The sequence below is a fragment of the Vagococcus sp. CY53-2 genome, assembly GCF_022604695.1.
Taxonomy (GTDB): domain Bacteria; phylum Bacillota; class Bacilli; order Lactobacillales; family Vagococcaceae; genus Vagococcus.
Genome location: NZ_JALAHP010000001.1, coordinates 288,358 through 480,628, shown reverse-complemented (window position 1 = coordinate 480,628; position 192,271 = coordinate 288,358). Strand labels below are relative to the sequence as shown.

Here is a 192,271-nt window from a genome sequence, read left to right as displayed (position 1 = left end):
TAAGAGACCTAGAGGGCTCTATTTTTTTGTCTATTTTTAATTATTTACCTAAATTAATCATAGAATATAAAAAGACAATCCAATTACTCTTAATGAGTAATTAGTTTGTCTTCACTCTGAGACTACCTATAAAATAGGTAGTCTTTTTTATTTTCAGATGACATTAATTATGATGATAAGGCTTAACGTGGTTAAGACACTTAATTACAGCAACACATCATCATCAAGTTGAAATAGCAAAACTGTTAGTTGATGTAGAAGCGGATGTTAATAAACAAGATAACATTCAAGGTAAAACAGAGATTTTAGCGTATATTTTAGAAAATAGTACTCTAAATCAAGAGAGTTATAATCCGATTTGGCGGAAATGCTGTTATCCAGCTGCTGAAAAAGGGCATTTAGAAACTGTTAAATTATTAATTGAAGATGGAAAGGTAGAGATTAATCATCAAAATAATTCTGGCTATACTGCCTTAATAGAAGCTGTTGCTTTAAGAGATGGTTCAAAAGTTTATCAAGATATTGCGGCTGAATTACTAAAAGTTGGAGTGACTAAATCTCTAAGGGATTATTCAGGTCGTACAGCTGAAGATTATGCTAAGCAATCAGCGTAGTAACTACCAATTATATGGGGGATTAACATAAGAGGCGTGACAGTTAGGTAAAACTTAACTTTTCACATCCTTTTTGTACTAGAGTTAGAATCTCTAATAGGAAATATCCCTTAATCGTCCCTTTTTTTTCTTAAAGAGTTTTATTTTTCATAAACAAATGATAGAATGTATAAGATGACCTTATGATGTAAGATATCAATACTTCTAGGATAATAAGGATGAGAGGGTAGGAAAAATTTCATGGCTAATTTTTTAAAACAATTAATCGAAAATGATAAAAAAGATTTAAAACGCTTAGGGCATATGGCTGATAAAATTGATAAACTAGCACCACAAATGTCAGAGTTATCAGATGAAGAATTAAAACAAAAAACTGAGGAATTTAAAGCACGTTATGCTAAAGGTGAAACATTAGATGATTTACTTTTTGAAGCATTTGCAGTTGTGAGAGAAGCAGCTAAACGCGTTCTGGGATTATTTCCATATAAAGTGCAAATGATGGGTGGAATCGTACTACATGAAGGTGGCATTCCAGAGATGAAAACTGGTGAAGGTAAAACCTTGACTGCTACTATGCCGGTTTATCTAAATGCGTTATCAGGTGAAGGGGTACACGTTGTAACCGTCAATGAGTACTTATCAACGCGTGATGCAAGTGAGATGGGTGAGTTATATAACTTTTTGGGTCTAACAGTTGGATTAAATATTAATTCAAAATCTTCGGATGAAAAACGTTTAGCTTACTCATGTGATATTACTTATTCAACAAATAATGAATTAGGATTTGATTATTTAAGAGATAACATGGTTGTCTATAAAGAACAAATGGTTCAACGTCCATTAAATTTTGCTGTAGTGGATGAGGTCGATTCAATTTTAATCGATGAAGCTAGAACACCATTGATTATTTCTGGTCAAGCTGAAAAATCAACTGCTTACTATACAAGAGTTGATAATTTTATCAAAACATTAACGGAAGAAGAAGATTATAAAATTGATGTTCAGTCAAAGACAATTAGCTTGACTGAACAAGGTATTACGAAAGCTGAAAAATATTTTGATGTTGACAACCTTTATGATATTGAAAATACGTCTTTAACACATTATGTGGATCAATCATTACGTGCTAACTATATTATGTTACGTGATATTGACTATGTCGTTCAAGAAGGTAAAGTATTAATCGTTGATCAATTTACTGGTCGTATCATGGATGGTCGACGTTATTCAGATGGTCTTCATCAAGCGATTGAAGCCAAAGAAGGCGTAGACATTGAAGATGAAACAAAAACAATGGCAAATATTACATTCCAGAACTATTTCCGTATGTATAAAAAATTATCTGGTATGACTGGTACAGCGAAAACAGAAGAAGAAGAGTTTAGAGAAATTTATAACATGCAAGTTATTCAAATTCCGACAAACAAACCAATCATTCGTGATGATCGTGCGGATTTATTATACCCAACACTATCAAGTAAGTTCCATGCAGTAGTGAAAGATATTAAAGAGCGTCATGAAAAGGGCCAACCAGTATTAGTGGGGACAGTTGCCGTTGAAACCTCAGAGTTATTATCTGATTTACTGAATAAGGCAAAAGTACCGCATCAAATTTTAAATGCGAAAAATCACTTTAAAGAAGCAGAAATTATCATGAATGCTGGACAAAAAGGTGCTGTGACGATTGCAACAAATATGGCTGGTCGTGGTACAGATATTCGTTTAGGCGCTGGTGTACGTGAAGTCGGTGGATTAGCTGTTATCGGGACTGAACGTCATGAGTCTCGCCGTATTGATAATCAGTTACGTGGACGTGCGGGTCGTCAAGGAGATCCAGGTATGTCACAATTCTATCTATCTCTTGAGGATGATTTAATGAAACGTTTTGGTTCTGAAAGAATCAAAATGTTCTTAGATCGAATGAAGTTAGAAGAAGAAGATGCTGTCATTCAAAGTAAAATGTTATCTAGACAAGTTGAATCGGCCCAAAAACGTGTCGAAGGAAATAACTATGATACACGTAAAAATGTCTTACAATATGATGATGTGATGCGTGAACAACGTGAAGTTATCTATAAACAACGTCGTGAAGTAATCATGTCAGATATTGATTTAGAGCCTGTTTTATTAGGAATGGTTGAGAGAACTGTGGATCGCTATGTTGATGGACATACTCAAGGTGAGAAAAAAGATTGGAACCTTGAAGGATTAGTAGACTTTGTTGGTTCAGCTATTACGCATGAAGATGCCATTAGTTTATCTGATTTTGAAGGTAAAACACCTGAGGAAATGAAAACATTCATTTATGACAAAGCAAAAGCTATCTATAATGAAAAAGCAGAAATTTTAAGTAGTGAAGAACAGTTATTAGAATTCCAAAAAGTGGTTATCTTAAGAGTAGTCGATACAAAATGGACAGACCATATTGATGCGATGGATCAATTAAGAGAATCTATTGGATTACGTGCTTATGGACAAAATAATCCATTGGTTGATTATCAAACTGAAGGATATGATATGTTTAATAATATGGTTGGTGCGATCGAATATGAAGTCACTCGCTTATTCATGAAATCTGAAATCAGACAAAACGTTCAACGTGAGCAAGTGGCTCAAGGTGATGCTGTTAAGCCAACTTTAGAGCAAGGACAAGTATCTAATGATGAGAAAAAACAACCGATTCGTGTTGACGAAAAAATCGGACGCAATGATTTATGTCCATGTGGCAGTGGCAAGAAATATAAAAATTGTCATGGTAAACCATCATAATAAATCAAGAAGCGACTTAGTTTAACTGAGTCGCTTCCCTTATTTAAAGAAAGGGAGATAATTAATGGAAATTAGCGATATAAAAAATGAATTAGGTAAAATCGAAACAAAAATAACAAATTTTAGGGGGTCTCTTTGACTTAGAGTCGCTAGAAGAACAAATTGCTGAAGGTGAATACGAAATGGCTACGCCTGGCTTTTGGGATGATAATGAAGCTGCTCAGATAGTGATTGATAAAGTGAATCAATTAAAATCGCAATATGATACTTTTAAAAAAACTGAGGAAGCTTATGAGGAATTAGAAATCTTACTGGAAATGGCTGAAGAAGGTGATGAAGAGTCACAAAAAGAATTAGAAGAAAAGTTAGTAAAAACGATTCAAATTGTAGAAGAGTATGAATTAGCTCAACTACTTAATGGTGAGTATGATCAAAATAATGCAGTTTTAGAACTTCATCCTGGAGCAGGTGGAACAGAGTCACAAGATTGGGGAAGTATGCTTCTTAGAATGTATACTAGATGGGCCGAATCAAAGGGATTTCAAGTTGAAACAGTTGATTATCAAGCTGGAGATGAAGCAGGGATTAAAAGTGTCACACTTTTAATCAAAGGATACAATGCCTATGGTTATTTGAAGTCTGAAAAAGGCGTTCATCGATTGGTTCGTATTTCGCCATTTGATTCCAACTCGAGACGTCATACATCCTTTTGTTCAGTTGATGTGATGCCAGAGTTAACAAATGATATTAATATTGAAGTCAAACCAGATGATATTAAAGTTGACACATTCCGTGCTAGTGGAGCTGGTGGTCAGCATATTAATAAAACAGACTCAGCTGTCAGAATCACCCATATCCCAACAGGATTTGTGGTATCTAGTCAGGCTCAGCGTTCTCAATTAAAAAATAGAGAGCAAGCGATGAGCATGTTAAAAGCAAAGTTATATCAATTAGAAATTGAAAAACAAGAACAAGAAGCAGCTGCGATTAAAGGTGAGCAGTTAGAAATAGGCTGGGGTTCACAAATACGATCTTATGTGTTTCATCCGTACTCGATGGTTAAAGACCATCGAACAAATTACGAAGTGGGAAATACTCAACCAGTAATGGATGGAGACTTAGATGGTTTTATTGACGCTTATTTAAGATGGAAGTTGTAATACTTTATTTGACAGTTAATAAGTAATTGATATATATTTGTAATCAAATCCTAAAGAAGACATGTTATACTGTATTCGGATTGATTATTATATATTAGTCAAAATAACAATAACAAGTTGGAGAGATAAACTTATGATAGAGATGAAGAAAGTAACAAAGAAATACTCCAATGGGACAACAGCGATTCGTAATTTATCCATTACAATTAATCAAGGTGAGTTTGTTTATGTCGTTGGCCCAAGTGGGGCAGGTAAATCAACTTTCATCAAATTAATGTACCGTGAAGAAGCCGCAACTAAAGGAACATTAAATGTTTGTGGATATGATTTATTAACGATAAAAAATCGTAATGTTCCTTATTTACGTCGTGAAATAGGTATTGTATTTCAAGACTACAAGCTTTTGGCACATAAAACAGTGTATGAAAATGTTGCCTATGCCATGCAAGTAATCGGAAAAAAACCACGTGAAATCAAACGTCGTGTACTAGAAGTACTTGATTTAGTTGGGTTAAAACATAAAGTTCGTGTTTTTCCTGATGAATTATCAGGTGGGGAACAACAACGTGTGGCAATTGCAAGAGCCATCGTGAACACACCAAAAGTACTTATCGCAGATGAACCAACAGGAAATTTAGACCCAGAAAATTCATGGGAAATTATGGAGCTATTAGAGCGAATTAATAATCAAGGAACAACGGTTGTTATGGCCACACATAATAGCACAATTGTAAATAAAATTCGTCATCGCGTATTAGCTATTGAAAATGGCCGTATCACAAGAGACCAAGACGAGGGGGATTATGGCTACGATGATTAGTAATTTTTTTAGACACATAGGTAGTGCATTGAAGAATTTAAAAAGAAATGGATGGATGACTTTAGCATCTATTAGTGCTGTAACCGTGACATTAACGCTTGTTGGAATTTTTCTAGGTGTTATTTTAAATGTTGCAAAAATTGCAGATGATATAAAAGATAATGTGGATGTTTCCGTTTTCATTGATATTGGAACACCTGAAAAGGAAGTAAAAGAATTAGGTGAAAAGTTAAAAGATATTGATGGGGTCAAAGACGTTACTTTTTCTAGTAAACAAAACGAATACAAAAAGTTAGTAGATAAGTTGGGGGATACATGGAAACTTTTCGGTGAAGATGAGAATCCATTGTATGATGTTTATGTTTTAACAGCTTCTAACGCAGAGGATATACCAGATATACAAAAGGCAGCATCTAACTTACCAAGTGTGCAAAAGGCTGATTACGGTGGACGAAATTCCGATAAGTTATTCAAGATTTCTAAAGATGTAAGATTATGGGGGACCATTGCAGCCGTCTTCTTACTAGGAGTAGCAGTATTTTTAATTTCTAACACAATTCGTATCACGATTATTTCAAGAAAACGTGAGATTCAAATTATGCGTCTTGTAGGAGCTAAAAATGGTTTTATTAAAGGACCATTCTTCTTAGAAGGAGCATTTATTGGTCTACTGGGATCTGTGATACCTGTTTTGCTTGTAACGTTTGCTTATCCGAGAGTATATGTTATTTTTACAAAGAGTATGATTGCTAATGCATCTTATGATTTGATTGCTCCAGGTAATTTAATGTGGCAATTAAATACATTACTCATCGTCGTAGGTGTTGTGATTGGTTCAATAGGTTCTGTGATGTCTATGAGGCGATTCTTAAAAATATAATGTATAAAAAAGAAATAAGACAGTTGTCTTATTTTTTTTTATCTATTTTTTCACAGATGATACACCAGGTATGTTATAATTGAGAGCAGAGAGTATGGAGAAGGAGTGATGTAAATGACTGAAAATCAGATTGATAGTTTACAATTAGTCGTCATTACTGGAATGAGTGGTGCTGGTAAGACAGTTGCAGTACAAAGTTTTGAAGATATGGGATATTTTTGTATTGATAATTTACCACCAACATTAATCCCAAAGTTTTGGGAACTAATTAAAGAGTCAGGTAAAATCACTAAAATTGCATTAGTTATTGACTTAAGATCACGTGCATTTTTTGAAGAAATTCAAAGTATGCTAATTGAAATAGAAAATACTAAATTAGTGGATACCACTGTCATGTTTTTAGATGCCTCGGATCAAGAATTGGTTTCACGTTATAAAGAGACAAGGCGAGCTCATCCACTTGCCATGGATGGACTAGTTACAGAGGGAATTAAGAAAGAAAGAGCTTTGCTTGAAGAATTAAAAGGAGAGGCACAGTTAGTGATTGATACAACTGAACTAGCTCCTAGGGAATTAAGAGAACAAATCATGGAAAATTTTAAAAATCATGATACAGATACTTTCCGTGTCGAAATGGTTTCTTTTGGTTTTAAATATGGATTACCAATTGATGCAGATATTGTGATGGATGTAAGGTTTTTACCTAATCCACATTATATTGATGAATTGCGTCCATTAAATGGAAAAGACAAGCCAGTATATGATTATGTTATGAACTCTGAAATGACGGAATCGTTCTATCAGAAATATGAAGAGTTGATTTTAGATATTTTACCAGGCTATATAAAAGAAGGAAAAATGAGTTTGACTATCGCGATTGGTTGTACTGGAGGACAACATCGTTCAGTAGCATTGACTGAGAAATTAGGAAAAAAAATCTCTGAAGACTATAAAACAAATATTACCCACAGAGATATGATGAAACGTAAGGAATCAGTTAATCGTTCATGAAAACATATCGTATAAGGAAGCCTAAAATTGTTGTGATTGGTGGCGGAACAGGCTTACCAGTCATATTACATGGTTTGAGAGATCAAAGTGCTGATATTACAGCGATTGTAACAGTAGCAGATGATGGTGGGAGTAGTGGGCTTCTTCGTCAGAGTATTAATATGAGTCCTCCAGGAGATTTAAGAAATGTTTTAGTGGCGTTATCTGATATGCCACAAATGTATGAAGATATTTTTCAATATCGTTTTAAAAAAGAAGATAACTTCTTAGCTAATCATACGATTGGTAATTTGATTATTGCAGCAATGTCTGAAATGAAAAATAGTACTTATGAAGCAATCCAGTTATTAAGTAAGTTTATGCATGTGGATGGACATATTTATCCAGCAAGCGAGCAATCCATGACATTACATGCTAAATTTGTTGATGGAACAGAGGCAACAGGTGAAAGTACTATTGCCAAAGAACGAAAGAAAATTGATTACGTTTATGTCACTAACTCAATAGATGGCACACCAGTCAAGCCTGCTAGAAAGGTTATTTCAAGTATTCGCGATGCAGATATGATTGTGTTAGGACCTGGTAGTTTATTTACTAGTATTTTACCTAATTTGATGATTAAAGAGCTAGGTGAAGCGGTTTGTAAATCAGAGGCTGAAGTAGTATATATTTGTAACATTATGACACAAAAAGGCGAGACTGAGTATTTTTCTGATGCCGATCATGTACGGGTATTGCATCATCATTTAGGTAAACAATTTATTGATACCGTATTGGTCAATACAGAGTCAGTACCTGAAAATTACATTGATCCAGCTGTTTATGATGAGTATTTATTACAAGTTAAACACGATTTTCAAGGCTTACGTGATGAAGGATGTCGTGTGATATCGACCGACTTTTTAGAGTTAAAAAATGGTGGAGTTTTCCATGATCGAACCAAAGTAGTTGAAGAGCTGTTTCGTTTGGTTTTTGGAGTAAAATATTAAAAGAATGGGGTGCTTAGAGTGTCTTTTGCATCGGATGTTAAAAAAGAACTGACTACTTTGGAAGTTCATAAAGAACATGCAAAGGCTGAATTGGCAGCTTTAATTCGAATGAACGGGTCTGTAACATTAGCTAATAGACAATTTGTATTAAATGTTCAAACTGAGAATGCTGCAATAGCTAGACGTATCTATACACTATTAAAAGATCATTATGAAGTAAATAGTGAGTTGTTAGTGCGACGAAAAATGAAATTAAAAAAAAATAATGTTTATATCGTTCGTTTGAAACAAGGAACAAAAGAAATATTAAATGATTTAGAAATCATGGATGGTGCGATGTTTAATCCCCATGTTTCAGATAGTATCATGGGGAACGAACAAAAAATGCGTTCTTATTTACGAGGGGCATTTCTAGCAGGTGGTTCAGTTAATAATCCTGAGACAAGTCGTTATCACTTAGAAATTTATTCAATGTATGAAGATCAGTGCGTTGATCTATGTGACATGTTAAAATTTTATGGATTAAACGGACGAGTGGTTGAAAGGCGTACAGGATTTATCACTTATCTCAAAGGTGCAGAAGAAATTGCCGATTTTTTAGTGTTAGTTGGGGCGACAAATGCTATGTTAAAATTTGAAGATGTTCGAATTGTACGAGATTTACGTAATTCAGTTAACCGACTAATGAATTGTGAAAATGCCAATATGAATAAAACGGCAGATGCTGCAAAACGTCAAATTGAGAATATCCGTTTAATCAAAGCAACCGTTGGATTGGAGCAATTACCTGAAAAATTGAGGGAAGTCGCAGAAATACGTCTGGAAAATCCAGAAATTAGTTTAAAAGAGCTAGGGGAAATGATCCCTTCTGGTCCAATAACAAAATCAGGTATTAATCATCGCATCCGAAAAATTAATGAATTTGCTAATAATTTAGCTCAAATAAAGTAAAAAATGTTAACTATTTACCTTATCTGTTAAAAAGAGTTGTTTGTTTAGCTGGTAAGGTTTTTATGTATTTTTCCTCTAAATATCTTGATACAAGTATGATATAATGTGAAAGTAATTATAACCAAGATAGTTAAGTTAAAGGAGGGAAAAAATGGAAATTGAAAAAACAAATCGAATGAATGCTTTATTTGAATTTTATTCAACTCTTTTAACAGAAAAACAAATGAATTATATTGAACTTTATTATGCAGATGACTTTTCTTTAGGTGAAATAGCTGAGGAATATGATGTGAGTCGTCAAGCTGTGTATGATAATATAAAACGTACTGAAAAATTACTAGAAACTTATGAAAAAAAACTACATTTGTATTCAAATTATGTGGTACGACAAGAGATGATTGATGAAATCAAATCATTGCTAAAAGAATCTTATCCAAAAACAGAAATGATTTATGATTTATTAGATAAAATTCAAGAAATAGAAGAAGAGTAGGGGTTTAAAAATATGGCTTTTGAAAGTTTAACAGATCGCTTACAAGTAGCGATGAGTAAATTAAAGAAAAAAGGGACGGTAAAAGAAGAAGACGTAAAGGACATGATGCGTGAGATTCGTCTAGCCTTACTTGAAGCCGACGTTAACTTACAAGTCGTTCGTGGCTTTGTCAAAAGTGTTGGAGAACGCGCAGTCGGTGTTGAAATTCTGGAATCGTTAAATCCAACCCAACAAATTGTTAAAGTAGTGGATGAGGAACTAACTAAAGTATTAGGTTCTGAGGCAGTTGGGTTAAATAAATCACCTAAGATACCGACAATTGTCATGATGGTCGGTTTACAAGGGGCTGGTAAAACAACCTTTACAGGTAAGATATCTAACTTTTTAAAACAAAATGAGAAAGCTAGACCCTTATTGATTGCAGCCGACGTGTATCGTCCTGCTGCGGTGGATCAATTAAAAGTCATTGGTCAACAACTAGATATTCCAGTTTTTGATATGGGAACAGATGTTGATCCAGTTGAAATTGTTCGCCAGGGGTTAGAACAAGCTAAAGCAAATAAAAATGATTATGTGTTTATTGATACGGCAGGTCGTTTGCATATTGACGAAACTTTAATGGATGAGTTAAAACGTATTAAAGATTTTGCTCAACCTAATGATATTCTACTAACAGTTGATGCGATGACAGGTCAAGATGCGGTAACAGTAGCTCAAAGTTTTGATGAACAACTAGATGTGACAGGGGTTGTGTTAACAAAACTTGATGGTGATACTCGTGGTGGGGCAGCCCTTTCTATTCGTGCGATTACTGGAAAACCAATCAAATTCATTGGTACTGGTGAAAAATTAACTGATATTGAAGTATTCCATCCTGATAGAATGTCTAGTCGGATTCTTGGTATGGGAGACATGTTAACCTTAATTGAAAAAGCACAAAAAGAATATGACGAAGAAAAAGCAGAAGAATTAGCGCAAAAAATGCGTGAAAATAATTTTGATTTTAATGATTTTATCGAACAACTTGATCAAGTAATGGGCATGGGGCCATTAGAAGATTTGATCAAGATGATTCCAGGAATGAATAACATGCCTGGTCTTGACCAATTACAAGTTGATCCAAAAGATGTGGCTCGTAAAAAAGCGATTGTCTTCTCAATGACACCTGAGGAACGAGAAAATCCAGAATTGTTAAATCCAAGTCGTAGAAGGCGTATTGCAGCAGGTTCAGGTAATTCAGTTGTTGAAGTCAACCGTATGATTAAACAATTCAATGAATCTCGTAAAATGATGCAACAAATGTCTAAAGGAAACATGCCAGCTGGACTTGAAAATATGATGGGTAGTGGTGTACAAGGTAAATTAGGTAAGATGGCTATGAATAGAATGATTAAGAAAAATAAAAAGAAAATGAAAAATAAAAACAAAAAGAAAAAGAAAAAATAAGAGGAGGCTATGAGCCTTCTTTTTTTATAAAACAATGTTGTCTTTTTTTTATTCTTATTATTGATTAAATCGTTTAATTAACATAATTTAACCTTATTTTATAGTAAAAACGCCACAAGATAGTTAGACTTTATGTATCTTATTAAATAAAAGGAGTTTTATCGGATGAAAGATGCGACCTTTTGGGCAAATGAAATTAAACAAAAACACATATCAGTAGAAGAATTATTAAATGAAACATATAGTAAAGTTATCAAACATAGTGAATTAAATTGTTTCGTTGGATTCGATGAAGAAAGCTATCATCAACTATTACAGTCTTTAAAAACGTCTAATCAAGAAAGCCCATTTTATGGGGTACCTTTTCCATTAAAAAATATTGGTCAACAAAAAAAAGGATGGCTTAATACTGCTGGAGCTAAGTTAATGACTGGTAATCAATCGTCATCAACGGATAATTACGTGAAACAGATAGAAGAAGCTGGATTCATTCCATTTGGTAAAACCAATGCACCAGAATTTGGATTTAAAAATGTGACAGATCCTTTAATCTATGGCGTAACAAAAAATGCTTGGAATAAAGATTATCATGCAGGGGGTAGTAGTGGTGGTGCTGCTTCAGCCATAGCTTCAGGTGTTATCCCATTAGCAGGCGCAAGTGATGGTGGTGGTTCTATTAGAATTCCAGCGAGTTTTTCTGGATTATTAGGACTAAAACCAAGTCGGGGGAATATAGTGACAGGGCCTGATGAGTGGCGTGCTTGGCAAGGTGCTTCTGTTAATTTTGTGTTGGGCGTTTCAGTCAGAGATGCAAGAGCGATGCTAGAGATATTAAAACCGACACAACAAATTTCACCATTTTTAGTCCCACAAAATTTTTATAAACAGAAAAAAACACTAAAAATAGCTGTTTGCAATGACTCACCAGTTGGCAATAAGGTCTCACATGCAGCCAAACAATCAGTTGAGAAAGCTATTAAATTTTTAGTGAGTGAAGGACATGATGTGGTTGAAATTCCCTATCCGGTTAATGGAGATGAGTTAATTCGAAGTTATTATACAATGAATGGCGGAGAAACATCTGCCATGATGACTTCATTCAAAACACATTTGCAACGAGAATTATCTATTGAAGATATGGAACAAATGACATGGACGTTATATCAGTATGGCGAAACATTATCTGCCTCAGATTATGTTCAAAGTTTTTACGCATGGGATAAAGCTACACAAGTTATGGAAGAATTATTTGAGGAATATGATTTGTTTTTATCACCATCTGCTACAACAACAGCTCCTAAAATAATAGAAGATTTACAAAGTAATCAAATTCGACAATCAATGAGGATGGCACATGAATTGACTAAAAATGAATTAGCAGAATTAGTGTATGCGATGTTTGAAAAAAGCTTGCACATGACACCCTACACGCAGTTAGCTAATTTAACAGGTCAACCTGCGATTAATTTACCAATCTATGTAGCAGAAAATGGGTTACCAATTGGCGTTCAATTTATGGCTGCTAAAGGAAACGATAAACTACTCCTTGATGTGGCAGAATTATTCGAATACCATCAGCAATTCGTTTTGCCAATGTATTATAATCATTAAATAAACATGACTAAGAGGGAATTAAACCTCATTAGTCATGTTTATTTGTTTGTAAGGTTGTATTTCTAAAGCGTGTCCTTCATATAGTTGATGACGTTTTTCATCGGCGCTAATATTAAGAGCAATACCAACTAATATGGATAATGTCATTAAGTTAGATCCTCCGTAACTCATGAAAGGAAATGGCACACCAGTCATTGGCATAATACTTAAAATCCCACCTAGATTAACAAATGATTGAAGTAAAATTGCTGTGCTAATTCCAATACAAGCCAAAGAGTTAAAGGCATTAGTTGAACGAATCCCAATGGATAAAATTCTTAGAATTAGATAGAAAAGAATCATTAAAATAATAATACTGGCGATTAATCCGAGTTCTTCCATGGTGATAGAAAAAATAAAGTCCGTTTCAGCAACTGGTAAGAACCCTTTTTTCTGAATACTTTTTCCTAACCCTTTACCAAACCACCCACCATTGTAAATCGCAAAATATGAGTTTACTAATTGGAAACCATTGTTTAACTTATCCTCGAACGGATTACTCATTACAGAAAAGCGTTTATATACATGGGAAAAACGCTCAGGTATTAGCATCCCCCCATTGAACATAACAATTTGCCAAACTAGTCCAATAAACACGACAAGCCCGCCAAAACTTAGAAAGGTATACCCCGCGGGAATCCCACTTGAGAGAATTAATACAGAAAATAAGAAGAAAATAATGGCTGCACCGCCAACATTTGGTTGAATTAACACTAATAAAATCATCCCACCAACGATGGCAGTCGGGACCATAACAGATTTGAAAAAATCTTGATTGATGGTTTCCTGTCGTTTTGAAAAAATAAAGGCACAATAGAGAATAGTTGAAATCATAACAAATTCTGATGGTTGAAAACTAAAACTACCAATAGAAATCCACCTTTGTGCCCCACTTATTGTCTTTCCAAGACCCAAGACACTGGTGGCAACGAGTAAAATATATGTAAGACCAAGCATAATTTTTTGAAAAAGATCTGTTTGATAAACTTTTAATTTTGTTTTATAAATAACAGCAATTAAAATTAGCGAAATCACAAAGAAAATCCCTTGCTTGGTTGCAATAGAAAAAATACTTTTTCCTTGCTGGTTGAGTTTATAAGAGCTAGCACTAAAAATCATGATGATACCAATAATATTTAGTACAATATATGGAATCAAAATTTTAAAATCTATAAATTGTAATTTTTTTCTCATGGAGAAATCCCCTTTATTACGAATACATTTTTATATATACTAGACTAGTATAACAAAAAATAAGGCTAAAAAAAGATGATTTAACAAAAAATAATAATTTTATAAGGAATAGGAAGAATTTAAATATCCCTATCTGAAGTATTAGAATAATGGTATTATAGTGGAGTTGATAGCTAAGGAGAGTGTATGATGAAAAAAAAGGTTGAAATGAATTCTTTTACTGCCATGGCCATTTTATCGATTTCATTTATTTTGACAAGTGGGGTATCGATAAATGGGACGTTACCATTTATAAAAAAATCGCTTGAATTAACGCAAGTTAAAGCAGAGTTACTTAGTACCATTCCGAGTATTACAGTGATAATCTTTATATTATTATCTTCCAGTATCTCTAAAAAAATAGGAATGAAAAAAACAGTGGTGATTGGATTGCTACTGGTTTGTCTAGGCGGAGTATTACCAAAGTTTACCTCAAATAGTTATCTGATGATATTTATTGGTAGGTTGTTATTAGGTGCAGGATTTGGTATGTATAATGCGTTATCTGTCAGTTTTATAAATGGATTATATAGTGGAAGAGAGCGTTCTGAATTGTTGGGGATTAGAAACGCGATCGAAGGGCTTGGCCAAATGGTTTTAACACTTGTTGCAGGATTACTTATTACCCCAAATTGGACTAATGCTTATCTCATCTATTTTTTAAGTTTGCCAATCGCGTTATTTTTCTACCGTTATGTTCCAGAAGTTGTGATACAAACAGATAGAAAAAAAGCTCCTTTTTCATTAAGCAAGCCACTTGTTTTGACAGCTATTTTTGCTTCAAGTTTGGTGATGAATTCAATTGCTGTAGCTGTCAGATTTCCATCATTAGCAATTGAGTTAAAAGGTGAGACGATTAACACTAGTTTATTTCTATCTATTATGCCGGCATTAGGGATTATTGCGGGATTTCTTTTTGAAAGAGTTATTCGATTATTTCATTTTAAAGTCATCTATGTTGCGTTAGGTATTAATATTTTATTTAATTTATTCGTCTATTTATCTGATTATTCATTTAGCTTACTACTTATCGGATTATTTATTTCAAGCGTTCCGGTGGCGTGGATTTTACCTTATATTTTTAACCATATCGAACAAATTGCTAAAGGCGTGGATATTAATCAGTCGACATCGGTTATTTTTATTGGTTGTAATTTAGGTGTTTTGTTATCTCCGGTTATGATGAGTCTATTAAATGGACTATTTCATACAACAGATTTAAAATTTCCTTTCCTATGTTTTGTGGTATTTTATCTAATAGTACTATTAGTGATTCGACTAAACCATGATAAGATTGAGAAATTCATGAATTAAACATGAGAATTTATTCCCCTTTAGCGTTTTATGATAAAGATAAGTCTATAATGGTTTTATAAAATGATGAGGTGAAAGAAATGAAAAGAGTACTCGTTTTACACACAGGCGGAACGATTTCCATGACACAAGAAGATGGTGTAGGGGTTAGCTTATCCAATAAACATCCACTAGGTGATAAATTTTTACCATTACCAAAAGACATAGAATTAGTTGTTGAAGAGGTATTCAATCTACCCTCACCACATATTACCCCTAAAGAGATGTTATTATTAAAAGAGCGTATCGTAAAAGCCCAATCAGAAAATTTTGTGGGTGTTGTGATAACTCATGGAACCGATACGTTAGAAGAAACAGCCTATTTTTTGGAATTGACATTGAAAAATAATTTAGCAATGGTATTAACAGGAGCAATGAGAAGTAGTAATGAAATAGGATCAGATGGCTTGTATAACTTTAGGCAGGCAATTATTACAGCTGCCCATGAATCAGCTCGTGATAAAGGTGTGTTGGTTGTGATGAATGATGAAATACATGAGGCACGATTTGTCACAAAAACCCATACAACAAGTGTTGATACCTTTCGTGCTCCAACTTTTGGTCCAATCGGTATTTTATCCAAAAACAAACCTATTTTTTTAAAGGATGTTATCGAAGAAGAAGTTTATCCAATTACAACAGTGGAAGGAACTATTCCTATTATTAAGGCTTATGCTGGTATGGATGGAACATTATTTGATCTATTAACAGAACAAAGCATCGATGGGATTGTGATAGAAGCTCTTGGTGCTGGAAATTTACCTCCAGCTGTACTGCCGAGTTTGGAAAAAGTTTTACAAAAGAATATTCCTATAGCTCTAGTTTCAAGATGTGCCAATGGCATAGCAGAAGATATATATAGTTATGTTGGTGGAGGAGTGGAATTAAAAAATATGGGCGTGATGTTTGTTAGAGGTATTACTGGTCCTAAAGCACGATTGCGTCTATTAGTTGCATTAAATGCTAAACTCAATAAAGAAGAGCTTAGACATTATATGACTGAAATTTAATTAAATAGACAAGATAAAAAACAGATAGAATTGGCTATCTGTTTTTTATTTGATAGGTATCAATTTAATTATTATTATAATTAGCGTTATCTAGGTTTTATAAACGAATATGTATTTGTTGTTTGTCTTGTTTGATGGAACATTATTTAATTTGTCCATTTATTAATTAATGAACTACTAACTCAATAGTTGGATTAAACATAGCTTATTTTGTGAATTTTGTTATAATAAAGTGTGTAAAAATGAATTGATTATAATGGAGGAGATGGCATTGGAAAAAGGAAAGGTTTCGGTAAAATTTATTAGTTTGTTATGCTTTATGTTAGTTTTTGGTATTCTTTCTCCAGCAATACCAGTGTTTGCTGAAGAAACACAAGAAACGACGACAACTACAACAGAAAATGTAGAAATACAAGAAAGTAATCAAAAAGAAACAAGTACATCTACAAAAGAAGAAGATCAAACAGATGATAGCGAATTGTCTACTGATGAGTCAGTAACCAATTCAGAAAGTAGCCAAGAGAAGAAAAATAAATCAACAGATTTTAATTTTAGTATTATGCATACTAATGATATGCATGGACGTATGCAATATGAAGATGGAAAAGTGATTGGTTTAGCTAAGCTCAAAACATTTAAAGATAGCAAAAATCCAACATTAATGCTTGATAGTGGGGATGCTATGCAAGGATTAGCTATTTCAAATTTTGGTAAAGGGATGGACATGGCACGTGCTATGAGCCATATTCCTTATGATGCTGTTGCAGTTGGAAATCATGAATTCGATTTTGGTTATGATCAAGCTATGGCATATAAACAGATTTTGCCTATGGTATCTGCTAATGTTGAAAAAAATGGTAAAGAGTCATTTGAGCCCTATAAGATAATTGAAAAAGACGGGAAAAAATTTGCAGTGATAGGATTATCAACACCAGAGACAGCGTTTAAAACACATCCGGATAATGTTAAAAATGTGACATTTTCTGAACCGATTCCTGTAGCTAAAAAAATGATGGAGCAATTGAAAGGTAAGGCAGATGTATTTGTCTTTTTGAGTCATCTTGGAATAGATCAAACAACTCCGGCAGAGTGGCGTGGTGATACATTAGCAAAAAATTTATCTGAGGCATATCCTAAAGAAAAAATAGTGGTATTAGATGGCCATTCTCATACAGCTCTTCCTACTGGTCAAACCTATGGGAATGTATTACTAGCACAAACTGGAAATTATTTAAATAATGTTGGGTTAATTAATATCAGTTATAAAGATGAAAATCCAACTTTTAAAGCAAAATTAATACCGGCATCAGAGTTTAAAGACATTAAAGAAGATGAAACGATAAAGAAAATAATTGATGAGACAAAACAAAAATTTGATGGCGAAATGAATCAAGTTGTTCTAGAAAATAATCCCGTTCAATTTGAAGGTCAAGGGGATAATGTTCGGACAAGAGAAACAAACTTAGGAAATATTATTGCTGACTCACTATATGATTATGGACAAACTGGATTTAAAAATGGACAAACAGACTTGGCTGTAATTAATGGTGGAGGAATTCGCACCAACATTAATAAAGGAAAAGTGACAAAAGGGGATATTTTAGCAGTTCTACCTTTTGGCAATACTATTTCTCAAATTGATGTGACAGGTAAAGAAATCAAAGAGATGTTTGAGTATTCCCTACGTTCTGAGGTTCAAAAAGATAAATCAACAGGTCAGGTTATGATAGATGAAACAACAAAACAGCCTATCTTAGGACGCAATGGTGGATTCTTACAAGTATCAGACTCTGTAAAAATTCATTATGATTCAACGAAACAAGGAGCAGGTAATAAACCTGAAGATAATCAAGCGGGACAACGTGTTTGGTCAATTAAAATTAGAAATAAAGCAACGGGAGAATTTGAACGTTTAGATGAATCTAAAACGTATAAATTAGCCACTAATGATTTCTTAGCAGCAGGTGGCGATGGTTATACTATGTTAGGTGGCTCTCGTGAAGAAGGACCATCATTAGATCAAGTGTTTACTGATTTTTTAAGTGACATTAGTGTAGATAAGAGTGAAAAAATACTCCCAATTCGTTCTGCAAAATATGCTATTATGGATTATGAAAAAGCAATCCCTTATTCACGTATTATACCAAGTGAAACTAGTGAAGATATTATAGCGACACCTTTAGAAGAACTTGAGAAAACGATAACTGAGAGTAAAAAATTATCGGAATCTGATTATACAGTAAAGAGTTGGATAGCTTTTAGTGAAGAGTTAGTCAAAGCAGAAAAAGTATTAACAGATAAAGACGAATCAAAAGCAAAAGAAATCAATAGTGCCTTAGTAAAACAAAAAGAAGCATTGGTATCAATAAAAACATTAAAAGCTTTAGTAAAAGAAACAGATCGTTTAAAAGAAGTGGATTATACAGTTAATACTTGGCACGTATTAACTAGCGCTCTAACAGAGGCAAATAAGGTATTAACAGATGCCCAATCAAAAGAGATAGATGTAACGGTAGATACTGTAAAAGAAGTTGAAGAAGCTCTTACAAAAGCTATAAAGAATTTAGCTAAAGCAACTGCTAATAATGCGACTAAAAATAAACCAACAACAACAAATAGTTTACCAAAAACAGGTGAAAAAGTATTTAATTTTGTTAGTATTGGTCTGATTCTAACGGCAGTGGCTTCAGCTGCTTATGTTTTTAAAAATAAAGCATCTTAAATAAATGAATGATTAATAAAAGCAAGGGACCAACTATCTCTTGCTTTTATTTTATGAATTCTAACTTGTTCATCATGATTTTTAAACCAACCAATGTTATACTACGATTAGTTATATGAAATTTTTCTAGAAAGGGAGTTTTAATGATGAATGAAGTAATTCATTTACAATTAAATCATAAGAGTATTAGAAAATTTAAGGATAAAACATTATCACAAGATATTGTTGATACATTGGTTGATGTTGCCAGACATACCGCAACAAGTAATTTTATGCAGTCGTATAGTATAGTGTGTTTAACATCAAAAGAAAAGAAACAAAAGTTGGCTAACATTTGCAATCAACCTTATGTGGCTGAAGCAAGTCATGTGTTTATTTTTGTGGCTGATCAATATCGAAATAAACAAATTGCGACAGAAAATAATCAAGAGACCTCTGTTCTACATAATATGGATCGTTATATGGTTGCAATGACCGATGCTGTTTTAGCTGCGCAAAATGTAAATTTAGCTGCTGAAAGTTTAGATCTTGGTACTGTTTTTTTAGGAAGTATTTTAAATGATAATGAGGCAGTAAAAGAATTATTGGAATTACCAGAATTAACCTTTGCCGTTCTGGGGTTAGCTATAGGTTATAAAGATCAAGAGCCACAATTGAAACCACGTTTACCAAAAGAAATGATGTTTTTTGAAGAAAATTATCAAACGTTTGATAACTATATTGGTAAATTAAAAAAATACGATAATATCGTAACTGATTATTATGATTTGCGAGATGCTAATAAGAGAATTGACTCATTTACTCATCAAATTACACAAGGGATGAATCGAAAACCTGAAAAACGATTGAGAATAAAATCAGATATTGAAAAACAAGGATTTATGATTGACTAATTTATGATGAATAAAGGGAGGCAGTTGATTTGGGAAATATCACCGAGGCATATCGTAAAAATGAAGCAATTAAGCAAGGGCTAATTATTATTATTGCTGGTTTAGCCATAGCTGTTGGCTTAAATATGTTTTTGATTCCCGCTGATGTTTTTTCAGTCGGGGTAAACGGGATATCGCAATTAATTTCTGGTGTTTTAGCTAAGGCATTTAATATAAATATTGGGACAGGGATTTGGATTTTTATATTAAATATCCCGATTGCTATTTTAGGTTGGATAAAATTAGGTCGTTCGGCTACCATTCTAAGTTTATTAACTGTCTTGTCAGTATCTGTGATGACCATCGTTATTCCTGTTGTACAAGTGACAGATAATCCCTTAATGAATGCAATCATTGGTGGGGTATTGTCTGGGTTAGCTGTTGGACTTACGATGAAATATGGATTTAGTACTGGTGGGATGGATATTGTCTCTTTAGTTTTATCAAAGACAACCGGTAGAACAGTGGGATCACTGATGTTTATTATCAATCTATTTATCATTGCAGCTGCTGGTTTCTTATTCAGTTGGGAATCAGCGTTATATACTATTATTTCAATTTTTTGTACAACTCAAGTGGTAGATAAAATACACACAAGTCATCAAAAAGTGACCGCTTTTATTATGACAAATAGAACGGAAGAAGTTATTTTTTCTGTTCAACAATCAATTGTACGTGGGATGACTTTGTTACCAGGAACTGGAGTATTTTCACGTAAAGATGTTTCAGTTATTATGATGGTTGTGACTCGCTATGAATTATATGATTTAGAACAGGCCGTCTATAATGCAGATGATAAAGCCTTTATTAATATTATTCCAACTCAAACAGTTGTTGGCCAATTTTGGAGCGAAGATGATCAAAAGAAAATTAGAGCATCAAGAGTGGAGGGGTTATAAACCTCTCTTTTTTTTATATTTAAAAACCTTATTATATCAATGTTTAACGTAATGATTAAATGCCAAAATAAAAATTTTATAAAAAAAAGCTTGCATTTTATAAAACCATTCCATATACTTTGATTATCAAATCATTTGATTATCAAACTATTTCACATTGCTTTTTCTTTTTTTTACCCATATACTTTGATTATCAAACAATTAAAGGAAGAGGCAAGTATATGGATGAGAAAATTACGATTGTCAATTCACAATTAGTTAAAGTATTTAATGACATTTTAACCATTGAAGAAACTGAACTAAAAAAGAGTGATTTTTCTGATTTATCAATTAAAGAAATGCATACCATAGAAGCCATTGGTATGGGTGGAAACAAAACAACAGGTGAAGTAGCAAAAGAATTGTCAATAACCGTCGGAACATTGACTGTTGCAATCAATAATTTGGTGAAAAAAGGTTATGTTGATCGTGTGAGAAGTGAAAGTGATCGCCGTATTGTTCGATTAAAATTAACAAATAGAGGTCGATTATTTTATCGCGTCCATCAGCATTTCCATAAAAAAATGGTTGAAGCAGTGCTAGAGGATATGTCTGAGGAAGAAAAAAAAGCATTGGTTAAAGGCCTTAGTAGCTTGCATCATTTTTTAAAAAAATATTATTAAGTAAGTAGGGAGTAAGTGATGCTATATCCTAAGATAACTAAAACAGCGAAAGCATTACCGAAAAAGAACGTCACGAATAAAGAGCTAGAAATATTTTTAGATACTAGCGATGAGTGGATTGAGCAACGAACAGGAATTAAAGAGAGACGTATTGCTGTAGAAGAAACGACAACTTCATTAAGTATTGAGGTAGCAAAACAATTAGTAAAAGATATTGATGCTAACTCAATTGATTTAATTATCGTTGCGACAATGTCAGCTGATATGTCAACACCGTCTGTTGCGTGTTTAGTACAAGAGAGTATTGGGGCTCACCGATCGATTTGTTTTGATATTAATGCTGCTTGCTCTGGATTTATTTATGCCTTATCAGTGGTAAAGAACTATTTGTCAGGAGAACATATACAACGTGCTCTTGTGATAGGGACAGATGTGATGAGTCGGCTAGTTGATTGGTCAGATAGGCAAACAGCTGTATTGTTTGGCGATGGATCAGGTGGTGTTTTAATAGAAAAAACTTCTGATACACCTAGTTTTATAGGAGAATTGATCCAAGCAGACGGTAGGAGATCAAGTGCTTTATATGGCCATAGTCATATAAGACAAAATCGTTTTAGTGATGTAACTGGACAGCCTTATTTGACAATGAATGGGAAACAAATTTTTGATTTTGCATTAAGGGATGTCTCGAAAAATATGGTGCAGATTTTAGAAACTAACAATACGACATCTAACGAAATTGATTTTGTATTAGCTCATCAAGCCAATTATCGTATTCTTTTAGCTCTTTCGAAAAAAACGGGAATCAAGAAGGAAAAATTTTTAACTAACGTGGCACAATTTGGTAACACGTCAGCTGCATCTATCCCTATTTTATTGGATGATGTGGTGAATAAAAAAATAGTGACACTATCTGGTAACTCATTGTGCCTATTAACAGGATATGGTGCAGGTCTTACTTGGGGTAGTCTATTAATTAAATTATAAATTTATTGGAGGAAACAACTATGACAACATTTGAGAAAATTCAGGAAATCATTGTGGATCAATTAGGGAAAGAGGAAGAAGAAGTACAATTAACAACAAACTTTAGAGAAGAATTAGATGCAGATAGTTTAGATTTATTCCAAATTCTAAATGATATTGAAGACGCATTTGAAGAATATGATGTCAAGATTGAAACAGATGAAGGATTAACAACAGTTCAAGATTTAGTTAATTTCGTTGACAAACAAATTGCTGCAAATAAATAAGATATAAATAGCATTGGTTGTTATTGACCGATAGCTATTTTTTTAAAACCAAAAATGAGGTGAATCGATGAAACAATCGACAATTTGTCAACTTTTAAATATAGAATATCCCGTCATTCAAGGTGCAATGGCTTGGGTGGCGGAAGAAACATTAGCCAGTGCAGTGTCAAATGCAGGAGGTTTAGGACTGATTGCATCAGGTCATGCACCAAAAGAGGTGATTCAAGAAAAAATTCAAGCGGCAAGAACGCTAACTGATAAAACATTTGGGGTCAATATCATGTTAATGTCCCCATTTGTTGAAGACATCGTTGACTTAGTGATTGAAGAGCGAGTAAAAGTGATTACAACAGGTGCAGGTTCACCAGGTAAATACATGAAACGTTTTAAAGAAGCAGGCATTATCGTGATACCAGTTGTTGCGTCAGTGGCACAAGCCAAACGCATGGAAAAAGAAGGCGCAGATGCGGTTGTGGTTGAAGGAATGGAAGGTGGCGGACATATCGGAAAATCTACTACCATGACGCTCGTTCCGCAAGTAGCTGATGCAGTTAGTATCCCTGTTATCGCTGCAGGGGGAATTGGGGATGGACGAGGTGTTGCAGCAGCATTAATGCTTGGCGCACAAGCTGTTCAACTTGGAACTAGATTTTTAGTATCAAAAGAATCTATTGCTCATAATAATTTTAAAACAAAAGTAGTTAAAGCAAAAGATATAGATACCGTTGTGACAGGAATGCTAACTGGTCATCCAGTTAGAGGCCTTCGAAATAAATTGACTCAAACATTTGAAAAAGCAGAACGTGTTGAAGGTGGTAAAGAACAACCTGATTTTGATCGATTGGAAGATCTAGGTAAGGGAGCTTTAAAACGAGCAGTCATTGATGGGGATATAAAAAATAGTTCTATGATGGCAGGACAAATTGCTGGTATGATCAAAACGGATGATCAAACGTGTGAGGAAATTATTCAAGAACTTATAGCTGAAACACAGGATGTTTTGAAAAATCGTTACACTGAATGGATACTAGATAAGGAGTAATTTATGACAATCGGATTTATGTTTAGCGGTCAAGGTAGTCAATATATTGGTATGGGAAAAGAATTATATGATGAATTTCCGATATTTAAGGAGCATGTTGAGTGTGCTAGTGATGTCTTATCCTTTGATATGGCTCAGTTATTGTTTGAAGAAAACAATCAGCTACATATGACAAAATATACACAACCAGCCATTTTAACGATGAGTTGTGCCACGTCAGCTGTTGTTAAACAAGAATTTGGCATAGTAGCTTCTATGGTAGCAGGTCTTAGTTTAGGTGAGTATAGTGCTTTGGTAGAAAATCATTCACTTTCTTTTTCTGATGCGGTGGCGTTAGTTTTCAAACGAGGTGATTTGATGGCATCAGCTGTAAAAGAAGGTCAAGGAGCCATGAGTGCAGTGATTGGATTAGATAGAGAAACAGTTGAAACGATTTGTCAGTCGATTACGCAATTAAACCACATAGTGTTACCTGTGAATTATAATATGCCACAACAGATTGTGATTGCAGGAGATACGTTAGCTGTAACAGAGGCAGAAAAGCAATTAAGTGAATCTGGCGCTAAAAAGGTTGTTCGTCTTAATGTGAGTGGTCCGTTTCACACTCCATTAATGGCACAGGCAGCAGAGATATTTTTTGAAACGTTGCAACGGATCAATTTTTCCGCTTCTAGTATTCCTTTAATCACAAATGTCACAGGAAAGGTATTATCTAATACAATTGATATCAAAGAAAACTTGAAACAACAAATGATGACACCTGTTTATTGGGAAGAAACCGCTCATACATTTAAACAAGAATCAGTTGAAAACTTAATCGAGTTAGGACCAGGTAAAACACTTAGTCATTTTATTCGAGCAAGTGAGAGTACGATAAACGTACAAAATGTTGAAAATATAAAAACACTGAATCAACTAGGTAAAAAGTTGATGAAATGGGGGTACTAGATGTTTAAAGGAAAAACAGTTGTGATTACAGGAAGTTCACGAGGGATCGGAAGGCAACTAGCGATTCGTTTTGCAAAAGAAGGTGCCAATATTGTATTAAATGCAAGAAAAGAAATACCTCAAGAGCTGATTGGAAAAATCGAATCTTATCAAGTGGAAACACATGTTGTGATTGGAGATGTACAAGAATTTGACGAGGCTAAAAAATTAATTGATGAGGCACATAGTCGGTTTGGACGTGTGGATGTTTTAATTAATAATGCCGGAATAACAAGAGACACTTTATTAATGAGAATGACAGAAGAGATGTTTGATGAAGTGATTTCTGTTAACTTAAAAGGAACATTCAATACGATTCATCATGTGTCAAAATTAATGTTAAAGCAACGTTTCGGAACCATTATTAATATGTCGAGTGTCATTGGGGAAATAGGTAACGCTGGACAAGCAAATTATGCAGCGAGTAAAGCAGGCATTATTGGGTTAACAAAATCAACAGCCAAAGAATTGTCAGCTCGTGGTATCACGTGTAATGCCATTGCTCCAGGTTTTATCGAAACAGATATGACAGATAGCTTGTCTGACAAAATAAAAGAAACAACGTTATCTCATATTCCATTAAAAAGATTAGGTAAAACAGATGATATTGCAGACACCGCTCTATTTTTAGCAAGCCAATCATACATCACTGGTCAAGTGATTAATGTTGATGGCGGTATGGTAATGAATGGTTAGGAGGAATCTCATGAAACGAGTAGTCGTGACAGGAATTGGTGCTGTGACACCGATTGGAAACACCGCACAAGAATTTTTGACAAATTGTCAAGCCGGAAAAAATGGGATAGCGCCTATTACGAAATTTGATGCTTCAGAAACAGGTATTCATGTTGCAGCCGAAGTAAAAGAGTTTGATCCAACTCTTTATATGGAAAAAAAAGAAACAAAGAGAATGGATATGTTTTCTGTTTATGGTATTTCAGCAGCTAAGCAAGCAGTTGCTGATAGTAAGATTGATGTTGATAAGATTAATGCAGATCGATTTGGTGTCATCGTCAGCTCAGGAATTGGTGGGATGAAAACGATCGAAGATCAAGTCATTCGAATGCATACAAAAGGACCAAAGCGAGTGGCACCATTATTTGTTCCGATGGCAATTAGCAATATGGCAGCAGGAAATATTGCCATAAAAGTGGGAGCAAAGGGTATTTGTACGTCAATCGTCACAGCGTGTGCTTCTTCAACAAATGCGATTGGTGAGGCATTTAGAAATATCAAACATGGTTATTCTGATGTTATTTTAGCTGGAGGAGCAGAGGCAACCATTTGTGAGATAGGTATCTCTGGTTTTGCGGCATTGACTGCTTTATCAAACTCAGATAACCCAGAAAGAGCATCAATTCCATTTGATAAAGAAAGAAATGGATTTGTCATGGGAGAAGGCAGTGCTGTTTTAGTATTGGAAGAATTAGACCATGCGAAAAAACGAGGCGCTAAAATATACGGTGAAATAGTTGGGTATGGATCAAATTGTGATGCCAATCATATCACCAGTCCAAGTAGTGATGGGTCTGGAGCTGGGAAATGCATGATGTTAGCTATGGAAGAGGCAGGTATTACACCAGAAGACGTGAGTTACATCAACGCTCATGGAACAAGTACACCAACAAATGACGGAGCAGAAACCATGGCGATAAAATATGCTATGAAAGAATCTGCTTATACCACACCTGTATCAAGTACAAAAAGTATGGTGGGACATTTATTAGGTGCAGCTGGAGCGGTTGAAGCGTTAGCTTGCTTAGGTGCGTTAATGAGTGACACTATCCCACCAACTATTGGATTACAAGAAGCAGATGAAGCGTGTGATTTAGACTATGTACCAAACGAAAAACGAAACATACCTGTTAATTACACATTAAGTAACTCACTAGGTTTTGGTGGGCATAATGCTGTTATCGCGATGAAAAAATGGCGAGGTGAGTAACGTGAGTATTGGATCGGTTAAAGAATTAGTGAGTCAATTTGAACAGAGTGGCATTCGTGAAATGAATGTCACTATAGAAGGATTATCTCTCTATTTGAGTAAAAATGAAATCAATCATCCTAACGAACCTCAAACATTACCCAAAGTATCAAAAGCAGACGTCAGCCATATCATGGAAGAAACAAAATCAGTCTCAGCTAACGAACCCCAAATTGATAAAGTAAGTGAACCATTAGATGGAAAAATTATCACCTCGCCAATTGTTGGAGTCATTTACACGTCAAGTGAACCTGGAAAACCATCTTTTGTATCAGTCGGAGACAGTGTATCTGTTGGCGACACGCTATGTATTATTGAAGCCATGAAGATTATGAATGATGTCGTGAGTGATACATCAGGAACTATATCAGAAATATTTGTGGAGAATGAGCAAATTGTTGAATTTGGTCAACCATTATTTAGAATTTCTTAGGAGGAAGAACACATGCAATTAAATGTACAAGAAATTATGGAAATTATTCCAAATCGTTACCCAATCATGATGGTTGATAGAGTATTAGAACTAGAACCTGGAAAATACGTCAAAGCAGTAAAAAATGTGACCTACAATGAACATTTTTTCCCTGGACATTTTCCTGGTGAGCCAGTAATGCCTGGCGTATTGATTTTAGAAGCACTAGCACAAACTGGATCCATTCCTTTATTAAAAAGTGAAGAATTTCAAGGGAAAACTGGGTATTTAGGAGGAATAGACAAAGTAAAATTCCGTCAAAAAGTTGTACCAGGTGATGTATTAATCATGGAAATGGAAATCATTAAGCAAAAAGGGAACATTGGCATAGGAAAAGCAACGGCAAAAGTGGAAGATAAAGTGGTGTGTCAAGCATTGATGACCTTTATTATAGGAGCTTAAACCATGTTTGAAAAAGTACTAATAGCAAACCGTGGAGAAATTGCCGTTCGTATTATTCGTGCTTGTCAAGAACTTGAAATAAAAACAGTTGCTATTTATTCTGAAGCGGATAAAGAGGCTCTTCATGTGGCGTTGGCTGATGAAGCCATTTGCATTGGTCCAGCTAAAGCAACAGATTCTTATCTTAATATGCATAATATTTTAAGTGCTGCCGTTATAACAGGTGCTCAAGCCATTCATCCTGGATTTGGTTTTTTGGCAGAGAATAGCCTATTTGCAGAGATGTGCGAAGAATGTCAAATTACTTTTATCGGTCCAAAGGCGAAGACAATTGATGAGATGGGAAATAAAGTGAACGCAAGAAGACTGATGATTGAAGCACAAGTCCCTGTCATACCCGGTAGTAATGGTGTGATAGACTCAATAGAGGAAGCAAAAAAAATCGCCAAAAAAATTGGTTACCCTCTGATGCTAAAAGCCGCAGCAGGCGGTGGTGGAAAAGGGATTCGTAAAGTGATGAGTGAAGAGGAGTTAGCGACTCATTTTTCATCTGCCCAAAAAGAAGCCCTAGCAGCTTTTGGTAATGGCGACATGTATATTGAAAAAATTATTTATCCAGCAAAACACATTGAGGTTCAAATATTGGGTGATCATTTCGGACATGTGATTCATTTAGGAGAGCGAGATTGTTCGCTTCAAAGAAATAATCAAAAAGTCTTAGAAGAAGCCCCTGCCCATTCCTTAACAGATCAATTGAGACAAGCAATTGGTGAAACAGCGATAAAAGCGGCGAAAGCTGTGAACTATCAAAATGCTGGAACGATTGAATTTTTAGTAGACGAATACAATGAGTTTTATTTTATGGAAATGAACACACGAATTCAAGTAGAACACCCTGTGACAGAAATGATTACAGGAGTAGATATTGTTAAATGGCAATTAAAAATTGCAGCGAATCAACCTTTACTACTAAAACAGAAAGATATTCAGTTGACAGGTCATGCCATTGAGTGTCGCCTAAATGCGGAAAATCCAGCATTTAATTTTGCGCCATCGCCTGGTACTGTTTCAACGTTATTTTTACCTTCTGGATGTTTAGGTTTAAGAGTGGACAGTGCGATGTATCAAGGTTATACAATTCCACCATTTTACGACTCTATGATTGCGAAAATTATTGTACATGGAAAGACTCGTGAGGAAGCCATACTCAAAATGAATCGAGCTTTATTAGAATTGGTGGTAGAAGGTGTGACAACAAATCAGCTGTTTCAAATTGATTTATTGACCCATCCGTCTGTTGTAAAAGGCGAGTATGATACCTCATTTTTACAAACGACTTTTTTGCCAAATTGGTCTAGTGAGTAACATGCAAAAGGAGGATAAGTATGGGATTATTTAAAAAAAGAGATTATATACGAATCACTCCTGTAAAAAAAGAAACTAAATCGAGTGACAAACCTCATGTCCCTGATGGTATATGGGAAAAATGCCCAAGTTGCGCCAAAGCACTTCATCAAAAAGAATTAGGTCAAGAACGAACATGTCATCATTGTGGCTATTGCTTTAGATTAGATGTTTATAGTCGATTAAATATGATTTTAGATGAGGGAACATTTGAAGAGATGGATACAAATTTACCTTTTAAAAATCAGATTGACTTTCCTGGTTATGAAGAAAAGCTAAAGCAAGCGAAAGAAAAAACCGGATTAGATGAAGCTGTTGTGACAGGAATAGGACAAATTAATCAACAAAAAGTGATGATTGGTGTCATGGATAGTCGATTTATAATGGGGAGCATGAGCCATATTGTTGGAGAAAAAATCACTCGCTTATTTGAAAAAGCAACAAAAGATAAACAACCCGTTATCATCTTTACAGCGTCTGGTGGTGCACGCATGCAAGAAGGAATCATTTCTCTCATGCAGATGGCTAAAATATCTGGTGCTGTCAAACGGCATAGTGAAGAAGGATTACTTTATATGACAGTTCTCACAGATCCCACAACAGGTGGTGTGACAGCAAGTTTTGCTATGCAAGGAGATATTATTTTAGCAGAGCCGCAAGCATTGATTGGCTTTGCCGGACGACGTGTCATTGAGCAAACCATTCGTCAGACGTTACCAGATGATTTCCAACGAGCTGAATTTTTATTAGAACATGGTTTTGTCGATAAAATTGTGAAACGACAACATATAAAATCTGTTTTATCGCAACTATTACATTTGCATCAAGGTGGTGAAGTGTGTGACTAAAAAAACAGCTAATGACATTGTTCAATTAGCACGAGACAACCAGAGAATAACGACAAGAGAGTTAATTGGTGGATTAGTTGATGGATTTATCGAATGTCACGGAGATCGATACTATGGCGATGATAAAGCGATTATAGGTGGTATAGGACTCATTGAAAAAATACCTGTGACAGTTATCGGAATCCAAAAAGGTCAAACATTAGAGGAAAATGTCCAAACAAAATTTGGCTCACCAACACCTGAAGGGTATCGAAAAGCACTTAGATTAATGAAACAAGCAGAAAAATTTAAGCGTCCTATTATTACATTAGTCAATACACCTGGAGCTTTTTGTGGAATTGAAGCAGAAGAAAGAGGTGAAGGAGAAGCTATTGCCAAAAATTTATATGAAATGAGTCAACTAAAAGTGCCTATCCTGTCAATTTTAACAGGCGAAGGAGGTAGTGGAGGTGCATTAGCATTAGCTGTAGCAAATGATGTATGGATGTTGGAAAATAGCATTTATTCGATTTTATCACCTGAAGGATTTGCGTCAATCCTTTGGAAAGATAGCAGTCGCGCTTCAGAAGCTGCTGAAATAATGAAATTAACTGCTCCTGATTTAAAGAAATTAGGAGTGATTGATAAAATAATAAGAGAAACAGATGACATCGGTGAGTTGTCGAAGTCTCAACTAATAGGACAATTGAAGCAAAAAATCTTAAAGCAACTTGATTATTATAAAACATGTTCCACTTCAGAGCTACAAGATCAACGTTATGAACGATTTAGAAAATTTTAATAAAGGCATTAATCTAAGTCATTTACAAACATTCGTTTCTCGGTTAATATAAAAGTGAGTTTATATTTAGGGGGTAAGACGAAGATGAGTGAGTCAAAATGGACAGATAAAGAATTAAGTGCGATACAAGAAGATATTATTGCTGCTCTTGAGACAGTTATTGACCCAGAGCTTGGGATAGATATTGTTAATTTAGGATTACTTTATGAAGTAAATTTGGAAGAAGACGGTTATTGTGAGATTAAAATGACTTTAACTACTATGGGGTGTCCACTGGCGGATGTTATTACGGAACAAATTCACGAAGCGTTAAGTGATATAGATGAAATTAAAAAATTAGAAGTGAAACTAGTTTGGTATCCGGCGTGGACGACTGATCGTATGAGCAGATATGCTAGAATTTCTTTGGGAATAAGATAAGACTGATATAGCAAGGATTTGACAGGGTTTAAACAGTAAATTTATATAAATACAGACAATAAGTAAAACGTTCCACCGATCTTTATATTTGGAATGGATACCTCACTTGTTGAGTCACTAGACTTTCTTGCCTTTTAACCTTAAAAGGTGAGGAGGTCTTTTTGTATGTTTCAGACATTGTATTGTTTTAGTATCTATGAAAAATGGAATCGGCAGATTGTTGTTGCTGTTTTTTTAGTGTTTATAAAAACTATTGGTAGTTAGTAACAAATTAAAGGATATCAACTTAATTAACCTGATATAGGCATTTTATATCTATAAAAAGGACTGTTTATTTAAAAAATATCCTAATAAGGCACGATATAAAAATGGATGATTTTATTAAAAATTACCTTAAATATTTAAAATTTTTTTCAGATAATTGACATATTCAAATAATAAACATACTATAAAACTATGTTTAAAATTGAATAGAATTAGCGAGGTGTTATATGCAATTATTCGAGGGTATTTTAGTGATGTTATCAATGGTATTGATTTCGAATATCATGAGTCGATTTTTCCCTAATATTGCGATCCCCCTAATACAGGTTGTGTTAGGATTTGGAATAGCTCTACTATCATTTGTTCATTCGTTTGAACTTGAATCAGAATTATTTATGTTAGTTTTTTTAGCCCCTTTATTATTTAATGAAGGTCAGATGGTTGACAAAAAAGCTTTATGGAAAGAAAAAAAAGCAGTATTGACTTTATCTATTTTGTTGGTATTTATTACGGTAGGTATTTTAGGATATGTGATCCACTTACTTGTTCCACTAGCTCCATGGGCAGCATGTTTTGCTTTATCAGCAGCATTAGCCCCTACAGACGCGGTAGCAGTTGGTGCTTTAGCAGAAAAAGTAAAAATTCCACATAGAATGTTGCATACACTAGAAGGGGAGTCTTTGATTAATGATGCGTCTGGTCTTGTGTCATTTCAATTTGCCTCAGCTGCACTTTTAACAGGTGTATTTTCATTAGTTGATGCTGAAGTGAGTTTCGTTTTGATTTCTCTAGGTGGTGTTTTGATTGGTGTGGTATCAGGGTTATTAGGTTTATGGTTTATACGCTGGATGAAATCACTTGGTATTGAAAATAATGTATCATACATTTTATTTGAACTGCTTTTACCATTTATAGTTTTTTTAATGGCAGAGACACTTGGTGTGAATGGTATTTTAGCGGTCGTAAGTGCGGGGCTAATTTACTCATGGAATTACAAAAAAATAAATCCTGAAGTGGCTCAACTTAATATTTTGTCAAAAAGTACGTGGTCTATTTATAGTTTTAGCTTAAATGGCTTGGTTTTCGTGTTATTAGGGACACAACTTCCCGATTTAGCTCATTATGTTTGGAAAACCAATCAAATTAACAACTGGACCATTTTAGGTTATGTTTTAATCGTTACAACTGTATTATTAGGGATTCGTTTTTTATGTGTTCTTGTTTGTAATAACTTTGATGGATTTAAAGGAAAACACGATATAAAAAAATCATTACTTTATACAGTCTCAGGTGTTCGTGGGACAATTACGTTAGTCAGTGCCCTTAGTTTACCAACAGTATTAAGCACGGGTGACATATTTATTGAGCGTGAACTATTGATTAGTATAGCAGCAGGAGTCATTATTGTGACACTGCTTCTAGCCAATTTTGCTATGCCATTATTAGCAGATAAAAAAGAAGAATCTATTGAAACCAATACAGAAATAGAAGTTCAAATATTACGTCGCGTTACTGAACAGCTCAAACGTAAACAAACCGAACAAAATACTTCAGCGATTCGTAAAGTGATTCAACTGTACAACGAGAGAATTGTATCATTAGTGAATCATGATGAGTTTAGTGAAAAAAATAAAGAGTTGATGGAATTGGTTTTAGTTTGGCAATTAAAAGATACATTAGAATTAGTTGAGTCTGGTGAAGTCAGTTTACAAATGGTTTTTAGACGGTTAGAAGTATTAGATAGACGCCTATTTCGATTAACTCATAAACCTGAGTATAGTAAAAATTCGTTTTACAAAAATATTATAGGAACACATTTGAAATTCTTAGGAACTCGCTTAACTAGTTTTGATAGAAAAAAAGAGTTAAAAATTAAATTAAAAGAAAGTAATCGAAATTATGTGATAAGAATGCTTAATCAATTAGATACAACTGAATTTCCACCTGAACTAATCGATTTTTATTTGACGCGATACGAGGATAGAGATCAAACAGTCATTGATATGAGTGAAGATACACTGGATGAGTGGTTAGATTACGCGATACAATTAGAACGAGATTACATTCAGAAAGAATTTGAAAAAGGGAAAATGAATCGTCAAGAGCTAACCATTTATCGTGAAAATTTATCGGCGATTGAAAGTAGTATTCAATTTATTGCTTAGAATTATAGAAATAAAAAACAGAATGTTAATATTAAGCATTTTGTTTTTTTTATTGTTTTTAATTCTTCATTTATTAATCGTTAATATTTTATAGTTTTATTATAACTGTTCAGTAGTTAAGAGTTAAAATATATTTGATACATAATTAATTGTCCGTGATTAATAAAAGAAAGGCTGATAAATAATGAAAAAAGATTATCAAGAAACATCCAAAAAATTAAATCAAAATGTGGCACTAAAATTAGTTCAGGATCGATTGGAAAAAAATGGGAAGAAAATTACGATTAATTGTACAAGTATTGAAGAAGCAGAAGATATATATATTGAGCTAGTTCAAAAACAAGCTATGAAATATGCTGATGGTGAGAATCATTATAGTTATTAAAAGAGGCATTATCTTACTTTTTAAAAAGTAAGGTGATGTTTTTTTACATTTAATTTATATTATAGTATCGAGTTGTATTGGGTGTATCAAATAATATGTACTACTATTTGATTAGAAGATAAAAAAAATTGATGAACTCGGATAATTTTTCAAGGATTAAAGTCTAATGTGACTGTTTGATTATTTTACTTTGTGACTTATTGTATGTATAAATGAACAATATTCATTTAATATTTAGTATTTAAAGAAAAATAGCGTCTTAAAAAATGATTGCTGGTGGTATATCTTTAGTGGGCAATAGCTAGTTAAATCATGGAAAAAAAACTCTTTCTTGAAAAAAGAAACAGATAAGAGTATAATTGGACTATACCAATGATGGAGGGATTTATTATGAAAATCATTAAAGTAAAAGACCAATTTGAAGGTGCAATAGTTGCTTTTGATATGATTAAAGATGGAATGGCTAATGGAATTAAAACGCTAGGTTTAGCAACTGGAAGTACTCCTGAGGCATTATATAAAGAAATGATAGAAAGTGATGTTGATTTTAGCAATATGACGTCTGTTAACTTGGATGAATATGTCGGACTTAAAGCAGACAATCCACAAAGCTATCATTATTTTATGAAAGAACATTTATTTAATGAAAAACCATTTAAAGAAACATTTTTACCAAACGGCATGGCAAAAAATGCGAAGGAAGAATGCAAACGCTATGATGAAATTTTAGAAGCACATCCAATTGATATTCAAATTTTAGGAATTGGCGAAAATGGACATATTGGATTTAATGAGCCAGGATCTTCTTTTGATGGTAAAACAAGTGAAGTTAATCTAACGGAATCAACGATTGAAGCAAATAGTCGAAATTTTTCTGATATTTCAGAAGTTCCAACAAAAGCGTATTCAATGGGAATTGGGTCTATTATGATGGCAGATAAAATTATTTTATTAGCTTATGGACCAAAAAAAGCTCAAGCTATTTATGAAACGGTTAAAGGACCTGTATCTGAATTAGTCCCTGCAAGTGCTTTACAAGTTCATCCTGATGTGACTATTATTGTAGATGAAGAAGCGGCTAGTAAATTATAATGAGAAAAATCTGTTGTTTTTAAAGAGGAAATTCTTTGAAAAAACAGGTTTTTTTTGTAAAAATAGTTTATAATATTGGTTAGTCAATTTAATAAAGGAGAATCATTATGAAAGACTCTCAGGTAGTTTATGATTTTGTTAGTTTAGCGATTGAATCCGGTGGCTGGATGCGACTAGATCGAGTTTATCTTCAAAATAAGATAGCTGAAATGATTGGGTGTGGAGAAATAGTCGATACCAGAAATCAAATTTCTAATCTTTCAACAGAGGAATTGTGTCACTCTCTAGTAAAAATTGCTAAGAAAAATAAGCCAGATTGTTATCAAACTGATAAAGATATTGAGTTTTTATCACAAAGTTTGATGGATATTTTAACACCACCACCATCTGTCGTGAATGCTATGTTTGCTAAAAAATTTGAAACCTCTGCAGTTGAGGCAACAAATTATTTTTATTGGTTGAATCAAGTGAATGGTTATCTAACAGGTGAAACACATGAAGATTATGATAATGAGGAAGAAGGAATTTGTCCCATCTGTTTTTGTAATGAAGGAGTATTTGTTCATCACTCAGATTATTTAAAAAAGACTAGACGATTTATTCGGTTAAATTTAGCTAATGACAGTTGGGGATATCAATTAAACCCAACAAAAAAAGAAATCGAAGAAGGAATATTTTTTACAGAGGCTCACACATATTTATTAATGAATAGTTATTTGTTGGATAGAATGACAGGAATCGTTGATTTATATCCACAATATGAATTACAGTATTGTAGTGAAAATTCATTTAAAGGACATAGTTATTTGATTGGAAGAAGACCTCAAAAAAATAGAAAAATGACTTGTCATCAAACTCTGCCATTTTTTAAAGATTCTTTGCTATCTTATAACAGTCTAAAAAATAATGAGTTGGTTATTCAAGTAAAGAAAGCTAAGGATTTATGGCTGATTTTTAGTTATATTTTTTCTCTAACAGTTTCTTTAAAAAAAGGATTATTTAGTACAGATTTTACTTATGATTTATTAAAAATAGATACAGGCTACCAATTTATTATTACATTAAATGAAGAAATTTTTGAAAAATCACGAGATAATTGGTTATGTACAATGGAAATATTAAGCAATGAATTGGAGGTTAAGTATTGAAAGAAGAAGTTTCTATAGGTAAAAAAATCGCATTATTTATTATTGGTATTTTTATTATTTTAGGTATGTTGATAGTGAGTGAGTTTCCTTCAGTATTGTTAACCCTGTTTCAACCTATTTTTAATAAAAAACAAAATGGTGTGAGTTTTATTTTGTTTATGTGTTGGTTAATTGTATTGGTTGGTGTGATATGGTTTATTTGGAGATACTATAAAAAAAAATCACATGATATTGATACAAGTGTTACAGGAAAAGACATATGGCGTGCGTTTAAAATCTTTTTATTAGGACGTGTGATAGCTATTGTTGGAACTGGTTTAATGCAACAATTTTATGGAACTGGTTCAAGTGCTAATGATGAAGCGATTGCGGCATTATTTTCTCAAGATGAATCGATTTATTATGTGTTGATTATGACTATTACCATAGCTATTAAAGCTCCTATTCTAGAAGAACTAATTTTTCGTGGGTTACCAACGACATTACTGTTTCCAAAAATGCCTGTCTGGGTTCCAATGATTGTGACCTCTCTAGTGTTCTCCAGCGTTCATTTATCTTCAAATATTATTTCTTTCGGGATGTATGCCTCTTTAGGTGCTTTGATGTATGGGGCATATAGTTCACGTGGTCGAATTATTGATTCTATGTTAGTACACTTTATGAATAATATTATGGGAGCTATTGTTCTATTACTGTCTTACTTATTTGGCTTATCCATTTAAAATAGGTTAAATTAAAGAGAAAGCTTGATAATATAATTAGGTACAATATTGTTCTGAAAAATGGGATAATAATAAAAAACAAGTTTAGACTATAAATTTCCGATACTTTATTGGTAATTTATAGTCTAATTTTAGTTTATATTAATTAATATGTATGTTAAAAAGAGCTCTATTTAAATTATAATAATTTTTATTTTTTCAGCATATTTTATTTTACATTCATATATACTATTTTTATTTAGTAGTAATTTATAGTTATTAATGACTTTATACATATCTTTTATTTAATTTTTCTATTTTTATTGGTTACCAAATATATTGATGTTCGATATTAATATAGTTATATTTAAACATTATATTATTACAATTAGAAAAGGAGAATTATACGAAAAAATATAAACATTCTTTTTATATTCTTTTAGTAGGTATTTTGTTATTTTCTATTACTATAATGTGGCAAAACTTATTAGGAGCAGATAGTAAACAACTGATTATTTGGGGGTGATATTAGTTATTCAAATTGTTAGTTTTTTAATATTTCTTTATTCTTATTTTAAAATAATAATCATAAAATTAAAAGAGATAATAAACGGAGATAGACAGTATAAATGAGTTAAATTTTATATAGTTATATAGTATTGTATTAAATTAAAAGGTATCAGTTTGTAAATCTCAATATTTATAGTGATGATTATTATCCTATAGTTCAGTTCGATTATTTGAAAATAATACAACTTTTTTGTAAAATTGATTAATAGATAGGAGGAATAGGTATGTCAAAAAAAATGTCAATTTCAACTGTAGTAAATAGTGGAGGCCGTGAAGGAGAAAGTAAATCTATAACTGGATTTTTAGATTTAAAAACTAGCGGACAAAAAAAGGAAGGTTATACTAATCCAGAAGAATTATTTGCAGCAGGTATCTCTGCTTGTTTTAATGGTGCATTAGAATTTCCTTTGAAGCGTGATGGGTTAGCTGATCATCATCGTGAAATTAGAGCAGAAGTTACGTTACTTGGTGATTTACCTGATGAACACAGTTTACATCTTGAAGTCACTTTAATTGGTAAAATAGACGGTTTATCTAAAGATGATACAATGAAATATCTAAAGGAAACTGAAACCATTTGTCCTTATACAAAGGCAATTAAAGGAAATGTTGATATTACATTACTTGCAGAGTAATATTATGACGTTATTTCATATAGTGTTAACCCCTCGATTATTTTTAATATCGAGGGGGTTTTTTTTATGTTGAGAGAGTTTAATTACCAATTGTGATGATGCTTTTTTTTTTAACTCTGGCTATTTCAATTATTCCTAAAAGAACACTAGCATATATACCTGAACCAATAAAATTTTTATTAATTAAATACTCAATTAGTATTCCAACTAGACTAGCGATACTTAAAATAAAAATGACATGCCAATATGGATGGTTCTTGGCCAATTGTTTATAGTAATTTAACATAAAGTAATCCTATTCTATTTTTATTGTATATTTTAAAGGTAATGATTTAACTTTTATGAAGCCAAACTATAATGTAAAAACATGTATTATCATGTTGCCTAAAAGATATCAATCATACTGGAAGTTTAATAGTTATATGAATGAATCGATACATATCATTTTGACTGCTTTGGTTAGTTGAATCCTTATCTAATCTTCTTATTATCAAAACAAGTAAGAAGACTCTTTTTCTTTTTTATTTCTAAATAACACAAGAAGGTAGTCTTTTATGCTACAATGAAACAGAAAAATAGAAAAAGGATTGGTATAATTATGACAGTACTAGGTATTGATACATCAAATAAAGCGCTAGGTGTCGTACTTGGAGAAGAACAGAATCTCATCTCGTCTTATTACAGTCAAGCAAGTAAAAATCATAGTGAAACATTGATGCCAGCGATTGATTTTTGTGTTCGTGAAAGTCGGTTAGCACCGACAGATATCACTAAAATAATTGTGGCAAAAGGGCCAGGTTCCTATACGGGGTTAAGAATTGGTGTGACAACAGCTAAAACATTAAGTTGGAGCTTGGATGCCTCTTTATATGCTATATCTTCACTTGCTTGTTTAGCAAAAAATATTCAACAAACAACTAAATTAATTGTGCCATTTATGGATGCTAGGCGAGGCTTTTTATATACAGGTGCTTATAAATATGACGGCTCTAAATTAATGAATGTTATTGAAGATCAATATATATCATTTGAAGAGTGGACTAAAATCTTACTAAGTTATGGAGAATCGATTGTTTTTATCGGAGAAGATTTTGGTAAATTACAAAGTTTATTTGAAACATTTTCCCTTGAAGCAGAAATCGAGTTAATCATTCAACCTTCTAATCCAGCTGTTATGTTGGAATTAGAATATCTTATGGAAGAAATAACAGATATCGATGTCTTTGTTCCAACTTATTTGAAAAAAGTTGAAGCAGAAGAAGAATGGTTAAAAAAACAGTATGGGGAAGTTGAAACACAGTCTTACGTTGAACGTTTAAGTTAATCAATGAGGGGTGATGTTATGATTGAAGCGGATTTGGAATTTCAAATAGCCAAAATAACTGACATTATGGCGTTTCAGCAATTATTAAAAAATGTTTACGATGGTGAGTCTCCTTGGAGTACGGCTATTTTGTGGATGGAACTAAGTAAAAAAAAGTATGGTCGGTACATCAAAGCACAATTAAATCATGAATTAGTCGGATTTGGTGGTATTCGGATAGAGTGTGATGATGCTCATGTTACGAATATTGCTGTATTGAAAAATTACCAATTACAAGGTATTGGAACGCAGATTCTTCATCAATTAAGAAAAGAAGCAGTTAAAATGAATTGTTTAACCATGAGTTTAGAAGTAAGAGCATCTAACCATCAAGCCATTTCAGTATATCGAGTATTTGGATTTAAACAAATTGGTGTGAAAGAAAATTATTATATTTCTTCGAATGAAGATGCAATTGAAATGTCTTTAAGACTTTAGGACGTGAGTTATGAATAATAAAAATTTGGCTAGGCAGTTAAAAAAAGTAAGTGATACTATTTTTGAACATGGCAGCCCATGGACTGAATCACAGTTTGAATCACAACTTATGCAAGCAAATACTGAAATCATTTACCATTGTGAAGATGATGAAATGATAGGGTATATTATTTGTCAAAGAGTATTGGATGAAGCTGAATTATTATTGATAGGTGTTATCCCTAGTTATAAACATCGAGGAATTGCAACACAATTGTTGAAAGATATGTGTCAACGATTAAAACAGAAAAAAGTGTCACACTTCTGTTTAGAAGTGAGAGTCAAAAATATAGAAGCAATTTCTTTTTATGATAAACACGGTTTTAAAGAGTTAGGAATACGAAAAAATTATTACAAACACCCAAGTGATGATGCGAAAATAATGCAGTTAGAGATTTAGGAAGTGAAAAAATGGAAAAAAAAGAAATATATATTATTGCAATAGAAAGTAGTTGTGATGAAACAAGCGTTGCTGTTGTTAAAAATGGCAATGATATTTTATCTAATATTGTTGCATCTCAAATAAATAGCCACAAGCGATTTGGTGGAGTGGTTCCAGAAGTCGCTAGTCGTCATCATGTAGAACAAATTATACAGTGTATGTCATTAGCTATAGATGAAGCTAATATCACAGTTTCTGATTTGTCGGCTGTTGCAGTAACTTATGGACCTGGATTAGTAGGGTCTTTATTGATTGGGATTACTGCAGCAAAATCATTTGCATGGGCAAATGATTTACCACTTATTCCCGTTAATCATATGGCTGGTCACATCTATGCAGCTCGCTTTGTGGAAGAGATGACATTTCCTTTAATGGCATTACTTGTAAGTGGTGGACACACTGAACTTGTGTATATGACTGAACATGGTGAATTTGAAGTCATTGGTGAAACACGAGATGATGCAGCAGGAGAAGCTTATGATAAAGTAGGTAGAGTATTAGGATTAACCTATCCTAGTGGAAAAGAAATTGACGAACTAGCTCACAAAGGTCAGGATAATTATCATTTCCCAAGAGGCATGATAAAAGAAGATAATTTTGATTTTAGTTTTAGTGGACTAAAAAGTTCAGTGATTAACCTGGTGCACAATGCCAAACAACGTGAAGAAGTACTTTGTGATGTTGATTTAGCAGCAAGTTTTCAGCAAAGTGTGATTGATGTTTTAGTCGATAAAACTATAAGAGCTTGTAAAGTGTATGATGTGAAGCAATTAATTGTCGCAGGTGGTGTCGCTGCTAACAAGGGGCTTAGAGATACCTTGAAAATTGAATTAGCAAAAGAATTACCAAATGTGACACTAGTTGTGCCACCAATTAGTTTATGTGGAGACAACGCAGCAATGATTGGAGCAGCTGGATTTGTGGAGTATCAAAAACAGCATGTTTCTGATTGGCATTTAAATGCTAAACCAAGTTTAACACTATAATTTGTTAAGAGTAACAGGAAACTGTTACTCTTTTGCGTTAATAAGACAAGATATAATAAAGCATTAAAATTTAACGCTTTAACTTGAATTATCAATGAAATAAAGAGAAAATAGAGGTTGGATGAATTATATAAAGAATGAGGTAGACGTCATGAACAATCAGCCAATCGGTTTTTTGGATTCTGGTGTAGGAGGATTAACAGTTGTAAGAGAAGCATTAAAACAACTACCAAATGAGACACTGTATTACATTGGAGATACTGCTAGATGTCCATATGGACCACGTCCAGTTGAACAAATTAAGGAATTCACATGGGATATGGTTCACTTTTTATTAAAAAAGAATGTCAAAATGATTGTGATTGCATGTAATACTGCAACTGCTGTCGCTTTGGAAGAAATTAAAGAGTCATTAGATATTCCTGTTGTAGGGGTAATAGTCCCAGGATCTCGAGCTGCTTTACGAGAAACGCATAATGGACGTATTGGTGTCATCGGAACGGTTGGAACGATAAATAGTGAAGAATATACCAAAGAAATAAAACGTAAGTCATTAAATGTTAATGTATTAGGGCTTGCTTGCCCAAAATTTGTTCCTATTGTAGAAAGTCATGAGTATCAATCAACTATCGCTAAAAAAGTTGTAGCTGAAACGTTGGAGTATTTTAAGACATCAGACATCGATACGTTAGTAATGGGATGTACTCATTACCCATTATTAAAACCATTTATTAAAGATGTCATGGGAAAAAAGGTTAAATTAATTGATTCAGGAGCTGAAACAATTACTGAAGTGAGTGTGTTACTTGATTATTATGAAATAGCAGCCCTACCAGATACAACATTAAAAGATCACCAATTTTACACAACAGGATCGGTTCGAAACTTTGAAAAAATCAGTTCTGATTGGTTGTCATTAGAAAACATAATAGTAGAACATGTAGATATTACACGTATGGGAGATTAGAAAATGAGACATGATAAACGAAAAAATAATGAAATGAGAAAAGTATCTTTTGTATTAGACTATTTAGATTATCCTGAAGGGTCAGTTTTAGTTAGTTTTGGAAATACAAAGGTTATTGTTAATGCAACGATAGAAAACTCTGTTCCTCCATTTTTAAGAGAGACAGGAACAGGATGGGTAACGGCCGAATATAGTATGTTACCACGAGCAACGCATACTCGAAATAGACGGGAAAGTAGCAAGGGTAAACTAACAGGTCGTACAATGGAAATACAACGATTGATTGGTCGATCACTACGTTCGGTGATTGATTTGAAAAAATTAGGTGAACGCTCGATTGTAATTGATTGCGATGTGATTCAAGCAGATGGAGGTACTAGAACAGCTAGTATTACGGGTGCATTTTTAGCCTTAAAAATGGCAGTAGACACTTTAGTAGAAAGCGGAGAATTAACAGAAAATCCAATTACATCTTACTTGGCTGCGATTAGTGTGGGGTTAAATCACTACGGAGAAGTAATCACAGATTTAGATTATGAAGAAGATTCAGCAGCTCAAGTTGATTGTAATGTTGTGATGACAGAAAAATTAGAATTAATTGAGATTCAAGGGACAGGTGAAGAGGCAACCTTTACAAGAGGAGAGTTGAATCAATTATTAGATTATGCTGAAAAAAGCGTGACAGAACTTATTCGCTTGCAAAAAAATGCGTTAGCGTTAAGAAATGTTGCGAAAAAACAAGAAGCACCTGTTTTGAACAATCATTTATTAATTGCGACAAGAAATGAAGGAAAAGCAAAAGAGTTTGTTGACTTATTTAAATCAAGAGGATACGAGATTAAAACATTACTTGATTATCCAGAAATGGCAGATATTGAAGAAACAGGAAAAACATTTGAAGAAAATGCTCGACTAAAAGCAGAAGGGATTGCTAAAGAGTTACATTGCTTGGTTTTAGCAGATGATTCTGGTTTAAAAGTAGATGCGTTGGGTGGACAACCAGGCGTTTATTCAGCAAGATATGCAGGGGAGAGAAAAAGTGATGCAGCGAATAATGCTAAGTTATTACATGAATTAACTGATATACCAATGAATGAACGTACAGCACAGTTTCATTGTACGCTAGTACTTGCTGAACCAGGAAAAGAAAGTTTGGTGGTATCAGGCGAATTATCAGGTATGATTGGGCGTATTCCACGTGGAAATAATGGGTTTGGTTATGATCCATTATTTATTATTCCAGAAACAGATAAAACCTTAGCAGAAATGACGGCAGATGAAAAAAACAAGATTAGTCATCGAGCAAAGGCTTTACATGAATTGGATAAAAAAATAGATACTTGGTTAGGAGAGAAAAGTAAATGAAATATTTAATTGTGAGTGATAATCATGGTGTGGTATCTTATTTAGAAGATATAAAAGCAAAATGGTTAAATGATGTGGATTATTTTTTTCATTGTGGGGACTCGGAATTATCTCCTAAGGACGATATTTGGTCAACGTTTCATGTTGTGCGTGGAAATTGTGACTATTATCAGGAATACGATACTGTTGAAGTTATAGAGACATCAGAGGATAAAGTTTTATTAACACATGGGCACTTATTTAACGTGAATATGACATTTGATAAATTACTCTATCAGGCTGAAGAAGTACAGGCAAACATCGTATTATATGGACATACACATCAGTTATTTGTGGACATGGTCGATGATATTTTGTTATTAAACCCAGGTAGTATTTCTCAACCACGGGGTAAGTATAGCTATTTAAAGACATATGCTATCATTACACATCAATCAGATGGATATTTAGTTGAATATTATAATGAAAGACATGAATTACAAAAAGAATTAACCCATTTCTTTTTAATGGATTAGTGATTTAAGGTGTATGGAGGAAATGATATGATTGGATCGACCGTAAAAAAATTATTGTTAGAAAATGAAGCAGATTTTTTAATATCCGCAGAAAATGTGGCGACATTAAATGAAATAAATTCACTTGAACATGCTCTACTTGTTTTAACGAAAATAGGGTATTCTCGAGTACCAGTTTTAAATAAAGAAGAACAATTAGTAGGTTTGGTTTCTTTATCCCAAGTAGTTGATCAAATGTTTGGGATAGAAGATTTTGAACCACAAAATTTGTCTGGTAAAAAAGTATCTGATGTAATGGATACCAATGTTTCACCTGCACAATTACCGATAGATTTAGAAAAAACACTTCATTTATTAGTTGATAATAATTTTATTCCTGTTGTGAATAAAGACAATCAATTTATGGGGATCATTACGAGAAAAGAAATATTAAAAGCTGTTAATCATTTGGCACATGAATTAGAAACGGAATATAACGTGATGATGAAATAAGTAAGGGGGGACATATATGGAACGTATTTCAGAAGATGAGTTGATTCGAATTAGAAGAAAGTTACATCAAATACCAGAAATTGGCCTGGAAGAAGAAAAAACTTCGACCTATTTACTAGAAAACATCTATGCATTACCTCAAGATAGATTGATTATTAAAGTACAAGATACTGCTATTATAGTGATTGTTAAGGGGAGAAACCCATCAAAGACGATTGCTTGGCGTACAGATATGGATGCATTACCAATATTAGAAAACACTGATTTAGCATTTCAATCAACACATGAAGGCGTTATGCATGCATGCGGTCATGATTTCCATATGACCATTGCCTTAGGATTATTAAAAAATGTGGTGAATGCCCAATTAAATAATGATGTGGTTTTCTTTTTTCAACCAGCTGAAGAAAATAAAAGTGGTGCTAAAATATATACAGATAATCATTTTTTAGATGTAGCAATGATTGATGAAATCTATGGATTACACGTGAGCCCAACATTACCAGTAGGAAGTGTTTCAACGTGTGTGGGAACATTGTTTGCTGGAGATTGTGGGTTTAGTGCTCGTTTTTACGGAAAAGAAAGCCACGCAGCATTACCTCATGAAGGAAATGATATGATTGTTGCAGTGTCATCGTTTGTTCAACAAATTCAAACTATTGTGAGTCGAAATGTTAATCCAATGGAATCAGCTGTTATTACCTTTGGGCAACTCAATGCTGGTGTTGCGAGCAATGTTTTACCTGGGTCAGCTGATTTAACTGGAACGATTCGAACATTGACACATGAGATGACTGATTTAGTTGTTCAGCGTGTAAAAGATATTGCAAAAGGTATTGAGATTTCCTATCAGTGTAAAGTCGATATTAATTTTGATCAGCTTGGATATGTTCCAGTTGTAAACAATTACTTTACGACAAAAAAATTAATTGATTTTTTTAATGAACAACAAAATATTCTATTTGAAGCAGCCACTCCATTGATGACGGCTGAAGATTTTGGTTATTTATTAAAGCAAATACCAGGGACAATGTTTTGGCTTGGAGTGGACAGCCAATATGGACTACACCATCCATCATTTAATCCTCATGAGTCTGCTTTAATAAAGGGCGTAACACTGATGACTGATTATTTTATATCGCAAGATTAATAATGGTAGAGTCTCCTACCTAATAGTAGAAGACTCTATCACTATGTTATAGTTTAAGGTTAAGCGGTGTAGAAGGAAGTTTTATGCCTGCTTTTGTTAAAGCTTCAATGTAAGCCGTCATCATTTGTGTTTTGACTCCAAATTGAGACCCACTAATAGCATAAACAGTTGAACGAATAGCGAAATAACCATTACCTAAATCAACTAATCCAACAAGGTTAGGCTCAGAACGGATATCGGTTAAATTAATAATTTGTTCTTCATTAATTGATTTCATAATAGCCATTATTTGATCAATATCATCGGTTGGGTTAACTCTGATATCTACTACAACTAATTGATTGCCTCTAGATAAGTTACTAACAATAAGGATTTGGCGATTAGGTATATAGTTCATTGTCCCATTAAAACTTTTAATACGAGTAGTGCGTAGTCCAATATCATTGACAATTCCTTCAATATCATCAATTACAACATGATCACCTACATCTAATTGACGTTCATAAATAATAAAAAATCCTGTTAATACATCATTAATAAACCCTTGTGCTCCAAGACCAATAGCGATACCGGCAATTCCAGCCCCAGCTATTAATGATCCAACAGGGACACCTATAATGGTCAAGAATGAATAGATACCTATGAAAAATAAACTATACTGTACTGCATTGCGGGATAAGGTTCTTAACGTATGCATTCTATTTTCGCTAAAATTATCTTTCTTTTTATTGTTATTCTTAAATGATTTATCAATCACTTTAAATAAGATTTTACGAATAATCGTCAGTAATAGTAAAACGATTAAAATTAAGATAGCCTTATTAATAACCGAAGCAATTATTTTATTCCAGTCAAGTTGATTCAAAAAATGATTGATCCCTCTCACATTTTTTGCAGCCTCATTTAGTACTTCTGGTGTCTGAGAACTTGTTGTTGTTTCTTGCAAAATAAACACTCCTTTCATATCAAGCATTACTTACTATAATAATGTATAAATTGTTGTGAAATCAAGTAGATAATGGTATTCTATTGTTAGTAATTTACAAGAGAGGTAGGAGATGTTTTATATGACAGGGACCGAAGTAGCCGCTATAATAGCAGCTGTAGCGTTTGCAGTATTAGTAGTAGTGCTAGTCATTTTTTTATTGCAATTAAATAAAAATATAACCAAATCAATGGAAAAAGTTAATGGAATTTTAGATGAGGCGGACAAAACTGTCACAGTTTTAACACAAGATGTTGATATACTGTTAAAACAAAGTGAGGATTTATTAGTCATTGGAAATGATTTACTATCTGATGTGACGCAAAAAGTAGAAACAATTGATCCACTATTTCATGCAGTAGCTGATTTAAGTGAAAGCGTATCAGAATTAAACAGTTCAAGCAAAACAATATTATCAAAAGTAGGGGAAGCAAGTAAGACAGCAGCTACTGCAACAGTTGTGGGAAAGGCAGCACAAACAGCTTCTCACTTGTTTAAGAAAAATAAATAGAATAATATTAGGAGGAAATAGCATGTCCAAAAAATCAAGTGGCTTTTTAGCAGGTGCAGTTATTGGAGGAGTAGCAGCAGCAACAGCAGCTCTTTTATTAGCACCAACCAGTGGAAAAAAATTGAGAAAAGATTTAATAGAACAATTAGATGACTTATCTGATGGTAAAGCAAGTGAATTAGTTGATTTAGCTCAAGAAAAAGGGGTTGAATTAGGAGAGTTAGCAAAAGAAAAAACTGCTGAATACCCTTGGGTAGGAGAACAGATTTCCCAATTGAAAGATGATTCTTCTGAGTTATTAGATAATTTTAAAAATCAAACACAAACGTTGAGTGAAGGTTTTCAAACTAATTCTGATAAACTAAAGTCCACTGTAAACCCTATTATAGAAGATGATATTGTGTTAAGTGCTGATGATATTGCATATGATGTAACTGAAGCAATTGATGATAGACAAAAATAGTAGCCAAAGCAACGATGATAACCTTTCGTCGTTGCTTTTTTGTTTCGTTTTATATATTAAAAAAGTTAGTGGCTTGTTATTAAAATATGAGCATTATATGGAAGAATTACAGATTATTATTAATTTAAAGAATGATAAATTATATGATAATCATCTCATGTAAAGATTGGAATAGTTTGTTATTTTAAGAAAAGCTCTGTGAATTTTTTAGTGAAAAAATGTCTCATAATTTTTAACTATGTTATAATGACTAAGTTAAAAAAATTTTTAGGGAGTTTTTATGTTATGAAAAAGTTAAAAGTTCAAGATTTGATTTCTATAGGTGTGTATGCAACAGTCTATTTTTTTACAGTATTTATTGCCACGATGTTGATGCGTTTTACCGTGCCGGTTTTTCATAGTTTGCTTGTTCCGAGCATGTCAGCACTTATTTCTGGCACAATATACCTTATTGTGGTAAATAAAATACCAAAATTTGGTGCAATTACTATTGTTGGGTCTGTTATGGCTGTTTTCTTTTTTGCTTTTGGATACTTTCCGTTAGCGTTCTTACCTAGTTTTTTATTTCCTTTGTTAGCTGACTTTGTTCAAACTAAAACAAAAATAGCAGATAAACCCAAAATAATGTTGAGTTATACTATTTTTAGTTTTGGTTTGACTGGTCCTATTTTACCACTTTGGTTTATGAGAGATGCTTATATAGATTCTTTATTAGCTAAAGGAAAAGATATGACTTATGTTAATAGCGTTTTTGAGGGAGTTAGTACTGCTAGTTTTTTTGTATCAATGATATTAGTCGTGATTACAAGTTTTGTGGGACTTAAAATTGGGCAGATTATTTATAATAAACATTTTGCAAAATAAATAAGTTAGAGGTGGATTGGTTTTGAAAAATAATAGATATATTATATTTGATCCAAGAAGTAAATTAGTGACCGTTATTTTTGCCAGTTTAATCTTAATGTCACGAGCCAATCCATCAATGGAACTTATTTTTATGGTATTTATGACCTGTTTATTGTGTTTGAGTGGTTCGATAAAAAAAGCGATGGTCATATTTATGAGTTATATTGCATTAGTTTTTCTCACAACACAGTTCTTTCATGAGATTACAGGAGTATTATCCGCTATAATCTCATTTATTTTAGTTGTCTATAAAAGTTTGCTTCCACCAGTTGCCGCAGGAATGTTTGCAACACAAAATACCTCTGTAGGTGAGTGGGTAGCTGCTATGAAAAAATGGCATATGCCGAACTTTTTAATTATTCCTTTTATTGTCATTTGTCGTTTTTTTCCGACACTACGTCATGATTTTAAATCAATTAGACAGGCTATGAAATTTAGAGGGATTTATTTATCTTTTTCTCAAGTGGTTAAACATCCTATTCAAACAATGGAATATTTTTTAGTTCCAATTTTAAAGCAAGTTGATTATACAGCTCAAGAATTATCTGCTACAGCACTTGTGCGTGGTTTGGGATATGAAGGCCAGCATACGAGTGTTATCTCGATTAGATTAAAGGTTCAAGACTATTTACTACTGGCAAGTTTATTGGTATTGTTATTAATTGAGGGAGGTGTTATATTATGATTCATTTTGACCATGTTAACCTCTTAAGAGATGATAAAACTGTGTTAAAAGACATTCAGTTATCAATCAATACTGGTGAAGTAGTTGTATTAACTGGAGAAAGTGGCAGTGGGAAAAGCTCGCTTATTAGTCTACTAAATGGTTTAATCCCCGAATTGTACGAAGGTGAAGTAACCGGTGATGCAACTGTATTAGAAACAAGTTTACCACCATTAGATTTTAATCACTATGTAAAAGATATAGGGGTAGTATTTCAAAACCCTAAAACGCAGTTTTTCACTACTTCTGTATTTAGTGAATTGGCTTTTTCAATGGAGAATTATGGAGTACCTGCTAATCAGATTGAGACTCGTATAGATGACATTATAGAATTGTTCAATTTGAGAGAGTTGATAGGAAAAAAAGTAACAGAACTCTCAGGCGGACAAAAGCAGCGGATAGCCTTTGCATCAGCTTGTATGCTACCACATCGTTTGTTTTTATTTGATGAACCGTCTAGCAATCTTGATTATTCAACAATCAAACAACTATCATCTTATTTATCAATTTTAAAGCAACAAGGTTGTACATTAATTATTGCAGAACATCGTCTGTTTTATTTAACACATTTAGCAGATAGATATATTGTGTTAAATAAGGGAAAGGTTTGCTATAATTTACCTTCTGAAGACTTCTATTCACTCTTTCCAACTATTCAGAAAGAGATGGGTTTGCGTACGTTAAATGAGCCAAGTGAATTATTAATAAATAACTATTCTAAAGAAGTAATTCATTCTTCTAAACTTCATATAATGAATCTTAATTTTCATTATAAGCATTCAAATACTATCCTTAGCATAGACGACTTATCGCTTGATACGTCACATATCACGGGATTAATCGGTCAGAATGGTTCTGGAAAAACAACTTTTGTTCAAATATTAACAGGATTGTTATCTGATAATGGTCAAAGATCCAAGTTTTTAATTGATGGTGTACCATTATCTGCTAAAGAACGCCTTAATCGTAGTTTTCTTGTTATGCAAGATGTGAATTTGCAATTATTTTTTGAAACTGTAGAAAAAGAATTATTAGTGCAATCGAAGAGAAAAGAGTTGTTTGATGAAGTTGTTGAGGAATTAAGTTTAGGGTCTTTATTACAGTTACACCCTCAAAACTTGTCTGGTGGTGAAAAACAACGTGTAGCTATAGCCAGTGCTATTTTATCTGGTAAAGAATGGATTATATTAGATGAGCCAACAAGCGGCTTAGACTATCGTCACATGGTTTCTGTTAGCCAATTATTGAAAAAAGTTCAGTCATATGGCTTATTTGTTTTAGTCATCAGTCATGATAATGAATTTTTAACCAAAACAGCGTCACATATTTTACAAATGAAAGATGGTAAAATAGTGAGTTAATTTACCATTTTATGGTGGAAAGGAGTGTCTATCTTGTTAAATATGACCGTATTTTTTTATGTCATTTGTGTTGGAGTTCCACTAGTCTGTTTTTTATATTGGAATTATTTTAGACCAACTAGTTTATGGAATGGCTTTTTCTTTTTAATCTCTTCAGGAATGCTCTATCTATCGTTTATTCTATTATTGGATAAAGTTAATGAAAATATTGCACTTGTCTTTTTAATTCCGGCTATCTTAGTTATTTTATTTTTAAGTGTGTTAGGATTAAGTTCTAGTATCGTTGGATTATTTTGGAACGAAAAAGTTTTATTAAAAAGAGAGGGACGCTCATTTAGTAATTTGGTCCCTTTGATTGTTGCCTTAGGTTTATTAGGTGTTCAGATATTAATATTATTTGTTACGTTTTATTCAGGGAACATTTTTATAACAACATTATTAGGTTTTTTAACTGTAACATTATCCTATCTTATTTTTTTGTTTATTATGTATGGGACAACAGCCATTTTATATAATTATTTTCCCATTACCAAAAAAGTAGATTATATCATTATTTTAGGTGCTGGATTAATTGATGGTGAGCGTGTGACCCCTTTATTAGCTAGTCGAATTGATCGGGGAATAGCGCTGTATGTTAGACAAAAAAGAAAATATGGACATGAACCAACGATTATTTTGTCTGGGGGTAAAGGTTCAGATGAAAAAATATCAGAAGCACAAGCGATGAAAGACTATTTGGATTCATTACCAGTCATTGTAAAAACAGTTTATTTGGAAGAGCAGTCAACAAATACGCAGGAAAATATTAAGTTCTCTGAAAAACTTGCTGGGGTAAGAGATGGCATTAGTGACTTTAAAGATAAACAGGTTGTGATTGCAACCAATAATTATCATTTATTGCGTGCTGGAAAAATAGCAGCACGTTTGGGCGTACAGGCTAGAGGTGTAGGTTCTAAGACAAAACTGTATTATTTACCGGCTGCATTTATTCGTGAATATGTAGGGTATTTAGTGATGACAAAACGAAAACATCTACTTTTCATAGGATTTTTCTTTGTTATTTTTTTATTACAGTTAATAATATATTTTATAGCGAATTAATCTATTGAATTAAGGTCACTTTTAGGAACAGTGTATTAAGATCACTCCTAAAGGATGACCCTTTTTCATCTAATTGATTAAAGAGAAGGTTATTGAAATAAAAAATTGCAAGAGATGACTTTTTATCTTTAGTAAATCAAGGGACATAGTGCTATAATAACAATACGAAAATAATGATGAGGTGACATGATGGATTGGAAAGAAACATATTCAACATGGAAACAATTTAGAGAGTTAGAGACAACTTTAAAAGATAATTTAAATCAATTAGAGAAAAATGAAAACGAATTACAGGAGGCATTTTATGCTCCTCTAGAGTTTGGTACAGCTGGTATGCGAGGAATATTAGGTGTTGGTATTAATCGTATGAACATTTATACCGTTCGACAAGCAGCAAACGGTTTAGCATTATTTATTAGTACATTAGGTGAAGACGCAAAAAAAAGAGGTGTTGCGATTGCGTATGATTCAAGACATCAATCTCCTGAATTTGCGATGGAATCAGCTAAGACTTTAGCTAGTCACGGCATCAAATCATATGTATTTGATAGTTTAAGACCGACGCCTGAATTATCATTTGCTGTACGTTATTTTGGCTGTGTAGCTGGAATTATGATTACTGCCAGTCATAATCCTGCCAATTATAATGGATTTAAAGTGTATGGTGAAGACGGGGCTCAAATGCCACCACAAGATGCCGATAAGGTGACTGAATTTGTTCGTAGTGTGGCAAATCCACTTGAAATAGAAATCATTGATGATAGCCAGTCAAACGATTTTATCACTATAATTGGTAAAGAAGTAGACGATAGTTATTTGAAAGACATATTAACTGTTACCATTGATGATGAATTAATTAATAGAAGCGGTTCAAAATTAAATATGGTCTTTACTCCACTTCATGGGACAGGCAAAATGCTAGGTGAGCGTGCCTTATCACAAATTGGCTTTACAAATGTTTCATTAGTAGAAGAGCAAGCGATTGCGGATCCAAATTTTACTACTGTAACATCTCCTAACCCAGAAGAATTATCTGCTTTTGAATATGCTATTCGTTTGGGTGAAGAATTAGCAGCTGACTTATTAGTGGCCACTGATCCAGATGCGGATCGATTGGGAGCAGCAGTAAAACTGCCAAATGGCGAGTATCGTGTGTTGACTGGAAATCAATTAGCCAGTTTAATGGTTCATTATATTTTAACTAAAAAAAACGAGAAACAAGAATTACCTGAGAACGGTCTAGTCTTAAAATCAATTGTTTCGAGCGAATTACCAACACGTATTTGTGAAAAATATGACGTTGAAATGAAAAATGTTTTGACTGGTTTTAAATTTATTGCGGAACAAATTAAAGAAGCCCAAAGAACACAATCAAATGAATTTCTGTTTGGTTTTGAAGAAAGTTATGGTTATTTAGTCAAACCATTTGTTCGTGATAAAGATGCGATTCAAGCATTGGTTTTATTAGCAGAGATGGCGACTTACTACATGGAAAAAAATCAAACATTATATGATGCTTTATTAGAAATCTACAAAGAATTTGGTTATTTTAAAGAAAAAACCATTTCAGTAACAAAATCAGGGATGGAAGGATTAAAAGAAATTACTCGCTTGATGCAAGACATTCGAAATAACTTACCAACCTCATTTGGTGGGATTAAAGTAAACTTCACGGAAGATTATTCTGTTGGTAAAAGAATGCTTTCTGATGGTAAAATAGAATTGCTAGATTTGCCAAATGCTAATGTTCTAAAATTCTTTTTAGAAGATGGTAGCTGGATTGCGATTAGACCTTCTGGAACGGAACCAAAAATTAAGTTTTATATTGGTGCTGTCGATGAAACGCAAGAAGCTGTTGACAATAAAATGGATAGATTTGGTGAAGAGCTAGCAAAATATCGTGATTAAGGGGGAGTTATCGATATGAAAGAATTAAATCCTCAAACGATTCAACAAACAAGTCGTTTTTTTAAAACAATCGGAGATTCTACTCGTTTAAAAATTCTTGTAGCACTATCTGAAAAAGAAATGAATGTTAGTAGTATTACTGAATTTTTAGATATGGAGCAATCTGCTGTTTCTCATCAATTAAAATTGTTACGAGAAAATCATTTGGTGAAATCACGTAAAGAGGGAAAAAGTGTGGTGTATTGTTTGGATGATAAGCACGTGAAAAGTATCTTAACACAAACATTTGACCATATGAACCACATAAATCATGACTAAATTCATAAGTCTTAAAGGTCGATTGCTTTAAGGCTTAGTTTTTATGTGTAGCAATTAGCATTGTGTTTCTTTGTTCAATACAGTGATTCAATTTTAGTTGTTGGATAATTGAAAACAGTGTAAAGTTATGTTATACTAGCTTAGTTAATAAATAAGGGGGCGTTACGGATTCGACAGGCATAGTTTGAGCTTGAATTGCGCTTCGTAGGTTACGTCTACGTTAAAACGTTACAGTTAAATATAACTGCTAAAAACGAAAACAATACTTTTGCCTTAGCTGCCTAAAAACAGCGGGTAAAGATCCTCTTGGCATCGCCCATGTGCTCAAGTAAGGGTCTCAAATTGAGTGGGATACGCTAAATTTTTCCGTCTGTAAAATTTAGAAGAGATTACCAGACTAGCGAAAGTCACGGCCTGTTATTCGGCAGAGACTTGAGTGAAACTCAAATAGGATAACTATGAGCGTAGATGTTTAAGTGGCAATATGTTTGGACGCGGGTTCGACTCCCGCCGCCTCCATTCCAATAATAAGATAAGACTGTTTAAACCTTGATGTATCAATGATATGTCAGAGTTTAGCAGTCTTATTTTTGGTTTCTTTTTTTATAAAAAACTCCTTTTTTAAAAGTGTGCTATAATAAAAGAAGAAGGGATTGATTTAATTTGTCTAAAGGATTAGTTTCTATAGGTTCGATTATTGATTACCCTACCGTTCACGAGAAACATGTTATTGGTAAAGTAGAATTGATTTTAAAAAATACCGTTGTTGTGAGGGATAGGTTTGAGGATACTCATCTCGTTCTGATTAAAACGCTAGAAGAGGACGGGATGACAGTAGATGATGAAACCTATGTGTACAAGAATAGGTATAGTCGAAGTTAAGTTAGTTAAACCACTTAGAATTGTGGTTTTTATTTTTGTTTTTTTATAGAGAAAATAAAATTTGTCTCTCTTTTTATGCAATAAAATAAGCATTTACCATTAATAGTTATTAAAAGGTAAATGCTCTTCAGTACGAACTGGTGTCATCCATTAGGTCGTTACTCCTTATGCAATTTTTTGTAATTCATGTACTGCGTTTTGAATAGTAGTACCAGTAGCCAATTTAGTTTCATCATCTTTTAGAAAAACGATAAATAAGTTTAACTCAGTGTCTAAAGTTACACGGTACTCTATTGTAGTGTTATTGAATGTCATATAGCATTCTCCTTTCTTAATCGTAACGAAAGGCAACTAAAACGTTCATAACGAAATTCCATTTATAAGTATATCATTTAAAAAGTATCATTGCAACTAATAGTTTAAAGAAAAAGATCATTAATAGAGTAACGTATAAAAAAACTGATGAAAAACAGGAAGTTTTCATCAGTTCTAGTCTTATTTTTTATTTTGTTTGCCTTGATTACGTCCACCGTTATTTGTAGTAATCTTATTTTTCGGTGTATTCTGTTTTGTTGGTGTTGGCTTAACAGCTGATTTAACCACTTTCACTGGATTTTTTTCAAAATGTTCAGCAATTTCTTTTTTTACTTTTGGTTTATGATATAGGTTAGTAATCAATGATTGGATGCAACTAAAGATACCACCAATAACCCAATACAATGTCACACCAGCAGGAGCTTTGAATGAGAAGAAAATAATCATAAGAGGAGACAGATACGTCATCATTCGCATTTGTTTTCTCTGTTCATCACTCATCCCAATCATACTGATGTAACTTTGTAAAAAGTAACTAATACCAGCTAATGCCACTAAAATTAAACTAGGTTTCCCTAAATTTATTCCAAAGAACACAGATTCAGAAATACCAGGTGTCACTTTTGCAGCAAAGAATAGTGCTGTAAAAATTGGCATTTGTATCAATAAGGGTAGACACCCAATTCCTCCCATAATATTGATATCATTATCTTTATAAAATTGTTGTAGTTCTTGTTGTGCTGCCATTTTTTCTTCTGGTGATGTGGCAGTTTTCATACGTTCATTAATAACATCCATATGCGGTTTGATCGCTGCCATTTTTTCTTGTTGAATCATTGATTTTTTCATTTGGCTTAAACCAAGTGGTAAAATGATTAATCGAACGATCATCGTTAATAAGATAATTGACCAACCAAATCCTAATCCCCAATTCTCTGCAAAGAAGGTAATCAAATGACTCATGGGTTTTACTAATACATTATAGACGAATCCCTCGCCTGTAGGAGCACCTGTTGAGTCGGTCTTTACACATCCGGATAAAAAGATTAATAATCCAAACAGTCCAGAACCAATCATCCAACGTTTTAAATTTTTCATTTATTTCTTCCTTTACTATAATCTTCATAAATCTACACAAGCATTACTATATCGAATTTTTCGCTATAATTCAATTATTTTATAGAAATAATTTAAGAATAAACAACGTTAAATTGATGATGCTCTTTAAAACTTGGCTCAAAATCAATCGAGTAGTTTGTTACGTTTCCCATCGGAGCAGGTGATTTTTTTACTTCTTCAATAAATTGTTGAACAGCTAATTTATCTCCGTTCGCCTCGATGTAAACACCACCGTCATCTAAATTACGGACAATTCCATAAACCCCTAACTCATCAGCGACTATCTTTGTCATATAACGAAACGCGACACCTTGAACTCGACCATGAACAATCATAGAAATTTTCATTTAATCACTTCCTTTGTGTTTTTTTATTCTATTATACAATTTTTAATGATAAAGGGGTTAAACAAATAAAAAATCTGATATAATGAATCCAGAATTGAGAGGAATGAATATAGATATGAAGCGAATCGAGTCTTTGACTAATCAATGGGTAAAAGAAACCAAGAAATTACATAAAAAGAAGTATCGTGATATAACCAATCAATATATTTTAGAAGGAGAGCATTCTGTTCAGGAAGCTTTAGAAAATAATGGGTTGATTGATTGCGTGATTACAACTGATGATGGATTATTAAAATATAAGTCTATTCTATCAAAGGTATCAGAGGAACAATTGGTTGTTGTAACTGATGGGATATTAAAGCAACTATCTGAATTACCAACACCACAAGAAATTATCGCGATTATGAAAAAGTCAGAAGAATTAACAGGATTTGGGGAAAAAATCTTAGTTTTAGATCATGTGCAAGATCCTGGAAATGTGGGAACGATGATCCGAACAGCAGATGCAGCTGGTTTTGATCAAGTTATATTAAGTGAAGGATGCGTAGATGTCTATCAATCAAAAGTGCAACGAGCATTACAAGGCAGTCAATTTCATGTATCTATTGTGACTAATGTTGCGTTAGATAAATGGATAGTACAGGCAAAAATGCGACATATTTTAACAGTTGCAACAGCATTAGATGATACTGCGATGTCTTTTAAAGAATTAAAGCTAACAGAATCAATTGCTATTATTATGGGGAATGAAGGCCAAGGCGTGTCACAGGAAGTCTTATCACAAGTTGATAAAAAAGTGTACATTCCAATGAAAGGACAAGCAGAGTCGTTAAATGTCGCAGTTGCTGCTGGGATTGTTATGTTTCACTTTTAAATTATTATAAATTTATTAAAGTCATGTTTTTTGATATGTTTTTTAAAAAATAACTGATATATTGTTATCATGAAACGATTGATAAAGTTATTGTTTAAGAAAGAAAGTGATAGTAAATGTCGTTAAATTGGCAAGAAGATACTGCTTACTTAGAACTTGTTGAAGATTTAATTTATACAGATGACGTTCAAAGTTTAAAAAAATACACACAACATCATTACTCAAATCGTTTAGAACATTCGATTCAAGTATCTTATAAGAGTTACAAACTCGCAAAAAAATGGGGTGGAAATGTTAGGGCGACTGCTCGAGCAGGCTTACTTCATGATTTATTTTTCTATGATTGGCGTGAACAAAAAATGGGCGAAGGCACACATGCTTATGTTCATCCGCGTATTGCTTTAGAAAATGCCAAAAAATTAACAGATATCTCACCATTAGAAGAAGATATCATTATTAAGCATATGTTTGGTGCGACAATTGCACCACCTAAATATAAAGAAAGCTATATTGTCACACTGGTTGATAAATATTGTGCCTGTGAAGAAGTTATTAAACCATTGTTTAAAAAAGTAAAATTAAAAGCCGCTGAGTATTCTAAAGTGGTACATTTGTAAGCTGACAGATAGTATTTGTCAGCTTATTGTTTTATACTAGAAGATATCGTATAAAAATTGATAGTTGATGGTGAGGAGGCAGTTTATGAATTCTTGTGAGAAAAGACAATTTGAACTTTGTCCAAAATTTGAAAAAACATTTGATATGTTAGGTAAAAAATGGAATGGTTTGATTATTGATGTATTACTAGAGGATGGCACACAGCGATTTGTTGAGTTAGCTAATAAAATACCAGATGTTAGTGACCGAGTGTTGGTTGAGCGATTGAAAGAATTGGAAGAAAAGGGAATTATAACACGAGATGAACACCCTATAGAAAAAAAACGCATTGATTATTCTTTAACTGAAAAAGGAGAAGCGTTACGTTCTGTTATGAATGAAGTTCAAAGCTGGGGAGAAAAATGGATGTAAGAATCATCTTGACGGACCATTTTATTTCTTGTACACTTTAGATATATAGTAAAAAACGTTTACGGAAACGAGTAATTTAGTATTTTTCTCGCTCAGGGAGGTTTGTCAAAGACTGAAAGCAAACTGTGGAAAATCTAGACGAAGTTCACTTCCTTAGTTGTTTGGTTATCAAACCGGTGATTATTATCATCGTTAACAAATAAAGATGCTTTTAGCATAAAAATTGGATGGTACCACGAGACATCGTTCCTTTTCATTAAGGAATGATGTCTTTTTTGTTGGATTAAGAAAGGATGAAACAAATGGAAATCAAAGAAAGATTGGAATCACTACGTAAAGATTTTATTGAAAAGATTGCGCAAGTGGAAACATTAGACCATTTAAATAACATACGGGTTGAGGTAATGGGAAAAAAAGGAAGTATGACAGAAATACTTCGTGGAATGAAAGATTTATCAAATGAAGAGCGACCAGTTGTCGGAAGTTTGGCTAATGAAATTAGAGATGTATTATCCACACAAATAGATGAGAAAAAACAAGAACTTGAAGAAGAAGCACTTAATCAGGCGTTATTAAATGAAACGATTGATGTGACTTTACCGGGTAAAGTATCAAGTACTGGTACACCACATATCTTAACGCAAGTGATGCAAGAAATTGAAGATGTTTTTTTAGGTCTAGGTTATGAAATTATTGAAGGCTACGAAGTTGAAAAAGATTACTACAACTTTGAGAGAATGAACTTACCTAAAGATCACCCAGCTCGTGATATGCAAGATTCCTTTTATATTACAGATGATATGTTATTACGTACGCATACCTCACCTATTCAAGCACGTACGATGGAAAAACATGATTTTTCAAAAGCACCACTTCGTATGATTAGTCCAGGGAAAGTTTACCGACGTGATAGTGATGATGCCACTCACAGTCATCAATTCCATCAAATTGAAGGATTAGTTGTTGATAAACATATCACAATGGCAGACTTAAAAGGAACGCTTGAAGTGTTACTTAAAAAATTATTCGGGGAAGATCGTCATATCCGTCTAAGACCAAGTTACTTCCCATTTACAGAGCCATCAGTTGAGGTGGATATTAGCTGTTTCAAATGTGGTGGTAAAGGCTGTAACGTATGTAAACACACTGGTTGGATTGAAATTCTTGGAGCAGGCATTGTGCATCCAAGCGTTCTTGAAATGTCAGGCATTGATTCAAGTGAATACAGTGGATTTGCTTTTGGATTAGGACCTGATAGAGTCGCAATGTTAAAATATGGTGTCAATGATATCCGTTATTTCTATCAAAATGACGTCAGATTCTTAGAACAATTTAAGGTAAAGGGGTAGAGATAAATGTTAGTATCATATAAATGGTTACAAGAATTAGTTGATGTAAAAGATATTGATGTAAATCAATTAGCAGATAAAATGTCTCGTTCAGGTATTGAAGTAGAAGATGTGACGATCCCTGAAGAAGGACTGAAAAAAATTGTTGTTGGAGACGTTAAAGAATGTGTTCCTCATCCAGATAGTGATCACCTATCAATTTGCCAAGTAGATGTTGGCGAAGAAGAGTTGTATCAAATTGTTTGTGGTGCGCCAAATATCACGGCAGGAAAAAAAGTGATTGTGGCTTTACCAAATTCACGTATTACTGGAAATGTCAAAATTAAAAAAGGTAAAATGCGTGGTGAAGTGTCATTAGGTATGATTTGTTCATTACAAGAATTAGGTTATTCAGACAGTGTGGTGCCAAAAGAATACGCTGAAGGGATTTATTTCTTACCAGAAGATGCAGTACCAGGTCAACCAGTATTCCCATATTTGGAAATGGATGATGCGATTATTGAATTATCTGTCACACCAAACAGAGCCGATGCTTTAAGCATGCTAGGGGTGGCTTATGAAGTAGCCGCGATTTATGACAAAGATATCACGTTACCAACTGTGACAATCAATGAAAATCCAGATGAACCAGTTGAAAGTTATGTATCAATCAGATTGGAAGATGAAGAAGATGTGCCATCTTATGGTATGAAAATCATTAAAGATGTCACAATTAAAGAAAGCCCAATGTGGTTACAAACTCGTTTGATGAATGAAGGCATTCGCCCGATTAATAATATTGTCGACGTAACAAACTATACCTTATTATTATTTGGTCAACCACAACATGCGTTTGATTATGATAAACTTGATTCAAAAGAAATCTACGTTCGCCGTGCAACAGACAAGGAAGAGTTGACAACCTTAGACGGAGTTGAAAGAGAATTAACTACTGAAGATTTAGTGATTACAAATGGTAAAAAAGCCATCGCTTTAGCTGGTGTAATGGGTGGAGAAAATACTGAAATCACAAATAATACCACAACGATTGCATTAGAAACAGCTGTTTTCAACCCAACTCGCGTTCGTCGTACAGCAAGAAGACTAGCTTTATCAAGTGAATCGAGCCGTCGCTTTGAACGTGGAATTAATTGGTCTGTGATTCGTCAAGCTAGTGAATTTTCTGCCAACTTAATCGCTGAACTTGGTGGTGGTACGATTGTGACAGGTGAAGCTCTTGTTGAATCAAGTGTTCCAACAGAACCAACTGTTTCCATCACCTTAGAGAAAATCAATCGTTCATTAGGAACTGAGTTATCAGCAATGGATGTAGAAAAAATCTTCTTACAATTAGGATTTGATGTGTCATTAAGTGGTAAAACATTTGATGTGACAATCCCATTAAGACGATGGGACATTAAGATTCCAGCTGATTTGATTGAAGAAGTTGCTCGTATTTACGGCTATGACAACTTACCATCTACTTTGCCAAGTGGTGCCTCATTACCAGGTAAATTATCATTTAAACAACAAATGACTCGTCATATTAGATCATTATTAGCAGGAAAAGGATTAACTGAAGCGATTAGCTATGCGTTAATGTCCCCTGAATCAGCTGTTCAATTTAAACTAGATACGAAAAATTCAGAAGACATTGTTGAACTTGATTTTCCAATGAGTGAAGAACATTCAGTCTTACGTCAAAGTTTAATTAATGGCTTACTTAAAGATGTTTCTTATAATGTCGCGAGAAAAGCAAATGGTGTAGCATTTTACGAAATAGGTCATGTCTTTAATTGGTATGATAAATCAGATTTACCGAAAGAAACAACTCATTTAGGTATGGCGATGACAGGTGTTTCTCGTAAAAAAGACTGGAAAGAATCACAAGAAGTAGTTGATTTTTATACAATGAAAGGTATTGTTGAATCATTAATTAGCTTCTTAGGACTTGAACATGAAGTGGTTTATCAACCAAATCAAACACTAAAAGAGATGCATCCAGGACGCACAGCAGATATTTTAGTAGGTGAAACTCGCGTTGGATTTGTTGGACAAATCCATCCTAAACTTTCTAAAGATATGGATTTAAAAGAAACATATGTTGTTGAAATTGACTTAGATAAATTATTTGAATTTGTTCCAGAAGATAATGTTTATAAAGAAGTTGGTAAATACCCATCAATTAAACGTGATATTGCCTTGTTAGTGGACGAAGCAGTGACATATCAACAAATTGTGGACGTTATTGAAGCAAATGGTGGTAAAAACTTAAGATCTATTCATCTGTTTGATTTATTCAAAGGAGAAAAATTGGGTAAAGGGAAAAAATCTCTTGCTTACTCTCTTGTATTCCAAAATGACGACTCAACTTTAGTTGAAGACGAAGTGGTTTCTGTTATGAAGAAGATAGAAAAAGCGTTAGTTAATGAGTTAAACATTGAATTCAGATAATATAAAAACAATTAGTATGTGATAATAATCATGTGCTAATTGTTTTTTTATTTAAAAGGACAGAAAAACAAATAAAAGTTTGGTATTATAAATGGGATAATATATTAAAGGAGATTGGGATGGTATTAAAAAAGTGTTTAAAAAGATTATTTGTGGGAATGATCTTTTTTAGTTTTCTATTTGTAACACAGGTTTCAGCAGAAGAGATGCCAAGCATGATGGATTTAATTAATGAATCGGGTTTTACTGTCAATGAAGCAGATAAACCAAAAGGTGCTGTTTTGATAGATGCAAATACAGGACAATTCTTGTGGGGAGAAAATCCTGATACGCCACATAATCCAGCAAGTATCATGAAGCTGATGGTTGTTTATTTAGTTTATCAAGCAATTGAAGAAGGACAACTCACACTAGATACAACAATTGAAGCCAACGAGCGCTATGTGGCAATTTCTCAAATTTATCAATTAAGTAATAATAAGATTCAGTTAGGAGCTTCCTATCCAGTAAGAGAATTGCTAAAAATGGCAGTTGTACCCTCTTCAAACGTCGCGACGGTCATGTTAGCTGATTTAGTTGAACCAAATGCGGTATTAATGTTACAAAAAATGAATGATACAGCAAAAGAGTTAGGTATGACAAATACTAAAATAGTTAATATAACAGGGGCAGAAATTAGTGCGTTTCAAGGGATGTATGCAGCAGAAGGGGTAGATACATCAACCTTAGAAGTGGAGGCATCTAATACAACAACAGCAAGAGATTTAGCAACATTTACTTATTTTTTACTATCAAAATATCCTGATATTTTAACTATCACTAACTCACCAAAAGTGACATCAATGCTTGGAACACCATTTGAAGAAACATTTGACACGTATAATTATTCGCTACCAGGATTAGAATATTCTTATGAAGGGGTAGATGGGTTAAAGACAGGTTCGAGTCCTTCGGGTGGATTTAATATAGATATGACAGCCAAAAAAGGGGATTTACGTCTTATCGCGATTGTGTTAGGTGTGGGAGATTGGGCAGATCAAACGGGAGAATACAAACGCCATCCCTTTGCCAATGCAATGTTAAATTACGGCTTCAGTCATTATGAATACAAAACTATTTTAGAGTCTGGTGAACATGAAATAGATGGTAAAGTTATTATGACAGATAAGTCGCTATATGACACAGTGAAAAAAGATGAATCTTATACATTGAGTTTAGATGATGGCAATGTACTTGTTGTTAATGGGATAGAAAAAATTTCAGCGACTATTCCAGTAGTGGAAGTGTCCTATAAAGAAAAAGAAGAAGAACATTCTGTTAAAAAAGCATTAAAAAATACACCTGTTGAATCAATAGCATTAAGTATCCCAACAACGCAATCTGAATGGTTGCAGATAGCAAAACGATTTTGGAAAGAAATAGTTATTGGATTTATTAGTTTAATTTTTTTACTATTTTTAATAATATGGTATATTATTAAAAGAAACCGACGAAAAAGGATTAAAGAGAGAATGAAACGCTATTCTCGAAGGTAATTTTCGTTGAAAAAAATAAGGGAGGATGTAATGATGACAGAACAGACTTACTATACTCTAAAGGATGGTAACAGAATTCCAGTAGTGGGATTTGGTACGTGGCAAGCTGAAAGTGGTGAAATAGCAAAACAAGCAGTAAAATCTGCACTAGAAGCGGGTTATCGTCATATTGACACAGCAATGATTTATGGTAACGAAGAAAGTGTAGGCGAAGCAATTAAAGAAAGTGGTATTCCACGTGAAAGATTATTTATTACCACAAAGTTATGGAACAAAGATCATTCATACGATAAAGCAAAACTGGCTATCGATGAGTCCTTAGAGAGATTAGGTCTTGATTATTTAGATTTATATTTAATTCATTGGCCAAATCCAGTTGATTATCGGGACCATTGGCAAGAAGCGAATGCTGGTGCTTGGAAAGCAATGGAAGAAGCTCTCAACTCTGGAAAAGTAAAAAGTATCGGCGTTTCCAATTTTATGATACATCATTTGAAGGCGTTAGAAGAGATAGCTTCTTTTCAACCAGTGGTGAATCAAATTTATTTAAATCCTAGTGATCAACAACAAGAAATTGTTAGTTATTGTAAAAATAAGGGGATTTTACTAGAGGCATATAGTCCACTAGGGACAGGTGATATTTTTAAATTAGATGAATTAGAAGAAATCGCTAAAGCGCATGGTAAGACTGTAGCACAAGTTGTATTACGTTGGTCTCTTCAAAAGGGATTTGTGCCACTTCCTAAGTCTGTCACTCCTAGTCGAATTAAAGAAAATATTGAGTTGTTTGATTTTGAACTATCTGAATTTGAGATGGGACTCATTGATGCTTTACAAGGAAAAGCTGGTCAGGCAAGAAATCCGGATGAAGTTACCTTCTAAAAGGCTCTTTATTAAGAGCCTTTTTCTTCATTAAAAAGATGAGTAGATTGGGAGAAATTGATGGAAAAGTTATTAAAAGTTATCTCAAACAGAGCTGTTATTATTGTGTTATTAATCCTTCTTCAATTAGGTGTGTTATTTGCGATTGTGTTTAGATTTCAAAATTATTTTGTTTATTTTTATACGTTCTATTTATTAATTTCCAGTTTTGTTGTGATAAAAATTATTAATAGTCGAAGTAATCCAGCTTACAAAATTGCTTGGATTATTCCAATTATGTTAATTCCTGTTTTTGGGACAGTTATTTATTTAGTATTTGGACGTGTTCGCTTTAGTAAAAAAGAAAAAACAAAAATGGAAGTCATTCAAGAAAGAGAACAACTTGCCAATGAGCGAACAGTATCAAAAGCAAAAATAACAGATGGGAATCAAAATGCTATAATACAGTCTAATTATTTAAGTAAATATGGAGAATCTTCTTTGTTTACACATACAACCAGTGAATATTATCCATTGGGTGAACAAGCTTTTGAAGCCATGATTGAGGATTTAAAAAAAGCTGAAAAATACATTTTTATGGAATTTTTTATCGTTAATGATGGTGAAATGTGGCAAACTATTCTTGATATTATGATAAAAAAAGCAAGAGAAGGTGTAGATGTTCGATTTATTTATGATGATTTTGGATGTTTGTTTACATTACCTCATGGATATGATAAAAAGTTAAGAAAAGAAGGCATAAAGTGTTGTGTTTTTAATCCATTTATTCCTGTATTATCTCCAATTTTCAATAATCGTAATCATAGGAAAATAACTGTCATTGATGGAAAAATTGCTTATACAGGTGGGATTAACTTAGCTGATGAATACATTAATGCGATTGAGCGTTTTGGTCATTGGAAAGATAATTCAATCAAACTTGTCGGAGAGGCAGCATGGGGATTTTCTTTGTTGTTTTTATCTATGTGGGATTTTGTAAATTCAACTGAAAGTAGAGTAGAAGAATTTATTCCAATCTATGAGGCCAATGAACTACCGGAAACAAAAGGATATTATCAACCTTATGTGGATTCTCCATTTGATAGAGAAACAGTTGGAATGAATGTCTATTTAAATCTAATCAATCGTGCGACGGATTATGTCTATTTTACTACTCCTTATTTGGTCATTGATAATTTATTGATGGAAGCTCTGTGTAATGCCGCAAAAGGTGGTGTCGATGTGAGGATTATTACCCCACATATTCCTGATAAGTGGTATGTCCATACTGTGACCAAATCAAACTATGCTCAACTAATTGAAGCAGGAGTAGAAATATATGAATATACACCAGGTTTTATCCATTCTAAAACCTGTGTGGTGGATGGAGAGTATGCAACTGTCGGCACAGTCAATTTAGATTATCGTAGTTTATTTTTACATTTTGAATGTGGTGTGTGGATGTATAAAACGAAAGGAGTAGACGATGTCCTACAAGATCACTTAGAAACAGAAAAATTAAGTCAATTAATTACATTAGAAGAAGCAAAAAACGTGTCATTCCCTAAAAAAGTTTTACAGGCGTGTTTATCGGTTTTTGCCCCGTTATTGTAATAACAAAAAGATAGAAAAATGAGAGAGTGAAAAATATGCAAGCAGTTTATTTAGATCATGCCGCAACGACTCCGATGGCTCCTGAAGTGATTGAAGAAATGACACGAATTATGTCATCAACATTTGGTAATCCATCTAGTGTGCACCAATTTGGTCGCCAAGCAGAGTTTGAATTAGATATGGCAAGAGATGTCGTTGCTTCTTCGATTGGTGCACAGTCACGCGAAATCGTCTTTAATGGTGGTGGTTCTGAAGGTGATAATACAGTGTTGTTGGATATTGCTAGACAAATGAAACATCAAGGGAATCATATCATTACCACTAATGTTGAGCATTCAGCAGTAATGAACCCACTAAAAAAATTAATGGAGCAAGGATTTGATGTGACTTTTTTACCAGTAGACAACACTGGTAAGGTTACAATAGAACAAATTAAAGAAGCGTTAACTCCTGACACCATATTAGTGTCAATAATGTATGGAAACAATGAAATTGGAACGTTAAATCCAATTAAAGAAATTGGTCAGTTACTTCATGAAGAAAATGTTTTATTCCATACAGATGCAGTACAAGCATTTGGTAGTGAAATAATAGATGTGAATGAGTTGTTAGTTGATTATCTGACCATCTCTGCTCATAAAATTAATGGACCTAAAGGGGTTGGGTTTACTTATATTCGTTCAGGTCAACCAACGCCTGTTTTAATACAGGGTGGTGACCAAGAAGAAAAAAGACGAGCAGGAACCGAAAATCTTGCTGGAATAGTGGGACTAAAAAAGGCTGTATCACTTCTTACAGCAGAGAAAAAAGCTGAAAATAAAGAACATTATAAACAATTCGAACGCCTTATTTTAGAGGCATTAGATGAGCAACAGATAGAGTATCAGATAAATGGAGACACAGAAAATAAATTACCTCATATTTTAAACATTTGGTTTAAAAATGTTCCTAATAACATTTTGTTATCTCGTTTAGACTTAGCTGGTTTTGCCATATCAATTGGATCTGCATGTAGTGCAGGAGACGTAAAACCGTCACGCATTATTCAAGCCATTTATTCAAAAGACAGTAATGCAGCTAAAGAATCAGTCAGAATGAGTTTTGGCTATGGGGTGACAGAAGAGCAAATTATTGAATTTGCACAAACCTTAGTATCGACGATTCAATCAATGTTGAAAAATTAGTTGGTATTTGTAGACAGAGTCATTATAATGAAAGTATCAATTTTATTAGGAGGGTTATTATGTCATTTTTAGAAAAGGCAACAGTAGAAGGGTGCCCACAGTTCTACAAAATAAATCCAAGGGCAAGAGCCTATACGTTTAAAGATTATGGTTTCCAAGCAACACCTTCAGGAAATTTACAATTGGTGAGACCATTAGATATTTCACCACAAGCTAAACAAAGTCCAAAATTAAAAATTACTGTAGCAAAAGACTTAAAGACTTTAAAAATGTCTTTAACAACTGCTAATGGATTAAAAACGATTAATATTTTTAAATCGGATGATCAAAAAGATAAACAAGAGCAATTTTACTACATTATGGAAGATTTAATGTCTTTTGATTGCCTTGAAAAAGCATAAAATGATAAAAGAACTGTCATGTGACAGTTCTTTTTTTGTGTCAAAGAGATGATTTTATTAAGCAAAAACGCTATAATGTAATAACTGAAAAAATACGACCTTCAAATCGTAGTAGATTTTCAGAATCTATAAAAAGAAATGATGGTGATGAGTTTGACAGATAACAGTCAAATTAAAGTAGTAGTCGGTATGAGCGGTGGCGTGGATTCATCTGTAACTGCCCTAATACTAAAAGAACAAGGCTATGATGTAGTTGGAGTCTTTATGAAAAACTGGGACGATACGGATGAAAATGGTGTCTGTACCGCAACAGAGGATTATAAAGATGTGGCGAAAGTAGCGAATCAAATAGGTATCCCGTATTATTCTGTGAATTTTGAAAAAGAATATTGGGACCGTGTATTTGAATACTTTTTAGCTGAATATAAACGTGGTAGAACACCAAATCCTGATGTCATGTGTAACAAAGAAATTAAATTTAAAGCCTTTCTAGATTATGCCATGCAACTTGGTGCTGATTACGTGGCGACAGGTCATTATGCCCAAGTGGTTCGCGATGAAGACGGAACATCTCACATGTTACGTGGGGTAGACCAAAATAAAGATCAAACGTACTTTTTAAGTCAACTTTCTCAAGAACAATTATCTAAAACAATGTTTCCACTTGGACATATGGAGAAAAAAGAAGTTCGTGAGATTGCCGAAAAAGCTGGACTGGCAACTGCTAAAAAGAAGGATTCAACAGGTGTTTGTTTTATTGGTGAAAAGAATTTTAAAGAATTTCTTGGAAAATATTTACCAGCGCAACCTGGAAAAATGATCACGTTAGATGGTGATATTAAAGGCGATCATGCTGGTTTAATGTATTATACCATTGGTCAAAGACAAGGATTAGGAATCGGTGGTGGTCAAGGTGAATCAAGCGAACCGTGGTTTGTTGTGGGAAAAGACTTATCAACAAATACCTTATATGTAGGACAAGGATTTCATCATGAAAACTTGTATTCAACACACCTGGAAGCAAGTGACGTTCATTTCACTATTGATACACCAAAACCAAAAGAATTTAAATGTACAGCTAAATTTAGATATAGACAACAAGATATTGGTGTCCGTGTGGTATTATCAGAGGATCAAACACAAGCAACTGTTTATTTTGATGAACCAGTGAGAGCAATTACCCCAGGGCAAGCCGTTGTTTTTTATGACGGCATGGAATGTTTAGGTGGCGGATTAATCGATACGGCATTTTATGAAGATAAACAACGTCAGTACATTTAATTAAAAAAGGTGTTGACAGAATGTTTCTAATACGATATAGTTCTGTGTGTAAGAAAAATAGATTAGTTAGGTGAGGCTCCTATACAAACATAGGCTACTGCCCAAAAATGTCGAGAGACGCCAATGGGTATAACAGAGATGATCGATATAAGGTTTTCTTTAACGTAGCTAAAGTTCTTGGTAACTTTTACGTTGTATAGTGCTAAAACTCAACGATTGGATCTCACAAATTTATTTAATGTGTCTTTACGCCTTTCGTCGAGTTTTTGGACGGAAGGTTTTTTTTGCGTTTTCTAATCAATCAAAGGAGGGGTAATTGTTTTTTAAAACTATTATTCTTATAAAAATAGCAAACAAAGGAGATGGAAACACATGGAAGATAGTAGTCACGGTCGAAGTTATAAGGGTCATGAAGAGTGGGAAATAAAAAAAGTTTATTATTGTCTATCTGTTTCTACCTCAGAGAGATAAGTTGATAGCTTGTAACCACTTCTCAAAAGGACCCAATAATAAGGAGGAATACACATGATACATACAAATTTGAGTGGCATACTCTTTTTTATGGTCGGGTGTTTCTTATGGATACAATTGGTGAGAAAGAAGGTTACTACAATGGAAAAAAAAGAAGCAGCAAACTACAAATTTTTTGCACAAACAAGCGTTGATAAATTATTTTCAACATTTAAAACAAGCCTTAGTGGAATAAATAATAACGAAGCAGAAGTATTAAGGGGTGAGTATGGTGAAAATGTTATTTCACATAAAAAGAAAACACCATTTATTGTAGAAGTATTAAAAGCATATTTTACACCGTTTACGACAGTACTATTAGCATTAGCTATTATTTCATTTATAACTGATTATGTGATTGTTCCAACAGATGAAAGAGATTTAACAGGAGTCTTAATCATTGTGGCAATGGTTGTTTTAAGTGGAACTATGACACTTATTCAATCAGTCAAATCAAATAATGCAGCTGAAAAGCTTAGTAATATGGTAAAAGTGACAGCAACTGTCTTAAGAAAAGGTGAAGAAGTTGAACTACCTATCGAAGAAATTGTGTGTGGCGACATTATTAAATTATCAGCTGGAGATATGTTACCAGCAGACGTTAGATTGATTCGTACAAAAGACTTGTTCGTCTCACAAGCTGCTATGACTGGTGAAAGTTATCCTGTTGAGAAAAAAGACACATTTACTATGAGAAACAAAGACACAGAAACAGATTATGAAAACATTGCCTTTATGGGTAGTAATGTTGTGAGTGGTAGTGCCATTGGATTAGTCATAGCAGTTGGAAATGGTACATTGTTTGGTCAAATTGCCAAAGATGTGTCCGAAAAACATACGATTACTAGTTTTGATGTTGGCATTTCAAAGACATCCTGGTTATTAATTCGTTTTATGATGGTGATGGCTCCAACAGTATTTTTAATTAATGGTTTGACAAAAGGCGATTGGTTAGAAGCGTTCCTATTTGGTTTATCAGTTGCAGTAGGATTAACACCTGAAATGTTACCAATGATTGTGACAACGAACCTTGTAAAAGGTGCGTCAACAATGGCGAAAAAAGGCACTATCATTAAAAATTTAAACTCTATTCAAAACTTTGGGGCAATTGATGTATTGTGTACAGATAAAACGGGAACTTTGACACAAGACAAAATCATTTTAGAGTATCACCTAGACGTTGATGGAAAAGAAGACGACAGAGTATTAAGACATGCATTCTTTAACAGTTATTATCAAACAGGATTAAAAAACTTAATGGATAAAGCCATTATAGAATCAGCTGAAGAAGAGTTAAACATGAATGTCAATGCGTATAAAAAAGTCGATGAAATTCCATTTGATTTCCAACGTCGTCGCATGAGCGTTGTGATTGAAGATGCGTTTGGAAAAACTCAAATGATTACTAAAGGTGCTGTTGAAGAGATGCTTGACGTATCAAGCTATGTTGACTACCGCGGCAGTGTGGTTCCCTTAACAGAAGACATTAAATCAACTATTTTAAAAACAGTGGATGAACTAAATGAAGATGGATTACGTGTGATTGCGGTTGCTCAAAAAACAAATCCAAGTGTGGTGGGTGAGTTTTCTGTTAAGGACGAAAGCGACATGGTATTAATTGGCTATTTAGCATTCCTCGATCCACCAAAAGAAACAACGAAAGACGCTTTAAAAGCATTAAAAGAGCATGGTGTTGGTGTTAAAGTATTAACAGGGGACAATGCTTTAGTCACTAAATCTGTGTGTAAACAAGTCGGATTAGAAGATGAAGAGTTAATTACAGGGTCTGAAATTTCTCGTATGAATGATGTTGAATTAAAAGTTATTGCAGAAAAATACAATATTTTTGTTAAATTAACACCGTCTCAAAAAACACGCTTAGTAAAAGTATTACGAGATGCAGGTCACACTGTTGGCTTCATGGGTGATGGTATTAATGATGCACCTGCTATGAAAGAAGCTGATGTGGGTATTTCAGTAGATACAGCGGTTGATATTGCTAAAGAAAGTGCGGATGTTATTCTATTAGAAAAAGACTTAATGGTGTTAGAACGAGGTATTTTAGCAGGACGTACAACGTTTGGTAACATCATGAAATATGTCAAAATGACAGCAAGCTCAAACTTCGGAAATATGTTCTCAGTTGTTGTGGCAAGTATCTTCTTACCGTTTTTACCAATGTTGCCAATTCAATTGTTATTCTTGAATTTAATTTACGATATTTCTTGTATGTCAATTCCATGGGATAATATGGATGCAGATTATTTAGAAGAACCCAAAAAATGGGATGCAAGCCGTATTGGGTCATTTATGAAGTGGCTTGGACCTACAAGTTCAGTGTTTGATATTACAACGTATGCTTTAATGTATTTTGTCATTTGTCCAGCAGTGGTTGGTGGGTCATATCACACATTAGGAGCTGAACAACAAGCATTGTTTATTGCTGTATTCCATGCCGGTTGGTTTGTTGAATCATTATGGTCTCAAACATTAGTTATTCATACATTAAGAACACCAAAATTACCATTTATTCAAAGTAGAGCATCATTTATTTTAACAACGATTACGTCTATTGGTATTGCAATTGGTTCATTCTTACCATTTACAGCGTTTGGTCAAGATTTAGGATTAATGCCATTACCAGGGCAATACTGGATTTATTTAGCACTGACTATCGTTGCTTATCTAATGCTTGTAATGATTGTTAAAAAAATCTATGTAAACCGTTTTGGTGAGTTATTATAATAGAAATTTAAAAAGAAACGAGTGATAACTTGTTTCTTTTTTTTTAACACGATAAAATAGATAAGTCGTAAGATTTGTCAATTTGGATATTTTCACATAGTCTATAAGTAAAGTGTAAAAGAAGGGTGGACAGGTAGATGTATCAAGTTATTCAGACTTATAGTGAAGATGAACCTTGGTGGTTTTTTGAAGAATGGGAAAAAAATATAAAATCAGAAGAGGCTTTTGATAAATTTCATGATGCGGAAAAAGCATTTATGAAACAATATGATCAATTAAAACAAGACTACGAAGAAGTAAAATGCAAAGATCCTTATTTAGTCGCTTTTTGGAACGATGAAGAATACGTATATTGTGAAGACTGTGATGAAGATTTACAAGCATACAGAGGATTAATGCTGGTAAGTGAGTACAAAAAATTAGATTTAGGAGATAATGACTCAGATGAAGCAACTGGTAATAGCAGAAAAACCAAGTGTTGCCAGAGATTTAGCCAAAGTGCTAGGGGCAACCAAGAAAACTAAAAATTATATCGAGGGAGATAGATATATCGTAACTTGGGCTTTAGGTCATTTACTTGGCTTAAAAATGCCTGAAGATTATAACAAAGACTGGGCAGAGTGGAACATGAATACCTTACCAATGATTCCTGAACGAGTAGGGATAAAACCACTACCTAAAACACGTCCGCAATTAAAAGCTATTAGTCAATTAGCTAATCGCAAAGATGTATCTGAAGCCATTATCGCAACTGATGCAGGACGAGAAGGAGAGCTAGTTGCACGCTGGATTTTACAATATGTCAAGTTCAAAAAGCCAGTGAAACGTTTATGGATTTCTTCCCAAACAGATAAAGCCATTAAACAAGGATTTAAACAATTAAGACCGAGTAAGGAGTATGACAATTTATACTACTCAGCTGTGGCTCGTGCCGAGGCTGATTGGTTGGTTGGGTTAAATGTGACACGAGCGTTAACTGTAAAATACAAAGATAGTTTATCAGCAGGACGTGTTCAAACACCGACTCTTGCGATGGTTAGACAACAAGAAGAAGTCATTGAGAAATTTAGACCGGAAACCTATTTTACGCTAGATGCTGAATATGATGGTGTGGTAGGACATTTGCAATTAAAAAATCCTAGACAGTATAAAGAGAGACAAGCATTAGAAGATTTAGTCGCATCATTTGATGGAAAATCGTTAATGGTTGAAGAGATTCAAGTGAATGAAAAAACAGAGTATGCACCACTTCCTTATGATTTAACAGAAATTCAGCGTGAAGCAAATCAACGTTACCAATATTCTGCTAAAAAAACGTTATCGATTATTCAACGACTTTATGAAACTCATAAAGTGGTTACTTATCCAAGAACAGATTCAAAACATTTAACGACTGATATGAAATCAACGATGAAAGAACGTTTGATTGCAGTGACACAAATGTCACCAGAACTAGTAAAACGTTTGGTTAAAGATGGAGCAGTAGTAAAACAGCAAAACGTATTCCAAAATGCAAAAGTGACCGATCATCATGGTTTGATTCCAACTGAACAATCAGCTCGACTTGAAAAATTAGATAATGATGAAATGAAAATCTATCGCATGATTGTGGACCGTTTCTTAGGCTTATTTTTACCGCCATATAAAGTATCAATTGAAACGATTACAGCTAAAGTAGACCAATCAATCTTTGTTTTTAAACAACAACGTGTTCTTGAAACGGGGTGGAAACAAGTTGAACAAACAACCAAACAATCGGTTGTCTTTAAAAAAGGAACGGCAATCAAAGCTGTTTATAAGATTAATAAACAACTGACAACTCCACCAAACCCATTATCAGAGGGAACGTTGCTTGGAAAGATGGAAAAACATAATTTAGGAACACCTGCAACACGTGCCGAAATTATTGAAAAATTAATTAGTTCAGATTTAATTGAACGCCAAACTCATCGCTTAGTCGTCACAGCAAAAGGAAAACAATTATTACAGTTGGTTAATCCATCCCTTGTAACGCCAGAGTTAACACAAAAATGGGAACTATCTTTAGAAAAAATAGCGAATGGCCAATTAAAACATCAATCTTTTATTAAAGACATTGAAAAAGAAACCACTCGTTTAGTTAAAGAAATTAAAATGAGTGAAGAAAAGTATGTCGATCATTCATTAACCAATAAAACTTGTCCTGATTGTGGTAGCCAATTAAAAGAAAAGAATACAAGAGATGGCAAAATCTATGTATGTAGCAGTGAGACTTGTCGTTACAAACGACGTAAAGATCCAAAAGTATCCAATAAGCGTTGCCCGCAATGTAAAAAGAAAATGATGATATTAGAAAATAAAAATGGTTCATATTTCAAGTGCGGTGGCTGTCAATACACAGAAAAAATGCAAAGTGGCTCAAAAGGTAAGAAAAAAATCTCGAAACATGAAGAGCGAAAATTGATTAAAAAATATAATCAAGCAGAAGAGATGGAAAGCCCACTTGCGGCAGCTTTAAAAGCAGCAATGAAAGAAGACTAATAAAAAAGGAATGACACAAGGTTTATCACCTTACTGTCATTCCTTTTTATTATATGTTTAATACTTTATTTAAGAAGTCTTTTGTACGGTCATGTTGAGGATTTTCAAAGACTTGTTCAGGTGAACCATCCTCTAAGAAATTACCCCCATCAATAAACATCACACGATTTGCCACTTCTTTAGCAAATCCCATCTCATGAGTGACAATTACCATTGTCATACCTTGCTCAGCTAAATCTTTCATAACATTTAGCACATCTCCTACCATTTCAGGGTCAAGTGCTGAGGTTGGCTCATCAAAGAGCATAATATCTGGATTCATGGCTAATGCTCTGGCAATGGCGACACGCTGTTTTTGTCCTCCTGATAAAGAGTCTGGGTAGCTATCTTTTTTATCAGCTAAGCCAACTGATTCAAGTAAACTAATTGCTTTTTCATTTGCTTCAGCTTTAGATAATTTACCTAGGTCAACAGGAGCTAATGTTATATTTTCTAAAATAGTTAAATGAGGAAAAAGATTAAAGTGTTGGAAAACCATCCCAATATGTTGACGGACTTTATTGATATTAGTATTTTTATCCGTTAGATTTGTACCGTCAACAATAATATTTCCACTTGTAATTTCTTCTAATTGATTTAAGCAACGAAGAAATGTGCTTTTCCCAGAACCTGATGGGCCAATGATACAGACCACATCGCCTTTTTTGATAGAAACATTAATATCGTTTAATACAGTGTGTTCATCATATTTTTTTACTAAATGCTCAACTAATATTTTTTCAGCCAATTAGTTCACCTTCTTTTCTAAAACTTTTGCTAATTTTGTTAATGCTGTAATCAAAATCAAATAAATCAATGCGATAGTAAAGTAAACCATTGTACTTTGTAAATTCCTTGCTACGATAATCTTTCCAGCTTGTAATAATTCGATTAATCCAATGGCAGATAAAATTGTGGTATCTTTTAAAGAAATAACAAATTGATTAACAAATGATGGAATCATAATTTTAATTGCTTGTGGTAGGATAATTTTTTGCATTGCACGGTGGTAAGAAAGCCCTAGACTTCGAGAGGCTTCCATTTGACCGACAGGTACGGCATTAATACCTCCTCGGACAATTTCAGATAGATAAGCACTGGAGTTAAGAGTTAAGGTAATGATACCAGCTAAAAAGACAGGAATATTAAAACCTAGTATACCTGGCATACCAAAGTAAATAAAGAAAGCTAGTACCATCAATGGGATACCACGAATAATATCCACGTAGATTGTTGCAATGATTCGGAGTGCTTTAGAAGGAGAGACACTAAATAATCCAATAATAATCCCAATAATTAAAGCTAAAATAAATGAGATTAAAGTTAATTTAATGGTCATCCATAATCCGTTTAATAAGCTTTTCCAGTTATTTTTAATCATGCCAGCAAAACTTGTTTCATCTACTGCAGTTTCTTCAGTACTTGTATCTTTACCTGATGAAATGTATTTGTTGATAATTTTATCGTACTCACCAGACGTTTTTAGATTTTTTAAACCTGTATTGAATTTTTCTAATAATTCTTGATTTTGTCCTTTTTTAACAGCGAATCCATAAGCACTACCTGTTTCTTTTTCGCCAACTAATTCTAATGCTTGCCCATTTGTAATGGCATATCCAAGAACAGGATAATCATCAAAAATTGCGACTGTTTCACCGTTTTCTAGTGATTTATAAAGTCCGGTAGCATCATCAAAATTTTTAATCGTGTAGCCATATTTTTTTTGGTTTTTTTCTAAGAAAGCAGCACTTTCAGTACCCACTTTTGCAGCGACCGTCTTTCCTTTTAAATCATCATAACGTTTGATAGAGGTATTTCCTTTTTTAACAGCCATTGAAATGCCACTGTCAAAATAAGGATCTGAGAAATCAAATGATTTTTTTCTCTCGTCTGTGATACTCATACCAGCTACCATACCATCGACTTGTTTCGATTGAACAGCTTGTACCGCACTATCAAATCCTAGAGGTTTTAAATCTACTTTAAATCCTTGATCTTTTGCGATAGCATTTATTAAATCAACATCAATTCCTATGTAAGTTCCACTAGAGTTTTGATACTCAAAAGGAGCAAACGTTAAGTCAGTCCCAATTGTATAAGTTTTTTCTTCTGCTTTTACGTTAACTCCGAAAGCTAGGATAATTATTGAAGTTAATAAAGCAATGAATGAAAATAAAGAATATTTATTTTTCATGAAGGTTCTCCTTTTTTTTCTGTTTTTTTCATTATAGTTTAAAAAAATAGAAAAACACAAGCTTTATGTTAGATTATCTTACATAAAGCTTGTGCTTTTTACCAAAAATATTAAAAAACGGTTTAGTTTTTTAACTATCATTCTTTGTTTTCAGTTGGACTTAAATTCTCATGGCATTTTAATAGCCGACTAAACTAATGTAGTTTAGCAAATCCAACTTCAAGGATTGCATGTAGCAGGTATGTTGTTCATAGAAGTAATCATTAAGAGTAAATGTTATAGCAGATAGTTGTTATCTTTTATAAACAACTTGTGCACCAAAAGGCATCAAGGCTAGTCTGGCTAATTTAAATGATTGTTTACCAAAAGGAATTCCGATAATAGTAATGCAGAGAAGAATGCCACTTATAGCATGCATCATAGCTAAAGGAACTCCGGAAATAAGTAACCAAAAGATATCGACAACAATGGATAGACCACTGCCTATATAGATAACTTTCTTATCAAAAGGCCAAAAGGAAAGTCCAGCTATTTTAAAACATTGGAGGCCGATAGGGATGCCAATAATGGTTATACACCAAATACAACCGGTTAAAAGCCATGAAAAGCCCCCAATAAATCCTCCAAAAATAAACCAAATAATATTCCCAAAAAATGTCATAATAAGTCTTCTTTCTATGTTAAATTCTATTAATAAAAGCATTTATTCTATCATCATGGTAGAATGTAGTTAATTGATTATAACATAGACATATAATGTATACAAAAAGGGGAGATGATAGTGGAAAATATCTTTATGACATTTATAACCTATTCCATTGTAGGATGGCTGTGGGAAAGTGTTTATTGTTCGTTAAAAGCGCGACATTTTGTATATCGAGGCTTCTTATTAGGCCCATATTGTCCTGTTTATGGGTTTGGTGTGACAGCTGTTTTATTACTTGTCCCAGACAAATCAGGTACACTTTTAAATCTTTATTTTAATTCTGTTGTGATTGTGACTATTATTGAATTTATAACAAGTTGGTTACTAGAAAAATTATTTAATATGTCATTGTGGGATTATAAAAATGTTCCCTTTAATATTGAAGGACGAGTAGCTGTCCCAGTCTCAATGTTCTGGGGAGTGGGATGTTTATTCCTAATTAAAGTGATTAATCCAGTCATACAAGATGGCATTACAAACTTTATAAATGCCACTAACAATATTGGTCCCATTATTTTATTTGTTTTATTTACGGTAGATGTTATCTCAACATTAATTTTTACAGCGACTACCAAAAAAGAAGTTGCTTCATCAATTGATACGAGTGATAAGGAAAATGCTGGTATTAAAGAATATCGTTTAAAACACTTATTTGAAAACAAAGAATCAGACCATAATAGATTGAAAGTTTTACAAGACTTGAAAAATAAACCACTAAAATTAAAACATCACAATCTAAATCGTTTGCTTAAAAACTATCCGAATTTAAAATTAAAAAAATAGGGTTAGGCCTATTTTTTTTGCTGCTCATAAATGAATTGGCTATGTTATAATGGTTCTATTACATAAAAAGAGGTATGGTATGAATAACAATGATCGGTTAACGCGTTTAAGATACGCACTTGATATTAAAGATAATGATATGGTCGAGCTTTTTTCTTTAGGTGGCGTGACTGTTACAAAAGAAGAGTATTTATCAATGTTAAATAAAATTGATGACGACTTGTATGAAAATATGTTAGAAGATGAAATGTTTGAGAGATTTTTAAATGGCATGATTATTTCACAGCGTGGGAAAAAAGATGATGACCAGGTAGTCTATGAATTGCATGAAGGAAACGCAAATAATGTTTTTTTAAAGAAAATAAAAATTGCATTATCTCTTACAACTGATGATATGCTTCATTATTTAGATGAGGCAGGGGCAAGTGTTTCTAAAAGTGAATTAAGTGCTTTTTTAAGAAAAGAAGGACATCGAAATTACAAAGTATGTGGAGACCAACTACACAAGACATTTTTTAAAAGGCTTAATGACTGATTATAGATAATGATTATTTTAGGAGGTGACTTATGCGTTTTGTCATTGATGGGGATGGGTCTCCGGTAAAAAATGAAGTGATCCAATTAGGAGAAACGTATCAAATTCCTGTTGTTATCGTGACAAGTATTGATCACTACACAAATAAAATTTATCCAGACTTTATTGAGTTTATTTACGTAGATAAAGGAAGTGACAGTGCTGATTATCGTATCGTAAAAGAAGTAGAGGATCATGATATTATTATTACTCAAGATTATGGTTTGGCTTCTCTTTTACTAACAAAACCAGTGCGAGTATTTCATCATAGCGGACAAGAGTATACAACACGCACGATTGATACGTTACTTAATCAACGTTTTATAGGTAGTCAAATGCGTAAGGCAGGAAAGAAAACAAAAGGTCCTAAAGCATTTACCCAAAAAGATAAAGAGATATTTATTGGGAAAATATTGGATATTATTAAGATAAAAAATAACCTTGGCTAAAAAGTTAAGGTTATTTTTTATTTTATGAATATATTTTTGTACTTTGTAAAAAGAATTGAGAATTAACATAATGGTAGATTGTTTTAGAAAAATCAAAAGCCTCTCCAGATGATAAGTAAAATAACTCATCAATTAATAATCCTGGATCCCCCTCATTTAATTCTAATAAGTCACTTTCATCTTTATTTAATTTTATGACATGGATATATTTATCAGAGAAGCTAATATTCAATTTCAAAGCTGTTTTACAGTAATCAAAAATAGAATGCTCTGCTATTTCAACATTTAAGTAAGGGATGATCGCTTTATTGTAATAGGATTCTTCTATACAGAGAACTTGAGAATTAATATATCGTATTCTTTTAACATAATAGACATTCTCTTTATCATCTAAACTTAAATGCTCCCTAACTTCCAATGGTGGAATTAATTCACTAAGTTCTAATACTTTAGACGTAATATCAAATTCACCTAAATCAGCTGTAAATCCTTGATTTTCACTGAAATTAATATAACCTTTTCTTTTTTTTCTCCTAACAAATACACCACTACCTTGTATTTGGTAGATAATTCCTCGTTTTTCTAATAAATCCAATGCTTTAACAATAGTACTTTTACTGACGTGATAAGTCTCTATCAATTCTTTAAAGTTTGGTAACCTACTACCATGGTTTAAGTTATTTTCAACAATTGATTCCTCAATTAATAATGCAATTTTTTCGTATTTTAACATCATAATAATTCCCTCATTTATATCCCTAAAGTTTTGTTACGATAGTTTTCTTTATTTTATCACAAAAAAATAAAAAAGATAGGTATTGACAAATTGTGCATGCACAATTATTATTTGTATATAAAATTTAGAGAGGAAGGCGAATCATGAGTAAAGTGAGAGACTATTCAAAGTTGGCACAAGATATTGTTGAAATACTTGGTAAAGATAATATTTCAAATGCTACACGTTGTGCAACAAGATTAAGATTGGTGTTAAAAGATATTCCAACTGATGCAAAAGAAAAAATTTCAACACTACCTGGTGTTATATCTGTCGTCATAAATAATGGACAATTTCAAATAGTGATTGGTCCACACGTAGGGGAAGTGTATGATGCGTTTACTGAATTAGTAAATGTTGATACAACTGAGGAAGAACCAAAAGGAAGTATTCTAAATCGTATTATTGCTACAATGTCTGCTGTATTTGCACCATTTGTTTATATTCTTGCAGCCGCAGGTATTTTGCAAGGAGCACTTATCTTAATTAATTTAGCTTACCCGGCCTTTGCATCAACTGATACTTATCGTGTTTTTAGTTTCATTTCTTGGGCACCGTTTACATTCTTGCCTATTTTTATCGCAATTACGGCATCCAAGCATTTTAAAGTAAATACATATATTGCTGTCGCGATATCAATGGCACTTGTGTCACCTGATTGGACAACAATGGCATCAGAAATTGCTTCAGGAAAGCATTTAACATTTTTTAACATTCCATTAAGTGAAACAGTCTATACATCATCAGTTTTACCGCCACTTATTATGGTTTGGTTGTTGTCTTATTTAGAAAAATTTGTAGAAAAAAGATTGCCTGGAGTGGTTAAGCCATTACTTACTCCATTGATTTGTATGGTTATCATGGTTCCTGTGACTATTTTAGTATTTGGTCCGGCATCAGCTTTCCTTGCAAACGGTATCGCAAATGGTTATAACAGTCTAGTACAAGTTGCACCACCTCTAGCAGGTGCATTAATTGGTGGATTCTGGCAAGTAGTTGTTATTTTTGGGGTTCATTGGGGAATTACTCCTGTTGTTATGGCGAACTTTGATATGTATGGAAGAGATTCATTCCAAGCATTTCAAACCATTGCAGTGGTAGCACAAGTAGGAGCAGTTTTAGGAGTGTTCTTGAAAACTAGAAACAAAGAACTTAAAGGGGTGTCGTTATCAGCCTTTATTACTGGTTTGTTTGGTATAACAGAGCCAGCTATTTACGGGGTAACACTTCGATTTAAAAAACCATTTATTTTTGGCTGTATATCTGGAGCAATCGGTGCGATAGTTGCTAGTTTCTTCAATCCATACTATTTTGCTTACGCTGGGTTACCAAGTTTATTAACAGTTGTTAATGGAATTAATAGTGAGTTTCCAACTTCATTCATCGGAATCGTCATTGGATGTCTGATTGCACTTGTTGGTTCAGCTGCATTAGTAATGATTTTCGGGTTTGGTGAAACAAATGAAACAGATAAAGAGTTAAGCGAAGACATTGAAGGAAAAGTGAGAAAAGAGTCAATAGTTAATTATGATATGCCAACACCAATTATTGGAGAAGTCATGGCTTTAACTGATGTACCAGACGAAGTATTTGCTAGCGGTGCGATGGGGTCTGGAGTTGCCGTTAAGCCAACTGATAATAAAGTTTATGCCCCATTTGATGGTGTTGTAACGATGGTAATTGATTCAAAACATGCCATTGGTTTAACGAGCGATACTGGAATCGAATTATTGGTTCATGTTGGATTGGATACAGTTAAATTGGAAGGAAAATCATTTAAATGTCATGTTGTTCAAGGTCAATCTGTTAAAAAAGGTGACCTGTTATTAGAATTTAATGCAGAAGAAATCGAAGAAGCGGGTTATTCATTAATTACGCCAGTTATTATTACGAATTCTTTTGAATTTAAATCTATTCAAACAGAGGAAAATAATATAGTCAATGTAAACGATAGTCTTTTAAAATTTAATTAGAGGTGATAAAAATGGATAAAAACTTTTTATGGGGTGGCGCATTAGCTGCTCATCAATTCGAAGGCGGATGGAATCAAGATGGAAAAGGTCCAAGTGTTATTGATGTTATGACAGCAGGCGCACATGGTGTACCAAGAGAAATTACAGAAACAATTGAGGTAGATAAATTCTATCCAAACCATGAAGCAATTGATTTTTACAATAGGTATAAAGAAGACGTAGCATTGTTTGCTGAAATGGGATTAAAGTGTTTAAGAACATCCATTGCGTGGTCACGTATCTTTCCAAATGGAGATGAAGATACACCAAATGAAGCTGGGTTACAATTTTATGATGATTTATTTGACGAGTTATTAAAAAATGGTATCGAGCCAGTTATTACATTATCTCATTTTGAAATGCCGTTGCATTTGGCTAAAGAGTATGGCGGGTTTAGAAATCGTAAAGTGATCGACTTTTTTGAAAAATTTGCGATTACATGTTTTGAGCGTTATAAGAATAAAGTAAAATACTGGATGACTTTTAATGAAATCAATAACCAAATGGATACTAATAACCCTATCTTTTTATGGACGAACTCTGGTGTAACGGTTGAAGAAGGAGAAAATGCGAAAGAAGTCATGTATCAAGTTGCTCATAACGAATTAGTTGCTAGTGCTAAAGCAGTTATTGCTGGTAAAAAAATAAATCCTAATTTTGAAATAGGTTGCATGGTCTCTCATGTTCCAATTTATCCCTATTCATGTAATCCAGCTGATATTATGGCAGCTGAAGAAGCGATGCGTCAACGATTCTTTTTTGCTGATGTTCATGTACGTGGCTACTATCCAAGTTATGCCATGAAAGAATTTGAACGTGAAGGATATAATCTGGATATTCGCCCAGAAGATTTAGAAATATTAGCTAAGGGAACAGTTGATTATGTTGGTTTAAGTTATTATATGTCAACAGTTGTTAAAGCTGATGTGAATAACGATAACTTAGGTAATGTGGTGAATGGTGGATTACCAAATAGTGTAGAAAATCCATATATCGAAACAAGTGATTGGGGATGGGCAATTGATCCTGAAGGCTTGCGTTATGGATTGAATCGCTTGTATGATCGCTACCAAATCCCATTATTTATCGTAGAGAATGGGTTTGGCGCAATTGATGAACTAACTGAAACAAATGAAGTTCACGATCAAAATAGAATTGATTACTTAGTGAAACATATTGAAGCTATTAAAACAGCGATTGATTATGATGGCGTAGCAATCATGGGTTATACACCTTGGGGGATTATTGATTTAGTATCCTTCACAACTGGTGAGATGAAAAAACGCTACGGAATGATTTATGTTGACCGTGATAATGAAGGAAATGGTTCGATGAATCGTTATAAAAAAGATTCGTTTGATTGGTATAAAAAAGTGATTGAAACAAATGGAGAAGAGCTTTAAATATATAAAACTATTAGTCTGTACTGGCTAATAGTTTTTTTAATAGCTATTAATTAACCTATTTTTTAAAGTGTGTTATCCTACTATATAAGAAGAGCTTCGTATAGGAGGAAAAAACATGGGAGACAATAAATCTGCCAAAACAAATCAGTCTGAAACCACATTTATTAAGTATATCAGTTGGATTGCAACCATTACAGCAATTCTAATGTATGTATCGTACATTCCACAAATAAGTAATAATTTAGCTGGAGATAAAGGTAGTCCTGTTCAACCCTTAGTTGCAGCAATTAACTGCTCACTTTGGGTGATGTACGGATTTAAAAAAATGCCACGAGATTGGCCGATTGTACTAGCAAATTTTCCGGGAGTCATTTTTGGGATAATTACTTTTTTAACTGCTTTGTAGTAAAAAATGATTATTAAACCAAAAAATTTGAAAATTGACGTAAATTTGCCTTGAAATAGTTATAATATGGAAGAGTTTATGACTTAAGTAGTATTATATTGTTTCAGGGGGTTGGATCAATGGATATTTTAGAGATTACAAGTATCATTGGGACGATTGCTTTTTCGTTTTCTGGAGCACTTGTTGCCATAGAAGAAAAATATGATTTATTAGGGATTGCAGTATTAGGATTTGTCACGGCATTTGGTGGCGGTGCTTTAAGAAATTTGATTTTAGGATTATCAATGGATATTTTTTGGAGTCAGACAACACTGTTTTATGTGTCATTTGCAACAATTGGCATTGTTTATTTATTTCCGAAAAGGCTATCATCAATGAAAATGTTAGAACTTATTTCTGATGCAATCGGGCTAGCGGCATTTAGTATTCAAGGGGCTTTGTATGGATTAGGAATTAATGGTCATATAGGTCCTGTTATTATGGCGGCGTTATTGACAGGTACAGGAGGAGGATTAATACGAGATCTTCTTGCCGGAAAAAAACCAAGTGTCTTATGTGCTGAAATATATGGTAGCTGGTCGATTTTAATAGCAATCGCTCTTTATGTTTATCGTCCAACGCACTCATTAGTATATCTTTTTATCATTGTGGTAACAGTGTTACTAAGAGTTGTTGGGTTAACATATGATTGGAATTTACCGAAGTCTAAATTTAATAAACATGATGATGACAATAGCCACCCAACTCTAAAAATTGACTTATAAAACGTTGCGTGATATATTTTACAGATAATATAGACTAAAGACGTTATATAGAATCATTAAGTGTTAAGTTGAAAACAATTGATTGATTTTTCAATTGTTTTCTTTTTTTATGATGATTTTAGTAAAAAGGAGAGTCAAAAGTGAGTATTTTAGAGATTGATGACTTAAAGTATGAATTACCAGATAAGATGCTTTATGAAAATGGATCACTTCGTTTAAATAAGGGTGAACATCTTGGTTTAACAGGAAAAAATGGGGCAGGAAAATCAACTTTATTAAAAATGATTCAGGGTGAGATTATGCCTGATGAAGGTCGAATTGTTTGGCAAAATAACATCACGATTTCTTATTTGGAGCAACAATTAACCTATAGTGAAGGTGACACAATGTTTGATTATTTAAAGCAAGCATTTAGTCATTTATATAAAATGAGTGATGACATCCAAGAGATGTATGAAGAATATGCCACAACGTATGATGATGAGTTGCTTGAAACAATTGGGAAAAAACAAGAAAAACTTGAAGCCAGTGACTTTTATTCAATAGAAACACAAATCGAACAAGTTGCAAATGGACTAGGATTGACTGCAATTGGTTTAGATAAAGAAGTGGCTAAGTTAAGTGGTGGACAACGTTCGAAAGTTAGTTTGGCAAAATTATTACTAGAAAAAGCAGACGTCTTTTTACTAGATGAGCCGACAAACTACCTAGATGTTTCACATATTGACTGGCTATCAGATTATTTAAATCAATTAGATAGTACCTATATCGTAATTTCTCATGATAGAGACTTTTTAAACAAAGTAACGACATGTATTTGTGATATTGATTACCATACGTTGACGAAATACAATGGTAATCTAGAAGCTGCAATGAAACAAAAACAAGCAAAAGCAGAACAACATCAAAGAGATTATGAAAAACAACAAAAAGAAATTGATAAATTGGAAGCTTATGTAAGAAAGTACAAAGCCGGAAGTCGTTCGAATATGGCCAAAAGTCGTGAGAAACAATTAAATAAAATTGATAGACTAGCTGCGCCACCAAGTGGTAAACCAGGTAAATTTGAATTTCCGTATGAAATGAGTCATAGTCATTTAGTTCTTGAAACAAATGATTTATCAGTAGGATATGAGTTTCCTTTATTAGAAGACATTAATTTCAGACTTCATAAGGGTGAGAAAATTGCGATTAAAGGATTTAATGGGATTGGTAAATCAACCTTATTAAAAACGTTAATCGGTGAGATAGATAAGCTATCGGGAACGATTGAAATTAGTCGTGACGTGAAGATTAATTACTTTTCACAAGATTTAAATTGGGAACACCCAAACCAGTCAGCAATTGATTGGTTACAAGTTGTTCATCCAAAACTATCTAATAAAGAAGTGCGTAGAGTTCTTTCTAAAAGTGGCATTAATGATGATAACATGAGTAAACCGTTATCCCAACTTAGTGGGGGAGAGCAGTGTAAAGTGAAATTGTGTCATTTGACTTTAATTAAGAGTAACTTATTAGTACTTGATGAACCAACAAACCATTTGGATCAACAAAGCAAAGATGCATTAAAAGAAACACTGAATCAATTTGAAGGAACTGTGTTACTTGTTTCTCACGAAATGGACTTTTTGGAAGACTTAGTAGATCAAGTTTATGATGTTGCGTTAGGAAAAATGATGTAAAACGTAAGACCTCGAGAAATCGAGGTCTTTTTTTGTTTTCAAAAAAGCAAACGGTTTAGCAGAAAACTAAAATAGTCAATATAAGTTAAGAATAAAAGATACAATAATATCAAAAAATATCTAATAAACAAAATATATTGTATAAAAAAGATAGTAGATTTCAAACTACGAATATGATAAACTTATGTCTATCAATTGATTACAGAATTCTGGATGGTTAACAAATTAGGGCTTGTTTAAAAGATGTTAAAATAAATTTTTCATCTGAATCAAATAGTTATTGGGTTTAGTTTAACCTACCAAACGTTATGGATAAAGATAGATTTCTTGAGATAATCAGGAGGTCTCATTATTTATTTAAGTAAGTGAAATTTTTCCCAAACTATAAAAATAATATTAATAGGAGTTTTTGATATGACAAAAACAGAAGAAACAAAATTAACCCCACGCCTGTTTCTTAATAAGGTTTTAGCTGGTACAGCTCAAGGTACAATTATTGCCTTGATTCCAAACGCGGTATTAGGAGCAATTTTAAAATATTTCTCACAATATGACATTATACAAATGATTATTCATGCTGGATTAATTTTTCAATTAGCAACCCCATTAATCATAGGAGCGTTAATTGCTCATCAATTTGGTTTAACTCCAACAAAAATGATGATTGCTGGAGGTGCTGCTTTTGCGGGATCAGGTGTTATTAAATTTAATACAGATATCAACTCTTATGTAGGTGCAGGTACTGGAGATATTATTAATATTATGATTACTGCATCGGTCGCTGTATTGATGATGTTATACATTGGAAGTAAATTTGGTTCAGTTGAAATTATTGCCATGCCAATTGTTATAGGTGTAGGTGCCGGTTTAATCGGTATGATAGCTTATCCATTTGTAACACAAATTACAGTTGCTATTGGAAAATTAATTAATAATTTTACTGATTTCCAACCAATTGTGATGAGTATTTTAATTGCCTGTTCTTTTGCCACACTGATTATTTCTCCAATTACAACAGTAGGGATTGGACTTGCTATCGGGTTAAATGGTGTATCGGCTGGTGCAGCTGCTATGGGAATAGCAGCGACAACGATTGTATTAGTTATTAATTCATGGAAAACTAATGAATCGGGTGTAACTTTAGCCATTGCATTAGGTGGGATGAAAATGATGATGCCTAACTTATTTAAATATCCAATTATTTTAGTACCGGTGTTATTTACAGCAATTATTTCTGCTATTCCAGTGGCTTTGCTAAATATTTCTGGAATACCTCAATCAGCTGGTTTTGGGCTTGTTGGGTTAGTTGGACCACTTGCTTCACTTGATTCAGGATTAAATATTATTCTATTAATCATATGTTGGTTTGTTGTTCCAATTGCAGCAGGACTTCTGTCAAAATTCATTTTTGAAAAAGTATTAAAACTTTATGACAGTAAAATAGTGTTCGCTTATCAAGGTTAGTTTCCTTTAATAGTTTGGAAGGATTAAGGGGTATTAAAACTTTTATTACAATAAGTTCAACTAGAAATGATTAGATAGAATCGTTTTTTTATAGATTATGGATTAACACTTGCAAACAATCATCATGTAAAAAAGTCTAGTTTATATTTAAAAAAAAATGATTTTTTCTAATATATAGATGGCATCATTATGTAGTTAGTTGATAAGGATAAAGTAGGCTCTTTTTAAAGGTTTAACAGTAATGTATTAGGAGATAACTCAATATATTATATGGATTTGTTTACAAAATTGTGATAAAAGGATGTCTTATCAAGTAATATTTAAAACATAAGACAAAAAGATGATATTGTAAACGTTCTATATTAATAGTACTATAAAAAATGGTAAATACTTAGTTGGAGGAAGTTTAAATGAATATAGTAATAGCAGGTGCAGGAGCAATGGGTAGCCGTTTTGGTATTATGTTAAAACAAGCAGGAGAAAATGTTATTTTAGTTGATGGTTGGCAACAACACATTGACGAGATTAACCAAAATGGATTAAAAGCCAATTTTAATGGAGAAGAAATAACAGAATTTATCCCAGCTTATAATCAAAATGACTTGTCAGAGGTTGAATTTTCAGCTGATTTAGTTATTTTATTTACTAAAGCAATGCAACTAGATAACATGCTTCAATCACTTGATAATATGTTAGGTAAAGATACCATCGTGTTATGCCTGTTAAATGGTATTGGGCATGAAGATGTGATTAAAAAATATGTAGATTATGACAATATTTTGCTTGGAAATACAATGTGGACAGCTGGTATGGAAGGACCAGGTAAAGTGACTTTATTTGGTAACGGAAGTATTGATCTACAAAATTTGGGTGAAGGTAAAGAAGATGTGGCACAAAAAGTAGCTGACGTGTTAACGAATGCAGATCTAAATGCTAGAGTATCTCAAGATATTTTAACGTCAATTTATCGAAAAGCATGTGTAAATGGTACGATGAATGGGCTTTGTACTATTTTAGATTCTAATATGGCAGATTTTGGTGATACATCAAGTGCTAATACAATCATTAAAAAAATTGTTTCTGAATTTTTAGCGGTTGCTCGTGTTGAAAATGTTTTTTTAGATGAAGAAGCTGTTATTGAACAAATTAATGGTTGTTTTAATAGAGAGACAATTGGTTTACACCATCCTTCAATGTATCAAGATTTAGTTATTAATAATCGTTTAACAGAAATTGATTACATCAATGGTGCAATTGTTCGTAAAGGAAAAGAATATGGTATAGAAACACCTTATTGTGAATTTTTAACTTTATTAATTCATTCCAAAGAAGAAATTGTTGGAGCAAAATAAAAAACATCACAGTTTGAATTTTATGTGAACATATAAAATTTAAACTGTGTTTTTTTGTTGAATATTATATAGTTTGTTGAATCAAATATTTAGTTTGTTCATTAAAACTTCTTTATGTAAGCGTTATTATATTAGTGGAATAAAATTATAATATTCGGGGGAAAAATAATGCATAAAAAAAGAATGACACACTCATCAATGATTATTATGTTAATGTCGACAGGTTTAGTGGTTTCAGGATGTTCTAATAGTAAATCAGCCAATGACTTTGTCTATTCAGAAACACCATCAAGCAAAATAGATCGTGGGATGGATAATCAACCAGAATCTTCTTATTGGTTCCCGGAAGATTTTTTAGCGTGGGATGTTACTAAAGATCCAGATGCAAAATATAATGTCAGTAATATTCCGTTAGCAAAACGAGTAGATAAAAAAGAATTAACACCATCTAATGATATTCAGGATAAACAAACGAAAGTGGTTGCTTTATCGATTATGAATAGCAGTACAAGTGGTAACGCCCCGTTTGGTATTAATACATTTGATGCCAATGTTTTTTCTTATTGGCAATACATTGATCAGTTGGTTTATTGGGGTGGTTCTGCAGGAGAAGGAATTATTGTTCCACCTAGTCCAGATGTGATTGATGCCTCTCATAAAAATGGCGTGCCGGTTTTAGGAACAATCTTTTTCCCACAAACAGAGCATGGAGGAAAAATTGAATGGCTAGATGAATTTTTACAAAAAGATAATAAAGGTCATTTTCCTGCAGTTGATAAAATGATTGAGGTTGCAGAAACGTATGGATTTGATGGCTGGTTTATCAATCAAGAAACAGATAATCTTGTGACTAGTTTTGATGATGTAAAAGATGGAAAAGAAACAGAGAAGACGACAGAAGATGGTTTAACAAAAGAACATGCTACTTTAATGATGGAGTTAATCAAAGAATTTAAAGAAACAGCACCAGAAACATTAGATATTATGTGGTATGATTCGATGACATCTAAAGGAAAAATGGATTGGCAAAATGCGTTAACAGATGAAAATAAATCGTATCTTGTTGATAGTCAGATGAATCCGTTATCTGATTCCATGTTTTTAAATTTCTGGTGGAATACGGAAAAATTTGCCAAAGATGATTTATTAAAAGAATCGAATATTAAAGCACAAAAAGAAGGGATTGATCCTTATTCACTTTATGCAGGGATTGATGTTCAGGAAAATGGTTACTCAACACCTGTTAAGTGGGATTTATTTATGAATGAAAAAGGGAAACCTTATACATCGTTAGGTCTTTATGTTCCAAGTTGGACGTACGCTTCAACAGATAACCCTGATGATTTCCAAATGAAAGAGAATATTTTTTGGGTAAATTCCCAATCAGATCCAAGACAAGCCGTATTACCAAAAGAGGGCGAATGGCCTGGTATTTCGACATTTTCTATCGAGCAAACAGCGATTACTAGTGTGCCATTTAAAACGAATTTTAATCTAGGAAATGGTTATAATTATTTCATTGATGGGGAAAAAGTCTCTAGTAGAAATTGGAACAATCGAAGTTTACAAGATATCATGCCAACATATCGTTGGGAAATTGATCATGGCAAAGGAAATGAAGGGAGCATGTCGATTGACTATGCCGATGCTTATAACGGAGGGAATTCACTAAAATATCGTGGAAACATGAAGAAAAATGCCACCAATACGATTCATTTATATCGAACAGATATGACCATAGATAAAAATACGAAGATATCTACAACGGCTAAAGCCAATGAAGAAACAGAATTAAATCTGGTTGCAACATTAAAAAATGGTAAAAAACAAGTTCTTAGTCCAAATGGAGCAATTAAGGAAGATTGGACACGAGTGACTTATGACACAGATAAACTAGTTGGAAAAACGATTACTGATATCTCTTATGAGTGGAAAACAACATCAGATGCACCTGATTATGAGTTTAAGTTGGGTGAATTGGCTATGTTACCAAAAGAAGAAAAATCAGTGATGGATGTTAAAAAGTTAACAATAGAAGACGCCATATTTGATGAAGAAGAAAGCAATTTTGCTGGTGTGCGCTTAACGTGGGAATCAGATAAAACAGATGGTCTAAGTCACTATGATATTTATCAAGTGAACGATGATAAGTCTCGCTCCTTTATTGGTGCAACACTATCAACTACTCACTATATCAATGCATTAGAAAGAGTAGGAGAATCGAATAAGACAACCCTTGAAGTTGTGCCAGTTGATGTATTTGGTAAAAGAGGAAAACAGACAGAAACAATCGTTTTGGAATGGCCTGATAATAGTTTGCCAAAAGCCGACTTTACAGCATCACAAACATTAATTGCACCAGGTAAAGAAGTAACATTTACTAATCAATCAACAGATAATGCTGATGAACTTATTTGGGAATTTGAGGGTGGTGACATAAAATCTAGTACTAAAGAAAATCCAGTTGTAACCTTTGAGAAAGAAGGAAGTTATAAAGTTAAATTAACAGCTAAAAATAAATCTGGTGAGTCAGTGATGGAACAAGAAAAATTCATTGTTGTGAGCGAAGAAATCAAAGATGAACTTGAAAAGTTATCGACAAAAGACAGTCAAGTTGAAGCATCATCATTTATCAATGATGGTGAATCCCCACAATTTGTTTTAGACGGTAATTTAGAGACAAAATGGTGTGCAGTTGGCTCAGCACCACATGATATTACAATTGATTTAGGTGCTGTTAAAACAGTAAGCCAAGTAAACATGTTCCATGCAGAAGCAGGTGGAGAAAGTCCAGATATGAACTCAAAAGCTTATAAAATCGAAGTGAGTGAAGATGGAAAAGAGTTCAAACAAGTTAAGCGTGTTATTAGTAATGCTGCTGCTGAAACAACAGATACCTTTGCACCAGTTAAAGCACAGTATGTTCGAATTACACTTGATAAACCAAGTCAAGGTGCCGATTCAGCTGTCAGAATTTATGGTATTGATATTTTGGGTATGTAAGAGTAAACACAAAAAAAGATTAACCTTTAATGAAAGGGTTAATCTTTTTTTGCTTTTTGATATTCAGATTTTAGTAAACTATATCGGTTTAAATTGACGAAATGATGTTGCCTATAAATATCTTCTCTATCCACTCCATCAAAATGAAAACCTGATTTTTTAGCTACTTGGTTGCTTGCTATATTAGTCTCTTCAGCAACTATAACCAATTTATTTAATTTTAAGTTATTAAAAGCAATGTCAGTTAGACATTTGACACATTCTGTCATGATATTTTTCCCATTGTAATCATAATCCAGCCAGTAGCCAATTTCAGCCTTTTTATGAGTTGTATTGATATTGTGGAGGTCAATACATCCAATAATTTTTGTATTATCCAAAATAAATAAAACAACCTCTTTTTGTTCAGCTTCTTGCTTAATTGAGCGAGCGATGAAATGTTCACTATCTTTTACGACATTAGTGAAAGCAACAAAATCGAGAAATGTTTCTAAATGTTCTTTATTTTTTCTAACAAGAAGAAAAAATTCTTCAGCCATATGGCATTCAGGTTTAACTAAAGCAATCGTCGAATTGACAGGTAATTTAAAATATAGCAAACACATCACGTCCTAACATTTCTTTAAAGTATATCATAAAAATAAAAAACAATGAATATTATTTTTATAGCATGTTAAATAAAAAAGCATTAGTTATTTTTAAAGGTTTTTTACTGATATAAGTAACATATACTTTAATAATAGAATAACTATTATGTATATAGCGCTATCAATATAGAATGTTCGTTTTATAACCGAACCTTTTAAGGTATAAATGAGTTATTTGTTAAAGTTTACGTTTTTTTTACATAAACTTTACAATTCAAATCTATACTTTAATTAATCAGTAAAATAACTGATGAAGAAAAGGAGAGAAAAAAATGAGAAAGTCTAGGTTCACCTCGCGTTTGTTGGTAGTGTTGACGAGCACAATGCTATTTTCTGTTTCAGTTGGAGCTGAAACAGCACTGGATAAAGCGCCAGAAATTAACGCTTCAAGTGTGACGAATAATAATAAAAAAGTATTATTTGATAACACACATGGCCAAACAGCAGGAGCTGCTGACTGGGTTATAGATGGAGCATTTTCAGATTTTGCAAACGCTTTATCGGAAAAAGGGTATTTTGTGAAAGAATTAAGGAAAACACCCCCCATTACGCTCTCAGATTTAGAAGAGTATGATGTATTTGTTTTACCCGAAGCAAATATTCCTTACAAAATTGGTGAACAACAAGCTATAGCTGATTATGTTAGCCAAGGTGGAGCTGTCTTTTATATAGCTGATCATTATAACGCTGATCGCAATAAAAACCGTATTGATTCAAGCGAAGCGTTTAATGGGTATCGACGTGGTGCTTATCAAGATATGACAAAAGACATGACAACTGAAGAAAAAAACTCAGATGCTATGAAAGATGTTAAAAGTAGTGATTGGCTAAGTGACACATTTGGTATTCGTTTTAGATACAATGCACTTGATAATATTAATAATAAAACACAAGAATGGATTATTGAGGATGCATTTGGTATTACAGAAGGCGTAAAAAAAATAGGGCTTCATGCTGGAAGTACTTTAGCAATCACTGATAATACTCGTGCTAAGGGTTTGATTTATCCACCTAAAGGATTAACAAGTGCCAATAAATGGGGTCACGCTGTTGATGAAGGAGTTTATAATGGTGGTGGGATTGAAGAAGGACCTTATGTTGCCATTAGTAAACGTGATCATGGTAAAGCAGCCTTTTTAGGTGACACATCTTTAGTTGAAGATGCATCACCAAAATATTTAAGAGAAGAAAATGGAAAATCTAAAAAAACATATGATGGATTTAAAGAAGCTGATGATGAAAAGATTTTGATGCAATTAGTTGACTGGTTATCAGAAAAAGAAACCTATAAAACATTTACAGAAAGTGGTACTGTGCTATCAAGTATTACAAAAATTCATGATTATGAAGTACCAGAAAAGACAACTGAACCTCAAGATGAGCCGTGGGCAGCGCCACAAGCTAACTATAAATGGTTTGATTCTAAAACATTTGCACCAGGTAGTTTTGGTTCAGCTGAAAAAGCACAAGCACAACCATCAACTTCAGTTGTTTTTACTGATAAGCCAGTAGCAAATAAAATAAATAAAGCAACTATTAAGATGGAAGGGTTAAAACCAAATTCAGTCGTATCTGATTATCAATTTGGCGTCTACACCCCAACTGCTCAAAATGGATTTGAACTTGGAAATCAAGTGGCGAAAACAAAAGTTGCTGATAAAGCACTAAGCGAAAAAATAGGATATTCTGAAAAATTCTCTGTATCTGCTGATGATAAAGGTGCAGCAAGTATAGAAGTTGAGTATTTAGTTGAGTTTGAAGGAGAGTATAATTTCCGAGTGAAACTTGGCAAAAATAATGTGTTAACACAAGGCATCACTATTTCAAATGGCGCAACAGAAACACCGATACCTCAACCAGAAGAGGAGAATAAAACATTAGACTATAGTGTCATTGGGCAAATTCAGTTTAAAAAATCAGATGATGCAGTAAAACCAGTAGACCCTGAAAACCCAAATGAACCACAAACACCACTTAATCCTGATGGGACTGAAACTAAACCAGGTACTGGTGGATTATTATCGGTTGATTATGCGTCAAGTTTTTCTTTTGGACAACCAACGATTGAGCCAACGTTGAAAAACTATGGAGCATTTGCTCAACGATTTAAAGAAACGGATGCTTTACGTGGTAATTATGTTCAGGTAACAGATAAACGCGGAACACAATCAGGATGGGTATTACAGATTGTACAAGATAATCAGTTTAAATCATCAACCAATGATGAATTGACTGGAGCGAAATTAACATTAGGGAATGGTCAATTGAATTCACCTAATATGTTACAAGATGGTTATGATGTGAAAACAATGCCACAACATTTAGCGCATCCATTAAAAGCGACTGATGCTACTTTATCTGGAGGAATGGAATTAATTCCAGGACAAAGTCAAATTATTTTAAAAGCAAATAAAGGTCAAGGAATGGGGACGTGGGTATTGTCTTATGGTCAAAGTAAAGACAATAATATAGGTCAATTAAACGCAAATGATGCTAGTCAATCATCTGTTATTTTAACTGTTCCAAGTACGGCAAATCCAAAAGAAACAGTGTATCAATCAAATATTACTTATAAATTATCAATGGTTCCAACAACATAAGGTCAAATGTTAGTCGATAGACTAGAAAAACACTAGTCTGTCGATTTTTATGTTTATTAATTAAGGAGAATGAAGATGAAAAATGTACGAAAAATTGGTTATGTAATGGTATTATTTGTTTTGATAAATATGTCGTTTTCAATTGTAACATACGCCAATCAAGTTGGATTTTCAGTAGCACCAGTATTACCATCTAATCAGATTGATAAAGAAAGTGGGTATTTTCATATTCAATTAAAAGCAGGAAATAAGCAACAATTAAGCGTTGAATTGAAAAATCATACAGAAAAAGAAATGGTCTTAAAAACATCTGTTGCGAGTGCAACGACGAATATCAATGGTGTGATTGATTATAGTCCAACAAAAAATAAAGTTGACGAGACGTTACCGATAAATTTATCAAAGCAAATAACAGTAGATAAAATAATTACTTTATCCCCTAAAGAAGAAAAAATAGTGTCAGTTAAAGTGAGCATGCCAAATAAAGATATTCCAGGAGTTATAGCTAGTGGTATCTCTTTTGAAGAAGAGGGGAATGTTAAATCGAATCAATTATCTAGTCAAACAACGGTTAATAATAAGTTTTCTTATGTACTAGCGTTGTTGATGCAACAGTCAGCCAGTATTGAGACACAACCTGAGTTAAAGTTAGGGAAAGTTAAAGCGATGGAACTGAATACTAAAACAAGCGTATCGGCACCTATTAGAAACTTATCTTCAGCTTATTTAAATCAAGTAACGATTAAGAGTACGTTAACAAAAAAAGGAAGTAACGAGCCTTATTATGAATACAAAAAAGAGCAAATGCAGATTGCACCTAATTCAATTTTTGAGTTTCCGACTTTTTTAAATGGTAAGAAATTAGAAGATGGAGAGTATTTTTATAAAGCAGTGGTTAGTGGGATGACAGGAGAATTAAATAAAGAAGATCAGGAACGATTAGAGTGGGTATTAACAGATACAATAAACATTGATCAAAAACAAGCTAAGGAACTAAATGAATTAGATGATTTAGTAACAGATAAAACGGTTGGATTAAATAAATGGTTAGTTTTAGCAGTTAGTTTAAATGTCCTTCTAGTATTAGGGATTGTTAGTTACTTTTTGTTTGCAAAGAAAAGAAATAAGTAAATTAGACTAATTTTTTTGAAATTTAGTTATTTTATGGTAGGATACCAACAGTAAAATAATCTGATAGGAGAGTAAATATGAGATTATGGCATGAAGTATTAATACCTAAGTTACCAAGGCAACAACTACTAGGTCAGCATAGAGAGTGTTGTGCGCTAAGAGGTAAAGGGTGGGGAAAACCACATTCAACTGTTAATTATGTGTTTGATCATAGCCCGTATAAATTAGTGCAATACCATTGGTTGATTATGAACGAGATGGAAAACAGAGGTTATAAACCTGATACACTTTGGAAACATCCTTTGTATAGAGGGAAAGCAATTGATGCTTATACAAAGTTACCAGAAGTTCCAATAGAAACCCCAATTTATCCGGAGCACCATGATGACTACTTAAAAGAATGTTTAGATAATTTGGCTGAAAAAGACATTTATTTATAAAAAAACAATCAAATGCACATGACGGCATTTGATTGTTTTTTTATGCTTTAGAATCCATTCCAAAAATTAAACCAAGAGCTAACATTGTTGAGACCAAGGCTGTTCCTCCTTGACTTAAGAAGGGAAGAGGAATACCTGTTAATGGTAACAAACCTATTGAGGCTCCGATGTTTTCGAATGTTTGGAAAACCAACATAAAGACAATTCCTACACAAATATAAATATTAAAGGTAGAATTACTTTTAATGCCAGTATAGAAAATTTGGAAGAACAGATAAAAATAAAGTAAAATAACAGCCGTTGCGCCAGCAAAACCATATGCTTCACCCACGAAAGTGAAAATCATGTCAGACTCTCTAACTGGCACATAAACTTGTACCCCGGTTGTTCCAGTTCCAAATAATCCACCAGAACCAATAGCTAAGAGGCCTTGTACTTGCTGGTAAGCAATAGACGTTGCATACTCAAAAGGATTGACCCAAGCTCTAATACGGTTTAATTGGTATTCTTTAAAATGTAGCGAGGAAAGTATTGATTGACCAAAATCAGTAAACACCAAGAAAATGAGTGTTCCTCCTAAAACAGCAGCAATACCACCCAGAACAGCCACAATTCGCCAGTTAATACCCGATGCCACAATAAGTGCGCCAAGAACGCAAATGAAAACTAAACTTGTTCCAAAATCCTTTTGCACAAACATTAAAAAGAATAATGGAAGAGAATACAAGGCTAATTTTTTTACCATATCCAAATCAGTACGAATATCCTTTTCAGGGACTCTCTTATTGTATTTTACGAGTTCTTTAGATATAAAGAGAATGTAAGCTGTTTTAGCGATTTCTGATGGTTGGAATTGAAAGCCAAAAATGTCTAGCCAACGTTTTGTGTTGGTTAAATCATACATGTGAGGGTCGTAAAAGAAATACAAGGAACCCATAAGAAGTAGTGAGAACACATAAAACCATGGGACAGCTTTCCAAATGATATCACGTTTGATGTATTTTACCCCAAACATTAAAACGGTTCCTAGTCCAACAAACACCAGTTGTTTTAATGCTTGTTTAGTGGGATTATTTTGGTCATAATACGCTACCCAATACTGTAGCCAAATACTTAAAATAAGCATTAAAAATATTGGCAATAATAACGCGTAGTTAAAATTGTTTTGTTGTTGATATTCTTGTCGTTTCATGCCGTCATCTTATCCTTTATTTAGTTATATTAATTAAAAATTTTAAGTCCATACTTGTAATAAGCTACCACTTTTATTGATAATAGTATATAGTAATAATGAAATTAAATGAATTTTTAATCTTTTTTCCTACTTATGTTTAAATTTAGAAAGTTTAGTGTTGTTATGTTAAGTGTTAAGACGAATCAATAGACAATAAAAATAGAAAAGGTTAAAGTATGAGTAGAAAACTATAGGGGGTATTAATTATGTATGATGTAATTATTATAGGAGCAGGACCTGGAGGAATGACGTCGGCTTTATATGCTTCTCGTTCTGGCTTATCTGTATTAGTAATCGAACGAGGTGCACCAGGCGGACAGCTAATGAATACAGATGAGGTAGAAAATTATCCTGGATTTAATCTTATTTCCGGTCCTGATTTAGCACTTAAAATGTATGAAAATTCTACTAACTTTGGTGCAGAACATGTCTATGGAAATGTTGTTAGTATTGAAGACCATGGTGCTATTAAAAAAGTAGTGTGTGATGATGAAGAGTATGAAGGAAAAACGGTGATTATTGCTTCAGGAAGTGAACATCGTAAAATCAATATCCCTGGTGAAGAAGAGTACGCTGGACGTGGTGTATCTTATTGCGCAGTTTGTGATGGGGCATTCTTTAGAGACCGTCATTTAGTTGTGATTGGGGGAGGAGACTCAGCGATTGAAGAAGGCATGTACTTAACTCAGTTTGCAAGTAAAGTAACCATTGTTCATAGAAGAGATGAATTAAGAGCGCAAAAAATATTACAAGATCGTGCATTTAAAAATGAAAAAATTGAATTTATGTGGAATAAAGTTCCAATTGAGATAAACGGAAATGATATGAGTGTGCAATCAATTAAATTAGAGGATACTAAAACAGGTGAAGTAGAAGACTTATTAGCGGATGGTGTATTTATTTATATTGGATTAGATCCGTTGACTGATTTTGTTAAAGATTTAGGTATTACAAATGCTAATGGATGGATTGAAACAGACAATCATATGGCAACTAACATTCCAGGTATTTACGCAATTGGAGATGTTAGAGAAACTGTTTTGAGACAAATTGCGACAGCTGTTGGAGACGGTAGTATCGCGGGACAAGAAGTTTATAATTATTTAAGTAGCTTAGATGATTAATAGAACACATATTAAAAAATAATAGGTAAACCTTTTGGTGCAAAAAACTATCTTTATTTATTTTGCATTAAAAGGTTATTTATTTCTTTAAATAATGGTTTATATTCCTATAGTTTTTTTGTAAATTTCACACATTTTCATGAAAACATCTATAAAACGCTTGCAAAATCAATGCTTTTCTGATAATCTATGTGTGACTTACAGTTGACAGTACAATGAATTAAAGGAGAACATAATATGGAAAAACAGACTATTACAATTTATGATGTTGCAAGAGAAGCAGCGGTTTCTATGGCGACTGTATCACGTGTTGTTAATGGAAACCCAAACGTAAAGCCTGCAACTAGAAAAAAAGTATTAGAGGTAATCGAAAGATTGGATTATCGTCCTAATGCAGTGGCAAGAGGGTTAGCAAGTAAAAAAACAACAACAGTTGGAGTGATTATTCCAGATGTAAGTAATGCTTATTTTGCCTCATTAGCTCGAGGAATTGATGACGTGGCAACAATGTATAAATATAATATCATCTTAGCAAACTCTGATGGAAATGATGTAAAAGAAGTGAATGTATTAAATACATTACTTGCCAAACAAGTAGATGGTATCATCTTTATGGGACATCATTTAACTGAACAAATTAGAGGGGAGTTTTCTCGTTCTAAAACACCTGTTGTGTTAGCAGGATCAATCGATCCAGATAATCAAGTGGGTTCAGTAAACATTGATTATGAAGCAGCGACAAAAGATGCGACAAACCAATTGATTAAATCAGGAAATAAAAAAGTAGCATTTATTTCAGGTTCTTTATTAGATCCTATAAATGGTATTCAACGTTTGAAAGGTTATAAAGAGGCTCTAAAAGAAAATAATCTAGATTTTAATGAAGGATTAGTATTTGAAGCAGAATATAATTACAAAGCTGGTCTTGCTTTGTACGATCGTGTTATTAATAGTGGTGCCACAGCAGCAGTTGTCGCAGATGATGAGTTAGCCGTTGGGTTGTTAAATAGTCTAACTGATAATGGTGTAAAAGTACCGGAAGAGTTTGAAATTATTACAAGTAATAATTCATTATTTTCTGACATTGCACGCCCAAGTGTGACAAGTATTTCGCAACCATTATATGATATTGGAGCTGTATCAATGCGTTTGTTGACTAAACTAATGAATAAAGAAGAAATTGATGAAAAAGATATCGTCTTACCTTATGGATTGATAAAAAAACAATCAACAAAATAAAAAAAGTCATTGCTTGATTCAAGCAATGACTTTTTTTTATGTATAAAGATAAACTGAAAAGAAAATAAAGACTGCCCCAGCTAATACAAATAAGTGCCAAATGACATGCATATATTTTAAATGTTGTCTACTATAGAAAAAAGTTCCAGCTGTATAAGATACCCCACCTAGTACTAATAAAAGTAAACCGTTAAAACCAAGCCCTTCGTATAATGGCTTTATCGCAATGACACATAACCAACCCATCAATATATAGAGAAAATAATCCGCTTTTCCTCTTTTTTGAAGAAAAATTGATTTATATACAATACCAGAAATAGCCAATAGCCAAATAATGATACACATGGTCCATCCTAATTTACCACCTATTGTAATTAAACTATATGGTGTGTAGCTACCTGCAATGAGTAAGTAAATAGAGCTGTGATCAAATACTTGGAATACTTTTTTGGCTTTAGTGAAAATTAAACTGTGAAATAGGGTTGAAAATAAAAACAAAAGAATCATTGATGCACCAAATATTGAGTAGGAAACAACACGAATAGGCGAATGCAATTGGGCCCCTTTAATAATAAGTAACACCAGACCGGCAATACTTAAACCCGTTCCAATACCATGAGTAACAGCATTAAAGACTTCATTTACAATAAGATATTTTTTTGAATAAGTTGGATTGTGCATGGTGTATACGTCCTTTCGTTTTTTAGTGAAAAATATTTTTTTTTCTGTTATACTAAATAAACAGAAAGATTAATTTAATTGTACATGAATATTGTTGGTTTTGAAAGAGGTTTGATGATGACAAAAATTAAAATAGTGACAGACTCATCTTGTATTATTCCAGAAGAGAGACTAAAACAGATTGATATACACACCATAAGTTTATCCATAATGATTGATGGTGTCATTTATGCCAATCAAAATGAGTTAGATCCTTTTGAGTTTATGACGATGATGTCTAATTCAAAAACATTACCAAAAACTAGTCAACCACCCATTGGGGAATTTGTAGAACTATATGACCAATTAGGTGAAGATGGTAGTAAAATTATTTCAATCCATTTAACAGAAAAACTAAGCGGGACTGTTAATACTGCTAGACAAGCCGCTCAATTATCAAAATCAAATGTGACAGTCATTGATAGTGATTATATTGATCAGGGCCTAGGATTCCAAGTCTACCAGGCGGCCAAAATGGCTAAAGAAGAAAAATATACGGTAGAAGAGATTATTTCAGCTGTTGAACATGTGAAAAATAATACTCAACTCTATATTGGAGTTGCTACTTTAGAAAACCTTGTTAAAGGTGGTCGAATCGGTAAATTAGTTGGTGCAGTTTCTGGTTTTTTTAATATGAAGTTATTAATGCAGTTAAAAAATGGAGAACTAGAGATGGTTACTAAAGGTCGAGGAAATAAAACATTTATTAAATGGGCTAAAGAGTTAGAAAAGAAACTTGCTCATTTATCAGTAGGCTACCTTGGTATGTCTGAAGCATCAGGTGCCGAAATTTGTGAAGAAATGAAAACTATTTTAAAAGGGGCGTTACCTGATTTAAACATACCGATTGTGCACACGACTCCTCTTGTAGCGACACATACAGGAAAAGGGGCATTTGCCGTAATGTTTTACACAGATTAAAAAAAATAAAGATAGCAGATCTAAACGGTCTGCTTTTTTAAATGAGGGGTTTTAATGAAAAAAATCACATATCACATGAAATATGTTTTATTCTTTACTGCAATAGTTATTATTTGTAGCATGATTGGTCTATTCTTTATTCCAAAAGCTGATAATATTCATTTGAGTGGCGAAACAAAATCATCGACAAATAAAATAGAAATGATTCGTTTAAGTGCTATTGGTGATTCACTGACTGAAGGGGTAGGTGACACAACCAATTCTGGTGGGTACTTACCATTATTACAAAAAGATTTGTCTGATACATATCCAGTTGATGTATTTCAAGCTGAAAATTTTGGTAAATCAGGTGATCGAAGTGATCAAATATTGAAGCGATTAAAGAAAAATGAAGATATGCAAAAGTCTGTGAAAAATGCCAATGCTATACTACTAACAGTTGGAGGAAATGATTTATTACAAGCTCTTCAACCAAAATTATTTAGTAAAGTGACTGTTAATAAAATGGATAGTTCTAAAGAAAAATATTATGATAGATTGGAAAAGCTGTATGCTGAAATAAGAGCATTAAATCCTGATGCTCCAATTTATCAGTTAGGGATATATAATCCATTTTATTTAAATTTTTCTGATATTACAGAATTACAAGAAATAGTAGACTATTGGAATAAAAGTTCACAAGAATTTGTTCAAAAACAATCCAATGCTTATTTTGTCCCAATTAATGATGATATTTACCAAGGTATTCCAGAAATTGCGAAAACAGATGAGGAAAAAGAAACCATTAAATCTAGTAATAGTGCATCGATTAATGATCTGATTTCATCTGAAGATACCTTTCATCCGAATAATTTAGGGTATCAAATTATTGCTAATGCATTTGAACTTAAAATGGCATCGACAAAAGATAAATGGCTTAAGTAGGAGATGAATTTAATGAGTGATACAGAAAAAAATAATCAAGAGAAAAGAGACGTTAAACAGTTTTTTAAAAATCCTTGGAAAGTGGCTTTTATGACTTTAATCGCAATTCTTTTATCATTAGTGATTGTAGTGGGTTATCGTATTAGTACACCAAGAATGACATATGATTCTAAAAATGAGACAACTGTTGATTTAAAAGATCCTATTTTGGAAGTCTCCATGACAAAAGATCAAGCTAGTCGAGCCATTAATTATTATATTAAAGATTTATTTGATAGCTCAGGTGTTGACTATACATTCCATTTAGATAAAGATGCATTGATTGATGGGACATTTTCATTACTGGGACATGATACTCATTTCTATTTGTATTTTGAGCCGTTTGTGTTAGCTAATGGAGATGTCCAACTAAAGGCAAAGGATTTAACTGTTGGGACATTAAGTGTTCCAATACCTGCAATGATTAGCTATATTTCTCATTCGGTTGATTTTCCTAAGTGGATTGAAATTAATCCAGATGAACAGTACATTACAATTCATTTAAAACAAATGAAATTAGCCAATGGAATGCGTGTAAAAGCAGAACAAATTAATTTAGTGAATGATCAAATAAGATTTAACTTATATTTATCAGATAATAAGAAATAAAAGGAGTTCATTTATGAGTTTTTATCATTACATTCAAGGACACAGAGGAAAATTAGAACAAGATGCGATTTCAAAATTAGCAGAAGATATTTTTGATGACATCCAGTTTCCAAAACAAGAAACGGATTATCATACTATTTCTGATTATTTAGAAACCAATGCTTACTATGTTCCAAATATGGATGTATTTGATGAATTATGGGTGATGTATCAAGAAGCGTCTAGATAAAGGAAGTGTATGCATAATATGAAAGATAATAATACTAATAAAAAAACCGTTTCTTTGACCAAATATATTATAACGAGTGTCATTATCGCGATTTTGGCTATTGGGGGAACTGTTTTTATTTATGAATCTAAAGGCAGAGTTCAAACAGCTTCAACACAAGATGGTTTGGATAATATTGCGGATTTGGCAACTCTTATTCAACAAGGTTACATAAAAGATGTTGATTTTAAAAAGCTCTATGAAGGAGCTATGAAGGGTATGGTAGCAGCGATTGATGATCCGTATTCAACGTATTTTACGGCTGAAGAAGCAAAAGGTTTTGAAGAAGACATCAATGGAAATTTTGAAGGAATTGGAGCTGTGATGAGTATGACCAATGATCTCCCCACTGTTGCAGAACCTCCAATTAAAGATTCTCCAGCAGAAAAAGCTAAACTTCAAACAGGTGATGCTATTTTAAAGGTGGATGATAAAAGTATTGAAGGGAAAAGCTTGAGTGATGTAGTGAAATTGGTTCGTGGAGAAAAAGGAACAGATGTTAAATTAGAAATTAAACGTGGAGCGGAAACGTTTCCTGTAACTATTACAAGAGATGTTATTCCGGTTGAATCTGTTACTGGAAAAATAGATGAAAAAAATAAAGATATTGGGTATATTTCTATTAGTAGTTTTAGTTCAACTACATCAGAAGAGTTTAATAAAATGATAACGAAACTTCGAAAAGAAGGAGCTAAATCATTTGTTCTTGATGTTCGTGGAAACCCTGGTGGTATGTTAGATCAAGTTGAAAAAATTAGTAGTCGCTTTTTAAAAGATGGTCAAACGATTGTAAAATTTGAAAGTAAATTAGAAGATGATGAAGAACATAAAGCTAGTAAAAAACTTGATGGTGGCGACAAAATTACTGAGCCAACTGTTTTATTAGTGGATGAAAATAGTGCCAGTGCGTCTGAAATATTAGCAGGAGCATTTATTGATTCAGCCAACATTGAAGTGGTTGGAACGAAAACATTTGGTAAAGGAACCGTTCAAACAGTTATTCCAATGAATGATGGAGCGGAAATAAAACTAACCATTAAAAAATGGTTAACACCAAGTGGAAAATGGATTAACAAAAAAGGGGTTGAACCAACGATAAAAGTGGACAAACCATCTTATATTCAACATAAATTAATTGACACGTCTCTTACTTATAAGCTAGGAGCAGTCAATGAGAATGTGAAAATAATTAATGAGTATTTAAAAGTATTAGGCTATGATGTCGATGATAGCGACACTTATAATGACAAAACAGAACAAGCTGTAAAAAATTTCCAAGAAAAAAACAAATTGGAAGTAACAGGTACAGCGGATGAAAAAACTGTTAAAGAGTTAGAAAAACAAATTGTTGAGTATTGGAAAAATCATGATGTTCAATATGAAAAAGCGATTGAAACGTTAAAAAAAGACTAGTGAAAACTAGTCTTTTTTTAAGGAAACGGGAAAGATAACGAATTTATGTGGTATTTTAAATGAAATTTTTATATCATAGTATTTGGAGAGTAGGTGGCGTATGGAGAAAAAGATTGTTGAAACACTGTGGCACTGGATTAAAATGTTTGTACTATGTACGGTGATTATTTTTATCGTGCGAGCGTTTATATTTGTTCCATTAGAGGTGACAGGAAATTCTATGTCTCCTACGTTGAAAGAGCATGATTTTGTCGTAGTTGAAAACTTTTCTACAGTCAATCGATTTGATATCATTGTGTTTCATGCTCCGGATGGTAATACTTATGTTAAACGTGTTATTGGATTACCAGGAGATCACATTGTCTATAAAAATGATAGTTTATACATTAACAATAAATTAGTGGAAGAAACATTTTTAAAAGATATTAAGAAAAAAAAGAATGAATATGTGTTAACATCAGATTTTGATTCCAAGGATTTAATCGGTACGAAAACAATCCCTAAAGATCAGTATTTTGTTATGGGGGATAACAGACGTGTTAGTAAAGATAGTCGCTCTTTTGGAACGATTTCTTCTTATTCAATTATAGGGAAGGCGCGATTAGTGTATTATCCAATTCAAGATATAAAAATAATTAAAGACTAAAGGAGTAATGGTATGACAATTCAATGGTTTCCAGGTCATATGGCAAAAGCAAGACGTGAGGTTGCAGAAAAATTAAAATTAGTGGATATTGTTTTAGAGATAGTTGATGCAAGGCTACCTATTTCAAGTCGAAATCCTATGTTGGATTCGTTAATTCAACAAAAGCCAAGATTGATGTTGTTGAATAAAGCAGATTTAGCAGATGTAAAAGAAACACAAAGATGGCATGATTATTTTGCTTCTCAAGGAATCCATTGTTTAGCAATTAATGCGAATCAGGGAAAAGGAATCAATAAAATTACGCCAAAAGTTAAAGAAATTTTAGCAGAAAAAATTGCTAAACAAGCAGCTCGCGGGATGAAACCTAGACCAGTTCGCGCGATGTGCATTGGAATCCCTAATGTTGGTAAGTCAACGCTATTAAATCGTTTGGCAAATAAAAATATGGCGAAGACAGGGAATATGCCTGGAGTAACAAAGGGACAACAATGGTTAAAAACAGGAAAAGACTTAGAATTGTTAGACACACCAGGAATTTTGTGGCCAAAATTTGAAGATAAAGAGATTGGGAAAAAATTAGCCTTAACAGGTGCCATCAAAGATGCTTTATTACATATGGATGATTTAGCGTTATATGGTTTAGAATTTTTTAATGAATGTTATCCTGAACAATTACAAGAGCGATATAAATTAACGGATGAAGACATGACATTAAATCAAGTAGATAAATTGATGTTAATTACCAAAAAAAGAGGATTCCAAGAAGATTATGAGCGAGGTAGTGTCATGATCGTTCAAGAAATTCGAGATGGACGTTTGGGTAAGTACACACTAGATAGAGTTGAGGATATGCTTCATGAGTGAGACAATTCAATCCATTAAAGAAAAATTTTCTTTTGTTACCGATGAAAAGGATGACTTATTTGCTCAATATCAACAAGATGAGCGCAAAGGAGTTCAAAAAATTATTGATCAAACGAAAAAAAGGTTACAAAAGCAACAAGCATTAAAAGAACATTTTATTGCAATGACTCGTTATGAAAAAAAAGCAAGAGTACAAGGACATAATGTTATTGTCGGAATTGATGAAGTAGGACGTGGTCCTTTAGCTGGTCCAGTAGTTGCGGCGGCGGTTGTATTACCGGATGATTTTGATGGTATTGGTATTAATGATTCTAAGCAGTTATCTTTAAAAAAGCGTGAAGAATTTTTTGATAAAATTCAAGAACAAGCTGTGTCAATTGGTATAGGAATCATGAATGAAGAGGTCATTGATTCTGTCAATATATATGAAGCAACGAAATTAGCCATGATAGAAGCCGTCAATCAATTGACTGTCTCGCCAGATTGTTTGTTGATAGATGCTATGTCGTTACCACTTGATATTCCGCAAGAGAGTATTATTAAAGGAGATGCGAATAGTATTTCCATTGCTAGTGCAAGTATTATAGCAAAAGTAACAAGAGATCATCTAATGATGGATTATGATAAAGAGTATCCTGGTTACGGATTTGCAAAAAATGCTGGTTATGGGACGAAAGAGCATTTAGACCAATTAAACAAACAAGGCATTACTAAAATACATCGAAAATCATTTGAACCAATCAAAAGCATGATAAACTAAAATAACACTCTTTTGCGTATGTTGTTAAAAATAGCGCAAAGGAGTTTTTTTATGCATCAATTAGTTGTTTTTCGTTTAAAGCATACAAAAGGAATTGGAAATATCGGACGACTAAAGATATTAACTTATTTATTGGATAACCCACATGATTATTGTTTTGAGACCATGATCAAATTAGCCAATATCCCACCAAAATACCAACCAATCTTTGTGAAATCATTCAATGACAGTCAAAAAATAACTGAGGAAGACCTTTCTTTATTTCTAAAACAATATGGCATGATTACTTTTTTAGATAAAGACTATCCTGATTTATTATCACAAATTTATAATCCACCCATTGCTTTGTTTTACAAAGGTAGAAAAGAATTATTAAGTACACCAATGTTATCTATTATTGGATCTAGAGAGCAAACAGAATTTGGAAAAGAACTAATTGAAAAAATGATGCCGGATTTCATAGAGCAGCGTTTGACAATTGTGAGTGGATTAGCGAAAGGAAATGACACATTCGCTCATAAACTAGCCATTCGAAGACAAGGAAATACAATTGGGGTATTGGGCTTTGGATTAAATCGAGTGTATCCTAAAGAAAATCAGCGCTTGCAGGAGTATATGTATCAAAATCAATTGGTGATAACAGAGTATTTGCCTAATGAATCACCACTTCCTTATCACTTTCCAGAACGAAATCGAATCATCGCAGGTCTTTCATTGGGAACACTTGTGGTTGAGGCAAAAAAGAGAAGTGGTACGTTCATTACAGCTCAATTAGCATTAGAAGAAGGAAGAAGTGTTTTTGCTATTCCAAATAATCCATTGATAAAGGAATCAGAAGGGTGTTTGCTGCTTATTAAAGATGGGGCAAACTGTGTTCAATCAAGTTCAGATATTTTAGAAGAATTATAGAAAACCTTGACAAATACTATATCAATAGATAATATGATAAACGATTGCCGAAATGGTATATATAGAAGTATAAATTGTAAAAAAAGAGAGGAAGAGGGGCATGAGTTACAAATATTTAGTGATTGTGGAATCCCCTGCTAAAGCTAAAACGATCGAGAAATATCTCGGTAAAAACTATAAAGTCGTAGCAAGCGTTGGGCATATTAGAGATTTACCTAAAAGTAAAATGGGTATTGATATAGAAAATAATTTTGAACCTCACTACATAAACATTCGAGGAAAAGGTCCTGTTATTAAGGATTTAAAAAAACATGCAAAGAAAGCTCAAAAAGTTTATCTCGCAGCCGATCCGGACCGTGAGGGGGAAGCGATTGCATGGCATTTGGCTCATATATTAGAGCTAGACTTAGAAGATAATAATCGAGTGGTGTTTAACGAGATTACCAAAGAAGCGGTAAAACAGGCGTTTAAAGAACCACGAAAAATAAATATTGATTTGGTTGATGCACAACAAGCTAGACGTATATTAGACCGTTTGGTTGGTTACTCAATTAGTCCTTTATTATGGAAGAAAGTTAAAAAAGGTTTAAGTGCTGGTCGTGTTCAGTCGGTTGCACTAAAAATGATTATCGACCGAGAAGAAGAGATTAGACAATTTAAACCAGAAGAATACTGGAGCATTCCAGGAACATTCTTAAAAAATAAGGCAAAATTCTCAGCTAACTTTTATGGAGTAGATGGGAAAAAGGTGAAGTTGTCTAATGAGAACGATGTCAAACAGATCACGGAAAAATTAACTGGTCGTGATTATGATGTTGTTAAAGTGACGAAAAAAGAACGTAAAAGAAACCCTGCTAATCCATTTACAACAAGTAGTTTGCAACAAGAAGCTGCTCGTAAACTAAATTTCAGAACAAGAAAAACCATGATGGTAGCCCAACAGCTTTACGAGGGAATTAAACTTGGTAAAGGTCAAGGGACAGTTGGTTTAATAACATACATGAGAACAGACTCAACAAGACTGTCGGATACAGCTAAAAGTGAAGCATATGATTTTATTGTTGAGACATATGGACAAGAGTTTTTTGATTCCAAGAAAAAGCCAGCGAAAAGAGCAGAAGGCGCACAAGATGCCCATGAAGCCATTCGTCCATCAAGTGTGATGCGTACACCTGAATCAATTAAAGAATATTTAGATAAAGACCAATTTAAATTGTATTCGCTAATTTGGTCTCGTATGGTTGCTAGTTTAATGTCACCAGCAATTATGGATACGATGCGTGTTGATTTAACGCAAAATGGTGTCATTTTTGTAGCCAATGGTTCTAAAGTGAAATTCCCAGGATTTATGAAGGTTTATGTTGAGGGAAAAGATGAAGGGAAAGAAGAAAAAGATAATATCTTGCCTGATTTAGAGGTAGGCGACGTTGTTAAATCAGTTGATATCGAACCCAAACAACATTTTACTCAACCGCCAGCTCGATACAGTGAAGCAACACTGGTTAAAACATTGGAAGAGCAAGGTGTGGGACGTCCATCAACATACGCACCAACGCTTGAAACGATTCAACGTCGTTATTACGTTAAATTAAATGCTAGACGTTTTGAGCCGACTGAACTTGGTGAAATTGTGAATACGATTATGTGTGAGTACTTCCCACAAATTGTTGATACAACCTTTACTGCTGAGATGGAAAAAGATTTGGATGCTATCGCAGAGCACCAAGAACAGTGGGTAGATGTTATTAGTCGATTCTATCATCCATTTTCAAAAGAATTATCAACAGCCGAAGAAAAAATGGAAAAAATTCAGATTAAAGATGAACCAGCAGGATTTGATTGTGAAGTATGTGGCTCGCCAATGGTGATTAAATTAGGTAAATATGGGAAATTTTATGCTTGTAGTAATTTCCCTGATTGTCGAAACACAAAAGCAATTGTGAAAAAAATCGGTGTAACGTGTCCAACCTGTAAAAAAGGTGATGTCATCGAGAAGAAAACGAAGAAAAATCGTATTTTTTATGGATGTGATCGATATCCTGAATGTGAATTCACCTCATGGGATAAACCAATTGGACGCGACTGTCCTAAGTGTAATCACTATCTTGTACAGAAAAAAGTTCGTGGTGGTATGCAGATTATTTGTAGTAACTGTGACTATCAAGAAGACGTGCAAAAATAAAGATAGGTTTCTTTTTATAAATTGTGTATAATGCATAGGAGGGCAAGAGAACTCACTCTTGTCCTTTACTTAATTACTGAGAAAGAGGTAACTAAATGACAGAGAATAAAGTAACGGTTATTGGGGCAGGACTAGCTGGAAGTGAAGCAGCATGGCAAGCAGCAGAGTCAGGAGCTCAAGTTGATTTATATGAAATGAGAAAAATAAAAAAAACTCCAGCACATCACACGGATCAATTTGCTGAATTAGTTTGTACGAACTCCTTAAGAGCAAATGGTATTACAAATGCTGCTGGTTTATTAAAAGAAGAGATGAGACAATTTGGTTCAGTTATTATTGCAGCTGCAGATAAAACTCAAGTTCCTGCTGGTGGTGCGTTAGCTGTTGATAGAGAAAGTTTTTCTGAAGAAGTAACAAAACAAGTATCAAATCATCCAAACATTACTATTCATCATGAAGAAATCACTGAAATTCCAACTGAAGGTATTACAGTGGTTGCGACTGGTCCTTTAACAAGTGAGCCTTTAGCTGAAAGTATCAAAGAGTTTACTGAGTCAGAAGGATTATATTTTTATGATGCAGCAGCACCAATCATAGAAAAATCATCTATTGATATGGATAAAGTGTATTTAAAATCTCGTTATGATAAAGGTGAAGCAGCTTATCTTAATTGTCCTATGACAAAAGAAGAGTTCTATGCATTTAGAGAAGCGCTTGTTAATGCAGAAGTAGCGCCTTTAAAATCATTTGAAAAAGAAAAATTTTTTGAAGGATGTATGCCAATTGAGGTTATGGCAAATCGTGGCGAAAAAACAATGACATTTGGTCCGTTGAAACCAGTTGGATTAGAAGATCCAAAAACAGGTAAACGTCCATATGCAGTTGTTCAACTTCGACAAGATAACGCAGCAGCGTCACTTTATAATATTGTTGGATTCCAAACGCACTTAAAATGGGGTGAACAAAAACGTATTATTCAAATGATTCCAGGATTAGAACATGCAGAAATCGTAAGATACGGTGTGATGCATCGAAATACGTTTATGAATTCACCTGAATTACTTGATCCAACTTACCAATCACGTAAGAAACCAACGTTATTCTTTGCTGGTCAAATGACTGGTGTAGAAGGTTATGTTGAAAGTGCAGCAAGTGGTATCTTAGCAGGACGAAATGCTGCAAGACTTGCCCAAGGTAAAGAACCAATCGTACTACCACAAGAAACAGCGATTGGTGGTATGGCACACTATATCACACATACATCTGGTAAACATTTCCAACCAATGAATGTAAACTTTGGTTTATTCCCAGAGTTACCAGAGAGAATTCGTGATAAAAAAGAACGTTACACACAAATTGCTAATAGAGCACTTGAAGCGACAAAAGAGTCGTTAACTTTATTTGAGAAATAGTATGTCATTTGACATGCTATTTTTTTATGGTTTGCTTAAAAATTTGTATAAATTACTTAAAACATATAAATATATTGGTAAAAAAAAAATTTGTATGTTACATTAATTTTATAATTTGTAATGAAAGGGGTTGATTTCGATTGATCACTTAGCGTTATTTTTAAGATACTTGATAGATGAGCGACATTATTCATTACAAACAAAATACGCCTATGAGGATGATGTCACACATTTTTTTGAATTTTTGGAAGAAACAGGCAATTCTGACTATTTAAATATAATATTTCAAGATGCTCGAGTATATTTAGCTTATCTTCATGATAAAGAATACAGTCGTAATACGATTAGTCGGAAAATTTCGAGTCTTCGCTCTTTTTATCAATTTTTAATCAAAAATGAATGGATTAAAGATAATCCATTTAGTTATATACAAATGAAAAAAAAGAATAATAAATTACCAATTTTTTTATATGAAAAGGAAATGGCTATTTTATTGGATTCGGTATCAGGTCAGTCACTATTAGACAGACGAAACCGAGCGTTACTAGAATTATTATATGCTACAGGGATTCGTGTGTCAGAGTGTGTTTCAATTGAATTAAATGATTTAGATATAGATAATGGAATTGTATTAATCAATGGAAAAGGTGGCAAACAACGATATGTTCCTTTTGGGTCATTTTGCACGGATGCATTGATTGATTACATCTCAACAACTCGGGTAGAATTAATGACTAAATATCAATGTACTCATGAAAAGTTGTTTATTAATCATCATGGGCAAGTATTAACGGCAAAAGGTGTGCAGTATATATTGGATAAGCTAATTAAAAAAAGTAGTTTAACAACAAACATTCATCCACACATTTTTAGGCATACATTTGCCACACATTTATTAGATAATGGAGCTGATATGAGAACGGTCCAAGAGTTATTGGGTCATTCAAGTTTATCCTCCACACAGATATATACGCATGTGACGACCAGTGCGTTACAAAAGAATTATCGGAATTTTCATCCGAGAGCTTAATTTAGAATAGGAGAAAAAATTATGGGATATACAACATTTCATTCAACAACAATTTGTGCAGTAGAAAAAGACGGAAAATTTGCAATGGCTGGTGATGGCCAAGTAACAATGGGCGAATCAGTCGTGATGAAAGGGACTGCCAGAAAAGTTAGACGTATCTATAACGATGAAGTGGTCGTAGGATTTGCCGGTAGTGTGGCAGATGCGTTTAACCTTGAAGGAAAATTTGAAGAAAAATTAAATCAATATAAAGGGAATTTAATGCGTGCGGCTGTGGAACTTGCGATGCAATGGAGAAGTGATCGTGCGATGCAAAAATTAGAGGCCATGCTAATCGTAATGAATGATAAAGAGATGCTAGTAGTGTCAGGTACAGGTGAAGTAATCGCACCAGATGACGGTATTTTAGCGATAGGTTCTGGTGGTAACTATGCATTAGCTGCTGCAAGAGCACTTAAACGAGATGGCCGTGAAGATTTAACGGCTGGTGACATCGCAAAAGCTGCGCTAAATGTCGCAGGAGATATTTGTGTTTACACAAACCACAACATTATTGTAGAAGAAATATAGGAGATGACGTTAATGAGTACAGTAACAAAAACACCAAGACAAATTGTAGAAGAATTAGACCAATATATTATTGGACAAAATAAAGCAAAAAAATCTGTAGCGGTGGCATTACGTAATCGTTATCGCCGTATGCAATTAGACGAAGTTATGCAACAAGATATCACGCCTAAAAACTTGCTAATGATTGGACCAACTGGTGTAGGTAAAACAGAAATCGCAAGACGACTTGCTAAAATTGTTAATGCACCATTTGTAAAAGTTGAGGCAACGAAATTTACAGAAGTTGGGTACGTTGGTCGTGATGTTGAGTCAATGGTTCGTGATTTAGTTGAAGCAAGTATTGCAATTGTGAAAAAAGATCAATACAGCCAAGTATATTCACAAGCTAAAAAAGCTGCGGAAGATAGATTGGTTAAATTATTAGTACCTGGTATCAAAAAAGAAAAACGTCAATCAACGAACCAATTTGATATGATGATGCAAATGATGAATGGTTTCCAACAAAACAATGACGAAGAAAAAGAAGAAGTGACTGATTCTATCAGAGTAAGCCGTGAAACAGTTCAATCTCAACTTGAAAAAGGTCAACTTGAAGATAGAGAAATCACGATTGAAGTGGAAGAGAAAAAACAAACGCCAACCATGAACAATGGATTAGAACAAATGGGTATTGATTTAGGCGATGCCCTCAATTCATTAACACCTAAGAAAAAAATCAAACGTACGGTAACTGTAAAAGAAGCACGTGAAATTTTAATTAATGAAGAATCTGAAAAACTTGTTAATAGTGCAGATATTCATAGTGAAGCGATTAAACTTGCGCAAAATAACGGGATTATTTTCATTGATGAGTTTGATAAAATTACCTCTAAATCTGAAAGTAATGGTCAGGTGTCTCGAGAAGGGGTTCAACGTGATATTTTACCAATCGTTGAAGGTTCAATTGTGAATACTAAATATGGTACGATTGCAACAGATCATATTCTATTTATCGCTTCAGGAGCATTCCATTTAAGTAAACCAAGTGATTTAATTCCTGAATTACAAGGACGTTTCCCAATTCGTGTGGAACTAGATGATTTAACAGCAGAAGATTTTGTCCGCATCTTAACTGAACCAAACAACGCATTGATCAAACAATATATCGCCTTACTTAAAACTGAAAATATTGATGTGACATTTACTAAAGAAGCAATTGAACGTTTATCTCATATTGCATATAACGTAAATAGTGAAACAGATAATATTGGAGCAAGACGTTTGCATACTATTTTAGAAAAATTATTAGAAGATTTATTATTTGAATCTCCTGATATGTCAATGGGTGAAATTACCATCACTGAACAATATGTTAATGAAAAACTCGGTGAAATATCTGAAGATGAAGATTTGAGTCGTTATATTTTATAAGAACTGCTTAGGAGTGGTGGTATGGATGATTTATTGCAAAAAACACGTATGATTAATGAATTATTACAAAAAGAAAATACCATTCAAGAAGAAAAAGAACTACCTTATTTACAAATGGCACAAGTATTATCGGATATTATGGAGTGTAATACTTATATTTTGTCAAAAGATGGTGAATTATTAGGATATTCTGTGGTACATGATTTTAATAATGAACGAATTAATAAAATGATTAGTAAACATCAATTTCCTCATTCGTACACTACCTTATTAAAAGATATTCAACAAACAGTTGAAAATATTCCAATTGATGAAGAATTAACTATTTTTCCTTTTGAATTAAAGAAAGAATTAACCAACGCCTACACAACTCTTGTTCCAATATTTGGAGCAGGAGCTAGGCTTGGTACAATTCTTTTAGGTCGTGTAAATAAAAAATTCAATACAGAAGATTTTATCTTAGGAGAATATAGTGCAACGGTTGTTGGTATGCAACTACTTTATCAAAAATCTGGCGATATAGAAAAACAAATGCGTGAAACAAGTATGGTTCAAATGGCACTGAAGTCGTTGTCTTTTAGTGAATTAAAAGCCATAAAAGCAATATTCGAAGAACTAGATGGAGAAGAAGGGATTCTAACAACATCTAGTATTGCTGATAGGATAGGAATTACGCGTTCAGTTATTGTCAATGCCTTAAGAAAACTTGAATCGGCAGGTGTCATTGAAACTAGGTCTCTAGGGATGAAAGGGACATTTATTAAAATTGCGAACAAACAATTAATAGATCTACTTGATAAAGAAACGGTAGTATAGGAGGTTTGACATGACGTTAAATTTAGAATCAGATACAGCAAAAGTAACGATTAATGAACTTGGTGCTGAGCTATCCAGTTTTATTTTAAAAGAAACGTGTGTTGAATATATTTGGCAAGCGGATTCACATTTTTGGGGACGTCATGCACCAATTTTATTTCCGTTTGTTGGTAGATTGAAAAATGATAAGTACCTATACAAGGGGAAAGTCTATAAAATGACTCAACATGGATTTGCAAGAGATATGATGTTTGATGTAATTGAAAAGGATGATTCTTCTGCTATTTTGGAGTTGAAAAGCAGTCAGAAGACATTAGAAAAATACCCATTTGAGTTTCGTTTGTTAATAGGTTATAAATTAGCAAAAAATGAACTGATTATAAGTTATGACGTTTCAACGCTTTCTGACGAGATGTATTTTTCGATTGGTGGACATCCTGCTTTTAATGTTCCATTAATCAAAGGGACAAAAATGAACGATTATTATCTTCAGTTTGCTCCACTAAAATCTCGAACAAAAATACCATTAAAAGGGTCATATATTGATACGTCTTGTAAGACATTAGCTCAAACAAATACACCTATTCAATTGAAACATGAGTTATTTAAAGAAGATGCTCAAATTTTAGAAACAAAGGGAAGAAATACTTTTTCTATTCTATCTGATAAGCATTCACATGGTGTGATAGTGAGTTATGAAGAGTTTCCGTTTGTTGGTTTTTGGAGTCCTAATACGGTTGAAGCACCGTTTGTTTGTATTGAACCTTGGTGTGGGATAGCTGATGATACTTCTAGCAACGGCAAAATAGAGGATAAAATTGGAATAAATAAACTGTTTAAAGGCGATATTTTTAGCAGAAGTTATTCTATAAATATTCAATAAAATAAAAAAACAAGGCGATCATATACCTAAGAAGACATGTGATTGCTTTGTTTTTAATTGTTAAAAACTTATATTATTCTATTCAAGTTATGTTGCTTCTAATAATTGTGTACCAACAATAGTATATCTTCTATCAATCTTGTCTTTAGTAATAACGATATAACCATTTCCATCAGTACCAGGACTCATTTGATGAGGTGCTTTAAAAGTACCATTTGAATCAATATTAGGATCAATTGATAAAACCTCAGGGATATCTAGTTTTTATCTATCACCTGCTGAGCATAAGATTTCGCATTTTTCAATGTTACTTCTTCATATGGAAGAATATCTAATTTTGCATAAATACCATTGTATAAGTTTTTCATGGCTTTATATCTTAATTCGTTTACTTTATCCTCGTCAAGAGAGCCGTTCTCTAATAAATTACCATAATAATCATTAATCCCCATATAATAACTGATTATTCATCCTGAGTTAATCCTGAAAGATCCAGTGTTCTTTGGTTGATAGGAACGCTTCCGCATTATTTTATTCCTTTTGGATTGATTTGCATAGTATCTTCTATTTTAGCTACGTTAGCTTTTTCATCATCAATGGTTTCTTTTTCAGATGCTTCTTTTTGTGTTGATTCACGTTGGACTATTTCGTTATTGTTTTTTGTAATACTTTGTTGAGTAGTAATTTGTATGTTTTTTTACTAGGTGCTTTTTCTTTCGTGCTACAGCTATTTAAAATTAATAACGCTGGAATAATTATTAACCATATTTTTTACATTATGCCATCTCCTTTTTTAACGTTTTCATCGTACCCAAAAATGGCATTTTTAGAATGGAAATGTTATCTTTTTTACTATTATACTGGGTTTTATGTAAAAAGCCACTCAAACGAGTAGCTTTAACGGATTTCTATTTGGGAATGCTGTTTTATTATCCAAAATAACTAGTATCTTCAATATTTAATTCACTTAAAATGATAGAAGCTGTTTCCTCAATAGAAAGTTGAGCCACATTGATAACAAGGCATCCGAGTTTTTTATATAAATCATTGGCAAATTCTAACTCACGTTTAATCTTATCAATATCAGAATAAGCAGTATCTGGATTTAAGCCATAAGATTTCATTCGTTCTCGGCGAATGCGATTTAATACTTTTGGATTATTTGTCAAACCAACAATTTTTTTCGGGTCAACTTCCCAAAGTTGTTGTGGAATATGGGCTTCTGGTATTAGTGGTAAGTTGGCAACTTTTAAATTTTTATTGGCTAAAAATAAACTTAGTGGCGTTTTTGACGTACGTGAGACACCAAGGAGAAGAATATCAGCTTCTAAAAAACCTTTAGGGTTTTTACCATCATCATATTTAACGGCAAATTCCATCGCACTAATTCGCTCGAAGTAATTTTTACTTAAAAAATGCATTGCACCAGGCAAACGACTTGGTTCTAATCCCGTTCTATTGGATAGCTCATCAACTAGTCCAGATAATATATCTATGGTAAATAGATTATGCTCTTTTCCGTAGTTGTTGGCTATGTTAACTAAATCTTTTGAAACAAGTGTATGTAAGACAATAGCATTCACTGCTTTTGCTTCTTCGAGTGCTTGTATTAGCTCATTTTCATGATAGATGAAAGCTCTTTTGACAATTTGGATTTTTATTTGAGCATCTTCATATTGTGCCATAGAAGCTTGGGCTAGTTTAGAAGCTGTTTCGCCGGCTGAATCAGAAATAATAAAAATACTGATACGTTGGTCAGTCATAAAGGTTTCACATCCTTAATATTTTTACTTTATTTAAATTATAGCATATAATATAACATAAACGATGATTATTATGAAAAGAGGGAGAGATTTTGGAAAAAGAATTAGATTATGCAATAGCGACAATGAAAGACAATGGCTTAAAATATACAAAAAAACGTTCGGATATACTTTCTTTTTTAATTAATGAAAATCGTTATGTTGCAGCGTTAGATGTCTTTCACTTTATGAACAATAAATATCAAGGTGTTAGTTATGATACGATTTATCGGAATTTAAGAGATTTTGCAGAATTAAATATTTTAGAGGAAACAGAGTTACAAGGTGAAAAAAGATATCGATTCCATTGTGATGTTCATGGGGAACACCATCATCATCACTTTATTTGTACCTCTTGTGGTGCAACACGAGAGATTCATATGTGTCCAATGGATATGTTTCAAGAACAGCTACCAGGTTGCTTAATTGAAGGTCATCGTTTTGAAATATTAGGAAAATGCGAGAAATGTTTAAAAAATTAACAATAGGTAGTTGACGAGAAAAACTCAATTAGCTATAATATATTGTGAACAGTTTTTTGTTTAAGATTACTTTATATAAAAAACGGTTACCAAAAAGTTTGGAGGGAGGGATTTATATGTCAAAAACTGTTGTTCGTAAAAACGAATCATTAGATGACGCTCTTCGTCGCTTCAAACGTTCCGTTTCAAAAACTGGTACTTTACAGGAGTACCGCAAGCGTGAATACTACGAAAAACCAAGTGTTAAACGCAAGAAAAAGTCTGAAGCTGCAAGAAAACGTAAAAAATACTAGTTTTAATGAATGGATCTGATATTATGACTCTACTGAATAGGTTAAACAATGATATCAAAGTAGCGATGAAAGCAAAAGATAAAGAAACATTATCTGTTTTACGGATGATGAAATCTTCTATTCAAAATGAGGAAATCAAAAAGGGTGAATCATTATCACCTGATGAAGAATTAACTGTCTTATCTAGAGAGATGAAACAACGTAAAGATTCGTTACAGGAATTTAACCAAGCTGATCGTCAAGATTTAGCGGAAAAAGTTTCTGGTGAGATTAAAATCGTTGAGCGTTATATGCCTGAACAATTATCTGAAGATGAATTACGACACATTGTTCAATCGGCAATAGATGAAACAGGTGCATCATCAATGAATGATTTCGGAAAAGTAATGGGTGCTGTTATGCCTAAAACTAAAGGGAGAGCTGACGGTCAGAAAGTTAACTCTTTAGTAAAAGAAAGTTTAGCGTAGTCTATTATGGGTTCTTTATTAATTGTATATGAAAGATTTTTTAGAAGATAGTGGTGGTTATTACCTCTATCTTCTTTTTTATGCTATACTACAGACTTCTAAAGATGAAAAGATGTTTGAAAGCACCCTCGTTATTTTTTTTATTTAGAGAGTGTGGTATTATTTAGGTTATAAGAAGATGAAGGAGCTGTAGTGATTGACATCAGAAACAACATTAGTATTTATGTTAGATAAGAACATTGAAAGCAATGATTTGTTTGGTACACATGATAAACATATTAAAATACTCGAGGAATATTTGAATGTATCAATTTCTTCAAGAGGAGAGGTTGTTCATTTATCAGGAAATGTTGAAAATGTCTCCATGGTTCAAGATATTTTAACTGCCATACAACAATTGATTCTAAGAGGACATAAAATTACAAGTAGTGATATGTTAACAGCTATTCAATTAGCGAAAAAAGGACAATTAGAGACATTCTTTAGTCTATACGAACACGCTTTATTAAAAGATAATAAAGGAAATGCCATTCGTGTAAAAAATGATGGTCAGAAAAAATACATTCAAGCCATTAAAAAAAATGATGTGACGTTTGGTATTGGTCCTGCTGGAACAGGAAAAACGTTTTTAGCAGTTGTAATGGCAGTGAGTTCCCTAAAAAAAGGTGAGGTAGAAAAAATTATTTTAACCCGTCCAGCTGTTGAAGCAGGTGAAAATCTAGGATTTTTACCTGGAGATTTACAAGAAAAGGTTAATCCATATTTGCGACCTGTTTATGATGCGCTGTATCAAGTTTTAGGTATGGAGCACACAGCCCGGTTAATGGATAGAGGTGTCATTGAAATCGCCCCTCTTGCCTATATGAGAGGAAGAACATTGGAAGAAGCTTTTGTGATATTAGATGAAGCTCAAAATACAACAAATGCACAAATGAAAATGTTTTTAACTCGTTTAGGAAACCATTCTAAGATGATTATAAATGGAGATAAAACGCAAATAGATTTACCTCGTGGAGTTGAAAGTGGGTTAATTCATGCTGAAAAAATTTTAAGAGGCATTAAACGAATTGCATTTATAGAATTTTCAACACAAGATGTGGTGAGACATCCGGTGGTTGCTGATATCATTAAAGCATATGCAGATAACTAAAAGGAGAAAAAAGGAGTGAGTGAGGTAAATGAAAAAAATCCAACAAGTGCCTAAAGCACTTGGAAAATATTATACACCTCTAATTCTATTTTTAATGTCATTAATCATGTTTAGTTTGATGTTTGGTAGTGTAAGACAAAAACAAGTTACTTATAAAGTGGGCCAATTATCAAGTGAAACAATACGCGCTAATAAAACCATTGAAAATAAAGATGAAACAAAAGAAAAACAAAAGTTAGCAATGGAAAGTGTGACACCAGAGTATACTTACAATCCAGATGTTGAGACAAAGCAAATTGAATATGTTAAAACCATTTTTGATTTAGTAAATCAAGTCAATGAAACAGCTGAAAAACAATATAATGAAAAAAAGAGTAGTTCAAAGCCTACTGTAGAAGATAAATTACCTATGTTAAAATCTAATTTTGAAAAATATAGTCAAAATGATATTGCATTTTTTCAGTCTTTTCCAGACACTTTTTACGAACAATTACTTGAGTTACCTCGTTCTGATTTAACTAAACTGGAAGAAACGTCTGAGAACACATTGAGAACAATTTTGGCTAAACATATTAGAAATTCTACGCTTCAAGGAGAAAAGCAAACGGCCAAAGAAATGGTTCAGTACGATGAGTTTAGTTCACAAGAAATTAATTTACTTGTGATGATTTTTGATAAAGCAATCGTAGTGAATGAAGTGGTAAACGATAAAGCAACAGAATCTATGAAAGAAAGTGCCAAAAATAATGTGCTTCCTGTGATGATTTATCAAGGTGAAATCATTGTCCGTGAAGGGGAACAAATTGATTCTAAGGCAATGGAGAAAATAAAGTTACTCGGCTTAACTAATCAATCTACGTCAACTTCGCCGTTGCTATCCATGTTACTCGTTATTTTGTTACAAGTCGTATTAATAGGGTATATTTTACGACATACTAATCAAGAAGTACGTGTTAAAAGTGTTACCTTATATGCTGTTGCTATTACAGTGAGTGTTTTATTTATGAAATTACTTTATTTATTCCAAAAAGATAATTTAAGTAATGTTTCTCTATTATTCCCAGCAGCATTTGGATCGGTTATTTTATATATGTTTTTAGATAAACGATGGGGATTGTTGATGGGTATGTTTCAAGCTATTTTTTCTATCTTTATTTTCTATAATTTAGCGGGAACCACATCACTATTAGTTATTTCACTTTTTTATATGTTTTCTGCATTTGTGTCAACTTTTTTAGTTAACGAACGAATAGGTGTACAATTAAAAGAAGCATTCTTTTTATTGATTATTATGCCAATTCTTTTTATGGCAGTATTAGTGATTTATCAAGGCTTTAATATTGGGGATAGTCGTTCTATTACAACGTTATTTATTTCAACAGGTAGTGGGCTATTTTCATTTATTTTATCTATTGGGTTATATCCATACATCGAACTATTGTTAACAGATGATAGTGTGATTGTATTAAATGAATTAAGTAATCCAAATCAACCTTTATTGAAACAATTGTTAGAAGAAGCTCCTGGAACGTACCATCATAGTATGATGGTGGCTAGTTTAAGTGCAAACGCCGTCGCTCAAATTGGAGGAAACTCGTTATTAACACGCGTGGCAAGTTACTATCATGACGTGGGTAAAATCAAACACGCAAACTTTTTCGTGGAAAATTTACCAGATGGGGCAGAAAATCCTCACAATTTCTTGTTACCATCAGATAGTAAAGAAATCATATTTAGTCACGTGACAGATGGTGTGAAGATTCTAGAAGAAGCGAATATGCCACAATTTGTCATTGATGTGTGTCAACAACATCATGGGACAACCTTGATGAAGTATTTCTTCATTAAAGAACAAGAACGAAATCCAGAGACAACTGAAGAGGCATTTAGATATCCTGGACCAAAACCTCAATCTCGTGAAGCTGGTGTGATTAATATTGCCGATAGTGCTGAAGCAGCTGTTCGTGCGATGGATCACCCAACGAATGAAAAAATCAAAGAATTTGTCCATAACTTAATTCAATCAAGATTAGAAGATGGGCAGTTAAATGAATCAGGTTTAACATTGGATGAGATTGCTATAATTGAAAAATCCTTAGTGGACGGGTTATGTTCAACATTCCATTCACGAATTAAATACCCGAAAATGAAATCAGAAGCAGAAAAAATGAAACAAGAACAAGAAGAAAGAAGGATTTAACAATGGATTTGGTACTCCTTGATAAAACGAACACACTTACAGACGAACAATTAAACTTGGTTTCAACGATTATAGATTTTGCAGCGAAACAAGAAGTCATTAATCTACCAGAAAATACGGAAATGTCAGTGACGTTTGTTGATGATGAAGAAATTCATCAAATCAACAAAGAGCATCGTCAAAAAGATCGTCCGACTGATGTAATCAGTTTTGCATTAGAAGAAGATGATTTATCAGGTTTTGAATTTGATTTAGAAGAACTTGGTTTACCAAGAAATATTGGGGACTTATTCATTTCTGTTGATCGAACGAAAGAACAAGCAGAAGAATATGACCATTCATTTGATAGAGAACTTGGTTTTTTAACGATTCATGGATTTTTGCATCTTAATGGATATGACCATATGACACCAGAAGATGAGAAAGAGATGTTTGATCTACAGAGAAAGATTTTAGATGCGTATGGCTTGGAACGATAAACAAACTGAGAAAAATCGACGTTTTATCCAGTCTTTAACTCATGCATTATATGGATTAAAGACTGTGATAAAAGAAGAAAGAAACATGAAGTATCATATGTTGTTAGGACTCAGTGCGGTTATACTAGGTGTTTTCTGTCACATTTCAATCGCTGAATGGCTATGGTTAATTTGTGCGATTGTGTTAGTATTGATGGCTGAAATGACCAATACAGCATTTGAAGTATTAGTTGATTTAGTAACAAATAAAACGTATCATCCTTTAGCGAAAAAAGTAAAAGACATGGCTGCCGGTATGGTGTTACTCAGTGCCTTTTTTGCTATATTTGTGGGGATGATCATCTTCCTACCTAAAATAATATCATTTTTAGTAGGTCGTTAAGAAAGGATAAATTGAATGTCAGAACAAAATTTTAAATCAGGATTTGTCGCAATTGTCGGAAGACCAAACGTCGGGAAATCAACCTTATTAAATCGTATTGTGGCTCAAAAAATTGCGATTATGAGTAATAAAGCTCAAACAACACGAAATAAAATTCAAGGAATTTATACAACAAAAGAAGCACAAATTGTGTTTATTGATACGCCAGGAATTCATAAACCAAAAAATAAATTAGGCGACTTTATGGTTGAAACAGCCTATAGTGCGTTACGTGAAGTCGATGCCGTTATCTTTATGGTGAGTGCGGACATGCCAAGAGGTCGTGGTGATGACTTTATCATCGAACGATTGAAGAAAGCGGATGCTCCTGTATATCTAGTCATTAATAAAATTGATACCGTTCATCCAGATGAATTGTTACCGATTATTGATGATTACCGTCAAGAGCTTGATTTTAAAGAAATTGTCCCAATCTCTGCCACGGAAGGAAATAATGTGGAACATTTATTAGAAACCTTGGTAAATGATATGCCAGAAGGGCCACAGTTTTTCCCAGATGATCAAGTCACTGACCATCCGGAGTATTTTATCGTGTCAGAACTTATTCGTGAGAAAGTCTTACAATTAACAGAACAAGAAGTTCCTCATTCTGTAGCGGTCGTAACAGAAAGCATGAAACGTGATGATCATGATAAAATTCATATTCAAGCCACAATCATAGTGGAACGCGATAGCCAAAAAGGCATTATTATTGGTAAAGGTGGTAAAATGCTTAAAAATATCGGAACGAAAAGTCGTAAAGATATTGAGAACCTTTTAGGTGATAAAGTCTTCTTAGAATTGTGGGTAAAAGTACAAAAAAATTGGCGTGATAAACGTCGTGATTTACAAAATTACGGATACAGAGAAACAGATTATTAAACATGGATTTTTCCATGTTTTTTATTCATTTAAGGAGGTGACAAATTGAGAGGACCACAAGAGGTTAATGGGATTGTTCTTTTTTCAAGAAATTATCGTGAGAGTGATAAACTTGTAAAGATTTTTACTGAATCAAGTGGAAAACGCATGTTTTTTGTGCGCCACGCAAATAAAAAGAATAGTCAAATCAATTCAGCCATCCAACCCTTTACTCAAGCCAATTACATTGGTGATTTAAAAGAAGAAGGTCTCTCTTTTTTAAACTCTGCCAAAGACATTCATCCTTTTTTTGCGATTCAACAGGATATTTTTTTATCAGCCTATGCTACATATATCCTTAATTTAAGTGATGCTGCCATTGACGATAACGTTTATGATCCGTTTTTATTTGGTTTTATCAAAGACTCACTAACCCTGATAGATGAGGGCTATGATGCCGAAATAATCACCAATATTTTTGAAATACAATTGCTTCAACGTTTTGGCATCCAACTTAATTTTTCATCGTGTGCCATTTGTGGCAGCCAAGAGGAACCATTTGATTTTTCTGATAAATATCACGGGGTGTTGTGTCAAAAGCATTGGTCAATGGATGAGCGAAGGTTTCACTACTCACCAAGAGCATTGCATTTTATTCGATTATTTAATCACATTAGTTTTGAACAGATTAAAAGTATTAACTTATCTGACGAGACGAAACAATACATTAGACAAGTGATTGATTCCATCTATGAAGAATACGTTGGTTTGCAGTTAAAAAGTAAGAAATTTATTGATGATATGCAAAATTGGAAGGAAATGATTCCAAAAAGAGAAAACAAAATTGACAAACAAGACAATACCAATTAAAATAAAGACAACTTAGATAGACACGTTGAAAGAACTAAGTAAAGTTGAGTGAGCTAATGAAAGCGAGTTTGGGAGAGTGTAAGCCAAATATTAGACATCATCTTGAAGGCATTCTGGAGTGTTTTAAAATGAAGCTGCCGTGAAAACGGAAGTAGGGTGGAACCGCGAATAGTCGTCCCTATGTTTGATATGTTTATCAAGCATAGGGACTTTTTATTATGTTAAAAAATAGGAGGAGAAACAATGAGTCAAAAATTAACCATACAAGAAATGATTTTAGCTCTACAAAATTATTGGTCAAATCAAGGCTGTATGTTAATGCAAGCATACGATACGGAAAAAGGGGCCGGAACAATGAGTCCATATACTTTTTTACGTGCGATTGGTCCAGAACCTTGGAACGCAGCATACGTTGAACCATCACGTCGTCCTGCAGACGGAAGATATGGAGATAACCCAAACCGTTTGTATCAACATCATCAATTCCAAGTCGTGATGAAACCTTCACCAGAAAACATCCAAGAATTATATTTAGATAGTTTGAAAGTATTGGGCATTGACCCATTACAACATGACATTCGTTTTGTTGAAGATAACTGGGAAAATCCTTCTATGGGTTGTGCTGGATTAGGTTGGGAAGTTTGGTTAGATGGAATGGAAATCACTCAGTTTACTTATTTCCAACAAGTGGGTGGATTAGAGTGTAAACCTGTTACATCAGAAATTACATATGGATTAGAACGTTTAGCTTCTTACATTCAAGAAGTTGAAAGTGTCTATGATTTAGAATGGACGAAAGGCGTTAAATACGGTGAGATTTTTGTGCAACCTGAATATGAGCATTCAGTGTATTCATTTGAACAAAGTGACCAAGAGTTATTATTAAACTTATTTAACAGTTATGAAAACGAAGCAAAACGTGCCATTGAATTAGGATTAATTCATCCTGCGTATGATTATGTATTAAAATGTAGTCACATGTTTAACTTACTTGATGCTAGAGGAGCCGTATCTGTTACAGAACGTGCGGGTTATTTAGCAAGAATTCGTAATATGGCTAGAGCGTTAGCTAAAGGGTTTGTTGAAGAACGTGAGAAATTAGGTTTCCCATTATTAAAAGAATCAGTGGAGGAGGATATTCATGAGTAAACAATTTTTATTAGAAGTCGGGTTGGAAGAAGTACCAGCTCATTTAGTCACTCCAACATCAAAACAATTTGCTAAAAAAGCAGCAGATTACTTGAATGAACATCGTGTGTCATTTGATAATATCGAAGTGTTTTCTACACCAAGACGTTTTGCTATTCGTGTAAATGGATTAGCTGATAAACAAGAAAACATAGAAGAAAAAGCAAAAGGACCGGCAAAAAAAATCGCACAAGATGCGGACGGTCATTGGACAAAAGCAGCGATTGGTTTTGCTAAAGGTCAAGGGGCAACAACTGATGATTTATATTTTGAAACAATTAAAGATGTTGAGTATGTCTTTGTTGATAAATTTATTGAAGGCCAACCTGTTGAAACGATTTTACCAGGCTTAACAGATGTCGTAGCTCATTTAACGTTTCCAATCAGCATGACATGGGGAGAAGGAAACTACCGCTTTATCCGTCCAGTACATTGGTTAGTGGCGTTACTTGAAGATAAAATTATCCCTATGTCATTGTTTGGTATTAACAGCTCAAACACATCTCGTGGACATCGTTTCTTAGGAAAAGTTGCGACGATTAATCACTCATCTAATTACGAAACAGCTTTGGAAGAACAGTTTGTGATTGTTAATCCAGTGATTCGCCAAGACAAAATTAGTAAACAAATCAATGAGATAGAAGAAGCAAATCAATGGACAATTCCTCAAGATGCCGATTTATTAGAAGAAGTCGTTAACCTTGTTGAATATCCAACTGTTTTTGTTGGAAACTTTGAGAAAAACTACTTATCATTACCTTCAGAAGTGTTAATTACGTCGATGAAAGAACACCAACGTTATTTTGAAGTCCTAGATTCAGAAGGAAACTTACTAAATCATTTTGTCTCTGTACGAAATGGTAACTCTGACTATCTTGATAACGTTAGAAAAGGAAATGAAAAAGTTCTTCAAGCTCGTTTGGAAGATGCAGAATTTTTCTATGAAGAAGATTTGAAATCATCTATTGCTGATTATGTCGAAAAACTAAAATCAGTCACATTCCATGAAAAAATTGGGTCAATGTATGAAAAAATGCAACGTGTTTCCGTTATTTCAGAATTAATCGGAACATCAGTTGGTCTATCTGACACAGAGATGAAAGAGTTAGAACGTGCTGCCCAAATTTATAAGTTTGATTTGGTAACATTAATGGTAGATGAGTTCCCAGAGTTACAAGGATTAATCGGGGAAAAATATGCAACAATTAAATGTGAAAGTAAAGGTGTAGCTCAAGCGATTCGCGAGCATTATTTACCTAAATCAAGTGATGGCGAGTTACCTGAAAGTAATATAGGGGCTGTTTTAGCTATTGCAGACAAGTCTGATACGTTATTATCATTTTTTGCTGTAGGACTTATGCCTAAAGGATCAAATGACCCATATGCGTTACGAAGACAAGCTTATGGTATTATCCGTATTATCGAATCGAAAGGATGGGACTTCCCAATCGTTCGTTTACAACAACAAATGAAAGAGTTAATCAATGAAGACATTGAAAGATTTGGATTAAGTATTGAGGCAGATGAAGAAGTTTTAACAGAGTTTATCAAAGGTCGTATGAAACAATGGTTTAGTGGTAAACAAATTCGTCACGATATTATTGAGGCCGTCTTAGAAAGTCGACAAGAAAACTTGCATACGATGTTTGAAACAGCAGATATTTTAGTGAGTCAAGCATCGGAAAGTGATTTTAGACCAACAATCGAATCTTTAACACGTGTTATTAATTTGTCTAATAAAGCAGAAGATAAAGAAGTAGGAAAGGTAAATCCAGAATTATTTGAAAATGATTCTGAGAAAAAACTTTATGAAGCAATTATGTCGGTTTCAGAAAAAGTGGGTGATTTGACACTTAATGAATTGTATGAAGAACTGCGTCATTTAAACCCATTGATTGAATCATATTTTGAAGATACAATGGTTATGGTTGATGATCAAGCAATAAGAGAAAATCGTTTAAATCAATTAAAAATGATAGCAAATATTGCATTATCCTTTGCAAGTTTAGATCGTTTAATTGTTAAATAAAAAAAGTGGCTACTTGATTTAATCAGTAGCCACTTTTTCTATGTTATTAATTTCTTCTATTAGTTGTTGCTCTAGGTGTACTAAATGATTTCCATGCATTTTTATAATTATCATCGGTTCCACCAATACCAAATTTGAAAGTACTATCTTTAGGGCCATCAGTTGCATAAAAGCTTTCTACTTCTTTTGCTCCTTTTAAGTTGATTTGTTGATTATCTACTTTGACGGTGGCTACCTTTTCTCCTGTAAATTCGACGACCTTTTCTTTTTTTACAGAAGGGTCTAAGGTGAATTTTTCATTCACTTTAAATATATCAGAATTTCTTTGATACACATAATTTGTCATATAAGACCAATAAATCATATTTTGTTTGTTCCACGTTGAGCTCATTTGAGTGTTGTCATCGTAACCAATCCAGCTACTCATCGTCACTCCCGGAGTAGAAGCGGTAAACCAATAATCTTTTTCTAATTCTGATGTCCCGGTTTTTCCAACCCAGTCAGCTCTAGCAAGTGTTGGGTTAACAGATTGAAGGGACTCCTGGGCTGCTTGACCTGTTCCACTTTTTAGAACATCTCGCATCATGTCATTCATGATAGATGCTGTAGCAGGTTTAAAGACTTGGGTTGGATCAGATTTATGTTCATAAATGACCTCACCTTCTTCATTTGTGATTTTATCAATGGAGAAGCCTTTATTATAAACTCCTTTATTAGCTAAAGTAGCATAAGCTTCTGTTTCCTCTAAGACCGTCATACCATAATCAGTTGCGCCAAGAGGGATTGATTCACGGTAGTACTCATCGGGATTAAGTCCTATATTCATTTTATCAAAATATTGTTTAGGATCTATACTTTGAAGCATATCATTGTATAAATTAACCACCGGAATATTCAGTGACCATTTTAGTGATTCTCTTACAGATTTAAAGGAGTTGCTCCCTTTATCAGAATAGTTTTTTACTTCTTGTCCATTTTTGTATTTTAATGGATAATCAGATAATTTTGATTCTGAACCAATGATACCATTATCGATTGCTGGAGCGTAAGCTAAAATAGGTTTCATAGTAGAGCCAGGTGAACGTCTAGTTTGAAAAGCATGATTATTTTGATTTTGGCTATAATTTCTACCACCAATAAAACCGTAGATACGGCCAGTTTGATTATCCATTAAGACACTTCCTGTTTCCAGTAATTTTCCACTGCCATCATCTAATACATAGCCATAATTATTTACCGCTTCTTGCATGGCATCATATGTTGTTTTATCAATCGTTGAATGAATCGTATAACCAGAACGTGCAATATCTTTTTTGACTCTTTCGAAATATTGATCAAATAGTTGTTTTGAATTATTGATATCATCTTCTGTGTGTCCATCAGCTTCATAGTAACTTGGCATTAAAACACGCGTTGCTTCATCATATAGATAGGTATATAAAAAGCCATTCTCAGTATCCGATTTAGGAGAAGGTGCAATGAAATCTTGTTTCAAATCATAACTTTTTGCTGCTTCATATTCGTCCTTAGTGATTATTTTTTCACGATACATATTAAAGAGAACGTCATCTTTTCTATTAAGTCCAGCACTTAAGTCATCTTTCAATTGTGCATCGTTTGTGTATGGAGAGTATTCTATTGGGCTTTGTGGTAGACCAGCTAAAAAAGCAGCTTGTGGTAAAGTAACCTCACTAGCGTGAACGCCAAATATTCCTAAAGCGGCTTCTTCAATACCTGCAATATTTTCACCATGATTATTTCGTCCAAAAGGAGAAACATTCAGGTAAGCACTTAAAATATCATCTTTTGACATGATTTTTTCAGTTCGAAGAGCAAGCATTATTTCTGAAGCTTTTCTTTTATAAGATGTTTCATTTGTTAAAACTTGTTGTTTGACTAATTGTTGTGTAATGGTTGAACCACCAGACTTACTTCCAATGCCAATGATATCAGACAAAGTTGCTCTAGCAACCGCTTTTGGTACAATTCCTTTGTGTTCAAAAAAGTTTTCGTCCTCAGTAGTAACCAACGCTTCCTTTATAAAATTTGAAATTTTATTTGATGAAATATTTGTACGAATTAAGTCTGATTTTATTACTGAAACTAAAGAACCATCTGCATAAGTTATGTTAGACTGTTGATCTAAATCTGAAATTTTTTTGACAAGATCTTCTTTTTCAGGTACATCAACGGTTTTAACTAAAGAAGCAAAATAGCCAATGCCTGTTCCAATACCTAATGCAGCTAAAGATAAGCCTACAATAATTAATAGAATAAATAACGATCGAAATACACGATAAGTGACATTAATGACAAATGGCCAATCACGTTTTTTATCAGGATCAGGGGTTTGAGTTTCCACTTCTTCTGGAGTATCTAAGGGAGTATCAAACTTATTGTCCTCGTTCAATTTATCACCTCATTCTTTTTATGTGCTCAATTATATCATTTTACAATTAATCATTATACTTAGTCAAATTGTTTTGGTGTTCTGATATAAAAATCACATTTTAATCTTTCTTTTAGATTATGAATAGGTTAAGATTAAAGATGAATAAAATTAAGGAGGAACTAATATGACAACGAATTTTTTATCAGAATTAAAGGATCGTGGTCTCGTCTATCAAATGACTGACGAACAAGCATTAGAAGAATTATTGAATGAAGAGTCTGTTAAGTTGTATATTGGTTTTGATCCGACAGCAGATAGTTTACACATCGGTCATTTATTACCAGTATTAACCTTAAAACGATTTCAAGAACAAGGACACGTGCCAGTAGCACTTGTTGGTGGGGGAACTGGTATGATTGGTGACCCATCATTTAAAGATGCAGAACGTAGTTTAAATTCTACTGAAATTGTTGAATCATGGGCCAATAGTCTTAAAAATCAATTGTCTCGTTTTATTGATTTTGATGATAAAACAAATCCAGCCATTTTAGCGAATAATGCTGATTGGTTGACTAGTATGACACTGATTGACTTTTTAAGAGATGTAGGTAAAAACTTTACAATCAATTATATGATGAGTAAAGAAAGTGTGAAGCGTCGTATTGAAACAGGTATTTCTTATACTGAATTTGCTTATCAATTATTACAAGCTTATGACTTTCTAAAACTATATGAAACAGAAGGAGTAAAACTTCAATTAGGTGGAAGTGATCAGTGGGGAAATATCACTTCAGGTATTGAGTTATTACGACGTGAAAAAGAAGTACAAGGTTATGGCTTAACGATGCCACTAATTAAAAAAGCAGATGGTACAAAATTTGGTAAAACAGAAGGAAATGCTGTTTGGTTAGATGCTGATAAAACATCTCCGTATGAATTCTACCAATTTTGGTTAAACACTGATGACCGTGATGCGGTTCAATTCTTAAAATACTTTACGTTTTTATCACTAGATGAAATTGTTGAGATTGAAAAAGAATTTAATGACGCACCTCATGAAAGAGCTGCACAAAAAGCATTGGCTAAAGAAGTCACAACACTGGTTCATGGTGAAAAATCTTACGAACAAGCTGTGAGAATTTCTAAAGCATTGTTTAGTGGTGACATCAAAGAATTAACTGGCGAAGAAATTAAACAAGGGTTTAAAGATGTTCCTAGTTATGAAGTATCAGCTAATGATGATTTAAATCTTGTTGAGTTATTAGTGAACGCTGGTATTGAGTCATCTAAACGTCAAGCACGTGAGGATGTCAAAAATGGAGCTATCTACATTAACGGAGATAGAATCCAAGAGTTAGAATATGTCTTATCTGATAAAGATAAAATAGAAAATGAATTTATTGTTATTCGACGTGGAAAGAAAAAATATTTCTTATTGAAGTTTTAAAAAGTTGTTAATAGTTAGCTAAACCTAAGAAAAAATGATGATTATCATCATTTTTTCTTAGGTTTTTTAATTTCTTTAAATAAAGATAATTTCAAATAATATTATTCAATAAAGTTGATTAAATTAATTTTATTGTTCTAAAATAGAATAAATGATAAATTTAATAGTACTTATATTCTTTTTTTTTTTTTAAAACTTCATTATAGAAAACTTTACAATTATAAACTTTACAGTATATAATGAATTCTTAATAGAATAATATTAATTTTTGATGAGAAAAGTTAGCGGTTTATCATCACATTATAAGAGAGGGGTTTTTAGCAATGATTACATTTAAAAATGTAGAAAAATACTATGGAGAGTTTCATGCATTAAAAGATATCAATCTAACAATTGAAACTGGTGAGGTGGTTGTTGTATTAGGTCCTTCTGGATCAGGTAAGAGTACTATGCTACGTTGTATCAATGCATTGGAAGACATATCAACTGGTGAATTAATAGTAGATGGAACCAGTATTTTTGATCCAAAAACGAATTTAAATAATGTTCGAAAAAACTTAGGAATGGTATTTCAGCAATTTAACTTATATGCTAATATGACGGTGTTAGAAAATGTAACACTCGCGCCAGTAAAAGTGTTAGGTTTAGATAAACAGGAAGCTAATAAGAGAGCTGAACAATTATTAGATAGAGTCGGTATGTTAGATAAAAAAGAGTCTTATCCCTCACAGTTGTCAGGAGGTCAACAACAACGTGTCGCTATTGCAAGAAGTTTAGCTATGACACCTGATTATATGTTATTTGATGAGCCAACGTCAGCACTTGACCCAGAGATGGTTGGAGAAGTATTGGATGTTATGAAGTCTCTAGCAAAAGAGTCTGGTATGACGATGGTTGTGGTAACTCATGAGATGGGATTTGCCAGAGAAGTAGCGGATAGAGTCATTTTTATGGCTGATGGAGAAGTACTAGAAGATCGCGAATCAGAAGCCTTTTTTGATGATCCACAAGATGAAAGAGCGAAACAATTTTTAAGTAAAATTATTAGTCACTAGGAGGGAGCAATATGAAAAAAGTTTATCGTGGTTTATTGATGTTAATGATGCTTTCTTTCGTTTTTTTACTTGGAGCTTGTGGGGCAAAAAGTATTTCTGAATCAAATGTGTTAGATACAATCAAAGAGAAAGATAAAATGATTTGGGGAGTCAAGTATGACACCAAGTTATTTGGTTTGATGAATATAGAAAAAAGAGAAGTAGAAGGATTTGATATTGATATCGCAAAAGAAATCACTAAACGTTTGTTAGGTGATGAAAAGAAAGCAGAATTTGTTGAGGTTACATCAAAAACAAGAATACCTCTTTTAAAAAATGGAAACATTGATGCGATTATTGCCACTATGACCATTAGTGACGAGCGTAAAAAACAAGTGGATTTCTCAGATGTTTATTTTGATGCGGGGCAGTCACTTTTAGTTAAAAAAGGTAGCGACATAAAAAGTATTGATGATTTAAAAGCAGGAAAAATAGTTTTAGCCGTAAAAGGATCTACTTCAGCTGTAAACGTGAGGAAAAAAGCCCCTGATGTGACAGTTTTAGAATTAGAAAACTATGCTGAAGCGTTTACGGCTCTTCAATCCGGACAAGGTGATGCGATGACAACAGATAATAGCATCCTTTTAGGTGTGGTATCTGAAAACCCTGATTATGAATTAGTTGGTGGTAATTTTACTGAGGAACCATATGGTATTGCGTTTAATAAAGGGCAAACAGACTTAGTAAATGAAGTCAATCGATTGTTATCAGACATGAAAAAAGATGGCACCTATGACAAGATATATAAAAAATGGATTAAAGACTAAAAGATAAAGGAGTTGAGACTATGTTAGAAATTTGGAATACTTATCATCAAGATATTTTATCTGGACTAAAAGTAACATTGACAGCCAGTTTGATTGCGTTAATTGGTAGTTTGATTATTGGAACAATAACAGCCATGATGCAAGTAGCCACAAAAAAATGGATTCGACGAATTGGCAATATCTACGTTAATTTTTTCCGTAATATTCCTTTATTAATTGTGGTAATGTTTTTCTTTGTTGTATTACCGTTGTATGGATTTAAATTTAATGGAATCACATCAGGTACCATTGGCTTAACATTATATACATCAGCTTTTATTGCGGATACGGTTCGATCAGGTATTGAAGCTGTATCAACGGGTCAAAAGGAAGCAGGAATGTCTTCAGGCTTAAATTATTTCCAAATTATGTACTATATCGTGTTACCTCAAGCATTTAAAGTGGCGTTGCCTTCATTAGGAAATCAATTTATCAATTTAGTTAAAAATTCGTCTATTTTGGCTATGGTTACAGGAGCAGATCTTATGTATACCGGCGACTTGATTGCCAGTGAAACGTTTAATACGTTAGGAACGTATACATTAATTGGCCTCATTTATCTACTGATGACGATGCCGTTGTCGTATTTGATGCGATATATTGAAACACGCGTTGCAACAAATTAAGAAAGGAGTGAAAGAAATGAATTTTGCTCAAGCTTTGACATTACCTAATTTACGTTTTATTTTTGATGGGTTATTAGTAACTCTCGAGGTAGCGGTTATTTCGATTATTTTTAGTTTTATCATTGGTGGGATTTTAGGTGTTATCCGATTTTTACGTATACCATACTTATCCAAAATAGTTGGACTGATCATTGATATCATCAGAAATTTACCATTACTTTTAATTATATTCTTTACTTATTTTGCGTTGCCTCAAATTGGTATACAGTTTAGTATTTTTTGGTCAGCAGTTGTGGCATTGACGATTTTTGAATCAGCAATGCTATCTGAAATTATTCGAGGTGGGATTGAAGCTGTACCTAAAGGACAAATGGAAGCGGGTCGTTCAACTGGTCTTAATATTGCTCAAACAATGTATTATATTGTATTACCACAGGGGATTAAATTGATGGTTCCTCCGCTTGTTAGCCAGTTTGTTTCGTTAATTCGTGATACATCGTTAGCAGTTGTGATTTCTTTACCAGAGTTGACACACAATTCTAAAATTATTTATGCCCAATACCCTAGTACAGTATTGGTGATGTTCATCATCATGACAGTGTGTTATTTTGCCATTTGCTACTCACTATCGCTTTTTGCGAAACGATTTGAATTAAATTATCAAAAATAATCGAACGAATTTGTTCGGTTATTTTTTTAGGCAATAATCTTGTAGTCAATTCGATAAAACGCTACAATCTATAAAGTAAGTTAATAGAAATGAGGAATTATTTTATGTTATTAGGGTCTCATGTTAGTATGAGTGGAAAAGATATGCTGTTAGGGTCAGCAAAACAATCAGCAGAATATGGTGCATCAACTTTTATGATTTATACAGGTGCACCACAAAATACACGAAGAAAACCGATTGAAGAGTTAAATATTGAAGCAGGTCGAGAATTTATGCGTCAACATGATTTAGACATTAATAAAATAGTGGTACACGCTCCTTATATCATCAATCTTGGTAACACAACGAAACCACAAAACTTTGGGTTTGCCATTGACTTTTTACGTCAAGAAATTGAACGTGTGTCAGCTATTGGTGCAACACAAATAACAATGCATCCTGGTGCCCATGTTGGAGCGGGAGTTGATGCGGGGGTTAACCAAATTATTAAAGGATTAAATGAAGTGTTAACAAGTGATCAAACACCACAGATTGCGCTAGAAACGATGGCAGGAAAAGGAACAGAAATCGGTCGTTCATTTGAGGAAATCGCACGAATTATTGACGGGGTCACACATAACGATAAATTATCTGTGACGTTAGATACATGCCACATTAACGATGCTGGGTACAATGTTCGTGAAGATTTTGATGGTGTGTTAGAAGAGTTTGATAAAATCATTGGTTTGGACAGATTAAAAGTCATTCATGTCAATGATTCTAAAAACGATCAAGGCTCACATAAAGACCGTCATGCGAATATTGGCTTTGGGACAATTGGGTTTGATGCATTAAATTATGTGGTTCATCACGACCAATTAAAAGAGTTACCGAAAATTTTAGAAACACCTTTTGTAGGTGAAGATAAAAAAACAGCCAAAGCACCATACTATCATGAGATTAAAATGTTGAAAAAAGGAGAATTTAATCCTAATTTGTTAATAGATATTGAAAATAATGCCTAAATTTGTTAAAAGAGTCTTTTCATTGACGTTATTTTCTAGTACAATTGATTATTGTGGAGTAGATTAATTGGAGGAAGGAGCGTCGAAAAGATGAATACTGGATTAGCTATTTTATTCATTATTATTGCCCTAATTTTAGGAGCAGTCGGTGGATTCTTTTTAGCAAAGAAAACATTTGAAGATCAATTACAGAAAAATCCTCCCGTTAATGAGGATATGTTGCGTATGATGATGTCACAGATGGGTCAAAAACCGTCAGAGAAGAAAATACGTCAAATGATGCAAAACATGACAGCTCAAAACAACAAGAAGAAAAAATAGTTGTTTTGTTTTGGAATGAATAAAAAACATAAAAAACGGGTGCTTTTTCGCACCTGTTTTTTTATGGTCAAAAGGAGTGAACAACTTGAGCGTTTTTAAAAAATTAGCTTGGTTTTTCAAAGAAGAAAAGAAAAACTACATTATCGGTGTAGGGGCATTAATTTTAGTTGCTATTATTCAGTTATTACCGCCGAGAGTGATTGGGATTGTCGTGGACTCTATTGCTGATAAAACATTAACCGTTCAAAAATTAATGTTTTGGGTTGGATTATTAGTATTAGCAGCTATCGTGGTGTATTTATTGCGTTATGTGTGGCGAACACACATCTGGGGTGGTGCAGCTAGATTAGAAAAACGTATGAGAAAAAGGTTGTTCCATCATTTTACTCAGATGGACCAAACGTTTTATCAACGGTATCGTACAGGAGATTTAATGGCACATGCCACAAATGACTTAAACGCCATCCAAAACGTGGCTGGTGGAGGGATTTTAACCTTTGCTGATGCGTTTATTACAGGAGCTATAACGGTGATTGCGATGATTATTTTCATTGATTGGCGTTTAACATTACTAGCGTTACTACCGTTTCCACTGCTTGCTGTGTTATCTAGTAAACTTGGAGACAAGTTACACGCAGCGTTTAAAGAGTCACAAGATGCGTTTTCAAGATTAAATGATAAAACGCAAGAAACAATTACCGGGATAAAAGTGATTAAAACTTTTGGACAAGAAAAAGAAGAAATAGAAGATTTTAAAGAAAAAGTGGATTACTCTGTTAGAAAAAATAATCGCGTCAACTTTTTAGATGCATTATTTGATCCACTGATTACAATTATTATTGGGTTAAGTTACATTATTTCAATTTCGCTAGGTGGCTACTTAGTTAAAACTGGAAGTATTTCAATTGGGCAATTAATCTCATTTTTTAACTATATTGGGATGTTGGTTTGGCCAATGTTCGCAATCGGGCGTTTCTTTAACATTTTGCAACGAGGGAATGCAAGTTATGACCGTGTTAATGAATTATTAAGTGAAAAGTCAGCGATTATAGAAATGAAAACAGGTGTATCTCAGCCAGCAAAAGGAGATATCCATTATCACGTAGACAAATTTAATTACCCAGGTGATGAGGTAACAGCATTAGAACATATAGATTTTACCTTACATGAGGGAGATACTCTTGGAATAGTTGGTAAAACTGGAGCAGGGAAAACAACATTACTAAAACTGTTAATGCGTGAATACGATGATTATGATGGTGAGATATTATTTGGTGGTAACAAATTACAACATTATACATTGGATGCACTACTTCATTCGATTGGTTATGTGCCGCAAGATCATTTTCTGTTTTCGATGACAGTAAGAGATAATATTCGATTTGGTCGCCCAAAAGCATCACAAGAATTAGTCGAAACGATTGCTAAACAAGCAGCAGTACATGATGATATTATGGGATTTAGTCATGGCTATGACACAATGGTTGGAGAACGTGGTGTCTCTCTTTCAGGTGGTCAAAAACAACGTATCTCGATTGCACGAGCCCTATTAACAGAACCAGAATTATTAATTCTAGATGATGCGTTATCTGCTGTTGATGCTAAAACAGAGGAATTAATATTATCTAGTTTGAAAGAAACAAGACAAAATAAAACCACGATTATCACGACTCATAGATTAAGTAGTGTAAAACATGCAAAAGAAATCATTGTGATCGATGAAGGAAAAATCATCGAACGAGGCACCCATAACGAGTTGATTGCATTAAATGGTTGGTATAAGAAAATGTATGACCATCAACAACTTGAACAAAAAATTGAAGGGGGGCTAAACTAATGGAAGAACAACAATCAGCATGGTCCAAGTCGTTTACGATGAAAGAGCAAAAAGAAATCGTTAAGCGTTTGATAACTTTTGCTAAACCGTTTAGAAAATACTTTGTCGGATCATTAGTATTTGCTGTGTTACTTGCGGTCGTTAATATTATTCTACCGAAAATTTTGCAAGTATTTATGGATAACCATCTAACAGATACTAGTGTGACGACACAGACGATTTTATATTTTGCTGCCCTTTATGGTTTAGGAACGTTATTCAAAGCTATTGTATGGTTTGGACAGTGGATTTTATATTACAAAGGGTCATTGCAAACATACCAATCTATCCGCGTTAAGTTATTCTCAAAACTACAAATGATGGGCATGAGATACTTTGACCAGACACCTGCTGGATCAATTGTTTCTCGTGTGACGAACGACACTGAAACGTTATTTGATTTTTGGTTAGTTTTCTTGATGGTTTTATCTGCGTTATTTGGTATCGTGGCGTCATTTATTGCCATGGCAACGATTAATGTGCAATTAATGTTTGCTTGTTTGATCTTTTTTCCGATATTACTGGTGATTATCTGGTATTATCAAAAATTTAGTTCAAAGATTTACCGCAACATGCGTGAGCGGTTAAGTCAATTAAACACAAAATTAAATGAATCAATCTCAGGTATGCAAATTGTGCAATACTTTAGACAAGAAGAACGTCTTGAAGAAGAATTTGAAGAAAATAATAATGACTACTTAAAAACAAAGTATGCCATGATTCGAACTAATTCATTACTTCTTGCACCAATTATCAACTTACTTTTTGCTTTAGCAACCGCGATGATTTTAGGATTCTTTGGTTTTAAATCATTTAATTCGTTAGTTGAAGTTGGGATGATTTATGCCTTTATTTCATACGTACAACAATTTTTTAATCCAATGACACAGATGATGGACTTTTTAAGTACATTTCAAGATGGGCTTGTTGCTGGAAGCCGAATTATGCGTATTTTAGATCATGAAGAATTAGTGCCACAACAAAATGAAGGAGCTAATGCAACCATCACAAACGCTAAAATCGAGTTCAGAGATGTTAGTTTTTCTTATGACGGAACACATAATGTATTAAATAACATTAGTTTTGTCGCAAATCCAGGTGAAACAGTGGCGTTAGTTGGGCATACTGGAAGTGGTAAAAGTTCCATTATCAATGTGCTGATGCGATTTTATGAATTTTATGATGGTGATATTTTAATTGATGACGTGAATATCAAAGATTATCCAATGGAAGAATTACGTGAGAAAATGGGATTAGTCTTACAAGATGCGTTTATGTTTTATGGTGATATTTCAAGCAATATTAGATTGTTAAATAATGCTATTACAGATGAGCAGATTGTTAATGCGGCAAAATTTGTTCAAGCGGATAAATTTATTGAAACATTACCTAAAAAGTATCATGCACCTGTTTTGGAAGGTGGATCAAGTTTTTCAAGTGGCCAACGTCAGTTGATTTCATTTGCCAGAACAATCGTCACTGATCCGAAAATTCTAGTATTAGATGAGGCAACTGCTAATATCGATACCGAAACCGAAACACTGATTCAAGAAGGATTAGAGAAAATGCGTAAAGGTCGTACGACGATTGCCATTGCACATAGATTATCTACTATTAAAGATGCCAATCTTATTTTAGTTCTTGAAAAAGGTCATATTGTTGAAAAAGGAACTCATGATGAGTTAATTGATGAAGAAGGGTTATACTACGATATGTATCGTTTGCAAAACAATCAAATATAATATAATAAAGAAGAATCAAAAAAACAGACTCAGAAAATAATTTTTTCCCGAGTCTGTTTTTTTGATTTGTTAACATGACAGGCTAGTCAACAAGATACACAGAAGAATCGAAATATTGTTCGATGAATTCAATTTGGTCATATATTTCTTCTGCTGTATAGGTTTCACCTGAAGATGAGATAACCCATTTGGTTTCAACATCGTCATGTCGTTTGACAATGGCGATGAGGACACCATCAAATGACTCAATAGGGGTTTGAACAGTTCGTGATAAAATATAGGCACCTTGTTCTTTCCCGTTTCCCGTTATGATGTTTTTGACATAGCCATAGTTGATTGGATAAACAGTTCCAAATTCATTTTGATACCCAAGAGGTCTGTCTATCGTGACGTTTATTAAACGAGTCATAAATAACCTCCTTTTTCTTAAATTGTAATCCATATTTTAGGATTAAGCAATTCAAAAAGAAAAATAGAAAGAAATTATTCTAAGAATTTGCTATAATAGAAAAGGATTTGATCAGAAAGGGTGTTCGTACCAAATGACGCAAAAACATAATTTATTGGCAGGTCTAAATGACAAACAACAAGCTGCCGTTCAAACGACACAAGGGCCTTTACTTATAATGGCTGGTGCAGGTAGTGGGAAAACAAGAGTCTTAACTCACCGTGTCGCTTATTTAATCGATGAAAAAGGGGTTAATCCTTGGAATATTTTAGCTATTACCTTTACCAATAAAGCAGCCAAAGAGATGAAGGAACGTGTGGTGTCGATTCTTGGAACAGTTGGTGAAGATGTGTGGGTCTCAACTTTCCACTCAATGTGCGTCAAAATGTTACGACGTGACGCTGATTTAATTGGCTACAATCGTCAATTTACCATACTTGATGCTAGTGACCAACAGACATTGATTAAACGGATTTTAAAAGAGGAAAATATTGATCCTAAAAAACATGATCCACGCAGTATTTTATCGCAAATTAGTCAGGCAAAAAATGAGTTATTAACGCCTGAATTATATGAAGAGCGCTACAATGGTTATTTTGAGCAGATTGTGGCAATATGCTATAAGAGATACCAAAAAGAACTTCGCAACAATCAATCAATGGATTTTGATGATTTGATTATGTTAACAATTCGTTTATTTAAGGAAAGTCCTGAAACCTTGTCTTATTATCAAAATAAATTCCAATACATTCACGTTGATGAGTACCAAGACACAAACCATGCTCAATACACATTGGTTAACTTACTGGTGAAACGTTTTAATAATTTATGTGTTGTGGGGGATGCGGATCAAAGTATTTATGGTTGGCGTGGAGCTGATATGCAAAATATTTTAGATTTTGAATCAGATTATCCTGATGCTAAAACAATTTTGCTGGAACAAAACTATCGTTCAACCAAACATATTTTACAAGCGGCAAATAGTGTGATTAACCACAACCAAAACCGTAAGAAAAAAGAATTATGGACAGATAATCAATCAGGCGAAAAAATTGTGTATTATCGTGCTAACTCTGAACGAGAAGAAGTGCAATACATTGTGACTACCATTCAACAATTGAAACAACAAGAACAACGCTCATATGGCGATTTTTGTGTGTTATATCGGACGAATGCCATGTCCCGTGTGATTGAGGATACGTTTTTAAAAGCAAATATTCCTTATAAAATGGTTGGCGGGCATAAATTCTACGACCGTAAAGAAATCAAAGACATTTTAGGTTACTTAAAAGTGATTTCAAATGAAATGGATTCATTAAGTTTTGAGCGTGTGGTGAATAGTCCAAAACGAGGCATTGGACCAGGAACCATTGAAAAAATCAGAGAGTTTGCTGATATGCATGGTTGGTCGTTACTTCAAGCAACAGTTGATATTGATTTAACCCCGATTACTGGCAAAGCGAAAAAAGAGCTTGGTAATTTTGGGAAAATGATTATGCAATTAAGAAAGATGATTCCGTTTTTAACAATTACGGAATTAGTCGAACAAGTGTTAGATAAAAGTGGTTATCAAGAAGATTTGGTGAAACAAAATTCGCTTGAATCTCATTCACGTTTAGAAAACTTGGAAGAGTTCTTAACTGTAACCAAAGAATTTGACAAGCGTTATGAAGCGGGAGATTATGAAGACGAAAGTGAAAATGATGAAGATAAACTCGCGTTATTCTTAAATGATTTGGCACTTGTTTCTGATATTGATTCATTAGAAGACGACCAAGGTCAAGTTACCTTTATGACACTTCATGCGGCGAAAGGACTTGAGTTTCCTTATGTCTTTTTAGTTGGGATGGAAGAAAGTATTTTTCCACTATCTCGTGTGGTTTTAGAAAGTGATGAACTAGAGGAAGAACGTCGTTTAGCTTATGTGGGGATTACCCGGGCTGAAAAACAATTATTCTTAACGAACGCATCAAGTCGTATGTTGTATGGACGTACGCAATACAACCGTCCGTCACGTTTTTTAGAAGAAATTGACGATGACGTATTAGAAAAAGTTGGAGCAGTGCATAAAGTAGCTAGCCAAAAACCGATTGGTGAAAAATACCGTCGTGCAACGTATCAACAGCCAACGACAACAGCCGTTACGGCGAAAAAACAAACAGGTGGCGAAAAAGCACCATGGCAACCAGGTGATAAAGTCGAACACAAAGCGTGGGGTGTTGGAACGGTTGTTAAAGTGAGTGGAGACGCCAAAGATATGGAGTTAGATGTGGCATTTCCTTCTCAAGGGATTAAACGTTTATTGGCCGCTTTTGCACCTATTACAAAAGTAGATTAAAAAGAGGTGACCATTTTGGGTATTGATGAAGCAACAAAACGTGTGGGCGAGTTACGTCACACGTTAAATGAATGGGCACGCGCTTATTATGTGAAAGATGCGCCACTCGTTAGTGACCATGAATATGATAAGTTATACAAAGAATTAGTGAGTTTAGAAGGACAGTTTCCAAAACTTGTAACAAGTGATTCTATCACGCAACGAGTGGGCGGAAAATTACTAGACGGGTTTCAAAAAGTAGAGCACACGACACCAATGATGAGTTTAAGTAATGCCTTTAACGAGCAAGACTTACGTGATTTTGATAAACGCGTGAGAAAAGGCACGAGCAAACCCATTAGTTACATGGTAGAATTAAAGATTGACGGCCTGGCGATTAATTTAACTTATGACAATGGACAATTTGTTCAAGGTGCAACTCGTGGAGATGGTGTCGTAGGGGAGGATATTACGCAAAATTTGCGTACCGTTCACTCTATTCCACTATCACTGCAAACACCTGTGACACTGGACGTTCGTGGTGAGTGTTTTATGCCAAAAGAGTCGTTCGTTAGACTAAATGAGGAACGTGACAAAAATGGCGAAAGTGTGTTCGCGAATCCGCGTAATGCAGCAGCGGGGAGTTTACGTCAACTTGATTCATCTATCACAGCCAAACGTCAGTTAAGTACGTTTTTATATACAATTGCTAATCCTGAAGAATTAGGATTAACAACCCAAACAGACGCATTAGATTATCTAGATAGTTTAGGATTTAAAACGAATCATCAACGTGAACTTTGTGCCACGATTGATGACGTGTGGCAATACATTGTCGAATTTAGCGACAAACGTCACACGCTCGATTATGAAATTGATGGTATTGTGATTAAAGTCAATGATTTTGATGCACAAAATGAATTAGGTTATACAGTAAAAGCCCCTAAGTGGGCGATTGCGTATAAGTTTCCGGCTGAAGAAGTTCAAACAGTCTTACGAGACATCGAGTGGACAGTTGGACGAACGGGCGTTGTAACGCCAACTGCGGTGATGGATCCGGTGCAACTAGCTGGAACAACCGTTTCACGAGCTAGCTTACATAATTGTGATTTGATTGCTGAAAAAGACATTCGATTATTAGATACAGTCGTGATTCATAAAGCTGGAGATATAATTCCTGAGGTCACTCAAGTTGTGTTGGATAAGCGATCTGAAGACAGTCAGCCGTATGAGTTTCCAACACATTGTCCGACCTGTCATTCTGAATTGGAGCGTATTGAATCAGAAGTGGCATTAAGATGTTTAAATCCGGCTTGTCCAGCTCAAATTAAAGAAGGACTAAATCATTTTGTGTCACGTAATGCCATGAACATTGATGGATTAGGCCCTCGTGTGTTAGAACAAATGTATGAAAAAGAACTTGTCAAACAAGCAGCAGACTTGTACTATTTAACGCAAGAGCAATTATTAACGCTTGATAAAATCAAAGAAAAATCTGCTAATAATATTTTAGAGGCCATTGCAAGTAGCAAAGGTAATTCATTAGAGCGATTGTTGTTTGGTTTAGGAATTCAACATGTTGGATCAAAAGCTGCTAAAATTATTTCAAGTGAATTTGGTACGATTGATAAAATTATCGAAGCGGATAAAGAAAAGATTTTTGCGATTGACACGATTGGACCAGTGATGGCTGATAGTATTATCAAATATTTCTCGATTCCAGAAACATTGGAACAAATTGACAAACTAAAACAAGCTGGGGTGAATATGACGTATCTTGGTGTGACAAAAGAAGACATCACATCAATCGAGTCCCCATTTAAAGATAAAACGATTGTTTTAACTGGAAGTTTGACACAATTTAAACGAGCTGAAGCCAAACAAAAGATTGAGTCGTTAGGTGGAAAAGTGACGGGTAGTGTGTCGAAAAAAACGGATATGGTTGTTGCTGGAGAGGAAGCTGGTAGCAAGTTAACCAAAGCACAAGAATTAGGAATTGACGTTTGGAGTGAACAACAAATGGTTGATGCCATAAACGCGTCACATAAAACAGAGTAAAAGGAGAATTTTGATGACAATTTCAAAAGAAGAAGTACTACACGTAGCAAAATTATCGAAATTACGTTTTTCAGATAGTGAATTAGATGAGATGACAAAACATTTAGGGAAAGTCACTGACATGATGGCAAATTTAAGCCAAGTCGACACAACAGATGTACCATTTACTTCAAGTGTGACAGAAGAAACAAATGTCTTTAGAGAAGACATCGCCGTTAAAGGTGAAAGCCGTGACGAATTATTTAGCAATGTTCCTGAAACACAAGATGGTTACATTAAAGTGCCAGCAATTATGGATAACGGGGAGGCAGGAGCATAATGACTGAATTACAACAATTAACAGTAAAACAACTAAGTGAGGCGTTAAATAAAAAAGAATTAAGCTCACAAGAGGTTGTGAAAAGTGGTTTTGATTACATCAAAGAAACAGAGCCAACGATTGATGCCTTTATCACATTAAGTGAAGAAAAAGCATTAGCAGAAGCGAAAAAAATTGATGACTCACCACGTAGTGAATTAACACCTTTAGCTGGTATTCCAATTGGGATTAAAGATAATATCGTGACAAAAGACGTGTTAACAACCGCAGCAAGTAAAATGTTGTACAACTTTAACCCAATCTATTCTGCGACGGCAGTAGAAAAATTAGAATCAGCTGGACTTGTGTCTATGGGTAAATTAAACATGGACGAGTTTGCGATGGGTTCTTCAACTGAAACGTCGTACTTCAAGAAAACAAAAAATGCATGGGACCAAACAAAAGTACCTGGTGGCTCTTCAGGTGGGTCTGCTGCGAGTGTGGCAGCTGGACAAGTTCCTGCTTCTTTAGGTAGTGATACAGGTGGAAGTATCCGCCAACCAGCGTCATTTAACGGTATCGTGGGGATGAAACCAACTTATGGACGCGTTTCTCGTTATGGGTTAATTGCCTTTTCATCAAGTTTAGACCAAATTGGGCCAATGACTCGTACGGTGGAAGACAATGCCATGATTTTAAATGCGATTTCTGGACATGATGCAAAAGACAGTACAAGTTCTCGTCGTGACACACCAGATTTTACAAACTTAATTGGTCAAGACATCAAAGGAATGAAAATTGGTGTACCAAAAGAATTCATGGGTGAAGGGGTTCATCCTGATATTCGTCAAGCCGTAAAAGAAGCGGTGAAAACATTTGAAGCGCTTGGAGCAACAGTAGACGAAGTTAGTTTACCAAATGCGGTTTATGGCGTGGAAGTTTACTATATTATTGCCTCATCAGAAGCATCATCAAACTTACAACGTTTTGATGGTATTCGCTATGGTTACCGTTCAGAAAATATTTCAAACTTAGAAGACGTATATGTTAACTCACGTTCTGAAGGATTTGGTTCAGAAGTGAAACGTCGTATTATGCTTGGAACATTCTCTCTAAGCGCCGGATTTTATGATGCATACTTTAGAAAAGCTGGACAAGTTCGTACCTTGATTGTCAATGACTTTAAAAAAGTCTTTGAAAACTACGACTTGATTTTAGGACCAGTATCACCAACTGTGGCATTTGAATTTGGTGCCGCTCAAGATGATCCAATCACAGCATATATGCGTGATATCTTAACCATTCCAGTTAACTTAGCTGGTTTACCAGGCATGAGTGTTCCTGGTGGATTTTCTGAAGGATTGCCAATTGGGATTCAATTAATCGGAAATCATTTTGATGAAGAAAAAATGTATCAAGCAGCGTATGCGTTTGAACAAGCAACTGATTTCCATAAAAAACAACCTGTTATTTTAGGAGGTAAAGCATAGTGAATTTTGAAACAGTCATTGGGTTAGAAGTCCATGTAGAATTAAAAACCGAATCAAAAATCTTTTCAACGTCTGCCGCTCACTTTGGTGCAGATCCAAATACCAATACAAACGTGATTGATTTTTCAATGCCAGGTGTTTTACCTGTTTTAAATAGAGGCGCACTTGAATATGGTATGAAAGCAGCTTTAGCACTTAACTGTAAAATCAACCATCACACAAATTTTGATAGAAAAAACTATTTTTATCCAGATAATCCAAAAGCTTACCAAATTTCTCAAGATGACAAACCAATTGGCTATGATGGTTGGGTTGAAATCGAAGTAGAAGGTAAAAAGAAAAAAATCCGTATTGAACGCGTGCATTTAGAAGAAGATGCGGGTAAAAATATTCATGGTACTGATGGTTATTCATACGTCGATTTAAATCGTCAAGGCACACCACTTATTGAGATTGTATCTGAAGCAGATATGCGTTCACCTGAAGAAGCTTATGCTTATTTAGAAGCCATCCGTTCAATCATCCAATTTACTGGTGTCAGTGATGTGAAAATGGAAGAAGGGTCAATGCGTTGTGATGCCAATATTTCTCTAAGACCTTATGGACAAGAAAAATTTGGAACAAAAGCAGAACTTAAAAACTTGAACTCACTAAACTACGTGAAACAAGGACTTGCTTTTGAGGAACAACGTCAAGCAAAAGTGTTAATGTCAGGTGGCATTATCCAACAAGAAACACGTCGCTATGATGAATCAACTAAATCAACTATCTTGATGCGTGTTAAAGAAGGGGCAAGTGATTACCGTTACTTCCCAGAACCAGATATTCCATCAATTGACATTAGTGAAGAATGGGTGGAAGAAATCAGAGCATCATTACCAGAAATGCCAACAGCTAGACGTATTCGTTATGTGAGTGAACTTGGTTTACCTGAATATGATGCAATGGTATTGACTCTATCTAGTGATATGTCTGACTTCTTTGATGCCACAGTGAATAACGGAGCAGATGCCAAACAAGCCTCTAACTGGTTAATGGGTGAAGTATCAGCTTACTTAAATAGCGAGCGCTTAGAGTTACTCGAAACAAAACTAACACCAGAAAATCTTGCTGGGATGATTAATTTAATCGCAGACGGCACAATTAGTTCTAAAATTGCGAAAAAAGTGTTTAAAGAATTAATCGAAAATGGTGGAAACGCAAAAGAAGTCGTAGAAGCAAAAGGATTAGTCCAATTATCTGATCCAGCTCAATTATTGCCAATGATTAATGAGGTATTAGACAAAAATGAACAGTCAATCGAAGACTTTAAAAATGGAAAAGATCGTGCCGTTGGGTTCTTAGTTGGCCAAATTATGAAAGCAACAAAAGGAAAAGCAAATCCAGGAGTCGTGAACAAATTACTAAAAGAGGAATTATTGAAACGTTAAATTGACAACGTTCGATATGAAGGAGCAAGTTAAATGAGAGCAAGATTAATTTATAATCCAACATCTGGAAAAGAGTTGTTAAAACGAAATTTAGCAGATATTTTAATGGTGATTGAAAAAGCTGGATATGAAGCCAGTGCCTTTGCGACGACACCGGAGCCTTTTTCTGCCAAAAAAGAAGCAGCAAGAGCCGCGAATGCTGGTTTTGATTTGATTATCGCAGCAGGTGGTGATGGCACGATTAATGAAGTGATTAATGGTATTGCTCCACTAGAAAAACGCCCTAAATTAGCAGTTATTCCTGGTGGAACAACCAATGATTTTGCTCGAGCGTTGCAAATTCCGCGTGATAATGTGGTGAAAGCAGCAGAAGTGATTTTAAAAAATCAAACCATTAGATCAGATATTGGAAAAGCTGGGAACACATATTTTATGAATATCGCAGCAGGTGGTTACTTAACTGAATTGACCTATGAAGTACCATCTCATCTGAAAAGTGTTTTTGGTTATCTTGCCTATTTAGCAAAAGGAGCAGAGATGTTGCCACGAGTGAAAACAATCAAGATGCGTCTGAAATATGACGATGGTGAATTTGATGGCAAAGCATCCATGTTTTTCTTAGGGCTAACCAATTCAGTTGGTGGCTTTGAACAAATTGTTCCCGACGCTCAGTTAGATGATGGGAAATTTTCACTGATAATCGTGAAAACAGCCAATGTATTAGAAATCATGCATTTGGTTGCTTTGATGTTAAACGGTGGAAAACACATTGACGATCCTAGAATAGAATACATTAAAACGTCAAGGTTACACGCTGAAGCCTTTGATGATGATTACCGTATGATGATTAATTTAGATGGGGAATATGGTGGAGATGCCCCAATGGAATTTATAAATTACAAACAACACATAGAAATTTATGCTAATTTGGATGAAATACCTGAATCGGCTATTTCAATTGATGAAGAAGAGGCGTCTGATCGATTTATCGAAGAAGTCGAACAACTCACTCAAGAAGATATTAATGAAGACGGTACTATTTTTGGCAATAAAGAGTAGTACGTGCACTGTTTAAAAGAGAAAGAGGATTTTATGAAAAAACAAAAAATAGAAGCACCAGTGAAAAAAAATGAGCGTTTAGTTGTTGATATCGTCGATATGACCTATGACGGACGTGGAGTAGCAAAAGTGGATGGTTTCCCCATTTTTGTTGAAGCAGGGATTACGGGTGAGCGGGTAAAAATTCATGTAATGAAAGTCATGAAAAAATTTGCCTTCGCAAAAATTATGACATGGGAAACGACAAGTGAAAACCGAGTTGAAGCGGTGGAAAAAGATTTAATTCGTACAGGGATCGCCCCACTACATCATATGAGCTATGATGCGCAACTTGATTTCAAGAAAAATCAAGTGACTCAAGCGATGAAACGAATTGGTGGTTTTGATGAATTAAACGTTGCGGACGTTTTAGGTATGGAACACCCCTTTGCTTATCGTAATAAAGCACAAATTCCAGTTCGTATGATTGGTGCTGACATTGAACTTGGTTTCTTTAGAAAAAATAGTCATGACTTAATTGTGGTAGAAGACTTTTTAATTCAAGATAAAATGATTGATGAGATTTTATTATTCTTGAAAGAAAGACTTAGAAAATATTCAATCAAACCATATGATGAAAGCCAACATTCAGGACATCTTAAAAGCATCGTGATTCGCAAAGGTCACTATTCAAATGAAGTGATGGTTACTTTTGTGACACGTAAAAAGAAAATTTTCTACTTACATGATATTGTGACTGAACTGGTGGAGGCATATCCAAACGTGGTATCTGTGATGCAAAACATCCAACCAAACGTGACAAACAAAGTCTTAGACGAACGTTTGAATGTCTTATACGGTAAAGATAGCATTAGTGATGAGTTATTAGGTAAGACGTACCATATCTCAGCGCAGTCGTTCTACCAAGTAAACACTGAACAAGCTGAAAATCTTTATAAAAAAGCCATTGAGTTAGCTGATTTGAAAGAAGATGATGTGGTTCTTGATGCGTATTGTGGTATTGGAACTATTGGCTTGAGTATGGCTAACAAAGTGAAGAAAGTGTACGGCGTGGAAATCGTGCCAGAAGCGATTGAAGATGCGATTCATAACGCTGAAATCAATAACATTACAAATGTTGAATTTAAAGCCGGATCAGCTGATAAAGTTCTAAAAAATTGGACAGCAGATGGTATTAAATTTGATGTGATTGTCGTTGACCCACCAAGAAAAGGGTTAACAGAAGGCTTTATCAAACAATCAGTTGAATTACAACCAGAAAAAATTGTTTATATTTCATGTGATCCAAGTACGATGGCACGTGATATGAAACTGTTTGCTGGTTTAGGCTATACAAGTGATACTGTTTATCCAGTCGATATGTTCCCACAAACGACACATATTGAGTGTGTGACAGTGTTAAAGAGAAAATCATAACGAAAAAAGACAAGTAAAAAACTTTACTTGTCTTTTTGTATGTTATAAAAAATATAAATTACTATTAAAATAGATAAAACACGAACATTTCAAACAAAAAAACAACAAAATATAAATAAATGATTGCTATTTTTTAATAGTCACTTTATAATCAATTTTGTTAAAGATATTGACGAACAAAATATATAATGGAAGGTGTAATGTTAGGGAATGGAAAAGTTTTTTAAGTTAAAAGAAAATAATACGACTGTTTCAACAGAAATTATGGCAGGAGTTACAACATTTTTTGCCATGAGTTATATCTTATTTGTGAATCCAACTATTTTATCATTATCAGGAATGCCATTTCAAGCAGTTTTTTTAGCAACTATTATCGCATCCGCAATAGGAACGCTAATAATGGGCTTGTTTGCAAATGTTCCATATGCCCAAGCCCCAGGTATGGGATTAAATGCTTTTTTTACCTTTACAGTTGTGATGGGATTAGGTTATTCATGGGAACAAGGTTTAGCAATGGTTTTCTTATGTGGTATGATTAATATCATTATTACAATTACAAAATTAAGAAAATTAATTATTCAATCAATACCTGAAAGTTTACAACATGCTATTGGTGGAGGAATAGGAATTTTTATTGCATATGTTGGAATTAAAAATGCAGGATTTTTACACTTTACATCAGATGAGAGCGCAATTGTTTCATCAGTTGTTGATGGTGATAAAGCAACAAATGTTGTATCGAATGGGGGAATTGTTCCAGCGTTAGCGAATTTTAATAATCCTGCTATCATATTAGCCTTAATTGGATTAATTATTACAACTATTTTAGTGATAAAAAATGTAAAAGGTGCTATCTTAATAGGTATTGTTATTACAACAATTATGTCAATTCCAATGGGTGTAGTTGATTTAAGTACGATTAATTTTCAACAAAATTCTTTAGTAAACTCAATTAAAGAATTAGGTACAACATTTGGTGCAGCGTTTGGTCCAAATGGTATGCCATCACTGTTTTCTGATGCATCAAAAATTCCACAAGTATTATTAACGGTCTTAGCTTTTAGTTTGTCTGATATTTTTGATACTATTGGCACCTTTATAGGAACTGGTCGTCGTACTGGTATTTTTTCTAAGGAAGAAGAAGAGTCCGTTATGACTAGTCGAGGGATTCATTCAAAAATGGATAAAGCATTGTTTGCAGATGCTATTGCTACAACTGCAGGTGCTATTGTAGGAACAAGTAACGTGACAACCTATGTTGAGAGTGCAGCAGGCATTGGTGCAGGTGGTAGAACGGGGTTAACATCTGTCGTTGTTGCAGCAATGTTCTTATTGAGTAGCTTTTTATCCCCAGTTGTAGGAGCTGTTCCAACACAAGCAACTGCGCCGGCATTAATTTTGGTTGGCGTGATGATGATGTCATCATTTAAAGAAATTGAGTGGACCAATTTAGAAGATGCCATTCCAGCCTTCTTTACTTCAATTTTTATGGGACTAGCTTATAGTATTTCTTATGGTATTGCTGCTGGCTTTATATTTTTTGTGTTGATCAAAGTAGTTAAAGGAAAAGTAAAAGAGATTTCTCCAGTTTTATGGATCGTTACTGGACTATTTATTATTAACTTTATTGTTTTAGCAACATTATAATAAGTATTAAATAAAAAGAATAAAACGTATCTGATTAATAATTATGTCAGGTGCGTTTTTTTATGTAAAAAATGTATTAAATGGTTAAAAAAATAATTTCTAGGTTTTCAGATTATAAACCTATGTTATAATAAGAAAAGTATCATAAAGCAAGTATTTGGGGGGATTATTAATAGTGTAAATACTTATAAAAAAAATGAAGGGGGAGGAGCAAGATGATATTAACTGGAACGAGCTTGTTCAGACCTGAGATTTGGCAAAATTTACTCAACAAGTATTTAACTTTGAGTGTTTTGATCCATGTAGTAGATATATTAGTCGTTTGGTATGTTGTTTACAAGTTCTTAATGCTATTAAATGACACAAAGGCTATCCAAGTTTTTAAGGGGATCGCAGTGATTATCATTGTAAGAATCGTTAGTGATTTTTTAGGTTTAAATACTGTTTCATGGCTAATGAATCAGGTGATCACTTATGGTGTTGTCGCAGCAATTGTTATTTTTCAACCAGAAGTTAGACGAGGGCTAGAACATCTTGGTAGAGGAGCTGCCTTAACACATTCTAGCAGACAAAAAAACATGCAACAGTCTTTTATAACAGCTTTAGATGAAGCACTACAGTATATGTCTAAACGGAAAATTGGTGCGTTGATTACTATTCAACGAAATGATAATTTAATCGATATTATTGAAAGTGGTATTCCACTTGATGCAGATATTTCTAGTCAGTTATTAATTAATATTTTTATTCCAAATACTCCATTACATGATGGTGCAGTGATTATTAAAGACAATAAAATAGCATCCGCTTCAAGTTATTTACCTCTGTCTGAGAGTAATAAAATTCCAAAAGAGTTTGGAACAAGACATCGTGCTGCAATTGGTGTCAGTGAAACATCAGATGCCTTAACACTTGTTGTATCAGAAGAAACAGGAGAGGTTAGTATTACACACAATAAAATATTTCTACCTGGACTTCAACGTGAAGCGTATCTGGAAGTGTTAAAACAAGAATTATCTGATTTTAGTGAAGAAGAGTCACAATCAGGTATTGCGTTGTTTATTGAAGACGTAAAAAAAAGCTTTAAAAAAGGAGGCAAAAAAGATGAAAAATGATAGTAGATCACCTTGGTTTATTCGAATTTTATCTCTCTTTTTTGCTATTCTATTATATTATAATGCTAATTCGTTTGTTATTTCGAATAAATCCGTTACAGGAACGATGAAAGAATTGCAAGCAACAGCTGAAAATGTACCTGTCAATGTAACGTATAATCAAGATAAATACTTTATTTCTGGTTACCAAGAAACCGTTTCTGTTGATTTAACAAGTAATAATAAAATTTTACTTGATAAAGAATCCAATGCTGAGACACGAGGATTTTCAGTTGTCATGGACTTAACTAAATATAATGTAGGAACACATGAGGTACCTTTAGAGGTAGTTGGGTTGCCTAATTCTGTTAAGGGAACTATTAAGCCAAGCAAACTATCAGTAACGATCGAAAATAAGGATAGTAATACATTCAAAGTGGAACCGGCAATTGATAATAAAATTTATCAAGAGGGTTACTCAACAAATGAAGCAACAATTGACCCGATGACTGTAAAAGTAAGTGGTTCAGAAGCATCTGTCAAAGAAGTAGACAGAGTGATTGCAGGTGTGAGTGATAAAACAAATGTGACAAGCAATTTTTCTGAAAGAGTCAAACCTTATGCAGTCAATAAATCTGGCGAGCCCCTTGATGTAAAAATTGAACCTGAAACAGTTAGTGTGAATGTAAAAGTAACGGTCCCAAGCAAACGAGTAAAAGTTACACCTGTTCAGTCAGGAACGATACCTAAAGGGATAAAAGATTTTACCTTTACTATTAAAGATGACATGGTTGATATTGAAGGGCCTAAAGAAGTACTAGATGAAATAAACGGTATTGAATTAAAAATTGATACAAGTAATATTAAAGAAACGGTAACTAGCTCATATGCTGTTGTTGTTCCAAATGGAGTGAAAGTTATTCCAGAAACTGTCTCAGTGACAGTTAAACCAAATGAAGTAAAAACATCAACGAGTGATAGTTCGAGTAAATAAAATAAAAGAATAAATTGTAAATTGAGTTAGGAGATAAAAAAATGGGTAAATATTTTGGAACTGATGGTGTTAGAGGAATAGCCAATAAAGAATTGACACCAGAGTTAGCATTTAAAATCGGACGTTGTGGAGGACATGTTTTATGTCAGCACAGCCATTTGACAGAAGGAAAACCACAGGTATTAGTAGGCAGAGATACGCGAATTTCTGGTCAATTATTAGAACAAGCATTAATTTCTGGATTGTTATCAGTTGGAATCGAAGTATTGCAACTTGGCGTTATTTCAACTCCTGGTGTGGCTTATTTAACAAGAACACAAAAAGCAGCTGCTGGTGTTATGATTTCAGCATCACATAATCCTGCTGAAGATAATGGGATTAAATTCTTTGGTCCTGATGGCTTCAAATTATCTGATGAAGAGGAAGAGGAGATTGAGGTATTATTAGATGCGGAAACAGATTTATTGCCTCGTCCATCAGCTTTAGGGCTAGGAACATTGAATATCTACCGTGAGGGTTCTCAAAAATATATTGAATTCTTGAAAAAAACGGTATCTGAATCGTTGAATGGATTAACTGTTTGTCTAGATGGAGCAAACGGTGCAACTAGTCCATTGATTAATCAATTATTTGCTGATTTAGATACTGATTTCTATACAATGGGAGTAAGACCAGATGGATTAAATATTAATGACGGTGTAGGATCGACTCATCCTGAAGAATTAACTAAATTTGTTGTTGAAAAAGAAGCAGACTTAGGCTTGGCATTTGATGGTGATGGTGATCGCGTAATAGCAGTTGATGAAAATGGTCAAATTGTTGATGGAGATAAAATTTTATATATTTGCGGAAAATATCTTGCATCAAACGATGAATTGAATAAAAATACGATTGTTGCAACAGTTATGAGTAACTTAGGTTTCCATAAAGCTGTTGAAGAAGCTGGCTTAGCAGCTGTAACAACTCAAGTAGGAGATCGTTATGTTGTAGAAGAAATGAGAAAGTCTGGTTACAATCTTGGTGGAGAACAATCTGGACATATTGTTTTCTTACAACATAATACAACTGGTGATGGTTTATTATCTGGTATTCAACTAATGCAAGTGATGAAATCTTCCGGTAAAAAATTATCTGAATTAGTAGCGGATATTGAAGAATATCCCCAAAAATTGGTTAATATTAAAGTATCAGATAAATATGGTGCAATGGATGTTCCGGCGATTAAAGCAGTAATTGAAGAAGTAGAAGGAGAAATGGACGGCGATGGTCGTGTCTTAGTAAGACCTTCAGGAACTGAACCGCTATTACGTGTGATGGCCGAAGCACCAACAGAAGAAAAAGTAAATTATTATGTAGAAAAAATTGCGAATGTCGTGATTCAAGAAATAGGAATTTAAGGTTTGCAAAAAATGATGTTATTCAGGGATGATAACATCATTTTTTTGTCTATACCAAAATGACATAAAAAGAAAGATAAATTTATTTTAATGTTGACTGAAAGTTTATTAAAGGTTATTATAATCTTGTTTCTATTTTTTATTACTATTTAAGGTATCTATACCAATTTAGCGCCAGACCTTTTTAGGTGACGAGGAATGAGTTTATCGAAAATTCGGCGGGTGGCTCATAGGGTTTGCACTCTTAGGATAAAGACAAAATAGCAAGGGAACTTGTTTGACAAAACTTTATTCATGCAAAAAAATAGAAACAACTATTTTAAAAGAAAGTTGGAAATATGAATGTGTGGAATAGTTGGAGTAATCGGAAACAACCAAGCGAAAGATATCTTGTTAACAGGATTAGAAAAATTAGAATATAGAGGCTATGATTCAGCAGGAATTATGGTAGCGGATGATACAGAAGCTTACCTTGTTAAAGCACCAGGTCGTGTGAGTGAATTAAAAGCTTTGGCTAATAACATTCCTGAAGGCCATATTGGAATTGGTCATACACGTTGGGCAACGCATGGTGTACCAAATACAGAAAATGCACACCCACATCAATCAACAAGTGGAAAATTCTGTTTAGTACATAATGGCGTGATTGAAAATTATTTAGAGTTAAAAAATGATTATTTAACTGATATCGCCTTAAAAGGGGATACAGATAGTGAGATTGTCGTTGAATTGGTTGATTATTTTTATCGTCAAGGTAAAACGCCTTTTGAAGCATTTAAAGCAGCTTTAGACAAAGTAGAAGGTTCTTATGCGATTGCATTAATGGACGTAGAAGATAGCAACACACTATACCTTGCGAAAAATAAAAGCCCATTACTAATCGGACTTGGCGAAAATTGCCATTATGTTGGTAGTGATGCAATGGCCATGATTAATGAAACAAATGAATTTGTTGAAATTAAAGATGGTGAACGCATTATTTTAACACCAGGTGAGTTGACTATTTTTGATAGAGAGTCAAATAAATTATCACGTGAGTCTTTTGTGGCTGATATTGATGCAACAGACACTGAAAAAGGTTTATACCCTCATTACATGTTAAAAGAAATTGATGAGCAACCAAGTGTGATGAGAAAATTAATTTCTGAATATTTAACAGAAGATGGCAAGACAACAATTGATGAAGATATTATCTCTCATATGGCATCAAGTGATCGTATCTATATCGTTGGATGCGGTACAAGTTGGCATGCCGGTTTAGTTGGTAAAAAAATCATTGAAGAGTTAACGCATATTCCAGTTGAAGTACATTTAGCTAGTGAGATGGGCTATGATATGCCAATTTTATCAGAGAAGCCTTTCTTCATTTTCTTAACGCAAAGTGGTGAAACAGCTGATAGTCGTCAAGTATTGGTTAAAGTAAATGAATTGAATTTACCATCACTGACTATTACGAACGTAAAAGGTTCTACACTATCACGTGAAGCGACCTACACGTTATTATTACATGCCGGTCCAGAAATTGCCGTAGCATCAACAAAAGCTTATACGTCTCAAATTGCAGTTATGGCTTATTTAGCACAATCTATTGGATTAAAAAAAGGATTAGAAAAAGCGTCATCAATTGATTTAGCTCATGAGATGGCAATTATCGCCTCTGTAATGGATTCAATGATTAGTGAAAAAGAATTAATAGCTGGTCTTAGCGAGTCGCTCTTAGGAACAACACGCAATGCCTTCTTTATTGGTCGTGGACTAGATTATGCCGTATCGATGGAAGCAGCGCTTAAATTAAAAGAAATTTCTTATATTCAAGCAGAAGGATTTGCTGCTGGGGAATTAAAACATGGAACCATTGCCTTGATTGAAGAAGGCACACCAGTCATTTCGATTATCACAGATGAAAAAACAGCCAGTCATACACGCGGAAACGCAAAAGAAGTGGAAAGTCGTGGGGCAAATGTTTTAACAATCTCACTTGAAAATGTCGCACATGAAGGCGACGAACTCGTGTTGTTGCCAGTACATGAACTACTAACACCACTAGTTAGTGTGGTGCCGTTACAATTATTAGCATATTATGCCAGTTTGCAAAGAGGATTAGATGTTGATAAACCACGTAACTTAGCAAAAAGTGTGACAGTAGAATAAACAATTAAAACCAATTTTCTTAAGTGAAGGTTGGTTTTTTTGTATAATATTTAAAAAGAGTGGAGTGGTTAAAAATTAAATTTGCTCAATTACTTCAGTTGTGACTCATAAAGAGTCGTTTAAAGAAAATATTTTATATCATTTTGATAAGAAAATCGAAAAATTATTTAAAAATGTTGTTATATCAGTAGATAAAAAATGAAAAAGTCACTATTAGTGGAAAAGATATCATAAAAAAATTTACTATATCTGATTTAAATGACAAATGATTGGTTGACGATTTAGGCAATGAATATGAACTAGCTTATACTATAGATAACACAATAATCAAAAGATATTTTTACATAACAAAAAGTCGAAAATTGAATTAATTTTCGACTTTTTGTTATGTTTTAATTTAATCTTCAATATTTGTTTGTAGAAAGGATGTTTCATTGTAATTAATTCCTTGGCGTAGTTGATTTGCCATAGTATTAGAAATTCGCCCTTGTTCAAGAAGCTTTTGAATCATACCTCTTTCTTCATCAAGAGCCCTTAAAAAATAATCTCTGTATATCTCTTGATAAGATGATTCTTGAATAAGATGATAATGCTGAATGCGATGTATCTTACTTGTATATTCCATCATAAGTTGGTTTAAAATATTATATTTTACTGTAAAATATTTGTCTGCTTTATCTAAATTATTTTGACAATCATTTAACATATCAAAAGTTGCTTCAGAACTTTTAACTTCTAATAAGGTAATTTTTTTAACATTATCTAATTGGGATTTTTCAGGTTGTCGTTTTAGAAAAGTCTGATATACGATTCTTTTGATTTTTTTCTGAACTTTGTACAAAGAACGTTGTATGATGATTTTAACATTACTTGAATGGGCACGTTGTTTGTATTCAAGCATTTTTAAATAGTTTTGTTCAATTTTTTTAGGTAATGCTAGTTGAGGTAGTATCTCCATTACTTTATTTGTTTCAAAATCTGCTGCTTGGCATCTATAATCTGATTCTAATTCATAATAAACAGTGTTAGATGTATGATTATCATCTAAGTATAAGAAACGTAACTGCTTATCAAAATCTTGTAGAATATCGTTAATAATTAATTGATTTTCATTATTTAACTCTTGCTGTAAGGATTGAATGGCTCGTTTAGTCATTAATTTTCTAGCTTCTATTTCAGGTAGTTGAGATGAATTATTTGAGTCATCAATAGGTTCTTGTGTTCCTTCATCCCCGGCTAAGATCAATCGCTTTTTCTGTTTTGTGAAAATAGGCAATGTAATCACAGCGACTAGTAAACTTGCTAAAATAACGCCACTAGCTAAAAAGATAATCAGATATCGTTCTTGGAATACCGCACCATTTGGTAAAAAGAATGGAATAGATAAAACCATCGCCATAGTAACAGCTCCCCTAACACCAGTTAATCCCGTTAAAATAGCAATAGAAAATTTGGGCTTTAGTTGGATGTTATCTTTTGCTTTAAAGTAATGATACCACATGTAAGCATACGTCCATAATGTTCTTATTATCATCAGTATAAGCCACACGATGATAACATAAAGGATTAACAGAGCATTATTAATAGTAGGATTAATAATGGCTCCACGCATAGCATAAGGAAGAGTTGTACCTAATACGACAAAAACAATGCCATTTAGCAAGTAAATAATAATATCCCATAATTTATTGGTTACAATTTTTATCTCAGAAAATTGTCCTCTAAATAATGGCTCTTGCTGAATGGCCATAACACCTGAAACGACTACTGCAATAACTCCTGATGCCCGAACGATTTCTGCCATAATAAAAATAACAAAAGGCGTCATTACTTGAAGAGACGAATGTAAAATAACATCTTGAATGCCTTGCCTTAACAAACTCCTTTGAATCAAATAGATTAGTCGACTGATGATATAGCCAGTCAGTGTACCGATTAAAGTCATATAAATAAAGTCACCAGAGGCTTGTCTTAATGAGAAAGTGCCAGTTAGAAAGGCCGCTAGTGCATATTTAAAAGCGATTAATCCACTAGCATCATTAATCAAACTCTCCCCACTGATTAACGTTAAAATTCGTTTAGGAAGTTTTACTTGTTCAGCGATACCTTGAACTGCTACTGGATCGGTTGGTGATAATACAGCTGCCAAAGCAAAGGCTAATGGCAAGCTGACTTGTGGGATAAATAAATTAATTAATAGTCCTCCTGCAATTGTAGTAAGAAAGACAAGGAAAATAGCATTAGCAAAAATTGGAGCTCGTAGTTCCCATAATTCTTTCTTTGGAAAATGCTTGGCATCATTGTATAAAAGTGGTGCTACAAATAACAACATAAACCAATCAGTTTGTAATTCTATATCTAAATGTAAAAATAATGCGGCAATAACACCAACGGCTATTTCAATTAATGCGGTAGGAACTGCCACAAGATAGTGACTGATAATATTAGATAGAATAACGAGTATAATCAGTAAAATAGTGGTTTCTAATACTGCCATAGCTTCACCTCCATTTTTTGTATATAATAAGTATAGCAAAAATCTGTATGAATAATAGCCTTTTCTAATAAAACAGTGTTAAAATTATTATGTGTTAACAATCTTGGGATATTGTTCGTTTTAATATAAACGTTAACATGTTATTCTATAATGAGGGGATTGTGAGAACGAAAGTGGGTAAAAAGATGTTAGAAATAAATAACGTAACAAAAACGTTTGGTACAGGAGATTCATTATTTCAAGCACTAAAGGGAGTGAGCCTCAGTGTAAAAGAGGGTGAATTTGTTGGCATTATGGGTCCTTCTGGAAGTGGTAAATCAACTCTTCTAAATCTCGTTGGTACAATAGATCAGCCTTCATCAGGAAACATCACAATTGATGGTGAACGAGCGTCGAATTTAAATCAAGAGGATTTAGCAAAATTTAGACGAAATCAATTAGGGTTTGTATTTCAAGGATTTAACTTGATACCCACCTTAACCGTAGCAGAAAATATTGTGCTACCATTGACACTAGATGGTGAAAAAGTTAGTGTTATGACAAAAAAATTAAATGATATCTCTGAAGTATTAGGTATTGAATCATTGTTAAACAAACGAATTAGTAATATTTCTGGTGGACAAGCACAACGTGTTGCTATTGCACGTTCAATGATTCATGAACCAAAGTTATTACTAGCAGATGAACCAACTGGAAATTTAGACACGAAATCATCAAAAGACGTTATGAGATTATTATCAGAGTTAAATACTAGACTTAATTCTACGATTTTAATGGTGACGCATGATGTTCTTGCTGCAAGTTATTGTCAGCGTATTGTGTTTATTAAAGATGGTGAATTAAGCGATGAAATTAGTCGACATAGTTCTCAAAGTGAGTTTTATGATGATATTCTATTTAGTTTGAGGCAGTTGGAAGGTGAAGTATATGACTTTTAAGGAATTTATTTATAAAAATACTATTCGAAATAAACCATTATATCTAGCCTATTTTTTAAGCACGTTAACAACTGTCATGACGTTTTTAACTTTTTTAACTTTCTCTAATCATCCATCTCTTGGTGAATCATCTATGCATCCGTTTGTTATAGTGGGCATGAATCTATCGTCAAGTATTATTTATATTTTTTCATTTTTTTACGTGTTATATTCTATGGACATCTTTCTCCAATCACGTAAGAAAGAATTTGGTTTGTTGTTAATCCAAGGGATGTCTCCAAAACAGTTAAGAAAGATGATTTTTCAAGAAAATACTATAGTGGGATTTTTTGCCACAGTTATTGGTATTCTAGCTGGCTTAATATTTTCACAAGTGCTATTATTTTTGAGTAAAAAGATATTAATGGTTCAATTAGCTTTTTATTTTCCATTAAAGTCAATTGTGATAACGTTTGTCGCGTTTACTATTCTATTCTTTTTGAGTTCTTTCTTTATTCAGTTTAAGATTCCTAAAATGGACATTCAAGAATTGATTAAAAGTGAAGATTTAGGAAAAGAGGAAATCAAATCATCCAAGATAAAATCGATTTTTGCCTTATTATTTATTGGAATGGGGTATGCGATTGCTTTGTACGCTCAAGGTATGCAGGTTTTTGTGGCTATGATACCTGTCGTATTGATAGTAATTATTGGGACTTATTTTTTGTTTAATCAGTTAAGTATTCTCGTTGTTACACAACTACAAAAAAATAAACAACGGTTTTGGAAAAAAACGAATATGCTAGTCTATTCAGATTTGGTCTTTCGGATGAAAGATAATGCACGGTCATTTTTTTTGGTAGCAATCATCACAACTGTTGTGTTCGCTGCTATTGGCTCTTTAGCAGGGTTAAAAGAAATGACAGTTGCTTCTGTCAATGCGATGACTTATGACTTTTATTTATCAGACTCTGATGGTAATCAAGAAAGATTAGTTAATAATTTAGAGGCAGTTCAAAGTAAAATGGATAATCAAGACTTAAATATGACAGAACTTCGTATGAAAGTGGTCTATGTTCCAGAATCTAAAAATCAAAATGGGTACAGAGTCATTAGTACAAATGGGTATAATAACATTGCAAAATATACTAAAAATAAAAAAATATTGGATACTAATCAGTCTTATCGATTAAATATTGATAGTAACCTATTATCAGGGCAACCTCAAACAAGCTACTTAAAAGAGTTACCATTACCTGATGGAACAAGTGTATCTGTGAATAATTTTGAGGTGGAAAAAGTGGTTCTGCCTGGTTTTCAAAATGTGTATGTAGTACCTAAAACAGTTTATAGTCAATTTGCTAAAAAATATGGGATTCAGCAAGAAATTGGATGGATGGGCAATCCGAAAGATCACGATCAACAGTTAAAGGTTGCGACACACTTAAAAGAAATTGAAGGTCTTCAAAGTAAGCCATTAATTATTGAATCCATTACAGAAACTTATACACCTGTATTATTTGTCGGCTTTTTTATTGGTGCTATTTTCTTTGTGTCTGCTGGTAGTTTTTTATATTTTAGGTTATATAGTGATATGGCAGTAGATATTCAAAAATTTAAAATAGTTTATAAATTAGGACTTAGTCGCAAAGAAATCAAGAAGACCGTTTATAGACAAGTTGGCATTTTATTTTTTACTCCAATTATAGTGTCTTCTGTTCATGGATTAGTAGCGTTAAAAGCAATGTATGCTTTATTTAATCAAAGATTACAAATGATGGCATTTATGATTATAGGTCTATTTTTAGTTATACAAATTATTTATTATTTAATCGCAAGTCATTTTTATTTTAGAAAATTATATCAAGAGGTCACTATAGAATAGAAAACAGAGTAATTGGTTTGTCTTCACTCTGAGACGATTTTCTTCTTCCAAAATCGTCTCTTTTTTTCTAAAACCATGTATAAACAAACAAAAAATCTCTCGTATTTTGTTTGTTCATCCACTAAAAATATGCGAACAGTATTGCTTCATTCAATCCTGTTCTTACAAGTCAAAAGCATCGAATCGTCCTCGTACGATTCAACAAAAAAAGTAGTCGTTTTTGGACGACTACTAAGTTCTAAACATTCATTACCCAAAATCAATTTGGTCTAACGTCGTTTCTCGACTAGCTTGATCTAATCCAAGATACGTTAAGGTCATAGCATCACTTGAATGGTTTAATAAATGCATCACTAAACCAATATTATAGTTTGACTACGTATAGCCCCGATAGTCGCCTGTTTTACGCATGGTATGCGTTCCTAGATAGTTAATTCCTAAAAGATCACCAACTCGTGCCATAATCTTATAAAACTGTTTCTCAGTAATAGGACGATCAGGACGAGAAGTTGAAGGAAATAACCACTCTGAATTCATATTTTGTTGGATGAGCCATGCATGATAAAGCGTTAAATCTTGTTGGACAGGTTTTAAATATAACGTATTTCCCTTACCTGTTTTTTGATCATGAATAAATGCAGTTTGTTTGACTGTTCCATCAAGATTAAAGACATCTGTTTTTCTTAATTTCATGACGTCACTCACACGTAGAAAGGGCGCTTTCCCAGCTTGGAAAATTGTACAGTTGCGACGACCAGCACGAAAACTATCAAGTAGTGTATCCTGCACCATTTTTAAGATATTTGAATCTTTGATATAAAGATAAAGAACGCTCCATTGATTTCAGTTTTAAAAATCGATTAGAAGAAAAACTAAGTGATTTCGTCGTAATTTTAGAAGCTGGAAAATTGACAACAATGGGAATTATTAATGCTCATAAAGAATTAGCTATAATTGGAAGTGACGTTAAAGACTGGTCTACTTACTCTTCCAGTAATTACCTGAAATAAAATTCAAAATAATTTGTAGAATTAAACCTAGCATTTAAACAGTGTAAATTTATAGTAAACTTCATTGATATATAAGCGTTTGTGATAATTTGGTTTACAGTTAGATGAAAATAAAACAAAATCAAAACTATATAAAAAGTCACTAAAAATGAGTTCAGCAGGCAGGAAATGGCACCTTAAGTGGTGCTTATTTTTTTTAAAAATTTTTGTACATTTTTGAAGTTAGGTCAAGTAATACTCCAAGAAGTTCATTATGATCACCAATCATATCAAATAATTGGTCTTCTGATAAAACACCACATTTTACTGGGATCTTTTCAATTTCCATATATTCAAACCATTTTTCACTACCATAAAAATTTTTTAATTCAATATAATTATTGTAAATTGAGTTAAATTTTTCAACACTATCAATTAAATTAGTTAAGACTGGCATAAAAGTGTCATATTTGTTTTCCATTTGTTGAATCAGCTCTATATCTTTGTTATCCATTTGAGAATCCTCACTTTTTTAGCAATTATCTCAAAAAGCAATTTTTAATGCAATCATTAGTATTTAATAAAGTTATATTTAATGTTGAGATTGCCATTCTAAGCACGTCTAGATCACTGGAATGAGTGATTGCGCTTGATATTGTGCCAATTGGAAGAGATTCAAAAAATTGTATTTGTGATTCTTCGTTTTGCGAAGAATCAACCGATTATTTTATCATTTAAGACTTCTATTTGCTTTTTAAGGGCTTTAAAGCTATCATTCTCTGCCTTGTATTCTTCCAGCAATTTTTTATCTTGTAGGGCTAAACGTTGTTGCTGATCTAGCAGATTTTGCATTTGTGCAATTTGAATGTTTTTATTTTCTATTTGTTTATCTTTAACTGCTAATTGTTTATCCCTATTTTTCTTAACTTCTTCAATTTCATTTAACAAATATTGATTAATATTCGGTTCTTTTTGTTTGTCGGTTTTTGTTTGTCAATGATTTTATATGATATTGAATAGCTTGTTTGGAAACACCTAACTCATCCGCCAGCTCTTTAATCGTTTTCAATCCTTCACTCATTGTTTTTACCTTGTATCTTTTTAGGCACACCAATTGTAAAAGCATCAAATAATAATAAAATAACTGCAAATATCCAAACTATATTATTCAATATAGTTTCAGAGTGAAGACAATCCAATGATTAATGTAGGTAAATAATTAAAAATAGACAAAAAAATAGAGCCCTCTAGGTCTCTTAATTTAAGCACTTTTGCTAATTTTTTTATATTAAGACATGCGAAAGTAAGCCCAATTTTCATGTGCATTTTTTCTTTTCCTGTTCCAAATAACCTCTCAATCGTCTGTTTACGATTATTATAGATAGATTTCATTCCAATGGAATGACGTATGTCCTCACATCGTTCCATATCATCTTCCCATAAATGACGTTGAACTTGCTTTCTCTTATCCTTTGACTGCGTACATTTATTTATTAAAGAACATGTCATACAATCATGAGGGTTACTTTTATATTCTCGATAACCATCTCGATTAGTTGTCGTATAAGTTAATGTTTTCATATTGGGACAAATATATTGATTATAGTATTCGTCATAAACATAATCATATTTTTTGAAAAAACCTTTCTTGGTCATGGGTCTCTTGTATGGAAAAATAGATGTTAAGTTATCTTGAAATAACAAATGGGCAATACCTGGTGTCTTGTAGCCTGCATCCATCACTAATTTATTCAGAGTGAAATGACTTTTTAATTTATTGTAAATAGAGATAAAAGTACGACTATCATGTTGATTACCTGGATGCGTTGTATATCCTAAAACCCATCCGTGTCGTCCATTAGACTGATCATATTTATCCTCAACAAGTTGATAAATAAAACTAAAATCGACGTATTTATCAATATCTCTTAAAAAATGTTCCTGTGAAACTAAGTCTTCTAATGAATAAAAACCTATTTGATTACGTTTACTCATATCTTGTTTTTTCAACATTAATAGTCACTCCTTTCTTCTATCTTAACAAAAAAAGATAAAGTATCGAAATTTATCAATACTTTGTCTACAGTCTGAAGCAACTATGATAAGTGGATGCTTTTTTCTATTTGTAACTTTGCATGATGGTATCAATACCAGAGATGGTGGCATACCTAAATCCTTCTTTTTCTAAAGCAGTGATACCTTTAATAGTTGTACCGCCAGGAGAGGTTACACCATCTTTTAATTCACCAGGGTGTTTGTTAGAGTCTAGTAATAAATTAGCTGATCCACTTACCATCTTGGCAGCAACAGTATAAGCTAATTTTCTGTCCATACCATGTAATACTGCCGCATCTCCTAGAGCTTCCATAAAGACGTCAACAAATGCTGGTCCGCATCCTGCCAATGTACCAAAAATATCAATCTTATCTTCAGAAATTTCTTCTACCGTTCCCAAAAGACTTAAACAATCATAGATTGCGATTTTATCAAGATTACTTATTGTCTGTGAGTAAGCAATACCAGTAATACCTTGATTGATTTGTACAGGTGTATTGGGGATAGCTTGAGCGATAGGGTAAGATCCACCTAAAGCTTCCTGCATTAAGGAAATAGGGACACCAGCTGATACTGAAATAATAGGAAGGTCTTTGTTTAAATGATTTTTTAAATCGTTTATGACTGGAAGGATCATAGGTGTTTTAACGGCTAAAAAAATCATATCCACTTGGTCAAAATCTTCTAAATTATCAGTTAGGTTAAAAGGAATATTTTGTTGTAGTTTTTTTGCTGTGTCCCCTTTACCCCCTTTTACAAGAATATCTGTTGGAGAAATATTATTTGAGCGAACCCACCCTTTAATCATAGCTCCTCCCATATGGCCAGCGCCAAATATACCGATTTTCATATATCATCCCATCTTTCTTTTAAATAGTTAACCAATTTAGTATAGAACGTAAAATTATTTGTGACAACTAATTTTATAGTATATCACTTTATGATATACTATAAGGACAATTAAACTAAAGGAGTGGGTTGAGTGGAGTTAATCATACAAGACGTAGTGAAAAAGTTTGATGATAAAGTAATTTTAGATGAAGCAAGTTTTCAATTTGAAAAAGGCAAAATATATGGATTATTAGGTCGAAACGGAGCGGGTAAGACGACACTTTTTAATTGTATATCAAAAGATTTATCCATTGACTCAGGAACGATTCAGTTGAAAGAGGACATGATAGAGTATGATTTTTCTGATCTAGAAGTTGGGTTAGTTCATGCTACCCCAACTCTACCAGATTTTATGACAGGTTATGAATTCATTAAGTTTTTTATTGATATGAATAAAGAAAAAATGCCCAACGTCCGCACACCAGATGAGTATTTAGCAAAAGTTGGGATAAAAAAAGAGGATCGCCATCGGTTACTGAAAGACTACTCGCATGGGATGAAAAATAAAGTTCAGATGATTGCGACGATGATGGTGCAACCACCTGTCTTGCTACTTGATGAACCATTGACGAGTTTTGATGTGGTTGCAGCTCATGAAATGAAAGAATTGATTTTATCAATAAAAAAAGATTCCGTTGTGATATTCTCCACTCATATTTTACAGTTAGCACAAGATTTATGTGATGAGATTGTGGTGCTTCATAAAGGTAAACTAACAGGGTTTGATCCAACTAAAATTCATACGAATAGTTTTGAAGCGGATATTGTTGCCATGTTATCTGATGAAGAGGGTAAATCTCAAGATGCAGTGGTTGAAGTGATAGGTGAGTCAGATGATAAGTAATGTTAGGTCAACCCTCACAGAATATATTTTATTGCAGTTATTTAAAGGGACTATCTTTATTAATGGTTTGTTTTATTTTATTGGTAGAATTCCTTTTATTGGTAAAATTGTTCCTGTTAGAATGGTTTATGCGGATTATCCCTTAAAGAAAGTATTCACCTATATTAAGTTTGCTATTTCAACAGCAATTAAAGTCATAATAGGTATCATTCCTTTCTTTGTCAGTTCATTTTTAGCTAATGTTGTATTTAAAGAGAGTCAGTTATCAAGTTTTGATATTTGGTTAGTTGTCTTTGCGTTTTATTTGCCAATATTTGGCTCATTATTTAGTGTTCCTGATAAAAAAGATGTGTTGTTTATCACTAATTTTCGAATTAATAAATCTTCTCATTTGAAAAGAATGACTCTGTTGGAACTATGCTTTGATTTAATCGTCGTCACCATTGCGTTGATTGTTATGAGTCTGTTTAATAGCTTACCGATTATTTTAACCACATTATTAGGGAGTAGTACTTATGTGTTTTTTAGTACGATTTGGCTAAGAATAGATTTACCACTGACACTACAAAAACATCCATGGATAAAAAAAGTTGCGATATTAGTAGTGATGTTGGCGTTAGTTATTGGATTTTGTTTCACCATGTTATCTTCTTTTATGAGTTTTTTATTTTCTAATCTATTGGTAATAATAGGACTCATTATTTTTAACTTTCTGGCGAGTTGGTTAGTGGCCAAGAATTATTTATCTTACCCTCGTTTTTCATTAGTAGCCGATAAAAAAGTTAGCTCATCAATGTATGCCTTTGAAGCCGATGATAAAGAATTGAAAAATAAAACTACAAACTTTACTGAAGGCGTAGGCTTAACAAAAAAAATGAGCATCGATGAACAGGCGAACTTCGATGATTTGTCAGGAAATGCTTATTTAAATGCATTATTTTTTAGTCGATTTAAAAAAGGACTAGGTAAGGGATTGCTAATTAAAGTAATCAGTATTAGTGTATTAGGCTTAGCTTTAGTAGTAGCCAGTCAGTTTTTTCCATTAATGTCTGGTGTCGGTGAGTTAGAAGAATTTATGTATCGCCTTGTCCCATCACTCTTTTTTGTTTTATATTTAACGTCAGTTGGCAAAAGTGTGGTACAAAGTTTATTTATGAATTGTGATATCTCCATGTTGACGTTTCCTTTTTATCGAACAAAAGAAGCAATAATTAGTGGATTTCTCGCTAGGTTTAAAAAAATCCTGTTTTACAATAGTATCGTGAACGGTGTTTTATTAGTTTGGTTAATCTTATTTAATTTACTAGTTGTTGGGCTTAATTCCATCCATTTGATTGGGCTTGCTCTTTTAGTCATCATAAGTTTAACGTTACTTTTTTCGTTTCACGAATTATTTGTTTATTATTTACTACAACCTTTTACAAGTGATTTTCAAGTAATCAATCCTATTTATAAAGTAGTGAATGGTGTCTTTTATTTGTTTGCCTATATAAATTTACAACTTAAAACAACAGGACTTTACTATGCATTAGGTTTGTCTATTGTGTCTTTATTGTATGTTGGGGTAGGGTTTGCTGTGATTTTAAAAGTAGCACCCAAAACGTTTAAATTAAAAAATTAAATGTTTGTACTTGTTTTATATTTCTAAAGGTGTTATAAATATAACTGTAGATAAATAAAAGATAATTGTTGAGAAAGACACCGATATGTGAGGGCTATCTGACAGGGAGGAAAACATAATTGAGAGTTTTCCAGATAAGTGCATGTGTTGACCACTTTCGAAAGTCGAGTTGAAACTTGACCGGTCGTACCGTTAACACGCTCGAGGAGACATAGATTTATGTCTTAAATATTAGGTGGAACCACGATGATTCGTCCTAGTAGGTCAATATGACTTACTAGGGCTTTTTTTATTTAAACAATTAAAAGGAGACGATAGTATGATTAAGATTACTTTTCCAGATGGCGCTGTCAAAGAATTTGAGAGTGGCTCATCAACATTAGATATTGCAAAAAGCATTAGCAATTCTCTAGCAAAAAAAGCCTTAGCAGGTAAATTAAATGGCGAGTTGATTGATTTAGAGCGACCAATCGAAGTGGATGGGTCAATTGAAATCGTGACACCAGACCATGAAGAGGCGTTAGGAATTTTACGCCACTCAACAGCTCACTTGATGGCAAACGCGATGAAACGTTTATACCCAAATATTCATTTTGGTGTTGGACCAGCAATTGAAAATGGGTTTTATTATGACACTGATAATGGTGAAGAGGTTATCTCTGAAGAAAACTTAGAAGCGATTGAAAAAGAGATGATGGCGATTGTAAAAGAAAATAACCCAATCGTGCGTAAAGAAATTTCTCGTGCCGATGCTTTAGAGTTGTTTAAGGAAGATCCATATAAAGTGGAATTAATTACTGACCTACCAGAAGATGAAGTGATTACTGTTTATGAGCAAGGTGACTTTGTAGATTTATGTCGCGGGGTGCATGTGCCATCTACTGGACGTATTCAAGTCTTCAAATTATTATCTGTTGCTGGAGCATACTGGAGAGGGAATTCTGATAACCATATGATGCAACGTGTTTACGGAACAGCATTCTTTGATAAAAAAGCATTAAAAGAATACATCAAAATGCGTGAAGAAGCGAAAGAGCGTGACCATAGAAAACTTGGTAAAGAATTAGACTTATTTATGTTAAGTCCTGAAGTTGGTTCTGGTTTACCATTCTGGTTACCAAAAGGTGCGACAATTCGCCGTACAATCGAACGCTACATTACGGATAAAGAAATCAGCTTAGGGTACCAACACGTTTACACACCCATTATGGCAAACGTTGAATTTTACAAAACTTCTGGTCACTGGGATCATTACCATGAAGACATGTTCCCACCAATGGACATGGGAGATGGCGAAATGTTAGTATTACGTCCAATGAACTGTCCACATCATATGATGGTTTATAAAAACGATGTTCATAGTTACCGTGAATTGCCAATTCGTATCGCTGAACTTGGTATGATGCACCGTTATGAAAAATCAGGTGCGTTATCAGGATTACAACGTGTTCGTGAAATGACATTAAATGATGGTCATACATTTGTTCGTCCAGATCAAATCAAAGATGAATTCAAACGTACATTAGAATTAATGGTTGCCGTATATGAAGATTTCAATATTACAGATTATCGTTTCCGTTTAAGTTACAGAGACCCAGAAAACACTGAAAAATACTTTAATGATGATGAAATGTGGGAAAAAGCTCAAACAATGCTGAAAGAAGCCATTGATGAATTAGGGTTAGAATACTTTGAAGCAGAAGGCGAAGCAGCATTCTATGGCCCTAAACTTGACGTGCAAGTAAAAACTGCCTTAGGAATGGAAGAAACATTATCAACTATCCAATTAGACTTCTTATTACCTGAACGTTTTGACTTAACTTATGTTGGAAAAGATGGCGAAAACACTCATCGTCCAGTCGTTATTCATCGTGGTATCGTGTCTACGATGGAACGTTTTGTGGCTTACTTAACTGAAGTGTATAAAGGCGCATTCCCAACTTGGTTAGCACCAGTGCAAGGAACAATCATCCCAGTTAACTTAGACTTACATAGTGACTATGCCTTTGAAATCAAAGAGCAATTAAATAGTTTAGGCTTACGTTTTGAAGTGGACGATCGTAATGAAAAAATGGGTTACAAGATTCGTGAATCTCAAACTCAAAAAATTCCATATCAAATTGTTGTGGGAGATAAAGAGTTAGACAACGGTGAAGTAAATGTCCGTAAATACGGAAGCAAAGAAACTGAGACAGTGAAATTACCATTATTTGTTGAATCAGTGGTTGCTGAAGTGAAAAACTACAGTAAATAATACAAAAAAAGACCAAGTCGATTGTGGCTTGGTCTTTTACTTATTTCAGTGCATTTTCTAAATCATTAATCAAATCGTCGCAATCCTCAATACCACAAGATAGACGAATTAACGTTGAGGTAACACCCATTTTGATGCGTTCTTCTTCAGGCATACAGGCATGTGACATGGTCCATGGATAAGATAAAATCGACTCAACACCGCCAAGACTGACAGCCACAATAGGGATTTGACATTTATTAAAGAAATCAGCGACTTTATCTTCACAACTTAACTCAAAACTTAAAACAGCACCACCAGATTGTGTTTGTGATTGATGAATGTCTGATTGAGGATGAGTTGCTAGTCCAGGGTAATAGACAGATTTTATTTCATCGTGATTTGATAAAAAGTCTGCGATTTTAGCTGCATTTTTAACAGATTGTTTCATGCGAAGACCCATTGTTTTAACCCCTCTAAGTAATAACCACGCATCTTCGACGCTTAAAATACTTCCTAATGCTTTTTGATGTTTTTTGAGCGTTGAGTAGAGTTTTTCATCATTTGTCGCAATGAGTCCGGCTAAAATATCACTATGGCCATTAATAAATTTTGTGGCACTGTGAATGACAATATCGACCCCAAAATCGAGTGGTTGTTGGTGAATAGGTGTCATAAATGTGTTGTCACAAGCAGTTAAAATTTGATGTTTTTTTGCTAAATGACAGACAGATTTTAAATCTGTAATCGTTAACAATGGATTTGATGGTGTTTCTAAATAAAATAACTTGGTATTTGGTTGGATGGCATTTTCCCATGCTGAAACATCGGATTCATCAACGAACGTATGTTTCACGCCGAAACGTGTTAGAAATTCCGTCACAATCTGATAAGTACCCCCATAAATGTTTTTTCCAAGGATAAGATGGTCTCCTTGAGATAACATAAATAAAACAGAATTGATAGCTGCCATACCTGAAGAAAAAGCTAGGCCGAATTTGGCACTTTCAAGTGAAGCAATGCATTCTTCAACAGCTGTGATGGTTGGATTACCAAACCGAGTGTAGTTGTATCCAGTATGATGGAAGACATCATCTTGATGGAACGTGGATGTTTGGTATTTTGGAATAGAGGCTGATCCAGTTTCTTTGTCGATAACGGAATAACCATGTAGTAATTTTGTATTGATGTTCATAAAATCCCCTCCAATTTTATATAAGTTAATTTTATTCTGTTAATACCTTGAACGTAACACTCACATGTATGCGCTGTCAATTAAATTTTAAGTAAAATTTCGTATTAAAAAACGTTCATATGAATAAAATTTCAAATAAATCATCATTTTTGAGAGCAAATTTTTTAAAATGATAGATAATTTGTGTATAATGACAACTATAAATTAGGAATGGAGGTTAAATGATGTGGACATTACTTGAATCTATTGTTCTTTATTATATATCGTGAATTAAACGTTGAATTTTTACATCAGGTTAAATTCTGATAAATGTTTAAGTTAAATAAATGAGTTCAGATATGATTGAAGGATAAACAGTGTAAGTATGGAAAATGATTCGTGAGATTATAAGGTATAGAGTAGGGCTTTATGTAATCGTACAATTGACATGTTTTTTTATTTAGAGTATTTTAATTGATTTATTGATATCATAACAAACATTTGTAAAATCCACTTTTTAAAGTAGTATATTCTCAAAAAGATTTTGTTAAAAGTTGAAATGATTCTTATTAAATAATTTTTCTGAAAATATTTTGAAACAAATGAGTTTAAAAAATGATTCTATCAGTGTAGACTGGTAAAAAAGGAGATGATATTCATGATAGATGTTCCATTTTTCTCACAATTTCTTAAAGTGAGTAATTTTTACACGTTGATTGCTATTGTATTGTTAGGTGCGGCAATGGTGTGCTTAAAAATGCTTAAAGACAAAAAAGTAAGTTTTTCTAAACGCATGATTATCGCTTTGATCATTGGTCTAGTACTAGGGATTGGTATTGATATGATCAGTAACAAAAATGGTATTTACATTGATCATGCTAGAGGAGAAATATCTGCATGGTTTGGACTTATTGGGACAGGGTTTTTAAAACTAGTTCAGTTACTTGCTATTCCAGTCGTCTTTTTATCTATTATTAAAGTTGTTGTGGATGTACGAGGTGATCGTATTCGAAGTTTAACAGGTCGCACATTCATTACATTATTAAGCACAACAGCTATTTCTGCGATTGTTGGTATTTTAGTTGTTAAGCTATTTAATTTAAATGCGACTAGTTTTGCTGGAGACTTAACGGAACAAAAGACAGAATTTATGAATAATATTGCCTCACAAAGTTTTCCTGAATTCTTTTTAAATTTAATTCCTAATAATATTATTAGTGTAATGGGAAACAATGGGAGTATCGTATCGGTTGTTATTATTGCAGCGATGTTTGCCAGTGCAATTCGTTTCTTAAAGGTTAAAAAACCGACTGAAGTAGCTCCTTTTGTGACATTTTTAGATTCGCTACGTATTACAGTTAATTCTGTTTTGACAAACGTTATTAAATTAATGCCATATGGTGTGGTAGCTCTTGTAAGTAACACTATTATTTCAAATGGTATCCAATCTGTTGTTAGTATGCTAGGATTTATAGCGGCACTTTATACAGGAGTTATCATTATGTTATTGGTATATGTTGTTATTTTAAGTTTTATGGGTGTCAATCCAGTTATGTTCTACAAGAAAGCTTTTAATACATTGTTATTTGCTTTTTCTTCTCGTTCAAGCGTAGGAACATTACCTTATACTTTGCAAACACTTGAAAAAGACATGGGTGTATCAGGTGAAACATCAAACTTTGTTGCAACACTTGGAACAACAATTGGGATGAATGGATGTGCCGGAGTATTCCCTGCCATGCTTGGAACATTAGTTGCTGGAGCAGCGGGAGCTACTATGGACTTTTCATTCTTTGTGCTTGTTGTGGTTGTTGTGACAGTAGGTTCAATCGGTATTGCCGGTGTACCAGGAACAGCAACCGTTGCTGCTACTGTTACATTAAATGGATTAGGTTATGGTTCTGCTATTTCAAGTATTGGGGCTATATTTGGTATTGACCCAATTGTTGATATGGGGCGTACAATGTTAAACGTTGCCGGAAGTATGGTATCTGCGGTAGTCGTAGATAAATGGGAAGGCACGTTTGATAAAGATCAGTTCAATATGCCATCAAATCATACACAAATTAATGAATAATAAAAAGAGACGTTTATCGTCTCTTTTTTGTTTATCTAAAATCATGATTGTATTAGTGAATAGCGACCAGTTTTATGATAAACTAAGTGAGCAAGTTAAATGAAGGAGATAATCAATGACACAATTACATTATGTAGTAGAAGATAAAAAAGGAAGAATTGATAAAGTATTAGCAGAAGTTTTTTCAGATTATTCACGCTCTCAAATTCAGAGTTGGTTAAAAGAAGAGGCAGTGAATGTTAATGGAGAGATTGTTAAAGCAAATTATAAAGTGAAACAAAACGATCGTGTTGATATTACGGTACCAGAAGCAAAAGAATTAACCTTAGAACCACAAGATATTCCATTAGAAATTGTTTATGAAGATGATGATGTGATTGTGGTAAATAAACCTCAAGGAATGGTAGTCCATCCATCTATGGGTCATCCTGATGGAACGCTTGTTAATGCATTATTATTCCACGCAGGATCACTTTCAAGTATTAATGATGTGATCCGTCCGGGGATTGTTCACCGAATTGACAAGGATACATCTGGACTATTGATGGTGGCAAAAAATGATGCGGCACATATTGCGCTTCAGGATGAGTTAAAAGAACGTAAAACATTAAGAAAATATGTGGCGTTAGTTCATGGTGTCATTCCACATGAAAAAGGAAAAATCGAAGCACCAATAGGTAGAAGTAAAGACAACCGTCAAAAACAAGCGATCGTAGCAGATGGTAAAGAAGCAGTGACTCATTTTACCGTATTAGAACGATTTTTAGATTATACATTAATTGAATGTGTCCTTGAAACTGGTCGAACACATCAAATTCGGGTGCACATGGATTATATCGGTTATCCAATTGTTGGCGATCCACTATATGGTCCTAAGAAAACGATAAAAGGAAATGGGCAGTTCTTACACGCTAAAACATTAGCCTTTACTCATCCGACAACAGGAGAGCTGATGACCTTTGATTCTGAGTTACCAGAAATATTTACAAAAACATTGAAGGAAATCGAAAATAATGATTGATATTTACATATGAGTGCGTTATACTCAGTACAACAAAACAGAACAGTCCTTTAAGAGTAGTCCAGAGAGGCTAAGAAGGAGCGTGTAATATGTATTGATAAGGGCCATTGTATCCTTATATCACTATGACTAAACACAACCCTCTTATTCTTTGATGGATGAGAGGGTTTTTTGTTTAAAAAATTTAGGGGGAACTTTAATGACTGAAAAAGTAGTAGTGGATGACATGACAATGAAACGAGCATTGACACGTATTACTTATGAAATTATTGAACGACACAAGGGCATTGATGATATCGTGTTGATTGGGATCAAAACACGCGGCATTTATCTAGCTAATCGAATTGCTGAGAGATTAAAACAATTAGAAGGAAAAGACATTCCTGTTGGCGAGCTAGATATTACATTATACAGAGATGATAATCATGTCAATGAACACGACACACCTGAAGTACATGCATCAAATATTCCCTTTTCAATAGAAGATAAAGAAGTCATTTTAGTCGATGACGTTATTTTTACAGGTAGAACGATTCGTGCAGCACTAGATGCTATCATGGATATTGGTCGTCCTGAAAAGATTTCATTAGCCGTATTAGTTGATAGAGGACATAGAGAATTACCAATTCGAGCTGATTACGTTGGCAAAAATATTCCAACATCAAAAACAGAACAAATTATTGTATCTGTGGAAGAATATGATGGTAAAGATGAGATCAAAATTAAACAACTTAATTAAATAAGCTTTTTAATCGAGTACAGAGAGACTAGGAAAAGCAATAACAATTGGTGGAAAAAGTCAAACACCAACTTGTTTTCGCGCGCCTCGTTTCTAAAACTGAAACGAGGATTTTTTATTATAAAGGAGACTGTCAAATGAAAGAAAACTATAGAAACCCAGATGTTGTATTGGACATACATGATAAACCGAAGGGAATTAAATGGTTAGGGCTTAGCTTACAACATTTATTTACCATGTTTGGTGCCACAGTACTAGTGCCAATATTAGTTGGTATTAACCCAGGAATTGCACTATTTAGTTCAGGACTTGGAACGATTGTGTATCTCATCGTAACAAAAGGAAAAATACCAGCTTACTTAGGAAGTAGTTTTGCGTTTATTGCAGCGATGCAAATGTTAATGAAAGATGATGGTTATCCGGCAGTGGCCTTAGGAGCTATCACAACGGGGATTGTCTACTTAATTGTTTCAGTCATTGTGAAGCGATCGGGATCAGCTTGGTTAGATAAATTGCTTCCAGCGATTGTGGTTGGACCAGTTGTCATGGTAATCGGCCTTGGGTTAGCTGGAAATGCAGCAAGTCAAGCGATGTATGCAGTAGGAGCAAATGGCGAACAAGTTTACAGTGTGAAATACATTGTAGTTGCCTTGATTACCATGTCACTAACGATTTTCTTTAACATGTATCTTAAAGGGTTTATGGGACTTATTCCAATATTACTAGGAATTGTGTGTGGTTACTTTATCGCACTTGCAGTTGGAATTGTCGATGTTGAGCCAATTAGACAAGCAGCATGGTTTGCTTTACCTGACTTTCAAGCACCGTTTGTGACTTACACACCGAAATTTTACTTAACCGCGATTGTGACCATGGCCCCTATCGCATTTGTGACGATGACAGAACACATTGGTCACTTGATGGTGTTAAATAAATTAACAAAACGAGATTTCTTCAAAGAGCCTGGTCTAGATAAAACACTTAAAGGTGATGGATTAGCACAAATCGTCGCTGGTTTAGTTGGCGGTCCTCCTGTTACAAGTTATGGTGAGAATATTGGGGTTCTTGCGATTACTCGTGTACACAGTGTGTTTGTCATCGGAGGGGCAGCAGCTCTTGCAATGGGATTAAGTTTTGTCGGAAAATTAACCGCGATTATTCAAAGTATTCCCAACCCAGTTATTGCAGGAATTAGTTTTATCCTATTCGGAGTGATTGCTTCAAGCGGATTGAAAATCTTGATTGATAATAAAATTGATTTTAACTTAAAACGCAACTTGTTGATTGCCTCAGTTATCTTAGTAGTGGGAATCGGCGGATTAACATTCCAAGTTGGAGCAGTAGCGGTTTCTGGTATGGCTCTGGCAACATTGTTTGGAATTATACTGAACTTGATTTTACCTGAAAAAGCGAAAAGCGAATTAGAATAAAAAGGAGAGGCTCAAATGATTATTACATCGGAGAGAATTAGTTTAAAACATTTACTAACGGCAGAATCATTAAGTGACCAAGAAGTGATGGGATTAATTAAACGTGCACAGCAGTTTAAACACGGAGAGAAATCTCAATTACCCAATCAACAATATTTTGTTGCTAATCTATTCTTTGAAAACAGTACAAGAACACATAAAAGTTTTGAAGTCGCAGAGAAAAAAATGGGCATCGATGTAATAGAATTTGATGCAAAAACAAGTTCAGTATCAAAAGGCGAATCGTTATATGACACTGTGTTGACGATGTCAGCAATCGGTGTGCATGCGTGTGTGATTCGTCACTGGGAAGAAGATTATTATAATGAATTGATCCAAAGTAAAACCATTACAGCATCAATCATTAATGGAGGAGACGGTAGTGGCAATCATCCAACACAGTGTTTACTTGACTTATTGACTATATATGAAGAGTTCGGACATTTTGACAATTTAAATATTGCGATATGTGGCGATTTAACGCATTCTCGTGTGGCCAACTCAAACATGAAGATGTTAAAACGTCTGGGAGCCAATCTTTATTTCTGTGGACCAGAAGAATGGTACAACAAGAAATATGAAGCTTACGGGACTTACTTACCAATAGATGACGTATTAGATAAAGTAGACGTGATGATGATGTTACGTGTGCAGCACGAGCGTCACGATGAAGGGGAAAGTTTTTCAAAAGAAGAATATCACCAACAACATGGTTTAACCAACGAACGTGCAACAAAAATGAAAGAAAAAGCGATTATCATGCACCCCGCTCCGGTCAATCGTGATGTCGAGCTAGCTGATGAGTTAGTTGAAAGTTATCAATCACGAATCACGCAACAGATGACCAATGGTGTATTTATGAGAATGGCAATATTAGAAGCCATTTTACAAGGAAAATCATAGGAGGATGAACATGAAAACATTAATTAAAAATGGCCGAGTGGTTACAAGTAGAAATCAGTTAATTCTTGTCGATGTATGGATTGAAGAAGGGAAAATCAAAGGGATTGGTCAGTTTACTGAAACAGCAGAGAGTTTTGAACAAGTTATTGATGCAAAAAACGGATTGATAACACCAGGATTAGTTGATGTTCATGTGCATTTTAGAGAGCCTGGATTTGAATACAAAGAAACAATCGAAACAGGTAGTCGTTCAGCGGCTAAAGGTGGGTTTACCACAGTGTGTGCCATGCCAAACCTTAATCCAGTGCCAGATACACCAGAGCGTTTGACAGACATGTATCAACGTATTGAAAAAGATAGCATGGTAAACATCTTACAATATGCACCTATTACAAAAGAATTAAACACAGAAAAGTTAGTTGACTTTGCTGGATTAAAAAAAGCTGGTGCATTTGCTTTTACAAATGATGGTGTGGGTGTGCAAACTGCTGGAGTCATGTACGAAGCAATGAAAGAAGCAGCAGCACTTGATATGGCGATTGTGGCCCACACTGAAGATGAGAGTTTATTATTTGGTGGCGTGATGCATTTAGGTGAGAAGTCAAAAGAGTTAGGCTTACCTGGTATTATGAGTGCGACTGAATCATCACAAATTGCTAGGGACGTGTTATTAGCAAAAGAAACAGGCGTTCATTATCATGTCTGTCATGTTTCAACCAAAGAAAGTGTTGAAGTCATCAGACAAGCGAAAAAACATGGTATTCATGTGACGTGTGAAGTGTGTCCGCATCATTTAATCATGACAGATTGTGATATCACACATGATCATGGTTACTTTAAAATGAATCCGCCACTAAGAGCGACTGATGATCAACAAGCATTAATCGATGGATTACTGGATGGAACGATTGATTGTATCGCTACAGACCATGCACCACATGGACACGAAGAAAAAAATCAAAGCATGATTGACTCACCATTTGGAATCGTGGGAAGTGAAACAGCCTTTGCTTTAATGTACACGCACTTTGTTAAAACAAATCGTTTTACACTAGAGCAAGTTGTGTATTGGATGACAGAAGCACCATCAAAACTATTTAATTTAGAAACAGGCTCATTAAATATTGGGGCAGATGCGGATATTGCCATCTTTGACTTAGATGAAGAAGTGGTCATACCTGAAGAGTTTGTTTCAAAATCACATAATACGCCATTTAGTGGAGAAAAAGTTGTTGGAGACACATTATATACCTTTGTAAAAGGGAAATTGGTTTGGAATAAAAAGGAGGCGTAAGTAAATGAAGCGATTGTTAATCTTAGAAGATGGAACGTGTTATGAAGGAGAAGGATTTGGTGCGCCAAATTCTGCTACTGGTGAGTTAGTATTTACAACAGGAATGAGTGGATACCAAGAGATGATGACGGATCCAAGTTTTAAAGGGCAAATATTATTATTCACTTATCCAACAATTGGAAATTATGGAATAAATCGTGATGATTTTGAATCTATGTCTCCAGCTTGTTCTGCTGTTGTGGTCAGAGATGTCGCTAGAGTAGCATCAAACTGGCGCTCACAAGCAACATTAGATGAATTCTTGAAACGAAAAGGTGTTCCAGGAATCAGCGGGATTGACACTCGTGCGTTAACGAAAAAAATTCGTGAAAAAGGGGCAATGAAGGCAAGCATTATAGATGTTGTGTCTGACATAAACCATGCTTACGACCAATTAAGAGCGACTGTTTTACCGTCAACACAAGTCCAAGCTGTTTCAACTACTAAACCTTATAGCATTCCAGGAACGGGTGCAAACGTGGTGATTATTGATTTTGGCATGAAGCAAAGTATATTAAGAGAATTAATCAAACGCGATTGTCATATCACAGTAGTATCCTATGATACAACAGCAGATGAGATTTTATCGTATCAACCAGATGGCGTGATGTTATCAAACGGTCCTGGCAACCCAAAAGATTTACCACTTGCTTTAAAAACGATTTTAAAACTTCAAGGTGTTGTCCCAATTTTTGGTATTTGTTTAGGTCATCAACTTCTAAGTTTAGCAAATGGTGCTGATACGTATAAAATGCGTTTTGGACATCGTGGCGGAAATCATGCTGTCAGAGAGATTGCCTCCGACTCTGTGTACTTCACCTCTCAAAATCACGGGTATGCCGTGTCACTTGATAGTTTAGATACAACAGAATTAATGTTAACTCACGTTGATATTAATGACGGATCAGTTGAAGGAGTTAAACATAAACATCATCCAGCCTTTTCAGTGCAATTTCATCCAGATGCTGCACCTGGGCCACATGACGCAGTATCAATTTTTGATGAATTTATTGAATTAATGGAAAACTGGGGGAATCAAGATGCCTAAAAGAGATGATATTAAAAAAATACTAGTGATTGGTTCAGGACCAATCGTAATCGGACAAGCTGCTGAATTTGATTATGCCGGAACACAAGCGTGTCTTGCGTTAAAAGAAGAAGGTTATGAAGTCGTTTTAATCAACTCCAATCCAGCGACCATTATGACGGATAAAGGCATTGCTGATAAAGTGTATATCGAGCCTATCACATTAGAATTTGTCACAAAGGTATTAAGAAAAGAACGCCCAGATGCTATCCTTCCGACACTTGGAGGTCAAACAGGATTAAATATGGCGATTGAGTTAAATGACAAAGGGATTTTAGAAGAATTAGGGATTGAACTCTTAGGAACTAAAATCAGTGCCATTGACCAGGCAGAAGATAGAGATTTATTTAAACAATTAATGGAAGAGTTAAATGAGCCAATTCCTGAAAGTGTGATTGTTCATACAGTAGAAGAAGCAGTCGAATTTGGTAAAAAAATCGGTTATCCCTTAATTGTACGCCCAGCTTTCACACTTGGTGGAACAGGTGGTGGTATGTGTGACGATGAAGAAGAATTAATAGCTATCACAAAAAATGGTATTAGCTTGTCCCCTGTTAACCAATGTTTAATTGAAAAAAGTATCGCCGGTTATAAAGAAATCGAATTCGAAGTAATGAGAGATAAAAAGAATCAAGCGATTGTTGTGTGTCACATGGAAAACTTCGACCCAGTGGGAATCCATACTGGGGACTCCATCGTGTTTGCCCCTTGCCAAACACTCTCAGACGTTGAAATTCAGTTATTAAGAGATGCCTCACTCAAAATCATTAAAGCCTTAGAAATTGAAGGTGGATGTAACGTTCAGTTAGCCTTAAACCCAGATAGTTATGACTATTATGTCATTGAGGTAAATCCTCGAGTGAGTCGCTCGTCAGCTTTAGCAAGTAAAGCAACAGGATTCCCGATTGCAAAAATTGCAGCGAAAATAGCGGTAGGTTTAACACTTGATGAAATGAAAAATCCAGTAACACAAACAACGTACGCGATGTTTGAACCAGCATTAGATTACGTCGTATCAAAAATTCCACGTTGGGCATTTGATAAGTTTGAACATGGAGATAGATTATTAAGTACCCAAATGAAAGCAACTGGAGAAGTTATGGCGCTAGGTCGTACGATTGAAGAATCATTATTAAAAGCGGTGAGATCTTTAGAGATTGGGTTACATCATATCGACTCAGAAGAATCAAAAGACCTGTCAGATGATGAGTTAATCAAACAAATGGTTGAAGCAAAAGATGACCGTTTATTCAGAGTCGCAGAAGGTATTAGACGAGGCATGACGATTCAAGATATTGCTCAGTTTACAAAAATTGACATTTTCTTCTTAGATAAAATCAAACGAATCATTGAATTAGAAGATGCATTGTCAAACAACCCAAACGATATCGGGGTATTAAAAGAAGCAAAACGTTATGGTATTGCAGATGTTGTGATAGCCAGATTATGGAATATGACAGCAGAAGACGTAAAAAATATCAGAACTGAGAATAAGATTTTACCAGTTTATAAAATGGTGGACACATGTGCTGGAGAATTTGCTTCAGAAACCCCATATTTCTATAGTACATATGAAGAAGAAAACGAAAGCGAAAGAACAGATAAAGAATCAGTGATTGTACTTGGATCTGGTCCAATTCGTATCGGTCAAGGGGTAGAATTTGATTATGCGACAGTTCACTCGGTTAAAGCCATTCAAGAACAAGGCTATGAAGCGATTATTATAAATAGTAATCCAGAAACTGTATCAACTGACTTCTCAATTTCAGATAAACTATACTTTGAGCCATTAACATTAGAAGATGTGCTTAACATCGTAGAGTTAGAACAACCTAAAGGCGTTATCGTTCAGTTTGGTGGTCAAACAGCGATTAACTTAGCAGAAGGATTAACAAAACACGGTATTCCAATTATTGGAACAACCTTAGAAGATTTAGATAGAGCAGAAAATCGTGATAAGTTTGAACAGGCGTTACAAGAATTAGGTATTCCACAACCGGAAGGAGCGACGGCAACTAATGAAGCTGACGCGATAAAAATTGCGGAAAGAATTGGCTATCCTGTATTAGTTAGACCAAGTTATGTTTTAGGAGGTCGTGCGATGGAGATTGTCTGGAGCACAAAAGACTTAAAACGTTACATGGTTGAAGCCGTAAAAGCATCACCAGAGCATCCAATTTTAATCGACCGATATGTTGTTGGAACAGAGTGTGAAGTTGATGCAATTTGTGATGGGGAAGATGTCTTAATCCCTGGTATTATGGAACATATTGAACGTGCTGGTGTCCATTCAGGAGATTCAATGGCAGTTTACCCACCACAAACAATTAGTCAAATAGTGATTGATAAAATTGTTGACTACACCCAAAAATTAGCCAAAGGGTTAAACTGTAAAGGCATTATGAATATCCAGTTTATCTCCCAAGGAGAAGACGTCTTCGTGATTGAAGTCAATCCTCGTGCTAGCCGAACGGTTCCTTTCTTAAGTAAAGTAACAGATATCCCAATGGCCAAACTTGCGACACAATTAATTTTAGGTCATACATTGAAAGAGTTTGGTTATGAACCAGGATTATATAAAGAAAGCCCAATGGTTCATGTGAAATCCCCAGTGTTCTCATTTGCAAAACTTCATGAAGTGGATACACAATTAGGACCAGAAATGAAATCAACTGGTGAAGTCATGGGAACAGATCGTACAATGGAAAAAGCTCTTTACAAAGCATTTGAAGCAAGTGGCATGCATTTACCTGATTATGGTAATGTCTTGTTTACTATCTCGGATGATTGCAAAGAAGAAGCTCTAGCGTTAGCCAAACGATTCTCAGATATTGGGTATGGCATGTTAGCAACTGAAGGAACAAGTAAGTACTTAACAGATCATGGATTAATTGTTGAAACAGTCGCTAAAATTGCTGAAACCAATCAATTTAATGTCATTGATAGCGTTCGCTCAAATAGAGTGAACCTAGTCATCAATACAACAGGAAATAACGTAACAGAAACATCAGATGGTTTTAGAATCAGACGTTCGGCGGTAGAAAATGGTGTGCCACTCATGACGTCTCTTGATACAGCAGAAGCGATTCTTAGAGTATTGGAAGCAAGAAGTTTTACCGCATTATCACTATAATAAAGGAGACTGGATATGAAACAAGAGATGATGGAGATTGTCAATCAAGTTGAATTAGCACCACGTATATTCGAAATGACGTTAAGAGGAGACTTAACGCAAGAGATGGTAACACCAGGTCAATTTATTCATATTCGTGTTCCGAGAGAAGATTTACTATTAAGACGCCCAATCAGTTTAGCAGAAATCAACCATGACAATCAGACTTGTAAAATCATTTACCGTATTGAAGGTGATGGGACAAAAGCGTTTAGTGAGTCTCAAGTTGGGGATAAACTAGATTGTTTAGGACCTTTAGGTAATGGATTTGATATAGAGATGGTAGAAAAAGATGATGTTGTTTATGTAATAGGTGGAGGAATTGGTGTTCCTCCTCTTTATGAGTTAGGACGTCGATTAAAAGAAAAAGGAGCAACTATTTATTTCTTAAATGGTTTTGCGTCAAAAGATGTGATGTATTATGAAGAAGAATTTAGTGCATTAGGTCAGTTACACATTGCAACAGATGATGGCTCATATGGTGTAAAAGGTCATGTTGGGATGTTGATTGACGAAGTTAAAGCTGTAACGGGCGAACCTAAAGCAATTTTTGCTTGTGGTGCACCAGGGTTACTAAGAGCAGTTGAAACGACTTTTATAGATCACCCTCATGTGTATCTATCTATGGAAGAGAGAATGGCTTGTGGTGTGGGAGCATGTTATGCCTGTGTCTGTCAGTCTAAGAAAGATCCTAAGGTTAATAAAAAAGTCTGTGATGAAGGGCCAATATTTAAAGCAGGAGAAGTGATAATATGAGTCGTTTAAGTGTGAGTATCCCAGGATTAGAATTAAAAAATCCAATTATGCCGGCTAGTGGTTGTTTTGGTTTTGGTGATGAATATGCTAAGTATTATGATTTAAGTAAACTTGGTGCGATTATGGTAAAAGCCACAACAGCTGACATGCGTTATGGTAATCCCACACCACGCGTCGCTGAAACACCAAGTGGCATGTTAAATGCTATTGGATTGCAAAATCCGGGATTAGAAACCGTTATGGCAAATCAATTGCCTTCTCTTGAAAAATACGATGTTCCAATTATCGCAAACGTCGCTGGTTCAACGGTAGATGATTACAAACGAGTATGCGAAAGAATTGGGGACGCGCCAAACGTTAAAGCGATCGAGCTTAACATTTCATGTCCTAACGTAAAAGACGGTGGGATTGCGTTTGGAACAAGTGCTGATGTGGCAGCGGAGTTAACAGCAGAAGCAAAGTCAGTAGCTAATGTGCCTGTTTACATCAAGTTATCACCAAACGTGACAAGTATTGTACCCATTGCAAAAGCAGTAGAAGAGGCTGGAGCAGATGGAATTACGATGATTAATACATTAGTTGGTATGCGTATAGACTTAAAAACAAGAAAATCTGTATTAGCTAATGGAACTGGCGGATTATCAGGTCCAGTGATTAAACCAGTGGCGATTCGCATGATTCATGAAGTATCTCACGCAGTCGACATTCCGATTATTGGAATGGGTGGTGTGTCTACAGTAGATGATGTGATTGAAATGTATTTAGCAGGAGCAAGTGCTGTCGCTGTTGGAACAATGAATTTCACTGACCCGTATATTTGTCCGAAGTTAATTGATGAATTGCCAAGCAAGATGGACGAATTAGGGATTGAGTCGATTGAACAATTAATAAGAGAAGTGAAAGAGGCTAGACAATGAGAGAAAAACGACCAGTCATTGCACTAGATTTACCGAGTAAAAAAGATATGGAACTATTTTTAAGTCATTTTCCAAAAGAAGAATCACTTTATCTGAAAGTAGGAATGGAAATATTTTATCAAGAAGGGCCAAGTATTGTAACGTGGTTGATTGACAATGGACATGATGTATTTTTGGATTTAAAGTTACATGATATTCCAAATACTGTTTATTCTGCTATGAAAGGTATCGCTAAGCTTGGTGTGGCATTAACCAATGTTCATGCTGCTGGTGGTAAAGAGATGATGGAGGCAGCCTATAGAGGATTGAAAGAAGGAACACCAAAAAACAAGTCTGTGCCCAAGTTAATCGCTGTCACTCAACTAACCTCAACTAGTGATGAACAAGTCAAACAAGAACAACTTATTTCAGTTGGACTAAATGAAAGTGTCAGACACTATGCTGTATTGGCTCAATTATCAGGACTTGATGGCGTGGTGTGTTCTGCTCATGAAGCCAAAGACATTAAACAACATACCAGTGAGTCATTTGTTTGTTTAACACCAGGAATTAGATTGAAAAGTAATGACGTTGGTGACCAAAAGCGTGTGATGACACCAAGCAAAGCCAGAGAAAATGGCTCAACTTTTATTGTCGTAGGAAGACCAATTACAAAAGCAGAAGATCCTTATGCTGCCTATCTAGAAATCAAAAACGAGTGGAATGGAGAGAATCATAAATGAAACAAATCGCAAAAGAATTATTATCCATTAAAGCAGTATCGTTAAGTCCAAATGAGCCGTTTACATGGGCGAGTGGGATTAAAAGTCCAATCTATTGTGACAATCGTTTAACGATGAGCTACCCTGATGTGCGTAGATTGGTCGCTAAAGGATTAGCGAACTTAATTAAAGAAAACTACCCGAGTGTTGAAGTGATCGCTGGAACAGCCACTGCAGGGATTCCACATGCTGCATGGGTTGCCGAAGAACTTGGCTTACCAATGGTTTATATCCGTGGAAAATCTAAAGATCACGGCAAGAAAAATCAAATCGAAGGACGTATTGATAATGGTGCTAAAATGGTTATTATTGAGGATTTGATTTCAACAGGTGGTAGCGTGATTGATGCCGCTCAAGCAGCTAAACGTGAAGGGGCAGACGTGTTGGGTGTTGCTGCCATTTTTACGTATCAATTACCAAGTGGTGTAGAAAATTTCAAAGCAGCAGGCATTCCATTTGATACATTAACGAATTATGATGAATTAATCGACGTTGCGATAGAAAATGACTACATTTCACAAGATGATCGCTTGTTATTACAAGAGTGGAAAAAAGATCCTTCTGCTTGGTTAAACTAAAAAAATGACCTACGATCATGTCGTAGGTTTTTTTGTAACGTTTTATGGTTGCATTATTAAATACTTTATTATTTAATAAAGGTATTCATTCAATTTAGGAGGAGTTATGGAAGAAAAATTAATGCGTTTATTAAGCTTGATAATGAATATCTTTCTATCCATTTTAGCCCTGTTAATTGTTATTTATATGGGATTTGATTTGGTAAATATTGTTAAACTAATTTTTATTCATGGTGATGTAGGAACGATTGATTCGATTGCCGATTATATTTTAGGTTTCTTTATGTTATTTGAATTTATTATTATGACACTGCAATATATTGATGATGCTCATAATGTTCCTATTAAATATTTAGTATTAATTAGTATCACAGCTATTTTGCGTCAGTTATTAGTTGTACACAATAACGGTGGTCAGACATTACTTTTAACAATTGCGATATTAATATTGACATTAACATTGTATTTATTAGAGTTAATTAAAGCAAAAGAAAAAATTAGAAAAAATAAATAAGTTTAAAGAGGATGGTGTTTTTTATGGGATTAAATGATTTTATTTTGGGATTAAACAACTTAGAAACGATTGTTCGCGCACCAGGGTCGTTTAAATTCACACCGCATACAGTTGCAGCGCATTCCTATCGAGTTTCATCTATCGCTCAAGTATTAGGTGATATTGAAGAGCATCACGGTGTAAAAATTAATTGGAAAAGTCTTTATGAGAAGGCATTAAATCATGATTATACAGAGCGATTTATTGGAGATATCAAAACGCCGGTTAAATATGCTAGCAAAGAACTACGAGGGATGCTACAAACAGTAGAAGAAAAAATGACTGAAGAATTTATTTCCCAAGAAATACCAAAAGAATTTCAAGACATTTATCGAAGACGTTTATTTGAAGGAAAAGATGATACGATAGAAGGTGAAATTTTATCTATTGCAGATAAAGTTGATTTATTGTATGAATCTTTTGAAGAAATTGTTAAAAATAATCCTGAAACTGTATATAGAGAAATGTTTTTAGAAGCAATTCAAACCATTCAGAAGTATAAACATCGTCCATCAGTTATTTATTTCTTTGAGGAAATTTTTCCTGAATTATTAGATAAGCCATTTTATGGAAAAGATGATTTTATTGAACAAGTGAATCAATACTTATAGAAAATAGGAAAAAAATACTAATTATCATTAGGATAATTAGTATTTTTTTATTATAATAAAATTAAGATTAAACTATTATCGCAAACAAGATATAAACAATAAAAGGAGATTTTGCCACCATGACAACTAATACCTTTGTATATCCGCACCCTATTAATACATTCATTATTAATCATTTAAATTATACCGTACAAGAATTTTGTGAACAGTTTCAATACCCACAATCAACCGTCGCGACTTGGGTCAGTAGAGAGAGACGCATTGAATCGTTACCAGTATCTTTTATCTATTCATTATCTTTAGCAACTAGTAAATCAATGGATTGGGTATATGGGGAGTTACTAAAATTACAAGATGAATATGATGATCATAAAGAGAAATTTAAACGAACAAAAAAACATATATAAAAACGAGTAGTTTTCTACTCGTTTTTACAATTTATTTTATTTTTCCTTCATAATCAGAAAGGTTTAATCCTTTTAAATGATTAATATCTGTTCCGGTTGAAATACCAACACCTCGTGTTTCGTCATATCCGATTCCACTATAGAAAATATGATATTGATTTCCTTCTTTTAGCATGGCACTTCTATATAAGCCTTTGCCATCGAATCCTACACGTTTTCCTGAAGGGAATATAATAGGTTTTAAGGTATCCCATTTTTTATTATCTAATGATTTAGAGTAGTATAGGTTCATAACATGACGATCGGATAATTTATAGTCACCATTTGATTTAAATCCAACCACAATCATTTCATAACCTAAATCAGTTTTTTGTACATCTAAATGCCAATGATGCATATTATTTTCTTCATAAGGAACAGTTACTTCAACAGCTTTACTCCACTTTTTACCATCTACACTATTTCTAGTCCAAATCTTATATCCGTGAGCGACATACCAAACTTTATATCCATTTTCATCTTTAATAAATACTGGTGATATCCAGTCTTCACCAGGTTTTGTTCCATTAAATACCACTTCTTTTGGTGTCCATGTTTTTCCATCTGTTGAGGTTCGTTTGTAAATAATTGATTTTTTATTAATGTCATCAACATAGCGCCAAAAAACTTCTAGACGATTATCTTCCTTGTTATAAATGATATGAGTATCAGAATCGTATTGCATGGGTGTATTATTCTCATTGAATTTTTCACTTTTGGGTTCGTCCAAAGGATTTGCTTCATTTGGAATCCAGGAAACTAAATCATTTGATTTAAATACATGTGGGTTTTCATAAATTGCTTTCCCTTTTGGATAAGGGGTAACAGCCATCCAGTATTTATAACCGTCCAAAGGTTCGTCAAGAGCGACAACGGAAGGGTGTGTAGCATCTATACTTCCATAAACAGAAGGCAAAGTTAATCGTTCTATTGCATTTGCTTCAGTTTTAATTTTTTGTCCATTGTATGTAACAACATGACTGTGATTAATCGTTCCTTTTTTTAATTGAACATATTGTTTTGCTGGAATATAAGCCAATACACCTCCACCTATGATTAACACAATCATTAAAATATTTAATTTTTTATTTTTTAATTCTTTTTTGAAGAGATAGCGGTAAATGAAATAAGATATAGCAA

General features: G+C 33.7%; 172 protein-coding genes, 1 other RNA gene, 3 pseudogenes and 1 riboswitch (1 of these 177 cut by a window edge). Of the genes and pseudogenes, 152 read left to right on the top strand and 24 right to left on the bottom strand.

All coding sequences use genetic code 11. From position 1 onward, the window contains the following. Window positions 1-203 precede the first annotated feature (203 nt). The 11 genes from MN581_RS02325 to MN581_RS02275 all read left to right on the top strand — a co-directional run bounded on the left by MN581_RS02325 (window position 204) and on the right by MN581_RS02275 (window position 12,744). Entirely contained in the window at window positions 204-614 is a 411-nt protein-coding gene (locus MN581_RS02325; RefSeq protein ID WP_347247401.1) for an ankyrin repeat domain-containing protein, read from the top strand. Window positions 615-854: 240 nt separating this feature from the next. Continuing rightward, entirely contained in the window at window positions 855-3,383 is a 2,529-nt protein-coding gene (secA, locus tag MN581_RS02320) for a preprotein translocase subunit SecA (RefSeq protein ID WP_241699103.1), read from the top strand. Window positions 3,384-3,447: 64 nt separating this feature from the next. Continuing rightward, window positions 3,448-4,543 (top strand): peptide chain release factor 2 gene (prfB, locus tag MN581_RS02315; RefSeq protein ID WP_117972935.1). Its coding sequence is split into 2 segments (ribosomal slippage): window positions 3,448-3,519 and window positions 3,521-4,543, totalling 1,095 coding nucleotides; the frame shifts between segments, so codons are not numbered across the junction. Between the two features lie 133 nt (window positions 4,544-4,676). After that, window positions 4,677-5,363, top strand: a complete 687-nt coding sequence (gene ftsE, locus MN581_RS02310; protein ID WP_117972934.1) for a cell division ATP-binding protein FtsE — start codon at window positions 4,677-4,679, stop codon at window positions 5,361-5,363. After that, window positions 5,356-6,243, top strand: a complete 888-nt coding sequence (gene ftsX, locus MN581_RS02305; RefSeq protein WP_117972933.1) for a permease-like cell division protein FtsX — start codon at window positions 5,356-5,358, stop codon at window positions 6,241-6,243. The genes ftsE and ftsX overlap by 8 nt, the downstream gene beginning before the upstream one ends. A 114-nt stretch (window positions 6,244-6,357) precedes the next feature. Next, window positions 6,358-7,254 (top strand): RNase adapter RapZ, encoded by an 897-nt coding sequence (rapZ, locus tag MN581_RS02300; RefSeq protein ID WP_241699102.1) that lies wholly within the window; start codon window positions 6,358-6,360, stop codon window positions 7,252-7,254. Continuing rightward, window positions 7,251-8,243, top strand: coding sequence for a YvcK family protein (locus MN581_RS02295; RefSeq protein WP_241699101.1), 993 nt, complete (start codon window positions 7,251-7,253; stop codon window positions 8,241-8,243). Before rapZ ends, MN581_RS02295 begins: the two co-directional genes overlap by 4 nt. Before the next feature lie 18 nt (window positions 8,244-8,261). After that, window positions 8,262-9,194 carry a DNA-binding protein WhiA gene (gene whiA / locus MN581_RS02290; RefSeq protein WP_117972930.1) on the top strand — a complete coding sequence of 311 codons (933 nt, stop codon included), beginning with the start codon at window positions 8,262-8,264 and terminating at the stop codon, window positions 9,192-9,194. A gap of 151 nt (window positions 9,195-9,345) precedes the next feature. Next, window positions 9,346-9,687: a putative DNA-binding protein gene (locus MN581_RS02285; protein ID WP_241699100.1), complete on the top strand. Its 342-nt coding sequence runs from the start codon at window positions 9,346-9,348 to the stop codon at window positions 9,685-9,687. 12 nt (window positions 9,688-9,699) lie between these two features. Beyond that, on the top strand, window positions 9,700-11,133 hold the full coding sequence (ffh, locus tag MN581_RS02280) for a signal recognition particle protein (RefSeq protein WP_117972928.1): 1,434 nt from the start codon (window positions 9,700-9,702) through the stop codon (window positions 11,131-11,133). Between the two features lie 165 nt (window positions 11,134-11,298). Beyond that, entirely contained in the window at window positions 11,299-12,744 is a 1,446-nt protein-coding gene (locus MN581_RS02275; RefSeq protein ID WP_241699099.1) for an amidase family protein, read from the top strand. A 21-nt stretch (window positions 12,745-12,765) separates the two neighbouring features. Here MN581_RS02275 and MN581_RS02270 read toward each other — a convergent pair whose 3' ends face one another. Next, window positions 12,766-13,980 (bottom strand): FtsW/RodA/SpoVE family cell cycle protein, encoded by a 1,215-nt coding sequence (locus tag MN581_RS02270; protein WP_117972924.1) that lies wholly within the window; start codon window positions 13,978-13,980, stop codon window positions 12,766-12,768. Between the two features lie 189 nt (window positions 13,981-14,169). Here MN581_RS02270 and MN581_RS02265 point away from each other — a divergent pair, with 189 nt between their 5' ends. The 33 genes from MN581_RS02265 to MN581_RS02105 all read left to right on the top strand — a co-directional run bounded on the left by MN581_RS02265 (window position 14,170) and on the right by MN581_RS02105 (window position 45,907). Next, window positions 14,170-15,333 (top strand): MFS transporter, encoded by a 1,164-nt coding sequence (locus tag MN581_RS02265; RefSeq protein ID WP_241699098.1) that lies wholly within the window; start codon window positions 14,170-14,172, stop codon window positions 15,331-15,333. 80 nt (window positions 15,334-15,413) lie between these two features. Next, window positions 15,414-16,382 (top strand): asparaginase, encoded by a 969-nt coding sequence (locus MN581_RS02260; protein ID WP_241699097.1) that lies wholly within the window; start codon window positions 15,414-15,416, stop codon window positions 16,380-16,382. Between the two features lie 271 nt (window positions 16,383-16,653). Then, on the top strand, window positions 16,654-19,104 hold the full coding sequence (locus MN581_RS02255) for a 5'-nucleotidase C-terminal domain-containing protein (RefSeq protein WP_241699096.1): 2,451 nt from the start codon (window positions 16,654-16,656) through the stop codon (window positions 19,102-19,104). 146 nt (window positions 19,105-19,250) lie between these two features. Next, window positions 19,251-19,997, top strand: coding sequence for an NADPH-dependent oxidoreductase (locus tag MN581_RS02250; protein WP_241699095.1), 747 nt, complete (start codon window positions 19,251-19,253; stop codon window positions 19,995-19,997). 29 nt (window positions 19,998-20,026) lie between these two features. Then, window positions 20,027-20,935, top strand: a complete 909-nt coding sequence (locus MN581_RS02245) for a YitT family protein (RefSeq protein ID WP_233519174.1) — start codon at window positions 20,027-20,029, stop codon at window positions 20,933-20,935. 221 nt (window positions 20,936-21,156) lie between these two features. Then, a complete protein-coding gene (locus MN581_RS02240) occupies window positions 21,157-21,597 on the top strand; it encodes a MarR family transcriptional regulator (protein ID WP_117972919.1) in 441 nt (146 codons plus the stop codon). A gap of 18 nt (window positions 21,598-21,615) precedes the next feature. Further along, the gene (locus tag MN581_RS02235; RefSeq protein ID WP_241699094.1) at window positions 21,616-22,584 is read left to right on the top strand and encodes a beta-ketoacyl-ACP synthase III; all 969 of its coding nucleotides are present in this window, start codon (window positions 21,616-21,618) and stop codon (window positions 22,582-22,584) included. Between the two features lie 20 nt (window positions 22,585-22,604). After that, window positions 22,605-22,850 (top strand): acyl carrier protein, encoded by a 246-nt coding sequence (locus MN581_RS02230; protein ID WP_117972917.1) that lies wholly within the window; start codon window positions 22,605-22,607, stop codon window positions 22,848-22,850. 67 nt (window positions 22,851-22,917) lie between these two features. Continuing rightward, on the top strand, window positions 22,918-23,892 hold the full coding sequence (gene fabK / locus MN581_RS02225; protein WP_241699093.1) for an enoyl-[acyl-carrier-protein] reductase FabK: 975 nt from the start codon (window positions 22,918-22,920) through the stop codon (window positions 23,890-23,892). A 3-nt stretch (window positions 23,893-23,895) separates the two neighbouring features. After that, the gene (gene fabD / locus MN581_RS02220) at window positions 23,896-24,840 is read left to right on the top strand and encodes an ACP S-malonyltransferase (RefSeq protein ID WP_241699092.1); all 945 of its coding nucleotides are present in this window, start codon (window positions 23,896-23,898) and stop codon (window positions 24,838-24,840) included. Continuing rightward, the gene (fabG, locus tag MN581_RS02215; RefSeq protein WP_241699091.1) at window positions 24,841-25,575 is read left to right on the top strand and encodes a 3-oxoacyl-[acyl-carrier-protein] reductase; all 735 of its coding nucleotides are present in this window, start codon (window positions 24,841-24,843) and stop codon (window positions 25,573-25,575) included. Between the two features lie 10 nt (window positions 25,576-25,585). Beyond that, window positions 25,586-26,824 (top strand): beta-ketoacyl-ACP synthase II, encoded by a 1,239-nt coding sequence (gene fabF, locus MN581_RS02210; RefSeq protein ID WP_241699090.1) that lies wholly within the window; start codon window positions 25,586-25,588, stop codon window positions 26,822-26,824. Window position 26,825: 1 nt separating this feature from the next. Then, window positions 26,826-27,296: an acetyl-CoA carboxylase biotin carboxyl carrier protein gene (gene accB / locus MN581_RS02205; protein WP_241699089.1), complete on the top strand. Its 471-nt coding sequence runs from the start codon at window positions 26,826-26,828 to the stop codon at window positions 27,294-27,296. Between the two features lie 12 nt (window positions 27,297-27,308). Further along, on the top strand, window positions 27,309-27,737 hold the full coding sequence (gene fabZ / locus MN581_RS02200; protein ID WP_117972911.1) for a 3-hydroxyacyl-ACP dehydratase FabZ: 429 nt from the start codon (window positions 27,309-27,311) through the stop codon (window positions 27,735-27,737). Window positions 27,738-27,740: 3 nt separating this feature from the next. Further along, window positions 27,741-29,102, top strand: a complete 1,362-nt coding sequence (locus tag MN581_RS02195) for an acetyl-CoA carboxylase biotin carboxylase subunit (RefSeq protein ID WP_117972910.1) — start codon at window positions 27,741-27,743, stop codon at window positions 29,100-29,102. Between the two features lie 20 nt (window positions 29,103-29,122). Then, window positions 29,123-29,989: an acetyl-CoA carboxylase, carboxyltransferase subunit beta gene (gene accD, locus MN581_RS02190; RefSeq protein ID WP_117972909.1), complete on the top strand. Its 867-nt coding sequence runs from the start codon at window positions 29,123-29,125 to the stop codon at window positions 29,987-29,989. After that, on the top strand, window positions 29,982-30,770 hold the full coding sequence (gene accA / locus MN581_RS02185; RefSeq protein WP_117972908.1) for an acetyl-CoA carboxylase carboxyl transferase subunit alpha: 789 nt from the start codon (window positions 29,982-29,984) through the stop codon (window positions 30,768-30,770). Before accD ends, accA begins: the two co-directional genes overlap by 8 nt. Before the next feature lie 84 nt (window positions 30,771-30,854). Further along, on the top strand, window positions 30,855-31,190 hold the full coding sequence (locus MN581_RS02180; protein ID WP_241699088.1) for a metal-sulfur cluster assembly factor: 336 nt from the start codon (window positions 30,855-30,857) through the stop codon (window positions 31,188-31,190). A 491-nt stretch (window positions 31,191-31,681) separates the two neighbouring features. Continuing rightward, window positions 31,682-33,619 carry a sodium:proton antiporter gene (locus tag MN581_RS02175; protein ID WP_117972892.1) on the top strand — a complete coding sequence of 646 codons (1,938 nt, stop codon included), beginning with the start codon at window positions 31,682-31,684 and terminating at the stop codon, window positions 33,617-33,619. A gap of 184 nt (window positions 33,620-33,803) precedes the next feature. Continuing rightward, a complete protein-coding gene (locus MN581_RS02170) occupies window positions 33,804-34,004 on the top strand; it encodes a hypothetical protein (RefSeq protein WP_117972891.1) in 201 nt (66 codons plus the stop codon). Window positions 34,005-34,394: 390 nt separating this feature from the next. Continuing rightward, a complete protein-coding gene (nagB, locus tag MN581_RS02165) occupies window positions 34,395-35,096 on the top strand; it encodes a glucosamine-6-phosphate deaminase (protein ID WP_117972890.1) in 702 nt (233 codons plus the stop codon). A 107-nt stretch (window positions 35,097-35,203) separates the two neighbouring features. After that, window positions 35,204-36,244 carry a hypothetical protein gene (locus MN581_RS02160; RefSeq protein ID WP_117972889.1) on the top strand — a complete coding sequence of 347 codons (1,041 nt, stop codon included), beginning with the start codon at window positions 35,204-35,206 and terminating at the stop codon, window positions 36,242-36,244. Beyond that, window positions 36,241-36,966, top strand: coding sequence for a type II CAAX endopeptidase family protein (locus tag MN581_RS02155; protein WP_241699087.1), 726 nt, complete (start codon window positions 36,241-36,243; stop codon window positions 36,964-36,966). Before MN581_RS02160 ends, MN581_RS02155 begins: the two co-directional genes overlap by 4 nt. A gap of 773 nt (window positions 36,967-37,739) precedes the next feature. Beyond that, window positions 37,740-38,150 (top strand): Ohr family peroxiredoxin, encoded by a 411-nt coding sequence (locus MN581_RS02150; RefSeq protein ID WP_117972887.1) that lies wholly within the window; start codon window positions 37,740-37,742, stop codon window positions 38,148-38,150. A gap of 598 nt (window positions 38,151-38,748) precedes the next feature. Then, the gene (tsaB, locus tag MN581_RS02145) at window positions 38,749-39,474 is read left to right on the top strand and encodes a tRNA (adenosine(37)-N6)-threonylcarbamoyltransferase complex dimerization subunit type 1 TsaB (protein ID WP_158559426.1); all 726 of its coding nucleotides are present in this window, start codon (window positions 38,749-38,751) and stop codon (window positions 39,472-39,474) included. An 18-nt stretch (window positions 39,475-39,492) separates the two neighbouring features. Next, a complete protein-coding gene (rimI, locus tag MN581_RS02140) occupies window positions 39,493-39,951 on the top strand; it encodes a ribosomal protein S18-alanine N-acetyltransferase (protein ID WP_241699086.1) in 459 nt (152 codons plus the stop codon). Window positions 39,952-39,961: 10 nt separating this feature from the next. Then, window positions 39,962-40,390 carry a ribosomal protein S18-alanine N-acetyltransferase gene (gene rimI / locus MN581_RS02135; protein WP_241699085.1) on the top strand — a complete coding sequence of 143 codons (429 nt, stop codon included), beginning with the start codon at window positions 39,962-39,964 and terminating at the stop codon, window positions 40,388-40,390. Between the two features lie 11 nt (window positions 40,391-40,401). Beyond that, window positions 40,402-41,418: a tRNA (adenosine(37)-N6)-threonylcarbamoyltransferase complex transferase subunit TsaD gene (gene tsaD / locus MN581_RS02130; RefSeq protein ID WP_241699084.1), complete on the top strand. Its 1,017-nt coding sequence runs from the start codon at window positions 40,402-40,404 to the stop codon at window positions 41,416-41,418. A 151-nt stretch (window positions 41,419-41,569) separates the two neighbouring features. Further along, window positions 41,570-42,385 carry a glutamate racemase gene (gene racE / locus MN581_RS02125; protein ID WP_117972881.1) on the top strand — a complete coding sequence of 272 codons (816 nt, stop codon included), beginning with the start codon at window positions 41,570-41,572 and terminating at the stop codon, window positions 42,383-42,385. 3 nt (window positions 42,386-42,388) lie between these two features. Continuing rightward, window positions 42,389-43,750, top strand: a complete 1,362-nt coding sequence (rph, locus tag MN581_RS02120; protein ID WP_117972880.1) for a ribonuclease PH — start codon at window positions 42,389-42,391, stop codon at window positions 43,748-43,750. Then, window positions 43,747-44,265 (top strand): metallophosphoesterase, encoded by a 519-nt coding sequence (locus tag MN581_RS02115; RefSeq protein WP_117972879.1) that lies wholly within the window; start codon window positions 43,747-43,749, stop codon window positions 44,263-44,265. The genes rph and MN581_RS02115 overlap by 4 nt, the downstream gene beginning before the upstream one ends. Before the next feature lie 27 nt (window positions 44,266-44,292). Beyond that, window positions 44,293-44,757, top strand: a complete 465-nt coding sequence (gene cbpB, locus MN581_RS02110) for a cyclic-di-AMP-binding protein CbpB (protein WP_241699083.1) — start codon at window positions 44,293-44,295, stop codon at window positions 44,755-44,757. 16 nt (window positions 44,758-44,773) lie between these two features. After that, window positions 44,774-45,907: an N-acetyldiaminopimelate deacetylase gene (locus MN581_RS02105; RefSeq protein ID WP_241699082.1), complete on the top strand. Its 1,134-nt coding sequence runs from the start codon at window positions 44,774-44,776 to the stop codon at window positions 45,905-45,907. A gap of 46 nt (window positions 45,908-45,953) precedes the next feature. On the opposite strand, the gene MN581_RS02100 is transcribed toward MN581_RS02105, so the two are convergent. Then, window positions 45,954-46,853, bottom strand: coding sequence for a mechanosensitive ion channel domain-containing protein (locus MN581_RS02100; RefSeq protein WP_158559419.1), 900 nt, complete (start codon window positions 46,851-46,853; stop codon window positions 45,954-45,956). Between the two features lie 121 nt (window positions 46,854-46,974). Between MN581_RS02100 and MN581_RS02095 the strand changes: the two genes are divergently transcribed. From MN581_RS02095 to MN581_RS02050, 10 genes are all read left to right on the top strand, one after another. Next, on the top strand, window positions 46,975-47,403 hold the full coding sequence (locus MN581_RS02095) for a DUF948 domain-containing protein (protein ID WP_117972875.1): 429 nt from the start codon (window positions 46,975-46,977) through the stop codon (window positions 47,401-47,403). Window positions 47,404-47,425: 22 nt separating this feature from the next. After that, window positions 47,426-47,866, top strand: coding sequence for a YtxH domain-containing protein (locus tag MN581_RS02090; RefSeq protein WP_117972874.1), 441 nt, complete (start codon window positions 47,426-47,428; stop codon window positions 47,864-47,866). A gap of 285 nt (window positions 47,867-48,151) precedes the next feature. Further along, window positions 48,152-48,730, top strand: a complete 579-nt coding sequence (locus tag MN581_RS02085) for an MptD family putative ECF transporter S component (RefSeq protein ID WP_117972873.1) — start codon at window positions 48,152-48,154, stop codon at window positions 48,728-48,730. Window positions 48,731-48,752: 22 nt separating this feature from the next. Next, a complete protein-coding gene (locus MN581_RS02080) occupies window positions 48,753-49,457 on the top strand; it encodes an energy-coupling factor transporter transmembrane component T (RefSeq protein WP_158559414.1) in 705 nt (234 codons plus the stop codon). Beyond that, complete coding sequence (locus tag MN581_RS02075; protein ID WP_241699081.1) at window positions 49,454-50,857, top strand: ABC transporter ATP-binding protein; 1,404 nt, start codon at window positions 49,454-49,456, stop codon at window positions 50,855-50,857. Before MN581_RS02080 ends, MN581_RS02075 begins: the two co-directional genes overlap by 4 nt. A 42-nt stretch (window positions 50,858-50,899) precedes the next feature. Further along, entirely contained in the window at window positions 50,900-51,958 is a 1,059-nt protein-coding gene (locus MN581_RS02070; protein WP_233519179.1) for a YdcF family protein, read from the top strand. A gap of 189 nt (window positions 51,959-52,147) precedes the next feature. Then, window positions 52,148-53,866, top strand: a complete 1,719-nt coding sequence (locus MN581_RS02065; protein ID WP_241699080.1) for a phospho-sugar mutase — start codon at window positions 52,148-52,150, stop codon at window positions 53,864-53,866. A gap of 15 nt (window positions 53,867-53,881) precedes the next feature. After that, entirely contained in the window at window positions 53,882-54,184 is a 303-nt protein-coding gene (locus MN581_RS02060) for a metalloregulator ArsR/SmtB family transcription factor (RefSeq protein WP_241699079.1), read from the top strand. A 155-nt stretch (window positions 54,185-54,339) separates the two neighbouring features. Further along, window positions 54,340-54,706: a transfer-messenger RNA gene (gene ssrA / locus MN581_RS02055) on the top strand. A 141-nt stretch (window positions 54,707-54,847) separates the two neighbouring features. Continuing rightward, window positions 54,848-55,066: a hypothetical protein gene (locus tag MN581_RS02050; protein ID WP_117972867.1), complete on the top strand. Its 219-nt coding sequence runs from the start codon at window positions 54,848-54,850 to the stop codon at window positions 55,064-55,066. A 165-nt stretch (window positions 55,067-55,231) separates the two neighbouring features. On the opposite strand, the gene MN581_RS02045 is transcribed toward MN581_RS02050, so the two are convergent. From MN581_RS02045 to MN581_RS02035, 3 genes are all read right to left on the bottom strand, one after another. Continuing rightward, window positions 55,232-55,381, bottom strand: a complete 150-nt coding sequence (locus tag MN581_RS02045) for a hypothetical protein (protein ID WP_199500898.1) — start codon at window positions 55,379-55,381, stop codon at window positions 55,232-55,234. Between the two features lie 180 nt (window positions 55,382-55,561). After that, window positions 55,562-56,479: a membrane protein insertase YidC gene (gene yidC / locus MN581_RS02040; protein ID WP_117972866.1), complete on the bottom strand. Its 918-nt coding sequence runs from the start codon at window positions 56,477-56,479 to the stop codon at window positions 55,562-55,564. Window positions 56,480-56,571: 92 nt separating this feature from the next. Beyond that, entirely contained in the window at window positions 56,572-56,847 is a 276-nt protein-coding gene (locus MN581_RS02035) for an acylphosphatase (RefSeq protein WP_117972865.1), read from the bottom strand. Between the two features lie 115 nt (window positions 56,848-56,962). Between MN581_RS02035 and MN581_RS02030 the strand changes: the two genes are divergently transcribed. From MN581_RS02030 to MN581_RS01965, 14 genes are all read left to right on the top strand, one after another. Further along, window positions 56,963-57,721 (top strand): RNA methyltransferase, encoded by a 759-nt coding sequence (locus MN581_RS02030; RefSeq protein ID WP_117973189.1) that lies wholly within the window; start codon window positions 56,963-56,965, stop codon window positions 57,719-57,721. A gap of 116 nt (window positions 57,722-57,837) precedes the next feature. Further along, on the top strand, window positions 57,838-58,338 hold the full coding sequence (locus MN581_RS02025) for an HD domain-containing protein (RefSeq protein ID WP_117972864.1): 501 nt from the start codon (window positions 57,838-57,840) through the stop codon (window positions 58,336-58,338). Window positions 58,339-58,423: 85 nt separating this feature from the next. Beyond that, complete coding sequence (locus MN581_RS02020; RefSeq protein ID WP_117972863.1) at window positions 58,424-58,750, top strand: helix-turn-helix domain-containing protein; 327 nt, start codon at window positions 58,424-58,426, stop codon at window positions 58,748-58,750. A 302-nt stretch (window positions 58,751-59,052) separates the two neighbouring features. Then, entirely contained in the window at window positions 59,053-60,099 is a 1,047-nt protein-coding gene (pheS, locus tag MN581_RS02015) for a phenylalanine--tRNA ligase subunit alpha (protein WP_117972862.1), read from the top strand. A gap of 6 nt (window positions 60,100-60,105) precedes the next feature. Then, entirely contained in the window at window positions 60,106-62,532 is a 2,427-nt protein-coding gene (gene pheT, locus MN581_RS02010) for a phenylalanine--tRNA ligase subunit beta (RefSeq protein WP_117972861.1), read from the top strand. A gap of 119 nt (window positions 62,533-62,651) precedes the next feature. After that, entirely contained in the window at window positions 62,652-64,067 is a 1,416-nt protein-coding gene (locus MN581_RS02005; protein WP_117972860.1) for a DUF1958 domain-containing protein, read from the top strand. A gap of 33 nt (window positions 64,068-64,100) precedes the next feature. Further along, the gene (locus MN581_RS02000) at window positions 64,101-64,949 is read left to right on the top strand and encodes an aldo/keto reductase (RefSeq protein ID WP_117972859.1); all 849 of its coding nucleotides are present in this window, start codon (window positions 64,101-64,103) and stop codon (window positions 64,947-64,949) included. 60 nt (window positions 64,950-65,009) lie between these two features. After that, entirely contained in the window at window positions 65,010-66,542 is a 1,533-nt protein-coding gene (gene cls, locus MN581_RS01995) for a cardiolipin synthase (protein WP_241699078.1), read from the top strand. Between the two features lie 35 nt (window positions 66,543-66,577). Beyond that, window positions 66,578-67,726: a cysteine desulfurase family protein gene (locus MN581_RS01990; protein ID WP_241699077.1), complete on the top strand. Its 1,149-nt coding sequence runs from the start codon at window positions 66,578-66,580 to the stop codon at window positions 67,724-67,726. A gap of 59 nt (window positions 67,727-67,785) precedes the next feature. Next, complete coding sequence (locus MN581_RS01985) at window positions 67,786-68,127, top strand: DUF1831 domain-containing protein (protein ID WP_241699076.1); 342 nt, start codon at window positions 67,786-67,788, stop codon at window positions 68,125-68,127. Window positions 68,128-68,280: 153 nt separating this feature from the next. Continuing rightward, entirely contained in the window at window positions 68,281-69,408 is a 1,128-nt protein-coding gene (gene mnmA, locus MN581_RS01980) for a tRNA 2-thiouridine(34) synthase MnmA (protein ID WP_117973188.1), read from the top strand. A gap of 55 nt (window positions 69,409-69,463) precedes the next feature. Beyond that, window positions 69,464-69,636: riboswitch (M-box (ykoK) riboswitch) on the top strand. A gap of 384 nt (window positions 69,637-70,020) precedes the next feature. Further along, entirely contained in the window at window positions 70,021-72,663 is a 2,643-nt protein-coding gene (gene mgtA / locus MN581_RS01975) for a magnesium-translocating P-type ATPase (protein WP_117972855.1), read from the top strand. Window positions 72,664-72,800: 137 nt separating this feature from the next. After that, complete coding sequence (locus MN581_RS01970) at window positions 72,801-73,187, top strand: DUF1033 family protein (protein WP_117972854.1); 387 nt, start codon at window positions 72,801-72,803, stop codon at window positions 73,185-73,187. Further along, the gene (locus MN581_RS01965) at window positions 73,108-75,183 is read left to right on the top strand and encodes a DNA topoisomerase 3 (protein ID WP_241699075.1); all 2,076 of its coding nucleotides are present in this window, start codon (window positions 73,108-73,110) and stop codon (window positions 75,181-75,183) included. The genes MN581_RS01970 and MN581_RS01965 overlap by 80 nt, the downstream gene beginning before the upstream one ends. Window positions 75,184-75,232: 49 nt before the next feature. On the opposite strand, the gene MN581_RS01960 is transcribed toward MN581_RS01965, so the two are convergent. The 3 genes from MN581_RS01960 to MN581_RS01950 form a co-directional block, all read right to left on the bottom strand. Next, window positions 75,233-75,970, bottom strand: a complete 738-nt coding sequence (locus MN581_RS01960) for an amino acid ABC transporter ATP-binding protein (protein ID WP_117972852.1) — start codon at window positions 75,968-75,970, stop codon at window positions 75,233-75,235. Further along, the gene (locus MN581_RS01955; protein ID WP_241699074.1) at window positions 75,971-77,416 is read right to left on the bottom strand and encodes an amino acid ABC transporter substrate-binding protein/permease; all 1,446 of its coding nucleotides are present in this window, start codon (window positions 77,414-77,416) and stop codon (window positions 75,971-75,973) included. It lies immediately after the preceding gene. A 292-nt stretch (window positions 77,417-77,708) separates the two neighbouring features. Next, window positions 77,709-78,077, bottom strand: a complete 369-nt coding sequence (locus MN581_RS01950; RefSeq protein ID WP_117972850.1) for a YccF domain-containing protein — start codon at window positions 78,075-78,077, stop codon at window positions 77,709-77,711. Between the two features lie 135 nt (window positions 78,078-78,212). Here MN581_RS01950 and MN581_RS01945 point away from each other — a divergent pair, with 135 nt between their 5' ends. From MN581_RS01945 to MN581_RS01935, 3 genes and pseudogenes are all read left to right on the top strand, one after another. Next, complete coding sequence (locus MN581_RS01945) at window positions 78,213-78,905, top strand: hypothetical protein (RefSeq protein ID WP_117973187.1); 693 nt, start codon at window positions 78,213-78,215, stop codon at window positions 78,903-78,905. A gap of 79 nt (window positions 78,906-78,984) precedes the next feature. After that, a pseudogene (locus MN581_RS01940) lies at window positions 78,985-79,450 on the top strand (DUF1456 family protein). 22 nt (window positions 79,451-79,472) lie between these two features. Continuing rightward, the gene (locus tag MN581_RS01935; protein ID WP_241699073.1) at window positions 79,473-79,928 is read left to right on the top strand and encodes a YaiI/YqxD family protein; all 456 of its coding nucleotides are present in this window, start codon (window positions 79,473-79,475) and stop codon (window positions 79,926-79,928) included. Between the two features lie 22 nt (window positions 79,929-79,950). On the opposite strand, the gene MN581_RS01930 is transcribed toward MN581_RS01935, so the two are convergent. Beyond that, on the bottom strand, window positions 79,951-80,664 hold the full coding sequence (locus MN581_RS01930; RefSeq protein ID WP_241699072.1) for a GntR family transcriptional regulator: 714 nt from the start codon (window positions 80,662-80,664) through the stop codon (window positions 79,951-79,953). A 143-nt stretch (window positions 80,665-80,807) separates the two neighbouring features. On the opposite strand from MN581_RS01930, the gene MN581_RS01925 reads away from it, so the two are divergent. From MN581_RS01925 to MN581_RS01890, 8 genes are all read left to right on the top strand, one after another. Then, window positions 80,808-82,676 (top strand): beta-glucoside-specific PTS transporter subunit IIABC, encoded by a 1,869-nt coding sequence (locus MN581_RS01925; RefSeq protein WP_241699071.1) that lies wholly within the window; start codon window positions 80,808-80,810, stop codon window positions 82,674-82,676. A 2-nt stretch (window positions 82,677-82,678) separates the two neighbouring features. Continuing rightward, a complete protein-coding gene (locus MN581_RS01920) occupies window positions 82,679-84,118 on the top strand; it encodes a 6-phospho-beta-glucosidase (RefSeq protein ID WP_305853355.1) in 1,440 nt (479 codons plus the stop codon). Window positions 84,119-84,236: 118 nt separating this feature from the next. Further along, complete coding sequence (locus MN581_RS01915; protein WP_117972846.1) at window positions 84,237-84,527, top strand: SemiSWEET family transporter; 291 nt, start codon at window positions 84,237-84,239, stop codon at window positions 84,525-84,527. A 119-nt stretch (window positions 84,528-84,646) separates the two neighbouring features. Further along, entirely contained in the window at window positions 84,647-85,291 is a 645-nt protein-coding gene (locus MN581_RS01910) for a trimeric intracellular cation channel family protein (protein WP_117972845.1), read from the top strand. A 140-nt stretch (window positions 85,292-85,431) separates the two neighbouring features. Beyond that, complete coding sequence (locus MN581_RS01905; protein ID WP_241699069.1) at window positions 85,432-86,973, top strand: ABC-F family ATP-binding cassette domain-containing protein; 1,542 nt, start codon at window positions 85,432-85,434, stop codon at window positions 86,971-86,973. 414 nt (window positions 86,974-87,387) lie between these two features. Beyond that, entirely contained in the window at window positions 87,388-88,437 is a 1,050-nt protein-coding gene (locus tag MN581_RS01900) for a PTS sugar transporter subunit IIC (RefSeq protein WP_241699068.1), read from the top strand. 410 nt (window positions 88,438-88,847) lie between these two features. After that, window positions 88,848-89,789 carry a 2-dehydropantoate 2-reductase gene (locus MN581_RS01895; protein WP_241699067.1) on the top strand — a complete coding sequence of 314 codons (942 nt, stop codon included), beginning with the start codon at window positions 88,848-88,850 and terminating at the stop codon, window positions 89,787-89,789. A gap of 168 nt (window positions 89,790-89,957) precedes the next feature. Beyond that, window positions 89,958-92,792 carry a discoidin domain-containing protein gene (locus tag MN581_RS01890; protein ID WP_241699066.1) on the top strand — a complete coding sequence of 945 codons (2,835 nt, stop codon included), beginning with the start codon at window positions 89,958-89,960 and terminating at the stop codon, window positions 92,790-92,792. A 38-nt stretch (window positions 92,793-92,830) separates the two neighbouring features. On the opposite strand, the gene MN581_RS01885 is transcribed toward MN581_RS01890, so the two are convergent. Continuing rightward, window positions 92,831-93,391, bottom strand: a complete 561-nt coding sequence (locus tag MN581_RS01885) for a GNAT family protein (RefSeq protein WP_241699065.1) — start codon at window positions 93,389-93,391, stop codon at window positions 92,831-92,833. A gap of 320 nt (window positions 93,392-93,711) precedes the next feature. Between MN581_RS01885 and MN581_RS01880 the strand changes: the two genes are divergently transcribed. The 3 genes from MN581_RS01880 to MN581_RS01870 all read left to right on the top strand — a co-directional run bounded on the left by MN581_RS01880 (window position 93,712) and on the right by MN581_RS01870 (window position 97,610). Further along, on the top strand, window positions 93,712-96,039 hold the full coding sequence (locus tag MN581_RS01880) for a WxL domain-containing protein (RefSeq protein WP_241699064.1): 2,328 nt from the start codon (window positions 93,712-93,714) through the stop codon (window positions 96,037-96,039). Window positions 96,040-96,114: 75 nt separating this feature from the next. Further along, a complete protein-coding gene (locus tag MN581_RS01875; RefSeq protein WP_241699063.1) occupies window positions 96,115-97,170 on the top strand; it encodes a DUF916 and DUF3324 domain-containing protein in 1,056 nt (351 codons plus the stop codon). 77 nt (window positions 97,171-97,247) lie between these two features. Further along, window positions 97,248-97,610: a TIGR02328 family protein gene (locus MN581_RS01870; protein ID WP_241699062.1), complete on the top strand. Its 363-nt coding sequence runs from the start codon at window positions 97,248-97,250 to the stop codon at window positions 97,608-97,610. 40 nt (window positions 97,611-97,650) lie between these two features. On the opposite strand, the gene MN581_RS01865 is transcribed toward MN581_RS01870, so the two are convergent. Continuing rightward, window positions 97,651-98,802 carry an FtsW/RodA/SpoVE family cell cycle protein gene (locus MN581_RS01865; RefSeq protein WP_117972832.1) on the bottom strand — a complete coding sequence of 384 codons (1,152 nt, stop codon included), beginning with the start codon at window positions 98,800-98,802 and terminating at the stop codon, window positions 97,651-97,653. 248 nt (window positions 98,803-99,050) lie between these two features. Here MN581_RS01865 and trxB point away from each other — a divergent pair, with 248 nt between their 5' ends. Then, window positions 99,051-99,968, top strand: a complete 918-nt coding sequence (gene trxB / locus MN581_RS01860; protein ID WP_117972831.1) for a thioredoxin-disulfide reductase — start codon at window positions 99,051-99,053, stop codon at window positions 99,966-99,968. A 237-nt stretch (window positions 99,969-100,205) separates the two neighbouring features. Further along, window positions 100,206-101,207 carry a catabolite control protein A gene (gene ccpA / locus MN581_RS01855; protein WP_117972830.1) on the top strand — a complete coding sequence of 334 codons (1,002 nt, stop codon included), beginning with the start codon at window positions 100,206-100,208 and terminating at the stop codon, window positions 101,205-101,207. A 36-nt stretch (window positions 101,208-101,243) separates the two neighbouring features. Here the strand turns inward: ccpA and MN581_RS01850 are convergent, their stop codons facing one another. Then, window positions 101,244-101,888 carry a hemolysin III family protein gene (locus MN581_RS01850; RefSeq protein WP_117972829.1) on the bottom strand — a complete coding sequence of 215 codons (645 nt, stop codon included), beginning with the start codon at window positions 101,886-101,888 and terminating at the stop codon, window positions 101,244-101,246. 117 nt (window positions 101,889-102,005) lie between these two features. Here MN581_RS01850 and MN581_RS01845 point away from each other — a divergent pair, with 117 nt between their 5' ends. The 16 genes from MN581_RS01845 (at window position 102,006) to MN581_RS01770 (ending at window position 117,583) form a co-directional block, all read left to right on the top strand. Next, window positions 102,006-102,848 carry a DegV family protein gene (locus tag MN581_RS01845; RefSeq protein WP_117972828.1) on the top strand — a complete coding sequence of 281 codons (843 nt, stop codon included), beginning with the start codon at window positions 102,006-102,008 and terminating at the stop codon, window positions 102,846-102,848. Between the two features lie 54 nt (window positions 102,849-102,902). Then, window positions 102,903-103,772: an SGNH/GDSL hydrolase family protein gene (locus MN581_RS01840; protein ID WP_241699061.1), complete on the top strand. Its 870-nt coding sequence runs from the start codon at window positions 102,903-102,905 to the stop codon at window positions 103,770-103,772. Window positions 103,773-103,784: 12 nt separating this feature from the next. Beyond that, a complete protein-coding gene (locus tag MN581_RS01835; protein ID WP_241699060.1) occupies window positions 103,785-104,420 on the top strand; it encodes a YpmS family protein in 636 nt (211 codons plus the stop codon). 13 nt (window positions 104,421-104,433) lie between these two features. Beyond that, window positions 104,434-104,649: a YozE family protein gene (locus MN581_RS01830; protein WP_241699059.1), complete on the top strand. Its 216-nt coding sequence runs from the start codon at window positions 104,434-104,436 to the stop codon at window positions 104,647-104,649. 18 nt (window positions 104,650-104,667) lie between these two features. Then, window positions 104,668-106,101 (top strand): S41 family peptidase, encoded by a 1,434-nt coding sequence (locus MN581_RS01825; protein WP_241699058.1) that lies wholly within the window; start codon window positions 104,668-104,670, stop codon window positions 106,099-106,101. A gap of 100 nt (window positions 106,102-106,201) precedes the next feature. Further along, on the top strand, window positions 106,202-106,747 hold the full coding sequence (gene lepB / locus MN581_RS01820) for a signal peptidase I (protein WP_117972824.1): 546 nt from the start codon (window positions 106,202-106,204) through the stop codon (window positions 106,745-106,747). A 12-nt stretch (window positions 106,748-106,759) separates the two neighbouring features. After that, window positions 106,760-107,611: a ribosome biogenesis GTPase YlqF gene (gene ylqF / locus MN581_RS01815; RefSeq protein WP_117972823.1), complete on the top strand. Its 852-nt coding sequence runs from the start codon at window positions 106,760-106,762 to the stop codon at window positions 107,609-107,611. Beyond that, window positions 107,604-108,371, top strand: coding sequence for a ribonuclease HII (locus MN581_RS01810; RefSeq protein ID WP_241699057.1), 768 nt, complete (start codon window positions 107,604-107,606; stop codon window positions 108,369-108,371). The genes ylqF and MN581_RS01810 overlap by 8 nt, the downstream gene beginning before the upstream one ends. Before the next feature lie 51 nt (window positions 108,372-108,422). Beyond that, window positions 108,423-109,280, top strand: a complete 858-nt coding sequence (gene dprA, locus MN581_RS01805; protein ID WP_158559405.1) for a DNA-processing protein DprA — start codon at window positions 108,423-108,425, stop codon at window positions 109,278-109,280. 100 nt (window positions 109,281-109,380) lie between these two features. Then, on the top strand, window positions 109,381-111,462 hold the full coding sequence (gene topA, locus MN581_RS01800) for a type I DNA topoisomerase (RefSeq protein ID WP_241699056.1): 2,082 nt from the start codon (window positions 109,381-109,383) through the stop codon (window positions 111,460-111,462). Between the two features lie 95 nt (window positions 111,463-111,557). After that, window positions 111,558-112,874, top strand: a complete 1,317-nt coding sequence (trmFO, locus tag MN581_RS01795; protein ID WP_241699055.1) for a methylenetetrahydrofolate--tRNA-(uracil(54)-C(5))-methyltransferase (FADH(2)-oxidizing) TrmFO — start codon at window positions 111,558-111,560, stop codon at window positions 112,872-112,874. 130 nt (window positions 112,875-113,004) lie between these two features. Then, window positions 113,005-113,904 carry a tyrosine recombinase XerC gene (gene xerC / locus MN581_RS01790; protein WP_241699054.1) on the top strand — a complete coding sequence of 300 codons (900 nt, stop codon included), beginning with the start codon at window positions 113,005-113,007 and terminating at the stop codon, window positions 113,902-113,904. Between the two features lie 21 nt (window positions 113,905-113,925). Continuing rightward, window positions 113,926-114,474 (top strand): ATP-dependent protease subunit HslV, encoded by a 549-nt coding sequence (gene hslV / locus MN581_RS01785; protein ID WP_118249710.1) that lies wholly within the window; start codon window positions 113,926-113,928, stop codon window positions 114,472-114,474. A gap of 12 nt (window positions 114,475-114,486) precedes the next feature. Continuing rightward, window positions 114,487-115,884: an ATP-dependent protease ATPase subunit HslU gene (hslU, locus tag MN581_RS01780; RefSeq protein WP_241699053.1), complete on the top strand. Its 1,398-nt coding sequence runs from the start codon at window positions 114,487-114,489 to the stop codon at window positions 115,882-115,884. Window positions 115,885-115,905: 21 nt separating this feature from the next. Further along, window positions 115,906-116,700: a GTP-sensing pleiotropic transcriptional regulator CodY gene (gene codY / locus MN581_RS01775; RefSeq protein ID WP_117972815.1), complete on the top strand. Its 795-nt coding sequence runs from the start codon at window positions 115,906-115,908 to the stop codon at window positions 116,698-116,700. A 10-nt stretch (window positions 116,701-116,710) separates the two neighbouring features. Continuing rightward, the gene (locus MN581_RS01770; protein ID WP_241699052.1) at window positions 116,711-117,583 is read left to right on the top strand and encodes an aldose 1-epimerase family protein; all 873 of its coding nucleotides are present in this window, start codon (window positions 116,711-116,713) and stop codon (window positions 117,581-117,583) included. 257 nt (window positions 117,584-117,840) lie between these two features. Here the strand turns inward: MN581_RS01770 and MN581_RS01765 are convergent, their stop codons facing one another. Next, complete coding sequence (locus tag MN581_RS01765; RefSeq protein ID WP_117972813.1) at window positions 117,841-118,035, bottom strand: hypothetical protein; 195 nt, start codon at window positions 118,033-118,035, stop codon at window positions 117,841-117,843. A 477-nt stretch (window positions 118,036-118,512) separates the two neighbouring features. Beyond that, entirely contained in the window at window positions 118,513-119,346 is an 834-nt protein-coding gene (locus MN581_RS01760) for a pyruvate, water dikinase regulatory protein (protein ID WP_241699051.1), read from the bottom strand. Window positions 119,347-119,438: 92 nt separating this feature from the next. On the opposite strand from MN581_RS01760, the gene MN581_RS01755 reads away from it, so the two are divergent. From MN581_RS01755 to glyS, 11 genes are all read left to right on the top strand, one after another. Then, a complete protein-coding gene (locus MN581_RS01755; RefSeq protein ID WP_233519171.1) occupies window positions 119,439-119,867 on the top strand; it encodes a Fur family transcriptional regulator in 429 nt (142 codons plus the stop codon). A 116-nt stretch (window positions 119,868-119,983) separates the two neighbouring features. Further along, window positions 119,984-120,160: a 30S ribosomal protein S21 gene (rpsU, locus tag MN581_RS01750; protein WP_071456767.1), complete on the top strand. Its 177-nt coding sequence runs from the start codon at window positions 119,984-119,986 to the stop codon at window positions 120,158-120,160. Between the two features lie 23 nt (window positions 120,161-120,183). Beyond that, window positions 120,184-120,627 carry a GatB/YqeY domain-containing protein gene (locus tag MN581_RS01745; RefSeq protein WP_241699050.1) on the top strand — a complete coding sequence of 148 codons (444 nt, stop codon included), beginning with the start codon at window positions 120,184-120,186 and terminating at the stop codon, window positions 120,625-120,627. 223 nt (window positions 120,628-120,850) lie between these two features. Then, window positions 120,851-121,777, top strand: coding sequence for a PhoH family protein (locus MN581_RS01740; protein WP_241699221.1), 927 nt, complete (start codon window positions 120,851-120,853; stop codon window positions 121,775-121,777). Window positions 121,778-121,805: 28 nt separating this feature from the next. Next, a complete protein-coding gene (locus tag MN581_RS01735) occupies window positions 121,806-123,977 on the top strand; it encodes an HDIG domain-containing metalloprotein (protein ID WP_117972811.1) in 2,172 nt (723 codons plus the stop codon). Between the two features lie 2 nt (window positions 123,978-123,979). Beyond that, complete coding sequence (gene ybeY, locus MN581_RS01730) at window positions 123,980-124,456, top strand: rRNA maturation RNase YbeY (protein WP_071456937.1); 477 nt, start codon at window positions 123,980-123,982, stop codon at window positions 124,454-124,456. Continuing rightward, window positions 124,440-124,838 carry a diacylglycerol kinase family protein gene (locus MN581_RS01725; RefSeq protein ID WP_241699220.1) on the top strand — a complete coding sequence of 133 codons (399 nt, stop codon included), beginning with the start codon at window positions 124,440-124,442 and terminating at the stop codon, window positions 124,836-124,838. Before ybeY ends, MN581_RS01725 begins: the two co-directional genes overlap by 17 nt. A 15-nt stretch (window positions 124,839-124,853) precedes the next feature. After that, window positions 124,854-125,759: a GTPase Era gene (era, locus tag MN581_RS01720; RefSeq protein WP_071456935.1), complete on the top strand. Its 906-nt coding sequence runs from the start codon at window positions 124,854-124,856 to the stop codon at window positions 125,757-125,759. Window positions 125,760-125,804: 45 nt separating this feature from the next. Continuing rightward, window positions 125,805-126,608 (top strand): DNA repair protein RecO, encoded by an 804-nt coding sequence (gene recO / locus MN581_RS01715; RefSeq protein ID WP_241699049.1) that lies wholly within the window; start codon window positions 125,805-125,807, stop codon window positions 126,606-126,608. Between the two features lie 243 nt (window positions 126,609-126,851). Then, a complete protein-coding gene (glyQ, locus tag MN581_RS01710; protein ID WP_071456933.1) occupies window positions 126,852-127,757 on the top strand; it encodes a glycine--tRNA ligase subunit alpha in 906 nt (301 codons plus the stop codon). Next, a complete protein-coding gene (gene glyS, locus MN581_RS01705) occupies window positions 127,750-129,825 on the top strand; it encodes a glycine--tRNA ligase subunit beta (RefSeq protein WP_241699048.1) in 2,076 nt (691 codons plus the stop codon). The genes glyQ and glyS overlap by 8 nt, the downstream gene beginning before the upstream one ends. Window positions 129,826-129,871: 46 nt before the next feature. On the opposite strand, the gene MN581_RS01700 is transcribed toward glyS, so the two are convergent. Next, a complete protein-coding gene (locus MN581_RS01700; RefSeq protein WP_117973178.1) occupies window positions 129,872-132,187 on the bottom strand; it encodes a transglycosylase domain-containing protein in 2,316 nt (771 codons plus the stop codon). A 214-nt stretch (window positions 132,188-132,401) separates the two neighbouring features. On the opposite strand from MN581_RS01700, the gene tyrS reads away from it, so the two are divergent. The 9 genes from tyrS (at window position 132,402) to MN581_RS01655 (ending at window position 141,803) form a co-directional block, all read left to right on the top strand. Continuing rightward, window positions 132,402-133,664 carry a tyrosine--tRNA ligase gene (gene tyrS, locus MN581_RS01695; RefSeq protein WP_117972806.1) on the top strand — a complete coding sequence of 421 codons (1,263 nt, stop codon included), beginning with the start codon at window positions 132,402-132,404 and terminating at the stop codon, window positions 133,662-133,664. Between the two features lie 323 nt (window positions 133,665-133,987). After that, entirely contained in the window at window positions 133,988-134,719 is a 732-nt protein-coding gene (locus tag MN581_RS01690) for an amino acid ABC transporter ATP-binding protein (protein WP_241699047.1), read from the top strand. Window positions 134,720-134,757: 38 nt separating this feature from the next. After that, window positions 134,758-135,525, top strand: coding sequence for a transporter substrate-binding domain-containing protein (locus tag MN581_RS01685; protein ID WP_277756526.1), 768 nt, complete (start codon window positions 134,758-134,760; stop codon window positions 135,523-135,525). A gap of 20 nt (window positions 135,526-135,545) precedes the next feature. Beyond that, window positions 135,546-136,190: an amino acid ABC transporter permease gene (locus MN581_RS01680; protein WP_071456928.1), complete on the top strand. Its 645-nt coding sequence runs from the start codon at window positions 135,546-135,548 to the stop codon at window positions 136,188-136,190. Window positions 136,191-136,206: 16 nt separating this feature from the next. Then, window positions 136,207-136,860 carry an amino acid ABC transporter permease gene (locus MN581_RS01675; RefSeq protein WP_079344656.1) on the top strand — a complete coding sequence of 218 codons (654 nt, stop codon included), beginning with the start codon at window positions 136,207-136,209 and terminating at the stop codon, window positions 136,858-136,860. A 104-nt stretch (window positions 136,861-136,964) separates the two neighbouring features. Then, window positions 136,965-137,864 (top strand): deoxyribonuclease IV, encoded by a 900-nt coding sequence (locus MN581_RS01670; protein ID WP_117972803.1) that lies wholly within the window; start codon window positions 136,965-136,967, stop codon window positions 137,862-137,864. A gap of 90 nt (window positions 137,865-137,954) precedes the next feature. Continuing rightward, a complete protein-coding gene (locus MN581_RS01665; protein ID WP_071456925.1) occupies window positions 137,955-138,185 on the top strand; it encodes a YneF family protein in 231 nt (76 codons plus the stop codon). Window positions 138,186-138,270: 85 nt separating this feature from the next. Then, window positions 138,271-140,022: an ABC transporter transmembrane domain-containing protein gene (locus MN581_RS01660; protein ID WP_117972802.1), complete on the top strand. Its 1,752-nt coding sequence runs from the start codon at window positions 138,271-138,273 to the stop codon at window positions 140,020-140,022. Then, window positions 140,022-141,803 (top strand): ABC transporter ATP-binding protein, encoded by a 1,782-nt coding sequence (locus MN581_RS01655; RefSeq protein ID WP_241699046.1) that lies wholly within the window; start codon window positions 140,022-140,024, stop codon window positions 141,801-141,803. The genes MN581_RS01660 and MN581_RS01655 overlap by 1 nt, the downstream gene beginning before the upstream one ends. An 82-nt stretch (window positions 141,804-141,885) precedes the next feature. Here MN581_RS01655 and MN581_RS01650 read toward each other — a convergent pair whose 3' ends face one another. After that, window positions 141,886-142,212, bottom strand: a complete 327-nt coding sequence (locus MN581_RS01650; protein ID WP_199500893.1) for an inorganic pyrophosphatase — start codon at window positions 142,210-142,212, stop codon at window positions 141,886-141,888. A gap of 133 nt (window positions 142,213-142,345) precedes the next feature. Between MN581_RS01650 and pcrA the strand changes: the two genes are divergently transcribed. From pcrA to glmS, 12 genes are all read left to right on the top strand, one after another. After that, window positions 142,346-144,589, top strand: coding sequence for a DNA helicase PcrA (gene pcrA, locus MN581_RS01645; RefSeq protein WP_241699045.1), 2,244 nt, complete (start codon window positions 142,346-142,348; stop codon window positions 144,587-144,589). Window positions 144,590-144,595: 6 nt separating this feature from the next. Beyond that, window positions 144,596-146,626 carry an NAD-dependent DNA ligase LigA gene (ligA, locus tag MN581_RS01640; protein ID WP_347247398.1) on the top strand — a complete coding sequence of 677 codons (2,031 nt, stop codon included), beginning with the start codon at window positions 144,596-144,598 and terminating at the stop codon, window positions 146,624-146,626. A 13-nt stretch (window positions 146,627-146,639) separates the two neighbouring features. Next, window positions 146,640-146,945 carry an Asp-tRNA(Asn)/Glu-tRNA(Gln) amidotransferase subunit GatC gene (gene gatC, locus MN581_RS01635; RefSeq protein WP_241699043.1) on the top strand — a complete coding sequence of 102 codons (306 nt, stop codon included), beginning with the start codon at window positions 146,640-146,642 and terminating at the stop codon, window positions 146,943-146,945. Next, on the top strand, window positions 146,945-148,414 hold the full coding sequence (gatA, locus tag MN581_RS01630; RefSeq protein WP_241699042.1) for an Asp-tRNA(Asn)/Glu-tRNA(Gln) amidotransferase subunit GatA: 1,470 nt from the start codon (window positions 146,945-146,947) through the stop codon (window positions 148,412-148,414). The genes gatC and gatA overlap by 1 nt, the downstream gene beginning before the upstream one ends. Beyond that, window positions 148,414-149,844, top strand: coding sequence for an Asp-tRNA(Asn)/Glu-tRNA(Gln) amidotransferase subunit GatB (gene gatB / locus MN581_RS01625; protein WP_117972795.1), 1,431 nt, complete (start codon window positions 148,414-148,416; stop codon window positions 149,842-149,844). The genes gatA and gatB overlap by 1 nt, the downstream gene beginning before the upstream one ends. A 33-nt stretch (window positions 149,845-149,877) precedes the next feature. Continuing rightward, window positions 149,878-150,903, top strand: a complete 1,026-nt coding sequence (locus MN581_RS01620; protein WP_117972794.1) for a diacylglycerol kinase — start codon at window positions 149,878-149,880, stop codon at window positions 150,901-150,903. A gap of 33 nt (window positions 150,904-150,936) precedes the next feature. Further along, a complete protein-coding gene (gene rlmD, locus MN581_RS01615; RefSeq protein WP_241699041.1) occupies window positions 150,937-152,319 on the top strand; it encodes a 23S rRNA (uracil(1939)-C(5))-methyltransferase RlmD in 1,383 nt (460 codons plus the stop codon). A gap of 210 nt (window positions 152,320-152,529) precedes the next feature. Next, window positions 152,530-153,966, top strand: coding sequence for an NCS2 family permease (locus tag MN581_RS01610; protein WP_241699040.1), 1,437 nt, complete (start codon window positions 152,530-152,532; stop codon window positions 153,964-153,966). Between the two features lie 215 nt (window positions 153,967-154,181). Continuing rightward, on the top strand, window positions 154,182-155,081 hold the full coding sequence (gene cdaA, locus MN581_RS01605) for a diadenylate cyclase CdaA (RefSeq protein ID WP_241699039.1): 900 nt from the start codon (window positions 154,182-154,184) through the stop codon (window positions 155,079-155,081). Then, a complete protein-coding gene (locus MN581_RS01600; protein ID WP_241699038.1) occupies window positions 155,071-156,054 on the top strand; it encodes a CdaR family protein in 984 nt (327 codons plus the stop codon). The genes cdaA and MN581_RS01600 overlap by 11 nt, the downstream gene beginning before the upstream one ends. 41 nt (window positions 156,055-156,095) lie before the next feature. After that, complete coding sequence (gene glmM, locus MN581_RS01595; RefSeq protein WP_241699037.1) at window positions 156,096-157,451, top strand: phosphoglucosamine mutase; 1,356 nt, start codon at window positions 156,096-156,098, stop codon at window positions 157,449-157,451. 342 nt (window positions 157,452-157,793) lie between these two features. Continuing rightward, a complete protein-coding gene (gene glmS, locus MN581_RS01590; protein ID WP_241699036.1) occupies window positions 157,794-159,602 on the top strand; it encodes a glutamine--fructose-6-phosphate transaminase (isomerizing) in 1,809 nt (602 codons plus the stop codon). A 397-nt stretch (window positions 159,603-159,999) separates the two neighbouring features. Here the strand turns inward: glmS and MN581_RS01585 are convergent, their stop codons facing one another. Next, the gene (locus tag MN581_RS01585) at window positions 160,000-162,099 is read right to left on the bottom strand and encodes a Na+/H+ antiporter (RefSeq protein ID WP_117972787.1); all 2,100 of its coding nucleotides are present in this window, start codon (window positions 162,097-162,099) and stop codon (window positions 160,000-160,002) included. A 185-nt stretch (window positions 162,100-162,284) separates the two neighbouring features. Between MN581_RS01585 and MN581_RS01580 the strand changes: the two genes are divergently transcribed. Both MN581_RS01580 and MN581_RS01575 read left to right on the top strand, forming a co-directional pair. Beyond that, complete coding sequence (locus MN581_RS01580) at window positions 162,285-163,037, top strand: ABC transporter ATP-binding protein (protein ID WP_241699219.1); 753 nt, start codon at window positions 162,285-162,287, stop codon at window positions 163,035-163,037. After that, complete coding sequence (locus tag MN581_RS01575; RefSeq protein ID WP_241699035.1) at window positions 163,027-164,901, top strand: ABC transporter permease; 1,875 nt, start codon at window positions 163,027-163,029, stop codon at window positions 164,899-164,901. The genes MN581_RS01580 and MN581_RS01575 overlap by 11 nt, the downstream gene beginning before the upstream one ends. 249 nt (window positions 164,902-165,150) lie before the next feature. Here MN581_RS01575 and MN581_RS01570 read toward each other — a convergent pair. From MN581_RS01570 to proC, 5 genes and pseudogenes are all read right to left on the bottom strand, one after another. Continuing rightward, window positions 165,151-165,693 (bottom strand): annotated as a pseudogene (locus MN581_RS01570) (tyrosine-type recombinase/integrase). Between the two features lie 414 nt (window positions 165,694-166,107). Further along, window positions 166,108-166,404, bottom strand: coding sequence for a DUF4298 domain-containing protein (locus MN581_RS01565; protein WP_117972785.1), 297 nt, complete (start codon window positions 166,402-166,404; stop codon window positions 166,108-166,110). Window positions 166,405-166,667: 263 nt separating this feature from the next. Next, a pseudogene (locus MN581_RS01560) lies at window positions 166,668-166,971 on the bottom strand (HTH domain-containing protein); the annotation flags it as partial. Window positions 166,972-167,069: 98 nt separating this feature from the next. Next, window positions 167,070-167,903 carry a transposase gene (locus MN581_RS01555; RefSeq protein ID WP_241699034.1) on the bottom strand — a complete coding sequence of 278 codons (834 nt, stop codon included), beginning with the start codon at window positions 167,901-167,903 and terminating at the stop codon, window positions 167,070-167,072. A gap of 106 nt (window positions 167,904-168,009) precedes the next feature. After that, on the bottom strand, window positions 168,010-168,795 hold the full coding sequence (gene proC / locus MN581_RS01550) for a pyrroline-5-carboxylate reductase (RefSeq protein ID WP_241699033.1): 786 nt from the start codon (window positions 168,793-168,795) through the stop codon (window positions 168,010-168,012). A gap of 132 nt (window positions 168,796-168,927) precedes the next feature. Here proC and MN581_RS01545 point away from each other — a divergent pair, with 132 nt between their 5' ends. The 3 genes from MN581_RS01545 to thrS all read left to right on the top strand — a co-directional run bounded on the left by MN581_RS01545 (window position 168,928) and on the right by thrS (window position 173,555). Next, on the top strand, window positions 168,928-169,680 hold the full coding sequence (locus MN581_RS01545; protein ID WP_241699032.1) for an ABC transporter ATP-binding protein: 753 nt from the start codon (window positions 168,928-168,930) through the stop codon (window positions 169,678-169,680). Further along, complete coding sequence (locus tag MN581_RS01540; protein WP_241699031.1) at window positions 169,670-171,301, top strand: hypothetical protein; 1,632 nt, start codon at window positions 169,670-169,672, stop codon at window positions 171,299-171,301. Before MN581_RS01545 ends, MN581_RS01540 begins: the two co-directional genes overlap by 11 nt. A 319-nt stretch (window positions 171,302-171,620) precedes the next feature. Further along, window positions 171,621-173,555, top strand: coding sequence for a threonine--tRNA ligase (gene thrS / locus MN581_RS01535; protein WP_117972366.1), 1,935 nt, complete (start codon window positions 171,621-171,623; stop codon window positions 173,553-173,555). A gap of 40 nt (window positions 173,556-173,595) precedes the next feature. On the opposite strand, the gene MN581_RS01530 is transcribed toward thrS, so the two are convergent. Then, window positions 173,596-174,729, bottom strand: a complete 1,134-nt coding sequence (locus MN581_RS01530; RefSeq protein WP_241699030.1) for a PLP-dependent aspartate aminotransferase family protein — start codon at window positions 174,727-174,729, stop codon at window positions 173,596-173,598. 637 nt (window positions 174,730-175,366) lie between these two features. Here MN581_RS01530 and MN581_RS01525 point away from each other — a divergent pair. The 15 genes from MN581_RS01525 to MN581_RS01455 all read left to right on the top strand — a co-directional run bounded on the left by MN581_RS01525 (window position 175,367) and on the right by MN581_RS01455 (window position 191,092). Next, the gene (locus MN581_RS01525; RefSeq protein ID WP_241699029.1) at window positions 175,367-176,785 is read left to right on the top strand and encodes a cation:dicarboxylase symporter family transporter; all 1,419 of its coding nucleotides are present in this window, start codon (window positions 175,367-175,369) and stop codon (window positions 176,783-176,785) included. Between the two features lie 115 nt (window positions 176,786-176,900). After that, window positions 176,901-177,806 carry an RluA family pseudouridine synthase gene (locus tag MN581_RS01520; RefSeq protein WP_241699028.1) on the top strand — a complete coding sequence of 302 codons (906 nt, stop codon included), beginning with the start codon at window positions 176,901-176,903 and terminating at the stop codon, window positions 177,804-177,806. 199 nt (window positions 177,807-178,005) lie between these two features. Beyond that, complete coding sequence (gene pyrR / locus MN581_RS01515; protein WP_071456897.1) at window positions 178,006-178,545, top strand: bifunctional pyr operon transcriptional regulator/uracil phosphoribosyltransferase PyrR; 540 nt, start codon at window positions 178,006-178,008, stop codon at window positions 178,543-178,545. Window positions 178,546-178,682: 137 nt separating this feature from the next. Further along, window positions 178,683-179,975, top strand: coding sequence for a solute carrier family 23 protein (locus MN581_RS01510; protein ID WP_241699027.1), 1,293 nt, complete (start codon window positions 178,683-178,685; stop codon window positions 179,973-179,975). Window positions 179,976-179,990: 15 nt separating this feature from the next. Next, window positions 179,991-180,917, top strand: a complete 927-nt coding sequence (locus MN581_RS01505; protein WP_241699026.1) for an aspartate carbamoyltransferase catalytic subunit — start codon at window positions 179,991-179,993, stop codon at window positions 180,915-180,917. A gap of 10 nt (window positions 180,918-180,927) precedes the next feature. Next, on the top strand, window positions 180,928-182,211 hold the full coding sequence (locus MN581_RS01500) for a dihydroorotase (protein ID WP_241699025.1): 1,284 nt from the start codon (window positions 180,928-180,930) through the stop codon (window positions 182,209-182,211). Between the two features lie 4 nt (window positions 182,212-182,215). After that, on the top strand, window positions 182,216-183,298 hold the full coding sequence (locus MN581_RS01495) for a carbamoyl phosphate synthase small subunit (protein ID WP_241699024.1): 1,083 nt from the start codon (window positions 182,216-182,218) through the stop codon (window positions 183,296-183,298). Then, window positions 183,291-186,470 (top strand): carbamoyl-phosphate synthase large subunit, encoded by a 3,180-nt coding sequence (gene carB / locus MN581_RS01490; RefSeq protein WP_241699023.1) that lies wholly within the window; start codon window positions 183,291-183,293, stop codon window positions 186,468-186,470. Before MN581_RS01495 ends, carB begins: the two co-directional genes overlap by 8 nt. A 15-nt stretch (window positions 186,471-186,485) precedes the next feature. After that, a complete protein-coding gene (locus MN581_RS01485; RefSeq protein ID WP_241699022.1) occupies window positions 186,486-187,265 on the top strand; it encodes a dihydroorotate dehydrogenase electron transfer subunit in 780 nt (259 codons plus the stop codon). After that, on the top strand, window positions 187,262-188,182 hold the full coding sequence (locus tag MN581_RS01480) for a dihydroorotate dehydrogenase (RefSeq protein ID WP_241699021.1): 921 nt from the start codon (window positions 187,262-187,264) through the stop codon (window positions 188,180-188,182). The genes MN581_RS01485 and MN581_RS01480 overlap by 4 nt, the downstream gene beginning before the upstream one ends. After that, window positions 188,179-188,904, top strand: coding sequence for an orotidine-5'-phosphate decarboxylase (gene pyrF / locus MN581_RS01475; protein ID WP_241699020.1), 726 nt, complete (start codon window positions 188,179-188,181; stop codon window positions 188,902-188,904). The genes MN581_RS01480 and pyrF overlap by 4 nt, the downstream gene beginning before the upstream one ends. Beyond that, window positions 188,901-189,521, top strand: a complete 621-nt coding sequence (gene pyrE, locus MN581_RS01470; RefSeq protein WP_117972354.1) for an orotate phosphoribosyltransferase — start codon at window positions 188,901-188,903, stop codon at window positions 189,519-189,521. The genes pyrF and pyrE overlap by 4 nt, the downstream gene beginning before the upstream one ends. 106 nt (window positions 189,522-189,627) lie before the next feature. Beyond that, window positions 189,628-190,035, top strand: a complete 408-nt coding sequence (locus tag MN581_RS01465; protein ID WP_117972353.1) for a phosphate-starvation-inducible PsiE family protein — start codon at window positions 189,628-189,630, stop codon at window positions 190,033-190,035. A gap of 23 nt (window positions 190,036-190,058) precedes the next feature. After that, a complete protein-coding gene (locus MN581_RS01460) occupies window positions 190,059-190,685 on the top strand; it encodes a YfbR-like 5'-deoxynucleotidase (protein ID WP_117972352.1) in 627 nt (208 codons plus the stop codon). 119 nt (window positions 190,686-190,804) lie between these two features. Then, window positions 190,805-191,092, top strand: a complete 288-nt coding sequence (locus MN581_RS01455; protein WP_117972351.1) for a type III secretion system protein PrgN — start codon at window positions 190,805-190,807, stop codon at window positions 191,090-191,092. A 31-nt stretch (window positions 191,093-191,123) separates the two neighbouring features. Here MN581_RS01455 and MN581_RS01450 read toward each other — a convergent pair whose 3' ends face one another. After that, window positions 191,124-192,271, bottom strand: partial view of a hypothetical protein gene (locus MN581_RS01450; protein ID WP_241699019.1) — the 3' portion only. Its footprint extends 55 nt past the window's final position; only the last 1,148 of its 1,203 coding nucleotides appear in the window; its start codon lies off the right edge, out of view; its stop codon occupies window positions 191,124-191,126.

What these genes read in the sequence shown, in the direction of transcription:
- gatC (WP_241699043.1), top strand. Translation starts at nt 146,640, where the DNA reads ATGACAATTTCAAAAGAAGAAGTACTACACGTAGCAAAATTATCGAAA.
- era (WP_071456935.1), top strand. Translation starts at nt 124,854, where the DNA reads ATGTCAGAACAAAATTTTAAATCAGGATTTGTCGCAATTGTCGGAAGA.
- MN581_RS01950 (WP_117972850.1), bottom strand. Translation starts at nt 78,077, where the DNA reads ATGACATTTTTTGGGAATATTATTTGGTTTATTTTTGGAGGATTTATT.
- MN581_RS01900 (WP_241699068.1), top strand. Translation starts at nt 87,388, where the DNA reads ATGACAAAAACAGAAGAAACAAAATTAACCCCACGCCTGTTTCTTAAT.
- MN581_RS01585 (WP_117972787.1), bottom strand. Translation starts at nt 162,099, where the DNA reads ATGGCAGTATTAGAAACCACTATTTTACTGATTATACTCGTTATTCTA.
- MN581_RS02275 (WP_241699099.1), top strand. Translation starts at nt 11,299, where the DNA reads ATGAAAGATGCGACCTTTTGGGCAAATGAAATTAAACAAAAACACATA.
- MN581_RS01530 (WP_241699030.1), bottom strand. Translation starts at nt 174,729, where the DNA reads ATGAACATCAATACAAAATTACTACATGGTTATTCCGTTATCGACAAA.
- rpsU (WP_071456767.1), top strand. Translation starts at nt 119,984, where the DNA reads ATGTCAAAAACTGTTGTTCGTAAAAACGAATCATTAGATGACGCTCTT.
- ylqF (WP_117972823.1), top strand. Translation starts at nt 106,760, where the DNA reads ATGACAATTCAATGGTTTCCAGGTCATATGGCAAAAGCAAGACGTGAG.
- MN581_RS02150 (WP_117972887.1), top strand. Translation starts at nt 37,740, where the DNA reads ATGTCAAAAAAAATGTCAATTTCAACTGTAGTAAATAGTGGAGGCCGT.
- MN581_RS01620 (WP_117972794.1), top strand. Translation starts at nt 149,878, where the DNA reads ATGAGAGCAAGATTAATTTATAATCCAACATCTGGAAAAGAGTTGTTA.
- MN581_RS02025 (WP_117972864.1), top strand. Translation starts at nt 57,838, where the DNA reads ATGTCGTTAAATTGGCAAGAAGATACTGCTTACTTAGAACTTGTTGAA.
- MN581_RS02035 (WP_117972865.1), bottom strand. Translation starts at nt 56,847, where the DNA reads ATGAAAATTTCTATGATTGTTCATGGTCGAGTTCAAGGTGTCGCGTTT.
- MN581_RS01675 (WP_079344656.1), top strand. Translation starts at nt 136,207, where the DNA reads ATGAATTTTGCTCAAGCTTTGACATTACCTAATTTACGTTTTATTTTT.
- MN581_RS02295 (WP_241699101.1), top strand. Translation starts at nt 7,251, where the DNA reads ATGAAAACATATCGTATAAGGAAGCCTAAAATTGTTGTGATTGGTGGC.
- dprA (WP_158559405.1), top strand. Translation starts at nt 108,423, where the DNA reads ATGCATCAATTAGTTGTTTTTCGTTTAAAGCATACAAAAGGAATTGGA.
- glyS (WP_241699048.1), top strand. Translation starts at nt 127,750, where the DNA reads ATGAGTAAACAATTTTTATTAGAAGTCGGGTTGGAAGAAGTACCAGCT.
- pcrA (WP_241699045.1), top strand. Translation starts at nt 142,346, where the DNA reads ATGACGCAAAAACATAATTTATTGGCAGGTCTAAATGACAAACAACAA.
- rph (WP_117972880.1), top strand. Translation starts at nt 42,389, where the DNA reads ATGAGACATGATAAACGAAAAAATAATGAAATGAGAAAAGTATCTTTT.
- tyrS (WP_117972806.1), top strand. Translation starts at nt 132,402, where the DNA reads ATGACAACGAATTTTTTATCAGAATTAAAGGATCGTGGTCTCGTCTAT.
- proC (WP_241699033.1), bottom strand. Translation starts at nt 168,795, where the DNA reads ATGAAAATCGGTATATTTGGCGCTGGCCATATGGGAGGAGCTATGATT.
- MN581_RS01525 (WP_241699029.1), top strand. Translation starts at nt 175,367, where the DNA reads ATGATAGATGTTCCATTTTTCTCACAATTTCTTAAAGTGAGTAATTTT.
- fabF (WP_241699090.1), top strand. Translation starts at nt 25,586, where the DNA reads ATGAAACGAGTAGTCGTGACAGGAATTGGTGCTGTGACACCGATTGGA.
- MN581_RS01685 (WP_277756526.1), top strand. Translation starts at nt 134,758, where the DNA reads ATGTTAATGATGCTTTCTTTCGTTTTTTTACTTGGAGCTTGTGGGGCA.
- rimI (WP_241699085.1), top strand. Translation starts at nt 39,962, where the DNA reads ATGAATAATAAAAATTTGGCTAGGCAGTTAAAAAAAGTAAGTGATACT.
- cls (WP_241699078.1), top strand. Translation starts at nt 65,010, where the DNA reads ATGGAAAAGTTATTAAAAGTTATCTCAAACAGAGCTGTTATTATTGTG.
- MN581_RS02065 (WP_241699080.1), top strand. Translation starts at nt 52,148, where the DNA reads ATGGATTGGAAAGAAACATATTCAACATGGAAACAATTTAGAGAGTTA.
- yidC (WP_117972866.1), bottom strand. Translation starts at nt 56,479, where the DNA reads ATGAAAAATTTAAAACGTTGGATGATTGGTTCTGGACTGTTTGGATTA.
- MN581_RS02000 (WP_117972859.1), top strand. Translation starts at nt 64,101, where the DNA reads ATGACAGAACAGACTTACTATACTCTAAAGGATGGTAACAGAATTCCA.
- MN581_RS01965 (WP_241699075.1), top strand. Translation starts at nt 73,108, where the DNA reads ATGAAGCAACTGGTAATAGCAGAAAAACCAAGTGTTGCCAGAGATTTA.
- MN581_RS01865 (WP_117972832.1), bottom strand. Translation starts at nt 98,802, where the DNA reads ATGAAACGACAAGAATATCAACAACAAAACAATTTTAACTACGCGTTA.
- fabG (WP_241699091.1), top strand. Translation starts at nt 24,841, where the DNA reads ATGTTTAAAGGAAAAACAGTTGTGATTACAGGAAGTTCACGAGGGATC.
- MN581_RS02175 (WP_117972892.1), top strand. Translation starts at nt 31,682, where the DNA reads ATGCAATTATTCGAGGGTATTTTAGTGATGTTATCAATGGTATTGATT.
- MN581_RS02270 (WP_117972924.1), bottom strand. Translation starts at nt 13,980, where the DNA reads ATGAGAAAAAAATTACAATTTATAGATTTTAAAATTTTGATTCCATAT.
- mgtA (WP_117972855.1), top strand. Translation starts at nt 70,021, where the DNA reads ATGGAAAAAAAAGAAGCAGCAAACTACAAATTTTTTGCACAAACAAGC.
- accD (WP_117972909.1), top strand. Translation starts at nt 29,123, where the DNA reads ATGGGATTATTTAAAAAAAGAGATTATATACGAATCACTCCTGTAAAA.
- MN581_RS01955 (WP_241699074.1), bottom strand. Translation starts at nt 77,416, where the DNA reads ATGAAAAATAAATATTCTTTATTTTCATTCATTGCTTTATTAACTTCA.
- codY (WP_117972815.1), top strand. Translation starts at nt 115,906, where the DNA reads ATGGATGATTTATTGCAAAAAACACGTATGATTAATGAATTATTACAA.
- rimI (WP_241699086.1), top strand. Translation starts at nt 39,493, where the DNA reads ATGATTGAAGCGGATTTGGAATTTCAAATAGCCAAAATAACTGACATT.
- MN581_RS01665 (WP_071456925.1), top strand. Translation starts at nt 137,955, where the DNA reads ATGAATACTGGATTAGCTATTTTATTCATTATTATTGCCCTAATTTTA.
- MN581_RS01825 (WP_241699058.1), top strand. Translation starts at nt 104,668, where the DNA reads ATGAAAGATAATAATACTAATAAAAAAACCGTTTCTTTGACCAAATAT.
- MN581_RS02240 (WP_117972919.1), top strand. Translation starts at nt 21,157, where the DNA reads ATGGATGAGAAAATTACGATTGTCAATTCACAATTAGTTAAAGTATTT.
- rapZ (WP_241699102.1), top strand. Translation starts at nt 6,358, where the DNA reads ATGACTGAAAATCAGATTGATAGTTTACAATTAGTCGTCATTACTGGA.
- MN581_RS01455 (WP_117972351.1), top strand. Translation starts at nt 190,805, where the DNA reads ATGACAACTAATACCTTTGTATATCCGCACCCTATTAATACATTCATT.
- ybeY (WP_071456937.1), top strand. Translation starts at nt 123,980, where the DNA reads ATGGATTTGGTACTCCTTGATAAAACGAACACACTTACAGACGAACAA.
- MN581_RS01875 (WP_241699063.1), top strand. Translation starts at nt 96,115, where the DNA reads ATGAAAAATGTACGAAAAATTGGTTATGTAATGGTATTATTTGTTTTG.
- fabK (WP_241699093.1), top strand. Translation starts at nt 22,918, where the DNA reads ATGAAACAATCGACAATTTGTCAACTTTTAAATATAGAATATCCCGTC.
- MN581_RS02070 (WP_233519179.1), top strand. Translation starts at nt 50,900, where the DNA reads ATGACCGTATTTTTTTATGTCATTTGTGTTGGAGTTCCACTAGTCTGT.
- MN581_RS01870 (WP_241699062.1), top strand. Translation starts at nt 97,248, where the DNA reads ATGAGATTATGGCATGAAGTATTAATACCTAAGTTACCAAGGCAACAA.
- glyQ (WP_071456933.1), top strand. Translation starts at nt 126,852, where the DNA reads ATGAGTCAAAAATTAACCATACAAGAAATGATTTTAGCTCTACAAAAT.
- fabZ (WP_117972911.1), top strand. Translation starts at nt 27,309, where the DNA reads ATGCAATTAAATGTACAAGAAATTATGGAAATTATTCCAAATCGTTAC.
- trmFO (WP_241699055.1), top strand. Translation starts at nt 111,558, where the DNA reads ATGACAGAGAATAAAGTAACGGTTATTGGGGCAGGACTAGCTGGAAGT.
- ccpA (WP_117972830.1), top strand. Translation starts at nt 100,206, where the DNA reads ATGGAAAAACAGACTATTACAATTTATGATGTTGCAAGAGAAGCAGCG.
- MN581_RS01970 (WP_117972854.1), top strand. Translation starts at nt 72,801, where the DNA reads ATGTATCAAGTTATTCAGACTTATAGTGAAGATGAACCTTGGTGGTTT.
- MN581_RS01725 (WP_241699220.1), top strand. Translation starts at nt 124,440, where the DNA reads ATGGCTTGGAACGATAAACAAACTGAGAAAAATCGACGTTTTATCCAG.
- MN581_RS01910 (WP_117972845.1), top strand. Translation starts at nt 84,647, where the DNA reads ATGGATATTTTAGAGATTACAAGTATCATTGGGACGATTGCTTTTTCG.
- ftsE (WP_117972934.1), top strand. Translation starts at nt 4,677, where the DNA reads ATGATAGAGATGAAGAAAGTAACAAAGAAATACTCCAATGGGACAACA.
- pheS (WP_117972862.1), top strand. Translation starts at nt 59,053, where the DNA reads ATGGAAATCAAAGAAAGATTGGAATCACTACGTAAAGATTTTATTGAA.
- topA (WP_241699056.1), top strand. Translation starts at nt 109,381, where the DNA reads ATGAGTTACAAATATTTAGTGATTGTGGAATCCCCTGCTAAAGCTAAA.
- MN581_RS01505 (WP_241699026.1), top strand. Translation starts at nt 179,991, where the DNA reads ATGATTATTACATCGGAGAGAATTAGTTTAAAACATTTACTAACGGCA.
- MN581_RS01495 (WP_241699024.1), top strand. Translation starts at nt 182,216, where the DNA reads ATGAAGCGATTGTTAATCTTAGAAGATGGAACGTGTTATGAAGGAGAA.
- MN581_RS01575 (WP_241699035.1), top strand. Translation starts at nt 163,027, where the DNA reads ATGACTTTTAAGGAATTTATTTATAAAAATACTATTCGAAATAAACCA.
- MN581_RS02095 (WP_117972875.1), top strand. Translation starts at nt 46,975, where the DNA reads ATGACAGGGACCGAAGTAGCCGCTATAATAGCAGCTGTAGCGTTTGCA.
- MN581_RS02020 (WP_117972863.1), top strand. Translation starts at nt 58,424, where the DNA reads ATGAATTCTTGTGAGAAAAGACAATTTGAACTTTGTCCAAAATTTGAA.
- MN581_RS01925 (WP_241699071.1), top strand. Translation starts at nt 80,808, where the DNA reads ATGAGTAAAGTGAGAGACTATTCAAAGTTGGCACAAGATATTGTTGAA.
- MN581_RS01650 (WP_199500893.1), bottom strand. Translation starts at nt 142,212, where the DNA reads ATGACTCGTTTAATAAACGTCACGATAGACAGACCTCTTGGGTATCAA.
- MN581_RS01655 (WP_241699046.1), top strand. Translation starts at nt 140,022, where the DNA reads ATGGAAGAACAACAATCAGCATGGTCCAAGTCGTTTACGATGAAAGAG.
- MN581_RS02260 (WP_241699097.1), top strand. Translation starts at nt 15,414, where the DNA reads ATGAAAAGAGTACTCGTTTTACACACAGGCGGAACGATTTCCATGACA.
- MN581_RS01830 (WP_241699059.1), top strand. Translation starts at nt 104,434, where the DNA reads ATGAGTTTTTATCATTACATTCAAGGACACAGAGGAAAATTAGAACAA.
- MN581_RS01610 (WP_241699040.1), top strand. Translation starts at nt 152,530, where the DNA reads ATGGAAAAGTTTTTTAAGTTAAAAGAAAATAATACGACTGTTTCAACA.
- lepB (WP_117972824.1), top strand. Translation starts at nt 106,202, where the DNA reads ATGGAGAAAAAGATTGTTGAAACACTGTGGCACTGGATTAAAATGTTT.
- MN581_RS02045 (WP_199500898.1), bottom strand. Translation starts at nt 55,381, where the DNA reads ATGACATTCAATAACACTACAATAGAGTACCGTGTAACTTTAGACACT.
- MN581_RS01850 (WP_117972829.1), bottom strand. Translation starts at nt 101,888, where the DNA reads ATGCACAATCCAACTTATTCAAAAAAATATCTTATTGTAAATGAAGTC.
- MN581_RS01670 (WP_117972803.1), top strand. Translation starts at nt 136,965, where the DNA reads ATGTTATTAGGGTCTCATGTTAGTATGAGTGGAAAAGATATGCTGTTA.
- MN581_RS01915 (WP_117972846.1), top strand. Translation starts at nt 84,237, where the DNA reads ATGGGAGACAATAAATCTGCCAAAACAAATCAGTCTGAAACCACATTT.
- pyrR (WP_071456897.1), top strand. Translation starts at nt 178,006, where the DNA reads ATGACTGAAAAAGTAGTAGTGGATGACATGACAATGAAACGAGCATTG.
- glmS (WP_241699036.1), top strand. Translation starts at nt 157,794, where the DNA reads ATGTGTGGAATAGTTGGAGTAATCGGAAACAACCAAGCGAAAGATATC.
- MN581_RS01770 (WP_241699052.1), top strand. Translation starts at nt 116,711, where the DNA reads ATGACGTTAAATTTAGAATCAGATACAGCAAAAGTAACGATTAATGAA.
- racE (WP_117972881.1), top strand. Translation starts at nt 41,570, where the DNA reads ATGAACAATCAGCCAATCGGTTTTTTGGATTCTGGTGTAGGAGGATTA.
- MN581_RS02250 (WP_241699095.1), top strand. Translation starts at nt 19,251, where the DNA reads ATGAATGAAGTAATTCATTTACAATTAAATCATAAGAGTATTAGAAAA.
- MN581_RS02265 (WP_241699098.1), top strand. Translation starts at nt 14,170, where the DNA reads ATGAAAAAAAAGGTTGAAATGAATTCTTTTACTGCCATGGCCATTTTA.
- ffh (WP_117972928.1), top strand. Translation starts at nt 9,700, where the DNA reads ATGGCTTTTGAAAGTTTAACAGATCGCTTACAAGTAGCGATGAGTAAA.
- MN581_RS02030 (WP_117973189.1), top strand. Translation starts at nt 56,963, where the DNA reads ATGAAGCGAATCGAGTCTTTGACTAATCAATGGGTAAAAGAAACCAAG.
- MN581_RS01935 (WP_241699073.1), top strand. Translation starts at nt 79,473, where the DNA reads ATGCGTTTTGTCATTGATGGGGATGGGTCTCCGGTAAAAAATGAAGTG.
- hslV (WP_118249710.1), top strand. Translation starts at nt 113,926, where the DNA reads ATGGGATATACAACATTTCATTCAACAACAATTTGTGCAGTAGAAAAA.
- MN581_RS01835 (WP_241699060.1), top strand. Translation starts at nt 103,785, where the DNA reads ATGAGTGATACAGAAAAAAATAATCAAGAGAAAAGAGACGTTAAACAG.
- MN581_RS01880 (WP_241699064.1), top strand. Translation starts at nt 93,712, where the DNA reads ATGAGAAAGTCTAGGTTCACCTCGCGTTTGTTGGTAGTGTTGACGAGC.
- MN581_RS01985 (WP_241699076.1), top strand. Translation starts at nt 67,786, where the DNA reads ATGTCATTTTTAGAAAAGGCAACAGTAGAAGGGTGCCCACAGTTCTAC.
- MN581_RS02160 (WP_117972889.1), top strand. Translation starts at nt 35,204, where the DNA reads ATGAAAGACTCTCAGGTAGTTTATGATTTTGTTAGTTTAGCGATTGAA.
- pyrF (WP_241699020.1), top strand. Translation starts at nt 188,179, where the DNA reads ATGAGAGAAAAACGACCAGTCATTGCACTAGATTTACCGAGTAAAAAA.
- MN581_RS01840 (WP_241699061.1), top strand. Translation starts at nt 102,903, where the DNA reads ATGAAAAAAATCACATATCACATGAAATATGTTTTATTCTTTACTGCA.
- rlmD (WP_241699041.1), top strand. Translation starts at nt 150,937, where the DNA reads ATGAAAAAACAAAAAATAGAAGCACCAGTGAAAAAAAATGAGCGTTTA.
- MN581_RS01990 (WP_241699077.1), top strand. Translation starts at nt 66,578, where the DNA reads ATGCAAGCAGTTTATTTAGATCATGCCGCAACGACTCCGATGGCTCCT.
- MN581_RS01930 (WP_241699072.1), bottom strand. Translation starts at nt 80,664, where the DNA reads ATGATGTTAAAATACGAAAAAATTGCATTATTAATTGAGGAATCAATT.
- MN581_RS02285 (WP_241699100.1), top strand. Translation starts at nt 9,346, where the DNA reads ATGGAAATTGAAAAAACAAATCGAATGAATGCTTTATTTGAATTTTAT.
- MN581_RS01690 (WP_241699047.1), top strand. Translation starts at nt 133,988, where the DNA reads ATGATTACATTTAAAAATGTAGAAAAATACTATGGAGAGTTTCATGCA.
- MN581_RS01465 (WP_117972353.1), top strand. Translation starts at nt 189,628, where the DNA reads ATGGAAGAAAAATTAATGCGTTTATTAAGCTTGATAATGAATATCTTT.
- MN581_RS02195 (WP_117972910.1), top strand. Translation starts at nt 27,741, where the DNA reads ATGTTTGAAAAAGTACTAATAGCAAACCGTGGAGAAATTGCCGTTCGT.
- fabD (WP_241699092.1), top strand. Translation starts at nt 23,896, where the DNA reads ATGACAATCGGATTTATGTTTAGCGGTCAAGGTAGTCAATATATTGGT.
- secA (WP_241699103.1), top strand. Translation starts at nt 855, where the DNA reads ATGGCTAATTTTTTAAAACAATTAATCGAAAATGATAAAAAAGATTTA.
- MN581_RS02180 (WP_241699088.1), top strand. Translation starts at nt 30,855, where the DNA reads ATGAGTGAGTCAAAATGGACAGATAAAGAATTAAGTGCGATACAAGAA.
- MN581_RS01500 (WP_241699025.1), top strand. Translation starts at nt 180,928, where the DNA reads ATGAAAACATTAATTAAAAATGGCCGAGTGGTTACAAGTAGAAATCAG.
- MN581_RS02115 (WP_117972879.1), top strand. Translation starts at nt 43,747, where the DNA reads ATGAAATATTTAATTGTGAGTGATAATCATGGTGTGGTATCTTATTTA.
- MN581_RS01565 (WP_117972785.1), bottom strand. Translation starts at nt 166,404, where the DNA reads ATGGATAACAAAGATATAGAGCTGATTCAACAAATGGAAAACAAATAT.
- MN581_RS01890 (WP_241699066.1), top strand. Translation starts at nt 89,958, where the DNA reads ATGCATAAAAAAAGAATGACACACTCATCAATGATTATTATGTTAATG.
- tsaB (WP_158559426.1), top strand. Translation starts at nt 38,749, where the DNA reads ATGACAGTACTAGGTATTGATACATCAAATAAAGCGCTAGGTGTCGTA.
- MN581_RS01480 (WP_241699021.1), top strand. Translation starts at nt 187,262, where the DNA reads ATGAGTCGTTTAAGTGTGAGTATCCCAGGATTAGAATTAAAAAATCCA.
- MN581_RS01460 (WP_117972352.1), top strand. Translation starts at nt 190,059, where the DNA reads ATGGGATTAAATGATTTTATTTTGGGATTAAACAACTTAGAAACGATT.
- MN581_RS01600 (WP_241699038.1), top strand. Translation starts at nt 155,071, where the DNA reads ATGAAAAATGATAGTAGATCACCTTGGTTTATTCGAATTTTATCTCTC.
- MN581_RS01810 (WP_241699057.1), top strand. Translation starts at nt 107,604, where the DNA reads ATGAGTGAGACAATTCAATCCATTAAAGAAAAATTTTCTTTTGTTACC.
- MN581_RS02060 (WP_241699079.1), top strand. Translation starts at nt 53,882, where the DNA reads ATGAAAGAATTAAATCCTCAAACGATTCAACAAACAAGTCGTTTTTTT.
- ftsX (WP_117972933.1), top strand. Translation starts at nt 5,356, where the DNA reads ATGATTAGTAATTTTTTTAGACACATAGGTAGTGCATTGAAGAATTTA.
- thrS (WP_117972366.1), top strand. Translation starts at nt 171,621, where the DNA reads ATGATTAAGATTACTTTTCCAGATGGCGCTGTCAAAGAATTTGAGAGT.
- MN581_RS02235 (WP_241699094.1), top strand. Translation starts at nt 21,616, where the DNA reads ATGCTATATCCTAAGATAACTAAAACAGCGAAAGCATTACCGAAAAAG.
- MN581_RS01765 (WP_117972813.1), bottom strand. Translation starts at nt 118,035, where the DNA reads ATGGGGATTAATGATTATTATGGTAATTTATTAGAGAACGGCTCTCTT.
- MN581_RS01540 (WP_241699031.1), top strand. Translation starts at nt 169,670, where the DNA reads ATGATAAGTAATGTTAGGTCAACCCTCACAGAATATATTTTATTGCAG.
- MN581_RS01740 (WP_241699221.1), top strand. Translation starts at nt 120,851, where the DNA reads ATGTTAGATAAGAACATTGAAAGCAATGATTTGTTTGGTACACATGAT.
- MN581_RS01895 (WP_241699067.1), top strand. Translation starts at nt 88,848, where the DNA reads ATGAATATAGTAATAGCAGGTGCAGGAGCAATGGGTAGCCGTTTTGGT.
- MN581_RS01735 (WP_117972811.1), top strand. Translation starts at nt 121,806, where the DNA reads ATGAAAAAAATCCAACAAGTGCCTAAAGCACTTGGAAAATATTATACA.
- tsaD (WP_241699084.1), top strand. Translation starts at nt 40,402, where the DNA reads ATGGAAAAAAAAGAAATATATATTATTGCAATAGAAAGTAGTTGTGAT.
- nagB (WP_117972890.1), top strand. Translation starts at nt 34,395, where the DNA reads ATGAAAATCATTAAAGTAAAAGACCAATTTGAAGGTGCAATAGTTGCT.
- glmM (WP_241699037.1), top strand. Translation starts at nt 156,096, where the DNA reads ATGGGTAAATATTTTGGAACTGATGGTGTTAGAGGAATAGCCAATAAA.
- MN581_RS01680 (WP_071456928.1), top strand. Translation starts at nt 135,546, where the DNA reads ATGTTAGAAATTTGGAATACTTATCATCAAGATATTTTATCTGGACTA.
- cdaA (WP_241699039.1), top strand. Translation starts at nt 154,182, where the DNA reads ATGATATTAACTGGAACGAGCTTGTTCAGACCTGAGATTTGGCAAAAT.
- cbpB (WP_241699083.1), top strand. Translation starts at nt 44,293, where the DNA reads ATGATTGGATCGACCGTAAAAAAATTATTGTTAGAAAATGAAGCAGAT.
- MN581_RS01580 (WP_241699219.1), top strand. Translation starts at nt 162,285, where the DNA reads ATGTTAGAAATAAATAACGTAACAAAAACGTTTGGTACAGGAGATTCA.
- MN581_RS01510 (WP_241699027.1), top strand. Translation starts at nt 178,683, where the DNA reads ATGAAAGAAAACTATAGAAACCCAGATGTTGTATTGGACATACATGAT.
- pheT (WP_117972861.1), top strand. Translation starts at nt 60,106, where the DNA reads ATGTTAGTATCATATAAATGGTTACAAGAATTAGTTGATGTAAAAGAT.
- MN581_RS02170 (WP_117972891.1), top strand. Translation starts at nt 33,804, where the DNA reads ATGAAAAAAGATTATCAAGAAACATCCAAAAAATTAAATCAAAATGTG.
- MN581_RS02085 (WP_117972873.1), top strand. Translation starts at nt 48,152, where the DNA reads ATGAAAAAGTTAAAAGTTCAAGATTTGATTTCTATAGGTGTGTATGCA.
- MN581_RS02230 (WP_117972917.1), top strand. Translation starts at nt 22,605, where the DNA reads ATGACAACATTTGAGAAAATTCAGGAAATCATTGTGGATCAATTAGGG.
- pyrE (WP_117972354.1), top strand. Translation starts at nt 188,901, where the DNA reads ATGAAACAAATCGCAAAAGAATTATTATCCATTAAAGCAGTATCGTTA.
- MN581_RS02005 (WP_117972860.1), top strand. Translation starts at nt 62,652, where the DNA reads ATGGTATTAAAAAAGTGTTTAAAAAGATTATTTGTGGGAATGATCTTT.
- MN581_RS01945 (WP_117973187.1), top strand. Translation starts at nt 78,213, where the DNA reads ATGACATTTATAACCTATTCCATTGTAGGATGGCTGTGGGAAAGTGTT.
- carB (WP_241699023.1), top strand. Translation starts at nt 183,291, where the DNA reads ATGCCTAAAAGAGATGATATTAAAAAAATACTAGTGATTGGTTCAGGA.
- MN581_RS02075 (WP_241699081.1), top strand. Translation starts at nt 49,454, where the DNA reads ATGATTCATTTTGACCATGTTAACCTCTTAAGAGATGATAAAACTGTG.
- MN581_RS01485 (WP_241699022.1), top strand. Translation starts at nt 186,486, where the DNA reads ATGAAACAAGAGATGATGGAGATTGTCAATCAAGTTGAATTAGCACCA.
- MN581_RS02105 (WP_241699082.1), top strand. Translation starts at nt 44,774, where the DNA reads ATGGAACGTATTTCAGAAGATGAGTTGATTCGAATTAGAAGAAAGTTA.
- hslU (WP_241699053.1), top strand. Translation starts at nt 114,487, where the DNA reads ATGAGTACAGTAACAAAAACACCAAGACAAATTGTAGAAGAATTAGAC.
- trxB (WP_117972831.1), top strand. Translation starts at nt 99,051, where the DNA reads ATGTATGATGTAATTATTATAGGAGCAGGACCTGGAGGAATGACGTCG.
- MN581_RS01745 (WP_241699050.1), top strand. Translation starts at nt 120,184, where the DNA reads ATGACTCTACTGAATAGGTTAAACAATGATATCAAAGTAGCGATGAAA.
- MN581_RS02090 (WP_117972874.1), top strand. Translation starts at nt 47,426, where the DNA reads ATGTCCAAAAAATCAAGTGGCTTTTTAGCAGGTGCAGTTATTGGAGGA.
- gatA (WP_241699042.1), top strand. Translation starts at nt 146,945, where the DNA reads ATGACTGAATTACAACAATTAACAGTAAAACAACTAAGTGAGGCGTTA.
- MN581_RS01520 (WP_241699028.1), top strand. Translation starts at nt 176,901, where the DNA reads ATGACACAATTACATTATGTAGTAGAAGATAAAAAAGGAAGAATTGAT.
- MN581_RS01845 (WP_117972828.1), top strand. Translation starts at nt 102,006, where the DNA reads ATGACAAAAATTAAAATAGTGACAGACTCATCTTGTATTATTCCAGAA.
- MN581_RS01555 (WP_241699034.1), bottom strand. Translation starts at nt 167,903, where the DNA reads ATGTTGAAAAAACAAGATATGAGTAAACGTAATCAAATAGGTTTTTAT.
- MN581_RS01760 (WP_241699051.1), bottom strand. Translation starts at nt 119,346, where the DNA reads ATGACTGACCAACGTATCAGTATTTTTATTATTTCTGATTCAGCCGGC.